The 227,161-nt window shown below is 61.7% G+C and carries 205 protein-coding genes, 1 tRNA gene and 1 pseudogene (2 of these 207 only partly in view); 102 read left to right on the forward strand and 105 right to left on the reverse strand.

Annotated features, from left to right (window positions below; translation table 11 throughout):
- The 4 genes from J4E63_RS02920 to J4E63_RS02935 form a co-directional block, all read right to left on the reverse strand.
- Positions 1 to 104, reverse strand: the start of a protein-coding gene (locus tag J4E63_RS02920) for an FAD-binding oxidoreductase (RefSeq protein WP_060740788.1). The gene continues 1,024 nt to the left of window position 1, outside the view; the window shows 104 of its 1,128 coding nt (coding positions 1–104); its start codon is at positions 102 to 104; its stop codon lies off the left edge, out of view.
- A 150-nt stretch (positions 105 to 254) separates the two neighbouring features.
- Entirely contained in the window at positions 255 to 1,202 is a 948-nt protein-coding gene (locus J4E63_RS02925) for an ornithine cyclodeaminase family protein (protein WP_207281058.1), read from the reverse strand.
- Between the two features lie 123 nt (positions 1,203 to 1,325).
- Positions 1,326 to 2,789 carry an ATP-dependent RNA helicase RhlB gene (rhlB, locus tag J4E63_RS02930; protein ID WP_207281059.1) on the reverse strand — a complete coding sequence of 488 codons (1,464 nt, stop codon included), beginning with the start codon at positions 2,787 to 2,789 and terminating at the stop codon, positions 1,326 to 1,328.
- A gap of 98 nt (positions 2,790 to 2,887) precedes the next feature.
- Complete coding sequence (locus J4E63_RS02935; protein WP_092166252.1) at positions 2,888 to 3,544, reverse strand: alpha/beta hydrolase; 657 nt, start codon at positions 3,542 to 3,544, stop codon at positions 2,888 to 2,890.
- Positions 3,545 to 4,016: 472 nt separating this feature from the next.
- Here J4E63_RS02935 and J4E63_RS02940 point away from each other — a divergent pair, with 472 nt between their 5' ends.
- The 4 genes from J4E63_RS02940 to J4E63_RS02955 all read left to right on the forward strand — a co-directional run bounded on the left by J4E63_RS02940 (position 4,017) and on the right by J4E63_RS02955 (position 8,179).
- Positions 4,017 to 5,048, forward strand: a complete 1,032-nt coding sequence (locus J4E63_RS02940; protein WP_060740792.1) for an amino acid ABC transporter substrate-binding protein — start codon at positions 4,017 to 4,019, stop codon at positions 5,046 to 5,048.
- A 65-nt stretch (positions 5,049 to 5,113) separates the two neighbouring features.
- On the forward strand, positions 5,114 to 6,295 hold the full coding sequence (locus tag J4E63_RS02945; RefSeq protein ID WP_060740793.1) for an amino acid ABC transporter permease: 1,182 nt from the start codon (positions 5,114 to 5,116) through the stop codon (positions 6,293 to 6,295).
- Positions 6,296 to 6,305: 10 nt separating this feature from the next.
- Positions 6,306 to 7,403 (forward strand): amino acid ABC transporter permease, encoded by a 1,098-nt coding sequence (locus J4E63_RS02950; protein WP_060740794.1) that lies wholly within the window; start codon positions 6,306 to 6,308, stop codon positions 7,401 to 7,403.
- Between the two features lie 11 nt (positions 7,404 to 7,414).
- Positions 7,415 to 8,179, forward strand: coding sequence for an amino acid ABC transporter ATP-binding protein (locus tag J4E63_RS02955; RefSeq protein WP_003178331.1), 765 nt, complete (start codon positions 7,415 to 7,417; stop codon positions 8,177 to 8,179).
- 62 nt (positions 8,180 to 8,241) lie between these two features.
- On the opposite strand, the gene J4E63_RS02960 is transcribed toward J4E63_RS02955, so the two are convergent.
- Entirely contained in the window at positions 8,242 to 8,724 is a 483-nt protein-coding gene (locus J4E63_RS02960; protein WP_207281060.1) for a type II toxin-antitoxin system MqsA family antitoxin, read from the reverse strand.
- Positions 8,721 to 9,032, reverse strand: coding sequence for a type II toxin-antitoxin system MqsR family toxin (locus J4E63_RS02965; protein ID WP_207281061.1), 312 nt, complete (start codon positions 9,030 to 9,032; stop codon positions 8,721 to 8,723). Before J4E63_RS02965 ends, J4E63_RS02960 begins: the two co-directional genes overlap by 4 nt.
- Positions 9,033 to 9,196: 164 nt before the next feature.
- On the opposite strand from J4E63_RS02965, the gene J4E63_RS02970 reads away from it, so the two are divergent.
- The 5 genes from J4E63_RS02970 to J4E63_RS02990 all read left to right on the forward strand — a co-directional run bounded on the left by J4E63_RS02970 (position 9,197) and on the right by J4E63_RS02990 (position 13,111).
- Positions 9,197 to 9,856 (forward strand): FadR/GntR family transcriptional regulator, encoded by a 660-nt coding sequence (locus J4E63_RS02970; RefSeq protein WP_192262201.1) that lies wholly within the window; start codon positions 9,197 to 9,199, stop codon positions 9,854 to 9,856.
- Complete coding sequence (locus J4E63_RS02975; RefSeq protein WP_207281063.1) at positions 9,846 to 11,174, forward strand: CynX/NimT family MFS transporter; 1,329 nt, start codon at positions 9,846 to 9,848, stop codon at positions 11,172 to 11,174. Before J4E63_RS02970 ends, J4E63_RS02975 begins: the two co-directional genes overlap by 11 nt.
- 87 nt (positions 11,175 to 11,261) lie before the next feature.
- A complete protein-coding gene (locus tag J4E63_RS02980) occupies positions 11,262 to 11,732 on the forward strand; it encodes a nuclear transport factor 2 family protein (RefSeq protein WP_060740798.1) in 471 nt (156 codons plus the stop codon).
- A gap of 40 nt (positions 11,733 to 11,772) precedes the next feature.
- Entirely contained in the window at positions 11,773 to 12,096 is a 324-nt protein-coding gene (locus tag J4E63_RS02985) for a GIY-YIG nuclease family protein (protein ID WP_060740799.1), read from the forward strand.
- Positions 12,097 to 12,175: 79 nt separating this feature from the next.
- Positions 12,176 to 13,111 (forward strand): glutathione S-transferase family protein, encoded by a 936-nt coding sequence (locus tag J4E63_RS02990; RefSeq protein WP_192262203.1) that lies wholly within the window; start codon positions 12,176 to 12,178, stop codon positions 13,109 to 13,111.
- Between the two features lie 121 nt (positions 13,112 to 13,232).
- On the opposite strand, the gene J4E63_RS02995 is transcribed toward J4E63_RS02990, so the two are convergent.
- Entirely contained in the window at positions 13,233 to 13,589 is a 357-nt protein-coding gene (locus J4E63_RS02995; protein WP_207281065.1) for a glutaredoxin family protein, read from the reverse strand.
- The gene (yejK, locus tag J4E63_RS03000) at positions 13,589 to 14,593 is read right to left on the reverse strand and encodes a nucleoid-associated protein YejK (RefSeq protein ID WP_014340016.1); all 1,005 of its coding nucleotides are present in this window, start codon (positions 14,591 to 14,593) and stop codon (positions 13,589 to 13,591) included. The genes J4E63_RS02995 and yejK overlap by 1 nt, the downstream gene beginning before the upstream one ends.
- Before the next feature lie 395 nt (positions 14,594 to 14,988).
- Here yejK and J4E63_RS03005 point away from each other — a divergent pair, with 395 nt between their 5' ends.
- On the forward strand, positions 14,989 to 15,270 hold the full coding sequence (locus J4E63_RS03005) for an HU family DNA-binding protein (RefSeq protein ID WP_007905514.1): 282 nt from the start codon (positions 14,989 to 14,991) through the stop codon (positions 15,268 to 15,270).
- Between the two features lie 190 nt (positions 15,271 to 15,460).
- On the opposite strand, the gene rlmF is transcribed toward J4E63_RS03005, so the two are convergent.
- From rlmF to J4E63_RS03030, 5 genes are all read right to left on the reverse strand, one after another.
- A complete protein-coding gene (gene rlmF / locus J4E63_RS03010; protein ID WP_207281067.1) occupies positions 15,461 to 16,486 on the reverse strand; it encodes a 23S rRNA (adenine(1618)-N(6))-methyltransferase RlmF in 1,026 nt (341 codons plus the stop codon).
- Between the two features lie 254 nt (positions 16,487 to 16,740).
- The gene (locus J4E63_RS03015; RefSeq protein WP_207281072.1) at positions 16,741 to 19,587 is read right to left on the reverse strand and encodes a valine--tRNA ligase; all 2,847 of its coding nucleotides are present in this window, start codon (positions 19,585 to 19,587) and stop codon (positions 16,741 to 16,743) included.
- Between the two features lie 234 nt (positions 19,588 to 19,821).
- A complete protein-coding gene (locus J4E63_RS03020) occupies positions 19,822 to 20,187 on the reverse strand; it encodes a DNA polymerase III subunit chi (protein ID WP_072408968.1) in 366 nt (121 codons plus the stop codon).
- Positions 20,188 to 20,195: 8 nt separating this feature from the next.
- The gene (locus J4E63_RS03025) at positions 20,196 to 20,624 is read right to left on the reverse strand and encodes a DNA polymerase III subunit chi (RefSeq protein ID WP_072408970.1); all 429 of its coding nucleotides are present in this window, start codon (positions 20,622 to 20,624) and stop codon (positions 20,196 to 20,198) included.
- A gap of 60 nt (positions 20,625 to 20,684) precedes the next feature.
- On the reverse strand, positions 20,685 to 22,175 hold the full coding sequence (locus J4E63_RS03030; protein WP_207281073.1) for a leucyl aminopeptidase: 1,491 nt from the start codon (positions 22,173 to 22,175) through the stop codon (positions 20,685 to 20,687).
- Positions 22,176 to 22,488: 313 nt separating this feature from the next.
- Between J4E63_RS03030 and lptF the strand changes: the two genes are divergently transcribed.
- The 8 genes from lptF (at position 22,489) to pdxJ (ending at position 31,003) form a co-directional block, all read left to right on the forward strand.
- Positions 22,489 to 23,610 carry an LPS export ABC transporter permease LptF gene (gene lptF / locus J4E63_RS03035; RefSeq protein ID WP_207281074.1) on the forward strand — a complete coding sequence of 374 codons (1,122 nt, stop codon included), beginning with the start codon at positions 22,489 to 22,491 and terminating at the stop codon, positions 23,608 to 23,610.
- Complete coding sequence (gene lptG, locus J4E63_RS03040; protein WP_207281076.1) at positions 23,603 to 24,664, forward strand: LPS export ABC transporter permease LptG; 1,062 nt, start codon at positions 23,603 to 23,605, stop codon at positions 24,662 to 24,664. The genes lptF and lptG overlap by 8 nt, the downstream gene beginning before the upstream one ends.
- Before the next feature lie 256 nt (positions 24,665 to 24,920).
- A complete protein-coding gene (lepA, locus tag J4E63_RS03045; RefSeq protein WP_192262208.1) occupies positions 24,921 to 26,720 on the forward strand; it encodes a translation elongation factor 4 in 1,800 nt (599 codons plus the stop codon).
- Positions 26,721 to 26,725: 5 nt separating this feature from the next.
- Positions 26,726 to 27,580: a signal peptidase I gene (lepB, locus tag J4E63_RS03050; protein ID WP_060740810.1), complete on the forward strand. Its 855-nt coding sequence runs from the start codon at positions 26,726 to 26,728 to the stop codon at positions 27,578 to 27,580.
- Positions 27,581 to 27,764: 184 nt separating this feature from the next.
- Positions 27,765 to 28,454, forward strand: a complete 690-nt coding sequence (gene rnc / locus J4E63_RS03055) for a ribonuclease III (protein ID WP_060740811.1) — start codon at positions 27,765 to 27,767, stop codon at positions 28,452 to 28,454.
- Positions 28,447 to 29,349 carry a GTPase Era gene (gene era / locus J4E63_RS03060; protein WP_003205264.1) on the forward strand — a complete coding sequence of 301 codons (903 nt, stop codon included), beginning with the start codon at positions 28,447 to 28,449 and terminating at the stop codon, positions 29,347 to 29,349. The genes rnc and era overlap by 8 nt, the downstream gene beginning before the upstream one ends.
- Positions 29,350 to 29,520: 171 nt before the next feature.
- Positions 29,521 to 30,210, forward strand: a complete 690-nt coding sequence (gene recO / locus J4E63_RS03065) for a DNA repair protein RecO (RefSeq protein WP_092251906.1) — start codon at positions 29,521 to 29,523, stop codon at positions 30,208 to 30,210.
- A gap of 49 nt (positions 30,211 to 30,259) precedes the next feature.
- A complete protein-coding gene (gene pdxJ, locus J4E63_RS03070) occupies positions 30,260 to 31,003 on the forward strand; it encodes a pyridoxine 5'-phosphate synthase (protein ID WP_060740813.1) in 744 nt (247 codons plus the stop codon).
- 120 nt (positions 31,004 to 31,123) lie between these two features.
- Here pdxJ and mltF read toward each other — a convergent pair whose 3' ends face one another.
- Complete coding sequence (gene mltF / locus J4E63_RS03075; RefSeq protein WP_081015374.1) at positions 31,124 to 32,584, reverse strand: membrane-bound lytic murein transglycosylase MltF; 1,461 nt, start codon at positions 32,582 to 32,584, stop codon at positions 31,124 to 31,126.
- A 288-nt stretch (positions 32,585 to 32,872) separates the two neighbouring features.
- Here mltF and purL point away from each other — a divergent pair, with 288 nt between their 5' ends.
- Both purL and J4E63_RS03085 read left to right on the forward strand, forming a co-directional pair.
- Positions 32,873 to 36,769: a phosphoribosylformylglycinamidine synthase gene (purL, locus tag J4E63_RS03080; protein ID WP_207281077.1), complete on the forward strand. Its 3,897-nt coding sequence runs from the start codon at positions 32,873 to 32,875 to the stop codon at positions 36,767 to 36,769.
- 4 nt (positions 36,770 to 36,773) lie between these two features.
- On the forward strand, positions 36,774 to 37,085 hold the full coding sequence (locus J4E63_RS03085; protein ID WP_192262211.1) for a YqfO family protein: 312 nt from the start codon (positions 36,774 to 36,776) through the stop codon (positions 37,083 to 37,085).
- Positions 37,086 to 37,321: 236 nt separating this feature from the next.
- On the opposite strand, the gene J4E63_RS03090 is transcribed toward J4E63_RS03085, so the two are convergent.
- The 8 genes from J4E63_RS03090 to J4E63_RS03125 all read right to left on the reverse strand — a co-directional run bounded on the left by J4E63_RS03090 (position 37,322) and on the right by J4E63_RS03125 (position 48,306).
- Positions 37,322 to 38,404, reverse strand: coding sequence for a hypothetical protein (locus J4E63_RS03090; RefSeq protein WP_207281078.1), 1,083 nt, complete (start codon positions 38,402 to 38,404; stop codon positions 37,322 to 37,324).
- Positions 38,405 to 38,920: 516 nt separating this feature from the next.
- The gene (gene nagE / locus J4E63_RS03095; RefSeq protein WP_060740818.1) at positions 38,921 to 40,636 is read right to left on the reverse strand and encodes an N-acetylglucosamine-specific PTS transporter subunit IIBC; all 1,716 of its coding nucleotides are present in this window, start codon (positions 40,634 to 40,636) and stop codon (positions 38,921 to 38,923) included.
- A gap of 34 nt (positions 40,637 to 40,670) precedes the next feature.
- Entirely contained in the window at positions 40,671 to 43,184 is a 2,514-nt protein-coding gene (gene ptsP / locus J4E63_RS03100) for a phosphoenolpyruvate--protein phosphotransferase (RefSeq protein WP_207281079.1), read from the reverse strand.
- A gap of 41 nt (positions 43,185 to 43,225) precedes the next feature.
- The gene (locus tag J4E63_RS03105) at positions 43,226 to 44,248 is read right to left on the reverse strand and encodes an SIS domain-containing protein (protein ID WP_207281080.1); all 1,023 of its coding nucleotides are present in this window, start codon (positions 44,246 to 44,248) and stop codon (positions 43,226 to 43,228) included.
- Positions 44,229 to 45,335, reverse strand: a complete 1,107-nt coding sequence (nagA, locus tag J4E63_RS03110) for an N-acetylglucosamine-6-phosphate deacetylase (protein ID WP_060740821.1) — start codon at positions 45,333 to 45,335, stop codon at positions 44,229 to 44,231. The genes J4E63_RS03105 and nagA overlap by 20 nt, the downstream gene beginning before the upstream one ends.
- Positions 45,336 to 45,353: 18 nt before the next feature.
- The gene (locus tag J4E63_RS03115; protein WP_207281081.1) at positions 45,354 to 46,085 is read right to left on the reverse strand and encodes a GntR family transcriptional regulator; all 732 of its coding nucleotides are present in this window, start codon (positions 46,083 to 46,085) and stop codon (positions 45,354 to 45,356) included.
- Between the two features lie 1,114 nt (positions 46,086 to 47,199).
- Complete coding sequence (locus J4E63_RS03120) at positions 47,200 to 47,706, reverse strand: murein L,D-transpeptidase family protein (protein WP_072409000.1); 507 nt, start codon at positions 47,704 to 47,706, stop codon at positions 47,200 to 47,202.
- 48 nt (positions 47,707 to 47,754) lie between these two features.
- Positions 47,755 to 48,306, reverse strand: coding sequence for an NUDIX hydrolase (locus tag J4E63_RS03125; protein WP_092205380.1), 552 nt, complete (start codon positions 48,304 to 48,306; stop codon positions 47,755 to 47,757).
- A gap of 146 nt (positions 48,307 to 48,452) precedes the next feature.
- On the opposite strand from J4E63_RS03125, the gene J4E63_RS03130 reads away from it, so the two are divergent.
- From J4E63_RS03130 to J4E63_RS03140, 3 genes are read left to right on the forward strand one after another with little or no spacing between them, the layout of a single operon-like run.
- Positions 48,453 to 49,052 carry a CoA pyrophosphatase gene (locus tag J4E63_RS03130; RefSeq protein ID WP_060740824.1) on the forward strand — a complete coding sequence of 200 codons (600 nt, stop codon included), beginning with the start codon at positions 48,453 to 48,455 and terminating at the stop codon, positions 49,050 to 49,052.
- Between the two features lie 16 nt (positions 49,053 to 49,068).
- A complete protein-coding gene (locus J4E63_RS03135; protein ID WP_207281082.1) occupies positions 49,069 to 49,593 on the forward strand; it encodes a gamma carbonic anhydrase family protein in 525 nt (174 codons plus the stop codon).
- Positions 49,590 to 49,799 carry a DUF1289 domain-containing protein gene (locus J4E63_RS03140; RefSeq protein ID WP_024619283.1) on the forward strand — a complete coding sequence of 70 codons (210 nt, stop codon included), beginning with the start codon at positions 49,590 to 49,592 and terminating at the stop codon, positions 49,797 to 49,799. The genes J4E63_RS03135 and J4E63_RS03140 overlap by 4 nt, the downstream gene beginning before the upstream one ends.
- 118 nt (positions 49,800 to 49,917) lie before the next feature.
- Here the strand turns inward: J4E63_RS03140 and J4E63_RS03145 are convergent, their stop codons facing one another.
- The gene (locus J4E63_RS03145; RefSeq protein ID WP_207281083.1) at positions 49,918 to 50,580 is read right to left on the reverse strand and encodes a Pr6Pr family membrane protein; all 663 of its coding nucleotides are present in this window, start codon (positions 50,578 to 50,580) and stop codon (positions 49,918 to 49,920) included.
- Positions 50,581 to 50,586: 6 nt separating this feature from the next.
- On the reverse strand, positions 50,587 to 50,817 hold the full coding sequence (locus J4E63_RS03150; RefSeq protein WP_003205228.1) for a VF530 family DNA-binding protein: 231 nt from the start codon (positions 50,815 to 50,817) through the stop codon (positions 50,587 to 50,589).
- A gap of 499 nt (positions 50,818 to 51,316) precedes the next feature.
- Between J4E63_RS03150 and J4E63_RS03155 the strand changes: the two genes are divergently transcribed.
- Positions 51,317 to 53,731, forward strand: coding sequence for a glucose/quinate/shikimate family membrane-bound PQQ-dependent dehydrogenase (locus J4E63_RS03155; protein ID WP_207281084.1), 2,415 nt, complete (start codon positions 51,317 to 51,319; stop codon positions 53,729 to 53,731).
- Between the two features lie 222 nt (positions 53,732 to 53,953).
- On the opposite strand, the gene purT is transcribed toward J4E63_RS03155, so the two are convergent.
- The 4 genes from purT to J4E63_RS03175 all read right to left on the reverse strand — a co-directional run bounded on the left by purT (position 53,954) and on the right by J4E63_RS03175 (position 57,296).
- Positions 53,954 to 55,135: a formate-dependent phosphoribosylglycinamide formyltransferase gene (purT, locus tag J4E63_RS03160; RefSeq protein ID WP_092166308.1), complete on the reverse strand. Its 1,182-nt coding sequence runs from the start codon at positions 55,133 to 55,135 to the stop codon at positions 53,954 to 53,956.
- A gap of 102 nt (positions 55,136 to 55,237) precedes the next feature.
- The gene (locus J4E63_RS03165; RefSeq protein ID WP_192261101.1) at positions 55,238 to 55,705 is read right to left on the reverse strand and encodes a preQ0 transporter; all 468 of its coding nucleotides are present in this window, start codon (positions 55,703 to 55,705) and stop codon (positions 55,238 to 55,240) included.
- A 231-nt stretch (positions 55,706 to 55,936) separates the two neighbouring features.
- Complete coding sequence (locus J4E63_RS03170) at positions 55,937 to 56,722, reverse strand: siderophore-interacting protein (protein ID WP_207281086.1); 786 nt, start codon at positions 56,720 to 56,722, stop codon at positions 55,937 to 55,939.
- A complete protein-coding gene (locus J4E63_RS03175) occupies positions 56,715 to 57,296 on the reverse strand; it encodes a PadR family transcriptional regulator (protein ID WP_207281088.1) in 582 nt (193 codons plus the stop codon). The genes J4E63_RS03170 and J4E63_RS03175 overlap by 8 nt, the downstream gene beginning before the upstream one ends.
- A gap of 422 nt (positions 57,297 to 57,718) precedes the next feature.
- Here J4E63_RS03175 and J4E63_RS03180 point away from each other — a divergent pair, with 422 nt between their 5' ends.
- The 7 genes from J4E63_RS03180 (at position 57,719) to J4E63_RS03210 (ending at position 65,521) form a co-directional block, all read left to right on the forward strand.
- A complete protein-coding gene (locus tag J4E63_RS03180; RefSeq protein ID WP_060740833.1) occupies positions 57,719 to 58,204 on the forward strand; it encodes a CS1 type fimbrial major subunit in 486 nt (161 codons plus the stop codon).
- A gap of 125 nt (positions 58,205 to 58,329) precedes the next feature.
- Positions 58,330 to 60,864, forward strand: coding sequence for a CS1-pili formation C-terminal domain-containing protein (locus tag J4E63_RS03185; protein WP_207281090.1), 2,535 nt, complete (start codon positions 58,330 to 58,332; stop codon positions 60,862 to 60,864).
- Between the two features lie 147 nt (positions 60,865 to 61,011).
- The gene (locus J4E63_RS03190; RefSeq protein ID WP_207281092.1) at positions 61,012 to 62,259 is read left to right on the forward strand and encodes a hypothetical protein; all 1,248 of its coding nucleotides are present in this window, start codon (positions 61,012 to 61,014) and stop codon (positions 62,257 to 62,259) included.
- A gap of 46 nt (positions 62,260 to 62,305) precedes the next feature.
- A complete protein-coding gene (locus tag J4E63_RS03195) occupies positions 62,306 to 63,553 on the forward strand; it encodes a hypothetical protein (RefSeq protein WP_207281094.1) in 1,248 nt (415 codons plus the stop codon).
- Between the two features lie 60 nt (positions 63,554 to 63,613).
- A complete protein-coding gene (locus J4E63_RS03200; protein ID WP_207281096.1) occupies positions 63,614 to 64,357 on the forward strand; it encodes a molecular chaperone in 744 nt (247 codons plus the stop codon).
- Positions 64,358 to 64,402: 45 nt separating this feature from the next.
- On the forward strand, positions 64,403 to 64,885 hold the full coding sequence (locus J4E63_RS03205) for a CS1 type fimbrial major subunit (protein WP_103308452.1): 483 nt from the start codon (positions 64,403 to 64,405) through the stop codon (positions 64,883 to 64,885).
- A gap of 126 nt (positions 64,886 to 65,011) precedes the next feature.
- Positions 65,012 to 65,521, forward strand: coding sequence for a CS1 type fimbrial major subunit (locus J4E63_RS03210; RefSeq protein ID WP_207281098.1), 510 nt, complete (start codon positions 65,012 to 65,014; stop codon positions 65,519 to 65,521).
- Between the two features lie 66 nt (positions 65,522 to 65,587).
- On the opposite strand, the gene J4E63_RS03215 is transcribed toward J4E63_RS03210, so the two are convergent.
- Complete coding sequence (locus J4E63_RS03215; RefSeq protein WP_207281100.1) at positions 65,588 to 68,695, reverse strand: transglycosylase domain-containing protein; 3,108 nt, start codon at positions 68,693 to 68,695, stop codon at positions 65,588 to 65,590.
- A 573-nt stretch (positions 68,696 to 69,268) separates the two neighbouring features.
- On the opposite strand from J4E63_RS03215, the gene J4E63_RS03220 reads away from it, so the two are divergent.
- From J4E63_RS03220 to J4E63_RS03230, 3 genes and pseudogenes are all read left to right on the forward strand, one after another.
- Positions 69,269 to 69,748, forward strand: a complete 480-nt coding sequence (locus J4E63_RS03220; protein ID WP_207281102.1) for an REP-associated tyrosine transposase — start codon at positions 69,269 to 69,271, stop codon at positions 69,746 to 69,748.
- Between the two features lie 332 nt (positions 69,749 to 70,080).
- Positions 70,081 to 71,502, forward strand: coding sequence for an amino acid permease (locus J4E63_RS03225; RefSeq protein ID WP_207281103.1), 1,422 nt, complete (start codon positions 70,081 to 70,083; stop codon positions 71,500 to 71,502).
- Positions 71,503 to 71,621: 119 nt separating this feature from the next.
- A pseudogene (locus J4E63_RS03230) lies at positions 71,622 to 72,286 on the forward strand (glucosyltransferase domain-containing protein); the annotation flags it as partial.
- Between the two features lie 96 nt (positions 72,287 to 72,382).
- Here the strand turns inward: J4E63_RS03230 and J4E63_RS03235 are convergent.
- The 6 genes from J4E63_RS03235 to J4E63_RS03260 form a co-directional block, all read right to left on the reverse strand.
- Entirely contained in the window at positions 72,383 to 74,002 is a 1,620-nt protein-coding gene (locus J4E63_RS03235; RefSeq protein ID WP_207281108.1) for an FMN-binding glutamate synthase family protein, read from the reverse strand.
- Positions 74,003 to 75,103: 1,101 nt separating this feature from the next.
- Entirely contained in the window at positions 75,104 to 76,510 is a 1,407-nt protein-coding gene (locus J4E63_RS03240) for an ATP-binding protein (RefSeq protein WP_207281110.1), read from the reverse strand.
- Positions 76,507 to 78,309 (reverse strand): DAHL domain-containing protein, encoded by a 1,803-nt coding sequence (locus J4E63_RS03245; protein WP_207281114.1) that lies wholly within the window; start codon positions 78,307 to 78,309, stop codon positions 76,507 to 76,509. Before J4E63_RS03245 ends, J4E63_RS03240 begins: the two co-directional genes overlap by 4 nt.
- Positions 78,306 to 79,265, reverse strand: a complete 960-nt coding sequence (locus J4E63_RS03250) for a cytochrome-c peroxidase (protein ID WP_207281115.1) — start codon at positions 79,263 to 79,265, stop codon at positions 78,306 to 78,308. The genes J4E63_RS03245 and J4E63_RS03250 overlap by 4 nt, the downstream gene beginning before the upstream one ends.
- A 42-nt stretch (positions 79,266 to 79,307) precedes the next feature.
- Positions 79,308 to 81,182: a bifunctional diguanylate cyclase/phosphodiesterase gene (locus J4E63_RS03255; protein ID WP_207281117.1), complete on the reverse strand. Its 1,875-nt coding sequence runs from the start codon at positions 81,180 to 81,182 to the stop codon at positions 79,308 to 79,310.
- The gene (locus tag J4E63_RS03260; protein ID WP_207281119.1) at positions 81,179 to 83,470 is read right to left on the reverse strand and encodes an EAL domain-containing protein; all 2,292 of its coding nucleotides are present in this window, start codon (positions 83,468 to 83,470) and stop codon (positions 81,179 to 81,181) included. The genes J4E63_RS03255 and J4E63_RS03260 overlap by 4 nt, the downstream gene beginning before the upstream one ends.
- A gap of 226 nt (positions 83,471 to 83,696) precedes the next feature.
- Here J4E63_RS03260 and J4E63_RS03265 point away from each other — a divergent pair, with 226 nt between their 5' ends.
- From J4E63_RS03265 to J4E63_RS03280, 4 genes are all read left to right on the forward strand, one after another.
- Positions 83,697 to 85,064, forward strand: coding sequence for an HD domain-containing phosphohydrolase (locus tag J4E63_RS03265; protein WP_207281121.1), 1,368 nt, complete (start codon positions 83,697 to 83,699; stop codon positions 85,062 to 85,064).
- 207 nt (positions 85,065 to 85,271) lie between these two features.
- Positions 85,272 to 85,688: an NUDIX domain-containing protein gene (locus J4E63_RS03270; protein ID WP_207281123.1), complete on the forward strand. Its 417-nt coding sequence runs from the start codon at positions 85,272 to 85,274 to the stop codon at positions 85,686 to 85,688.
- A 24-nt stretch (positions 85,689 to 85,712) separates the two neighbouring features.
- Positions 85,713 to 86,351: a LysE family translocator gene (locus J4E63_RS03275; protein ID WP_053124734.1), complete on the forward strand. Its 639-nt coding sequence runs from the start codon at positions 85,713 to 85,715 to the stop codon at positions 86,349 to 86,351.
- Positions 86,348 to 86,845 carry a GNAT family N-acetyltransferase gene (locus tag J4E63_RS03280; protein ID WP_207281124.1) on the forward strand — a complete coding sequence of 166 codons (498 nt, stop codon included), beginning with the start codon at positions 86,348 to 86,350 and terminating at the stop codon, positions 86,843 to 86,845. Before J4E63_RS03275 ends, J4E63_RS03280 begins: the two co-directional genes overlap by 4 nt.
- Positions 86,846 to 86,974: 129 nt before the next feature.
- Here the strand turns inward: J4E63_RS03280 and metR are convergent, their stop codons facing one another.
- Positions 86,975 to 87,892 carry a transcriptional regulator MetR gene (metR, locus tag J4E63_RS03285; RefSeq protein WP_060740854.1) on the reverse strand — a complete coding sequence of 306 codons (918 nt, stop codon included), beginning with the start codon at positions 87,890 to 87,892 and terminating at the stop codon, positions 86,975 to 86,977.
- Positions 87,893 to 88,001: 109 nt separating this feature from the next.
- On the opposite strand from metR, the gene metE reads away from it, so the two are divergent.
- Both metE and J4E63_RS03295 read left to right on the forward strand, forming a co-directional pair.
- Positions 88,002 to 90,314, forward strand: coding sequence for a 5-methyltetrahydropteroyltriglutamate--homocysteine S-methyltransferase (gene metE / locus J4E63_RS03290; protein WP_207281125.1), 2,313 nt, complete (start codon positions 88,002 to 88,004; stop codon positions 90,312 to 90,314).
- 305 nt (positions 90,315 to 90,619) lie between these two features.
- Positions 90,620 to 91,639, forward strand: a complete 1,020-nt coding sequence (locus J4E63_RS03295; RefSeq protein WP_207281126.1) for an alpha/beta fold hydrolase — start codon at positions 90,620 to 90,622, stop codon at positions 91,637 to 91,639.
- 188 nt (positions 91,640 to 91,827) lie between these two features.
- On the opposite strand, the gene J4E63_RS03300 is transcribed toward J4E63_RS03295, so the two are convergent.
- Entirely contained in the window at positions 91,828 to 92,709 is an 882-nt protein-coding gene (locus tag J4E63_RS03300) for a LysR substrate-binding domain-containing protein (protein ID WP_207281127.1), read from the reverse strand.
- Between the two features lie 159 nt (positions 92,710 to 92,868).
- On the opposite strand from J4E63_RS03300, the gene J4E63_RS03305 reads away from it, so the two are divergent.
- Positions 92,869 to 94,500 carry a 5-guanidino-2-oxopentanoate decarboxylase gene (locus tag J4E63_RS03305; RefSeq protein WP_207281128.1) on the forward strand — a complete coding sequence of 544 codons (1,632 nt, stop codon included), beginning with the start codon at positions 92,869 to 92,871 and terminating at the stop codon, positions 94,498 to 94,500.
- Positions 94,501 to 94,641: 141 nt separating this feature from the next.
- Here J4E63_RS03305 and J4E63_RS03310 read toward each other — a convergent pair whose 3' ends face one another.
- Positions 94,642 to 95,571 carry an AraC family transcriptional regulator gene (locus J4E63_RS03310; RefSeq protein WP_192261125.1) on the reverse strand — a complete coding sequence of 310 codons (930 nt, stop codon included), beginning with the start codon at positions 95,569 to 95,571 and terminating at the stop codon, positions 94,642 to 94,644.
- A gap of 327 nt (positions 95,572 to 95,898) precedes the next feature.
- Here J4E63_RS03310 and J4E63_RS03315 point away from each other — a divergent pair, with 327 nt between their 5' ends.
- Positions 95,899 to 96,252: a putative quinol monooxygenase gene (locus J4E63_RS03315; protein ID WP_060740859.1), complete on the forward strand. Its 354-nt coding sequence runs from the start codon at positions 95,899 to 95,901 to the stop codon at positions 96,250 to 96,252.
- Positions 96,253 to 96,259: 7 nt separating this feature from the next.
- Positions 96,260 to 96,529 carry a hypothetical protein gene (locus tag J4E63_RS03320; protein ID WP_259333568.1) on the forward strand — a complete coding sequence of 90 codons (270 nt, stop codon included), beginning with the start codon at positions 96,260 to 96,262 and terminating at the stop codon, positions 96,527 to 96,529.
- A gap of 233 nt (positions 96,530 to 96,762) precedes the next feature.
- Here J4E63_RS03320 and J4E63_RS03325 read toward each other — a convergent pair whose 3' ends face one another.
- The gene (locus J4E63_RS03325) at positions 96,763 to 97,383 is read right to left on the reverse strand and encodes a flavin reductase family protein (protein WP_092441991.1); all 621 of its coding nucleotides are present in this window, start codon (positions 97,381 to 97,383) and stop codon (positions 96,763 to 96,765) included.
- A gap of 168 nt (positions 97,384 to 97,551) precedes the next feature.
- Entirely contained in the window at positions 97,552 to 97,953 is a 402-nt protein-coding gene (locus J4E63_RS03330; RefSeq protein WP_207281129.1) for a hypothetical protein, read from the reverse strand.
- 331 nt (positions 97,954 to 98,284) lie between these two features.
- Between J4E63_RS03330 and J4E63_RS03335 the strand changes: the two genes are divergently transcribed.
- Positions 98,285 to 99,040 carry a hypothetical protein gene (locus J4E63_RS03335; RefSeq protein ID WP_207281130.1) on the forward strand — a complete coding sequence of 252 codons (756 nt, stop codon included), beginning with the start codon at positions 98,285 to 98,287 and terminating at the stop codon, positions 99,038 to 99,040.
- A gap of 122 nt (positions 99,041 to 99,162) precedes the next feature.
- On the opposite strand, the gene J4E63_RS03340 is transcribed toward J4E63_RS03335, so the two are convergent.
- The 4 genes from J4E63_RS03340 to J4E63_RS03355 form a co-directional block, all read right to left on the reverse strand.
- Positions 99,163 to 100,482: an MFS transporter gene (locus J4E63_RS03340; RefSeq protein ID WP_060740863.1), complete on the reverse strand. Its 1,320-nt coding sequence runs from the start codon at positions 100,480 to 100,482 to the stop codon at positions 99,163 to 99,165.
- Positions 100,483 to 100,779: 297 nt separating this feature from the next.
- Entirely contained in the window at positions 100,780 to 102,105 is a 1,326-nt protein-coding gene (locus J4E63_RS03345) for a sigma-54 dependent transcriptional regulator (RefSeq protein WP_207281131.1), read from the reverse strand.
- Positions 102,098 to 103,864 carry an ATP-binding protein gene (locus tag J4E63_RS03350; RefSeq protein WP_207282444.1) on the reverse strand — a complete coding sequence of 589 codons (1,767 nt, stop codon included), beginning with the start codon at positions 103,862 to 103,864 and terminating at the stop codon, positions 102,098 to 102,100. Before J4E63_RS03350 ends, J4E63_RS03345 begins: the two co-directional genes overlap by 8 nt.
- A 270-nt stretch (positions 103,865 to 104,134) precedes the next feature.
- Complete coding sequence (locus J4E63_RS03355) at positions 104,135 to 105,658, reverse strand: fumarate hydratase (protein WP_060740866.1); 1,524 nt, start codon at positions 105,656 to 105,658, stop codon at positions 104,135 to 104,137.
- A gap of 463 nt (positions 105,659 to 106,121) precedes the next feature.
- On the opposite strand from J4E63_RS03355, the gene J4E63_RS03360 reads away from it, so the two are divergent.
- The 3 genes from J4E63_RS03360 to J4E63_RS03370 are packed head-to-tail and all read left to right on the forward strand — an operon-like array spanning position 106,122 to position 108,934.
- Positions 106,122 to 107,228, forward strand: coding sequence for a diguanylate cyclase (locus tag J4E63_RS03360; RefSeq protein WP_207281132.1), 1,107 nt, complete (start codon positions 106,122 to 106,124; stop codon positions 107,226 to 107,228).
- A complete protein-coding gene (locus tag J4E63_RS03365; protein WP_207281133.1) occupies positions 107,221 to 108,156 on the forward strand; it encodes an iron-sulfur-binding ferredoxin reductase in 936 nt (311 codons plus the stop codon). The genes J4E63_RS03360 and J4E63_RS03365 overlap by 8 nt, the downstream gene beginning before the upstream one ends.
- 28 nt (positions 108,157 to 108,184) lie before the next feature.
- Positions 108,185 to 108,934: an enoyl-CoA hydratase gene (locus J4E63_RS03370; protein ID WP_207281134.1), complete on the forward strand. Its 750-nt coding sequence runs from the start codon at positions 108,185 to 108,187 to the stop codon at positions 108,932 to 108,934.
- A gap of 182 nt (positions 108,935 to 109,116) precedes the next feature.
- On the opposite strand, the gene pyk is transcribed toward J4E63_RS03370, so the two are convergent.
- Positions 109,117 to 110,568 carry a pyruvate kinase gene (gene pyk, locus J4E63_RS03375; protein ID WP_060740869.1) on the reverse strand — a complete coding sequence of 484 codons (1,452 nt, stop codon included), beginning with the start codon at positions 110,566 to 110,568 and terminating at the stop codon, positions 109,117 to 109,119.
- Positions 110,569 to 110,904: 336 nt separating this feature from the next.
- Here pyk and J4E63_RS03380 point away from each other — a divergent pair, with 336 nt between their 5' ends.
- Positions 110,905 to 111,276, forward strand: coding sequence for a tol-pal system YbgF family protein (locus J4E63_RS03380; protein WP_092201417.1), 372 nt, complete (start codon positions 110,905 to 110,907; stop codon positions 111,274 to 111,276).
- A 284-nt stretch (positions 111,277 to 111,560) separates the two neighbouring features.
- A complete protein-coding gene (locus J4E63_RS03385) occupies positions 111,561 to 111,920 on the forward strand; it encodes a PilZ domain-containing protein (RefSeq protein ID WP_207281135.1) in 360 nt (119 codons plus the stop codon).
- Positions 111,921 to 112,062: 142 nt separating this feature from the next.
- On the opposite strand, the gene J4E63_RS03390 is transcribed toward J4E63_RS03385, so the two are convergent.
- From J4E63_RS03390 to J4E63_RS03420, 7 genes are all read right to left on the reverse strand, one after another.
- A complete protein-coding gene (locus tag J4E63_RS03390) occupies positions 112,063 to 112,431 on the reverse strand; it encodes a DUF6124 family protein (protein ID WP_207281136.1) in 369 nt (122 codons plus the stop codon).
- Positions 112,432 to 112,769: 338 nt separating this feature from the next.
- The gene (locus J4E63_RS03395; protein WP_207281137.1) at positions 112,770 to 114,101 is read right to left on the reverse strand and encodes a DUF58 domain-containing protein; all 1,332 of its coding nucleotides are present in this window, start codon (positions 114,099 to 114,101) and stop codon (positions 112,770 to 112,772) included.
- 217 nt (positions 114,102 to 114,318) lie between these two features.
- Positions 114,319 to 115,323 (reverse strand): MoxR family ATPase, encoded by a 1,005-nt coding sequence (locus J4E63_RS03400; RefSeq protein WP_207281138.1) that lies wholly within the window; start codon positions 115,321 to 115,323, stop codon positions 114,319 to 114,321.
- Complete coding sequence (locus J4E63_RS03405; RefSeq protein WP_207281139.1) at positions 115,320 to 116,483, reverse strand: DUF4350 domain-containing protein; 1,164 nt, start codon at positions 116,481 to 116,483, stop codon at positions 115,320 to 115,322. Before J4E63_RS03405 ends, J4E63_RS03400 begins: the two co-directional genes overlap by 4 nt.
- Complete coding sequence (locus tag J4E63_RS03410) at positions 116,480 to 118,021, reverse strand: DUF4129 domain-containing protein (RefSeq protein WP_207281140.1); 1,542 nt, start codon at positions 118,019 to 118,021, stop codon at positions 116,480 to 116,482. The genes J4E63_RS03405 and J4E63_RS03410 overlap by 4 nt, the downstream gene beginning before the upstream one ends.
- A complete protein-coding gene (locus J4E63_RS03415; RefSeq protein WP_103311124.1) occupies positions 118,008 to 118,982 on the reverse strand; it encodes a stage II sporulation protein M in 975 nt (324 codons plus the stop codon). The genes J4E63_RS03410 and J4E63_RS03415 overlap by 14 nt, the downstream gene beginning before the upstream one ends.
- Positions 118,979 to 119,704, reverse strand: a complete 726-nt coding sequence (locus J4E63_RS03420; protein ID WP_207281141.1) for an RDD family protein — start codon at positions 119,702 to 119,704, stop codon at positions 118,979 to 118,981. The genes J4E63_RS03415 and J4E63_RS03420 overlap by 4 nt, the downstream gene beginning before the upstream one ends.
- A 388-nt stretch (positions 119,705 to 120,092) precedes the next feature.
- On the opposite strand from J4E63_RS03420, the gene sbcB reads away from it, so the two are divergent.
- On the forward strand, positions 120,093 to 121,529 hold the full coding sequence (sbcB, locus tag J4E63_RS03425) for an exodeoxyribonuclease I (RefSeq protein WP_207281142.1): 1,437 nt from the start codon (positions 120,093 to 120,095) through the stop codon (positions 121,527 to 121,529).
- Between the two features lie 84 nt (positions 121,530 to 121,613).
- Here sbcB and mvaT read toward each other — a convergent pair whose 3' ends face one another.
- Complete coding sequence (gene mvaT, locus J4E63_RS03430; protein ID WP_003205091.1) at positions 121,614 to 121,991, reverse strand: histone-like nucleoid-structuring protein MvaT; 378 nt, start codon at positions 121,989 to 121,991, stop codon at positions 121,614 to 121,616.
- A 304-nt stretch (positions 121,992 to 122,295) separates the two neighbouring features.
- On the opposite strand from mvaT, the gene purU reads away from it, so the two are divergent.
- Together purU and J4E63_RS03440 are read left to right on the forward strand one after the other, a co-directional pair.
- Positions 122,296 to 123,144: a formyltetrahydrofolate deformylase gene (gene purU, locus J4E63_RS03435; protein ID WP_060740880.1), complete on the forward strand. Its 849-nt coding sequence runs from the start codon at positions 122,296 to 122,298 to the stop codon at positions 123,142 to 123,144.
- A 57-nt stretch (positions 123,145 to 123,201) separates the two neighbouring features.
- Entirely contained in the window at positions 123,202 to 123,375 is a 174-nt protein-coding gene (locus tag J4E63_RS03440) for a hypothetical protein (RefSeq protein WP_175459486.1), read from the forward strand.
- Between the two features lie 4 nt (positions 123,376 to 123,379).
- Here the strand turns inward: J4E63_RS03440 and J4E63_RS03445 are convergent, their stop codons facing one another.
- Genes J4E63_RS03445 through J4E63_RS03455 form a run of 3 tightly spaced genes read right to left on the reverse strand, consistent with a single transcriptional unit; the run spans position 123,380 to position 126,247 of the window.
- A complete protein-coding gene (locus J4E63_RS03445; protein WP_092332384.1) occupies positions 123,380 to 124,375 on the reverse strand; it encodes a lysylphosphatidylglycerol synthase transmembrane domain-containing protein in 996 nt (331 codons plus the stop codon).
- Positions 124,372 to 125,139, reverse strand: coding sequence for a DUF2334 domain-containing protein (locus J4E63_RS03450; protein WP_092251998.1), 768 nt, complete (start codon positions 125,137 to 125,139; stop codon positions 124,372 to 124,374). Before J4E63_RS03450 ends, J4E63_RS03445 begins: the two co-directional genes overlap by 4 nt.
- Positions 125,140 to 125,155: 16 nt before the next feature.
- Complete coding sequence (locus tag J4E63_RS03455) at positions 125,156 to 126,247, reverse strand: glycosyltransferase family 1 protein (RefSeq protein ID WP_092166390.1); 1,092 nt, start codon at positions 126,245 to 126,247, stop codon at positions 125,156 to 125,158.
- Between the two features lie 327 nt (positions 126,248 to 126,574).
- Between J4E63_RS03455 and J4E63_RS03460 the strand changes: the two genes are divergently transcribed.
- Positions 126,575 to 128,065 carry a helicase HerA-like domain-containing protein gene (locus J4E63_RS03460; protein WP_060740884.1) on the forward strand — a complete coding sequence of 497 codons (1,491 nt, stop codon included), beginning with the start codon at positions 126,575 to 126,577 and terminating at the stop codon, positions 128,063 to 128,065.
- A gap of 272 nt (positions 128,066 to 128,337) precedes the next feature.
- Here the strand turns inward: J4E63_RS03460 and J4E63_RS03465 are convergent, their stop codons facing one another.
- A complete protein-coding gene (locus J4E63_RS03465) occupies positions 128,338 to 128,793 on the reverse strand; it encodes a DUF721 domain-containing protein (protein WP_003205074.1) in 456 nt (151 codons plus the stop codon).
- 307 nt (positions 128,794 to 129,100) lie between these two features.
- On the opposite strand from J4E63_RS03465, the gene secA reads away from it, so the two are divergent.
- The 4 genes from secA (at position 129,101) to J4E63_RS03485 (ending at position 134,888) form a co-directional block, all read left to right on the forward strand.
- Positions 129,101 to 131,836, forward strand: coding sequence for a preprotein translocase subunit SecA (secA, locus tag J4E63_RS03470; RefSeq protein WP_060740885.1), 2,736 nt, complete (start codon positions 129,101 to 129,103; stop codon positions 131,834 to 131,836).
- 123 nt (positions 131,837 to 131,959) lie between these two features.
- Positions 131,960 to 133,177, forward strand: coding sequence for a bifunctional glutamate N-acetyltransferase/amino-acid acetyltransferase ArgJ (gene argJ, locus J4E63_RS03475; RefSeq protein ID WP_192261143.1), 1,218 nt, complete (start codon positions 131,960 to 131,962; stop codon positions 133,175 to 133,177).
- 137 nt (positions 133,178 to 133,314) lie between these two features.
- Positions 133,315 to 133,947, forward strand: a complete 633-nt coding sequence (locus tag J4E63_RS03480; RefSeq protein WP_207281143.1) for a glutathione S-transferase family protein — start codon at positions 133,315 to 133,317, stop codon at positions 133,945 to 133,947.
- Positions 133,944 to 134,888, forward strand: a complete 945-nt coding sequence (locus J4E63_RS03485) for a Nudix family hydrolase (protein ID WP_192261144.1) — start codon at positions 133,944 to 133,946, stop codon at positions 134,886 to 134,888. Before J4E63_RS03480 ends, J4E63_RS03485 begins: the two co-directional genes overlap by 4 nt.
- A 101-nt stretch (positions 134,889 to 134,989) precedes the next feature.
- Here J4E63_RS03485 and J4E63_RS03490 read toward each other — a convergent pair whose 3' ends face one another.
- Genes J4E63_RS03490 through J4E63_RS03500 form a run of 3 tightly spaced genes read right to left on the reverse strand, consistent with a single transcriptional unit; the run spans position 134,990 to position 138,574 of the window.
- Positions 134,990 to 135,571 (reverse strand): cob(I)yrinic acid a,c-diamide adenosyltransferase, encoded by a 582-nt coding sequence (locus J4E63_RS03490; protein ID WP_060740889.1) that lies wholly within the window; start codon positions 135,569 to 135,571, stop codon positions 134,990 to 134,992.
- 2 nt (positions 135,572 to 135,573) lie between these two features.
- Positions 135,574 to 137,610: a HAMP domain-containing sensor histidine kinase gene (locus J4E63_RS03495; protein ID WP_207281144.1), complete on the reverse strand. Its 2,037-nt coding sequence runs from the start codon at positions 137,608 to 137,610 to the stop codon at positions 135,574 to 135,576.
- 46 nt (positions 137,611 to 137,656) lie between these two features.
- Positions 137,657 to 138,574 (reverse strand): putative 2-dehydropantoate 2-reductase, encoded by a 918-nt coding sequence (locus tag J4E63_RS03500; protein ID WP_207281145.1) that lies wholly within the window; start codon positions 138,572 to 138,574, stop codon positions 137,657 to 137,659.
- A 142-nt stretch (positions 138,575 to 138,716) separates the two neighbouring features.
- Here J4E63_RS03500 and J4E63_RS03505 point away from each other — a divergent pair, with 142 nt between their 5' ends.
- The gene (locus tag J4E63_RS03505) at positions 138,717 to 139,202 is read left to right on the forward strand and encodes a YajQ family cyclic di-GMP-binding protein (RefSeq protein ID WP_060740892.1); all 486 of its coding nucleotides are present in this window, start codon (positions 138,717 to 138,719) and stop codon (positions 139,200 to 139,202) included.
- A gap of 84 nt (positions 139,203 to 139,286) precedes the next feature.
- Positions 139,287 to 140,129, forward strand: coding sequence for a mechanosensitive ion channel family protein (locus J4E63_RS03510; protein ID WP_072348934.1), 843 nt, complete (start codon positions 139,287 to 139,289; stop codon positions 140,127 to 140,129).
- A gap of 118 nt (positions 140,130 to 140,247) precedes the next feature.
- Here the strand turns inward: J4E63_RS03510 and J4E63_RS03515 are convergent, their stop codons facing one another.
- Complete coding sequence (locus J4E63_RS03515) at positions 140,248 to 141,576, reverse strand: OprD family porin (protein WP_207281146.1); 1,329 nt, start codon at positions 141,574 to 141,576, stop codon at positions 140,248 to 140,250.
- Between the two features lie 883 nt (positions 141,577 to 142,459).
- Between J4E63_RS03515 and J4E63_RS03520 the strand changes: the two genes are divergently transcribed.
- Both J4E63_RS03520 and J4E63_RS03525 read left to right on the forward strand, forming a co-directional pair.
- Positions 142,460 to 142,885 carry an HIT domain-containing protein gene (locus J4E63_RS03520; protein ID WP_186706359.1) on the forward strand — a complete coding sequence of 142 codons (426 nt, stop codon included), beginning with the start codon at positions 142,460 to 142,462 and terminating at the stop codon, positions 142,883 to 142,885.
- A gap of 3 nt (positions 142,886 to 142,888) precedes the next feature.
- On the forward strand, positions 142,889 to 143,095 hold the full coding sequence (locus tag J4E63_RS03525; protein ID WP_207281147.1) for a SlyX family protein: 207 nt from the start codon (positions 142,889 to 142,891) through the stop codon (positions 143,093 to 143,095).
- 77 nt (positions 143,096 to 143,172) lie between these two features.
- Here J4E63_RS03525 and J4E63_RS31075 read toward each other — a convergent pair whose 3' ends face one another.
- Complete coding sequence (locus J4E63_RS31075; protein ID WP_003205048.1) at positions 143,173 to 143,778, reverse strand: cold-shock protein; 606 nt, start codon at positions 143,776 to 143,778, stop codon at positions 143,173 to 143,175.
- A 397-nt stretch (positions 143,779 to 144,175) separates the two neighbouring features.
- Here J4E63_RS31075 and J4E63_RS03535 point away from each other — a divergent pair, with 397 nt between their 5' ends.
- The 18 genes from J4E63_RS03535 to J4E63_RS03620 all read left to right on the forward strand — a co-directional run bounded on the left by J4E63_RS03535 (position 144,176) and on the right by J4E63_RS03620 (position 157,946).
- Positions 144,176 to 144,646 (forward strand): Dps family protein, encoded by a 471-nt coding sequence (locus tag J4E63_RS03535; protein ID WP_060740897.1) that lies wholly within the window; start codon positions 144,176 to 144,178, stop codon positions 144,644 to 144,646.
- A 230-nt stretch (positions 144,647 to 144,876) separates the two neighbouring features.
- Positions 144,877 to 145,218, forward strand: a complete 342-nt coding sequence (locus tag J4E63_RS03540) for a ribbon-helix-helix domain-containing protein (RefSeq protein WP_060740898.1) — start codon at positions 144,877 to 144,879, stop codon at positions 145,216 to 145,218.
- Positions 145,219 to 145,374: 156 nt separating this feature from the next.
- Positions 145,375 to 145,596: an FmdB family zinc ribbon protein gene (locus J4E63_RS03545; RefSeq protein ID WP_003178589.1), complete on the forward strand. Its 222-nt coding sequence runs from the start codon at positions 145,375 to 145,377 to the stop codon at positions 145,594 to 145,596.
- A 75-nt stretch (positions 145,597 to 145,671) separates the two neighbouring features.
- Positions 145,672 to 147,447 carry an aspartate--tRNA ligase gene (gene aspS, locus J4E63_RS03550; protein ID WP_060740899.1) on the forward strand — a complete coding sequence of 592 codons (1,776 nt, stop codon included), beginning with the start codon at positions 145,672 to 145,674 and terminating at the stop codon, positions 147,445 to 147,447.
- Between the two features lie 120 nt (positions 147,448 to 147,567).
- Complete coding sequence (locus J4E63_RS03555) at positions 147,568 to 148,314, forward strand: YebC/PmpR family DNA-binding transcriptional regulator (protein ID WP_192261150.1); 747 nt, start codon at positions 147,568 to 147,570, stop codon at positions 148,312 to 148,314.
- 152 nt (positions 148,315 to 148,466) lie between these two features.
- Positions 148,467 to 148,991, forward strand: coding sequence for a crossover junction endodeoxyribonuclease RuvC (gene ruvC / locus J4E63_RS03560; protein ID WP_014339919.1), 525 nt, complete (start codon positions 148,467 to 148,469; stop codon positions 148,989 to 148,991).
- A 114-nt stretch (positions 148,992 to 149,105) separates the two neighbouring features.
- Positions 149,106 to 149,714 carry a Holliday junction branch migration protein RuvA gene (gene ruvA / locus J4E63_RS03565; RefSeq protein WP_053124616.1) on the forward strand — a complete coding sequence of 203 codons (609 nt, stop codon included), beginning with the start codon at positions 149,106 to 149,108 and terminating at the stop codon, positions 149,712 to 149,714.
- Positions 149,715 to 150,776, forward strand: a complete 1,062-nt coding sequence (gene ruvB / locus J4E63_RS03570) for a Holliday junction branch migration DNA helicase RuvB (protein WP_003178599.1) — start codon at positions 149,715 to 149,717, stop codon at positions 150,774 to 150,776.
- A gap of 127 nt (positions 150,777 to 150,903) precedes the next feature.
- Entirely contained in the window at positions 150,904 to 151,371 is a 468-nt protein-coding gene (gene ybgC / locus J4E63_RS03575) for a tol-pal system-associated acyl-CoA thioesterase (protein WP_003205037.1), read from the forward strand.
- Entirely contained in the window at positions 151,361 to 152,056 is a 696-nt protein-coding gene (gene tolQ, locus J4E63_RS03580; RefSeq protein WP_014339916.1) for a protein TolQ, read from the forward strand. Before ybgC ends, tolQ begins: the two co-directional genes overlap by 11 nt.
- A gap of 23 nt (positions 152,057 to 152,079) precedes the next feature.
- Complete coding sequence (gene tolR / locus J4E63_RS03585) at positions 152,080 to 152,532, forward strand: protein TolR (RefSeq protein ID WP_162277330.1); 453 nt, start codon at positions 152,080 to 152,082, stop codon at positions 152,530 to 152,532.
- A complete protein-coding gene (tolA, locus tag J4E63_RS03590) occupies positions 152,532 to 153,611 on the forward strand; it encodes a cell envelope integrity protein TolA (protein WP_192261151.1) in 1,080 nt (359 codons plus the stop codon). The genes tolR and tolA overlap by 1 nt, the downstream gene beginning before the upstream one ends.
- Before the next feature lie 17 nt (positions 153,612 to 153,628).
- Positions 153,629 to 154,909 carry a Tol-Pal system beta propeller repeat protein TolB gene (tolB, locus tag J4E63_RS03595; protein WP_192261269.1) on the forward strand — a complete coding sequence of 427 codons (1,281 nt, stop codon included), beginning with the start codon at positions 153,629 to 153,631 and terminating at the stop codon, positions 154,907 to 154,909.
- A gap of 52 nt (positions 154,910 to 154,961) precedes the next feature.
- Positions 154,962 to 155,459 carry a peptidoglycan-associated lipoprotein Pal gene (gene pal / locus J4E63_RS03600; protein ID WP_003205029.1) on the forward strand — a complete coding sequence of 166 codons (498 nt, stop codon included), beginning with the start codon at positions 154,962 to 154,964 and terminating at the stop codon, positions 155,457 to 155,459.
- 6 nt (positions 155,460 to 155,465) lie between these two features.
- The gene (ybgF, locus tag J4E63_RS03605; RefSeq protein ID WP_060740901.1) at positions 155,466 to 156,299 is read left to right on the forward strand and encodes a tol-pal system protein YbgF; all 834 of its coding nucleotides are present in this window, start codon (positions 155,466 to 155,468) and stop codon (positions 156,297 to 156,299) included.
- Positions 156,300 to 156,465: 166 nt separating this feature from the next.
- Positions 156,466 to 157,113 carry a 7-carboxy-7-deazaguanine synthase QueE gene (queE, locus tag J4E63_RS03610; protein WP_103308634.1) on the forward strand — a complete coding sequence of 216 codons (648 nt, stop codon included), beginning with the start codon at positions 156,466 to 156,468 and terminating at the stop codon, positions 157,111 to 157,113.
- Positions 157,114 to 157,132: 19 nt separating this feature from the next.
- Positions 157,133 to 157,807, forward strand: coding sequence for a 7-cyano-7-deazaguanine synthase QueC (gene queC / locus J4E63_RS03615; RefSeq protein ID WP_207282445.1), 675 nt, complete (start codon positions 157,133 to 157,135; stop codon positions 157,805 to 157,807).
- 63 nt (positions 157,808 to 157,870) lie between these two features.
- Positions 157,871 to 157,946, forward strand: a tRNA-Lys gene (locus tag J4E63_RS03620).
- 121 nt (positions 157,947 to 158,067) lie between these two features.
- Here J4E63_RS03620 and J4E63_RS03625 read toward each other — a convergent pair.
- Entirely contained in the window at positions 158,068 to 159,003 is a 936-nt protein-coding gene (locus J4E63_RS03625; RefSeq protein WP_060740903.1) for a LysR family transcriptional regulator, read from the reverse strand.
- Positions 159,004 to 159,175: 172 nt separating this feature from the next.
- Here J4E63_RS03625 and J4E63_RS03630 point away from each other — a divergent pair, with 172 nt between their 5' ends.
- From J4E63_RS03630 to J4E63_RS03655, 6 genes are read left to right on the forward strand one after another with little or no spacing between them, the layout of a single operon-like run.
- The gene (locus tag J4E63_RS03630; protein WP_060740904.1) at positions 159,176 to 159,793 is read left to right on the forward strand and encodes a thermostable hemolysin; all 618 of its coding nucleotides are present in this window, start codon (positions 159,176 to 159,178) and stop codon (positions 159,791 to 159,793) included.
- Positions 159,790 to 161,355 carry an AMP-binding protein gene (locus J4E63_RS03635; RefSeq protein WP_207281148.1) on the forward strand — a complete coding sequence of 522 codons (1,566 nt, stop codon included), beginning with the start codon at positions 159,790 to 159,792 and terminating at the stop codon, positions 161,353 to 161,355. Before J4E63_RS03630 ends, J4E63_RS03635 begins: the two co-directional genes overlap by 4 nt.
- Entirely contained in the window at positions 161,330 to 162,211 is an 882-nt protein-coding gene (locus tag J4E63_RS03640) for a TauD/TfdA family dioxygenase (protein WP_207281149.1), read from the forward strand. The genes J4E63_RS03635 and J4E63_RS03640 overlap by 26 nt, the downstream gene beginning before the upstream one ends.
- 8 nt (positions 162,212 to 162,219) lie before the next feature.
- On the forward strand, positions 162,220 to 163,344 hold the full coding sequence (locus J4E63_RS03645; RefSeq protein WP_060740907.1) for an aminotransferase class III-fold pyridoxal phosphate-dependent enzyme: 1,125 nt from the start codon (positions 162,220 to 162,222) through the stop codon (positions 163,342 to 163,344).
- Positions 163,322 to 164,662: an aspartate aminotransferase family protein gene (locus J4E63_RS03650; RefSeq protein WP_060740908.1), complete on the forward strand. Its 1,341-nt coding sequence runs from the start codon at positions 163,322 to 163,324 to the stop codon at positions 164,660 to 164,662. The genes J4E63_RS03645 and J4E63_RS03650 overlap by 23 nt, the downstream gene beginning before the upstream one ends.
- Positions 164,663 to 164,664: 2 nt before the next feature.
- Complete coding sequence (locus tag J4E63_RS03655; RefSeq protein WP_192261271.1) at positions 164,665 to 166,080, forward strand: amidase; 1,416 nt, start codon at positions 164,665 to 164,667, stop codon at positions 166,078 to 166,080.
- A gap of 6 nt (positions 166,081 to 166,086) precedes the next feature.
- On the opposite strand, the gene J4E63_RS03660 is transcribed toward J4E63_RS03655, so the two are convergent.
- The 6 genes from J4E63_RS03660 to J4E63_RS03685 form a co-directional block, all read right to left on the reverse strand.
- A complete protein-coding gene (locus J4E63_RS03660) occupies positions 166,087 to 166,998 on the reverse strand; it encodes a DMT family transporter (protein WP_060740910.1) in 912 nt (303 codons plus the stop codon).
- Between the two features lie 129 nt (positions 166,999 to 167,127).
- A complete protein-coding gene (locus tag J4E63_RS03665; protein ID WP_103308627.1) occupies positions 167,128 to 168,315 on the reverse strand; it encodes a cyanate transporter in 1,188 nt (395 codons plus the stop codon).
- Between the two features lie 250 nt (positions 168,316 to 168,565).
- A complete protein-coding gene (gene copD, locus J4E63_RS03670) occupies positions 168,566 to 169,477 on the reverse strand; it encodes a copper homeostasis membrane protein CopD (RefSeq protein ID WP_207281150.1) in 912 nt (303 codons plus the stop codon).
- A 4-nt stretch (positions 169,478 to 169,481) separates the two neighbouring features.
- On the reverse strand, positions 169,482 to 169,859 hold the full coding sequence (copC, locus tag J4E63_RS03675; RefSeq protein WP_207281151.1) for a copper homeostasis periplasmic binding protein CopC: 378 nt from the start codon (positions 169,857 to 169,859) through the stop codon (positions 169,482 to 169,484).
- 41 nt (positions 169,860 to 169,900) lie between these two features.
- Complete coding sequence (locus J4E63_RS03680) at positions 169,901 to 170,803, reverse strand: copper resistance protein B (protein ID WP_207281152.1); 903 nt, start codon at positions 170,801 to 170,803, stop codon at positions 169,901 to 169,903.
- Positions 170,804 to 170,813: 10 nt separating this feature from the next.
- Positions 170,814 to 172,622 carry a copper resistance system multicopper oxidase gene (locus J4E63_RS03685; protein WP_207281153.1) on the reverse strand — a complete coding sequence of 603 codons (1,809 nt, stop codon included), beginning with the start codon at positions 172,620 to 172,622 and terminating at the stop codon, positions 170,814 to 170,816.
- A 307-nt stretch (positions 172,623 to 172,929) separates the two neighbouring features.
- Here J4E63_RS03685 and nadA point away from each other — a divergent pair, with 307 nt between their 5' ends.
- On the forward strand, positions 172,930 to 173,988 hold the full coding sequence (gene nadA, locus J4E63_RS03690; RefSeq protein WP_003205010.1) for a quinolinate synthase NadA: 1,059 nt from the start codon (positions 172,930 to 172,932) through the stop codon (positions 173,986 to 173,988).
- A 207-nt stretch (positions 173,989 to 174,195) separates the two neighbouring features.
- Here nadA and J4E63_RS03695 read toward each other — a convergent pair whose 3' ends face one another.
- The 8 genes from J4E63_RS03695 to J4E63_RS03730 form a co-directional block, all read right to left on the reverse strand.
- Positions 174,196 to 174,684, reverse strand: coding sequence for an RDD family protein (locus J4E63_RS03695; RefSeq protein WP_060740916.1), 489 nt, complete (start codon positions 174,682 to 174,684; stop codon positions 174,196 to 174,198).
- Positions 174,685 to 174,778: 94 nt separating this feature from the next.
- Positions 174,779 to 174,991 carry a cold-shock protein gene (locus tag J4E63_RS03700; protein WP_003175786.1) on the reverse strand — a complete coding sequence of 71 codons (213 nt, stop codon included), beginning with the start codon at positions 174,989 to 174,991 and terminating at the stop codon, positions 174,779 to 174,781.
- A 395-nt stretch (positions 174,992 to 175,386) separates the two neighbouring features.
- Positions 175,387 to 176,511: a glycine cleavage system aminomethyltransferase GcvT gene (gcvT, locus tag J4E63_RS03705; protein ID WP_207281154.1), complete on the reverse strand. Its 1,125-nt coding sequence runs from the start codon at positions 176,509 to 176,511 to the stop codon at positions 175,387 to 175,389.
- 31 nt (positions 176,512 to 176,542) lie between these two features.
- Positions 176,543 to 177,919, reverse strand: a complete 1,377-nt coding sequence (locus J4E63_RS03710; RefSeq protein ID WP_092441957.1) for an L-serine ammonia-lyase — start codon at positions 177,917 to 177,919, stop codon at positions 176,543 to 176,545.
- Positions 177,920 to 178,157: 238 nt separating this feature from the next.
- Positions 178,158 to 181,007 carry an aminomethyl-transferring glycine dehydrogenase gene (gene gcvP / locus J4E63_RS03715; protein WP_192261162.1) on the reverse strand — a complete coding sequence of 950 codons (2,850 nt, stop codon included), beginning with the start codon at positions 181,005 to 181,007 and terminating at the stop codon, positions 178,158 to 178,160.
- Between the two features lie 10 nt (positions 181,008 to 181,017).
- Positions 181,018 to 181,401, reverse strand: coding sequence for a glycine cleavage system protein GcvH (gcvH, locus tag J4E63_RS03720; protein WP_060740920.1), 384 nt, complete (start codon positions 181,399 to 181,401; stop codon positions 181,018 to 181,020).
- A gap of 469 nt (positions 181,402 to 181,870) precedes the next feature.
- Positions 181,871 to 183,379 carry a sigma-54-dependent transcriptional regulator gene (locus J4E63_RS03725; RefSeq protein WP_207281155.1) on the reverse strand — a complete coding sequence of 503 codons (1,509 nt, stop codon included), beginning with the start codon at positions 183,377 to 183,379 and terminating at the stop codon, positions 181,871 to 181,873.
- A 218-nt stretch (positions 183,380 to 183,597) separates the two neighbouring features.
- Positions 183,598 to 184,503 (reverse strand): LysR family transcriptional regulator, encoded by a 906-nt coding sequence (locus J4E63_RS03730; protein ID WP_207281156.1) that lies wholly within the window; start codon positions 184,501 to 184,503, stop codon positions 183,598 to 183,600.
- Positions 184,504 to 184,616: 113 nt separating this feature from the next.
- Here J4E63_RS03730 and J4E63_RS03735 point away from each other — a divergent pair, with 113 nt between their 5' ends.
- Both J4E63_RS03735 and J4E63_RS03740 read left to right on the forward strand, forming a co-directional pair.
- Positions 184,617 to 185,495, forward strand: coding sequence for an MBL fold metallo-hydrolase (locus tag J4E63_RS03735; protein ID WP_207281157.1), 879 nt, complete (start codon positions 184,617 to 184,619; stop codon positions 185,493 to 185,495).
- 254 nt (positions 185,496 to 185,749) lie between these two features.
- Positions 185,750 to 186,364, forward strand: coding sequence for an NAD(P)-dependent oxidoreductase (locus tag J4E63_RS03740; protein ID WP_060740924.1), 615 nt, complete (start codon positions 185,750 to 185,752; stop codon positions 186,362 to 186,364).
- A gap of 42 nt (positions 186,365 to 186,406) precedes the next feature.
- Here the strand turns inward: J4E63_RS03740 and J4E63_RS03745 are convergent, their stop codons facing one another.
- From J4E63_RS03745 to J4E63_RS03800, 12 genes are all read right to left on the reverse strand, one after another.
- Positions 186,407 to 186,736: a GlpM family protein gene (locus J4E63_RS03745; RefSeq protein ID WP_170842284.1), complete on the reverse strand. Its 330-nt coding sequence runs from the start codon at positions 186,734 to 186,736 to the stop codon at positions 186,407 to 186,409.
- Between the two features lie 24 nt (positions 186,737 to 186,760).
- Positions 186,761 to 188,089: a sigma-54 dependent transcriptional regulator gene (locus J4E63_RS03750; protein WP_058546102.1), complete on the reverse strand. Its 1,329-nt coding sequence runs from the start codon at positions 188,087 to 188,089 to the stop codon at positions 186,761 to 186,763.
- Positions 188,086 to 189,987, reverse strand: coding sequence for an ATP-binding protein (locus tag J4E63_RS03755; RefSeq protein ID WP_207281158.1), 1,902 nt, complete (start codon positions 189,985 to 189,987; stop codon positions 188,086 to 188,088). The genes J4E63_RS03750 and J4E63_RS03755 overlap by 4 nt, the downstream gene beginning before the upstream one ends.
- A 159-nt stretch (positions 189,988 to 190,146) precedes the next feature.
- Positions 190,147 to 190,881 (reverse strand): amino acid ABC transporter ATP-binding protein, encoded by a 735-nt coding sequence (locus J4E63_RS03760; RefSeq protein ID WP_003204983.1) that lies wholly within the window; start codon positions 190,879 to 190,881, stop codon positions 190,147 to 190,149.
- Positions 190,878 to 191,549, reverse strand: a complete 672-nt coding sequence (locus tag J4E63_RS03765; protein ID WP_060743144.1) for an amino acid ABC transporter permease — start codon at positions 191,547 to 191,549, stop codon at positions 190,878 to 190,880. Before J4E63_RS03765 ends, J4E63_RS03760 begins: the two co-directional genes overlap by 4 nt.
- Entirely contained in the window at positions 191,549 to 192,295 is a 747-nt protein-coding gene (locus J4E63_RS03770) for an amino acid ABC transporter permease (protein WP_092201528.1), read from the reverse strand. The genes J4E63_RS03765 and J4E63_RS03770 overlap by 1 nt, the downstream gene beginning before the upstream one ends.
- A gap of 191 nt (positions 192,296 to 192,486) precedes the next feature.
- A complete protein-coding gene (locus J4E63_RS03775) occupies positions 192,487 to 193,401 on the reverse strand; it encodes a glutamate/aspartate ABC transporter substrate-binding protein (RefSeq protein ID WP_060740928.1) in 915 nt (304 codons plus the stop codon).
- A gap of 447 nt (positions 193,402 to 193,848) precedes the next feature.
- Positions 193,849 to 195,387: a glycerol-3-phosphate dehydrogenase gene (gene glpD / locus J4E63_RS03780; RefSeq protein WP_207281159.1), complete on the reverse strand. Its 1,539-nt coding sequence runs from the start codon at positions 195,385 to 195,387 to the stop codon at positions 193,849 to 193,851.
- A gap of 221 nt (positions 195,388 to 195,608) precedes the next feature.
- Positions 195,609 to 196,343 carry a hypothetical protein gene (locus J4E63_RS03785; RefSeq protein ID WP_103308474.1) on the reverse strand — a complete coding sequence of 245 codons (735 nt, stop codon included), beginning with the start codon at positions 196,341 to 196,343 and terminating at the stop codon, positions 195,609 to 195,611.
- Positions 196,344 to 196,564: 221 nt separating this feature from the next.
- Complete coding sequence (locus J4E63_RS03790) at positions 196,565 to 197,320, reverse strand: DeoR/GlpR family transcriptional regulator (RefSeq protein ID WP_003204973.1); 756 nt, start codon at positions 197,318 to 197,320, stop codon at positions 196,565 to 196,567.
- Positions 197,321 to 197,404: 84 nt separating this feature from the next.
- Positions 197,405 to 198,910, reverse strand: a complete 1,506-nt coding sequence (gene glpK / locus J4E63_RS03795) for a glycerol kinase GlpK (RefSeq protein ID WP_192261166.1) — start codon at positions 198,908 to 198,910, stop codon at positions 197,405 to 197,407.
- An 86-nt stretch (positions 198,911 to 198,996) separates the two neighbouring features.
- Complete coding sequence (locus J4E63_RS03800) at positions 198,997 to 199,848, reverse strand: MIP/aquaporin family protein (RefSeq protein WP_060740932.1); 852 nt, start codon at positions 199,846 to 199,848, stop codon at positions 198,997 to 198,999.
- Positions 199,849 to 200,159: 311 nt separating this feature from the next.
- Between J4E63_RS03800 and ybaK the strand changes: the two genes are divergently transcribed.
- Together ybaK and J4E63_RS03810 are read left to right on the forward strand one after the other, a co-directional pair.
- Complete coding sequence (ybaK, locus tag J4E63_RS03805) at positions 200,160 to 200,630, forward strand: Cys-tRNA(Pro) deacylase (RefSeq protein WP_092201538.1); 471 nt, start codon at positions 200,160 to 200,162, stop codon at positions 200,628 to 200,630.
- Between the two features lie 115 nt (positions 200,631 to 200,745).
- Complete coding sequence (locus J4E63_RS03810) at positions 200,746 to 201,537, forward strand: PhzF family phenazine biosynthesis protein (protein WP_207281160.1); 792 nt, start codon at positions 200,746 to 200,748, stop codon at positions 201,535 to 201,537.
- A gap of 657 nt (positions 201,538 to 202,194) precedes the next feature.
- Here the strand turns inward: J4E63_RS03810 and J4E63_RS03815 are convergent.
- Complete coding sequence (locus J4E63_RS03815; protein ID WP_072408713.1) at positions 202,195 to 203,304, reverse strand: ABC transporter ATP-binding protein; 1,110 nt, start codon at positions 203,302 to 203,304, stop codon at positions 202,195 to 202,197.
- The gene (argF, locus tag J4E63_RS03820) at positions 203,301 to 204,221 is read right to left on the reverse strand and encodes an ornithine carbamoyltransferase (RefSeq protein WP_060740936.1); all 921 of its coding nucleotides are present in this window, start codon (positions 204,219 to 204,221) and stop codon (positions 203,301 to 203,303) included. Before argF ends, J4E63_RS03815 begins: the two co-directional genes overlap by 4 nt.
- 402 nt (positions 204,222 to 204,623) lie before the next feature.
- Here argF and J4E63_RS03825 point away from each other — a divergent pair, with 402 nt between their 5' ends.
- The 3 genes from J4E63_RS03825 (at position 204,624) to grxD (ending at position 207,582) form a co-directional block, all read left to right on the forward strand.
- A complete protein-coding gene (locus tag J4E63_RS03825; RefSeq protein ID WP_060740937.1) occupies positions 204,624 to 204,911 on the forward strand; it encodes a hypothetical protein in 288 nt (95 codons plus the stop codon).
- A gap of 131 nt (positions 204,912 to 205,042) precedes the next feature.
- Entirely contained in the window at positions 205,043 to 207,151 is a 2,109-nt protein-coding gene (locus J4E63_RS03830) for a molybdopterin oxidoreductase family protein (protein ID WP_207281161.1), read from the forward strand.
- A gap of 89 nt (positions 207,152 to 207,240) precedes the next feature.
- Entirely contained in the window at positions 207,241 to 207,582 is a 342-nt protein-coding gene (gene grxD / locus J4E63_RS03835; RefSeq protein WP_060740939.1) for a Grx4 family monothiol glutaredoxin, read from the forward strand.
- Between the two features lie 229 nt (positions 207,583 to 207,811).
- Here grxD and bfr read toward each other — a convergent pair whose 3' ends face one another.
- Together bfr and J4E63_RS03845 are read right to left on the reverse strand one after the other, a co-directional pair.
- Positions 207,812 to 208,285: a bacterioferritin gene (gene bfr / locus J4E63_RS03840; RefSeq protein WP_003178701.1), complete on the reverse strand. Its 474-nt coding sequence runs from the start codon at positions 208,283 to 208,285 to the stop codon at positions 207,812 to 207,814.
- Between the two features lie 198 nt (positions 208,286 to 208,483).
- Positions 208,484 to 208,702: a bacterioferritin-associated ferredoxin gene (locus J4E63_RS03845; RefSeq protein WP_003178704.1), complete on the reverse strand. Its 219-nt coding sequence runs from the start codon at positions 208,700 to 208,702 to the stop codon at positions 208,484 to 208,486.
- A 316-nt stretch (positions 208,703 to 209,018) separates the two neighbouring features.
- Here J4E63_RS03845 and J4E63_RS03850 point away from each other — a divergent pair, with 316 nt between their 5' ends.
- Positions 209,019 to 209,621 (forward strand): peroxiredoxin, encoded by a 603-nt coding sequence (locus tag J4E63_RS03850; protein ID WP_003204949.1) that lies wholly within the window; start codon positions 209,019 to 209,021, stop codon positions 209,619 to 209,621.
- A 191-nt stretch (positions 209,622 to 209,812) separates the two neighbouring features.
- Here the strand turns inward: J4E63_RS03850 and rnt are convergent, their stop codons facing one another.
- Both rnt and pyrC read right to left on the reverse strand, forming a co-directional pair.
- Positions 209,813 to 210,490 carry a ribonuclease T gene (gene rnt / locus J4E63_RS03855; protein WP_043042813.1) on the reverse strand — a complete coding sequence of 226 codons (678 nt, stop codon included), beginning with the start codon at positions 210,488 to 210,490 and terminating at the stop codon, positions 209,813 to 209,815.
- Positions 210,487 to 211,533: a dihydroorotase gene (gene pyrC, locus J4E63_RS03860; RefSeq protein ID WP_060740940.1), complete on the reverse strand. Its 1,047-nt coding sequence runs from the start codon at positions 211,531 to 211,533 to the stop codon at positions 210,487 to 210,489. Before pyrC ends, rnt begins: the two co-directional genes overlap by 4 nt.
- A gap of 192 nt (positions 211,534 to 211,725) precedes the next feature.
- Between pyrC and J4E63_RS03865 the strand changes: the two genes are divergently transcribed.
- Entirely contained in the window at positions 211,726 to 212,715 is a 990-nt protein-coding gene (locus J4E63_RS03865; RefSeq protein ID WP_060740941.1) for an OmpA family protein, read from the forward strand.
- A 128-nt stretch (positions 212,716 to 212,843) separates the two neighbouring features.
- Positions 212,844 to 214,061 (forward strand): argininosuccinate synthase, encoded by a 1,218-nt coding sequence (locus tag J4E63_RS03870; protein WP_003204943.1) that lies wholly within the window; start codon positions 212,844 to 212,846, stop codon positions 214,059 to 214,061.
- A 98-nt stretch (positions 214,062 to 214,159) separates the two neighbouring features.
- Here J4E63_RS03870 and J4E63_RS30740 read toward each other — a convergent pair whose 3' ends face one another.
- Positions 214,160 to 214,645 (reverse strand): hypothetical protein, encoded by a 486-nt coding sequence (locus tag J4E63_RS30740; protein WP_259333570.1) that lies wholly within the window; start codon positions 214,643 to 214,645, stop codon positions 214,160 to 214,162.
- 467 nt (positions 214,646 to 215,112) lie between these two features.
- Between J4E63_RS30740 and J4E63_RS03880 the strand changes: the two genes are divergently transcribed.
- Positions 215,113 to 215,739: a response regulator transcription factor gene (locus tag J4E63_RS03880; protein ID WP_053124532.1), complete on the forward strand. Its 627-nt coding sequence runs from the start codon at positions 215,113 to 215,115 to the stop codon at positions 215,737 to 215,739.
- Positions 215,740 to 215,793: 54 nt separating this feature from the next.
- Here the strand turns inward: J4E63_RS03880 and J4E63_RS03885 are convergent, their stop codons facing one another.
- The 8 genes from J4E63_RS03885 to metG all read right to left on the reverse strand — a co-directional run bounded on the left by J4E63_RS03885 (position 215,794) and on the right by metG (position 222,579).
- Positions 215,794 to 215,979 carry a PA3496 family putative envelope integrity protein gene (locus tag J4E63_RS03885; RefSeq protein WP_060740943.1) on the reverse strand — a complete coding sequence of 62 codons (186 nt, stop codon included), beginning with the start codon at positions 215,977 to 215,979 and terminating at the stop codon, positions 215,794 to 215,796.
- A 107-nt stretch (positions 215,980 to 216,086) separates the two neighbouring features.
- The gene (nth, locus tag J4E63_RS03890; RefSeq protein WP_053124528.1) at positions 216,087 to 216,725 is read right to left on the reverse strand and encodes an endonuclease III; all 639 of its coding nucleotides are present in this window, start codon (positions 216,723 to 216,725) and stop codon (positions 216,087 to 216,089) included.
- Positions 216,722 to 217,255, reverse strand: a complete 534-nt coding sequence (locus J4E63_RS03895; RefSeq protein ID WP_207281162.1) for an Rnf-Nqr domain containing protein — start codon at positions 217,253 to 217,255, stop codon at positions 216,722 to 216,724. The genes nth and J4E63_RS03895 overlap by 4 nt, the downstream gene beginning before the upstream one ends.
- Complete coding sequence (locus J4E63_RS03900; RefSeq protein ID WP_207281163.1) at positions 217,248 to 217,856, reverse strand: RnfABCDGE type electron transport complex subunit G; 609 nt, start codon at positions 217,854 to 217,856, stop codon at positions 217,248 to 217,250. The genes J4E63_RS03895 and J4E63_RS03900 overlap by 8 nt, the downstream gene beginning before the upstream one ends.
- A complete protein-coding gene (locus tag J4E63_RS03905; RefSeq protein ID WP_207281164.1) occupies positions 217,853 to 218,833 on the reverse strand; it encodes an RnfABCDGE type electron transport complex subunit D in 981 nt (326 codons plus the stop codon). The genes J4E63_RS03900 and J4E63_RS03905 overlap by 4 nt, the downstream gene beginning before the upstream one ends.
- A complete protein-coding gene (gene rsxB, locus J4E63_RS03910; protein WP_207281165.1) occupies positions 218,820 to 219,833 on the reverse strand; it encodes an electron transport complex subunit RsxB in 1,014 nt (337 codons plus the stop codon). The genes J4E63_RS03905 and rsxB overlap by 14 nt, the downstream gene beginning before the upstream one ends.
- A complete protein-coding gene (locus tag J4E63_RS03915) occupies positions 219,830 to 220,402 on the reverse strand; it encodes an Rnf-Nqr domain containing protein (protein ID WP_207282446.1) in 573 nt (190 codons plus the stop codon). The genes rsxB and J4E63_RS03915 overlap by 4 nt, the downstream gene beginning before the upstream one ends.
- 131 nt (positions 220,403 to 220,533) lie before the next feature.
- Positions 220,534 to 222,579, reverse strand: a complete 2,046-nt coding sequence (gene metG, locus J4E63_RS03920) for a methionine--tRNA ligase (RefSeq protein ID WP_207281166.1) — start codon at positions 222,577 to 222,579, stop codon at positions 220,534 to 220,536.
- Between the two features lie 293 nt (positions 222,580 to 222,872).
- On the opposite strand from metG, the gene apbC reads away from it, so the two are divergent.
- Positions 222,873 to 223,967 (forward strand): iron-sulfur cluster carrier protein ApbC, encoded by a 1,095-nt coding sequence (gene apbC / locus J4E63_RS03925; RefSeq protein ID WP_207281167.1) that lies wholly within the window; start codon positions 222,873 to 222,875, stop codon positions 223,965 to 223,967.
- Positions 223,968 to 224,093: 126 nt separating this feature from the next.
- Here the strand turns inward: apbC and J4E63_RS03930 are convergent, their stop codons facing one another.
- Complete coding sequence (locus J4E63_RS03930; protein ID WP_207281168.1) at positions 224,094 to 224,852, reverse strand: SDR family oxidoreductase; 759 nt, start codon at positions 224,850 to 224,852, stop codon at positions 224,094 to 224,096.
- A gap of 167 nt (positions 224,853 to 225,019) precedes the next feature.
- Between J4E63_RS03930 and J4E63_RS03935 the strand changes: the two genes are divergently transcribed.
- From J4E63_RS03935 to groL, 4 genes are all read left to right on the forward strand, one after another.
- Positions 225,020 to 225,751, forward strand: coding sequence for a HugZ family protein (locus J4E63_RS03935; protein ID WP_060740953.1), 732 nt, complete (start codon positions 225,020 to 225,022; stop codon positions 225,749 to 225,751).
- Positions 225,752 to 225,817: 66 nt separating this feature from the next.
- Positions 225,818 to 226,294 (forward strand): FxsA family protein, encoded by a 477-nt coding sequence (locus J4E63_RS03940; protein ID WP_207281169.1) that lies wholly within the window; start codon positions 225,818 to 225,820, stop codon positions 226,292 to 226,294.
- Positions 226,295 to 226,538: 244 nt separating this feature from the next.
- The gene (locus tag J4E63_RS03945) at positions 226,539 to 226,832 is read left to right on the forward strand and encodes a co-chaperone GroES (RefSeq protein ID WP_024619193.1); all 294 of its coding nucleotides are present in this window, start codon (positions 226,539 to 226,541) and stop codon (positions 226,830 to 226,832) included.
- Positions 226,833 to 226,881: 49 nt separating this feature from the next.
- Positions 226,882 to 227,161, forward strand: the 5' end (the start) of a protein-coding gene (gene groL / locus J4E63_RS03950; protein ID WP_053124505.1) for a chaperonin GroEL. Its footprint extends 1,364 nt past the window's final position; the window shows 280 of its 1,644 coding nt (coding positions 1–280); its start codon is at positions 226,882 to 226,884; its stop codon lies off the right edge, out of view.

Below are 227,161 nucleotides of genomic sequence, written 5' to 3' on the forward strand. Positions count from 1 at the left end.
GATTCGCGTTCGAGCACAATCACCCGGCCGTGGGGTGCCAGCCAGTAACCGGTGGAAGCACCGGCAATGCCGCCGCCGATGATGATGAAGTCTGCTGAGGTCATGAAATGCTCCTGTGGAACACAGTGCCGGGACTCTGGAAAAAACGGTGGGAGCGAGCTTGCTCGCGATGGCGGCCTGACAGTCGACATGGGTGGTGACTGACCCACCGCTATCGCGAGCAAGCTCGCTCCCACAAGGGAAACTGGGGTGTGTCAGTTGCGAAGTCGGTACAGCGCATTCGCCAGCGCAACATCCTCCAGCCCCAGGCCGATGGAGCGGAAGAACACGTGGCGTTGGTAGTCGGGACGCGCCACGTGTTCGCTGAGCAATTCAGGCAAGTCGCCGACGATGCGCGACGCCTCCCAGCCGTGCTGTTCGCCGGCGATCAGCATTTCACCGGCCGAGCCTGGGGTGGTCTGACGATAGTCGCAGAACACGTCCATGTCGTTGAGGCGCTGGGGCGGTATTTCGTGGGCGCGTGGGGCGTTGGTGCTGATGGAAGTGATCAGCGCCGGTTTGTCCAAGGTCTGCGGGTCGAGCACAGCTTTGGCGGACGAAGTGCAGAGCATCACCACATCGGCGTCGTGCAGCGCCGCTTCGAGGGTGTCGACGATTTGCAGGCGCGGGTCCAGGCCGGTGAGCGAGGCATGTTCCTGTGCCGACTTGCTCTTCAGGCCTGGCGAGTAGAGGCGGATGCCTTGCCAGTCCCGCAGGTTCTTGACGTAGTGCACGTGCGCCTGGGCCACCGCGCCGCTGCCGATGACCGCCAGGTGCCTGGCGTTGTGCGGGGCGAGGGCATCGACGGCGACGGCGGTGGTGGCGGCGGTACGGGCGGTGGTCAGTTCGGCGGCGTCGCACAGCAGCAGCGGCTGGCCGGTCTGCATCGACATCAGCAAGGTCCAGGCGGTGACCAACGGGCCTTGCTCGCGCACGATATAGGGCGAGGTCTTGACCCCATAGACCTGGTCTTCAGCCAGCACGCCCAGATAATTGATGAAATCCCCGGCGCCGTGGGGAAACACCACCAGTTGCTGAGGCGGCTGCACCGCTTGCCCGACTGCCAGATCACGAAACAGCTGGCGCAGGATGTGCGGCACGTCGATTTGCCCGAGCAGTTCACGGACTTGGGCTTGGGTCATCACAGAGGGCGTGCTGGGCATGGAGGCTCCGGGTACCTTGTAAACTAATTTGTCCATTATGGACTTTTAGTTTAATCGAGCAATATCCCGGGGCAAAAAAAAGCGCAGCTCGTTCTGGCTGCGCTTTTTGCTCTGTGGAGACGGTTAAGGGCGCTTGCGCTCGACCGGTCGCAACAGGTGGGTCGGTGGCATTTCACAGCTGATCTTGCGCCCCAGCAACGCCTCGATCGACGGCAACTGGTAGGAGTCGTCTTCACCGGCGAAGCTGATCGAAACCCCAGCGGCTCCGGCACGCCCGGTACGGCCGATACGGTGCACGTAGTCGTCCGGTACTTCCGGCAGGGTGAAGTTGATCACGTGGCTGATGCCGTCGATGTGGATGCCGCGGCCGGCCACGTCGGTGGCAACCAGCACGCGGATCTTGCCTTCGCGGAAACCTTCGAGGGTCTTGATGCGCTTGTGCTGGGGCACGTCGCCGGAGAGCTGGGCCGCGTTGACGCCATCGCGCACCAGGCGTTCTTCGATGCGCCGCACTTCGTCCTTGCGGTTGGCGAACACCATCACGCGCTCCCAACCGTTGTCGTTGACCAGGTTGTAGAGCAGCTTGTACTTGTCGGCACCGGCGACTGCGTAGATATGTTGCTCGACGTTTTCGCTGGCGACGTTCTCGGCTTCGATCTCGACGATGGCCGGGTCGGTGGTCCACTGCTTCGCCAGGTTCATCACGTCCTCGGTGAAGGTGGCGGAAAACAGCAGGGTCTGGCGTTCGCTCTTGGGTGGAGTCTGGCGAATGATCTGGCGCACTTGCGGGATGAAGCCCATGTCGAGCATGCGGTCGGCTTCGTCCAGCACCATCACTTCGACCATGTCCAGGTGCACGTCGCCGCGCTGGTTGAAGTCCAGCAGACGGCCAGGCGTGGCGACCAGGATGTCGCAATGGCGGGCTTCGAGGTGCTTGAGTTGCTTGTCGAAATCCATGCCGCCCACGAACGTCATGACGTTCAGGCCGGTGTACTTGGTCAGGTCGGCGGCGTCCTTGGCGATCTGCACCACCAGCTCGCGGGTCGGGGCGATGATCAGCGCCCGTGGTTCGCCCATGTAGCGTTCTTTGGGCGGCGGGGTCTGGAGCAACTGGGTGATGATGGAAATCAGGAACGCGGCGGTCTTGCCGGTGCCGGTCTGGGCGCGACCGATGGCGTCCTTGCCGGCGAGGGTGTAACCCAGCACTTGCGCCTGGATCGGCGTGCAATACGGGAAACCCAGGTCCTGGATGGCGTGCATCAGTTCCGGGGCGAGCTTGAAGTCGTGGAAGCGCGTCTTGCCTTCCTGGGGTTCTACGGCAAAGTCCTCGAGTTTCCAGGCGACGACCGGCGGTTTCGGTGCGCGTTCACGGCGCGGCCGAGGGGCTTCGTTGCGGGGTGTCTCAGGCTCGGGGGGCGTGACAGGCTGGGCGGCGGGTTCTTTTTTCGCCTGTGCGACGGGGGCCGTCCGGCGCGGTTGTTGCGCATCGGTACGGCTCGGGCCGTGGGTCGGCGCAGTGGAGCCAGGCGCGAGTTGCTCGGCCTCGCTTTTACCGAACATCTTCTTGAGTGCTTTGAGCACGGTCATCTCATCGATTGGTTAAGGAATGTACGCCGGCCAGTGTAATGCAAGAAACGGGCGCGGCGTAGTGGGATCGTCAAAGGACCGGCGTGGCGATTGGCCTCTTAGCGCAACCGTTCGGCCAGCCAGGTGCCGATGTCATGAATCTCCTCGGGTAACACTTCGTGGCCCATTGGGTATTCCTGCCATGTCACGGTGACACCATGCTGCTTCAAATACTCTTTTGCGGTCCGGCCCATGGGGTTGAGTACCACTTCGTCGTATTGGCCGTGCAGGGCCAGGACCGGAATGCGTTGCTGGCTGGCCGACAATTGCAGTTCATCGCTGAACGTCGGTGCATAAGTAGACAGTGCGATCACGCCGCCCAGTGGCCCCTGCCATTTCACGAAGGCGGTGTGATAGACCACCGCGCCTCCTTGGGAAAAACCGGCGAGGAAAATCCGCGAGGCGTCTATTCCGCTGGCTCGCTGGGTTTCGACCAGGTCGATGACCCGTTGCGCCGAGGCTTCGAGTTGCTGTTCGTCAATGGCCCGCGCCGGGCTCAAGGCGCGGATGTCGTACCAACTGGGCATCTCATAGCCGCCGTTGATCGTTACTGGCTGGGTTGGCGCCTGGGGTAGAACGAAACGTGTGGTGAGCAGTTTTTGCTGCAGCATTTCGGCCACTGGCAGGAAATCATAACGATCGGCGCCCAGGCCGTGGAGCCAGATAACGCACGCGTCAACAGTGCCGCTGGGCTCGAGAATCAAGGGGTCGGTCATGGTTGTGCTCCAAATCTGTGCGGGTGCGCCCAATCAGTGCGTGATTACAGTGCGCTCCCGGTGCCTCAGTTAATTAGATGTCGCAAAGTTGAAAGTTTTTGTCTTGACGTGTTTTACATGGCCCAAGCGCAGCGGTCTGGTACGGGCTTTGCTATGGGGTTGCTGAGTGATGATTCTTACGCTGCGCGGTAACACTATCAGTTAGACGCGCCGCATGGGATATCAGAAATCCGGTGATGAATGTTCGCCAGCAGCCGCTACGGGCTTCGCGAACGTGAAGGGCTACAGCCCGTTCGGCCGATTGGTGAGAGATGGGCATGACCACTGTTTACGGACATCCTCATTATTAGACTCATAGCGAAGGTCCAGACGTCGGTTGACCCTAAAAAAAGCCAACAAGGGTCGGCAATGCCTCAAAAGGGTGCGACAGGACTCGAGCTCCGACACAACAAGAGCAAAACTGGAGGTTTGAATGAAGTTACTGAAATCCACCCTGGCAGTCGTGACTGCAGCAGCAGTACTCGGTGTCAGCGGGTTCGCTCAGGCGGGTGCAACCCTGGATGCCGTGCAGAAGAAAGGTTTTGTGCAATGTGGTGTGAGTGATGGCTTGCCGGGTTTCTCGGTGCCTGATTCGACCGGCAAGATCGTCGGTATCGACGCTGACTTCTGCCGTGCCGTTGCCGCTGCGGTATTCGGCGATGCGACCAAGGTCAAGTTCAGCCAGTTGAACGCCAAGGAGCGCTTCACCGCGCTGCAGTCCGGCGAAATCGACATGCTCTCGCGCAACTCCACCATGACCAGTTCCCGTGACGCGGGCATGGGCCTGAAATTCCCAGGCTTCATCACCTACTACGATGGCATCGGCTTCCTGGCCAACAACAAGCTGGGCGTCAAGAGCGCCAAGGAACTGGACGGTGCAACCATCTGCATCCAGGCCGGTACCACCACCGAGCTGAACGTTTCCGACTACTTCCGCGCCAACGGCCTGAAGTACACCCCGATCACCTTCGACACCTCCGATGAAAGCGCCAAGTCGCTGGAATCCGGTCGTTGCGACGTGCTGACCTCCGACAAGTCCCAACTGTTCGCCCAGCGCAGCAAGCTGGCTTCGCCGAAGGACTACGTGGTTCTGCCGGAAACCATTTCCAAGGAACCCCTGGGCCCGGTCGTGCGTAACGGTGACGACGAGTGGCTGGCCATCGTGCGCTGGACTGGCTACGCACTGCTCAACGCTGAAGAAGCTGGCGTGACCTCGAAGAACGTCGAGGCCGAAGCCAAATCCACCAAGAACCCTGACGTGGCTCGTATGCTCGGCGCTGACGGTGAATACGGCAAGGATCTGAAACTGCCGAAAGACTGGGTCGTGCAGATCGTCAAGCAAGTCGGCAACTACGGTGAAATGTTCGAGCGCAACCTCGGCAAGAGCACTCCGCTGGAAATCGACCGCGGCCTGAACGCTCTGTGGAACGCTGGCGGCATTCAATACGCACCACCAGTGCGCTGATGGTTCTATCACCCGGTGGGCCAACCACCGGGTGATGTTCTGTTCCATTCTTTGCGGGGCACTTCATGCAAAATTCAATCGGCGCACCTAAGCAGAGGCTTAGCCTCAGCGATCCACGAGTGCGTGCGTGGGTATTTCAGATCGTCACCATCGTGGCGGTTATTTCGCTGGGCTGGTTTCTGTTCGATAACACGCAGACCAACCTCGCGCACCGGGGCATCACTTCCGGTTTCGGCTTCCTGGAACGCAGTGCCGGCTTCGGCATTGCCCAACACCTGATCGACTACACCGAAGCGGACAGCTATGCCCGCGTCTTTGTCATCGGGTTGCTCAACACGCTGCTGGTGACGTTCATCGGCGTGATCCTGGCGACCATCCTCGGCTTCATCGTCGGCGTGGCGCGCTTGTCGCAGAACTGGATCATCGCCAAGCTGGCAACCGTCTATGTGGAGGTTTTCCGCAACATCCCGCCACTGCTGCAAATCCTGTTCTGGTACTTTGCCGTGTTCCTGAGCATGCCGGGACCGCGAGCCGCCCATAACTTCGGCGACACCTTCTTTGTCAGCAGCCGTGGCCTGAACATGCCTGCCGCGCTGGTGGCCGAAGGGTTCTGGCCGTTCGTGATCAGCATCGTGCTGGCGATTGTCGCCATCGTGCTGATGGCCCGTTGGGCCAACAAGCGTTTCGAAGCGACCGGTGAACCGTTCCATAAATTCTGGGTCGGCCTGGCGCTGTTCCTGGTGATCCCGGCCTTGAGCGCGCTGCTTTTTGGTGCGCCGGTGCACTGGGAAATGCCGGAGCTCAAGGGTTTCAACTTCGTCGGTGGTTGGGTTCTGATTCCTGAGCTGCTGGCCTTGACCCTCGCCTTGACCGTATATACTGCGGCGTTCATCGCCGAGATCGTGCGTTCGGGCATCAAGTCGGTGAGCCATGGCCAGACCGAAGCGGCCCGCTCCCTGGGGCTGCGCAACGGTCCGACCCTGCGCAAGGTGATCATCCCGCAAGCCCTGCGCGTGATCATTCCACCGTTGACCAGCCAATACCTGAACCTGGCGAAAAACTCCTCCCTGGCCGCCGGTATCGGCTACCCGGAAATGGTTTCGTTGTTTGCCGGCACGGTGTTGAACCAGACCGGCCAGGCCATCGAGGTGATCGCGATCACCATGAGTGTGTACCTGGCGATCAGTATCAGCATTTCCTTGCTGATGAACTGGTACAACAAGCGCATTGCGCTGATCGAGCGGTGAGGAAACGCGCATGACGACTCATACTTTCAAACCTGACATGCCCCCGCCGAGCAGTAGCATCGGCGTGGTGGCGTGGATGCGCGCCAACATGTTCTCCAGCTGGCTCAACACGCTGCTGACGTTGTTCGCGTTCTACCTGATCTACCTGATCGTACCGCCGCTGCTGCAATGGGCAATCCTCGATGCCAACTGGGTCGGTACCACTCGCGCCGACTGCACGAAGGAGGGCGCCTGCTGGGTGTTCATCCAGCAGCGCTTCGGCCAGTTCATGTACGGCTACTACCCGGCGGACCTGCGCTGGCGCGTAGACCTGACCGTGTGGGCGGCAGTGCTCGGCGTGGCGCCGCTGTTCATCTCGCGCTTCCCGCGCAAGGCGATCTACGGCCTGAGCTTCCTGGTGCTGTACCCGATCATTGCCTGGTGCCTGCTGCACGGTGGCGTTTTCGGTCTGGATGCCGTGGCGACCAGCCAGTGGGGCGGCCTGATGCTGACGTTGGTGATCGCCACCGTCGGTATCGTCGGCGCACTGCCGCTGGGTATCGTCCTGGCCCTGGGCCGGCGTTCGAACATGCCGGCGATCCGTGTGGTCTGCGTGACCTTCATCGAGTTCTGGCGCGGTGTGCCGTTGATCACGGTGCTGTTCATGTCGTCGGTGATGCTGCCGCTGTTCCTGCCCGAAGGCATGAACTTCGACAAGCTGCTGCGGGCACTGATCGGGGTGATCCTGTTCCAGTCGGCCTACGTGGCCGAAGTGGTGCGTGGCGGCCTGCAAGCCATTCCCAAGGGCCAGTACGAAGCGGCCGCGGCGATGGGCCTGGGGTACTGGCGCAGCATGGGCCTGGTGATTCTGCCGCAAGCCCTGAAGCTGGTGATTCCGGGTATCGTCAACACCTTCATTGCGTTGTTCAAGGACACGAGCCTGGTGATCATCATCGGCCTGTTCGACCTGCTCAACAGCGTGAAACAAGCTGCCGCCGACCCGAAATGGCTGGGCATGGCCACTGAAGGCTATGTGTTCGCCGCCCTGGTGTTCTGGATTTTCTGTTTTGGTATGTCCCGCTATTCCATGCATTTGGAACGCAAGCTGGACACTGGCCACAAGCGTTAGGAGCGTAGTTTATGAGTGAAGCGATCAAACAGCCTGTGAGCCCTGAAGGCATTATTCAGATGCAGGGCGTCAACAAGTGGTACGGCCAGTTCCACGTGTTGAAAGACATCAACCTGAACGTCAAGCAGGGCGAGCGTATCGTGCTGTGCGGCCCGTCGGGCTCCGGCAAGTCCACCACCATCCGCTGCCTCAACCGCCTGGAAGAGCACCAGCAGGGTCGCATCGTGGTCGACGGCGTGGAACTGACCAACGACCTCAAGCAGATCGAAGCGATCCGCCGTGAAGTCGGCATGGTGTTCCAGCACTTCAACCTGTTCCCGCACCTGACCATCCTGCAGAACTGCACCCTGGCGCCGATGTGGGTACGCAAGATGCCCAAGCGCAAGGCCGAGGAAATCGCCATGCATTACCTGGAGCGCGTACGCATTCCAGAGCAGGCGCACAAGTACCCGGGCCAGCTCTCCGGCGGTCAGCAACAGCGCGTGGCCATCGCCCGTGCCCTGTGCATGAAACCGAAAATCATGCTGTTCGACGAGCCGACCTCGGCCCTCGACCCGGAAATGGTGAAAGAGGTGCTGGACACCATGATCGGCTTGGCCGAAGACGGCATGACCATGCTCTGCGTGACCCACGAAATGGGCTTCGCCCGCACCGTGGCCAACCGCGTGATCTTCATGGACAAAGGTGAAATCGTCGAACAGGCCGCGCCGAACGACTTCTTCGACAACCCGCAGAACGACCGCACCAAGCTGTTCCTGAGCCAGATTCTGCATTGATCCGGTCTTAGGCAGTGAAATAAACCCGGACGTGTTCCGGGTTTATTTTTGTGCATCGGTGCTCAGGAAGCCGTGAGGGTCTCGTGTTCCTTGTGCACCGTCGTTTTGAATTGCCGCAAGTCTGCGTCCTCAGCGAAGGCATGGACATCGGCAAGCAAATGCGGATAGCGATCAAGCAGGCGCATCAGCAAGATCAACGCCTTGGGTGGCACTACCTCGCCGCGCTCGTAGCGGGAAAACGCATTGTGTCCACCGCCCGATAGCAGCCGTACCGCTTCCTTTTGCGATAGATGCAGTTTGCGCCGGACACGTTTGATCTCTTCGCCGATCATTCGCCTGGCCGCGTTGACCAGCTCATCACCCGCGTGGTCGTAGCGATCCGAGCAGCTTGAGTCGAGCTCGACTTCGCCGCACATCTGACATTCCCAGCCAGACAAGTCATCGACCCGGCGTTCCAGTCCCTTGACGCTCATGGTTTCGCCGCGACCTTCGAAATGCAACATGCCTTCCGGGGCACCACAGCTGAAGCATTGCTGGTGTTTCATGAGTTCTTCTCCTTGAAGGAAATGACCGGTGGGCCTCCGCTGGGGCGGTACGTCACCTTCAGGTAAATCTGCAGACCGTGTGAATTGGCGTGGTAGACGTCATGCCAGACTCGATGATCGTCATAGGTGGTCATCGATTTGTAGAACTGTTTTCGCTCAAGCCCATGGATGACCTGCTGCATGTCCGAGACGTTTAAACCGAGCGTCCGAGCAGTGTTCTTCGCAGTGCTGGTGAAAGCTTTCCCTTTAAGCCGCCTGACATCTGCCTGTATCGTCGCCAAGGCGTAGTGGGGTGTGTTCTTTTCCATAGAACGGCGTGCCTTGTCCTTAAAATTACCCTCAAAGGGTAATTTTGACTAATCGAAAATCTCGTTTCTTTACCTCCCGTTGACCCTAGGCGGTTGCCGTCCTACGCGAAGCTGACTAACATGTCAGAAAATTCATCCTATGATTGGATGAAAGGGTGAGTTCCATGTCAGACATTTCTCCATTAATTAAGCGGTCCTTGGTCGATCAAGCCCTGGACCAGTTGCGCCAGCGCATCAGTGATGGCGTGTGGGTCGTGGGCCAGCGTTTGCCCACCGAGCCTGAGTTGGTGGCCGAGCTGGGTATCAGCCGCAATACCGTGCGCGAAGCCATGCGCGTGCTGGCGTTTTCCGGGCTGATCGAGATCCGCCAGGGCGACGGCAGTTATGTACGGGCGACGGTGGACCCGCTCGATACCCTCAAGGTGCTGTCGCGCTGTTCGCTGGACCAGGCCCGGGAAACCCGGCATATCCTCGAAGTCGAGGCCATTGGCCTGGCCGCGCTGCGGCGCACCGAAGAAGACTTGCTGGCCTTGCGCAAGGCGCTCCAGGCCAGTGGCGAGCATTACCACGGCGACCTGGAGCACTACATCGCCTGCGACCTGGTGTTCCACCGCCTGCTGGTAGATGCCGCCCACAATCCAACGCTCAGCGAGCTTTATCGTTACTTTTCCAGCGTGATCGGCGCGCAGTTGCGCCAGAGCCTCAATATCGTCCCTCGCCATCAGCATGTGTTCGACCTGCACGTCGACATTCTCGAAGCGGTTGAACGCCAAGACCCGGAGCAGGCCAAGGCCCTGTGCCGGCAGTTGATCAATGAACCTTGAACCCGAGCTTTCCATGTCCCGCGATCTGCTTGACCCTGCCACCTCGACGGCGTCCAAACGTGCCGCCGAACTCGAAGAACTGTTGATCGATGCCGAGGCCGACGATGAACAGGCCCAGCAACGCCATCCTCTGGTGCGCCGGCCTTGGCTGTTGCTGCTCGGGCTGATCCTGGTGGCGCTGAACCTGCGTCCGGCGTTGTCGAGCATGGCGCCGCTGCTCAGCGAAGTATCAAGAAGCCTTGGCCTGTCGGCTGCCCAGGCCGGTTTGCTGACCACGTTGCCAGTGCTTTGCCTGGGCCTGTTCGCGCCGCTGGCGCCGGTGCTGGCGCGGCGCTTCGGGGCCGAGCGCGTAGTGCTGGGGATCTTGCTGACGCTGGCGGGCGGGATTGTCCTGCGCAGTGCGTTCGGTCAGGTTGGGCTGTTCGCCGGCAGTATCCTGGCCGGTGCGAGCATCGGCGTGATCGGCGTGCTGCTGCCGGGTATCGTCAAGCGCGACTTCGCCAAACAGGCCGGCGCCATGACCGGTGTCTACACCATGGCGCTGTGCCTGGGCGCGGCGATGGCGGCCGGGGCGACAGTGCCGTTGAGCGAGCACCTGGGCCACAGCTGGGCCTTGGGCCTGGGGTTCTGGGTGGTCCCGGCGCTGCTGGCCGCGATGTTCTGGTTGCCGCAAGTGGGCGAGAAACACGGCGCCCATCAGGTGTCGTACCGGGTCCGCGGCTTGCTGCGTGATCCCCTGGCCTGGCAAGTGACCTTGTACATGGGGCTGCAATCGTCCCTGGCCTATATCGTCTTTGGCTGGCTGCCCTCGATCCTGATTGGACGTGGCCTGACCCCGACCCAGGCCGGGCTCGTGCTGTCCGGTTCGGTCATCGTGCAATTGATCAGCTCCCTCGCGGCGCCCTGGCTGGCAACGCGCGGCAAGGACCAGCGCCTGGCCATTGTGATCGTCATGCTCATGACCCTGGGCGGGCTGTTCGGTTGCCTCTACGCCCCCCTCGATGGCTTGTGGGGCTGGGCGATATTGCTGGGCTTGGGGCAGGGCGCGACGTTCAGCCTGGCGCTCACGCTGATCGTGTTGCGTTCGCGGGATGCCCATGTGGCCGCCAACCTGTCCAGCATGGCCCAGGGCTTCGGCTATACGCTGGCGTCGCTGGGGCCCTTCGCAGTGGGGGTGGTCCACGACTTGACCGGGGGCTGGAATGCCCTCGGCTGGATCTTCGGCCTGGTTGGCCTGGGGGCGATCATCGCGGGCATCGGCGCAGGCCGGGCGCTGTACGTCGGGGTCGAAAGCGAAAGAGTCACCGACCTTCGTTGATATCATTTTCATGGCGAATGACGATAGTCTTCCCAGCGGCGGCAGATTATCGTGCAGGCCTACTGAAACGTTTTTCGGAGCCGGCCCATGAGTGATGCCCACAACGCCTTGATCACCCGTTTTTATCAGGCCTTCCAGCGCCTGGACGCCGACGCCATGAGCGCTTGCTACACCGACGACGTGCTGTTCAGCGATCCGGCGTTTGGCGAGCTGCGCGGGCGCGATGCCGGCGACATGTGGCGCATGTTGACGACCCGGGCCAAGGACTTTTCCCTGACCTTCGATAACGTGCGCAGCGACGAGCGTACCGGCGGTGCTCACTGGGTGGCGACGTACCTGTTCAGCCAGACCGGCAACATCGTGATCAACGACATCCAGGCGCGCTTCGTGTTTCGCGATGGCAAGATCTGCGAGCACCATGACAGCTTCGATCTGTGGCGCTGGTCCCGCCAGGCGTTGGGCACCAAGGGCCTGCTGCTGGGGTGGACGCCGTTGGTGCGCAACGCCGTCAGGGCACAGGCGCTGAAGGGGTTGCGGGCGTTCCAGGGCAGTCGCTGATAAGATTGCGGCTTGTCTTTGCCCACCTGTTGACCATCTTGTGACGACCGCCGACCTCTCTCCCGATCTGCCTGCGCAAGGCCCCGCCGAAGCGGACAAACCCTGGTTCGTCTACTTGGTGCGGGCCGCCAATGGCTCGCTGTACTGCGGCATCAGTGATGACCCGGTGCGGCGCTTCGCCAAGCATCAAAGCGGCAAGGGCGCGCGCTTTTTCCTGTCCAGCCCGGCAGTGGCCCTGGTGTACACCGAGGCCTGTCGTGACAAGGGCGAGGCCCTGCGCCAGGAGCGACTGATCAAAAAGCTCAAGAAAAGCGCCAAGGAATGCCTGGTGGCCAGTGCGCTGTCGCTTCATCAGCCTGGCTGATAGGCCTTTATCAGGCCGGTAGGCTGGCCCGGTCAGTCGCGCTAAGCTGCAAGACTTCATTCCTGCAGCGGCGAGTCTCATGTCAGAGCTGATTCTTCATCATTACCCAACGTCTCCTTTCGCGGAAAAAGCCCGGCTGTTGTTGGGCTTCAAGGGCCTGTCCTGGCGTTCGGTGAGCATTCCGCCAATGATGCCCAAGCCTGACCTGACGGCACTGACGGGCGGCTATCGCAAGACGCCGGTATTGCAGATCGGCGCGGACATCTATTGCGATACGTCCCTGATCGCTCGTCGGCTGGAGCAGGAAAAAGCCTCGCCGGCCCTGTTCCCCGAAGGCCGGGAAATGCTGGCTGCGTCCTTTGCCGCCTGGGCCGATTCGGTGGTGTTTCAGCATGCGGTGAGCCTGGTGTTCCAGCCTGAATCGGTGGCGGTGCGTTTCGCCAAGCTATCGCCTGAAGCCATCAAGGCGTTCATCAGCGACCGCGCCGGGCTGTTCAGTGGCGGCACGACCACGCGCTTGCCTGCCGACCAGGCCAAGCACCAGTGGCCGACGATCATGGCGCGCCTGGAGCAACAGTTGCAGCGCGAGGAGGGCGATTTCCTGTTGGGTGATCCGTCGATTGCCGACTTCGCCATGGCCCATCCGCTGTGGTTCCTCAAGGCCACCCCGGTGACCTCGCCGCTGGTGGACGCGTATCCGGCTGTTTCGGCATGGTTGGCACGGGTGCTGGGTTTCGGTCATGGCGCGTCGAGCCAGATAAGTGCCGAAGAAGCCTTGGACGTTGCCCGAAACGCGACACCGGCAGCGCTGCCGGATGAGTCGTTCGAAGAGCCGAACGGCTTCACGGCAGGGCAGCAGGTGACCATCGCCGCGACGGACTATGGTGTTGATCCGGTGGTCGGGGAGTTATTGTTTGCGGGCAGCGAAGAATTGATTCTGCGTCGCGAAGATGAGCGTGGCGGGGTGGTGCATGTGCACTTTCCGCGGTTCGGGTTTCGGATCGAGGCTCGCTGAGCGACGAATGACCTGTGGGAGCGAGCTTGCTCGCGATGGCGGCGACACATCCGACATTGATGCAAGCTGACCCATCGCTATCGCGAGCAAGCTCGCTCCCACAGGGGATTTGCCACGATGACTAGATGGCAGACAACGCCTTGAGAATATTCTCCGGCTCGTACCCACGAATCAACGTGCCATTCACATCGAGGATCGGAATCCCCCGGCCACCCAACGCCTCGTAGGCCTTGCGCGCCTCGGTGTCCTTCTCGATATCGAACTCGCGAAACGGCACGCCTTTCTCATCCAGGAACCGTCGGGTGGCCTTGCAGTAGCCGCACCAGGCGGTGGCATACAGCACGACCCGAGCATGGGTTCGGACCTGCTCGGAAACCATCTGTGATGGGTTGAACACCCGCTCGATCTTGCCCCAGTTCTGGTACGCCACCACTACCAGCAGAATCAGCAGAAACTTCTTCAGCACCCTACCGAGCATCAATTACGCCGCTTGAGCTGGTCGGTCAGCGAGGTCGGCAACCCCTTGATGATCAACGTACCGGCTTCCTCGTCATACTCGATCTTGGAGCCCAGCAAGTGCGCTTCGAAGCTGATGGACAAGCCTTCGGCGCGACCGGTGAACCGGCGGAACTGGTTGAGGGTTCGTTTATCCGCCGGGATTTCCGGCGACAACCCGTAGTCCTTGTTGCGGATGTGGTCGTAGAAGGCTTTCGGGCGATCTTCGTCGATCAACTCGGACAGTTCTTCCAGGCCCATGGGCTCGCCGAGCTTGGCCTGGCTGCTGGCGTAGTCCACCAGGGTCTTGGTTTTTTCCCGGGCATCGTCTTCCGGCAAGTCTTCGCTTTCGACGAAATCGCTGAAGGCCTTGAGCAGGGTGCGGGTCTCACCGGGGCCGTCGACGCCTTCCTGGCAGCCGATGAAGTCGCGGAAGTACTCCGAGACCTTCTTGCCGTTCTTGCCCTTGATAAACGAAATGTACTGTTTCGATTGTTTGTTGTTCTGCCATTCCGACACGTTGATCCGCGCCGCGAGGTGCAGCTGGCCCAGGTCCAGGTGGCGGGACGGGGTCACGTCCAGTTCATCGGTCACCGCCACGCCTTCGCTGTGGTGCAGCAGGGCGATGGCCAGGTAGTCGGTCATGCCCTGCTGGTAATGCGCGAACAACACGTGGCCGCCCACCGACAGGTTGGACTCTTCCATCAGTTTTTGCAGGTGTTCCACCGCCACTCGACTGAACGCGGTGAAATCCTTCCCGCCATCCAGGTACTCCTTCAGCCAGCCGCTGAACGGATGTGCCCCGGACTCGGCATGGAAAAAACCCCAGGCCTTGCCTTGCTTGGCGTTATAGCTTTCGTTGAGGTCGGCGAGCATGTTCTCGATGGCCGTGGACTCTGCCAGTTCGGAGTCGCGGGCATGGAGCACAGCAGGGGTGCCGTCGGGTTTTTTGTCGATCAGGTGGACGATGCAATGACGGATCGGCATGGATTTCTCGGCTGATGAAAGAGAGGAGGGCGTGCTCCCCGAAAAAGGCCCAGTGTACCGCAATCACTGGTTTTGGAACCCGGCAAAGGCCCTTTCAGGGCCGTCGGACTGCCTATATGCATTTTTTTAACGTTTTAGCGCAAGAAAGCTGACCAAATGGGTAGCTAGAGGCGGATATTTCAGAGGCGTTGTGCTAGTTTTGCCCGGTCTTACGCGAAGTCACTGCGTTAAGCGTGCATTCAGCATTTGTCAGGTCGAACCAAACCCGGTTTTCGGCATCTATTACCCCGATCCGTCGTGGTGATTGCCGAGGGTGCCTGATCCAGAGGGATCGGGCTCGATGGCTGACACTGCACTCTGCAATCCATATGAATTTGATAGGGAAGGAACACTACATGGCTCTTACTAAAGACCAACTGATCGCTGACATCGCTGAAGCTATCGACGCGCCAAAAACCACCGCGCGTAACGCTTTGGACCAACTGGGCCAAATCGTTGCCGATCAGCTGGAAAACGGCGGCGAAATCACTCTGCCAGGTATCGGCAAGCTGAAAGTCACTGAGCGTCCTGCCCGTACCGGCCGTAACCCTTCGACTGGCGCTGCCATCGAAATCGCTGCCAAGAAAGTGATCAAGCTGGTTGTGGCCAAAGGCCTGACCGACGCGGTCAACAAGTAAGATCGCTGTAAAAAAACCGTGCCTCGGAGCGATCCGGGCACGGTTTTTTATTGCCTTGGAAAACCGCCCGTAGGAGCTGTCGAGCGGAGCGAGGCTGCGATCTTTCCCCTGGCTGTTAAATTTCAAGCGAAAGATCAAAAGATCGCAGCCTCGCTTCGCTCGGCAGCTCCTACGCTAGCGCAATGTCCTTCTAATCTTTGCGAACCCAGCGCGCCTGGCGCCACCCCTGTTGCTGCGCCTCGGTCTGGAAGGTCCAGGCCACGAAACGACTCTGCTTCTGGCCCTGGGACATTTCCACCACCTGGCTGTGCAGCGCACCGGCTTTCTTCAACGCAGCCTGGATCGCCGGCAGGTTCGAAGCTTTCGATACCAGGGTGCTGAACCACAGCACTTGGCTGGCCAGTTGTGCGCTTTCGCTGATCAATTGCGTGACGAACCGGGCTTCCCCACCCTCGCACCACAACTCCGCAGCCTGGCCGCCAAAATTCAGCACCGGCAGCTTGCGCTTCGGATCGGCCTTGCCCAGTGCCCGCCACTTGCGCTGGCTGCCCTTGGTGGCTTCTTCCAGGGAGGCGTGGAACGGCGGGTTGCACATCGTCAGGTCGAACCGTTCGCCATCTTCCAGCAGGCCCAGGAGGATCTGCTTGCGGTTGGCTTGCTGGCGCAACTGGATGGCCTTGCTCAAGCCATTGGATTGGACGATGGCCTTGGCCGAGGCAATGGCGGTCGGGTCGATCTCCGAGCCAAGGAAGTGCCAGCGGTAGTCGCTGTAGCCGATCAACGGATAGACGCAGTTGGCGCCAGTGCCGATGTCCAGCACTTTCACCGCCGCTCCCCGAGGGATTTCGCCGTCGTTATGACTGGCGAGCAGATCGGCGAGGAAGTGCACATAGTCCGCGCGACCAGGCACTGGGGGGCACAGGTAGTCGGCTGGAATGTCCCAATGGGCGATGCCATAGAAGGCTTTGAGCAGCGCCCGGTTGAACACCCGCACCGCGTCGGGGCTGGCGAAGTCGATGCTTTCCTTGCCGTACGGATTGAGGATCACGAACTTGGCCAATTCAGGCGTGGACTTGATCAACGCCGGGAAGTCGTAGCGGCCCTGGTGGCGGTTGCGCGGGTGGAGGCTGGCCTTCTCCCGCGGCACCACGGCCTTGGCCTCGGTGGGGGACTTGGGCTTCTGGCGGACAGGTTTTGGGGAGCGAGGGGCGGTCATGGGCGGGTCGATTCGGGGATGGCTCAAAAAGTGGCGGTATTGTCCCACATCCAGCCTGCTCTTGATGACTGCGCAATTCAAATGTGGGAGCGAGCTTGCTCGCGATGGCGGCGACACATCCAGCATTGATGCAAGCTGACCCTCCGCTATCGCGAGCAAGCTCGCTCCCACAGGGGGACTCAGCATGAGTAAGAAAAGTGCCAGGCAGAAAAAAGGAGGCCGCCAGGGCCTCCTTCTTCAGTGACGAGCCGCCGTTACAGGCTGGAGATCCGCCCATGCTGCTCGGCCAGCTTGCCCAGGGCCTGTTCGGCCTCGGCCAGTTTGGCTCGTTCCTTCTCGATGACTTCGGCCGGAGCCTTGTCGACGAAACCGGCGTTGGACAGTTTGCCGCCGACCCGCTGCACTTCACCCTTCAGGCGCAGGATTTCCTTGTCCAGGCGTGCCAGTTCGGCGGCCTTGTCGATCAGGCCAGCCATCGGCACCAGCACTTCCATCTCGCCGACCAGGGCGGTGGCGGACAGTGGCGCTTCTTCGCCGGCGGCCAGTACCGTCACCGACTCGAGCTTCGCCAGCTTCTTGAGCAGCGCTTCGTTTTCGTTGAGGCGGCGCAGGTCTTCGACGCTGGCATTCTTCAGGAACAGGGTCAGCGGCTTGCCCGGGCCGATGTTCATTTCGGCGCGGATGTTACGCAGGCCCAGCATGAAGGTCTTGAGCCATTCGATGTCGTCCTCGGCTGCCGGATCGATGCGGGTCTCGTTGGCCACCGGCCACGGTTGCAGCATGATCGTCTTGCCCTGGATGCCCGCCAGCGGTGCGATGCGCTGCCAGATTTCCTCGGTGATGAACGGCATGAACGGATGCGCCAGGCGCAGGGCCACTTCCAGCACGCGAACCAGGGTGCGGCGGGTGCCGCGCTGGCGTTCGAGCGGTGCGTTTTCGTCCCACAGCACCGGCTTGGACAGCTCCAGGTACCAGTCGCAGTACTGGTTCCAGATGAACTCGTACAAGGCTTGTGCGGCCAGGTCGAAACGGAACTGGTCCAGTTGGCGGGTCACTTCGGCTTCGGTGCGTTGCAGCTGGGAAATGATCCAGCGATCGGCCAGGGTCAGTTCGTAGGCTTCGCCGTTCTGGCCGCAGTCTTCGCCCTTGTCCAGCACGTAGCGCGCGGCGTTCCAGATCTTGTTGCAGAAGTTGCGATAGCCTTCGACGCGACCCATGTCGAACTTGATGTCGCGACCGGTGGACGCCAGCGAGCAGAAAGTGAAACGCAGGGCGTCGGTGCCGTAGCTGGCGATGCCCTCGGCGAACTCTTCGCGGGTGGCCTTCTCGATCTTCTTCGCCAGTTTCGGCTGCATCAGGCCGGAGGTGCGTTTCTGCACCAGGGTTTCCAGGTCGATGCCGTCGATGATGTCCAGCGGGTCCAGGACGTTGCCCTTGGACTTGGACATCTTCTGGCCCTGGCCGTCGCGCACCAGGCCATGAACGTAGACCGTCTTGAACGGTACTTGCGGGGTACCGTCTTCGTTCTTCACCAGGTGCATGGTCAACATGATCATCCGGGCGACCCAGAAGAAAATGATGTCGAAGCCGGTGACCAGCACGTCGGTGGAGTGGAATTTCTTGAGGAACTCGGTCTGCTGCGGCCAGCCCAGGGTCGAGAAGGTCCACAGCCCCGAGCTGAACCAGGTGTCGAGGACGTCGTTGTCCTGCGTCAGGGCGACGTCCGGACCGAGGTTGTGCTTGGCGCGGACTTCGGCTTCATCGCGGCCGACATAGACCTTGCCCGATTCGTCGTACCAGGCCGGGATGCGATGGCCCCACCACAGCTGACGGCTGATGCACCAATCCTGGATGTCACGCATCCACGAGAAGTACATGTTTTCGTATTGCTTGGGCACGAACTGGATGCGGCCGTCTTCCACGGCGGCAATCGCCGGCTCGGCCAGCGGTTTGGTGGACACGTACCACTGGTCGGTCAGCCACGGCTCGATGATGGTGCCGGAGCGGTCGCCTTTCGGTACTTTCAGGGCGTGATCGTCGACGCTGACCAGCAGGCCGGCGGCCTCGAATGCCGCGACGATCTGCTTGCGCGCTTCGAAGCGGTCCAGGCCGGCGTATTCGGCCGGCAGCGTGCCGTCGACGCTTTCGTTCAGCGTGCCGTCGAGGTTGAACACCTGGGCCGCCGGCAAGACAGTGGCGTTCTTGTCGAAGATGTTCAGCAGCGGCAGGTTGTGGCGCTTGCCGACTTCGTAGTCGTTGAAATCGTGGGCCGGGGTGATTTTCACACAGCCGGTGCCGAATTCAGGGTCGCAGTAATCGTCGCCGATGATCGGGATGCGCCGGCCAACCAGGGGCAGTTCGACGAACTTGCCGATCAGTGCCTGGTAGCGCTCATCGTTCGGGTTTACCGCCACGGCGGAGTCACCCAGCATGGTTTCCGGACGCGTGGTGGCGACGATCAGGTAATCCTTGCCTTCGGCGGTCTTGGCGCCGTCGGCCAGGGGGTACTTCAGGTTCCATAGGAAACCTTTCTCGTCGTGGTTCTCCACTTCGAGGTCGGAAATGGCCGTGTGCAACTTGGTGTCCCAGTTGACCAGGCGCTTGCCGCGATAGATCAGTCCGTCTTCATGCAGGCGCACGAAGGCTTCCTTCACCGCTTCCGAAAGACCGTCGTCCATGGTGAAGCGCTCGCGGCTCCAGTCCACGGACGAGCCGAGGCGACGGATCTGGCGGCTGATGTTGCCACCGGACTCGTCTTTCCATTCCCAGACTTTCTCGAGGAATTTCTCGCGACCCAGGTCGTGGCGATTCTGGCCTTGGGCTTCGAGGCGACGTTCCACCAGCATCTGCGTGGCGATACCGGCATGGTCGGTGCCCGGCTGCCACAAGGTGTTGCGACCTTGCATGCGACGGAAACGGATCAGGGCGTCCATGATCGCGTTGTTGAAGCCGTGGCCCATGTGCAGGCTGCCGGTGACGTTCGGCGGCGGGATCATGATGGTGTAGGAATCGCCCGCGCCTTGCGGAGCGAAATAATTCTCGGACTCCCAGGTGTTGTACCAGGAAGTTTCAATGGCGTGCGGCTGGTAGGTCTTATCCATGCGCGGCGGGACCCTATTGGCATTTATTCAGGAAAAGCCGGGAAGTATAGCGGGCGGGGCTGGTGCAAGCCACAGGCTGGAGGCGCCGGGCGCAGAGTTTGTGGGCACTGTCGAACCCTGTGGGAGCCGAGCTTGCTCGCGATGGCGGCGGATCCGCTGCATCAATGCCGGATGTGCCGCCGCCATCGCGAGCAAGCTCGGCTCCCACAAGGTGTCCACTGTAAGGCAGGAAAACTACTCGTAGTGGCTGAGCAACCGCTCCATCCGCGCATCCAGCCGGCGCTTGATCTCGGTTTCGATGTGCGGGGCGAAGTCGTCGATGACGTCTTGCATGATCAACTGCGCCGCAGCGCGCAATTCGCGGTCCAGGTGCAGCAGGGCGTCGGGGCCCTTGGCTTCGGCCTTGGCGGCCGGCTCGGGTTCGGGCTGGCCGTTGATCGGATCGAACAGCAGGGGAATCTGCTCGTCATGCACCGGCTCGGGCACGACCGTGTCGGTCAGCAGTGGCGGTTGCAGGTTGTCGTCGCCGAGCAACTGGCGGATCGACTCGAGGTCATCCAGCAGGTGCGCGGGCTTTTGTGGCGATTTTGGAGTGTCCATCGTAGGGCTCAGAGTCGCTGTAAACGGTGGTCTTGCAGAGGATAGCCCTGTTCGCGGTAGAAACGGAAACTCTCCCGCGCGGCTTGTCGGATGGCCGGGTCTTCGACCACCACTTCCGCCACACGGGCGAAGCGCTGGGCAAAGGCCGGTACTTTCAGGTCGAGGTTGACCAACAGGTCCTGGTGCTGGCCGCAGTCATCTCCCAGCCCCAGCACGATCAGCCCCTCGGGTTCGCTTTCGGCTGGGCCATGGGGCACGAAACTCTCGCCCTTGAAAGCCCATAGGCGTGCGTCCAGGTCATCGCGCTGGGCGGCATCGCTGCAATGCAGGTAGATGCGGTGTCCCATGCGCCAGGCCTTTTCGACGAGCTTGCAGGCGAAATCCAGCCGCGCCGACGGATCGGCGCTGGGCAGGATATAGAAATCGACTTTGGTCATTGCGGTTCCTGAGTCGCCGCTGGCGCCACCCGAGGGCGACGCCAACGACGGTCATCGGTGTCAGGCCTTGGCGCGGTCCAGCAGGTACTGGGTCAGCAGGGGTACTGGACGACCGGTGGCGCCTTTGTCCTTGCCGCCGCTGGTCCAGGCCGTGCCGGCGATGTCCAGGTGCGCCCAGTTCAGGTTCTTGGTGAAGCGCGACAGGAAGCAGGCTGCGGTGATGGTCCCGGCTTTCGGGCCGCCGATGTTGGCGATGTCGGCGAACGGGCTGTCCAGTTGTTCCTGGTACTCGTCGAACAAGGGCAACTGCCAGGCGCGGTCGTCGGCTTGCTGGCCGGCGCTGAGCAATTGGCCGATCAGTTCGTCGTTGTTGCCCAGCAGGCCCGAGGTGTGGGAGCCGAGGGCGACGATGCAGGCGCCGGTCAGTGTCGCGATGTCGATCACTGCTTGCGGCTTGAAGCGCTCGGAGTAGGTGAGGGCGTCACACAGCACCAGGCGGCCTTCGGCGTCGGTGTTGAGGATTTCCACGGTCTGGCCGCTCATGGTGGTGACGATGTCGCCCGGACGCGAGGCCGTGCCGCTGGGCATGTTCTCGGCGCAGGCCAGGATGCACACCAGGTTGATCGGCAGTTGCAGTTCGAGCACGGCGCGCAGGGTGCCGAACACGCTCGCGGCACCGCCCATGTCGTACTTCATTTCATCCATGCCGGCGCCTGGCTTGAGGCTGATGCCGCCGGTGTCGAAGGTGATGCCCTTGCCGACCAGCGCGTAAGGCTTCTCGGACTTCTTGCCGCCGTTGTATTGCATGACGATCAGGCGTGGCGGCTGGGCGCTGCCCTGGCCGACGGCATAGAACGAACCCATGCCCAGGTCCTTGATCTTCTTCTCGTCGAAGACTTCGACCTTCAGGCCCTTGAACTCTTTGCCCAGTGCCTTGGCCTGTTCGCCGAGGAACGTCGGGTGGCAGATGTTCGGCGGCAGGTTGCCCAGGTCGCGGGTGAAGGCCATGCCGTTGGCAATCGCGGTGGCGTGGGTCACGGCGCGCTGGACTTCAGCCTGGGCGGCCTTGATGGTCAGCAGGGTGATTTTCTTCAGGGCGCGGGATTCGGCTTTCTGGCTCTTGAACTGGTCGAACTGGTATTCGCCGTCCACCAGGGTTTCAGCCAGCAGGCGGTTCTTGCCGTAGCTGTCGCGACCCTTGACCACCAACTCGTCCAACGCCAGGACGGCATCAGCGCCGCCCAGGCCCTTGAGGGTGCCCAACACGCCGGCGATGATTTTACGGAACGGACGGTCGCCCAGTTCGGCGTCCTTGCCCACGCCCACCAGCAGCACCCGATCGGCCTTGAGGTTGGGCAAGCTGTGCAGCAACAGGCTCTGGCCGACCTTGCCGGCCAGGTCGCCGCGCTTGAGCACGGCGCTGATGGCACCGCCGCTCAGGCTGTCGAGCTGGGTGGCGACGACGCCGAGCTTGCGGTTTTCACCGACGGCAACCACCAGTGTGGCGGTTTTCAACGTTTCTGGGCTGACGCTTTTTACAACCAGTTCCATGTCCGGATCCCTGAGTGAATGGTCAAGAGGCCAGGCGCCGACACAATGGCGCGCTGAGCGAGCTTCTTCTATATAAAAGAAGCGCCGGTGCTTGCCGGCGACAAAGGCCGCAGTTTGAACCCCGGCGCCCGAGCCTGACAACCCTCGACGGCGCTAACTTTTGGCTTTAAGCACCGGTTTAAAGCGTGCGAAGTGACAGGCGCCTCCAATCACAGGATAATGCGGCTCTTTTTTCGGCGGTTCGCGTTGGCGGACCGGCTCGATACGTTTGCTTGTTTGGCCGCCTTAGCCTGACAACCTTGGAGTGTCTGGTTTGATCGTCTTTCGTTATCTATCCCGCGAAGTCCTGCTGACCCTGAGCGCCGTGAGCGCCGTGCTGCTGGTCATCATCATGAGCGGACGCTTCATCAAGTACCTTGCCCAGGCGGCCTCCGGCGCCCTGGATCCGGGCTCCCTGTTCCTGATCATGGGGTTCCGCCTGCCGGGCTTCCTGCAATTGATCCTGCCGCTGGGGTTGTTCCTCGGCATTTTGCTGGCTTATGGGCGCCTGTACCTGGACAGCGAAATGACCGTGCTGTCGGCCACCGGCATGAGCCAGCAACGGCTGTTTCGCATGACCCTGTTCCCGGCCACATTGGTGGCGCTGGTGGTGGCCTGGCTGAGCCTGAGCCTGTCGCCCCAGGGCGCCAACCAATTCCAGCTGCTGATCAACCAGCAGGACGCCATGACCGAATTCGACACCCTGGTGCCAGGGCGTTTCCAGGCCCTGCGCGATGGTACGCGGGTGACCTACACCGAACAGCTCTCGGATGACCGGATCGACCTGGGCGGCGTCTTCATTACGCAAAAGAACCTGTCTTCGGACTCCAAGAAGGACCGTGGCATTTCCGTGCTGGTGGCCGAGAAGGGCCGGCAGGAAATCAACCCCGACGGCAACCGCTACCTGATCCTGCACAATGGCTATCGCTACGATGGCAAGCCGGGGCAGGCCGACTACCGGGCCATCAAGTACGACACCTATGGCGTGCTGTTGCCCAAGCCCGAGGTCAGCGACGAAGTCACCGATCGCGATGCGATGCCGACCGCCAGCCTGCTGGGCAACCAGGACATTCGTGCCCGCACCGAGTTGCAATGGCGCCTGTCGTTGCCGCTGCTGGTGTTCATCGTGACCCTCATGGCGGTCCCGCTGTCGCGGGTCAACCCGCGCCAGGGTCGTTTCCTCAAGTTGCTGCCGGCGATTCTCTTGTATATGGCTTACCTGACCATCCTGATTTCCGCCCGCGGCGCCCTGGAGAAGGGCAAGATCCCGCCGGCGCTGGGCTTGTGGTGGGTGCATGGCATCTTCCTGGCCATCGGCCTGGGGCTGCTCTATTGGGAACCGCTGCGCCTGAAACTGGCCAGTCGTCGCAGCGCGCTGGAGGTGGCCCGTGGTTAAACTCGACCGCTACATCGGCAGCAGCGTGTTCATGGCGATTCTCGCGGTGCTGGGGATCATCCTTGGCCTGGCGACCCTGTTTGCCTTCATCGATGAAATGAGCGACGTCAGCGACACCTATACCCTGATGGACGTGGCGAGCTATGTGCTGCTGACCGCGCCTCGGCGCCTTTACGACATGCTGCCGATGGCGGCGCTGATCGGCTGCCTGATCGGCCTGGGCAGCCTGGCCAGCAACAGCGAGCTGACCATCATGCGCGCAGCAGGCGTGTCCATTGGTCGGATCGTCTGGGCGGTGATGAAGCCGATGCTGGTGCTGATGCTGGTGGGTGTGTTGATCGGCGAATACATCGCCCCGGCCACTGAAAACACCGCCCAGGCCAACCGTTCCCTGGCCCAGGGCGGCGGTGATGCGCAAAGCGCCAAGCACGGCCTGTGGCACCGCCAGGGTGACGAGTTCATCCACATCAACTCGGTCCAGCCCAATGGCATCCTCTATGGCGTGACCCGCTATCGTTTCGACGATCAGCGGCACATGCTGTCATCGAGCTTCGCCAAGCGGGCGAATTTCGCCGAGGACCACTGGCAACTGAGTGATGTCACCACCACCCTGTTCCATGACAAACGCACCGAAGTGGTCGCCGCCCCGCAAGAGCGTTGGGATGTGTCGATCAGCCCGCAGTTGCTCAGTACCGTGGTGATGGCGCCGGAGTCGCTGTCGATTACCGGTTTGTGGGGCTATATCCACTACCTGGCGGACCAGGGCCTGAACAATGGCCGCTACTGGCTGGCCTTTTGGGTCAAGGTGTTGCAACCGCTGGTCACCGCCGCCCTGGTGTTGATGGCGATTTCCTTCATTTTCGGCCCGCTGCGTTCGGTGACCCTCGGTCAACGGGTGTTTACCGGTGTGCTGGTGGGCTTCACCTTCCGTATCGCCCAGGATCTGCTGGGGCCGTCGAGCCTGGTGTTCGGTTTCTCGCCGCTGTTCGCGGTGCTGGTCCCGGCCGGTGTCTGCGCGTTGGCCGGGGTCTGGCTGCTGCGTCGGGCGGGTTGAGCTACATCCAACGTGGCGAGCGGGCTCCTGTGGCGAGGGAGCTTGCTCCCGCTGGACTGCGCAGCAGTCCCCTACCGTCTGCCTGACATATCGCCGTGGCGGGTAAATCGAGGGCCGCTTCGCAGCCCAACGGGAGCAAGCTCCCTCGCCACAAGAGCTCATCGACAGGCGAACGTGACGCTTGCGCGGTGTATCAGGTACAATTCCCGGCTATTTTTCGGCGGGCCATGCCTGCAGCCTTTTTGAGTGTTGATCCGTGAGTGATTTGAGTCATATCCGCAATTTCTCCATCATCGCCCACATTGACCATGGCAAGTCGACGCTGGCTGATCGCTTCATCCAGATGTGCGGCGGCCTGGCCGAGCGTGAAATGGAAGCCCAGGTCCTGGATTCCATGGACCTCGAGCGTGAGCGCGGGATCACCATCAAGGCCCACAGCGTTACCCTCTATTACAAGGCCCGCGACGGCGTCACCTACCAGCTGAACTTCATCGATACCCCCGGCCACGTCGACTTCACCTATGAAGTCAGCCGGTCGTTGGCGGCCTGTGAGGGTGCATTGCTGGTGGTCGATGCCGGCCAGGGCGTCGAGGCCCAGTCGGTCGCCAACTGCTACACGGCCATCGAGCAGGGCCTGGAAGTCATGCCGGTGCTGAACAAGATCGACCTGCCCCAGGCCGATCCGGACCGTGTGAAGGAAGAAATCGAGAAAATCATCGGCATCGACGCCACCGACGCGGTCACCTGCAGCGCCAAGACCGGCCTGGGCGTGGATGAAGTGCTCGAACGCCTGGTCACCACCATTCCCGCGCCAACCGGCAACATCGAAGATCCGCTGCAAGCGTTGATCATCGACTCCTGGTTCGACAACTACCTGGGTGTAGTCTCCCTGGTTCGCGTGCGCCATGGCCGCGTGAGGAAGGGCGACAAGATCCTGGTCAAGTCCACCGGCAAGATCCACCTGGTGGACAGCGTCGGGGTCTTCAACCCGAAACATACCGCCACCGTCGACCTGAAGGCCGGTGAAGTGGGCTTCATCATTGCCGGTATCAAGGACATCCACGGGGCGCCGGTCGGCGACACCCTGACCTTGAGCTCCACCCCCGACGTCGATGTGCTGCCCGGTTTCAAGCGCATCCAGCCGCAGGTCTATGCCGGCCTGTTCCCGGTCAGCTCCGACGACTTCGAGGATTTCCGCGAAGCCCTGCAAAAGCTGACCCTGAACGACTCGTCCCTGCAATACACTCCGGAAAGCTCCGACGCCCTGGGCTTCGGCTTCCGCTGCGGGTTCCTGGGCATGCTGCACATGGAAATCATCCAGGAGCGCCTGGAGCGCGAGTACGACCTGGACCTGATCACCACGGCACCGACGGTAATCTTCGAGCTGCTGCTCAAGAACGGCGAAACCCTCTACGTCGACAACCCGTCCAAGCTGCCGGACCTGTCGGCCATCGAAGACATGCGCGAGCCGATCGTGCGGGCCAACATCCTTGTGCCTCAGGAGCACCTGGGTAACGTCATTACCCTGTGCATCGAGAAACGCGGCGTACAGCACGACATGCTGTTCCTTGGCACGCAGGTCCAGGTGACCTACGACCTGCCGATGAACGAAGTGGTGCTGGACTTCTTCGACCGTCTCAAATCCACCAGTCGCGGCTATGCTTCGCTGGACTATCATTTCGATCGTTACCAATCGGCTAATCTGGTGAAACTGGATGTGCTGATCAACGGTGAGAAAGTCGATGCCCTGGCATTGATCGTGCACCGTGACAACGCGCACTACAAAGGTCGTGCATTGACCGAGAAGATGAAGGAACTGATTCCGCGGCAGATGTTCGATGTGGCAATCCAGGCCGCCATTGGCGGGCAGATTGTGGCGCGTACAACCGTCAAGGCGCTCAGAAAGAACGTATTGGCCAAATGCTACGGCGGCGACGTCAGCCGTAAGCGCAAGCTGTTGGAAAAGCAGAAGGCCGGTAAAAAACGCATGAAGCAGGTCGGTAACGTGGAAATTCCACAGGAAGCCTTCCTTGCGGTGCTCAGGTTGGATAGTTAGGTCCTATGTCGCTAAATTTCCCGCTGTTGCTGGTTATCGCCGTGTTTGTCTGCGGCCTGTTGGCGTTGCTTGATCTGTTGTTCCTGGCGCCTCGGCGCCGGGCGGCCATTGCCTCATATCAGGGCAGCGTCAGCCAGCCTGATGGCGTGGTGGTCGAAAAGCTCAACAAGGAACCGCTGCTGGTCGAATACGGCAAGTCGTTCTTCCCGGTGCTGTTCATCGTGCTGGTGCTGCGCTCGTTCCTGGTGGAACCGTTCCAGATCCCGTCCGGCTCGATGAAGCCGACCCTGGACGTGGGCGATTTCATTCTGGTGAACAAGTTCTCCTACGGGATCCGCCTGCCGGTGATCGACAAGAAAGTCATCGAAGTGGGTGACCCGCAGCGCGGCGATGTCATGGTGTTCCGCTTCCCGAGCGACCCGAACGTCAACTACATCAAGCGCGTGGTCGGTTTGCCGGGCGACACGATTCGCTACACCGCCGACAAGCGTCTGTTCGTCAATGGCGAATCAGTGGCCGAACAATTGCTCGGCTCCGAGCCGGGTACGCTGGGCAGTGCCGAACTCTACCGGGAAAAACTCGGCGAGGCCGAACACCTGATCCGCAAGGAAATGAGCCGCTACCGCGCAACGCCGGACCGTTCGTGGACCGTGCCGGCGGGGCACTATTTCATGATGGGCGACAACCGCGACAACTCCAACGACAGCCGTTACTGGGATGATCCGAACATTCCCAAGGACCTGCTGGGCATGGTCCCGGACCGAAACATCGTCGGCAAGGCCTTTGCGGTCTGGATGAGCTGGCCGGAACCCAAACTCAGCCACCTGCCGAATTTCTCGCGGGTTGGCCTGATCAAGTAATCCCACACGGCGCTGTTGAACACAGCGCCGAATGCTTTTCTGGAGCCTGCACAAGGTTGCCCGGAGGCATGAAGCCAACGATAGTCAGGACGTCATTTTTGAACACAGCGTTAATTGTCCCAAGCCAACGGTGCCTTGCCACCGTGGCGGTGGAATCCAGCCACGAACTCAGCGTGGGTAAACCGTGAGCGTTTCTCTAAGCCGTCTCGAGCGTCAGCTCGGCTACACCTTCAAGGACCCGGACCTGATGCTCCTGGCCCTCACTCACCGCAGTTTTGCCGGGCGCAACAACGAACGCCTGGAATTCCTCGGTGATGCCATCCTCAACTTCGTGGCCGGCGAGGCGCTGTTCGAGCGCTTCCCGCTGGCCCGCGAAGGCCAGTTGTCGCGTTTGCGCGCGCGTTTGGTAAAAGGTGAGACCCTGGCTGTACTGGCCCGTGGTTTCGACCTGGGCGAATACCTGCGCCTGGGCTCCGGTGAATTGAAAAGCGGCGGTTTCCGTCGCGAGTCGATCCTGGCCGATGCCCTGGAAGCGTTGATTGGCGCGATCTACCTGGACTCCGGCATGGACATGGCGCGCGAACGCGTGCTGGCCTGGCTGACTTCCGAGATCGACAGCCTGACGCTGGTGGACACCAACAAGGATCCGAAGACCCGTTTGCAGGAATTCCTGCAATCGCGCAGTTGCGAACTGCCGCGCTACGAAGTGGTGGATATCCAGGGTGAGCCGCATTGCCGAACCTTCTTCGTCGAATGCGAAGTTGTCCTACTGAATGAAAAAAGCCGGGGTCAGGGTGTGAGTCGTCGTATTGCCGAACAGGTAGCGGCCGCCGCAGCACTGATTGCCCTGGGCGTGGAGAATGGCAATGACTGATACAACCGTCACCCGCTGCGGCTATGTCGCCATTGTCGGTCGGCCGAACGTGGGCAAGTCCACGCTGCTGAACCACATCCTGGGCCAGAAACTGGCGATCACCTCGCGCAAGCCCCAGACCACCCGCCACAACATGCTGGGCATCAAGACCGAAGGCGCCGTGCAGGCGATCTACGTCGACACCCCGGGCATGCACAAGGGTGGCGAAAAGGCCTTGAACCGCTACATGAACAAGACTGCCTCGGCGGCGTTGAAAGACGTCGACGTGGTGATCTTCGTGGTCGACCGCACCAAATGGACCGAAGAAGACCAGATGGTCCTCGAGCGCGTCCAGTACGTGACAGGGCCGTTGATCGTGGCACTGAACAAGACCGATCGCATCGAAGACAAGGCTGAACTGATGCCGCACCTGACCTGGTTGCAGGAGCAGTTGCCCAATGCCCAGATCATTCCGATCTCTGCCCAGCACGGCCATAACCTCGACGCGCTGGAGCGGGTGATTGCCGAACACCTGCCGGAAAACGATCATTTCTTCCCTGAAGACCAGATCACCGACCGCAGCAGCCGTTTCCTCGCCGCCGAGTTGGTGCGGGAGAAAATCATGCGCCAGATGGGCGCCGAGCTGCCGTACCAGATCACGGTCGAGATCGAGGAGTTCAAGCAACAGGGCAAGACCCTGCACATCCATGCGTTGATCCTCGTCGAACGTGACGGCCAGAAGAAAATCATCATTGGCGACAAGGGCGAGCGCATCAAGCGCATCGGCACCGAGGCGCGCAAGGACATGGAACTGCTGTTCGACTCCAAGATCATGCTCAACCTGTGGGTCAAGGTGAAGGGCGGCTGGTCCGATGACGAGCGTGCGCTGCGTTCGTTGGGTTACGGCGACCTCTGATCAGCTGACTGGATGTACCAAGAACCATTGTGGGAGCGAGCTTGCTCGCGATGAGGGCCTGATGTTCAACATGGATGTTGACTGACAGACCGCTATCGCGAGCAAGCTCGCTCCCACATTGGTTTGGGGTTGTTGAAAAACTCTGCTCGTCTATTGAGAACTCTGATTTCCATGCCCCCAACCCAACCCACCGGCCAACCCGCCTACGTCCTCCACAGCCGCGCCTACCGCGAAAGCAGCGCCCTGGTGGACTTCCTCACGCCCCAAGGGCGGCTGCGAGCAGTGTTGCGGGGGGCGCGGGGCAAGGCGGGGACGCTGGCGCGGCCGTTCGTGCCGCTGGAGGTCGAATTTCGCGGGCGTGGCGAGTTGAAGAACGTCGGGCGCATGGAAAGCAACGGCGTCGCCGCCTGGCTCAACGGCGAGGCGTTGTTCAGCGGCTTGTACCTCAATGAACTGCTGATCCGCCTGCTGCCCGCCGAAGATCCTCACCCGGCCGTCTTCGACCACTACGCCGCCACGCTGCTGGCCCTGGCCGAAGGCCGTCCGCTGGAGCCGCTGCTGCGTTCGTTCGAATGGCGGCTGCTGGATGACCTGGGCTATGGCTTCGCCCTGAGCACCGACCTGCACGGCGAGCCCATCGCCGCCGACGGTCTCTACCGTTTGCAAGTGGATGCTGGCCTGGAGCGGGTCTACCTGCTGCAACCGGGGCTGTTCAATGGCGCCGAGCTGCTGGCCATGGCCGAGGCCGACTGGAGCGCGCCGGGCGCCTTGTCGGCGGCCAAGCGCCTGATGCGCCAAGCCTTGGCCGTGCATTTGGGCGGTCGGCCCCTGGTCAGTCGCGAGCTGTTTCGCAAGCCCTGATCAACCCGTATGCTGTGGGCCGACTATCTGTCCCTTCAGGAGCCTTTTTGTGAGCACCAGCAATCGCATTCTTCTCGGCGTGAATATCGACCATGTCGCCACCCTGCGCCAGGCCCGTGGTACGCGCTACCCGGATCCGGTCAAGGCCGCGCTGGACGCGGAAGAGGCGGGTGCCGACGGCATCACCGTGCACCTGCGTGAAGACCGTCGCCACATCCAGGAGCGCGACGTGCTGCTGCTCAAGGACGTGCTGCAAACCCGCATGAACTTCGAAATGGGCGTGACCGAAGAAATGATGGCGTTCGCTGAGCTCATCCGCCCGGCGCACATCTGCCTGGTGCCGGAGACGCGCCAGGAACTGACCACCGAAGGCGGCCTCGACGTAGCGGGGCAGGAATCGCGGATCAGCCTGGCGGTGGAGCGCTTGTCGAAGATCGGTGCCGAGGTATCGCTGTTCATCGATGCCGACGAACGGCAGATCGAAGCGTCCAAGCGGGTCGGCGCCCCGGCCATCGAACTGCACACCGGTCGTTACGCCGATGCCGAAACCCCTACCGAGGTGGCCGACGAGCTGCAGCGGGTCGCCGATGGCGTCGCCTTTGGCCTGGCCCAGGGCTTGATCGTCAACGCCGGCCATGGCCTGCACTACCACAACGTTGAAGCCGTCGCGGCCATCAAGGGCATCAACGAGCTGAACATCGGCCACGCGCTGGTGGCCCATGCGTTGTTCGTCGGGTTCAAGTCGGCGGTGGCGGAAATGAAAGCGCTGATCCTGGCTGCCGCCAAGTCCTGACCCTGCCACCACATCCTGTGGGAGCGAGCTTGCTCGCGATAGCGGACTGACAGTCAACATCAATGCTGAATGTCAGGCCATCATCGCGAGCAAGCTCGCTCCCACAGGGGGTGGTATGACTTAAAGCTGCGGGGATTCCTGGTTCGGCTTGCTCTTGTCCACACCCGGCACGTGCAGGTTGCCCTCGGCCACCTGGTCGCCTTCGAGTTGCGGCTGCGTCACCCAGGTCAGGATGTCGTAGTAGCGACGGATGTTCGCCACGAAATGCACGGGCTCGCCGCCCCGGGCGTAGCCGTAGCGGGTCTTGCTGTACCACTGCTTCTGGGACAGGCGCGGCAGGATCTTCTTCACATCCAGCCACTTGTCCGGGTTCAGCCCTTCCTTGGCCGCCAGTTTGCGGGCGTCGTCCAGGTGGCCGCTGCCGACGTTATAGGCAGCCAGGGCGAACCAGGTGCGGTCGGGCTCCTGGATGCTTTCGTCCAGTTGGTCCTTCATGTAGGCCAGGTACTTGGCGCCGCCCATGATGCTTTGCTTCGGGTCCAGGCGGTTGGACACGCCCATGGCCTGGGCGGTGTTCTGGGTCAGCATCATCAGGCCGCGCACGCCGGTCTTGGACGTGACCGCCGGTTGCCACAGCGACTCCTGGTAGCCGATCGCGGCCAGCAGGCGCCAATCGACTTTTTCCTGCTTGGCGTAGGCCTTGAAGTGCTGTTCGTATTTGGGCAGGCGTTGTTGCAGGTGCTGGGCGAACGTGGTGGCGCCCATGTAGCCGAGGACATCGACGTGGCCGTAGTAGCGGTCCTTGAGGCGTTGCAGCGTGCCGTTCTTCTGCACCTTGTCGAGGTAGCTGTTGATCTCGTTGAGCAGGCTGTTGTCTTCACCTGGGGCCACCGCCCAGCTCTGGTTGCGGGCATCGCCCAGGTCGAAGGCCACGCGCACGTTGGGGAAGTACACCTGGTTCATCGCCACTTCGTTGGAGTCCACCAGGGTCAGGTCGATCTGCCCCTCGTCGACCATGCGCAGCAGGTCGACCACTTCAACCGCGTCGGACTCTTCGTATTCGATGCCCGGGTATTGCTGTTTCAGCTGCGCCAGCTGTTCGGCGTGGCTGCTGCCCTTGAGCACCATGATCTTCTTGCCCGCCAGGGCGGCCGCGTCGGTGGGGCGGGACTGGCCGTTGCGGTAGATGACCTGCGGGGTGACTTCCAGGTAGGCGTGGGAAAACCGCACCTGCTTCTTGCGCTGTTCGCTGCTGACCAGCCCCGCGGCCGCCAATACCGGACCGTTGGGTTTGCCGATCTGGTTGAACAGGTCGTCGAGGTTGTCGGCTGTCTCGATCTTCAGTTCCACACCCAAATCGTCGGCGAAGCGCTTCACCAGCTCGTATTCGAAGCCGGTTTCACCGTTACGATCCTCAAAGTAGGTGGCGGGGCTGTTTCGGGTAACCACCCGCAGCACGCCATCCTCCTTTACGCGCTCCAGTGTGTTGGGTTTCTCAACACAACCACTGAGCACCAGGAAGAGTCCGGTTGCGATCAGCCATCTGGCATATCGCGGACGCAAAGCCGTTGGGGAAAACATCTGCGCAGTATACGCAAACGGCCCCTACCGCCATATCTCGACAGCAAAAGGCCAGTCTGCTAGCGGTTGCAAAACATGTCCGCAACACCGGCCGGCCGGGGTGTGGCAGGCTTTGCGCCGCTGAAAAATATCTCTGCGCGAACCTTGGCACGGGGGGCCAATACCGTCGTACGCGCAAAGACCGACATTCGGCCAGCACCGTGCGTGCCGTTTCGGGTGCCGTTGCCGGCGGTTTAGGCTAGAATGCACGGCCTCAAAGCACACCCCCTTCCCGAGGCTGTCCCGAAGATGTTGATCCTGCGCGGCGCTCCTGCCCTTTCTGCCTTTCGCCACAGCAAACTCCTTGAGCAACTGAGCCAAAAGGTTCCGGCTGTCAGTGGCTTGTATGCTGAATTCGCTCACTTCGCCGAAGTCACCGGCGGTTTGACCGGCGACGAACAGCAGGTGCTCGCGCGCCTTCTGAAGTACGGCCCCAGTGTTCCTGTCCAGGAGCCGGCCGGTCGCCTGTTCCTGGTGCTGCCGCGTTTCGGCACCATTTCGCCATGGTCGAGCAAGGCCAGCGACATCGCCCGCAATTGCGGCCTGACGAAGGTCCAGCGCCTGGAGCGCGGCATTGCCTTTTATGTCGCCGGTGAGTTCAGCGAGGCCGAGGCCCAGTTGATCGCCGAAGGCCTGCATGACCGCATGACCCAGGTCGTGCTGGGCAACCTGGAGCAGGCCGCCGGTCTGTTCAGCCACGCCGAACCCAAGCCGCTGACGGCGATCGACGTACTGGGCGGCGGCCGTGCCGCACTGGAAAACGCCAACGCCGAACTGGGCCTGGCCCTGGCCGAAGACGAGATCGATTACCTGGTCACCGCCTTCCAGGGTTTGAAACGCAACCCGCACGACATCGAACTGATGATGTTCGCCCAGGCCAACTCCGAGCACTGCCGCCACAAGATCTTCAACGCCAGTTGGGACATTGACGGCCAGAGCCAGGAAAAAAGCCTGTTCGGCATGATCAAGAACACCTATCAGATGCATAACGAAGGTGTGCTGTCGGCCTACAAGGACAACGCCGCGGTGATCGTCGGCAACGTTGCCGGTCGCTTCTACCCGAACCCTGAGACCCGCCAGTACGGTGCGGTCCAGGAGCCGGTGCACATCCTGATGAAGGTCGAGACCCACAACCACCCGACCGCCATTGCGCCGTTCCCGGGCGCGTCCACCGGTTCCGGTGGCGAGATCCGCGACGAAGGCGCCACCGGCCGCGGTGCCAAGCCCAAGGCCGGCCTGACCGGCTTCACCGTGTCGAACCTGCAGATCCCAGGCTTCGAACAGCCGTGGGAAAAGCCCTACGGCAAGCCTGAGCGTATCGTCAACGCCCTCGACATCATGATCGAAGGTCCCCTGGGGGGCGCGGCGTTCAACAACGAATTCGGCCGTCCGGCCCTGACCGGCTACTTCCGTACCTTCGAACAGTCCATCACCACCCCCCGTGGTGAGGAAGTCCGTGGTTACCACAAGCCGATCATGCTCGCGGGCGGCATGGGCAACATCCGCGCCGAACACGTGCAGAAAGGCGAGATCCTGGTCGGCTCCAAGCTGATCGTCCTCGGCGGCCCGGCCATGCTGATCGGCCTGGGTGGCGGCGCGGCTTCCTCCATGGCCACCGGCACCAGCTCGGCCGACCTGGACTTCGCCTCGGTCCAGCGGGAAAACCCGGAAATGGAACGCCGTTGCCAGGAAGTCATCGACCGTTGCTGGCAGTTGGGTGAACACAACCCCATCAGCTTCATCCACGACGTCGGCGCGGGCGGCCTGTCCAACGCCTTCCCGGAACTGGTCAACGACGGCGGCCGCGGTGGCCGTTTCGAACTGCGCAACATTCCGAACGACGAGCCGGGCATGGCCCCGCACGAAATCTGGAGCAACGAATCCCAGGAACGTTACGTCCTGGCGGTCGGCCCGGCCGACTTCGAGCGCTTCCAGGCCATTTGCGAGCGCGAGCGCTGCCCGTTCGCGGTAGTGGGTGAAGCCACTGCCGAGCCGCAACTGACCGTCACCGACAGCCACTTCGGCAACAGCCCGGTGGACATGCCGTTGGAAGTGCTGCTGGGCAAGGCCCCGCGCATGCACCGTTCGGCGGTTCGCGAAGCGGAGCTGGGCGATGATTTCGATCCGTCGACCCTCGACCTCGCCGAGTCCATCGAGCGCGTGCTGCATCACCCGGCCGTGGCGAGCAAGAGCTTCCTGATCACCATCGGCGACCGCACCATCACCGGCCTCGTGGCCCGTGACCAGATGGTCGGCCCATGGCAGGTGCCGGTGGCCGACGTGGCCGTGACCGCCACCAGCTTCGACGTCTACACCGGCGAAGCCATGGCGATGGGCGAGCGCACGCCGCTGGCGCTGCTGGATGCCCCGGCCTCGGGCCGCATGGCGATCGGCGAGACCCTGACCAACATCGCGGCTTCGCGCATCGGCAAGATTTCCGACATCAAGCTGTCGGCCAACTGGATGTCCGCCGCCGGTCACCCGGGTGAAGATGCCCGCCTGTACGACACCGTCAAGGCCGTCGGCATGGAGCTGTGCCCGGAGCTGGGCATCACCATTCCGGTGGGCAAGGACTCCATGTCCATGGCCACGCGCTGGAACGACGAAGGCGTGGACAAGAGCGTGACCTCGCCGTTGTCGCTGATCGTGACCGGTTTCGCCCCGGTCACCGACATCCGCCAGACCTTGACCCCGCAACTGCGCATGGACAAGGGCACCACCGACCTGATCCTGATCGACCTGGGCCGTGGCCAGAACCGCATGGGCGCCTCGATCCTGGCCCAGGTGCATGGCAAGCTCGGTTCGCAAGCGCCGGACGTCGACGATGCCGAAGACCTGAAGGCGTTCTTCGCCGTCATCCAGGGCCTCAACGCCGACGGTCACCTGCTGGCCTACCACGACCGTTCTGACGGTGGTTTGCTGACCACCGTGGTGGAAATGGCCTTCGCCGGTCACTGTGGCCTGAGCCTGACCCTCGACAGCGTGGCCGAGTCCACGGCTGAAATCCCGGCCATCCTGTTCAACGAAGAACTGGGTGCGGTGATCCAGGTTCGCCAGGACGCCACCCCGGACATCCTCGCCCAGTTCAGCGCCGCCGGCCTGGCCGATTGCGTCTCGGTGATCGGCCAGCCGATCAACAACGCCCACATCAACATCACCTTCAACGGCGACACCGTCTTCGAAGGCCAGCGCAGTCTGTTGCAGCGTCAGTGGGCTGAAACCAGCTACCAGATCCAGCGCCTGCGCGACAACGCCGAGTGTGCCGAGCAGGAGTTCGACGCGCTGCTGGAAGAAGACAACCCGGGCCTGAGCGCCAAGCTCAGCTACGACGTCAACCTCGACGTGGCCGCGCCCTACATCAAGAAAGGCATTCGCCCACAAGTGGCGGTCCTGCGCGAGCAGGGCGTCAACGGCCAGGTGGAGATGGCGGCAGCGTTCGACCGCGCCGGTTTCAACGCGATCGACGTGCACATGAGCGACATCCTGGCCGGTCGTGTCGACCTGAACGACTTCAAGGGCATGGTCGCCTGCGGCGGTTTCTCCTACGGCGACGTGCTCGGTGCCGGTGAAGGCTGGGCCAAGTCGGCGCTGTTCAACAGCCGCGCCCGCGACGCGTTCCAAGGTTTCTTCGAGCGTAACGACAGCTTCACCCTCGGCGTGTGCAACGGTTGCCAGATGATGTCCAACCTGCACGAGCTGATCCCGGGCAGCGAATTCTGGCCGCACTTCGTGCGTAACCGTTCCGAGCAGTTCGAAGCGCGCGTGGCGATGGTCCAGGTCCAGGAGTCGAACTCGATCTTCCTGCAGGGCATGGCCGGTTCGCGCATGCCGATCGCCATCGCCCACGGCGAAGGCCATGCGGAATTCGAAAACGAAGAAGCCCTGCTCGAAGCCGACCTGTCCGGTTGCGTGTCGCTGCGGTTTGTCGACAACCACGGCAAGGTCACCGAAACCTACCCGGCCAACCCGAACGGCTCGCCACGCGGGATCACCGGCCTGACCAGCCGCGACGGCCGTGTCACGATCATGATGCCGCACCCGGAGCGGGTGTTCCGCGCGGTGCAGAACTCGTGGCGTTCGGACGACTGGAACGAAGACGCGCCCTGGATGCGCATGTTCCGTAACGCCCGCGTCTGGGTGAACTGAGGCGGTGTACAAGCTCTGCTTCTTCGTCCCGGCCAGTCACGTGGACGAGGTCAAAAACGCCGTATTCGCTGCCGGTGGCGGGCGAATCGGCGACTATGACCACTGTGCCTGGCAAGTGTTGGGCCTGGGCCAGTTTCGCCCGTTGGACGGCAGCCAACCGTTCATTGGCGAGGCGGGCCAGGTCGAGCAGGTCGAGGAGTGGAAGGTAGAGCTTGTCGTTGCCGATGAGCTGATTCGTGGGGTGGTGAAGGCACTGAAACAAAGTCATCCCTACGAGACGCCAGCGTATGAAGTGTGGCGGTTGGAGGATTTCTGATCCTTCGCTCGTCGAATGAGGAACCCGCTGATTCAATCAGCGGGTTTTTTGTTTAAGAGCTAAAACCATGTCCGCCAGCGCAGGCAGGTCCAGTAATCCCAGAACTTGCGCTTGGCACAGTCCACCCTGTGGGAGCGAGCTTGCTCGCGATAGCGGTAGGTCAGCTTACATAAACGGTGGATGTGCCGCCGTCATCGCGAGCAAGCTCGCTCCCACATGGGCTCTTCCTGGCCCGTCTATTGATGCCGGTTTTCGAGGCGGCAGGCTTCTTTTTCGATGCCGATGCATTCGACCGGTTCGCCCACACCTTTCTCGAACCGGCGGGCATTCATCAATAGTCCGCCCTTGATACCGCCGATGAATGCGAAGGCGCCTGGACGGTTGCCGGTGTACTCCCCTGACAGATCCACCGCCACACTGTTGGGCCTGACCTCATACACCCAGCCGCCGTTTGCCGCTTCCGTGACCGCCCAGATCTTGGCGTCGCTATAGTCACGAAACGCCACGACGACCGATTGAATGGAAGGAGACTCCGGGCTGCTCGCCCAGCGCAAGACCGGTGGTTGCGAGTTTTTTGCCCGTAACCCACTGGCCAGTGCGTCCGCTCCTTGCACTGGGTTGATCCTCGAGGAGCCTACCGCCCAGAGGGATTCTTTGTTCGTCACCCAGGCCAGGCCTTCTGGCGGGGTGATCTTGCTCCAATCGATGGGCGTCGCTGCGACTTCCAGCATCGTCTCGTGACCGGAGGGTTCACGGTAGTCCGGGTTGGCGATGCAATCGGTCAGGTCGGTTTTCTTGCAGGCCTGCTTGATAAAGTGCCCTTTGACCCCGCCGGGGTAGCTGATCTCTTCCTCGCCGATAATAGGTCCCCCCGATTCCTGCTGGTCGATGCCATGGGGGGCCTTGAATTCGAATACCCATTCGTTGGCGAAGCTCTGGGCGATACGCTGGCTGCGCGTGGTACTGCTGTAGACCGAGCGCTGGGCCCCGGCCCCGTGCTTGAACCAGTTGTACATCCATGTGTCCTCGGGGAAGGTCACGGATTTGGGCAGCAAGCCGTCCCGGAAGGCCTCGAGGCCTTGATTGGTGGTGTCTCCCCGATAGAGCGTGTCCAGGTCGGTCCGCCAGCGCAATAAGGGTTGGGTCTTGCGGATATCCACGCTGGGATCCGCCGTGACCTGGAGCCAGGCCTGGTACCAAGGTTCATCCTTCTGCGCCGAGTCCTGGGTCGTTGCCCACGCATTGGGGTTCGCTTGCCAGGTGCCTGCCAATACCATGGCGACAGTCGCCGCCCGTATAAAACCGCTGCTTCTACTCATGATGTGGACACCTCTCCTGAAACGAGGATGCCAATCGAATCACATACTTCATTACGACCTATTCTTCGAATTGACAGTTTAATTGTCGATTGCTCAGTGCCAAGGCAACGCTGGGGTGTGCCTCGGTTCACTGCGTGAGAGTGAGAATAGATGACTGTGCTGGGCTGTAAGATCTTATTTTGTAACAAGCATCTCAGTTGGAAGCGACCGCGAATATCAGCATGTGTTTGTTGGCTGTTACTGGTCTGAATTATCCGTTACCTGTTATTTCTGACAGTTTCTGGCTCTTGGACGATGACCTTTAATCGAGGGTTTTGTCGAGGGTTCGCGCTAGATAACTTTTCGGTTGGGTACAGGCTCGGACTTGATGCAATAAGTACCGGCCTCATCGCGAGCAAGCTCGCTCCCACAGGAGGCAGGTGTCGATCACAGGTTTTGTGAACAACACCCAGCCACTGTGGGAGCGAGCTTGCTCGCGATAAATCGAAAGACGAATACAAAAATCCCGGTAGAACACTAGGCCCCTGCATCGACCTTGCGGCCATGCGCCAGGCCGTCCAATGCCTGCCATAACCGCGGCGCCTTCTCCCCCAGCAGCAAGTGCCAGACACCATCCTCCAACGAGCTCATACCCTGACACCCCAACCCTTTGAGCCGGCTTTCCGACAAGCCCTTGTCATCGGCCAGCCGCACCCGTAGCCGGCTCGTCGCCACGCACTCGAGTTGCAGGACATTGTCCTGGCCTCCGAGGGCGTCCAGCCATTGTTGCGCTTCAGTGCTGGAAAGGGCGGCAGGCGTTGTCGGTGCAGGGGCATTCGGCACCGGTGCGGTGACCGGGCGAAGGGAGGAGGGCACCGCCAGGCGGATTTCATCGGCAATGCTGTCGGCCATCGGCCCCACCACCACCTGCAGGCTCCCGCCGTTACCGGGGCGCACCACGGCCATGGCGCCGAGGGCCTTGAGCTGGGCGTCGGAGGCCTTGTTGCGATCCACCATGTCCAGCCGCAAACGCGTGGTGCAGGCACCGATGGTGATCAGGTTGTCAGCGCCGCCCAAGGCCTGGATGTAGGCCGCGGCCCGCTGGTTTTCGGCGATGGCCGGTTTGTCGCCTGCCGGTACCTCTTCACGCCCCGGGGTCTTCAGGTCGAAGCGGCGGATGCAGAAGTCGAACACTAGGTAATAGATTGCCGCATAGGCCAGGCCCACCGGGACGACCAACCAGCCGTTGGTGGATTTGCCCCAGCCCAGGACCATGTCGATGAAGCCGCCGGAGAAGGTAAAGCCCAGGTGAATGCCCAGCAGATTGGTCACGGCCATCGACACACCGGTGAGCAGCGCGTGGACCAGGAACAACAAGGGCGCGAGGAACATGAAGGCGAATTCGATCGGCTCGGTGACACCGGTCAGAAACGAGGTCAGCGCCATGGACAGCAGGATCCCACCCATGACCTTGCGCCGCTGGGGCAAGGCATTGCGGTACATCGCCAGGCACGCGGCGGGCAGGCCGAAGAGCATCACCGGGAACATGCCGGTCATGAACTGGCCACCCTTGGGGTCGCCGGCGAAATAACGGCTCAGGTCACCGGTGACCACCGCACCGGTGGCGGGGTCGGTGAAACTGCCGAAGATGAACCAGGCCATGTTATTGAGGATGTGGTGCAGGCCGGTAACGATCAGCAATCGGTTGAACACCCCGAACACGAAGGCGCCGAAACTGCCGCTTTCCATCAGCAAGGCGCCGAAACCGTTGATACCCTGCTGGATCGGTGGCCAGATAAGGCCGAACACCACGCCCAGCCCGACGGCGCTGAAGCCGGTGACAATCGGCACGAAGCGCCGGCCACCAAAGAACGCCAGGTACTCCGGCAACTTGATGTCCTTGAAGCGGTTATACAGCGCCCCCGCCAGCAGGCCGCTGATGATCCCGGCGAGCATGCCCATGTTGATGCTGGCATCGAGCACCTTCAGGGTAGCGATCATCACCAGGTAGCCGATGGCCCCGGCCAACCCCGCCGTACCGTTGTTGTCCCGGGCGAAGCCCACGGCGATGCCGATGGCGAAGATCATCGCCAGGTTGGCGAAAATCGCCTGGCCGGCATCGTGGATGATGGCGATGTCCAAGAGATCGGTGTCGCCCAGGCGCAGCAACAGGCCGGCGATGGGCAGGATCGCGATGGGCAGCATCAGTGCCCGGCCGAGGCGTTGCAGCCCTTCGATGAAATGCTGGTACATGGCGTCTCTCCCTTATATTGTTTTTCGAAGTGGCTCAGCCCAAGGGCCAGTGTCGATGGCAGGCACGGCGTACCGCGAGTGCGCTGCCCAGGTCCAGCAGTTCGCTGCTCAAGCGAGCGCACTGCGCGGCGTCGAGGTGGCGCACGCGGTCCTTGATTTCGCCGATCTGCGGCGGGCTGACCGACAGTTCCCGTACACCCAGGCCGATCAGTACAGGCGTGGCCAACGGGTCCGAGGCCAGGGCCCCGCACACGCCGACCCAACGCCCGTGCTTGGCGGCACCGGCGCAGGTCTGGGCGATCAGCCGCAGCAACGCGGGGTGCAAGGCATCGACCCGGGCGGCGAGGCCGGCGTGGTCGCGGTCCATGGCCAGGGTGTATTGCGACAGGTCGTTGGTGCCGATGGACAGGAAATCCGCATGTTCGGCCAATTGTTCGGCCAGCAACGCGGCGGCCGGCACTTCGATCATCACCCCCAGTTGCGGGCGTTCGCTCAGGCCCAGTTCAGAGCCAAGGGCATCGAGGCGTTTGCGGATGTGCAGCAGTTCGTCGACTTCGGTGACCATGGGCAACAGGATCCGGCAGCGGTCCAGCGGACGGGTTTGCAGCAAGGCGCGCAGTTGCTGGTCAAGCAGATCCGGTCGCACCTGGGCCAGGCGAATGCCGCGCAGGCCCAGTACCGGGTTGGCTTCGCTCGGCAGGGGCAGGTAGTCCAGTTGCTTGTCACCGCCCACGTCGATGGTGCGAATGATCACCGGCCTGTCGCCCATGGCCTCGAGTACGGCTTGATAGGCCTGGCGCTGTTCTTCTTCGTCGGGGGCGGTGTGGCGGTCGACGAAGAGAAATTCGGTGCGCAACAAGCCAACGCCATCGGCACCGTTGGCCAAGCTTTCTCCGGCTTCGGCGCTGGAGGCCACGTTAGCGGCGACTTCAACCTCCACGCCATCGACGGTTCGCGCCGGCGTGTGGGCGAGGGTCTGTTGTTGGGCGCGCAGGGCCGTGCGTCGGGTCTGTGCTTGCTGCACCTGCGCCAGGCGCTCGGCGGTTGGTGTCAGTTCGAGGCGGCCACCGTCAGCGTCCAGCACCACCGATTGCCCTGGCGCCTGTGCAAGCAGTGCCTCGCCCAGCGCCACCAGGCACGGCAGGCCTTTGCCTCGGGCCAGGATCGCCACATGGGACGTCGCGCCGCCCTCGACCATGCACACGCCGGCCACGCCTTGGGCGCTGAGTTGCAGCAGGTCCGACGGGGTCAGTTCCTGGGCGGCGACGATGGCGCCCGCCGCGACGTCGAACTGCCAGGCCTCGCCCAGCAACACCCGCAGGACCCGCTGGCGCAAGTCACGCAAGTCGTTGGCGCGCTCGGCCAGCAGCGTGCTGCCCAGTTGTTGCAGGACCTGGCATTGCGCGTCGATGGAGCGGCTCCAGGCGTGGGGCGCGGCACTGCCTTGTTCGATGAAGAGGTCGGCGGCATCCAGCAGTAGCGGGTCTTCCAGCAACGCCAGGTGAGCACTGAAGATCGCCTCTTCATCGCGGTGCTGCCTGGCCCGGGCGTGCTTCAGCGTGAGGTGGATCTCGCCACGGACCTGGGCCAGGGCTTCATTCAGGTGTTGTCGCTGCTCTTCGATGGCATGGCCGCCAGTGTCTTCCGGCAATTGAATACCGCTCAACCGAACCAGCGGCCCAGTCACCAGCCCGGGCGCGGCACATACGCCGGGCAACACACCCGCTTCGGCATTCGCCCGTGGTGGTTCGGGCTGCGGCGCGTTGGCATGGGCTTCCTCCACCAGGGCTGTGGATAAGGTCGTCAGCAAGGCTTGCAGCGCCGCCTCGGCATCGCTGCCCCGGCAACTGACGTGCACTTGCGCCTGTTCGGTGATGGCCAGCCCCATCATCCCCATTACGCTGTCGCACGAGGCTGACTTGCCGCTGAAGTGCAGCTGCGAGCGGCTCTTGAAGCCTTGCGCGGTCTGGCGCACCAGCGCCGCCGGGCGGGCGTGAAGACCGCCACGATGGGCGATGCGGACCTGGCCGAACACTTCGATGCCACCGTCTTGGTCGTGATGTTCCGCCTGACCGACGGCCTTGGCGAGAATATGCAGCAGCGGCTCGCCGACCTTCACCCCTTTGAGTGTGATGGGCCGCGCCTGGAAGTGTTCGCCGTTGGTGATGACCAGCAGGCTGACCAGGCTCTTGCTGCGCAGCGCCACTTTATCCATGTCATAACGCAGCAGCGGCTGGCCATGGCTGACCCGTGCACCTTCCTTGACCAGCATGGAAAACCCCTCGCCCTGTAGCTCGACCGTATCCAGGCCCAGGTGCAGCAGCAGTTCGGCGCCATTGTCGGCCCGCAGGGTCACGGCGTGGCCGGTGCGGGCGACGTGGATCACTTCAGCGTCGCATGGCGCGAAGAGGGTGTCGTTCAGCGGGTCGATGGCGATCCCATCGCCCATGGCGCCGCTGGCGAACACCGCGTCCGGGACATTGGCGAGGGTGAGCACCGGGCCGCTGAGGGGGGCGCTGAGGATCAGCTCTTTATTGTTGTTGGGCATGGGCTCGCTCTCTTCAGGCTCTTGTTTGAAAAGCAGTCGGATCAGTGGGTACGGGTGACCTTGCTCAGGTGCCGTGGCTGGTCCGGGTCCAGGCCTCGGGCCACGGCCAGGCTCGCGGCCATCGCGTAGAAACTCTGGATCGCCAGGATCGGGTCCAGGGCCGGGTGTTCGGCGCGGCTCAAGGTCAGGTCGCGTTCGACAATGTCCTCAGGTGCCGCCAGCAGGACCCGGGCACCGCGCTGGCGCATGTCCGCAGCCAGGCTCAACACGCCGGCCTGTTCGGCACCGCGCGGGGCGAACACCAGCAGTGGGTAGTCATGGTCGATCAGCGCCATGGGCCCGTGGCGAACTTCGGCACTGCTGAAGGCTTCGGCCTGGATCGCCGAGGTTTCCTTGAACTTGAGTGCTGCTTCCTGGGCGATGGCGAACCCGGCGCCCCGGCCGATCACCATCAACCGCTGACAGTCGCGCAGGGCGTCGACAGCGCTGTGCCAGTCTTGGCGGGCGGCCTCGCGCAGGCCCTCGGGCAGGGCACCGCCGGCTTCGAGCAACTCGGTGTCAGCTTTCCAGTGGGCCACCAGTCGCGCACTGGCGCTGAGGGTGGCAATGAAGCTCTTGGTCGCGGCGACGCTGCTCTCGACGCCGGCACACAGCGGCACGCTGAATTCACAGGCGGCTTCCAGAGGCGAGTCGGTGGCATTGACCAGGGCCACGCTCAAGGCGCCACGCTTTCGCAACAGGCGCAGGCTGTTCACCAGGTCCGGGCTCTGTCCCGACTGGGAAAACCCGAACGCCACCTGGCCGCTGACCTTCAGCGGCGCCTGTTGCATGGTCACCACCGACATCGGCAGCGAGGCCACCGGGATGCCCAGTTGCTGCATGGTCAGGTAAGCGAAATAGCTGGCGGCGTGATCGGAGCTGCCGCGGGCGACAGTCATTGCCACTTGCGGTGGCTGGCGGCGCAGGCGTCCGGCTATTTCCTCGAGGGCCGGGTCCAGTCGCTGCAACTGGCGCTCGACCGCTTCATGGGAGGCCAGGGCCTCTTCAAGCATTTTGGAAGTCAATGGCTTCTCCTTCGACCATCACGTCGGTCAGGGTCAGGGAACGGTCAAGGCGTACGCAGTCGGCCCAGGCGCCGGGTTGCAGGCGGCCGCGCTCGGGCAGGCCGAGGTAGTCGGCGGGAAACTGGGACAGACGCTGGGAGGCTTCGGCGATGGGCAGGCCGATTTTCACCAGGTTGCGCAGGGCCTGGTCCATGGTCAGGGTGCTGCCGGCCAGGGTGCCATCGGCCAGGCGCACCCCGCCCAGGCACTTGGTCACGGTGTGGCTGCCCAGCTTGTATTCGCCGTCGGGCATGCCGGCGGCGGCGGTGGAGTCGGTGACGCAATACAGGCACGGGATCGAACGCAAGGCCACGCGCATCGCGCCCGGGTGCACGTGGAGCAAGTCCGGGATCAACTCGGCATATTGCGCATGGGCGAGGGCCGCGCCGACGATCCCCGGTTCGCGGTGATGCAGCGGGCTCATGGCGTTGTACAAATGGGTGAAACTGCTGGCCCCGGCCGCCAACGCCGCGACGCCTTCTTCGTAGCTGCCCAGGGTATGGCCGATCTGCATGCGCACGCCTCGGGCGCTGAGGGCACGGATCAAGGCATCATGGCCGGCGATTTCCGGGGCGATGGTAATCACCCGGATCGGTGCCAGGGCCAGGTAGCTCTCCACCTCGGCCAGCAGCGCGGTGTGGGCGAAATTCGGTTGCGCGCCGAGTTTTCCGGGGTTGATGTAAGGGCCTTCCAAGTGCACGCCCAGGACCCGGGCGCTGCCGTTCGGACGCTGCTCACAGAACTCGCCGAGGGCCTGCAGCACGCTGGCGATCTCTTCGCTGGGCGCGGTCATGGTGGTGGCCAAGAGTGCGGTGGTGCCAAAACGCAGGTGGGTGCGGGCGATGGTCTCGAACGCCGAAGCCCCTTGCATGATGTCCTTGCCGCCGCCGCCGTGGACATGCAAGTCGATAAAGCCGGGCAGCAGGTAGGGCAGGTCGTTGCTCGCCGGATCGCAGGGCTGGCCTTCGATGGCCACAACTCTACCGTGCTCATGGAGCAGGCGGCCGCGAACCCAGCCGTCACAGGTGAGGATGTTGTCTTCGGACATGGGAAATTCTCTGCTCGTCTAGCGCCGCAGCTCTGCGACAAAGTCGTAGTAGTCGTTGCGGCAATAGGTGTCGGTGACTTCGATGGGGGTGTTGTCTTCCAGGTAGCCGACCCGGGTCATCAGCAGCATCGCGGTGCCGGGGGCGATGCCCACCAGGGCGGCGAACTCGTCCGAGGCGTTGATGGCCTGGATGTGTTGCAGGGCGCGCACCACCGGCTTGCCGATGCCGTCGAGAAATGCGTAGAGGGAATCGCCCACCGCTTGCGGCTTGGGAATGATCGAGGCGGGCAGGGTGCTCATTTCAATGGCCATGACCGTGTCGTCGGCCTTGCGCAGACGCTTGAGCCGCGCGACTTTGTCGGTGGGCGACAGGCCCAGGCGGATCAGTTCTTCGTGGGTGGGCGGGGTGATTTCCCGTTCCAGCCATTGGGAACCGGGCACAAAGCCCTTGAGCCGCAGCATCTCGCTGAAGCCGCTGAGGCGTGACAGCGGCTGTTCCAGGCGCGGGGTGATAAAGGTGCCCGAACCCTGGTTGCGGCGAATCAAGCCTTGTCCGAACAGCACTTCCAAAGCCTTGCGGGCGGTGACTCGGGAAATGCCCAGTTGCTCGCTCAAGCTGCGCTCGGACGGCATCGCCTGCTCGGCTTTCCACTGGCCGGCATGAATCGCCGTCTCCAGGTTACGCGCCAATTGCAGGTACAGCGGTGTGGGTTGGGTGTCGTCAGGGCGCAGGGCCAGGATGTCGTTCATACGGGTGTCCGATGCGGTTATTGAGTTGTTGTCGCTCGGTAAGTGGGATGGAAACTAATACCACTTGAATACCATGTCAACGCCACTTTCCCGGGGTTTATAGAGGTTGTTGGAGGGTTTTGGTGGGGTGGGATTGAAGTGGTATTAGAGGGTGGAGGTTCGAACGTAAATATCTTCAACTGTGACAACGCCTACTGAGTGAACTGGTATTTATCTGTAGGTAATTTCTGAAGATGGGATTTTTTGATTTTATTTTTCGATGCTGACGGACGGTCGTCCGAGCCCACTAAGGTTAACGCGCTGTTGTGGCGAGGGAGCTTGCTCCCGCTAGGACGCGAAGCGGCCTCAAAACCTGACAACCCGGTGTGTCAGGCAAGTGGAGTTGCCTGCTTGGGTCTGCTTCGCAGCCCAGCGGGAGCAAGCTCCCTCGCCACAAGGGGCTACGCAGGTGATTGAGTTGGGGGGCGAACAAGGCCTTGGACCGGGTAGAGCTTCGGACTTGATGCAATAAGTGCCGGCCTCATCGCGAGCAAGCTCGCTCCCACAGGGGTTATGCACAACACAAAACTACTGTGGGAGCGAGCTTGCTCGCGATGAGGCCAAATCAGGCAACGAAGATTTGATGCCGGACCAGAGAGCTTTTGTGGTGAGGGAGCTTGCTCCCGCTAGGGCGCGAAGCGGCCTCAAACCTGACAATCCGGTGTGTCAGGCAAATGGAGTTGCCTGCTTGGGTCTGCTGCGCAGCCCAGCGGGAGCAAGCTCCCTCGCCACAAGGGGCTACGCAGGTGATTGAGTTGGGGGGGGCGAACAAGGCCTTGGACCGGGTAGAGCTTCGGACTTGATGCAGTAAGTGCCGGCCTCATCGCGAGCTCGCTCCCACAGGGGCTGGTGGCACAACACAAAACTACTGTGGGAGCGAGCTTGCTCGCGATGAGGCCAGATCAGGCAACCAAGATTTGATGCCGGGTCAGAGGGCTTTTGTGGCGAGGGAGCTTGCTCCCGCCAGGGCGCGAAGCGGCCTCAAACCTGACAATCCGGTGTGTCAGGCAAATGGAGTTGCCTGCTTGGGTCTGCTTCGCAGCCCAGCGGGAGCAAGCTCCCTCGCCACAGGGGGCTACGGACGAATTTCGATCATCGTGCCATCCGGCACCAGGTTCCAGACTTCGCGCATGTCCACGTTGCGCATGGCGATGCAGCCATCGGTCCAGTCCAGGGTATGGAACAGCTGTTCAGGGTTTTCTTCCGAATCAGGCGTGCCGTGGATCATGATCATGCCCCCCGGCTCCACGCCTTCACGGCGGGCGCGGGCGGCGTCGCTGATGTTGGGGTAGGAAATGTGCATCGACAGGTAGAACCGGTCACTGGTCTTGCGCCAGTCGATCCAGTAGAAACCCTCGGGGGTGCGCTTGTCGCCCTCGATCAGCTTGGGGCCTTTCTTGGCGCCCTTGCCCAGGGAAATGCGATAGGTCTTGAGCGGCTTGCCGTCGTTGATCAATTGCAATTGATGGGCGGACTTGAGCACCAGCACTTTTTCGATGACCTTGCCGTTGTAGGTTCCCACCGCGGCGGCCTGGGACACAGCGGTGAACGACAAGCAGAACAGGACAAGCAACCAGCGCATTGAAACGATATCCCTAGAGGTGTCGCGGCTATTATTTGATTGGTTTTTTCAGGTGTTGGCCGGCTGAGCCAGCGGCGGGATCGATTCGGATCGCACCGGGTAATCCTCCGCCCGGCGGTCGGCATAGAAATATTCCAGGGTGCGGCCCACCGTACGGAAAGCCAGCTCGTCCCAGGGAATGTCCGCTTCTTCGAACAACTTCACTTCCAGGCTCTCGGGCCCGGCGGCGAAGTCCTCGTCCACCAGTTCGGCGCGGAAGAATACATGTACCTGGCTGATATGCGGTACGTCAATCAGCGTATAGATGCTCAAGTTTCGCACCCGTGCGCAGGCCTCTTCGGCAGTTTCGCGCACGGCGGCCTGCTCGACCGTCTCGCCGTTCTCCATGAAGCCCGCCGGCAGCGTCCAGTAGCCGCGCCGCGGCTCGATGGCACGCCGGCACAACAGGACTTTGCTACCCCAGGTCGGCACGCAACCGGCCACGATGTTGGGGTTCTGGTAGTGGATGGTGTGGCAGGTGTCGCAAACGAAGCGCAGGCGCGAGTCGCCTTCGGGTATGCGCTGGGTCACCGGGTTACCGCACTGGCTGCAGAATTTCATGCTTGGGTTCCTGAATGCTGCGCCTATCTTGGCGTGCGCGGGCCGGTGTCGGCAAGTTGTCGTTTCGCGACACGACGCGGTGCGGGGGTTGGGCCGCTTGAATGATTGGTGCATGATGCAAGGTAGCGAATAAATCGAGAAGTCTCATGCTGGACGAGCTACTGCATCGAGTAAGCAACCACACCCCACACGACCTGCAGGCCGACCGACGTTTCCCTGAAGCCGCGGTGCTGGTGCCGATCACCCGCAGTGACGAACCGGAACTGGTACTGACCCTGCGCGCCAGCGGGCTATCGACCCATGGCGGCGAAGTGGCGTTCCCCGGCGGGCGTCGCGACCCGGAAGACCCGGACCTGATCTTCACCGCCCTGCGCGAAGCCGAAGAAGAAATCGGCCTGCCGCCCGGCCTGGTGGAAGTGATTGGCCCCCTCAGCCCGTTGATCTCGCTACATGGCATCAAGGTCACGCCGTATGTCGGGGTGATTCCAGACTACGTCGAATACCAGGCCAACGATGCCGAGATCGCGGCGGTATTCAGCGTGCCGCTGGAGTTTTTCCGCAAGGATCCGCGCGAACACACGCACCGGATCGATTACCAGGGGCGCAGTTGGTATGTGCCCAGCTATCGGTTTGGCGAGTACAAGATCTGGGGGCTGACGGCGATCATGATCGTCGAGCTGGTCAACCTGCTGTACGACGCCGAGATCGACCTGCACACCCCGCCAAAGAGTTTCATCAATACCTGATGCCCCGAGGATTCCCATGAAGTACCGCCTGGGCGATGCCCGTGTCGAAACCCACCCACAGAGCTGGGTCGCGCCCAACGCCACGCTGGTGGGCAAGGTCCGCCTCGAAGAGGGCGCCAATGTCTGGTTCAACGCCGTGCTGCGCGGCGACAACGAGCTGATCCTGATCGGCAAGGACAGCAACGTGCAGGACGGCACGGTGATGCACACCGACATGGGTTATCCACTGACCATCGGTACCGGCGTGACCATCGGCCACAATGCCATGCTCCATGGCTGTACGGTGGGCGACTACAGCCTCATCGGCATCAACGCAGTGATCCTCAACGGCGCGAAGATTGGCAAGCACTGCATCATCGGCGCCAATGCGCTGATCGGCGAAAACAAGGAGATTCCCGACGGCTCGCTGGTGATGGGCTCGCCCGGCAAGGTGGTGCGTGAATTGACCGAAGCCCAGAAGAACATGCTCGTGGCCAGCGCGGCGCACTATGTGCACAACTCCCAGCGCTATGCCCGCGACCTGACCGAGCAGGAACCATGAGCGCCCCTGAACGCCCGGTGCCTTCGCCCTGCGTGAACATCTGCGCGCTGGACGATGACGACATCTGCACCGGCTGCCAGCGCACCGTGGCGGAAATCACCCGGTGGAGCCGGATGGACAACGACGAACGCCGCGGGGTCTTGGCGTTGTGTCATGAACGGGCCAAGGCCAGTGGGTTGGTGTGGATGTTGCCAGCGAGGCGGTGATGTCGGAGATGGGACACAACTCCTTGTGGGAGCGAGCTTGCTCGCGATGACGGAGGCACATTCAACAGAGTCTCGCGCTGACCACCGCTATCGCGAGCAAGCTCGCTCCCACAGGGGTTCATGGTGTTTGCTTGAATCCCGTCCACCGATCCAACCCCAGCACCGTCAGTGCAATCCCGACAAATCCCGCCAGTATCCCCCCGGCATTGATGAACACCTGTGGATAACCCAGGCTCGCCACGTCGATGAAAGGGTAGGGGTAGGCCGCCAGTAAATCCCCCCGCAGCAGGACATAGGCGAAATAGACCAAGGGATAGATCATCCACAACCCGATGTGGCCCAGGCGCAAGCTGCCTTTGGGCACCCAGCGCCACCAATAGGCGATGTAGAGCAAGGGCACCACGTCATGCAGTAGTTCGTCGGCCACGAACTGCCAGCCTTCGGGTTGCCAGAGGTGGCGCAGCAGCAGGTTGTAGGCCAGGCTAACCAGGGCGATGCTCGCGGCGACGCCACTGCGTACGCTGGGCTGCAGGAACCAGCGGCGGGCCGGGGCTGGGCGAGGGGTCAGCTCCCAGGTCAGGACCACCGCCACCCACAGGTTGGTCAGCACCGTGAAGAAACTGAAGAAACTCACCAACCCGCCCAGCAGGCTCGCCCCCAGTTCCCAGCGACCCAGCAGGATCAGATACAACTGGATGCTCAACCCCGCCCAGGCCAGCAGCGCCGTTACCGACACGAAGCGCTGGCGCAGGGTGAGGCGAGGACCTCTATCAAACCCCACGGCGGCTCAGACCGGCCGTTTGGTGCGCATCAACTTGATGTACAGGCGCTCGACTTTCTCCCGCGCCCAAGGGGTCTTGCGCAAGAAGGTCAGGCTCGACTTGATGCTCGGGTCGCTTTTGAAGCAGCGGATGTCGATGCGTTCAGCCAGGCCCGACCATTCGTAGTGCTGCACGAGGGCGTTGAGGATCTGCTCCAGCGTCACGCCGTGCAGCGGGTTGTTGTTGGGTTCGGTCATGGGAGGCCTTTGCGCAAACAAAAAGGGTAAAGCCGCGCACCTTAGCCGAGGTGCCCTCGTGGTGGAAGCATAGCCTTCATCGTAGGGCGCCAGGGCCAGGCGCACTGTTACCAAATCCGAGATGATCCATGTCAACAAAAGCCCTTTCTCTATCGAGAACAGGACATTATCCTTGCGCCGCCTGCTGAAACGCTTCTTCTGTTGTGCCGAAGCCTCTGCGTCCAGCTCATTCCTGCTGAAAGATCTGATGAATGCCCGATGTCCTGATCCTGAAAGACAGCGCTGTCTTGGTGAATTCCTGTGGGAGCGAGCTTGCTCGCGATAACGATTGCACATCCAACATTGAAGCCGACTGATACGCCGCCATCGCGAGCAAGCTCGCTCCCACAGGGGGCGGGGCAGCCAATTTGCTTTTTCAACTGAACCATGCCCCCTCAAGATCGTCATCTACAGTGACTACTTGCGCGGGCCTCCTTAAAACATCACGGAGAATCACACTATGAGCACTGAGGGTGCTTTGAGTCGAAGCCGTCTGCTACCGAGCCTGCTCGGCATTCTGCTTCTATTGATGGGCCTGGCCCTGCTGGCTGGGGGAGTCAAGCTGAGCACGCTGGGCGGCTCGTGGTATTACCTGCTGGCCGGTATCGGTCTGGCGCTGACCGGCGTGCTGCTGATCATGGCCCGTCGCGCGGCCCTGGGCCTGTACGCACTGGTGCTGTTCGCCAGCACCGTATGGGCGCTGTGGGAAGTGGGCCTGGACTGGTGGCAACTGGTGCCGCGCCTGGCGCTGCTGTTTGCCCTGGGCATCGTCATGTTGCTGCCGTGGTTCCGTCGCCCGTTGTTGACTGCCGATGCCTCGGCCATGGGCACCCGTGCATTGGGCGCCGCCGTAGTCATCGCTGGTGTCGCGGCGCTCGCCAGCCAGTTCACCAACCCGGGTGAAATCAAAGGTCAATTGGACCGTGACGCCGTGCCGGGCATGACCAACACCGCACCGGCCATGCCGGACGGCGACTGGAATTCCTATGGCCGCAGCGCCCACGGCGACCGCTATTCGCCGCTGGCGCAGATTACCCCCGAGAACGTCAGCAAGCTGAAAGAAGCCTGGACCTACCGCACTGGCGACCTGCCAGGGCCGAACGATCCGGGTGAAACCACCGCCGAAAACACCCCGCTGAAGGTCAACGGCATGCTCTACGTGTGCACGCCTCACAGCCAGGTGATTGCCCTGGAGCCTGAAACCGGCAAGGAAATCTGGCGTTTCGATCCGAAGCTTTCCACGCAAAAAGCGGAAAACTTCAAGGGTTGGGCCCACATGACCTGCCGTGGCGTGACCTACCACGATGACGCTGCTTACGCTTCCGCCGAGCAGAGTCCCACCGGCACCGCCAGCACCACGCCGGCCAGCACCGTGTGCCCGCGGCGGATCTTCCTGCCGACCGCCGACACCCGCCTGATCGCCCTCAACGCCGACACTGGCAAGATGTGTGAAGACTTCGGCGACAAAGGCCAGGTCGACCTCACCGCCAACATCGGCGGCTTCACGGCCGGCGGTTACTACTCCACCTCGCCACCGGCGGTCACCCAGAACCTGGTAGTGATCGGCGGCCACGTCACCGACAACGTCTCCACCGACGAGCCGAGCGGTGTGATCCGCGCCTACGACGTACACACCGGCAAGTTGGTGTGGAACTGGGACAGCGGCAACCCGGACGACACCACGCCGATTGCCGAAGGCCAGACCTACACCCGCAACTCGCCGAACATGTGGTCCATGTTCAGCGTCGATGAAAAACTCGGCATGCTCTACCTGCCGATGGGTAACCAGACCCCCGACCAGTTCGGTGGCCTGCGTACCCCGGAATCGGAAAAATACGCCGCCGGCCTGACCGCCCTGGACATCGCCACCGGCAAGGTGCGCTGGTACTTCCAGTTCACCCACCACGACCTGTGGGACATGGACGTCGGCGGTCAACCGACGCTGATGGACATGAAGACCGCCGATGGCGTGAAACCCGCCGTCCTGGCGTCGACCAAGCAGGGCAGCATCTACGTGCTGGACCGCAGCAATGGCCAGCCGATCGTGCCGATCAAGGAAATCCCGGTGCCGCAAGGCGCGGTAGAGGGCGACCACACCTCGCCGACCCAACCGATGTCCGACCTGAACTTCGTGCCGCCGGTCCTCAAGGAACGCGACATGTGGGGCGTGACCCCGTTCGACCAGATGTTGTGCCGGATCGACTTCAAGTCGCTGCGCTATGACGGCATGTTCACCCCGCCGTCGCTGCAAGGTTCGATCGTCTACCCGGGCAACTTCGGCGTATTCGACTGGGGCGGCATTTCGGTGGACCCGGTGCGCCAGATCGCCTTCGTCAACCCGAGCTACATGGCGTTCAAGTCGAAGTTGGTGCCAGCGGCGGAAGTGGCCGGTGGTCCGGGTCGCAAGAGCGAAACCGAAGGCGTGCAGCCGAACAAAGGCGCGCCGTATGGCGTGATCCTCGAAGCGCTGCTCTCGCCGATGGGCCTGCCTTGCCAGGCGCCGGCGTGGGGTTATGTCGCGGCGGTGGACCTGACCAACAACAAGACCCTGTGGAAACACAAGAACGGCACCGTGCGCGACAGCTCGCCGGTACCGATTCCGCTGAGCATGGGTGTTCCGAGCCTGGGTGGCACGTTCACCACTGGCAGCGGTCTGGCGTTCCTCAGCGGTACGCTGGACCAGTACCTGCGTGCCTATGACGTGAAAAACGGCAAGCAGCTGTGGGAAGGCCGCCTGCCCGCCGGTGCCCAGACCACGTCGATGACCTATACCGGCAAGGACGGCAAGCAATACGTGCTGGTCGTTGCGGGTGGTCATGGCTCCCTGGGGACCAAGCAGGGTGATTATGTGATTGCCTACAAGCTGCCGGATTAAGCAAAACCGGCGCCCATGAAAAAGGCGACACCTTTGCGGGTGTCGCCTTTTTCATTGCACTGTGGCTTTTGTGGCGAGGGAGCTTGCTCCCGCTGGGCTGCGTAGCAGCCCCCTCTCAAAGCTCACTCAAACAACCTGACCCACCGCGTCGCCGGGTTTCAGGGCCGCTGCGCGCCCCAGCGGGAGCAAGCTCCCTCGCCACAGGGTTTGCATTCAGCCAGCTTACAACTCGATCTTCACCGCTTGCGAAGCCCGGGTCGCCTTGGCGCGGGCCGCTTCGATGGATTCGTCGCGGGCCAGGGCCACGCCCAGGCGGCGCTGGCCGTTGACTTCCGGTTTGCCGAACAGGCGCAGGGCGGTGTCCGGTTCGCTCAGGGCCACGCCCAGGTTGGCGAACGCGGTCTGGGTCGATTGGCCTTCCACCAGGATCACCGACGACGCCGAGGGGCCGAACTGGCGGATCAGCGGGATCGGCAGGCCGAGAATGGCGCGGGCGTGCAAGGCGAACTGCGACAGGTCCTGGGAAATCAGTGTCACCAGACCCGTATCATGCGGGCGTGGCGAGACTTCGCTGAACCACACCTGGTCGCCCTTGATGAACAGCTCGACGCCAAACAGGCCACGTCCACCCAGGGCCTCGGTCACGGCCTTGGCCACGCGCTCGGATTCGGCCAGGGCCGCCGGGCTCATGGCCTGGGGCTGCCAGGATTCCTGATAGTCGCCTTTTTCCTGACGGTGGCCGACCGGTGCGCAGAAGGTAGTGCCGCCCACGTGACGTACGGTAAGCAAGGTGATTTCGTAGTCGAAATCGATAAAGCCTTCGATGATCACCCGGCCCTTGCCGGCACGGCCGCCTTCCTGGGCGTAGTCCCAGGCTTTCTGCACGTCATCGCTACCGCGCAGCAGGCTCTGGCCCTTGCCCGAGGAACTCATCACCGGCTTGACCACGCAGGGGAAGCCCAGGGTTTCCACAGCCTTGCGGTAGTCTTCGACGGTGTCGGCGAAGAAATACGGCGAAGTCGGCAGGCCCAGCTCTTCGGCGGCCAGGCGCCGGATGCCTTCACGGTTCATGGTCAGTTGCGCGGCGCGGGCGGTGGGGATCACGGTGAAGCCTTCGGCTTCCAGTTCCACCAGGGTGGCGGTGGCGATGGCTTCGATTTCCGGCACGATGAAGTGTGGTTTCTCAGCCTCGATCACCGCACGCAGGGCGGCGCCGTCGAGCATGTTGATCACATGGCTGCGGTGGGCCACTTGCATGGCCGGCGCGTTGGCGTAGCGATCCACGGCAATCACCTCGACGCCCAGGCGCTGCAGCTCGATTACCACTTCCTTGCCCAGCTCACCGCTGCCACACAACAAAACGCGGGTCGCGGTGGGCGACAATGGAGTTCCGATACGGGTCATCTGAAGGTCCTCAAACAGGAGCGGATCATCGCGGGTTGCGCGCCGGGCGAGCTTCCCATGGGGAGAAAGCGCGGCATTTTACATGAACAGCGGGGTTTGGCTTCAGGTGGCGACGGTTTGCTTGCGCAAACGCCAGGCCATGATCAGCCAGACGACCGTGACCCCGGCGAATTTCGAGGCCAGGGCGGTGATCACCACGCCTGGCGTCAGGGCATCGATCAGGCCGAAGAAAATGAAGGTGTCGAGGGGAATGCTCAGGGCCGAGCTGATCCACAACCGGTCATGGAGCGGGCGCTTGGTGATCGTGAACACCAGCCAGTCGATGCACTCGGACACGGCGAATGCCGTGGCGCTGGCCAGGGCGATGGTCGGGTCCGAAGTGACGTAGGACAACACCAGCGCCACCAGCATCGCCACGATGGCGCCATGGCCGAAACGCGTCTGGACCATGTCCCGCAGGATGAACACCAGCCCGCCCCAGGCCGACCAGATGATGTCCAGGTGCGGCGCGGCGGAAAACGCGAAGTTGATCAGCACGACGCTGGCGATGTAGGCGATCAGGAAGAGCATGGGGTACCTGGTGAAATGTCTTGTGAATCATTAAGAACAGCGATATCCCCGTGGCGAGGGAGCTTGCTCCCGCTGGGCTGCGCAGCAGCCCCAATGCAGCCAACTCAATTTTCCTGATACACCGGGTTGTCAGGTTTTGGGGCCGCTTCGCGCCCCAGCGGGAGCAAGCTCCCTCGCCACGGGGTTCTGTGTTGTGCAGAGGGACAGGGTAGTTCAGCCACCGCCAGTATCTCAATCTTCCTCACTACCCTCCGCCTTCCAATACCCCACGGCCTTGACGAAGTCCTGGTCCAACCCTTTCTCCTCCAGCAACACCTTGCGAATCTGCCGCGACACCTTGCTCTCCGTCGCGACCCAGGCGTACAGCTTGCCGCCGGGCATTTCCAGCTGTTGCACGGTTCGCAGCAGGTTGTCCTGGCGGCCTTCGCGCAGCACCCAGATCACGTGGACTTGCGCCGGGCTCTGGAGAATCTGCTGTTCGGCGCCGTTTTCCACTTCCACCACCACCAGGGCCCGTCGGTTCGGCGCCAGGCCTTCGAGGCGGCGGGCGATGGCGGGCAGGGCGGTTTCGTCGCCGACCAGCAGGTAGCTGTCAAAGATGTCCGGCACGATCATCGAGCCCCGGGGCCCGGCGATATTGAGGTATTGCCCGGGTTCGGCCTGGGCCGCCCAGGTCGAGGCAGGGCCGTCGCCGTGGAGCACGAAATCGATGTCCAGCTCCAAGGTGTCCAGGTCATAGCGCCGTGGCGTGTAGTCGCGCATCTCGGGCATCGGGCCCTGGGCCTTGCCCGCGCTGGGGTTGAAGTTATCCAGGGCGGCCTGTTCCTCGGCGTTCTGTGGGAACAGCAATTTCACATGGTCATCCGTGCCCAGGCTGGCGAACCCGGCCAGTTCCGGCCCGCCGACGGTAATGCGGCGCATGCGTGGGGTCAGGTCCACCACCCGCAACACTTGCAGGCGGCGACGCTTGATCTCGTGGCTGACGCGGTGAATGGTGTTTGGATCGTGTTCAGTCATTGCTTGACTCCGAAACTGAGGGACGGGCAGGGCCGTCGACGATGGCTTTGACGGTGTCGTTGAGCAGGCCGCGCACCCGCAGGATTTCTTCCGGGCTCCAGCGGCCCTGATGCATCTGTAGCGCATCACGCAGGTGACCCACCGCTTCGTGGATCTCGGTAGGCCGATCCTGGTCACGCAGGGTGCGCTTGCTGGTTTCGATACGCATCCGCACGCCGTCCAGCGCTTCGGCCTGGTCTTGAAGGAATAGACGTCCGGCATCGGTCGCGCTGTAACACTTTTTTCCACCCTTGGCGTCGCCGCTGATCATCTTACCCATTTCAAGGTGGGTCAGGGTCGGGTAGATCACGCCGGGGCTGGGGCTGTAGGCACCGTCGAACATGGACTCGATCTGCCGGATCAGCTCGTAGCCGTGGCAAGGTTTCTCGGCAATCAGGGCCAGCAACAGCAATTTCAAGTCGCCAGCGGCGAAAACCCGTGGGCCGCGACTGCCGCGCTCGCGACCGGACGGGCGTCGTTCGAAGCCATCCTGACGACCCTGCTCATGAGTAGAAGGGGAATAAAGGACTGTCATGTTTTTGCTCTCTGTTGCGCATAAATAGAACCGAGATATATCTTTGACTTCAGATATATCTTCGCTTATATAGATACATCTTGAAATGAAGATATATCTTAGTTGTGTCCTACAAGAGGTGACGTATGACCTTACCTGAATCCCTTAAGTTTGCGGGACGAAACTGGATGGGTATCCGGAAGTATTAACCGTAACTAGTGGGAATGTGGGAATGCTCTTACATTAAAAGTTACGTTTTATCGAAAATTGCGTATTTTTCTCTGTGTTGTATGTTCGCTTTACTACAAGCCTATGCGAACTTTCCTGCTTATTTTTAATTAAAGAGCGACGATCATGCACCGGCGTTGAAAGGGGCACGCCAAGCTGTATTTGGCCTGCAACTTCAGCCCTTCCCTCTTTATTGCTATGAACAGGTGTTAACAATGCTCATGAAAATCGTAACCGCAGCTTCCCTGACCGCCGCGGCCCTGAGTTCTTCGCTGGCGTTCGCTCTGGATGATGCGCGTTCTTCCATCCACATCACGGCGAACATTCCGACCCAGCAGTTCCACGTGCAGCCACGTGACCCGAACTGGGGTAAGAATGAAACCATGAACTACAACACCGTCAGCGGCACCCTGACGTCGCTGCGCCAGACCTACGACGTGAAGAACACCGAAGGTTCGGTCAACGCCTACATCGAAAACGGCCCGGCTTCGCTGTTCAACGGCAGCGATGCCATCGCCCTGACCACCGCTTTCAACGGTGTCACCCTGACCGCCATCCCCCAGGAAGTGGTGGACGACGCGACCTCCACGCCAGGCACCCAGGCTGAGATGACCATTAGCCCGGCCAAGCCTCTGGCTACTCAGAACGGCGTATACACCGCCGACATGACCGTCATCTTCGACGCCGTGCCACGCCCGTAATGCCCTTTGCCGCCCGGTGAATTCCACCTCGTCCCGGGCAGCGCGACAGGCCTGCCGGCGCTCCCCAGCCGGCCGGCCTGTACCTGGAATGCCTTGATAGCTCGCTGATAATGAGAGTCCCGTTGATGTTTTCGATGACACCCATCGCAGGTGCGCTCGCGCTATTGTTGTGCGCCAATGCATTGGCCGCGCCAACTGCACCCGGTACGACACCCACGAGCCTGCTGTCCCAGGCCAAGGGGTTACCGGCGGAGTTTGAAGCCCACTTCTTCGATGTGCCGCTCGCGGTTCGTATTGAACTCAATCAACAGTATCTCGGCGAGGCCATGGTGGTCTTGACGCGAGATGATCGTATTACCCTGCTCGAGTTCACCGAAACCCAGGAGAGTTCGATCAAGGCTGTCGAACGCGAGCAATGGGAACAACGCCTCAAGCAGGGCATCACGCTCGGCGCCTGTGAGACCAATTGTTCGGCGGGGTTGCTGGCCGTGCATTACAGTCTCGAGAATTCATTGGTGTCGATCCTGACCCAAGACGTCGAGCGCTCGACCGAGCCCCGGCGTTTTTACGACCAGCCCAAAGAGGGCAGCTTCGGTCTTATCTTCAATAACCAACTCAATCTCAATGGTGGCCAGGAACAGGACACGGGGGGGCGCTATGGCCTCAACGCCAGTTCCAGCGTGGGCAACTGGAGCCAGTCCCTGGACCTTCAGCTCTCGCGTCTTGGCGGGCCGGACGACAAGATTTACCACGCCGTCCACGAGCTCTATACCCAACGAGAGTTGGAAGGACAATTTTTCCGCCTGGGTTATTTCACGCCCAGCTCCGATGGCCTGAACCGTCAGATCCGTTCGTTCGGCGCCAACCCGGATACGGCGCTGGGGGTGATGTTCGGCAGTTCCGACAGCCTGGTCGTCGACAATCCCAAGCCCAGCGTCTATCCCATTTATGTCACCGCCAGCCGCCAGGCGTCGGTGGAGATTTATCGCAGCGGCCTGTTGATCAACACCCAGGCCGTCAGCGCCGGCTTGCAGAGCCTGGACACCCGGCCATTGCCTGGCGGTATCTACGAAGTGGAAGTTCGACTGATCGAGGACGGGCAAACCACCGCCACCAGCCAGGAACTGGTCTACAAACCCAGCAATTGGAGCAGCACGGAAGATCGCTGGCGCTACAACCTGTTCGCCGGGCGGGAAACCCGGTTGTGGAGCAACTGGGACGACCAGCCCTCGGGTTTCACCACGGCGGGCCTCGGCATCAATTACCTGCTGCACCCACGGGTGATCCTGGGGGGCTCCATGCGCCAGGTGCAGGACAAACTGCAAGTGGGCACTTCGGTGGACTGGACGCTGGCCAGCAGTACCAGCCTGTACGCCAATGTCTACCAGACCGAACAGTACGGCAATGGCATGGACTTGCAGGGCATGTACAGCTACGGCAGTGGCAGCGTCGTGGCCAGCCACAACCGCAGCTGGCTGGATACCCGCAACACCTACGAGACCCTGCCGGACGGCACCCGTATCCGCCAGCGCAACGTGTACGTTGGTCAAACCAGCAATTCGTCGCTGTCGGTCAATCATCGCTTGAGCAACAAGACCTCCATCAACGGGCGGCTGGCCTACAGCGAAGGCAATGTCCAGGGCACGGGCCTGGACCTGGGCTGGACCCAGCGCGCCAAGCTGCGTGGCAGCGATGCCAACTGGCGGTTGTCGGTGTTCGACCGCCCCGGCTCTTCGAGCACCAACGACCGGCGCAATCGGGGCGTGGACCTGAGCTTCAGCGTGGCCTTGGGCGGCCCGGGCGAATACTGGTCGGGCAGCATCGGCACCCGCACCTCCCGCGAGGGCGACCGGGACAACAATGCCTCGCTGACCTATCGCCGCGACCTCCAGGACCACGTCTTGCAAAGCGTCTCCGCCACGGCGCTGGCCGATACCTATGGCGTGGGCCTGTCCGGCCTCGCAAGCTTCAGTACCGACTCGCTCTACGGCGATGGTTTCATCCAGCGCTCGTCCTACAACGACAACCTCACCGGCGGCCTGAACCTCAGCAGCACGGTCGCCGTGGGCGGCCAGAAAGCCGCCTTCACCGGGGTGCCGCAAGGTCGCGGCGCAGGGATGATCGTCGACGTGGAGACCGACCTGGACAACATCATCCTGCGTGCCGACGACCTGACTGGCGGCAGCACCACGTTGCACCCGGGCCGTAACTTCGTGCCGATCACCGCTTATAAAAACAGCATGGTCACCTTCGACTTCGAGGGCGTCCATCCGCCAGCGGCGAGCATCGAGCCCACACGCACCCGCTATCACCTGAACAAGGGCGGCGTGGACTACCGCAAGGTCAGCGTGATGAAAACCGTGACCGTGCTCGGCCGCCTGCTGGACGAACAGGGCCAGCCGCTCAAGGGCCATCACGTGATCAACCACGCCAGCCGCGGCGTCAGCGAGGCGGACGGGTTCTTCTCCATGGAGATGAATGCCGCGTCCCCGACCCTGGAAGTGCGCTACGGCAACGAGTTGTTCTGCCGCTTCCGCCTCGACCCGGAAACCGCCAGCGAGGAAGGCGACGTGTTGATGATCGGCGACCTGCGCTGCACCCCGGACAGCCTGGCCGATAGCACGTTGGCCGCGGCTGACCCGGCGAAGCAGCGTTCATGAGCTGTGGGAGCAAGGCTTGCCCGCGATGAACGATAACGCCAACTCACCAGGAGAGCGGGGTGCCTGCATCGGGCAAGCCTTGCTCCCACGGTGAAGTTTTCCCCCAAAAACCTGCAAGGATTCGCATTGATGTATGAGGTTGTATAGATGAAACCTTTTTCGGTAGCCGTGCGCAGCGTGGTTTCGGTGTTGTTGTTTGCCTGCGTGCCTGCTGCCAATGCCGTGAGCCGGGACATCAGTGCGGTGTTCAGGCCTGACTCTTCGAAGCCTCAAGAGAACACTTTTCTTAATACCACGCCGGTCAGTGGTTACTGCGCGCAATATCCCGCTCAATGCGGGACTGCAAGAATGTTCAGCATTCTGTTGCCTTTTACCGCCAATTCGACCAGCCCTATTCAGGCGGGTCATGGAGACGCCCGGCAAGGTGCGATGTTCAAAGTCCCTGCCAATTGGCGTACCGCACAGGTGACTCATTCAGTTACAGGTGAGACTGAAACCGTTGAAGTACGCTGGTCCGGTATCGGTTCTCGGTACCAATTCCCTGGAAGCGTCGTCGACTTGGTCGGGGGGGGCGTAGATGTCATCACTGCTCATAAGGCGTTATGGAGCGGTTCCAGTTGGGTGAATGCGCCCTCGCCATGTCAATACAGCGGTGTGGGGGCTTATGGCAGTAACTGGTACATGTTTTTCTGGAAGACGCCGGTAGAGAGCGCTTGTGCCAAAAAAGCCAATTACTTGATTCCTAGTATGAGTTACACCTACCTGGACTTCGCCTACGAACTGCGCACCCCAAACCCTCTGAAAATGTCGAGCGGTCTCTATACGGGATCGTTGACCTACAGCGTTGGGCCGGGCCAGGACCTCGACATGGGCGATGTCATGATCCCTTCCGATCCGATACTCACCTTGAACTTCAACCTGACCGTCGAACACACCCTCAAGGTCGACGTCCCTCCGGGCGGCAACCGCGTGGAACTGGTCCCCCAGGACGGCTGGCAAGCCTGGCTCAACAGCGGGCGTAAACCGGTGCGGCTGTTTCGCGACCAGCGCTTCCATATCTCCGCTTCTTCCCGTTTCAAGATGGGCCTCGAATGCCAGCACATCAGCGGCAATACCTGCGCAATCGCTGAGACCGGCACCGGCCATGCCGTGCCGGTGGACGTCAGCGTGACACTACCGGATGGCTTGACGGACGCCAGCGGGCAACCGGTCAACCGTCGTCGGCTGTTGCGCGACGGCAGTGGCACCGAGTTGTTCCAGCCCGGCTTATATGTCGACCGCAGGCCGGGAATGCTGCACTTCGAGGTTGGCCGGGGCAGCGTCGAAGAGATGCTGGACGGCGGCGCCACGCGCTATAGCGGCGACGTCACGGTGATCTGGGATTCGGAAGTTTAAAAGGCGTGGCTTGGCCAGTCCGAGCCGATTTGAGGGTGGGGTGTAGATGAAACAGTTACCAGTGGCAGTGCAAGGCATGGTTTCGGTGTTGGTGTTGACCTGTGCATCGACGGTTGATGCCGTGAGCAAGGATGTCACCGCCATCTTCAGGCCGGATCCCTCGAAGCCCAATGAAAACTCCTTTCTCAATACCACCCCGGTATCGGGTTATTGCGGACTGTATCCGGCGGTATGTGAGCGGGAAAAAATGTTCAGTATTCAGGTGCCCATTACTTTCGAATCGGCTCGTCCGATTCAGGCAAATCATGGGGATCCCCGGCAAGGGGCGATGTTCGATGTGCCGGCCAGCTGGCGTTTGGCGCAGGTGACCCATACCGGTACAGGCGAAACAGAGATTGTTCAAGTGCGGATATCCGGCGTGGGCTCGCGGTATCAGTTTCCTGGCAGCGTGGTCGATTTGGTCGGCGGCGGCGTAAACGCTCTACAGGCCCATCAGAGGTTATGGAGCGGCTCCAGTTGGCTTTATGCGCCTTCGCCTTGTCGAGGTAGCGGCTATTCGACCTACAACCACAATATCTACAACTTTTTCTGGAAGACACCTACCGAAGGTGTGTGCGCCAAAAGAGCCAATTACCTGATCCCCAGCATGTCCTACCGCAATCTGGATTTCGCCTACGAACTGCGCACACCCAACCCTTTGAAAATGTCGTCTGGCCTATATACCGGTTCTCTTACCTACGGCGTCGGACCAGGGCAGGACTTTGACATGGGGGATGTGATGATCCCCACGGATTCGGTGATCACCCTCAATCTCAAACTGACGGTCGAACACACCCTCAAAGTAGAAGTACCCCCCGGCGGCAACCGCGTCGAACTGGTCCCCCAGGAAGGCTGGCAAGCCTGGCTGAACAGCGGGCGCAAACCCACGCGACTGTTCCGTGACCAGCGCTTCCATATCTCGGCCTCGTCACGCTTCAAGATGGCCCTCGAGTGCCAGCACGTCAGCGCCAATACCTGCGCCATCTCCGAAACCGCCACAGGGCACGCCGTGCCGGTGGAGGTCAGCGTGACCCTGCCCGAGGGCCTGACGGATGCCGCCGGGCAACCGATCAGCCACCGCCCGTTGTTTCGTGACGGCACGGGCACCGAGTTGATCCAGCCGGGGTTTTATGTCGATCGACGGCCAGGAACGCTGCACTTCGAGGTGGTGCGCGGCAATGTCGAGGAGATGTTGGACAGCGGCGCCAAGGCCTACTCCGGCAACGTCACGGTGGTCTGGGATTCGGAAATTTAAACGGCCGGTCGGCCAGGATTTTTTTGTGAGTTGCGTGAAATGCATGAGGTTGGAAAAGCGATGAAACATCTATTGGCATGGGTTGGACTCTATCTGTTTTGCGGCGTGGCCCAGGCCGGTCCGCAGATCGGCGTCGGGGTGGTCTACGACTACCTGGACGGCAACAAGACCACCTACATGAAGCGGATATTCAACGGCGGCACGTCCACGGCGTTCGTCAAGGTCAACATCCTGGAGATTATCTATAACGAGGACGGCAGCTACCAGGAAGTGCCGCTGCAGAACCAGGCCAGTGCCCAGTCCAAGGACGGGTTGATGGCCAGCCCGGCGCGGCTGATCGTGCCGGCCAACGGGGTGCAGGGCACGCGCTTGCTGTTCATGGGCAACCGCGACAAGGAACGGTACTTCCGCGTGCGCTTCGTGCCGGTGGTGCCGGAGGCCGAAGACGAGTTCGCCATCAGCAAGGAGGAGCGCGAGGAATACAAGAAGGAGCGCGTCGGGGCGGGGGTCAAGGTGCTGGCGGGCTACGGCACGGTGTTTTTCGTACGGCCCAAGGACACCCGCTTCGAGACCGTGATCGATGACAGCGCCAATCGCTACCAGATACGCAATAACGGCAACAGCGTGCTGGTGATCGATGAGTTCAAGGACTGCGAAGCGAAGAAAGAGAACGAGTGCCGGCCCACCACCAAGCACCACATCATGGCCGGCCGGACGTTCTCGTTCGACAAGGAGGCGGGGCGCGAATATCGCTTCACGCTGATCGAAGGCAGCGAGCAGAAAAACGTCGAGATCAAAGGTTGACGGTCGCCGTCGCCGAACCGTCGTTGACGCCACAGGTAATCAAATATGTTCAAGACACTGGTACGCCCCCTCGCACTGAGCGCCCTTATGTTGCCCTGGGTCCAGGCCTGGGGCGCGGTCGAACGGGAAACCTTCGAGGTCTACGTGACCATCCCCACCGTCGACTTTCATGTGGTGCCCCTCGACCCACAATTGGTCCAGCGCGAACAGCGCCTGCCCTTCAGCACCATCACCGGCGAGCTCAGCCCGTTGCGGGCCACCTACGAGGTGAAGAACAGCAACGGTGCCATCGGTGCCCGCCTGGGGGAAGAGGCGTATCTGTCCAATGGACGTGAGCGCATCGATCTGCGGGTGACCTTCAATGGCGTCGCACTGACCCTGGATTCGGCCCAGGTGGTCACGGCCACCGAAGCCCGGCCCGGACGCCAGGTGCCGTTGGAAATTGCCGCCATCAGGCCCGATGACGATTACAAGCCGGGGGACTACTACGGCACGGTGCACATGGTGTTCGACGCCACCGCGCCGTAGCAACCGCGAACCCTGCGGCAAAGATCATTTGAACCAGCACTCCTGTGGCGAGGGAGCGCTGGGTCAGTGACGGTGGGAGCAAGTTTTGCTCCTGCGCTTTTTATTACTAAAAAAAAGGTATCAAGCATGTTCAAGAAAGTTTTATCCGTTATTGCTTTGGGGACTGCCGCGCTAAGTTCGCCGCTGGTGCTGGGCGCCGATGATGCACGTTCATCCATCCATATCGAGGCGAACATTCCGAGCAAGCAGTTCCACGTGCAGCCCCGGAATCCGGATTTTGGTAAGGACGAATACATGTATTACAACCCCCTGACCTACAAATTCACCCCTTTGCGCCACACCTTTGACGTAAAGAACACCGATGGTTCGGTCCACGCCTACATCGAGAACGGGGCGAGTACAGGGGCCATCCACTTGACCAACGGTGTCGATGTTGTCTCCCTGAGGGCTTTATTCAACGGTGTACCTCTGGACGACCGACCTCAGGAAGTCGTCGACGATGCCACGTCCACACCCGGTACCCAGGCGGACATGTACATCGTGGTTGCGAACTCGCCGACTCGCCCTCTCTCTCCCGGCATGTATAACGCCGACTTCACCGTGATCTTCGACGCGGTGCCTCGGGTCAATCCCTGATCTGGGGCAACCCCTGATCTGAGGGCAACCCCTCGCCACAGGGTACTTGCACCACATTCCCGTGACTCATTGCCTCGCCACCAACGGCTTGCACTGGGTATGGCTCCCCGGTTGCAGGTAGGGCGAGAGAAACGGCGCCATGCCCTTGAGTACTTGTACCGGCAGGGCCGAGGTGAACTTGAAGTTCTGTGCCGAGGCCCCCGGTACATAGGCGGTGAGGGTACCGAAATGACTGTCGCCGATGTAGAACACGAAGGTGGCGGTGCGGTTGATCGATTTGGAACTGATTACTCGTCCGCCGGAGCCGACCGCTTCGATGCGGTTGTCGCCGGTGCCGGTCTTGCCGCCCATGGCCAGCGGCGTGCCGTCGGCCAGTTTGAAACTGCCGGCCACGCGTTTCGCGGTGCCGGCATCCACCACCTGGGACAGCGCACCGCGCAAGGCCTGGGCCACTTCCACCGGCATCACGCGCTTGCCGTTGTCCGGGTTGTTCACCAGCCGTGTCTCGTAAGGCGTGCCGACGGCAAAGTCGAGGCTGTCCACCCGCAGCGCCGGTTGGCGGATGCCATCGTTGAGGATGGTGCCCACCAGTTCGGCAAGCGCAGCCGGGCGGTCACCGGAGCTGCCGATGGCGGTGGCCAGCGACGGTACCAGGTGATCGAACGGGTAGCCGACTTTCTGCCAGCGCTGGTGGATATCCAAAAAGGCCTCGATCTCCAGCATGGTACGGATGCGACTGTCGCGGGCACTCTTGTGCCGGCTCTTGAACAGCCAGCTGTAGACTTCCTGGCGCTCGAACTGGCTGGCCTTGACGATCTGGCTGAACTTGGCGTCGGGGTTGTTCAGCAGGTAACCCATCAACCACAGGTCCAATGGGTGGACCTTGGCGATGAAGCCCTGGTCCGGCAGGTCATAGGCACCGGGGCCATAGCTTTGGTAGAGCCGTTCGAGGCGTTCGTCGGTGAGTTTTTCGGCGCTCTTGGCCGACTTCAAGTGGGCGCGCACGAAGCGGTTGAAGCTCTCCTGGCTGTCGTTGGGAAAGAAATAGCGGTGCACGGCGGCCAGGCGGATAGCGGTAGGGCGCATGCCGTCGAGGAACGTTTCCAGGCGCTGGCCGGTGTCCTTTTTCTGGTACTTCTTCCAGAACCTGAGCAGGAACGAGGTGCCTTCGCGGTCGGCGAACTGGGCCAGGTATTCCTGGCGGCGCGGGTCCTTGTCGTCCTTGAGCAGTTCGGAACTGTTGTTGGGCCCGGCATAGGTGGCGTAGCGCACCAGGTCGCGCATCAGGCGGATGAACGGCAGGTTGATCGACTCCCGCAGGGCGTCGCGCAACGTTGGGTTGCGACCGTCGTCTTCCCTGCGGAAGTTGTGGAAGGTGTGCAGCCCGCCGCCGGTAAAAAAGGCTTCGCCGGGGCTGGCCGAGTAGGTCCGGTCCAGTGCGGCCTCGAGCATCTTCGGCAGGCTGCGGTCGGTGTTCTGGATCAGGTAGTCGACGGCCCAGCGGGAGAGGCGGTCCTGCTCGGCGATTTCGGTTTTCTTCAACGCCGCCGGGGTCTGCTGGGCATAACGCTCGTGCAGCTCGGCGATGATCTGCAGGTAGGTGGTGAGCACCCGCAACTTGGCGGTGGAGCCCAGTTCCAGCTTGCTGCCTTCGTTGATGTCGAAAGGCTGGTCGGTGCTGTCGGTCTGCACCCGCACGCGCGAGCCATCGGGGGTCAGTTCCAGCAGGGTGAAGCTGTAGCGCACCTGGGTGGTGCTGGTGGGGGTCAGCAGGCGTTCTCCCATCAGGCCGATCTCGGTGGCGAAGGCCGGGTCGGCCAAGCGCTTGAGGTAGTCGGTGGCCTGGGCCTGCAAATCGCTTTGCAAGGTGCTGGTGGCGGACAGGTCGAGGCGATCGAGGTCGTACAGCGGGCGGTTGAGCAGGGCGGCGAGGCGACTGCGGGCGGCGCTGATGCCTTTGTTGGTTTCGTTGGGCTGCACGGTCGGGTCCTGGACCCAGTCGCGATAGCTGACCTTGCTCGCCAGGGCTGCGTCGGCCAGGGCCGCGTCGATCACGCCGTTCTGTGCCAACAGGCGGATGTGGCTGTCGGTCAGGCGCGCCAGTTCATCATGACCCTTGGACAGGTAATGGGACGGCCGGCGCTGGGCGATCATCAACGACAGCATTTCCCGCAGGGCCAGGCCTTTTTCCGCCAGGCTCTGGGGATCGGTCGCGGTGCTGGCCAAGCGTTCATTGGCCCGATTGAAGTCGGCGCCATACCAGACCCGCAAGCCTTCGGCCATGCCGTGGACTTCACCATGCCCCGGCACGGCGGAGAGCGGCACGCTGTTGAGGTAGTCGCGGATGATCCGCTGCCGCGCCTCGAGGGTTTGCGGGCCGCCCTGGTAAGCGCGCACGCTGGCGGAAACCATCTGGCGGATTTTCTCCGCGCCGGACACGGTCAGGCCCTCAGGCGAGTGACGGTATTTCTCCAGTTGTGTGGCCAGGGTGCTGCCCCCGGCGGATTGCCCCGGCAGGCTCAACAGCTTGGCGACTTGCGACCAGGCCGCCATGCCGAAGCGCGGCCAGTCCACGGCCGGGTTGGCCAAGGGTTGCTTGGGGTCGAGCAGAAAACGGTTCTCGATGAACAACAGGCTCTGCACCACCACGGGCGGGATCGCTTCGAAGTTCGCATACAGCTGCTGCGGGTACTTGAACTGATAGACCGGCGCGGCGCGGCAGTCGGTGATGGTCAATCCAGCCTGGATCTTTTCCGTGTAGGGCACGAACAGGCCTTTTTCGACGTAGCCCATCAACGCCGGCGAAAACCGCGCCTGGGCCTGGATCACATAGTCACGCTTGAGCAGACGCGGCAGGAATTCCCCCAGCGCGCTGTAGCCCAGGCGCCGGTCGAACGGGCCTGCGCCAGGGTAGACGATGGCATCGCTGGGCCCCGGCTGCACCGAGTAGCTCAGGGACTCGGCATACTTGCTGAGCTCCCGGGCCTGAAATCGCGACGTGCGCATTTCCTTGGCCACCGCCAGGCCGACCACCACCACGATAATCAGCAACAACAACCAGAATGCCCGCCAGCCATGCCGTGCGCGGCGTTTTTTTTGAGGTAAAGGCGCTTCTTCCATACGTTCAGTCGGGACCACAGGTTCATTCGAATCGGTTTGCCACAAAGCGCCCATAGTCGACTGATCCATTAAGCAGATTGATCGGACTTGCTTGAAGCTTAGACGGTGGTTGGCGTGGGGGGAGGGGAAATTGTGGGCAAGCCCATACACGAGCACTTGTAAGACGTCATTGGCTAAGGCGCTTTTGTGGCGAGGGAGCTTGCTCCCGCTCGGCTGCGCAGCAGACGCAACGGTGGCATGGCTGAAGCGTTTTCAACGGTTGAAAAACGAGGGCGGCTTCGCCCCCCAGCGGGAGCAAGCTCCCTCGCCACGGTCGGTATGTCTTTAGGATGGGAGATTGCCTGCCTGGCGCGAAGAAATGCTCAGGTGTTTGGGGCTGTCATGGTCTGACCGGCTTTTGTGGCGAGGGAGCTTGCTCCCGCTCGGCTGCGCAGCAGTCGCAACGGAGGCATGGCTGAAACGTTTTCAGCGGTTGAAAAACGAGGGCGGCTTCGCCCCCCAACGGGAGCAAGCTCCCTCGCCACGGGTACTACGTCGTTTTCGGAAAAGTCGCTCAACCATTATCGCGTCGGATCGTCGTGGGAGAAGCTACCGTAAGTAGGTGCCCCAACCACAGGAAGCCAAGGAATGCATCCTCCACGCCCAAACTCCCATCGCTTACGTCGCGGACGCTCTTCGGAACCGGGGCGAGGTTACCTCGTCACTACGGTCGTTCACCAACGAATACCTATCTTCAAGAACTGGCAGTTGGGCCGCTTATTGGTGGCAGAAATGCGCCTGGCTCATGAGCGAGGTCAGGTCAATTCGCTGGCCTGGGTTGTGATGCCGGATCACCTGCATTGGCTGGTGCAGCTAGAGCAGGCTCAGCTCACCCATGTGATGCAGATGGTCAAATCCCGCAGCACGCTCACAATCAACCGAGCAATGAACAGAAAGGGCGCGTTCTGGCAAAGCGGCTTCCATGATCGCGCGATCCGTGACAACGAGGACCTGCGACCTTGCGCACGCTACATCATTGCCAATCCGCTTCGTGCAGGTTTGGTGGATCGCGTTGGCAATTATCCACTGTGGGACACAGTGTGGCTCGGCGAGGGACGTGATGTCTGAAAGCCTTGCGCTAGAGCCATCGCCCCATGCCAAAACATGACGCTGCACCATCACTGTGCAATACTCCGCGGCGTTTCCGAGTGACCTGAATCCCAGACAACACCTCTCCAAAAGCCGATTCTGGCGCAGCCTTATCCCTGAATTTCCCTGGTTTTACAGTGAATCTCTCTATCCCTGGCTTTTTATACTGCACGACCCGCTGATCCTGAGGTTGTCGTTCCACAGGACGGTCTGCCCACAAGACAGACCCGGTTTCGGCAAGGCGGCAGGCTTACCGGCCTGTGGCTTTGGACACTCGGTGGCTAATCCAATAACAAGACGAGGTTACCCCTATGCCTGTCGGCAATCATCTGCCCCATGGCGAGACCGCCCAGGGCGGTCCGCTCAAACGTGAACTCGGTGAGCGGCATATCCGCCTGATGGCGCTTGGCGCCTGCATCGGTGTCGGGCTGTTCCTCGGTTCGGCCAAGGCCATCGAAATGGCCGGCCCGGCGATCATGCTGTCCTACATCATTGGCGGCCTGGCGATCCTGGTGATCATGCGCGCCCTCGGTGAAATGGCCGTGCACAACCCGGTGGCCGGTTCGTTCAGCCGCTATGCCCAGGATTACCTCGGCCCACTGGCAGGTTTCCTGACCGGTTGGAACTACTGGTTCCTGTGGCTGGTGACCTGTGTAGCGGAGATCACCGCCGTGGCGGTGTACATGGGCATCTGGTTCCCCGACGTGCCCCGCTGGATCTGGGCCTTGGCGGCACTGGTCAGCATGGGGTCGATCAACCTGATCGCGGTCAAGGCCTTCGGTGAATTCGAATTCTGGTTCGCCCTGATCAAGATCGTCACCATCATCGCCATGGTCATCGGCGGCGTCGGCATCATCGCCTTTGGCTTCGGCAACGACGGTGTGGCCCTGGGCATTTCCAACCTCTGGGCCCACGGCGGCTTCATGCCCAACGGCGTGTCCGGCGTGTTGATGTCCCTGCAAATGGTCATGTTCGCCTACCTGGGCGTGGAGATGATCGGCCTGACCGCCGGTGAAGCGAAGAACCCACAGAAAACCATCCCCAACGCCATCGGTTCGGTGTTCTGGCGGATCCTGCTGTTCTACGTCGGAGCGTTGTTCGTGATCTTGTCGATCTACCCGTGGAACGAGATCGGCACCCAGGGCAGCCCGTTCGTGATGACCTTCGAGCGCCTGGGCATCAAGACCGCCGCCGGCATCATCAACTTCGTGGTGATCACCGCCGCACTGTCGTCCTGCAACGGCGGCATCTTCAGCACCGGACGGATGCTCTACAGCCTGGCGCAGAACGGCCAGGCCCCGGCCGGTTTCGCCAAGACCTCGACCAACGGCGTGCCGCGTCGCGCATTGCTGCTGTCCATCGCCGCGCTGCTGCTGGGCGTGTTGCTCAATTACCTGGTGCCGGAGAAGGTCTTCGTCTGGGTGACCTCCATCGCCACCTTCGGCGCGATCTGGACCTGGGTGATGATCCTGCTGGCCCAGCTCAAATTCCGCAAAAGCCTGAGCGCTTCGGAGCGTGCGGCGTTGAAGTACCGCATGTGGCTGTACCCGGTCAGCTCGTACCTGGCGCTGGCGTTCCTGGTGCTGGTGGTGGGGCTGATGGCGTATTTCCCCGATACGCGCGTGGCGTTGTACGTTGGTCCGGCGTTCCTGGTACTGCTGACAGTGTTGTTCTACGTCTTCAAGTTGCAACCCACCGGGCAAGCCCAAGGTTCGATGGATGCCGCTTCGTAAGTTGTCGGCCATGCGATAAAAAGGGCCCCGGTCGGATGATCGGGGCCTTTTTTTGGGAGCTATGTCGATCACGTCTCTTTGGCTGCTGTCGAAGGTGGCAGGTCCCGAGGGCGTTGCATATGAATGTATCGCTGGTTTTCGATCGTGAGCTCGACCGCCGCCAGGTTGTGTGGTTTTTCCTCTTGGCGACCCTGCTGTATGTCCTGCCGCTGATCCTCGCTGATTTTCGCTATATCGACGATAGCTGGCGAACGCTGGAAGCGGGCAATGCCTGGGCCAACGAGGGGCGCTGGTTCACTGATCTGCTGTATCAGGTGTTGTCTTTTTCCAGCGCCGCGCCGGATATTTTTCCGCTGCCTCTGTTGCTCGCAACCTTGGCAATGTCCCTGGCGCTGGCTCGGCTGACCTTTCACTATTTCCCTGAACCGACACTTGCCTGTTGTCTTGTGCCGTTGCCCCTCTGGTACAACCCTTTCCTGTTGCAGAACCTGTCGTATCAATACGACGGACCCAGCATGGTCCTGAGCCTGGTCGCGGTTATCTATGCTGTCACCTTTCGGGGGGCATCGCGCCTGCGACGGCTATGGGTGCCGGCGGCTTGGTTGGTGCTGGCGTTCGGGCTCTATCAGATCAGCTTCAACGTGTTCCTTGGGTCTTGGGCCTGCTCTGCCTACTGACGCCTTTGATGCTGGCGCTGTTGGTACCAGGCATCACCCTGCTCTTCCGTGACTTCAATGAGGGCGCCCGCACACTGATGGGCTTCGGCGTGTTGTTGGTTTCATTGTCATGAAGGAGCCGTCGCAGACCAGCGCGCCGCGGTGCTAGCCAGCGGCGGCGCCGGAACCCCGCAGCGAGGGACGTCTTCCGCCGTAGGAGTTGTTCATGCCGCCACTGTTTCCATCGGCTCAAAACTATCCGCCCGCGCCATCTGCCACATCCGCGAATAAAACGCCCCGTTGACCTCACCCGTCAGCAATTCCCCCGGCTTCAGAAACACGTGCAACTGAGAGAACAACTTGACCTCGGTGGCCGACATCCGCCGCACCAGGTGCTTGGGCTGCAATTGCGACGGGTGCTCGAGCCCGGCGGCGGCGAGCATTTCGGCCAGGGCCTTGAGGGTGTTGCGGTGGAAGTTGTAGACCCGCTGGGCCTTGTCCGGGACGACCAGGGCGCGCTGGCGCAAGGTGTCCTGGGTGGCGACACCGGTGGGGCATTTGTTGGTGTGGCAGCTTTGGGACTGGATGCAACCGATGGCGAACATGAAGCCGCGCGCGGCGTTGGCCCAGTCGGCGCCGATGGCCAGGACGCTGGCGATGTCGAAGGCGCTGACGATCTTGCCACTGGCGCCGAGCTTGATCTTGTCCCGCAGGTTCAGGCCCACCAGGGTGTTGTGCACGAACAGCAGGCCCTCGCGCAGCGGCACGCCGATGTGATCGGTGAACTCCACGGGCGCCGCGCCCGTGCCGCCTTCCTTGCCGTCCACTACGATGAAGTCGGGCAGGATCCCGGTTTCCAGCATGGCCTTGGCGATGCCCATGAATTCCCAGGGATGACCCAGGCAGAATTTGAAGCCCACCGGTTTGCCGCCGGACAGCTCACGCAACTGCTGGACGAATTGCATCAGTTCGATTGGCGTGGAAAACGCGCTGTGGCATGACGGCGAAATACAATCCTCGCCCATGAGGATGCCACGGGTCTCGGCGATTTCCCGGGTGACCTTGTGCTTGGGCAGGATCCCGCCGTGGCCGGGTTTGGCGCCCTGGCTCATCTTGATTTCGATCATCCGCACCTGCGGGTTCCGTGCCTGGGCGGCGAAACGCTCGGGGTCGAAGCGTCCGTCGCTGGTGCGACAGCCGAAATAGCCGCTGCCCAGTTCCCAGGTCAGGTCGCCACCGTGTTCGCGGTGGTAGGGGCTGATACTGCCTTCACCGGTGTCATGGGCGAAGTTGCCCAGCTTCGCGCCTTGGTTCAACGCCCGGATGGCGTTGGCGCTCAGAGAGCCGAAGCTCATGGCCGAGATGTTGAACACCGATGCTGAGTACGGCTGGGTGCACTGCGGGCCGCCGACGGTCACGCGAAAACCGCTGGGGTCGCTCAGCGGGGCCGGGCGCATGGAATGGCCGATGAATTCGAAGCCGGTCTGGTACACGTCGATCAAGGTGCCGAACGGTTTGTCGGCGCTTTCGTTCTTGGCCCGGGAGTACACCAGCGAGCGCTGGGCCCGGGAGAAGGGCAGGGCATCGCTGTCGGATTCGAGCAGGTACTGACGGATCTCCGGGCGGATGCCTTCGACCAGGTAGCGGATATTGCCCAGGATCGGGTAGTTGCGCCGTACGGCATGACGGCTTTGCAGCAGGTCGAACACCCCCAACAGGCTCAACAGCCCGGTCACCAGCGCAATGGGCCAGAGCCAGTCGTGTTGCAGGAATGGCAGGCTGGCCAGGGTGAAAATGACACAGCCAGCAAAGAAGGCGTAACGACTCAGCAGAGACAGGCTCATACGGTTTCCTTGGGGGGGGGGCGATTGGCGAGACATTAGCTTGGAATTCAGCTTGTGGCGAGGGAGCTTGCTCCCGCTGGGCTGCGAAGCGGCCCCAGCTGGATCACTGTGATGGGGCAGGCAGACCGCATCAGCCGGTTCTACGACGGCTGCGCCGCCGAGCGGGAGCAAGCTCCCTCGCCACAGGGGCTGTGTGTTGGCTGGAGTAACGAACGCCAGAAAAACCTGTGGGAGCGAGCTTGCTCGCGATGGCGGTCGCCCGCTCGACACCCGCATTGACTGACCTACCGCTATCGCGAGCAAGCTCGCTCCCACAATTGGATTGGCGGCGACGCTCGGCAGTTGTGGTGAGGGAGCTTGCCACAGGGGCTGTGTGTTGGCTGGAGTAACGAACGCCAGAAAAACCTGTGGGAGCGAGCTTGCTCGCGATGGCGGCCGCCCGCTCGACACCCGCATTGACTGACCTACCGCTATCGCGAGCAAGCTCGCTCCCACAATTGGATTGGCGGCGACGCTCGGCAGTTGTGGTGAGGGAGCTTGCCACAGGGGCTGTGTGTTGGCTGGAGTAACGAACGCCAGAAAAACCTGTGGGAGCGAGCTTGCTCGCGATGGCGGTCGCCCGCTCGACACCCGCATTGACTGACCTACCGCTATCGCGAGCAAGCTCGCTCCCACAATTGGATTGGCGGCGACGCTCGGCAGTTGTGGTGAGGGAGCTTGCCACAGGGGCTGTGTGTTGGCTGGAGTAACGAACGCCAGAAAAACCTGTGGGAGCGAGCCTGCTCGCGATGGCGGTCGCCCGCTCGACACCCGCATTGACTGACCTACCGCTATCGCGAGCAAGCTCGCTCCCACAATTGGATTGGTGGCGACGCTCGGCAGCTGCAGTGAGGGAGCTTGCCAGAGGGGCTGTGTGTTGGCTGGAACAACAGTTTATGAGAACCAGAAAACCTGTGGGAGCGAGCTTGCTCGCGATGGCGGCCGCCCGCTCGACACCCGCATTGACTGACCTACCGCTATCGCGAGCAAGCTCGCTCCCACAATTGGATTGGCAGTTGTGGTGAGGGAGCTCGCTCCCACCGTTTGAACTGCCGAGGTGGCTCAGCTCGCCTGTTTCATCTGCCGCAGCGGTAATTCCACGCGGAAGGTGGTGCCCACACCGACTTCGCTGCGTACGGTGATCTCGCCGTTGTGTTTTTTCACGATGCCGTAGGACAACGACAGCCCGAGCCCTGTGCCCTGGCCGATGGGTTTGGTGGTGAAGAACGGGTCGAAGATTTTCTGCAGGGTCTCGGGGGGAATACCCGAGCCGTTGTCCGCCACTTCGATCCAGACGGTTTCGTCACCGACCCCGTTGCGCAGGGTGATGGTGCCGCGTTCGGGGCCGATGGCCTGGGCGGCGTTGACGATCAGGTTCATGATCACCTGGTTGATCTGCGATGGCAGGCATTCCACCTCAGGCAAGGGTGTGTATTCCTTGACCACATCGGCCTTGTACTTGATTTCATTGGCGACGATGTTCAACGTCGAATCCATGCCCTGTTGCAAATTGGCCATCTGCCATTCCTGGCTGGAATCAACGCGGGAGAAGTCCTTCAGGTCCTTGACGATCTGCCCGACCCGGCCAATGCCATCCTTGGATTCCTTGATCAGCAGGGGGATGTCCTCGACCAGGAAATCCAGCTCCACCTGTTCGCGCAGCTTTCTCAAGTTCACCACCAGCTCCGGCGAGGCGATGGCCTCCTCGGCGCTGCCGTAGGCGGTGAGCATTTCCTGGAGTTTGCCGAAATAGCCGTCCAGCGCCCCCAGGTTGGAAGAAATGAAGCCGATCGGGTTGTTGATCTCGTGGGCCACCCCTGCCGCCAACTGGCCCAGCGAGGCGAGCTTTTCCGATTGCACCAACTGGGTTTCCAGCATCTTGCGTTCGTCGATCTCCATCTGCAGCAGCTCGCTGGCCTGTTTGAAGGCCTGGGTGCGTTGTTCTACCAGGTCTTCGAGCTTGTTCATTTTCAGTTGCGCGCGAGAGGTCATTTCCCATTTGGTGGTCAGGGTGTTGGCCATCTGCTGGACTTCGATGTTGTCGAACGGCTTCTTCAGGATCAGCAAGCGGTCGTGGCCGTTCAGACGGTCGAGCAATTCATCCCAGGAATAATCCGAATAGGCGGTGCAAACCACCACTTGCAACTGTGGATCGCGCTTCCAGAGTTCTTCGATGGTCTTGGCGCCGTCCCAGCCTTCGGGCATGCGCATGTCGACAAAGGCCAGGGCATAGGGACGCTCCTTGGCCATTGCCTCCAGCAATTTGTTCAGGCCTTCCTGCCCACCGTAGGCCGAGTCGAGTTCGAACACAGTGGCGGCAGCTTTCGGCGCTTCGCCAAACAGCGCGCTCTCCATGTCCTGCAAATCCGTGTTGCTGTCATCCTCCGGAGTGAGGATCTTGCGGAAATCTTCATGAATGGCGGGTGTATCGTCGATCAACAGGATGCGGCGGTTACTCAGGCTGTTCATGGTTCACCTTCTGCAAGTTTCAGGGGCACCTGCAATTGGAATGTCGCTCCTTTGCCTGGCCCCTCACTGTGGGCGGTGAGGTGGCCGTTCATTTCGATGGCCGCCAATGCGCAGCTGTGCAGGCCAAAGCCGTGGCCTTCCTTACGCGTGGTAAAACCATGGGCGAAGATGCGCGTCATGTTTTCCTCCGGGATGCCTTCGCCTTCGTCCTTGACGCTGATTTGCAGGGTTTGGCCATCGACAACGGCGGCCTTGAGGGTCATGTTCCGCGCATGGTTGGACACCCCGGCCATGGCGTACTTGGCATTGCTGATCAGGTTGATCAGAATCAGCAGCAAGCGATGCTTGTCGCCCATGATCCGCGGCACGTCGCCGTATTCCTTGATCACCGTAACATGATGGCGGGTCAGGGCGCCGGAGTTCATGCGCAAGGCGTCTTCGAGCAGTTCGCTGACCACCAAAGGTTCCAGCAGGCTGTTGGCGCCAGCATAGGATTGCTGGGTGGAGACGATGTCCTTGATGTGGTCCACGCTCTTGCTCAACTGGGCCAGTTCATCGGTCAGGCTCTGCTGCTCCGACGCGATGGCCTCGACCAGTTGGTTGAGGTAGCCGGGCAGCAGCTTGCCTTTGGCGTCCTCAGTGAGGAAGTGCCCGAGGTCATCGGCGTGTTCGTTGATCAATTGCATCGCCTTGCCCAGCCCCACGGCCTTGCTGCTGCGCAGTTTGCGGCTGACCAGGTCAGCGGAGATGTTCACGCTGTTGAGGACGTTGCCGACGTTGTGCAGCACGTTGGTGGCGATTTCCGCCATGCCGGCCTGGCGGGCGGTGTCCATCAACTCGCTCTGGGTGTCCTTGAGCTGGCGGGTACGCTCCTCGACTCGTAGTTCCAGTTCATCATTGGCGGTTTGCAGGGCGTTGTTGACCCGATTGATTTCGGCGAAGCTGCGTATCAACCGGATCGCCAGCCAGATCAGTATCAAGACCAGGAGCGTGGCGAACACCAGCAGGTAAACGTGGTTGCGCTGGTATTTGGCGGCGGCTTTTTCCTGGTCTTTCTCGAGCAGGTTGGTGATGGTGTCCAGGCGATTGGCCAAGGGGATCGCTTCGATGCCCAGCAATAATTCATTGACCTTTGGCTGTTCGCGCAGGATCACCCCGATGTGCCTGCGCAGGACTTCGATGGAGTTGAGCAACCCCTCAGGCAGGCGCTCCTTGTTGACATCCAACTGGTTCAAGCCCAGCAGGACCTCGGCTGCGATCTCCGGGGAACTGAGCTGGGCGAACTCCATGCTGCTGAGCAACAGGTCGTAAGTGTCGATGGCAACGTTCTGCAACTCCAGTTTGTAGGTGTCGGGCAGCCGGGCGAACTGGCCCTGGATGTCGTCCTCGCCGGTGGGCAGGAAGGCCAGGGAATTGCGCAACACCGCGTTATGGGATTTGAACTGTTCCACCAGACGGGTCTTTTCCTTGACCAGCTTGAGGTATTCGTCGCGTTGGGCCTCCCAGAGCGACGGCCCGTGGCGCCCCGGTTCCGATTCGATGGCGTCCAGACGCTGCCACAGGCGTGCCATTTCGTGCAGGGGAGAGACCAGCGGGTCGTAGTTGTGGGTCAGGGCGATCCGAGACTTGAGGACTTCGTTGTCCCAGATGGCGTCCTGTTGCTTGAGCAGGCGAATCAGGTCACGGGATTCAATGTACGAGGCGGCCTGCTGGGCCCCCGAATTGACGTACATGAACAGCAGGATCGAAGCCAGCAGCAGGCCGATGAAGGCAAGACCGAGGCGGCGCAGAGCGGTCATAGGGGCTTGCCCTCCGATTCACCCGTCAGGGTCTTGAGGAACTCGACGATCAGTGTCGTATCGTTCTTGAGGGGCTCACGACCCAGTTGGTATTTGAACATCACCTCCACCGCGTGCTCCAGAGTCGTCACCGACCCGTCATGGAAATACGGCGCGGTAACGGCCACGTTACGCAGGCTGGGTACCTTGAAGACCTGGCGGTCCGCTTCATCGCCGGTAATGTTGAAACGTCCTTCGTCGGCCCGGGTCGGGTTGCCCCGGTCGCCGATGTAGTCACCCATGACGCCGAATTTCTGGAACATGTTGCCGCCGATGTTCACGCCCTGGTGGCAAGCGATGCAGCCGTACTCCTTGAACCGCTGGTAACCGAACTTTTCCCGGGGCGTGAGGGCGTCGGTATTGCCCAGCAGGTACTGGTCGAAACGCGAATTGGGTGTTTGCAACGTGCGTTCGTAGTCGGCCAGGGCGCCCTGGATATTGGGCTTGGTCACGCCGTCGGAGTAGGCGTCCTTGAAGTCCTTGGCGTAGCCGGGGTCATCGGCGATACGCTTGACCACCGACTCCCAGGTGCTGCCCATTTCCACCGGGCTGGTCACGACCTGGTGGACCTGTTCTTCCAGCGTATCGACGCGGCCATCCCAGAACTGGTGGAAGTTCAGGCCGGCGTTGAACACGGTAGGTGTATTGACCTCCACCGGCTTGCCGTCGAAGCCCAGGGAAAACGGCTTGTCGTCGGCGCCGCCCTTGTCCAGGCGATGGCAACTGGCGCAGGACAGGGTGTTGTTGACCGACAGCCGTGGGTCATTGAACAGCCGCAGCCCCAACTGGACGCGCTTGGGGTCCAGGGCCGGCACCGGTGGCAGGGGCTTGAGGGGTTCGTCCAAAGGCGCGGCGTGAGCGGTTACGCTTGCTCCCACCAGCAGGCCGAGCGCCAGAATCAGTCCATGTAACGCCATGGGATCTTTTCCTTGAAACTTTGGTTGAGGACACTCAGGTGTTCACGAAAACGGGTTCTGGCGTTTTTCCCACTCGGTCATCCAATCGGCAAAGGCCTGCGGTTCGACGGCCTTGCTGAAGTAATAACCCTGGACTTCCTCGCAGTGGTGCTTCTTGAGAAATTCAAGCTGCTCAAGGGTTTCCACCCCCTCGGCGATGATGTGCAGGTTCAGGCTCTTGCCCAGGCTGATGATGGTGCTCACCAGCTTGGCGTCATTGCTGTCGATGCTCAGGTCACCGACGAACGACTGGTCGATCTTCAGCACATCCACCGGAAATTTCTGCAAGTAGCTCAGGCTCGAATAGCCGGTGCCGAAATCATCGATGGCCAGGCGTATCCCCTGTTGCTTGATGGCCTTGAGGATGGCGACCGTGGTATCGATGTTCTGCATCAGTACGCTTTCGGTGATCTCCAGTTCTAACTGTGTCGGGTCCAGGCCGGTTTCCTTGAGGGTGCGGGTGATGCCTTCGACGAAGCCGCGCTGGCGAAAATCGATGGCCGAGATGTTCACCGACAGGCATAGCGGCCGCATGCCCTGGGCTTGCCAGCGGCAGGCCTGCTGGCAGGCTTCCTGAAGCACCCATTGGCTCAGCGGAACGATCAAGCCGCTGTCCTCGGCCACCGGAATGAAATCCCCCGGGTAGACCAGGCCATGTTCCGGCCTGTTCCAGCGTACCAACGCCTCGACTCCGACCACCTTGCCGCTCCCGAGGTCGAGCTTGGGTTGGTAATGCAGCACGAATTCCTTGCGTTGCAGGGCCAGGCGCAGGCCCGATTCGATGGTCTGCTGCTGCCGTGCCCGGCGGTTCATGTCTTCGGTGAAGAAACGGTAGTCGTTGGGGCCGGTCTCCTTGACGTTGCGCATCGCCGTCTCGGCTTTCTTGATCAGCGCCACGGCGTCGAAACCGTCGGTCGGGTACACGCTGATGCCCAAACTCGCGGTGACGCTCAGGTCATGGCCGTCGATGGGTTGCGGGGAGCTGATGGCCGCCAGCAATTTCTCGGCTACGCCCTTGGTCTGCTGTGGGTCGACGATGTCCCCCAGCACCACCACGAATTCATCGGAACCGTAGCGAAACACCGAGTCGGATTCACGCACCACGGTGGCCAGCGCCCTGGCCACGCGCTTGAGCATTTCGTCGCCCACCGGATGGCCCAGCGCGTTGTTGATGCGCTTGAAGCGGTCCAGGCCGATGAACATCACCGCCAGTTGCCGGTCGTGCCGACGGCACTGGGCCATGGCCTGGGTCAGGCGATCGCCCAGCAACATGCTATTGGGCAGCTCGGTGAGTACGTCGTATTGCAGCAGGTGGGACACCTTGAGCAGTTCCTGGACGCGCTCTTCGATCGTGCGTTCCAGGCTGCGCATTTTCCGCGCCGCATCCTGGGCCAGTTGCCATTTCCAGGTCATGGCGCTGGCCATCTGGCGAATTTCCAGGGTGTCGAAGGGTTTCTTGAGGATCAGCAACTGATCGTCGAACTCGATCCGTTCGGCCATGGTTTCCCAGGAGTAGTCCGAGAAGGCCGTGCACAGGGCGATTTGTAGCCGCGGGTCGGCCTCCCATAACCGCTCGATGGTCTGCAGGCCATCCCAGCCCGGTGGCATGCGCATGTCGGCGAACACCAGCGCATAGGGCTGGCCTTCGGCCTGGGCGCGCTTGACCAGTTCCAGCGCCTCCTCGCCCTGGTAGGCCGAGTCGATCTGGAATTGCAGCCGGCTGACCTGCGGGGTGCCGAACAGCAGGCTTTCGGTGTCGTCCAGCGAGTCATCGCTGCCGGCGCTGGGGCTGAGGATCTTGCGAAAGTCCTGGTGGATCGCCGGCGTGTCGTCCACCACCAGGATCCGCCGGTTGGCAGGCACCGACATGGGGTTCATGGATTGCTCTCCGATAGCTGGCTCGCTGGTCGGGTCCAGTGGTCTGTCGCGGGAGTGATGGTGCCGGCCTTGAGCAGTTTGGCGGCCTGGCCGCTGTCGACCACGGTGCTGAAGTAATGCCCCTGGGCCTGCATCGCGCCGCCGCTGGACATCAGTGTGGTGCGTTGTTCCTGGGTCTCGACGCCCTCGGCAATGATCCCGATGCCCACGTCCCGGGCGAAGTTGATGATCGCCCGCAACGTCGTGGCGTTCTCGGGGTCGGCGTTGGCGCTGTCGAGAAAGCGCTGGGCGAGCTTGAGGTGATTGACCCGGTAGGTCTTGAGGTAATCGAACGAGGAATATTCGGTGCCGAAGTCATCGATGGCGATCTGCACGCCCAATTCGCAGAGGCGCGGCAGCACGTCGTTGTGGGTCCACTTGGTCTGGGCCAGGGTGGCTTCGGTGACGTCGAAACGCAGGTCCCAGGGTGCCAGCTCCCAGCGCGCGGTGGTGCGCAGCACGTCGTAGATCAGTTCCGGGCCGGTCTTGAGCTGGGTCAGGGACAGGTCGATGGCGATCACCGGCGGCGCCATGCCCTGGTCGCGCCATTGGCGCATCTGTTGGCAGGCCTGGTCCAGCACCCAGTGTCCCAGGCCAATGATGATCCCGGTCTTCTCGGCCGCTGGCATGAAGGCCGCGGGCTCCAGCCAGCCCCGTTGGGGGTGGTTCCAGCGCACCTGCACGCCCATGCCGAGGATCTTGCCGGTGCCGAGGTCGACTTCGGGCAGGTAGTGCAGTTGCAGTTCCTGGTTTTCGATGGCTTGGCGCAGATCGTTGGCCAGGGCGACCCGGTCGGTGACTTCCTGGTTAATTTCCTCGTTGTGGAAGTGATACTGGTTGCGTCCCTTTTCCTTGGAACGGTACAGGGCCATGTCGGATTGCGCCATCAGGCTGTCGGCACTCAGGCTCTGCGGGGTGTACAGGGCGATGCCGATGCTCACCGAGATCCGCACGTCGTTGCCGTCCAGGGAGTACGGCGCCACCAGCGCATCACGGATCTTGCCCGCCAGCGCGGCGCAGTGGGTCGCTTCATGGACGTCCAGTTGCAGCAGGGCGAATTCGTCGCCGCCCAGGCGCGCCACCACATCGTTTTCCCGGGTACAGGACTTGATGCGGGCGGCGACTTCCTGCAACAGCAGGTCGCCGATGGGATGGCCCAAGGTGTCGTTGATGCGTTTGAAGTGGTCCAGGTCCAGGTAGAACATGGCGAACGGCGCCGCTCCCCGACGAGCGGCGGCGAAAGCCTGGTGCAGGCGCTCGATCATGGTGGCGCGGTTGGCCAGCCCGGTCAGGCCGTCGGTGCGGGCGAGCAGGGCGATCTTCTCTTCGGCCAGCTTGCGCTCGGTGATGTCGAGGATGATGCCTTCCACTTCCAGCAACAGGCCCTGGTCGTTGCGCACTGGAATGTAGCGGTTCTCCACCCAGCGGAACGTGTCGTCGCCGGTGCGCATGCGGAACTCGATGGAGGCCCCGGCAGTGTCCCGGTCGAGGACACGGACCATGGCCTCCTGGACTTTGTCCTGGTCATCGGGGTGGATCAGGGTTTGCGCCCAGTCCGGCGCGTTGATCAGTTGCGCCGCGGAATGACCGAACTTGGTGATGTTATGGGAGATGTACATCAATGCGAACGGCGGCTCGCCCCGCAGGCGATAGAGAATGGTCGGGCTGTTCTGCACGATGATGTTGGCGTCGGCCAACTCGCGGGTGCGTTCCTCGACCGCCCGTTCGAGCATGTCCATTTTCAGCGCCGCGTCCTCGGTCATCTGCCATTTGACGGTCAAGGCGCTGGCCATCTGGCGGATCTCGATGGCGTCGAAGGGTTTTTTCAGGATGAGCAGGCGGTCGCCCAGTTCGAGGCGCTCGGAAATATCTTCCCAGGAATAATCCGAGTAAGCGGTGCACAGGGCCACTTGCAGCTTGGGGTCGGCGCGCCACAGCCGTTCGATGGTTTCCAGGCCGTCCCAGCCCGGTGGCATGCGCATGTCGATGAACGCCATGGCGAAGGGCTGCCCTTGGGCCAGCGCCTTCTCGACCTTGTTCAAGGCTTCCATGCCCTGGAACGCCGAATCGAGCACGAAACTCATGGCGGCGACCGCTACCGGCGCGCCAAACAGAGCCTCTTCGGCACTGCTCAGGTTGTCTTCGGCGTTCATCTGGGGGCTGAGGATCTTGCGAAAATCCTCATGGATGGTCGGGGTGTCGTCGACGATCAGGATCCGCCGATTGGTTTTATCCAAAGGCAGGCTCATGGCCGTGCACCACTTTGATGCTGACTATAGAACCCTGGAAACATCTGATATCCCTTTCACTGGCATGAGTATTCGGCCTGTACATGGCCCTTCATGGGGTAGAGCATAGTCGCCTCATCGCGATGCGCTCGGCCACTGATGGCAAATGTGTCTAAATTTTCGCAATCTACTAGGCTGTAATGCGGGGCCAGGTAGAACGGTTGTCGTGAACAGGAGGGGGTTTCAAATGGAAGATCAATCGCCGGACGTTCCGGTAAAGAAGCCGGTGGTGCTGCTGGTCGATGACGAAGAGTCGATTCTCAATAGCCTGCGTCGGCTATTGCGCAGCCAGCCGTACGAGATCCTGCTGGCCGACAGTGGCGCCAAGGCCCTGGAGATTCTCAAGGAGCGGCCGGTCGACCTGGTGATGACCGACGCGCGCATGCCGAACATGGATGGCGCCACGCTGTTGGCCGAGATCCGCAAGCTGTACCCCTCGACGTTGCGCATCCTGCTCACCGGTTATGCCGATGTGGACATGATGACCAAGGCCATCAACGAGGGGCAGCTCTATCGCTACCTCAGCAAACCCTGGAACGATGACGAACTGGTGCAGGCCTTGCGCCAGGCCCTGGCCCACCAGCATTCCGAAAGCGAGCGCCAGCGTCTCGAAGCGCTGAACCGCGAGCAGAACCAGCAACTCAAGACCCTGAACGCCACCCTGGAAAAACGCGTGGTGTCGCGCACCTCCGAGCTGCAGCAGACCGCCGACATGCTCGACCTGGCCTACGACGAGCTCAAGCGCAGTTATGTGACCAGTACCGAGGTGTTTTCGCTGATCGCCAACCTGCGCCTGCCCAAGCCCAAGCAGACCAACCGGCAGATCATCGAGTTGATCAGGGTCTACAGCCGACTGCATTTTCTCGATGAGTCCACCGACCGTGACCTGACCATGGCCGCGGCGCTCTACAACATCGGCAAGCTGAGCTGGACCGACAATATGATGGTCACGCCCGCCGATCTGCTGCACCACAATGAACTCGATCTCTATCGGTCCTATCCGAAGCAGAGCGAATCGCTGCTGATGACCCTGGACCCGATGAAGGACGCGGCACGGATCATCCGCCATCACCAGGAGCGCTGGGACGGCAGCGGTTTCCCCGAGCATCTCAAGGGCGAAGCCATTCCCTTCGGCTCGCGGCTGTTGAAACTGGCGGTGGATTTCATCGAGCTGCAGCGCGGGTTGATCCTCGAACGACAGATGAACAGCGACGAAGCGCTGGTCTACATCCGCAAATACGCCGGCAAGCTGTACGACCCGGACATGGTCGAGGATTTCATCAAGGCCTGCGGCGAGTACCTGGACGACGTGACCCTGTCCGACCCGACGGTCAAGGTCATGAACACCCGCGAACTGGTGGCCGGTATGATCCTGGCGCGCAACCTCAACGCCGACAACGGCATGCTGCTGCTCAACGCCGGCAAGGTCCTGAGCGGCCCGCTGGTGGAAAAGCTCATCGCCTTCGAGTCGATGGAAGGGGCCCGGTACAGCGTGTTCGTCAAGATCCCCGAAGAACTGGCCGACCCTTCGGCGCCGAAGCCGATTTTGGGGTGATGCGGATCTGAAGATGCCTGTGGGAGCGAGCTTGCTCGCGATAGCGGAGTGTCAGTGACTGCAATGTTGACTGACCGGATGCTATCGCGAGCAAGCTCGCTCCCACAGGGGGAATGTGTTGAATTTCAGTCCAGCGCCAGGCTTTGCTCCCTGCCACTGTGGTCTGTAATCTCCCTGGCATTTTTCTGCCCAAGGCTTTGACTCATCATGACCACCTCCCTCATCCGCATCGCCGCCGCCCTGCTGCTCGGGCCGGACGGGCGAACCCTGCTGGTGCGCAAGCGCGGCACCCGGGCCTTCATGCAGCCGGGGGGCAAGATCGAGGCCGATGAACAACCGGTGCAGGCGCTGGTCCGGGAGCTGGAAGAAGAGCTTGGGTTGCGGATCGACCCGGCCCAGGCCTGCCACCTGGGTGTGTTCAGCGCGCCGGCGGCCAACGAACCGGGGTTTATCGTGCAGGCCGAGGTGTTTTTGCTGAACATCGACGCCCCGGTTTCGCCGGCGGCCGAAATCGAAGAGGTGTGCTGGATCGACCCGGCCGGCGACAGCGATCTTGTGCTCGCACCGTTGACAGGCGAGGTGATCCTGCCGTTTTATCGAGCGACACACCTCGCTACTTGCTGATTCATGCCTCAAGGACTGACGCCCATGATTCCATTGCCGGACCTGTTGATTTTCGCCGCCGCCGCGTTACTGATGGTACTGACGCCCGGCCCGAACATGATCTACCTGATCTCCCGTTCGATCTGCCAGGGCCGCAAGGCCGGCGTCACGTCGCTGTTGGGCGTGGTGGCGGGGTTCTTCGTGCACATGTTCGCCGCCGCCGCGGGGCTGACGGCGGTGTTCCTGGCGGTGCCCATGGCCTATGAAGTGTTGAAGTGGGCCGGCGCGCTGTACCTGTTGTGGCTGGCCTGGCAGGCAGTGAAACCGGGCGCGCGTTCGCCCTTCGAGGCCCAGCAGTTGCCGGCGGACTCGACACGCAAGCTGATCACCATGGGCTTTCTCACCAGTGCGCTGAACCCCAAGATCGCGGTGTTCTATCTGTCGGTGTTCCCGCAGTTCATCAGCCCGGAACATGGTTCGCTGTTCACCCAGAGCATCATCCTCGGGCTGACCCAGATCAGCGTCAGCTTCAGCGTCAACCTGCTGATCGCCCTGTTCGCCGCCGGCATTGCCTCGTGGTTTGTCCACAACCCGAGCTGGCTGGCAGTGCAGCGCTACTTCATGGGGTTTGTCCTCGGTGCCCTGGCGCTGCGCCTGATGCTTGAGCAACGGCGTTCGGCGTGAACATTCGACGCCTGCGGGCCGGCGATGCCCTGATGTATCGCGAACTGATGCTCCAGGCGTACGCCTTGCACCCCCAGGCCTTCACCTCCAGCGCCGGCGAGCGGGCGAAGTTGCCCATCAACTGGTGGGAGTCACGCCTGGGCAGCCGGCTCGATGTGCTGTTGGGGGCGTTTGTCGAGCAAGAACTGGTCGGCATCGTCGGCCTGGCCCTGGAACCCCGGGAAAAAGCCCGGCACAAGGCGCTGCTGTTCGGCATGTACGTCGCCGATGCACATCGTCATCGGGGCCTTGGCTACCAACTGGTACAGGCGGCCCTCGACGAAGCCCGGCGCCACACCTTCCTGCGCCTGGTGCAACTGACCGTCACCGCGGGCAACGACCCGGCGCTCAAGCTCTACCAGCGCTGCGGCTTCGTCCTGTATGGCCTTGAACCGATGGCGATCCGCGTGGAGGATGAGTTCCTCGACAAAATCCACATGTGGCTAGAACTCTAAAACCTGGCATGACGATGGAGCTTTTGTGGCGAGGGAGCTTGCTCCCGCTGGGCTGCGTAGCGGCCCCTTTTCAGGTGGGCGCTGCGCACCCAAGCGGGAGCAAGCTCCCTCGCCACAAAAGACTGGCCTTCACCGAACGGCACTGACACCGTCGAGTGTGGAAAACGACGTGTCCTTGGCCGTCAGCAAAAAATCGCGCATGTACGGCGCGTCGAGCATGTCGGTGCGCACCGCCGCGTACAGCGTGGCGAACAAACCTTTCTCCCCCAGCCGCTTGGCCTTCACGTAGCCCCGCGAGCTGTATTCATGCAGCGCCCAGTGCGGCATGCCGCAGACGCCACGGCCGCTGGCCACCAGTTGCATCATCATCACCGTCAGCTCGGACGTGCGCACCTGGGCCGGTTCGATGTCGGCCGGTTCCAGGAAGCGGGTGAAGATGTCCAGCCGGTCTCGCTCCACCGGGTAGGTGATCAGGGTTTCGCTGATCAGGTCCTCGGGCACGATGTAGGGCTTGCCCGCCAACCGATGTTGGTTGGCGACGGCGAGCATCGCTTCGTAGGTGAACAGCGGCACGTACGTGATGCCGGCCAGTTCCAGCGGGTCGGAGGTCACCACCAAATCGAGATCGCCCCGGGCCAGGGCCGGCAAGGGGGCGAAGGCGAAACCCGAGGCCAGGTCCAGCTCTACTTCCGGCCAGGCATCGCGGAACTGGTCGATGGTCGGCATCAGCCACTGGAAGCAGCTGTGGCACTCGATGGCCATGTGCAGGCGCCCGGCGGTGCCGCCCGCCAAGCGGGCGATGTCCCGTTCAGCACTGCGCAGTAGCGGCAGGGCGGCATCGGCCAGTTGCAACAGGCGCAGGCCGGCGCTGGTGAAACGTACGGGCTTGGTCTTGCGCACGAACAACTGCATGCCCAGGCGCTCTTCCAGTTCCTTGAACTGGTGGGAGAGGGCGGACTGGGTCAGGTGCAGGCGTTCGGCGGCTTCGACCAGGCTGTCGGCTTCACGCAGGGCGTGCAGAGTCTTGAGGTGACGGAGTTCAAGCACCGGAGTGGCTCCATGAGTAAAACTTGTGATCAACACGAAAAGGTTGAGTTTGTCTCATGTGGGCCAAGCTGTCGACAATGGCGCCATCTTTTACAGGAGGACTCACACCATGGCACTGGCCCACACCCTCGGTTTTCCCCGCATCGGCGCCGACCGCGAACTGAAGAAAGCCCTCGAAGCCTACTGGAAGGGCGACCTGGCCCCGGCTGCGTTGCAAGCCGTGGGGCGTGAACTGCGGGCCCGGCACTGGCAACTGCAGAAAGACGCCGGCATCGACCTGCTGCCCGTCGGCGACTTTGCCTGGTACGACCAGGTGCTCAGCCACACCTTGACCCTGGGCGCGGTCCCGCAACGTTTCCACGGCACCTTGAATGCCCAGGGCCGGCCGACCCTCGACACCCTGTTCGCCATGGCCCGTGGCGCCACGGCCAGTTGCTGCGGTGCCGAGCACGGCCAGGCGCAATACGCCCAGGAACTGACCAAGTGGTTCGACACCAACTACCACTACCTGGTCCCGGAGTTTTCCGCCGACCAGACCTTCGCCCTGAGCTGGGAGCAGTTGTTCGACGAAGTGGACGAGGCCCATGCCTTGGGCCACCAGGTCAAACCGGTGATCATCGGCCCGTTGACCTACTTGTGGCTGGGCAAGGCCAAGGGCGAGGCGTTCGACAAGCTCGGCCTGCTGGAGCGCCTGCTGCCGGTCTACGGTGAAATCCTCAACCGCCTCAAGGCCCAGGGCGTGGAATGGGTGCAGATCGACGAGCCGATCCTCACCCTGGACCTGCCCCTGGCCTGGAGGAGCGCCTTCGAGCGGGCTTACCACATCCTCCAGTACTCGCCGTTGAAAAAGCTCGTGGCCACCTATTTCAGTGGCCTGCAAGACAACCTCGGCCTGGCGGTGAGCCTGCCGGTGGACGGCTTGCACATCGACGCGGTACGTGACCCGGAACAACTGGGCCAGGTGCTGGACCGCCTGCCGACCTACAAGATTCTCTCGGTGGGCCTGGTCAACGGTCGCAATGTCTGGCGCTGCGAACTTGAACAGGCGCTGGCGCAATTGCAACCGGCCCAGGAGCGCTTTGGCGACAACCTTTGGGTCAGCACCTCGTGCTCGTTGTTGCACAGCCCGGTGGACCTGGAACGTGAAGACCAGCTCGATCCCGAACTCAAGAGCTGGCTGGCCTTTGCCGTGCAGAAGTGCGGTGAAGTCGCGGTGCTGCGCGATGCGCTGAACGATCCACAGGCCCCCGCCGTGCAGCAGGCGTTGAGCGACAGCCGCGAGGTGCAGGCCCGTCGCGCCGGTTCGGCGCGCATTCACAAAGCCGAGGTCCAGGCGCGTCTGGCGGCGATCGGGCCACAGGATAGCCAGCGGCATTCACCGTTTGCCCGGCGCATCGAACGCCAGCGCGCACGTTTGGCGTTGCCGGCCTTTCCTACCACCACCATCGGCTCCTTCCCGCAGACCCCGGCCATACGCCTGGCCCGTCAGGCCTACAAGCAGGGCAAGTTGTCGGCCAACGACTATCAGGACGCCATGCACACCGAGATCCGCCATGCCGTACAGATCCAGGAGCGCCTGGGCCTGGACGTGTTGGTGCACGGTGAAGCCGAGCGCAACGACATGGTGGAGTACTTTGCCGAGCAACTGGACGGCTACGCCTTCACCCGTTTCGGCTGGGTACAGAGTTACGGTTCGCGTTGCGTGAAGCCGGCGATCATCTACGGCGACATCAGCCGCCCGAAAGCCATGACCGTCGACTGGATCCGTTACGCGCAAAGCCTGACTGACAAGGTCATGAAAGGCATGCTCACCGGCCCTGTGACCATGCTGATGTGGTCGTTCCCCCGCGAAGACGTGTCGCGCCAGGTCCAGGCCCGACAACTGGCCCTGGCCCTGCGCGACGAGGTGCTGGACCTGGAAAAGGCCGGGATCAAAATCGTGCAGATTGACGAGGCGGCTTTCCGCGAAGGGCTGCCACTGCGTCGCGGGCAATGGCAGCACTACCTGGACTGGGCCGTGGAGGCTTTCCGCTTGTGCGCATCGGGCGTGGGTGATGACACCCAGATCCATACCCACATGTGCTACAGCGAGTTCAATGACGTGATCAAGGCCATCGCCGACATGGACGCCGATGTCATCACCATCGAGACCTCCCGTTCGGACATGGAGTTGCTGGAAGCGTTCGAGGCGTTCGATTACCCGAACGACATCGGCCCGGGCGTCTACGACATCCACTCGCCACGGGTGCCGGACACGGCCGAGATGGTTGCGCTGATGAGCAAGGCGGTGAAACGCATCGCCGCCGAGCGGCTGTGGATCAACCCCGACTGCGGGCTGAAGACCCGGGGCTGGCCAGAAACGGAAGCGGCACTGGTGAACATGGTGGCGGCGGCGCGGCAGTTGCGTAGCGAGTTGGCCTGAGGCCCGGATGTTGTGGGCGAGCCCCCTGGCTCTGGCAAGGGGAGCTTTTTTGTGGCGAGGGAGCTTGCTCCCGCTGGGCTGCTAGCAGCCCCAAAGGTCATGCCTTGATCATATTTTGAGGTCGAAGCCTTTTGGGACCGCTTCGCGGTCCAGCGGGAGCAAGCTCCCTCGCCACAGGGTGCCCACATGACTTCAGGTCACCACTCGGCAATCTTCATCAAACTGTCACGCAACTGTGGCAGCGCGCTTGAACAAACTTCATCAGACTCGCGCTCTACTGGGGTTCTGCGTTTCGGTGTTTCTTCATGCGTGTACTTATTTTCCTGGCCGCGTTGTTTTTCGGCCTGCCGTCGATGGCGGCATCTCGTTGTGATGTCAATGTTGCGACCCAACGGGTCGATCTGGATCAGGTCAGCCTGGCCTACCAGAGCATTGGCCGTGCCTCGGATCCTGCATTGCTATTGGTGATGGGCCTGGGTGGGCAGTTGATCCATTGGCCGGACGAAGTGGTGGTCGCCCTGTGCGAGCAGGGGTTCCGGGTGATTCGCTACGATAACCGCGATGTCGGCCTGAGCACCTGGCGCCAGGCGCCCGGCAGCGCCAACCTGACCTTTGAAGCCTTGCGCTACAAACTCGGCTTGCCCGTGGCCGCGCCGTATACCCTCACCGACATGGCCGCCGACGGGCTCGGGCTGATGGACGCGTTGCATGTGCAAAGCTTCCACGTACTGGGCGCGAGCATGGGCGGGATGATCGCCCAGCACATGGCGGCCATGGCGCCTGAGCGGGTTGAAAGCCTGACCCTGATCATGACCAGTTCCAGTGCCGCAGGCTTGCCCGCGCCCAGCGAAAGACTGGTGCAACTGTTGTCCCGGCGCGGTGCTCCGAATCGCGAAATGGCCCTCGAACAGCAGGCCGACCTGCTGGCCGCGTTGGGCAGCCCGATGGTGGTGGATGATCGTCAGGCCTTGTTGCATCAGGCGGCACTGGCCTATGACCGGGCCTTCAACCCCGAAGGCGTGAAGCGCCAGATCATGGCGATCATGGCCGAGCCGAGCCGGGTAGCCCTGCTCAATCAACTGCGGGTGCCGACCCTGGTCGTCCACGGCACCGCCGACCCGTTGCTGCCGGTGATGCACGGCGTGCACCTGGCGGCGCACATCCAAGGCAGCCAACTGAAACTGATCCCGGGCCTGGCCCATCGCTTCCAGGACGCGTTCAAGGCGCCGTTGCTGGGGGCGGTGTTGCCGTACCTGCAGCAGCACCGCGAAGACACGTCCCATTGGGCGCAGATCGAACCGGTGCAGGCGCCGAATCTGCTCTGATAACCCTGATGGCTTGAGACCTGCCTGGCTTTTGTGGCGAGGGAGCTTGCTCCCGCTGGGTTGCGAAGCAACCCCATAATCTATCCAGCCACCTTGATGCCTCGGGCTGAACCCTAGGGGGCTGCTGCGCAGCCCAGCGGGAGCAAGCTCCCTCGCCACAGTTTCATTCACCCTCGAAGGGGCAGTCGCTACCGCACCTGCGCCTGCGCCACCAACCAGTCCATCAACTCCAGCAACGGCGCCGAGGCCTGGGGCTTGCGCGGGTGTACCAAGTGATAACCCAGCCCGGTCTTGACCTTCAGCTCGAACGGCATCACCAGCCTGCCGGCGTTCAGGTCATCGTCGATCAACGACCAGTCGCCAATCGCCACGCCGGTGCCCTGGGAGGCCATGGACATCGCCAGGTCCAGGGTTTCGAAATGCTGACCCTTGCTGACGTTGCTCAAGTGCACGTCGGCCGCATTGAGCCAGGCATTCCAGTCGCGTTCGTCACGGGTGGGGTGCAGCAGCAAGTGTTGTTGCAGGTCGGCCGGCGAGCGCAGCGGCGTTGGACCTTGCAGGAGCGGTGGGGAACAGACCGGCGTCAGTTGTTCATCGAACAGGTGCAGGCAGGCCAATGAGGCGTCGGGTGGCGGGCCATAGACCACTGCGGCGTCGAAGGCTTCGCGCTGGAAATCCACGCCATGCCTGGCGGTGGCGGTCAGTTCCACCGGCACGTCCGGCCGTTCCTTCTGCCATTGCAGCAGGCGCGGCAGCAACCAGCGCATCACACAGGTCGGGGCCTTGAGTTGCAGGGTCTGGTGCTTTTCGCCGACCTGTTCCATCGCCTCGCCGATCAGGCTGAACACCTGCTGCACCCGAGGCAGCCATGCCTGGCCCTCGGCGGTCAGGCTCAGTCCCCGTGCCTGGCGCTGGAACAGCGCATAGCCCAAATGGTCTTCCAACCCGGCTATCTGTCGGCTGACCGCGCCTTGGGTGATGTGCAACTGTTCGGCGGCGCGGGTGAAGTTGCAGCACTGGGCCGTGATCAGAAACGTGTGCAACGCCGGCAACGGGGGAAGTCGTTTCATTTCGGATCCAGCCATGACGTGAGGACATGGCTAGTATGACTTTTTATCCATTGTTGCCGCTATGGCCTGACCGTTCCAATAACGCCATTCCCAAACACAAAAAGACCCTGCGGCGTGTTGCGCGGGGTTGCGTCCAAGACAAGCAAAAGGGCAGTGGCAATGGCAACGTGCGGCGAAGTATTGGTCAAGTTACTCGAAGGCTACGGCGTCGAACAGGTGTTCGGCATCCCCGGCGTGCACACCGTCGAGTTGTACCGCGGGCTGGCCCGTTCCAGCATCCGCCATGTGACCCCCCGTCATGAACAGGGCGCGGGGTTCATGGCCGACGGCTACGCCCGCGTCACGGGCAAGCCCGGCGTGTGTTTCATCATCACCGGCCCCGGGATGACCAACATCACCACCGCCATGGGCCAGGCCTACGCCGATTCGATCCCGATGTTGGTGATTTCCAGCGTACAGGCCCGCCATCAATTGGGCGGCGGGCGCGGTAAACTGCATGAGCTGCCGAACCAGAGTGCGCTGGTGGGTGGGGTCGCGGCGTTTTCCCACACGCTGATGTCCGCCGCCGAATTGCCCGGTGTGCTGGCCCGGGCGTTCGCGGTGTTCCAGGCCGGGCGCCCGCGACCGGTGCACATTGAAATCCCGCTGGACGTTTTGGTCGAAGACGCCGATGCCTTGCTCGCCAGCGTGCCGGTGAACATCAGCCGCGCCGGTGCCGCACCGGGTGCGGTAAAACAAATGGCCGACCTGCTGGCGACGGCTCGGCGGCCTCTGATCCTGGTCGGTGGCGGGGCCATCGACGCGAGGGCCGAATTGACCGAACTGGCCGAACGTCTCGGCGCGCCAGTGGCGTTGACCATCAATGCCAAAGGCCTGCTGCCTGCGCGCCATCCGTTGCTGATCGGCTCCACCCAGAGCCTGGTGGCCACCCGTGCGTTGGTGGCCGAGGCGGATGTGGTGCTGGCCATCGGCACCGAACTGGCCGAAACCGATTACGACATTACCTTTGCCGGCGGCTTCGAGATTCCCGGTGCGCTGCTGCGCATCGACATCGACCCGGACCAGACCGTGCGCAACTACCCGCCGCACCTGGCGCTGGTGGCCGACGCCGGTGTCGCCGCCCGGGCCTTGCTCGACGAATTGGACCAGCGCCCCTTGGCCGAACGCCAAGCCGATTGGGGGCCGGCCCGTGCCGCCCGGTTGCGCGCCGAGCTTCAAGGCAGTTGGGACGCCGCGATCCGCGCCCAGACCTTGTTTCTCGACACGGTCTTGCAGACGCTACCGGAGGCGGTGTTCGTCGGTGACTCCACGCAACCGGTGTACACCGGCAACCTGACCTTCAACCCGGAGCAGCCGCGCCGCTGGTTCAATTCCTCCACCGGCTACGGCACCCTTGGCTACGCGTTGCCGGCGGCCATTGGCGCCTGGCTCGGCGGCAAGGACCTGGGCCACGGCCGCCCCGCGGTGGTGTGCCTGATCGGTGACGGCGGGTTGCAGTTCACCCTGCCGGAACTGGCCAGCGCCGTGGAAGCGCGCACACCGGTGATCGTGCTGCTGTGGAATAACCAGGGCTACGAAGAGATCAAGAAATACATGCTCAATCGCGCCATCGAACCGGTGGGGGTGGACATCTACACCCCGGATTTCATCGGGGTCGCCAAGGCCTTGGGCTGCTTTGCCCAAGCCATCGACGATGTGCCGTCGCTGCGTGCCGCGTTGCTGGCGGCCCGTGAGCGGCAGGGGCCGACATTGATTGAAATTGACCAGGGGGTTTGGGCATCGAAGTGTTGAGGTGTTTCGACTGGCCTCATCGCGAGCAAGCTCGCTCCCACAGGGGATCTTCATTGAACACAGATTCTCCGTTCACAACAGGCCCAATGTGGGAGCGAGCTTGCTCGCGATGAGGCCGGCCCAGCCAACACAAAACCCAGGTCAAACGGTCATCCGCAACCGCGCCAGATCCCGCAACGGCGGCGCGCCGAACAATCGGCTGTACTCGCGACTGAACTGCGAAGGGCTTTCATACCCCACCCGATACCCCGCTGCCGAAGCTTCCAGCCCTTCGGCCAGCATCAACCGGCGGGCTTCCTGCAAGCGCAGTTGCTTCTGGTATTGCAGTGGGCTCATGGCCGTCATGGCCTTGAAGCGGTGATGCAGGGTCGAGACGCTGAGGTTCACTTCCCGGGCCAGGTCATCGATGCGCAGCGGCTGTTCGAAATGGCCGTTGAGCCATTTGATCGCCTGGCTGATGCGATGGCTCTGACTGTTGGCGATGGCGATTTCATACAGCCGATAACCCTGTGGACTGCGCAGCAGGCGATAGAGGATTTCCCGGCGCACCAGGGGCGCGAGCATGGCGATGTCTTTCGGCGTGTCCAGCAGCCGTGCCAGGCGCAGCACAGCGTCGAGCATCGGCGTGTCCAGGCGTTCGACATACAGCCCGCGCCCGGCAGGGCGGGTCGGCACGCCCAAGGGGCCGGCGTCGGCGATCAACGCAGTGATTTCCGCCGGGTCGATGTCCAGGCGCAGGGCCAGGATCGGCTGCTCGGGCGAAACGTCGGCGACGCAACCGCTGAGCGGCATCGAGACCGAGACCACCAGGTAATGGAGCGGATCGTAGTTGAAGAGCTCGTCCGCCAGGCGCACCTGTTTGCTGCCCTGGGCCATGATGCACAGCGCCGGTTGCGCCAGCACCGGGGCGAATTTGTGCGGCTGGCTGTGCCGCGACAGGTTCAGCGAGCCGATGGCTGTGGCGTAGCTGCCGTCTTCGCCGGTGTTGCGGTCGATGATCGATGCCAGTTCGGCGCGCTGTTGTTCCAGGTACGTGTCCAGCGGGACGTGGGCGTGATCGAGTGGCGACATGCCGGGATCCTCAGACGATAGGGAGCGATGAACGAAGCTTATGTTTGTGCAAGGCGCAGCGGTAGCAACATCCTGTTGAAAGCTTGCCTGATCCTGCACGGCGCAATGGTCCATGACGGGGCAACGCTCGCGAAACTTGCTTGAAACCTTTTGTTTCAACATCTCGGGTTGCAACTGGATCGACGGCGAATTTTGTGCGGCCGATGCGCAGGATTGTGCAATGGGTCGGCAGGAATCGACTAACGAAGCTGGCGTCGTGACGCTTAACCTTTGATCCTGTCGCAGCCTGTCCCCGGCTGCACAACGGATTACCTGGGAGGGTTGAGCATGACTACACAGATCCCCGTCAGCCACATGGCTTTTGTCCGGGCCCGCAGTGGTTGCTCCAAGCAACTGGGTGCACGCCTCAGTACGCTGATCGCGCCCTCGCGCCAGGCACCCGGTTGCCTGCACTTTGCCTTGCAGCAATCGCAATGCGACGCTGATTTGTGGCTGGTGTCCGGACTCTGGGTCAATCAGCCGTCGATGGACGCCTACTTCAATTCACCGGCCATGGCGATTTTCGCCGAGCTGGTGCAGGACCTGGTGGTGAGCAGCCTGGATTTCCACACCTTCAGGGAAGTCTCCGCCGCCCAGGCGACCGAAGGGTGCCGGGCACAGGTACACAAACTGGCCGGTTGAAGGTTTAATGACCGTCATTTTCCACCGCCAGGATGCACAAGAGATGGCACGTAAAGCCTTTGAAACCTTTGAAGCTGTTTCCGCCGTTGTTCCCAAGGAGGGCGGCGGTTACAACGCCGCCATTGCCACCAAGGCCATCGGCGGCTCAGGTGCGCCGCGTTTCAACAAGGTGCTTGAAGAGCAGTCTTTCAAGACCGCGACCGAAGCCGATGATGCCGCTGCCGTGCAGCTCACCCATCTTCAGGGTGTCGACGACGAGGGCGGGTTGGTCTGGTAATCAGCGTTTTGGTGATTGCTTTTGTGGCGAGGGAGCTTGCTCCCGCTGGGCTCGGTAGGAGCTGGCGAAGCCTGCGATCTTTTGATCTTTCGCTTGAGACTCAAGTGTCTGGGGAGAGATCGCAGCCTCGCTCCGCTCGACAGCTCCTACCGTGCACCCAAGCGGGAGCAAGCTCCCTCGCCACACATACCTTCATTTTCAAGTGAGCAGCGTTGTTTGCAGGGCTTTATCGCTTACTTTGGGCGATGCATCTTGAACAACGCCTCAGGCCCCAGCTGGAAATAATCCGCCGGCCCACCCCCGCGCAAGATCGGCTCGGCGGCGGCGGTGTCGTACACCCCATCCTTCAACAGCCACTGGGCGATATGCACGGCGACCACTTCGCCGAGGATCAGCCAGCTCGGCACCAGCCCTTTGTCCGCCCGCTGCAATTGAATGATCTGCGTGACCTTGCATTCGAAGGACACCGGGCTTTCGGCGACGCGCGGCACCTGGATCACCCGTGACGGTGCGGCCGTCAGGCCCGCCAGTTCGAACTCATTGACCTCTGGGGCGACCATCGCGCAGCTCTGGTTCATCTGCTCGGCGAGCGGACGGGTGGCCAGGTTCCAGGCGAATTCACCGGTCTGTTCGATGTTGTTCAGGCTGTCTTTGCGCCCGACGCTGGAGAACCCAATGATCGGTGGAATGTAATTGAAGGCGTTGAAGAAACTGTAGGGCGCCAGGTTCAAGCGGCCTTCGCCATCCTGGGACGAAATCCAGCCGATGGGGCGCGGGCCGACGATGGCGTTGAACGGATCGTGTGGCAGGCCGTGACCGTTGGCGGGTTCGTAGTAATGGATGTCATCGGGCATGGCGGCGTTTCCTGGAAGGGCATTCGTAGGCGGCCAATAGTGCAAGGCTGGGCCTTTTATTTCCAGATTGGGTGATGCAAAAAAAGATCGCAGCCTCCGGCAGCTCCTACAGGACCGTGTTCAATCCGTAGGAGCTGCCGAAGGCTGCGATCTTTTGACGCTCAATCATCAACCAATTGCTTCGGCGGTACCGGTCTTGTCGAAACCGTCAGCGGCAATGGCGTCGGCGGTGCCGGTCTTGTCGAAACCATCGGCGGCAATGGCGTCGGCGGTGCCAGTCTTGTCGAAACCATCGGCGGCAATGGCGTCGGCGGTGCCAGTCTTGTCGAAACCATCGGCGGCAATGGCGTCGGCGGTGCCGGTCTTGTCGAAACCATCGGCGGCAATGGCGTCGGCGGTGCCAGTCTTGTCGAAGCCGTCGGCGGCGTAATGACCGGCAGGGCTGCGTTCGATGGCTGCGCTGGCGTTGGCACCGAAGGAGGCGGTACCGGTCTTGTCGAAACCGTCAGCGGCTAAGGTGTTGGCGGCCAACACGGACAGGGTCAGGGCGAGGATCAGTTTGGTTTTCATGGTTGTCACTCCGGGTTCGTGGGCGATGTGTGTCTTGCATGGGTTGAATGCTACGCCAACTAAATTGATTAAAAAGCGCAAAATAATGCTAAAAATAATCGATTAACTAGATATTAAGGGCGGCGTATTCAATCGCTTCCATCGTCGGAGCGAACGTCGCGCAGGTCATCGATTCAGTGAACCCAGGATGTGGCAAGTGCATTAACCGGCGATTAATCCCAGTTCAATGACAGATTTTTCATGCATTACGGACCTGCTTTTCACCGCCGCGATGTCAACTTGCCCCCACGGCTGGAACCCAAGAGTCAGCCGCCACACTCCGGAGCCTGCGATGAATAAACTGCCTCAAATCACCTTGGCCTTCTGGGTCATGAAAATCTGCGCGACGACCCTTGGCGAAACCGCCGGAGATCTGCTGTCGATGACCCTCGATGTCGGTTACGCGATCAGTTCGCTCATCTTGATCAGTGTGTTTGTCCTGACCCTGATCACGCAGTTGATGGCCAAGACTTACAAGCCAGTGCTGTACTGGATCGTGATCCTGTCCACCAGCACTGCGGGCACCACGATGTCCGATTTCATGGATCGCACCCTTGAGTTGGGCTACGCCACCGGGTCGATGATCCTGATTGCGATTCTGTTGGCGATCTTCGCCGCCTGGCGCCTGAGTGGTGATTCGCTCAATGTCACCAAGGTGCAGACCTTTCGCGGCGAGATGTTCTATTGGATGGCGATTCTGTTTTCCAACACGTTGGGCACTGCCCTTGGCGATTACCTGGCCGACGATTCGGGCTTGGGCTTCGCTGGCGGCGCACTGTTGATCAGCTCGACCATTGCCGTGGTCGTAGCGCTCAAGTACTTCACCCGTATTTCGTCGGTGGTGTTGTTCTGGATCGCGTTCGTGCTGACCCGTCCCCTGGGGGCGACGCTGGGCGACTTGATGACCAAGCCTCATGAAAAAGGCGGCCTTGATTTCGGCACCATCGGCTCATCGGCGGTGTTGGCGGGGATATTGATCGTGATGATCGCTGGCGCGACCTATGCGCAGAAGCGTTATGGCAAGCAGGGCATTGCTGAGTTGACTTGAGACCGAGTTGTCTCCAATCGCGAGCAAGCTCGCTCCCACAGGGATTTACGCTAACCCTGTGGGAGCGAGCTTGCTCGCGATGGGGCCATCACCGTCACCGTTGCGGTGACTGTTGAACCCTATCAGTCGGTCACGATCCGCGAATGCTTGCGGGTGTCTTTCATGGTGATGTACACCAGCAGCGACACGGCGATGCAGGCCGTCACGTACCAGTAGTAGCCGGTTTCCATACCGATGCTCTTGAACCACAGGGCGATGTATTCAGCGGTGCCGCCGAAGATCGACACGGTCAGTGCGTAGGGCAGGCCGACGCCCAGGGCGCGGATTTCGGTGGGGAACAGCTCGGCCTTCACCACGGCGTTGATCGAGGTGTAGCCGCTGACGATGATCAGCGCGGCCATGATCAGGAAGAACGCGCCCCACCAGGTCTGGATGGTGTGCAGGGTGGTGAGAATCGGCACGGTGAACAGGGTGCCGAGGATACCGAAGGCGATCAGGATCGGCCGGCGACCGATCTTGTCCGACAGCCCGCCGATCACCGGTTGCAGGCACATGAACAGGAACAGTGTGGCGGCGGAAATGGTGGTGGAGTCGGAGATGCTCATGCCGACGGTGTTCACCAGGTATTTCTGCATGTAGGTGGTGTAGGTGTAGAACGCCAGGGTACCGCCCATGGTCAGGCCGACCACGGTCATCAGTTCCTTGGGATGGCGCAGCAAGGTGCGCATCGCGCTTTCCTTGGACTTCTCTTTCTTGGTGAACGACTCGGTTTCTTCCATGCCGCGCCGCAGGTACAGCGCCACGACCGCACACAGTGCGCCGATGGCGAACGGGATGCGCCAGCCCCAGGCGTACAACTGTTCGGTGGTGAGGAACTGTTGCAGCACGATCAATACGCCCAAGGCGATGAGCTGGCCGGAAATCAGGGTCACGTACTGGAAGCTGGAGAAGAAGCCGCGACGTTCCTTGGTCGCCATCTCGCTCAGGTAGGTTGCCGAGGTGCCGTACTCACCACCCACCGACAGGCCTTGGAGCAGGCGGGCGAACACCAGCAGGATCGGCGCACCGACGCCGATGGTTTCGTAGCTCGGGCTCAAGGCGATGATCAGCGAGCCGAAGCACATCAGGTACACCGAGGCCATCAACGCACGTTTGCGCCCGGCGCGGTCAGCGTACAGGCCCATCAACCAGCCGCCGATCGGGCGCATCAGGAAGCCCACGGCGAAGATCGCGGCGGTGTTGAGCAACTGGGCGGTGGTGTCGCCCTTGGGGAAGAAGACTTTGGCGAAGTACAACGAGAACGCGGCGTAGACGTACCAGTCATACCACTCGACCATGTTGCCGACCGAGCCGCTGAAGATCGATTTGATCCGGCTGGCGGTGGTTCTTTCACGGGCGGGCACGGCAGCCGACCCAATGGGCAGGGCGTTGGAGTTGTCCATTGAAGGATCCTTCATTTAATTGTTTTTGTGGAGCGCGCGGGAACGCAGCCTGACAGGGCTATAGCAGGAGCTGTGCCAGGCGCTGGAGGGCCGGTCTAGAGGGGTTTGCGGTGTTGGGTGAGCGGAAATCCGCTTGTTTTCGTTTGCGGATGAGCGGGAATCCGCTTATCCGGGGGGTATGTGCTGTCTGTGCTGGCCTCATCGCGAGCAAGCTCGCTCCCACATTTTGTCCTGTGTCCACATAACCCTGTGGGAGCAAGCTTGCTCGCGATGGCGCCAGTGCAGGCGCCACAGAAACTACAAGAACATCTCCCGGCTCAACCCATGCCGCTGCATCTTTTCATTGAAGGTGCGGCGTGGCAGTTGCAGTTCTTCGAGCACGGCTTTCACATCACCTTTGTGTCGCGCCAGGGCGGCGCGCAGGCATTGGGCTTCGAAGGCTTCCTGCTGGGCCGCGAGGGACTGGCCCGGCTCCGTCTCCAGGGCGGGCAGTTGATCCAGCCCCAACACCTGGCGCTCGGCGACGTTGGCCAGTTCCCGCACGTTGCCTGGCCAGTCGTGGCTGAGCAGATGGCTCAACTGCGGGCCGCTCAGGGGCACGGTGGGGCGGCCCAGGCGTTCGGTGGCGTTGTGGGTGAAGTGTTCGAACAGCAGGGGAATGTCCTCGCGCCGTTCTCGCAGCGGCGGCAGACGCAGCTCGGCGATGTTCAAGCGATAGGCCAGGTCTTCGCGAAAACGCCCGGCCCGGGCTTCGTCCAACAGGTCGGGCTTGGTGGCGGCGATGATGCGCAGGTCCACGGCGATGCTCTGGTTGGAGCCCAGGCGTTCGAGCTTCTGTTCCTGCAACACCCGCAGCAACTTGACCTGCTGGGCCAGGGGCATGCTTTCGATTTCATCGAGAAACAGCGTGCCGCCGTCAGCGTATTCGAGCTTGCCGATGCGCTTGCCCTGGGCGCCGGTGAAGGCGCCGCTTTCGTGGCCGAACAACTCCGCCTCGAACAGCGCCTCGGGAATGGCTGCGCAGTTCAACGCGACGAAGGGCTTGCTCGCCCTCGGGCCGAAATCGTGCAGGCAGCGAGCGACCAATTCCTTGCCGCTGCCGGTTTCGCCGCGGATCAATACGTTGACCGGCAGTGCCGCCAGGTCCAGCACTTGGCGCCGCAGGTTTTGCAGCGCACGGGAAACCCCTAGCAGCGTGCCATCGAGGCGGGCGCGGGCGTCGGCCTGTTCATGCAGGCGGCGGTTTTCCAGGACCAGGGTGCGCTTGTCCAGGGCCCGGCGCAGGCTGCCCAGCAGGGCTTCGGGGCTGAAGGGTTTTTCCAGGAAATCGTAGGCACCGTCGCGCATGGCCTCCACGGCCATGGGCACGTCACCGTGGCCGGTCAACAGAATCACCGGCAGGTCCGGGTCGCGGCGGCGGACTTCGGCCAGTAGCTCCAGGCCGCTGAGGCCGGGCATGCGCACGTCGCTGAGGATCACCCCGGGGAAATGCTCCGGCAACCGCGCCAGGCATTCGTCGGCGCGACTGAACAGCTGCACCTGGAACCCCGACAGGCTCAACCATTGTTCGACGGCACTGCGGATGCTGCCTTCGTCATCCACGACCATGACTGAATCAAGCATGCAGTTGCGCCTCCTGATCGATGGGCAAGGTCACGCAGAATACCGCGCCGCTCTCGTGGTTGTCCGCGCTCAGGCGCCCGCCGGACTCATGGATGATTGCAAACGAAACCGCCAGCCCCAGGCCCAGGCCATCGCCTACCGGCTTGGTGGTGAAGAACGGATCGAACACCTGGCCCAAGTGTTCCTCGGCGATGCCGGTGCCGCTGTCGCTGACGGTCAGGCGCCACAATTGATCATCGGCCTCCAGGCGCACTTCCAGGCGCTTGAGAGGTTGGCCGGCCATGGCGTCGAGCGCGTTGCGCAGCAAGTTGATCAACACTTGTTCGAGGCGGATCGCATCGCCGCGCACCCACGCTGGACGGGTCAAGTGCAACACGGTGCTGACCTGCTCGTCCCGCAGGCGCGTGTCCAGCAGTTGCAGCGCCTGGTCCACCACCGCCGCCAGGTCCAGGCGTTCGCGCAGGCCACTGGGGCTTTTGCGGGCGAACGTCTTCAAGTGGCCAGTGAGGGCGGCCATGCGGGTCAGCATGTCGTCCACCGGCTTGAGGGCCTTGTAGGCGTCATCGACCCGACCGTGATCCAGCAGCAAGCGCAGGGTTGCCAATTGCATGCGCTGGGCGGTCAAGGGTTGGTTGATTTCATGAGCCAGGGCCGCCGACATCTGCCCCAGCGCCGCCAGCTTGGCCGATTGCACCAGCCCGTCCTGGGCGGTGCGCAGGTCCCGGGTCCGCTCCTCCACCAGCCGTTCCAGCTCTTCGCGGCTGCGCTGGCGCAACTTTGCCAGGCGCCAGCGCTGGTTGAGAAACAGCAACAGGAACACCAGCGCCAGCCACAACCCGGCGGCGGCGAGCCCGGCGTTGCGCAGGTCCTCGACGGCGATCTGCGGGCGGCGCAGCAAGTGCAGGGTCCAGCCTTCGGCGGTCAACGGCAGGGATTCCCACAGGTAATCCGCCGAGCCATCGGGGGCCTCCACCCGGACCAGGTGGCTGTTGTCGTCGAAGCGTCGCAGCGGTTCATGGGCCAGGGCTTGCAACGGTTGTTTGTCGTATTGGCGGGTGGCCTTGAGCTCGGCGCGGTCGCTGTCGGTCAGCGGCTGCAAGTGGCGATAACGCCAGCCCGGACGATTGGCGATGAAGATGATGCCCCGGGCATCGCTGACCAGCAGGGTGTCGTTGCCCTGGCGCCATTCGCGCTCCAGCTCCGGAAACTCCAGCTTGACCACCATCGCGCCAAGGAACTCGCCGTTGTCGCCGGTCACGGCGCTGGAGAGGAAGTACCCCGGGATGCCGCTGGTCACGCCCACCGCATAAAACCGCCCGGTGCCCTGGGTGCGGGTCTGGATGAAGTAGGGGCGAAAGCCATAGTTGTGCCCGACATAGCTGCTGGGCAGGCGCCAGTTACTGGCCGCGACGGCCAGGCCGCCGTGGTCGAGCAGTTCCAGTGTGGATGACTGGGCGGCGCCATTGATCTGTTCGAGCTTGCGATTCAACGCATCCTGCTGCGCCGCGCTGACCGGTCCCTTGAGGGCCGAGCGCAACTCCGGATCCAGCGCCAGCACGGCGGGCAGGGCACGGTAGCGTTCGATCAGGGTGTGCAACGAATTGGCGTACAGCGCCAACTGCTGGCTGGCACGGCTGGCATCTTCCTTCAAGGCCTCGCGTTCGGCGTGGCGCACGGCGAGGGTGGCGGCAACCGCCGCGCCGGCGAGGATCAGCAAGGTGTACAACGACAGGCGCAAGGTACGGGTGGTCGGCAGCATGCTGGCGTAAACCAGTGGAAAGTCGGGCGGGCACGATAGCATGGCGGTTGCTTCGAGCATCATGTACTTCAGGCCTGCACCTGATCCTGTGGGAGCGGGCTTGCCCGCGAAGACGCCGGCACATTCAACATTGATGCAAGCTGACCCACCGCTTTCGCGAGCAAGCCCGCTCCCACAGGGATCAGTGGTGGATATTAAATGTTGTGAGCACAAAAAAAGGCCGGTGGACTTGTCGCCCCACCGGCCTTCTTCACAACGCCAAAATGCGTGTTACTGCACTTCGACCGCGAGGCTGTCGCTGATCTTCTTCTGCCAGATGGCAGGACCGGTGATGTGCACCGACTCGCCTTGGCTATCGACCGCAACGGTCACCGGCATGTCCTTGACCTCGAACTCGTAGATCGCTTCCATGCCCAGTTCGGCGAACGCCAGGACCTTGGATTTGCGGATCGCCTGGGCCACCAGGTAAGCGGCACCGCCGACGGCCATCAGGTAGACGGCCTTGTTGTCCTTGATCGCTTCGATAGCGGTCGGGCCGCGCTCGGATTTGCCGATCATGCCCAACAAGCCTGTCTGCTCGAGGATCTGGCGGGTGAACTTGTCCATCCGCGTGGCGGTGGTCGGGCCGGCTGGGCCGACGACTTCATCGCCTACCGGGTCGACCGGGCCGACGTAATAGATGAAGCGACCCTTGAGGTCCACCGGCAAGGTTTCACCCTTGTTCAGCATCTCGACCATGCGCTTGTGCGCCGCGTCGCGGCCGGTGAGCATCTTGCCGTTGAGCAGTACGGTTTCGCCCGGCTTCCAGCTTTGCACATCTTCTGGCGTCAGGGTGTCGAGGTTGACGCGACGAGCCGACGGGCCGGCTTCCCAGACGATTTCCGGGTAGGCGTCCAACGGTGGCGCTTCCAGCGACGCCGGGCCCGTGCCGTCCAGCACGAAGTGGGCGTGGCGGGTGGCGGCGCAGTTGGGGATCATGCACACCGGCAGGGAGGCGGCGTGGGTCGGGTAGTCCATGATCTTCACGTCGAGCACGGTGGTCAGGCCACCCAGGCCCTGGGCGCCGATGCCCAGTTGGTTGACCTTCTCGAACAGCTCCAGGCGCATCTCTTCGATACGGTTCTGCGGACCGCGGGCCTTGAGCTCGTGGATGTCGATGGACTCCATCAAGACTTCCTTGGCCATGACCGCGGCTTTCTCGGCGGTGCCACCGATGCCGATGCCGAGCATGCCCGGTGGGCACCAGCCGGCGCCCATGGTCGGAACGGTTTTCAGCACCCAGTCGACGATGGAGTCGGACGGGTTGAGCATGGCCATCTTCGACTTGTTCTCGGAGCCGCCGCCCTTGGCCGCCACGTCCACTTCCACGGTGTTGCCCGGGACGATGGAGTAGTGGATGACCGCCGGGGTGTTGTCCTTGGTGTTTTTACGCGCGCCGGCCGGGTCGGCCAGGATGGAAGCGCGCAGGACGTTTTCCGGCAGGTTGTAGGCGCGACGCACGCCCTCGTTGATCATGTCGTCCAGGCTCATGGTCGCGCCATCCCAACGCACGTCCATGCCCACGCGCACGAACACGGTCACGATACCGGTGTCCTGGCAGATCGGCCGATGGCCGGTGGCGCACATGCGCGAGTTGATCAGGATCTGCGCCATGGAGTCACGGGCCGCCGGCGATTCTTCGCGCAGGTAGGCCTCGTGCATCGCCTGGATGAAATCCACGGGGTGGTAGTAGGAAATGAACTGCAGGGCGTCGGCAACGCTCTGTATCAGGTCATCTTGCTTGATCACGGTCATGAGTCGCGCTCCTCTCTAAAGACGGGAACATTCAATAAGGTACCGGCCGCTTGGGTGCATCGGTCGACGGACGGCACCTCTATAAGGCACGCCGGGCATGCTGGCGCGACGCTAAAAAGGCGCGGCAGTATATCGCAGGCGGGCATCCTGTGGGAGCGAGCTTGCTCCCGATCACGACGGATCGATGGGATGGGAAGTGAAACCTGTGGCGAGGGAGCTTGCTCCCGCTCGGTTGCGCAGCAGCCGCAAAATCTTGGGGCCGCTTCGCGCCCCAGCGGGAGCAAGCTCCCTCGCCACAGGGGCATCAGGTGCGCTAGCCGCTGCGTCAATTGGGCCATTGCTTTGACGCCATTTTTCTGCTCCAGAATTGAATGGTCATTTGCCCTACACGCCACTAAAGTGGCGTCTGGCCTGTAGCGTAGGACGCCTCCTGTCAGTTTCCTTTCCCATGGTGAGTCAACGATTGACCCATAACGCCATTCAACGTCTTTTGCTGAAACGCTTCGCTTTGGCGGCCGCGACGTACGCGCTGGCACTGGTTTTGTTGTGGCTGGCATTTTTCAGTGGGCATTACTTGGACTCGTTGCGCGGTGTCATCATCGGCAGCGTGTTGGTGGTGCTGTGCCAGGCCGGACTGTTCGCGCTGTTTATCACCGACCGCAACCTGCGCTTCGCCGACCCCAGCCTCACCGAAGTGCAGGTGTTGATCGGCCTGGGCTGGCAGACCTGGATGATGGCGCACCTGGACCAGGCCCGGGGCGTGTTCCTGGTGTTTTATGTGCTGATCCTGCTGTTCGGGTTGTTCCACCTGTCGCGCCGGGCCTTTGTGCGCTGCGCGTCGCTGGTGTTCATCAGCTTCACCGCGATTACCCTCTGGGACGGTTACTTCTTCAGGCTTCCCGATCCTACCCTGGCCGGGTTGCAGGTGGCCGTGCTGTTTCTCGTGCTGGTGTGGCTGGTGTTTTACGCCCGCTACGTCCAGACCTCACGCCAGCGCATGCGCCAGCGGCGGTTTGCCTTGCAGGCGCACCAGGACACCTTGCGCGGGATGATGCGCCAGCTCGAAGACCTGGTGGCCACCGATGAACTGACCGGGCTGTTCAATCGCCGGCACTTCCTGCGCCTGGCCTCCCGCGAACTCAACACCCTCAGGCCTGGCGTCGCCCATGGCCTGGCCCTGATCGACCTCGACCATTTCAAGCGCATCAACGACCTGCATGGCCATGCCGCGGGCGACCAGGTGCTGCAGGCGTTTGCCGCGGTCGCCACGGCGTGCCTGCGCGAGGGCGATGTACTGGCCCGTTACGGCGGCGAGGAATTCGTCATGCTGCTGCCCGCTTGCGACCCCCACCGCCTGACGGCCTGTTGCGAGCGGCTGCGGCTGGCGTTCACTGAAGTCGAGCTGATCGGCCTGCAGGTCGGCGCCCTCAGCCTGTCGGCGGGCATGACCATGCTGGAAATGGGCGATGACCTGGACAACTCGTTGCAGCGTGCCGACCAGGCCCTGTACCGTGCCAAGCGAGACGGCCGCAATCGTTGCGCCGCCGCCTGGGAGAACGTCGATGCCTGAACTGACAGTCGCCGGCCGGCAATGGACGGTGGCGGCAGGCAGTAACCTGCTGGACGCCTTGAACGGCGCTGGCGTGGCGGTGCCCTACAGTTGCCGCGCCGGGAGCTGCCACGCCTGCCTGGTGCAGTGCGTGGGGGGCGATGTGCGCGACAGCCGCCCCGACGCCTTGAGCCCGACGCAGCGCGACCAGGGTTGGCGGCTGGCCTGCCAATGCCAGGTGGTCGAGGATGTGCGGATCCACACCTTCGACCCGCAACGCGACGGCCAGGCGGCCCAGGTGATGGCGGTGGATTGGCTGGGCGGCGAGGTGCTGCGTCTGCGCGTCACCCCCGAGCGGGCGCTGCGGTATCGGGCCGGGCAGCATCTGGTGCTGTGGACCGGCGAGGTGGCCCGGCCGTATTCCCTGGCGAGCCTGCCCGAAGAAGACCGCTTCCTGGAGTTCCACCTCGATTGTCGCGAGCCCGGCCTGTTCATCGACGCGGCCCGGCAGATGAAGGCCGGCGACCCTATCCGCCTGGGCGAACTGCGTGGCGGCGCCTTGCACTATGACCCCGACTGGCACGCCAGACCCCTGTGGCTGCTTGCCGCCGGCACGGGTTTGGCACCGTTGTTCGGCCTCCTGCGCGAAGCCTTGCGCCAGCATCACCAAGGCGCGATTCGCCTTATTCACGTGGCCCATGATACGGCCGGGCATTATCTGGCCAAACCCCTGGCGGCGCTGGCGGCCAAGCATGAAAACCTCTCGGTGGAGCTGCTGACCGCGGCCGAGGCGCCGTCCGCCTTGGCGCAACTGCGGCTTGTTTCCCGGCAAACCCAGGCCTTACTCTGCGGCCATCCCGACCGGGTCGAGGCCTTTGCCAAGCGTTTGTACCTGGCTGGCTTGCCGCGCAATCAACTGCTGGCCGACGTCTTCCTGCCCCGTGGTTGAGCGCTGATTTCCAGACGCGAGACCGATCATGACCGAAACCCTGTTGCTCGACCGTCAACGCGGCCTGCTGACCGTGGGCTTGAACCGCCCGGACAAGAAAAATGCCCTGACCCGGGCCATGTACGGTCAATTGGCCCAAGCCCTGGCGATGGCGGACAGCGACCCGCAGATTCGCGCGGTGCTGCTCAGCGGTTCCAGTGACTGCTTCACCGCCGGCAACGACATCGTCGACTTCCTCGAACAGCCACCGAACGACCTCGACAACCCGGTATTCCAGTTCATGCTCAGCCTGCTCGATTGCCGCAAACCGGTGATCGCCGCCGTGGCCGGACCGGCGGTGGGCATCGGCACCACGTTGCTGCTGCATTGCGATCTGGTCTACGTCAGCCGAGACGCGCGGCTGCGCATGCCGTTCGTCAACTTGGGGCTGTGCCCGGAATTCGGTTCCAGCCTGATCCTGCCGCGGCTGCTGGGCCAGGCCAGGGCTGCGCAATTGTTGCTGTTGGGTGAGGGCTTCAGTGGCGAACAAGCGGTTGCGTGGGGCATTGCCACCGAGGCGCTGGACAGCGGTGAAGCGGCATTGGCCAAGGCGCGGGAGGTGGCGCTGCGTTTCGAATCGCTGCCGCCTGACGCGGTGCGCATCAGCAAGCAACTGATGAGGGCGCCGGACCGGGAACTGTTGCGCAAGGTGATTGAAGAAGAGGGCAAGCTGTTCACCCAACGCCTGCGCTCGCCCGAGGCGGTTGCGGCGTTGTCGGGGTTTATCAACAGGCATTGAATTCTGGAGCGCCTGGCCTGGCCCCATCGCGAGCAAGCTCGCTCCCACAGGGGGGCATGAACACCCTGTGGGAGCGAGCTTGCTCGCGATGGCGGCAGACCAGCCAGCACAGGCTTCAAGGCAAAAACCAAAAAGCCCCACCATTCACATGGCGGGGCTTTTGTTTTTCAGCGCTCGGTCACTCAGACCATCGGGTCGCCAACATGCAGGATTTTCATCCCGTTGGTGCCGCCGATGGTGTGGTAGCTGTCGCCCTTGGTCAGGATGACCCAGTCACCGGTCTGCACGACGCCGCGCTTGACCAGTTCATCCACCGCCGCCTGGCTGACTTCGCCCGGTTGCAGGGCGGCCGGGTCGAACGGCACGGTGTAGACGCCACGGAACATGGCGGCACGGGCCTGGGTTTCGCGGTGCGGGGAGAACGCGTAGATCGGCACCGAGGAGCGGATGCGCGACATGATCAGCGGCGTGTAGCCACTTTCGGTCAGGGCGATGATCGCCTTCACGCCCGGGAAGTGGTTGGCGGTGTACATCGTCGCCAGGGCGATGCTTTCGTCGCAGCGCTCGAAGGTCTTGCCGATGCGATGGCTGGAGGTCTTGCTGGTCGGGTGCTTTTCAGCGCCGATGCAAATGCGCGCCATGGCTTGCACCGCTTCGAGCGGGTAGAGGCCGGCGGCGCTTTCGGCCGAGAGCATCACGGCGTCGGTGTAGTCGAGCACGGCGTTGGCTACGTCGGACACTTCGGCGCGGGTCGGCATCGGGTTCTGGATCATCGACTCCATCATCTGGGTCGCGACGATCACGGCCTTGTTGTGGCGGCGTGCGTGCAGAATGATTTTCTTCTGGATGCCCACCAGCTCGGCGTCGCCGATTTCCACACCCAGGTCACCACGGGCCACCATCACGGCGTCGGACGCCTTGATCAGGCCATCGAGGGTTTCGTCGTCGGCAACGGCTTCGGCGCGTTCGATCTTGGCCACCAGCCAGGCAGTACCGCCGGCTTCGTCGCGCAGTTGGCGGGCGTATTCCATATCGGCGGCGTCACGGGGGAAGGACACGGCGAGGTAGTCGACTTCCATTTCCGCGGCCAGCTTGATGTCGGCCTTGTCTTTTTCGGTCAGGGCCGGGGCCGTCAGGCCACCGCCGCGACGGTTGATGCCTTTGTGGTCCGACAGCGGGCCGCCGATGGTCACGATGCAGTTCAGTTCGGTGGCGGTGGCGGTTTCGACGCGCATCACCACACGGCCGTCGTCGAGCAGCAGCTCGTCGCCTACGCCGCAATCCTTGACCAAGTCGGGATAGTCGATGCCGACCACCTGCTGGTTGCCTTCGGTCAGCGGATGGCTGGTGGAGAAGGTGAATTTGTCACCGATCTTCAGCTCGATGCGCTTGTTGGCGAATTTGGCGATGCGGATCTTCGGGCCTTGCAGGTCACCCAGCAGGGCGACGAAGCGGCCGTGCTTGGCGGCGAGGTCGCGCACCAGCTTGGCACGCGCCTTGTGTTCTTCGGGAGTGCCGTGGGAGAAATTCAGGCGGGCAACGTCCAGGCCAGCCAGAATCAGCTGTTCGAGAACTTCCGGCGAATTACTGGCCGGGCCAAGGGTAGCGACGATTTTGGTGCGACGGACGGACATGCAAGACTCCTCAAGTTCAAGCGCCAGCGAAGGCTACTATGCTCTTTGGGTGTAGTCATTGTTCATATGCACTACTTTTTCGTTTGTTTTTCGAAATGAACATTCCTGAAAATTTTCACACCTTTATGAACGGCATGTATGAACGCCTGGCGCTGCTCTTGTGGCGAGGGAGCTTGCTCCCGCTGGGCTGCGCAGCAGCCCCAGAACAGGGCCGCTTCGCGCCCCAGCGGGAGCAAGCTCCCTCGCCACAGGGTGTGTGCCAGCCATGGTAAGCGTTTTCAGGCTGAAGATTTTCCCTGCCAGGTCGATACAGAGCTCAAGACAGGAGAACCTCCCATGCGATTCGTGCTTTTTGTTGCCCTGGCCCTGAGCGTCACGGGCTGCACCCGTTGGTCGATGAACCACCACATGAACCTGGCCTACAAGGCCTATGACCGTGGCAATTGCGAGCAGGTCATGCTCGAGTTGTCCCAGGTCGACCGCGCCAGCCGTGCCCGCCGCTACATGCAGCCGGAAGTCTCGATGCTGCGCGGCCAGTGCCTGGAACGGCAGAAGCTGTTTGTCGATGCGGCACAAACGTACCAGTTCATCATCACCCAATACCCTAACAGCGAATACGCGTTCCGCGCCCGCGCCCGTCTGGAAACCCTGCAGAGCCTGGGCCACTACCCGACCCGCAGCGCCTCGGCCATCCGTCCAGCTTCTTGACACTCCCTCCCGTGGCCAGGCGCAATCCTGGCCACCCTCCCTCTGCCCGTCGTGTTTATGAAAATTAATACATGGGGCTGGTTGTCACCCCACCTTGGGCTATATTTGTACAAGTCGTAGTTAGAGCTAGATCTCCACTTTTAGAAGCACCTGAGACCGGCAGAAGTAGGCTCGAGGCGGTTGATAGCGTCTGGCACCGGGATTGGGGAGAGCGGGCTCGCTTGGGTTCGTTCCGAAGTGATTGGTAGGCCCGGTGTGTGGCCGCTAAGAAAGCGATACAAAACATGTACAAGGAACGCCGAATCGAACGGCATCAGTTGCCGTATTTCCTCAAAGTGTTTAACGGTATCAACGACAGGCCTATCGGTTTTTTGGGCAATGTTTCTGAAAATGGGCTGATGCTGATCAGCCAGCTTCCGCTGATGATCGGTGCGGATTTTGACCTGCACCTGAAAATCCCCGCTGATGAAGGGCCACAGCAAAACATCAAGTTGAAAGCCAGGTGCCTGTGGTGCCAGGAAGACGTGACGCCGATGCATTTCGACGCCGGCTTCAGCCTGACGTGGGCGCCGCCGGAGTACGGGCAACTGATCAATGCGTTGCGGCAATATTTCAGTTTCTATCCGTTGCCGGAATCGGCTTGAGCATTACGGGCTACCGACTTTGTGGGAGCGAGCTTGCTCGCGATGGCGGCGGTACATTCAACATGGCTGCAAGCTGATCCACCGCTATCGCGAGCAAGCTCGCTCCCACAGGGCTTCCTGTTTCCTACAGGTCATTCGGCCTTCAGCGCTGAACCTTCGCTTCGTTATCCAGCAGTCTTTCCAGCAACAACACCCCCATCTCGCCCATCTGGTGAATCGCCAGGGCCAGGTTGCGCGGGGCGCCTTCCAGGTCTTCGGATAAGTCCAGGATCAGCGTGCTCACCGAGCAGAAGGTTTCGTAGGTGTGGGCGAGCATGCCTTCGGGGTCGGCGTCGGGGGCGACGATGAAGTAGTCCAGGTGTTTGGCGGTTTTCTGGTCGGGCTGGCCGTTGTTGGGCTTGAGGTAGTAGTCCAGAGCTCTTTGGGCGGCTTCGTCGAGCTTTTCGCGGTCGAGGGTTTCGTGGGGGGAGAGCGGGTCGGTGTGTGGGGGATTTGGGGTCGGCTTGATCATACTCACTTCTCTTTGGTGGTGCTGCCATCCGGCTCGCGACTAAACGAGGGGTGGCGGCTGGACGCAGGTTAGTCGACCGGTGAGAAGTGAAACCGGCGCGCCCGAGGGCGCCCTGCGCACAGCCACCATCAAGTGCGGGGATAGGGGAACCCGACTGGATGACGCCTTGTGCACATCACTTCATCGTCGGGCGACTAAACCCGATCGCTGGATATCAGCGACGCGAATCAAGTTACGGGGCAAGGCCAAGGTGCACAAGCCGGCGGATTCTGGCGGATCTGTAGTCCGTTGCGCAAGGCGCTGTAGTTAGCTGGAGCTTCGCAGGCTCGCTGTAGGACCTAGGCGGTCCCGGCCTTTTTCCAGGCCAGGTATTGGGTCACCAGGTCCGCCCCCAACTCACTGGGGCGCGAATCCAGGGTGGGTACACCATGGGCGGCCAACTGCTTATGCAGCTCGGCCCGGGCGTTCAAGTAATCCACCGTCCCGCAATAAGCCAAGGCTTCGGGCAGGGTTTGCACCGGTGCCTGGCGCAAGCGGTCGAGGGCTTCTTCCCGTAGGCTGGCCACCAGTACCCGATGTTGTTGGCCCAGCCGTTTGACGGCGGCCAGCAGTTCCTCGTCGTCTTCGTCCCGCAGGTTGGTCACCAGCACCACCAGGGCCCGGCGTTTTTGCCGGGCCAGCAGTTCGGTGACGGCGGCCTGGTAGTCGGCGGGGCGTTGGCTGCTGTCGAGGTCGTACACGGTGTTGAGCAACACGTTGAGCTGGCCGGTGCCTTTGACCGGGGCCAGGTAGCGGCTTTGATCGCTGGCGAACGTGCTCAGGCCTACGGCATCGCCCTGGCGCAGGGCGGTGTAGCTGAGCAGCAGGCACGCGTTGAGGGCGTGGTCGAAGTGCGCCAGCTCGCCGTCCTGGCTGCGCATGCGCCGGCCGCAGTCGAGCATGAAGATGATCTGCTGGTCACGCTCGTCTTCGTATTCCCGGGCGATCGGCGTGCGGTGGCGGGCGGTGGCTTTCCAGTCGATCTGGCGCAGGCTGTCGCCTTCGCGAAACTCCCGCAGTTGATGGAATTCCTGCCCCTGGCCACGACGTTGACGCTGGCGGATGCCGAGTTGGCTGAGCCAATTGTCCACCGCCAGCAGTTGACCGTCGTAGAGCCTGGCGAAGTCCGGGTAGACACGGGTGTGGTCGACGGCCTCCAGCAGGCGTTTGTCGGTCCACAGGCCCAGTGGGCTTGGCAGGTTGGTTTCGCACTGGACGAAGGTGAAGTGACCGCGTTTGAGCGGGCGCAGGCGGTAGCCGACCTGGCTGCGCTGGCCGGGTTGCAGCTCGACCGACAGCGGCAGGTTTTCGAAATCCAGGCCGTCGGGTACATGATCGAAGAGCTGCACGAGCAGTGGCTGGGCAAAGTCATGGCTGATGTCCAACCGTATGTCACCCCAGCGACCCAGGGCCAGGCTCCCGGGCATTTGCCGTTGTAGCCGGGGCGAGGGCAGGCGCCGGACGCGCACCGCGTCGAACAGTGCAAGGGCCAGCACGGCCAGCAGCAAACCCCAGTTGATCGACAGCAGCGTCGCTGGCACGGTCACGCCGAGTGCCCGCAGCGCGCCCAGCACAATGCCGAGGGCCAGCAGCACCGCGAGCCAGATCAAGAGCAGGCGCGAGGGTTTCATGGGTGCATTCCCTCGCAGGGGGTATTTGCCTTGGCGAAGGAGTTTGCTGCCGTGAGATTCCCCGTGGCGAGGGAGCTTGCTCCCGCTGGATGCGCAGCGTCCCCTGGCGGTGTGGCAGATAGAACCTGGGGGCTGCTTCGCAGCCCAGCGGGAGCAAGCTCCCTCGCCACAACCAGCGTTCCAGGCACAAAAGGCGTGCTTGTCACAGGCGCCCTCATCACAACCGCGGCGCCGGCACTTGATCGAGCAGTTGCCCCAGCACCTGGTCCACCGACAGCCCTTCGATGTCCAGTTCCGGCGCCAGCCGTACCCGATGGCGCAGTACGGCCAGGGCGCAGCCCTTGATGTCGTCCGGCACCACGAACTCGCCGCCGCGCAACAACGCCCGGGCCCGGGCGCAACGGACCAGCGCAATTGAAGCACGAGGCCCGGCGCCGAGGGTCAGGCCCGGCCAACTGCGGGTGGTGCGGGCCAGGCGCACGGCGTAGTCGAGCACCTGGTCGTCCATCGGCAGATCGCTGGCGATGCGTTGCAACGCTTGCACATCCTTGGCCTGCAGCACCATGCGCAGCGGTTGCACGTCGAGCATGTCGGCACGGGTCGACCGGCTGACCTGGCGCACCATGTCCAGCTCCTGCTCGGCGTCCGGGTAGTCCATGCGCACCTTGAGCATGAAGCGGTCGAGCTCGGCTTCCGGCAGCGGGTAGGTGCCTTCCTGTTCGATGGGGTTCTGGGTGGCCAGCACCATGAACGGCTGGCTGATGGGCAGGGCGCGGCCTTCGAGGGTGACCTGGCGTTCCTGCATGGCTTCGAGCAGCGCGGCCTGGGTCTTGGCCGGGGCGCGGTTGATCTCGTCGGCCAGCAGCAGGTTGGTGAACACCGGGCCCTTGCGCAGCTTGAACTGCTCGGTCTGCAAGTCATACACCGCGTGCCCGGTGACGTCGCTGGGCATCAGGTCGGGGGTGAACTGGATGCGCGCGAACTCGCCGTTGAAACAGCGAGCCAAGGCGCGCACCAGCAACGTCTTGCCCAGCCCGGGAACGCCTTCGAGCAGCACGTGGCCGCCAGCGATCAGTGCCGTGAGCACATCGTCGATCACGCTGGCCTGGCCGACCACCGCCTTGCGCAGCTCGGTGCGGATCGCCTGGGCCAACTGACTGGCGCGCTGGCGCTGTTGGGCGGCGTGGGCCTGACCGTCGGTAGGTTCGTTCTGTTCAGTCATAAGGCATTCCTGAGGGTTTGCAAATGGGCGACCTGGCGGCAGAACTCTGCGCTGGACATACGCTGTTTCGGCCGTGGGCTCAAGGCCTGGCTGATGGCCCGCGTGGGCTGTCGGGTCAGGCGGGCGAGGACCTGCCATTGTTCGGCGACGGCCAGTTGTTCGAAGCCTGGGTGAAGATGGCGGGCCCGGCGCAGCACGTCTTGTTGCAAGGCGTGCAACAGGTGCTGCTGGCCGTTGTGGCGCAGGTGGAAACCGGCGCTGGCCTGTACGTGTTCTTCCAGTTGGCGCCGGGCCTGGGAGGCCGGTGGTTGCAGCGGGCCGTGGCGCACCGCCGAACGCCAGAACCACAGGGCAACCAAGGCCAGCAGTGCCACCAGCGCCTGGGGGAAATAGCGCAGCAACAGGGTCAGCAAGGTGTCGTGGTCGGTGTTGAACAGCAGGGTGACGTCCGTGTCGGCGCTCAAATACCAGAGCAGCCAGGCGTTGTCATACTGGTCGATGGCGTCGTTCTTCCACAGCTCGGCGTCGGTGATCACGGTGATCGAGCCGAGGCCGAGGTTCAATTGCATCATGTGGGTCGACACCGCGCTGTTGGCCCAGGCCTGGGCCAGGTTGTACGGGTCTTCGAGGTGGAAGTCGGTGTCGAAACCGGCATACGCTGGCGCTTCTTCGTCTTCCAGGTAGAGCTTGGTCAGTTCCGGGTAACGGTCCTTGATCAGTTCGGGCGCGGGCTCCTTGAGGTCTTCGCTCAGCAGTTGACGCAGGCGCACACGGTCGAGCAGCAGGTCGCCGCTGCTGCCGGTGCTCTTGTCCCACAAGGCTTCGGCCACAAAGACCAGGCGTCCGCCGGCCCGGGTCCAGTTCATCAACTGTTCGACTTCCCGTGGCGTCATGTGGGTGCGCTCGCCCAGCAACAGCAGGCTGTGCTGGCGTGGCTCCAGGGTGGGCAGCACCTCCAGGCTGTTGGCGTGCCCGACGTTGATCCCCCGTTGGCGCAGGAACAGTTCGGCGGCCAGGTAAGGGTTGGCCTGTGCTTGCGGGGAGGGGCCGTGCTCGACGACCTCTTCATAGGGCACGGCCTGGGTGTAGAGATAAAAACCGAATGCGCACACCACGGCGGCCAGCACGGCGCCGATCAGCCATCCCGCGTGCCGGCTCATCGAGACGCTCCCGGCCCGAACAACCCGCGCCAGCCGTCACACAGTTCCTGTTGCAGGTGGGGCGGCGGCGGGCGATGCCCATAGGCAATGTTCTGCCAATGCAGGGTCAGGCTTTTGCTGAAGCCCAGCAGGTTGTCCTGCTCGAGCTGTTCGACGCGTTGCAGCACCTGGCCTTCGGTGTCGGACGGTTTCAAGGGGATCTTGAAGTCATGATGCAACCGGCTGAGCAGTGCCCGGTACAGCAGGCCCAAGGCTTCACGGGGTTGCGTGGCCCACAGCTGTTCGACGCTGGCGGCGACGTCGGTCGGCAGGCTTTCTTCACGAATATCCAGGCCGAACATGTGTGCCGGTGCCGCTCGTTCCACGGGCAGGCGTTGCGTCGGTCGCCGATTGACCAGGGCTTTGAGGCGTTTCCGGTAGTGCCAGGCCAGCCAGGCGATCGCACCTGCCAGGCAGGCCCACAGCGCGACCTGGATCAGCGCGGCGGCGATGTCGAAGCGTTGGCCGCCGAGCCATTTGAACAGGGTCTTGAGCCAGCTCGGTTTTGCCTCGGACTCGTTGGTGGGTTCGGCGGTTTCTTCGCCGAAACGATAACGGGTGACGGTCTCCGGGTTCTTGAACGGCGGGGCCTCGAGGATCGCCTTGATGCCGGCCCGGGAGGCTTCGCTGGTAAGGGGCTGGTTGAGCAGCCGCGGGCTGTCGGGGGCGTTGGGCTCTTCGTCGGCCCACGCCGGGGGCGCCAGCGGCAGCATCACCAGGGCCAGCAGCAACAATGCCGGGGCCACGCCGCTCAGGCGCTGGCGCAGGCGCCGGAACACCAGTTCGATGTCCCACGCTTCGAGGATCGTGCGCCGGTTCAGGTAGAGGCTGAAGCCGCAGGCGACGTACACCGGCTCCCACAAGATCAGCAGCAGCGGGTAGAGGAAGTTGACCAGGTGTTCGAACCACAACCAGTTTTGGTCGGCCGCTGACACCAGCGTCTCCCAGTCCCATTGCAGTTCGACTTGTTGCGGCACGAACAGATAGAACAGGGCCATCAGGCCGAACCACAGGGCGGTTTCCAGGTGCATGCCGATGATGGTCAGCCATTGCGCCGCACCGCGGTTGCGTTGCAGCAATACCCGTATGCGTTGCTCCCGCGCCTCACCGGCGAGCCCTTCGAGTTGCACCACCGGCAGCAGGAAGCTGCGGCTCAGGCTCAGTCGGCGCCAGGTCAGGCTGGCCAGCAACTGGGGCTTGAGCAGCGCCGGCCATTGGCGCAAGGCCTGTCGCAAGGTGGGGGTTTCGCCAAACAGCGCCTTGGACAGGATGTACAGCGGCAGACGGTCAAAGGCCGGTTTCAACCACCAGAACAGCATCACCACCAGGGACGGTGAGTCCCATAGGAGAAAGGTCAGCAACAGGTACACCGGCAGCGTGATGATCGCCCAACTGGTCATCAGCAAGCGTCGATGCTGCTGGCTCATCAACACGCCAAGGTCCATGGCTTCCCAAGTGGTGCGTGGGCGGATGACGACGGTGGCATCACTCAGGCGCATGGCGGGCCCGTCCGGCAAGCGACAGATAGCTGATGACCAACAGCCACAACAAGGCGCCCACGGTGTATTTGGTGGCGGGCGTTACCGCGCTGGAAGACCAGTAGGCCTCGATGAACGCGGCGATGAGCAGGAACAGCATCACGCCGCCGATCATCAGCACGCTTTTACCCGCCGCGAGCCGCAAGGCCTCGCCACGGGTCAGGCGTCCCGGGGCGATCAACGCCCAGCCCAGTTGCAGGCCCGCGGCTCCGGCCAGGGCGATGGCGGTGAGTTCGAAGGCGCCGTGGCCGATCACGAACGACCAGAACGTGGTGCCCGAGCCGATCTGCGTCAGGTGCCCGGCCACCGCGCCAATGGTCAGGCCATTGAAAAACAGGAAGAACGCGCTCCCCAGCCCAAACATCAAGCCACTGGCGAACGTCTGAAAGGCAATGCCGATGTTGTGCATGATGTAGTAACCGAACATGACCCAGTCTTCGCTGGCGGCCCGTTCGACCGAGCGCCCCAGGTGCCCGGAGGCCGGGTCATACATGCTGCGGATCTGGCTGATTTCGTCGGCGCCCAGCACGCTGTAGACCAGTTCCGGGAACAGATAGACCAGTAGCCCGATGCCGACCAGACTACCCAGGAACATCAGGCTGGCGGCCAGCACGAAGCGCCATTGCTCACGCACCAGTCGAGGGAAACCGACCAGGATAAAGGCCGAAAGGCTGGCCGATGGTCGGCTGCGATCCCGGTAGAGTTGCTGGTGACCGCGCAGCGCCAGTTGTTGCAGGGTGTCGACCAGCAAGCTGCTGTAGCCCCGAGCCTGGGCCAATGCCAGGTGATGGCAAAGCCGGCGGTAGGCGGCAGGGAAGTCACCGCTCTGGGGCACGTTGCGGCTGCGCTCCAATTGATCGAGTTGCTGGGCCAGTTGCTCCCATTCTCCTTGGTGGCGGCTTTCGAACAGGCTTTGCTTCATGTCGGCCCCAGCAGGCCGCGGGCGATGCCATTGAGTTCGGCGGTGGCGTTCGGCACCTGGACGTTCAGTGGCGTGGCCAGGATCGCGGCCAGTTCGTTGACCCGCGCCTGGGACAGTTCTGCCTGGCGTTCGGCGAAGCCCAGCACGGCGCGTTGCTCATGCAGGTTCAGGGTGAAAGGCGTGCGTATCGGCGGGGCCATGGGCAGTGCGGGGCGTTTGACCGGTTGTTCGCGATAGACCACCAGCGTACCGGCCGCGAGATCGCCCAGGCGCTTGAACGCCGGATGCTGCAGGCAGCAGATGGCCCCGAAGGTGTAGCCGAAGGGCAGCATGTCGACGAAACGCAGCAGGTTACGGATCAACGACGCCGACCAGCCGATGGGCCGGCCATCGTCCTGCACCACGCGCAGCCCCATGATCTGCTTGCCGGGAGAACGCCCCTGGTTGAGTACCTCGAACAGCACCATGTACCACCAACTGACGACAAACAGCAGGATCGACCCCAGGCCGAGCCCCAGCTCGCCGAAAAACGCCAGGACCAGGAAAAAGACACCCAGGACCAAGCCGCGTATACCCAAATCGATGGTGAAGGCGATCGCACGCGGCATCAGCCCCGCCGGGCGCAGTGGCAGGTCGATGCCCTCCGGCGTTTCCACCTGATAACGCGTGTCCAGGGGCGCGGGCAGCGTCGCGTTCCTTTGCAGTGCTGGTGTCTCGAGCATGGGCAACCTGTGATGGGCCGATCCGAACATTCAATCTCGGCCCCGATGCTAGCAGTCTTCGTGCGGGCAAACGATAGAGCTGTGCAGGTCATTTGATGGTTTGCAACAGGATTGAGAGGGTGAACACTGTCTGCATCATTCTGCGACCCCTCAGTGTTCACAGATCCCTGTGGGAGCGGGCTTGCTCGCGAAGACGGCGGTACATTCAACATCAATGTCGCTGACCCACCGCTTTCGCGAGCAAGCCCGCTCCCACAAGAATTCTCGAGTGTTCACAGATCCAGTGTCCGACACCGCTCGCACATTGGTATTCAAAAGTTACAGCACTGCTGGTCGCAGGCGGGTTCGAGCGCCTAGACTTCGCCAGTCTTCAGTTCAGGAACAGCCCGTGACTTCCATCTTCTGGTACGACTACGAAACCACCGGCATCAACCCGCGTTGCGACCGGCCCTTGCAGGTGGCGGGTATCCGTACCGATTTCGAGCTCAATGAAATCGACGAACCGGTGAATCTGTATTGCCAGCCCAGCGATGACATCCTGCCGCATCCGGCGGCCTGTGCGATTACCGGCATCACCCCGACATGCCTGGCCGAAAAAGGCTTGAGCGAAGCCGATTTCATGACCCGTGTCCACGGGCACCTGGCCGCGCCCGGTACCTGTGGCGCCGGCTACAACACCCTGCGTTTCGACGATGAAATGACCCGCTACAGCCTCTATCGGAACTTCTTCGACCCGTACGCACGGGAGTGGCAGGGCGGCAACAGCCGCTGGGACCTGATCGACCTGGTGCGCGCGGCCTATGCGCTACGCCCGCAAGGCATTGTCTGGCCGCAGGAGGACGGTCGCGTCAGCCTCAAGCTCGAACGCCTGACCGCCGCCAATGGCATCGATCATGGCCAGGCCCACGATGCGTTGTCGGACGTGCGCGCGACCATCGCCCTGGCCCGCCTGGTCCGTCAGCAGCAGCCGCGGCTCTACGACTGGCTGTTCCAGTTGCGCAGCAAGCAGAAAGTGATGGACCAGATCCGCCTGTTGCAGCCGATGGTGCATATTTCCGGTCGCTTCTCGGCGGCGCGCAACTACATCGGTGTGGTCTTGCCGTTGGCCTGGCACCCGAAAAACCGCAACGCCCTGATTGTCTGCGACCTGCACCTGGACCCCCAGGGCCTGTTGGACCATGACGCCGAAACCCTGCGCCAGCGTTTGTATACCCGCCGCGAAGAACTGCTCGAAGGTGAGTTGCCGGTGCCGCTCAAGCTTATCCATATCAACAAATGCCCGGTGGTCGCGCCGTTGTCTGTGCTGCGCGTCGAGGACCAGCAGCGGCTGGAACTGGACATGGAGGGCTACCAACAGCGCGCATTGCGGCTAACTGACGCACAGAAAGTTTGGCAGGATAAACTTCAGGCTATTTATGGCCGCGAGGATTTCACCGCCAGCGAGGATCCCGAGCAACAGTTATACGCGGGCTTCTTGGGTGATCGCGATCGGCGTTTATGTGAACAAGTGCGTATGGCGGACCCGGCGCAATTGGCGCAAGCGCAATGGCCTTTCGATGATGAGCGTCTGCCGGAACTATTGTTCCGATATCGTGCACGCAACTTTCCAGACACCTTGAATCCCGAAGAGCAGGAACGCTGGAGAATTTTCTGTCAACAGCGTCTGTCCGCCCCGGAATGGGGAGCGCCTAATACCTTGCAAAGTTTTGACGAGGCGATGGGAGAGTGGCTGGCCCTGTCTACGCCGATGCAGCGAGAAGTACTCGTGGAGTGGCAGGGCTACAGCCAGCAGTTGCGCAAACGTTTAAGCCTTGAATCGCAATGAAATGAAAAGATAACAGGCATAAAAAAAACGCCAGTAATCACTGGCGTTTTTTTGTTCGCAAAGAAGCTTGCGCCGCGGTGAGGCTTAGCCCAGCAGGGTTGCCCAGCCTTCTACCACGTCACCGCCCCACTTGGCTTTCCACTCTTTCAGAGTCTTGTGGTTGCCACCTTTGGTTTCGATGACTTCACCGTTGTGCGGGTTCTTGTATTGCTTAACTTTGCGAGCGCGCTTGGTGCCGGTAGTTTTCACGGCGCCACGAGGGGCTTTGCTCGACTTGGCTTCTGGATCCAGCAGGGCAATGATGTCGCGCAGCGACTTGGAGTATTCGCCCATCAGCGTGCGCAGTTTGCCTTCGAATTCAAGCTCGGTTTGCAGTTTGTCGTCTTGCGACAGGTTTTTCAGGCGAGCTTGCAGTTCTTTGATGGCTTCTTCTGTGGCGCGGTATTCATTGATCAAGGACATGTGGACTACCTTATGTAGGACGCGGGTGACAAGGAGACAGTGCGGCAATAGTAATCAGACAGTTTCATCAAGTAAACATTTAACCGGTGTTTTATTTAATTAATTAGTGCTGCGCCACAAAAATGCCTGTTGCAGTTAAATACCGCGACAGTGTCTTCACATCTGTTCACATATAATCTGCCTTCCCGGGCCTCGCCGGCCATGGCCTGGGGCGGTCGCCCAGGATCCGGTGTGTCATCGATACTGCAGTTTTGCCGCGCAATGGCTAGAATGGCCGCCTTTGCGAAGTTCTGGAGTTCCCCTAATGCGCACTTTTCGTCTGGTGATTGCTTGCCCGGACCGCGTCGGCATCGTTGCTAAAGTCAGTAACTTTCTGGCGTCCCATAACGGCTGGATCACCGAAGCGAGCCATCACTCGGACAATCAAAGCGGTTGGTTTTTCATGCGTCACGAGATTCGTGCCGACTCGTTGCCCTTCGGCATTGAAGCCTTTCGTGAAGCGTTCGCCCCCATTGCCGAAGAGTTCTCGATGGACTGGCGTATCACCGACACCGCGCAGAAAAAACGCGTGGTGCTCATGGCCAGCCGCGAGTCTCATTGCCTGGCTGACCTGCTGCACCGCTGGCACAGCGATGAGCTCGATTGCGACATCGCCTGTGTGATTTCCAACCATGATGACTTGCGCAGCATGGTGGAATGGCACGGCATCCCGTACTACCACGTGCCGGTCGACCCGCAGGACAAGCATCCGGCGTTCGCCGAGGTCTCGCGACTGGTCAAGCAGCACGACGCCGAGGTGGTGGTATTGGCCCGCTACATGCAGATCCTGCCGCCGGCCTTGTGCAGCGAGTACGCCCACAAGGTCATCAACATCCACCACAGTTTCCTGCCGTCGTTCGTCGGGGCCAAGCCGTACCACCAGGCGTCGATGCGCGGTGTGAAGCTGATTGGCGCCACCTGTCACTACGTGACCGAAGAACTGGATGCCGGCCCGATCATCGAGCAGGACGTGGTGCGTGTCAGCCACAGCGACAGCATCGAAGACATGGTGCGTTTCGGCCGTGACGTAGAGAAGATGGTATTGGCCCGGGGCCTGCGTTATCACCTGGAAGACCGGGTGCTGGTGCACGGCAACAAGACCGTGGTCTTCTGACTACACTGCACAGGGCCTGGACGAGCGATCGCCAGGCCTTTTTTCATGAGGTTCGCCATGACCGATCCATTGGACAAAGCCACCTCCAAGGCGCCAGCCACCCTGGGCGAGGGCTGCCTCAGCCGCTATGACCCCGACGCGTTGAGCCCGGAGGATGGCACCGAGTTTCCCGATGCCGCGCAATTGTGGGAGCAATTGCATCCCCAGGACGCGCCCGAACAGACGCCGTGACCGGTCAGGCTTGCCTGAGCCTGATCAGCTTCTTGATCAACGGCCGCCCGACCATCAGGAAGAACACCGGCCCACCGGCCACCAAATAAAAGTAGTAGGTCACCGCCCGCCAGATCAGGATCGCCGCCGCTGCGGTGGACTTGCCCACCATGGGGGCCAACAGCGCCGCCGAAGTCAGCTCGGCCGCCCCGGCACCGCCCGGCAGCAGGCTGAACTGCCCCGCGCTCAAGGACAGCATCTGGATCAGGAAACTCCAGGCCCACTGCAGGTCCGCACCCAGCCCCTTCAATGCCAGGTACAACACGCTGTAGCGCAGCGCCCAATGCAGGCAGGTCAGGCCGAAGACCTGGAACAGCGTCTGTCGTGGCAATTTCAAGGTGTCGGTGAAGGCTGCGAGGAAGTTCAGGATCTTGCGGCCCCAGCGTCGGCGGGTGGCGGTCTTTACCCGCAAGTGCCGCAGCACACGAGCGCCCAGCAGAATCAGCCGGCGGTGATAACGGGCCACCAGCACGCAGCCGAACAGCCCGCCAAACAATGAAATCGCGCTCAACGCCAGCATCCATTCCAGGCGCTGGCTGAGGTTCTGGAACAGCGCGTAGAACAGAATGCCCACCAAGGCGCAGAGGAAGAACAGCAAGTCGCTCAGTTGATCCATGGCGAACACCGCGCTGCCATGGGCCGGGCGTACACCGTTGCGCGCCAGCAGGGCCATCAGCGTCAGCGGGCCGCCACTGCCTCCGGGCGTCGCGCACATGGCGAACTCGGTGGACATCACCACGCCCATGCTTTTCCACCCGCCGATGCGCCCACGGTATTCACCCAGCAACAGGCGCAGGCGCACGGAATTCAAGCCCCAGCACAGCACGATCATGCCGAGCATGGTCAGCAGCAGGGACAGGGGAAAGCGCTGCACCCGCGACCACATTTCCCCGCCGCCGACCAGCAGCGGCACCAACAGCGCCGTGAGCAGGGCGGCGCCCAGCCAGATCAACCGTTTCATGCGGCGCTGCGGGCCCGCAGCCCCTGGGTTGCCAGCCAGCCGACCTTGGTCATCGGCACGCGACCGTCGTTGAGCAGGCGTTCGAGGGTGCGCAGCCAATAGTCCCGGGAAAACCCGTGGCGCATGTCCACCGGGTGCAGGCCCAGGCGAATCACCGGGGCCTGGCGCCAGCGCTGTTCACGCTGGTCGCTGATGACCTTCGACAGGCCACGGCGCCAGGCACTGCGGGCACTCCAGACCAGGCCCGGCGCGTCGATGGCGCTGAAGTCGGGCAGGCGATAGAGGTGTTGGGTGTCACTGGTGTAGCTCAGCGGTAACTGGCGCAAGGCCTGGCGCGTGCCTTCGCTCATCAGCCAGGCCGGGGCGACGAAACCTTCCAGGGGCCAATGGTAGCGCTCAAAGGTGTCGATCCCGGCGCGCAGGCGGGCGAGGGCGGCGGCTTCGGACAGGTTGTAGAACTCCCCCTCATGGGTATAGACCCGGCGCATGAACCACTCCTTGGGGTGGCGGGCGACAGGGCCGTCGTCGCAATGGTAGTAGCCATGCAGCACCAGCTCGTCGCCGCGCTCGACCCGGCGGTCGAGCAGGCGGCGAAAGTCGGGGTGAGCCTCCAAGGCATTGGTACGGTGAAAGTCCGGCACCACCAGCCAGGTCATCGGCACTTGGCCGAGGGCATCCACGGCTTCGACGAAGGGCTGGTAGTCAGGCCAGGTTTGCGGTGCCACGTCGTGCAACACCAAGAGCACGCTGGGCGAAGAACTCATCGACACGGTCCTCGCCTCAACCATTGGCCAGCAACGGCATTTGTTCGCCGAGCACGGCGTAGTAGTGCCCCAGCAAGCTGTTGACCACGGTGTCCCAGGCGTAATGACGCTCCACATGCCGGCGCGCCAGCAGGCCACGGCGTTGGCAGCCTTCGCTGAACAGTTGCCGCACGGCATTGGCCATGGCCTGCGGATTGTTGGGCGTGCACAGCAGGCCGCAGTCCTCGTGGACGATTTCGGTGAAAGCCCCGGCCGCCACCGCCACCACGGGAATACCGCTGGCCATGGCTTCGAGGATCACCAGGCCGAAGGTCTCCTGGTCGCCGGCGTGCACCAGGGCATCGGCGCTGGCCATGAGCCGGGCGACTTGCGGCGCCGGGCAGAATTCGTCGACCACCGTGACGTTGTCCGGCACCACGGCGGGCATCGATGAGCCCACCAACAGCAGGTGATAGCGCTCGCCCAGGCGTTTCATGCACTTGAGCAGCACCGGCAGGTTTTTTTCCTTGGAGCCGCGACCGGCGAAAATCAGCAGGCGCGTGTCTTCGGCGATACCCAGCTCGGCTCGCAGTCCCGGGTCGCGGGCGGCGGGGGTGAAGGTTTGCAGGTCAACGCCCAAGGGTTGTACATAGACGTTCTTGACCCCCAGCCCGGTCAGCTTGTCGGCCATGACCTGGCTCGGTGCGAGGACCCGGTCGAAATTGCCGTACAACTTGCTGACATAGGCTTCGATATTGGGGGTGAACCAGTTGCCCATGCGGTTGCTCACCAACAGCGGCAGGTCGGAGTGATAGAAACCGATGACGGGCACGTCGAGCTGACGGCGGGCATCCAATGCGGCCCAGGCGGTGAGGTACGGATCGCCGACCTCGATCAGATCCGGTTGCAGATCGCGCAGGACATTGCGCCAGGGCGCCAGGCGAAGGGGGAAGCGATAGCCCTTGCCGAACGGCAGTGCAGGGGCTGGCACCTTGTAGATTCCGTCGTGCTCGCTCAAATGCGCGCCGGGGATCAACAGGCTGTGGCGAATACCGGGCCGATCGCCCAGGCGCCGGTGCTTGGCATCCAGATAAGTGCGCACGCCTCCGCTGGCGGGGGCGTAGAACATGGTTATGTCCGCTATATGCACGATGAACGTCCCTCCGGTCTGTGTTCTCCTGTGTTGACCTTTATGAAGAATAGATGTTCGGTTGGGGTTGTGGTGACGTAGCGGCTATGCAAATGAATACGTGGCGAGGGAGCTTGCTCCCGCTGGAGTGCGAAGCGCTCCCAAGATTTTGGGGCTGCTTCGCAGCCCAGCGGGAGCAAGCTCCCTCGCCACATGAGTGCGATCACATGCGATTTTTATTTCCAGCGCCAGGGTCTCAATGCGCCAGGCATGCTTTTATATAAGCGTGCAAAATGGCGTCATATCGCAAACACCACGGGTGACCATATGCCTGACTCATCGCAACTCGTTATCGGTGCCGACCTCAGCGGCCAGCCCATCGCCCAGGCCATGCGCCTGGCGAACCGTCATGGCCTGGTGGCGGGCGCCACCGGGACCGGCAAGACCGTCACCTTGCAGCGCCTGGCCGAAATGTTCAGCGATGCCGGCGTGGCGGTGTTCGCGGCGGATATCAAGGGTGACCTGTGCGGCCTGGGTGCTGCCGGCAACCCCCAGGGCAAGATCGCCGAGCGCATCGCCGGCATGCCCTGGCTCAACCACAAGCCCCAGGCTTATCCGGTGACCTTGTGGGATATCCACGGCCAGTCCGGGCATCCACTGCGCACCACCCTGAGTGAAATGGGCCCGTTGTTGATCGGCAGCCTGCTGGAACTCACGGACAGCCAGCAGTCGGCGCTCTACGCCGCGTTCAAGGTGGCCGACCGTGAAGGCCTGTTGCTGCTGGACCTCAAGGACCTGAAGGCGCTGCTCAATCATCTCAAGGACAACCCCGAGCTGCTGGGGGACGACGCGGCGTTGATGACCACCGGCTCCAGTCAGGCGCTGCTGCGGCGCCTGTCCACTTTGGAACAGCAGGGCGCGGACGCGTTGTTCGGCGAACCGGCGTTGCAGCTCGAAGACATCCTGCAACCGGCCAGTGATGGCCGTGGCCGCATCCACTTGCTCGACGCCAGCCGCCTGGTCCACGAAGCACCGAAGGTCTACGCGACGTTCCTGCTGTGGCTGCTGGCCGAGCTGTTCGAACAGTTGCCCGAGCGCGGCGATGCGGACAAGCCGCTGCTGGCGCTGTTCTTCGATGAGGCGCACTTGCTCTTTGCCGGTACGCCCAAGGCTTTGCAGGAGCGCCTGGAGCAAGTGGTGCGGCTGATCCGTTCCAAGGGCGTGGGGGTGTATTTCGTGACCCAGTCGCCGGGTGACTTGCCGGACGATGTGCTCGCTCAGTTAGGGTTGCGTATCCAGCATGGCTTGCGGGCCTTTACGGCCAAGGAACAGAAATCCCTGCGGGCGGTGGCCGACGGTTTCCGGCCCAACCCGCAGTTCGATGCCTTGGCGGTGCTGACCGAGCTGGGCATCGGTGAAGCCCTGGTGGGCACCTTGCAGGAAAAAGGCACGCCGGAAATGGTCCAGCGCGTGCTGGTGGCGCCCCCGCAATCGCGCATCGGGCCGCTGAGCGAGGCCGAGCGCGCCGGGTTGATCGCCAGTTCGTCGCTGCAAGGTCGCTACGACAAGCCCATTGATCGCGAATCGGCCTACGAAGTGCTGATGGGACGCAAGGGGCTGGAACCCCAGGCCGACGCGGTGCCGGGCAAGTCCGCGGACGAAGAACCCAGCTTCACCGAAAAGGCCGGCGAGTTCCTTGGCACGGCAGCCGGCCAGGCGCTCAAATCGGCGATGCGCCAGGCGGCCAATCAACTGGGCCGGCAATTGGTGCGCGGGTTGATGGGGTCGTTGCTGGGGGGCAGCAAGCGGCGCCGGTAGTCGAGACCGAGTTGCCCCCTTCGCGAGCAAGCTCGCTCCCACAAGGGATTGGTGTCATACACGAAATAGGTGGCCGCTGCAGGTCCACTGTGGGAGCGAGCTTGCTCGCGAAGGCGGTTTGGCAGGCGAAAAGTGTACCGGCTGACCTGCCGCAATCGCGAGCAAGCTCGCTCCCACAAGGGATTGGTGTCATACACGAAATAGGTGGCCGCTTCAGGTCCATTGTGGGAGCGAGCTTGCTCGCGATTGCTATCTAGCCGGCGCCGAAAATCTCAATCCTTGGGCCGCGCATGCGCCGCCAATCGCTCCAGCGCCGCCCGCAGGTTGGGATCGGTGATGCCGTCGGCGGTGGCCTGGATGGTTGCCGCGGCGTCGGTGGACAGATCCAGCGTGTGGCCCTTGGCGCCGACCTGGACGGTGGGGGGCTGCACCTTGAACAGGATCCGCGTCAGGTTGGCGAATTCTTCGAACGCCTGGAGTTGGCGCAGCAGGCGTTTTTGCTGGTAGCGCAGGCGCGTGGCCCAGTGGCCGTCGGTGACGATCAACAGCAGGCTGCCTTCGCGCCAGGACGCCACGTGGCAATGCTCGCGCGCGGCCGGTTGCAACTGGCTGTCCAGCAGGCGCTGCAAGTGGCCCAGGCGTTTGGCGTGGCCGAAGATGGCTTTCAGCGGCTTGGCTTCGCGCAGCAGAACGGCGGGCGCCTTGGCTGGAAGAGGGCGGAAGGCCATGAATGAATACCGCAAGTGACAGAGGCGCCATGGTAGCAGAAAGCGCCGGACGCGCCTCGACCCTCTCGCCCAGCGGCTTTTGGCTACACAATCAGTGAGTAACTTCTGCGCTTTGTGGGTTGAAGTTCGCGCAAAAGCCCTTATTTTAGGGTGGCCCCGTCACAGCGCTGTGCCAGCATCGTGGAATAACGCCACTTTCCTCTCCATCGTTTCCGGGTAGAATGCTCGTTCGCATGCGGCCATGAGGGCTGCACGGGCGACTCATGGGGCCGCCCTCCATCCCTTTAGTGTGGAAGATCCTGCCGATATGTTTGCGCCTTTGTTAAAGAAACTTTTTGGAAGCAAGAACGAGCGTGAAGTCAAGCGCATGCTCAAGACGGTACAGACTGTCAATGCCTTCGAAGAGCAAATGGTGGCCCTTTCGGACGATCAGTTACGCGCCAAGACTGCCGAATTCAAGGACCGCATCGCCAAGGGGGAAACCCTTGACCAGCTCCTGCCCGAAGCCTTTGCGGTCGCCCGTGAAGCCGGCAAGCGGATCATGGGCATGCGCCACTTCGACGTTCAGTTGATCGGCGGCATGACCTTGCACGAAGGCAAGATCGCCGAAATGCGTACCGGTGAGGGCAAGACCCTCGTGGCGACCCTGGGCGTGTACCTCAACGCACTGTCCGGCAAGGGCGTGCACGTGGTGACGGTCAACGACTACCTGGCCCGCCGCGACGCCAACTGGATGCGCCCGCTCTACGAATTCCTCGGCCTGACCGTCGGCGTCGTCACGCCGTTCCAGCCGCCGGAAGAGAAGCGCGCCGCCTATGCCGCCGACATCACCTACGGCACCAACAACGAATTCGGGTTCGACTACCTGCGCGACAACATGGCGTTCAGCATGGAAGAAAAATTCCAGCGTGAACTCAACTTTGCCGTGATCGACGAAGTCGACTCCATCCTCATCGACGAAGCCCGTACCCCGCTGATCATTTCCGGTCAGGCCGAGGACAGCTCCAAGCTGTACATCGAGATCAACAAGCTGATCCCGCAGCTCAAGCTGCACGTCGAGGAAGTCGAAGGCGAAGTGACCCAGCCCGGGCACTACACCATCGACGAGAAGACCCGCCAGGTCGAGCTCAACGAAGCCGGTCACCAGTTCATCGAGGAAATGCTCACCCGCGTCGGCTTGCTGGCCGAAGGCGAGAGCCTCTACTCGGCCCATAACCTGGGCCTGCTGACCCACGTCTATGCCGGCCTGCGTGCCCACAAGCTGTTCCATCGCAACGTCGAGTACATCGTCCAGGACGGCCAGGTCGTGCTGGTGGACGAACACACCGGCCGTACCATGCCGGGTCGTCGCCTGTCCGAAGGCCTGCACCAGGCCATCGAAGCCAAGGAAGGCCTGAACATCCAGGCCGAGAGCCAGACCCTGGCCTCGACCACCTTCCAGAACTACTTCCGCCTGTACAACAAGCTGTCCGGCATGACCGGTACCGCCGACACCGAGGCGTTCGAATTCCACCAGATCTACGGCCTGCAAGTGGTGGTGATCCCGCCGAACAAACCGCTGGCCCGTAAGGACTACAACGACCTGGTGTTCCTGACCGCCGAAGAGAAGTACGCGGCGATCATCAACGACATCAAGGAAGGCATGGCCCAGGGCCGTCCGATCCTGGTCGGTACCGCCACCATCGAGACCTCCGAGCACATGTCCGCCTTGCTCAACAAGGAAGGTATCGAGCACAAGGTCCTCAACGCCAAGTTCCACGAGAAGGAAGCCGAGATCATCGCCCAGGCCGGTCGCCCGGGTGCGCTGACCATCGCCACCAACATGGCCGGTCGTGGTACCGACATCCTGCTGGGCGGCAACTGGGAAGTGGAAGTCGCCAGCCTGGAAGGCCCGACCCCCGAGCAGATCGCGCAGATCAAGGCCGACTGGCAGAAGCGTCACCAGCAGGTGCTCGAGTCCGGCGGTTTGCAGGTGATCGCTTCCGAGCGTCACGAATCCCGTCGTATCGACAACCAGTTGCGTGGCCGTGCCGGTCGCCAGGGCGATGCCGGCTCCAGCCGTTTCTACCTGTCCCTGGAAGACAGCCTGATGCGCATCTTCGCCTCTGACCGGGTGAAGAACTTCATGAAGGCCCTGGGCATGCAGCCCGGCGAGGCGATCGAGCACCGCATGGTGACCAACGCCATCGAGAAGGCCCAGCGCAAGGTCGAAGGCCGCAACTTCGATATCCGCAAGCAATTGCTCGAGTTCGACGACGTCAACAACGAACAGCGTAAAGTGATCTATCACATGCGTAACAGTTTGTTGGCCGCCGACAACATTGGCGAAACCATCGCCGATTTCCGTCAGGACGTGCTCAACGCCACTGTCAGCGCCCACATCCCGCCGCAGTCGCTGCCGGAACAGTGGGACGTCGCCGGCCTGGAAGCCGCCTTGCAGAGCGATTTCGGCGTGGCATTGCCGATCCAGCAATGGCTCGACGAAGACGATCACCTGTACGAAGAAACCCTGCGCGAAAAACTGCTGGCCGAACTGATCGCTGCCTACAACGAGAAGGAAGACCAGGCGGGCGCCGAGGCACTGCGCTCCTTCGAGAAGCAGATTGTGCTGCGGGTACTGGACGATCTGTGGAAAGACCACCTGTCGACCATGGATCACCTGCGCCACGGTATCCATTTGCGTGGTTACGCCCAGAAGAACCCGAAGCAGGAGTACAAGCGCGAGTCCTACACGCTGTTCTCCGAGCTGCTCGATTCGATCAAGCGCGACTCGATCCGTGTGTTGTCCCACGTACAGGTTCGCCGCGAAGACCCAGCCGAGGAAGAAGCCCGCCTGCGTCAGGAGGCCGAAGCCCTGGCTGCGCGCATGCAGTTCGAACACGCCGAAGCCCCTGGCCTGGAAGTGGTCGCCGAAGAGGGCGTCGATGTGGATGTCGCCCTGGCGACCGCACCGGTGCGCAACGAGCAGAAGCTGGGCCGCAACGAACTGTGCTATTGCGGTTCGGGCAAGAAATACAAGCATTGCCACGGGCAGATCCAATAAACCCGTCTCAACGCTGAACCACCCGCGCCGCGACCGGATTCCATCCGTCGCGGCGTTTTGCCATTTTGATTCGCCGTCTCAATGAGGACGGCGTCGATATACATCTGATTTAGGAGCGCATTCATGGCTGTTGGTCTTGGTCCGTTGCCCACGTTGCACCCGGTTGCCGGTTTTGAACTCGGTATTGCCTCGGCGGGCATCAAGCGCCCCGGGCGCAAGGACGTCGTGGTCATGCGTTGCGCCGAAGGCTCGACGGTGGCGGGTGTGTTCACCCTCAACGCCTTTTGCGCCGCACCGGTCATCCTGGCCAAGCAACGCGTGCAGGGGCCGGTGCGTTACCTGTTGACCAACACCGGTAACGCCAACGCCGGCACCGGCGCGCCAGGCCTGGCCGCCGCCGAGCGCACCTGCGCCAAGCTGGCGGAATTGACCGGCGTCGACGCCAGCCAGGTGCTGCCGTATTCCACCGGCGTGATCGGCGAACCGCTGCCGGTCGAGAAGATCGAAGGCGCACTGCAAGCCGCCCTCGACGACCTGTCGGAAAACAACTGGGCCGCCGCCGCCACCGGTATCATGACCACCGACACCCTGCCCAAGGGCGCGAGCCGCCAGTTCGAGCATGACGGCGTGACCATCACCGTCACCGGCATCAGCAAAGGCGCTGGCATGATCCGGCCGAACATGGCGACCATGCTCGGCTACATCGCCACCGACGCCAAGGTCTCGCGCCAGGTGCTGCAAGACCTGATGCTCGACGGGGCCAACAAGTCGTTCAACCGCATCACCATCGACGGCGACACCTCCACCAACGACTGCTGCATGCTGATCGCCACCGGCCAGGCCAACCTGCCGCAGATCACCGAGGCCAGCGGCCCGCTGTTCGAGGCCCTGAAGCAGGCCGTGTTCGACGTGTGCATGGAAGTGGCCCAGGCCATCGTCCGGGACGGCGAAGGCGCGACCAAGTTCGTGACTGTGCAGGTCAACGGCGGGGGCAATCACCAGGAATGCCTGGATGTGGGCTATACCGTGGCTCACTCGCCGCTGATCAAGACCGCACTGTTCGCCTCTGACCCGAACTGGGGTCGCATCCTCGCCGCCGTCGGCCGGGCCGGCGTGCCTGAGCTGGACGTGAGCAAGATCGACGTGTTCCTCGGCGAAGTCTGCATCGCCAGCCAAGGCGCTCGTGCTGCAACCTACACCGAAGCCCAGGGCGCGGCGGTGATGCAGCAGGAAGAAATCACCATCCGTATCGAGTTGGGACGGGGTGATTGCAGCGAAACCATCTGGACCACCGACCTGTCCCACGAGTACGTCAAGATCAACGCTGAGTACCGGACTTAACCGGTTCGGGACCGAGTTGCTGCCATCGCGAGCAAGCTCGCTCCCACAGGGATTTGCGGGCAATACCCTGTGGGAGCGAGCTTGCTCGCGATGGCGCCAGTACAGCCCCTACAAAATCACAAGAAAGGAATCCAGACATGAGCCTGCACCTGATCATCGGCGACCAGCGCATTTCTTCCTGGTCCCTGCGCGGCGCGCTCGCCCTGGCGCTGACCGGCGCGAAGTACACCGAAGAACTGGTCAGACTCGACCAGCCCGACACCCGCGAAAAGCTGCTCAAGTACTCGGCCACGGCCAAGGTCCCATTGCTCAAGACCGAATTCGGTGTGATCGCTGATTCCCTGGCGATTGCCGAGTACCTGGCCGAACAGTTCCCGCAGGCCGGTCTCTGGCCCAAGGATGTGGCCGCCCGGGCCCAGGCACGCTCGGCCTGTGCGCAAATGCACAGCGGGTTTTTCGCCATCCGCAGCCACATGCCGTTTGACCTGCTGCGCGATGCACCGCTGTCGCCCATGCCGGCTGATGTCCAAGTGGAAATCGAGCGGATGCTGGCGCTGTGGGCCGAATGCCGTGCCGCGGCGACCGAGGCCGGTCCCTACCTGTTTGGCCGCGTCAGCCTGGCCGACGCGTTTTTTGCCCCTGTTGCCGTGCGCTTGCGCACTTATCAGGTGAAACTGTCCGAGGTCGATGAGGCCTACGTCGAAACCCTATATCAATGGTCAGCGTTCAAGGCGTGGCAACAGGCTGGCCTGGAGGACACTGCGCGGTGAAACGAGTCCATGTGGCGGCAGCGGTCATCCGCGATGCCGCCGGCAAAATTCTGATCGCCCGACGGGCCGACACCCAGCACCAGGGCGGCCTGTGGGAGTTTCCTGGCGGCAAGGTCGAGGCCGGCGAATCCGTCGAAACCGCCCTGGCCCGTGAACTTCACGAAGAGCTGGGCATTGTCGTCGACGCCGCCCGGCCGTTGATCAAGGTGCGTCACGATTACCCGGACAAGCAGGTGTTGCTGGATGTCTGGGAAGTCTCGGCGTTCACCGGCGAGCCCCATGGCGCCGAAGGGCAGCCGTTGGCCTGGGTGACGGCCCGCGACCTGACGAACCATGAGTTCCCGGCGGCCAATCAGCCCATCGTCGCGGCGGCCCGTTTGCCGGGTGAATACCTGATCACCCCGGAAGGCCTTGAGACGCCGGCCTTGCTGCGCGGCATGCAGAAGGCGATTGCCGGCGGGATCAAGTTGGTCCAGCTACGCGCGCCCAACGGCTACGATCCGCAATACCGCGACCTGGCGGTGGATGCGGCGGGGTTGTGTGCCGGCAAGGCCCAACTGATGCTCAAGGGGCCGTTCGAGTGGCTGGGGGATTTTCCTTCCGCTGGCTGGCACATTACCGCCGCGCAACTGCGCAAACATGCCGCGGCCGGTCGACCGTTCGGCAAGGACCGCTGGCTGGCGGCTTCCTGCCATAACGCCGAGGAGCTGTCCCTGGCACAGCGAATGGACGTGGACTTCGTCACGCTTTCGCCGGTGCAGCCGACCCAGACCCATCCCGATGCACAGCCGTTGGGTTGGGCAGAGGCGGCGCGGTTGATCGATGGCTTCGACCGGCCGGTCTATCTGTTGGGCGGGGTCGGGCCTGGAGAGCGGCAAAAGGCCTGGGAGGCCGGGGCCCAGGGTGTGGCGGGGATTCGGGCGTTTTGGCCTGAGGCATGATTCTGTGGTGTGGCTGCTGATGCCATCGCGAGCAAGCTCGCTCCCACAGGGAGATCCCGTGTGGGAGCGAGCTTGCTCGCGATGGCGGCCTCAAGAACCATTCAGCCCCCAGGCTTGGCCGCCGCCTCCCACAGCACCTCCGCCACTCCCTGCCGCCGGGCAATGACCCGCGCCGCCACGAACAACAGATCCGACAACCGATTGATGTAGGCCAACCCCGGCCCCGCCAGCGGCTCCACCGCGTTCAATTGCTGGCAACGCCGCTCGGCGCTGCGGGCCAGGCTGCGACAGACGTGGGCCTGGGCGATCAGCGTCGAGCCACCGGGCAGGATGAAGTTTTCCAGTGGCCCCAATTCCTCGTTCCACACATCGATCGCCGCTTCCAGCCGCTCGATTTCCGCCACGTTCAAGGCTTGGTAGGCCGGCATCGCCAGCTCACCGCCCAGGTCGAACAATCGATGCTGACAAGGCTCCAGCACGTCGCTGACTTCCTTCAGCGCCGGGTACCGGGCCGTTTCGGCGGCGAGCCCGGCCAGCAACAAGCCCAATTGGCTGTTCAGCGTGTCCACTTCGCCGATGGCCTCGACCCGTGGGTGGTCCTTTGCCACGCGGCGACCATCGCCCAACCCGGTTTCACCTTTGTCACCGGTGCGGGTGTAAATCTTCGACAGGCGAAAACCCATGCTCAACGCTCCAGTTGTTTGTTTTCCTGCGCCACCATCGAGGGGCCCGTCAGGGGCAGGCGCAAGGTGAAGCAGGTGCCTTGGCCTGGCGCCGACTGCACTTCCATCTGGCCCTTGTGGTTGTTGGTGATGATGAAATACGAGACCGACAGCCCAAGGCCGGTGCCCTGGCCGATCTCCTTGGTGGTGAAGAAGGGTTCGAAGGTGCGCTTGCGCACGTTCTCGCTCATGCCGATGCCATTGTCCTCGACCTGGATTTCCGCCCACGGCGGATTCAACCGCGTACGCAGGATAATGCGCCCGGGTTCGCTGTCGTCCTGGCGTTGGTGAATCGCCTGGGCGGCGTTTTTCAGCAGGTTGAGCAGCACTTGTTCCAGTTCGTTGGCCGTGCCGGGCACCGGGCCCAGGTTCGGGTCGAACTGACGGATGATCGCCTGGCCCTTGAAGTCGAAGCCGATCGCCAGGTCGAAGTCATTACCGGCGATTTCCACCGCCTGGTCGATCAGCGCCGGCAGGTCGCAGGGCGCCATCTGCCGCGTGCTGCGTCGGCTGAAGCTGAGCATGTGGGTGACGATTTTCGCCGCCCGGGCGCCGGCTTGCTGGATGCCGTCGAGCAATTGTGGGATTTCCCGGCCCTGGAGGTAACGATTGACCTCCTGCAACTCGATACCCAATTGTTCGGCCTGTTCAAGGTTCTTCGGCAGTTCCGGTGACAAGCGTCGGCGGATGTTCTGCACGTTGTGCAGGATGGCGCCCAGGGGGTTGTTGATCTCATGGGCCATGCCCGCCGCGAGGCCGCCGACCGAGAGCATTTTTTCCGATTGCACCATCATTTCCTCCAGCGACAGGCGCTGGGTGATGTCGTCGATGCGGATCACCACGCCCCGCCCGGCGCCGCCCATCAGCGGATAGAAGGTCAGGGCGTAATGCCGGGCCTCGTCGTCCTTGGTCCAGGTGACGCGTTCGATCTTGGCCACCGTATGTTGCTCGACGGTCTGCTTGAGCTGGGGCAGGTACGGCTTGAGCGGTTCGAAGGCGAGGAAGATCGGTTGGTTCAGGGCCTCGTCCAGTCGCGTGCCGGAGAGGGCGCTGGCTTCCTGGTTCCATTGGGTGACGTAGAGTTGCTCGTCGAGGGCGATCAGGGCCGACGGCATGGAGTCGATGATGCTGTTGAGGTAGTTCTGGAAGCCCGTGAGTTTTTTCTCGATCTTGCTGCGCACCTGGACTTCCAGCTCCAGCTTGCGATTGGTATGGCGGGTCTCTTCCGCCAGCCCCTGGGCCTGGTCGTAGGCGGCCTGGGAGTCGTCCCGCGCGCGCTTGAGTTGCTGCTCCCGGGCTTCGATCCGCGAGAGCATGGTATTGAATGCCTCGGCCAGGCTGCCGATCTCATCGTGGTTGCCCCGTGCGGCGCGCAAGGCATAGTTCTCCTCGCGGGTGACCTGGCGGGACAGTTCTTCGAGTTGATGAATCGGTTGGGTGATCAGGCGTTTGATCTGTTGGGCAATGATCAGCCACAGCAACACGCTGAAAATCAGAATGCCGAGGCTGGCGGTCAGGGTGCCGGTGTAGAACGCGGTCGGCAATTCGCTGCTGGCCACCAGCAACAGATGGCCAGGCGTCGTGCCGGGGCGGGGCAGGGTAATGACCTGGTTGCTGCGGAACTCGCTCGCTTGCCAGGCTTGTATGTTGCGGAAATGGTCCGGCAGCTTGAGCTTTTCGCCCTGTTGCAGCTGTGCCAGGCGATCGCCCTGGCCGTCGTACAACGCCGCCGCTCGCAGCGGTGCATAGCTGTTGAGCTCGTCGAGCAGGCGCTGGGCACTTTGTGGCGATTGCAGGGCGTCAGAGATCAGGCTCGGGTTGGCGATCAGTCGGCCAATGGTCTGCAGGGCCTGGGGCGCCATGCTTTCCTGGGAGATGTAGTAGGCGGCGCTGATAAAGGTCAGGTTGGCCACCAGCAGGACAGTGGTCAACAACACCAACAGGGCGGCCAACAGTTTTTGGCCGACCGGGAGGTTTTCAAGGCGCTGGCGCAATGGCATCAGACTCGTCGCTAAGAAGGAACACGAGGGCCAGCGTAGCCGCTGCTCAGTCGCTGGGCAATCCGAGGTTGCCCAAGTGGGCAATCAGTCGTTGGCGCAGTTGTTCCAGGTGCGGCACGGTCAGCTCATGGCGCTGGGCAACCTTGCAGGCGTAACCGAGCAAATAACTGATTTCGGTACGACGCCGATTGGCTACATCCTGGTACATCGAGGAGTAATTGGCGGCCGTGGCCTGGATCACCCGTTCGACCTCCGGCTGCAAATCCTCGGCCGCCGCGGGCTGGCCGCACCGTTCGAGCACATCCGTGAGCTCCGCGCACAAGGTCGCCACTTCGCAGTGGTGTTCCAGCAGGCCGCCGTTCTTGCAGTGATGCAGCACGGTCAGTGGATTGATTGCACAGTTGAGTGCCAGCTTGCGCCAGAGGCGGGTGAGGATGTCGGCGCTCCATTCGTGGGGGATGCCGGCGGCGGCCAGGTCGTCCAACCAGAACGGCGCCACCGGGTGGGCCGGGTCGCCCAACCAGGTGTAGCCGTGGCCGGCGAACACGACGCGCCAGTCACCGTCGCGGAACGCGCCTTCGGTGCTGGAGGCGCTGATGCAACGAGCCTGGGGCACACAATTGGCCACTGCGTCCTGGCTGCCGAGGCCGTTCTGCAACAGGATCAGTTCCGATTCGGCGCCCAGGCGATGGGCCACCGAGGTCACCGCCGCTTCCGCGTCGTAGGCCTTGCAAGCCAGCAGCAGGCGCCTGATCGGCTCCGGGCTGTCCGCCGTTTCGCCCGGCACCGGGTAGCACTGCGCCTGGCCTTGTTCCACCAGCGTCAGGCCTGCGGCGCCGCGGTAGGCTTGCAGGCGCGCTTCGTTGCGCAGCACCAGCCGCACCGGCAACCCGGCCCGGGCCAGGCGCGTGGCCCACAACGTGCCGAGACTGCCGGCCCCGAGGACATGCCAGGTGGTCGACATCAGTTTTTTACTCGGATTGGCGCAGGCATCTGAGGGCTCGCAGTGTCGGCAGGAAAAGAGCCGTTATAATGAGCCCGATTTTAACCACAAGCCAAGCGCGCGCCGTTGATACTGGCGCGCCTTTTTATTTGGAGAACACTACATGCCGTCATTCGACGTGGTATCCGAACTGGACAAACACGAAGTCACCAACGCGGTTGAAAACGCCGTCAAGGAACTCGACCGTCGTTATGACCTCAAGGGCAAGGGCAGTTTCGAGTTCAAGGAAAAAGACCTGACCGTGAACCTGACCGCCGAGGCCGAGTTCCAGCTCGAGGCGATGATCGAGATCCTCAAGCTGGCGCTGGTCAAGCGCAAGATCGATGTGCAGTGCCTCGAGGTCAAGGACGCCTATGCCTCGGGCAAGCTGATGAAGCAGGAAGCCGTGCTCAAGGAAGGCATCGACAAGGAGCTGGCGAAGAAGATCGTCGCTCATATCAAGGACGCCAAGCTCAAGGTGCAAGCCGCCATCCAGGGCGAGCAGGTGCGGGTTACCGGCAAGAAGCGTGACGACTTGCAGGAAGCCATTGCGGCCTTGCGCGGCAAAGAATTCGGCATGCCCCTGCAATTCAATAACTTCCGCGACTGATACTTCAGTTGTATTAAGACCCTGTGGCGAGGGAGCAAGCTCCCTCGCCACAATGCTGCGTGCAACAGGAATAAGGAGAGAGAGATGGACTTGAATGCTGAAGTGGACAACCTGGTCAAGGCTTCCCAGACCTGGATCCCCATGATCATGGAGTACGGCAGCCGCGTGCTGCTGGCGGTTATCACCCTGGCCATCGGCTGGTGGTTGATCAACAAAGTGACGCAGAAACTGGGTGCGCTGCTGGCCCTGCGTAACGCCGACCTGGCGCTGCAAGGGTTCATCAGTACCCTGGCCAACATCATTTTGAAAATACTGTTGATCGTCAGCGTCGCTTCGATGATCGGCGTGGAAACCACTTCGTTCGTCGCCGCCATTGGTGCCGCCGGCCTGGCGATTGGCCTGGCCCTGCAAGGCAGCCTGGCGAACTTCGCCGGTGGCGTGTTGATCCTGCTGTTCCGCCCGTTCCGCATCGGTGACTGGATCGAAGCCCAAGGTGTGGCCGGTACGGTCGACAGCATCCAGATCTTCCACACCGTGTTGCGCACCGGTGACAACAAGACCGTCATCGTGCCCAACGGCAATCTCTCGAACGGCATCATCACCAACACCAACCGCCAGCCGACCCGCAAGGTCGTGTTTGATGTCGGCGTGGATTACCAGGCTGACCTGCAAAAGGCCCGGGAAGTGTTGCTGGAGCTGGCCAAGGATGAGCGTGTGCTGGCGGATCCGGCACCTGAAGCGGTGATTTCCACCTTGGGCGACAGTTCCATCACGGTGTCGCTGCGTATCTGGGTGAAGACCGCGGATTATTGGAGCGTGATGTTCATGCTCAATGAACAAGCGCGGGATCGCTTGAAGGACGCGGGCATTGATATTCCGTTTCCACAACGCGTGATTCGGGTCGTTCAGGAATCGACATCGGCGTAATGCTCGATCGATTATTGTCTGACCTTCAAGTCAGGCCTTGCGTAAAAAGTTGATCCAATAAAAAAGGCCCATCCGAAGATGGGCCTTTTTTTGATTACCGCAAACAGACTTTCGGCAATTACAGAACCGAAATCGGGTAGTCGACGATCAGGCGGAACTCTTTGACGTCGCCTTCACCTTCGTCAGCGTTAGCGTAGTGCCAGGCTTGACGAACACGGAAGGAAAGATCTTTTGCCGGGCCAGACTGAACAACGTACTTGGCTTCGAAGTTGGTTTCGTTGTGCTTGCCGTCTTCACCGTACAGGCCAGCGTAAGGGCTGCCAGCAGGTGTGTTGGTGCCGTCGATGTCCCAACCTTTAACGTAACGAGTCATGAAGCTCAGACCAGGAACGCCGTACTCAGCCATCTTGATGTCGTAACGGATCTGGGCAGATTTCTCGTTAGGAGCGTTGAAGTCGGAGTACTGGATGGAGTTGGCGAGGAAGATCGAGTCGCCGCCACGGTTGTTCGTGCCCACACCAATGTAGTCGAACGGTGTGTCGCCGTTGATTTTCTGGAAGGCAACGGTGACGGTGTGCGCTTTCAGGAACGAGAAAGCAGCTGCCAGGGAGAACGCGGTGTTGCTGATGTCGCCGGCCTTGGAGCTGCCGGTGTCGGTGGTGCGGTAGATGTTACCGTCCAGGTTCAGCGACTGATCGCCACCCATTGGGATGGTGTAGTTCAGGTTACCGTAGTACTGGTTCCAGATGTCTTCCAACTGGGCGCCGTATACCGATGCGCTCAGGTTGTCGCTGAACGAGTATTTGCCACCAGCGTAGTCGATGGTGTTGGCTTCTACGCCAGCGTAGGTTGCAAACAGGCCGCCGTTACGGGCGTTGCGGTCCTGGCTGGTCGCCGAGTAGAAGTGACCGGCTTCGAGGTCGAGGTCTTTGACTTCGCTGCTCTGCAGTTGGAAACCGCTGGCAGTTTGAGGCAGGACGCGGGAACCACCTACAGCGAACACTGGAGCAGTGCTTGGCTGTTGGTCGCCGATTTTCAGCTCGGTCTTGGAGACGCGGAACTTGATGGCTGCGCCGGCTTTACCTTGGCTGTCGTTGACTTCGCCATCGGCATCGCGGCTCATGTTGCCAGTGCCGCCAGTGCCATCGCCGCCGTCCAGTTTGACCGCCAGATAACCGAATGCATCGATACCGACGCCTACGGTGCCTTGGGTGTAACCGGAGTTGAAGTTACCCCAGATACCCTGGGTCCAGTCTTTCTGGTCGGTAGCGCCGTCTTTGCGGTCACGGTTGAAGTAGTAGTTGCGCAGCAGCAGTTTGGCGCTGGCATCTTCAACAAAGCCTTTGGCTTCAGCTTGGTCACTTACAAAAGGTGCGGCCGAGGCCATTTGAGTACTGGCTGCTGCAGCAACGGCCAGTGCGATCATGCTCCACTTCATCACGCGCATCGTGATTTGCTCCTTTGGTTTTAAGAGTACTGCCGTCCCACCTGTTTTATTATCTGGGCGGCTCTTTCTTTTTGTGTCGGCGCAAACTTATATCACGCCGACATTCTTTGGCGATACTTGCCCATTCAACCTTTCAGCTTCTTTACGACCATGTCGCCAATGGCTCGATCCATGTCGCATTTCAGCTGTTCCGACGCAACCGTATTCACAACTTTAATGTTGTTTTTTCTTTCCGGCATCGGTGTAAAGAGTCCGTCATTACCGCGCTTGAAGCTCCTGTGGGCAGCCTTGCCACTTTAAATTTGTATGTCGGCAGGGTCCCGCTTCCGGCGAGCCCTTTGGACAGTGCGAGTATGAATGCAACAAGCATGCTCAAACTCGAATTTCGTTTACATTTTTTTCACATTTCATCGGTTGACGCGGTGAAACCTCATGAAACCGGGCTCCAAAGGCCTTGTTTTAAATAGGGTTGACTCGTGTGGGCTCCCGTGTTTGGCGTCGATAAATTCGCCGAGACAACCAAAAACGTTACCGGTTCACCCTGCCCAGTGAGTAAATCACGGATGCTTTGTGCACTGAGCGTAGACGCACTGTGCTGTTTTGGTGCAAAAAATTTTCAGGTTGTACGAAAATCTTACAGCGTCGAGGCTTTGCCTGGGCCCTGGCACGGATCTCTCGGGACTGTGTCGTGCCGCTGCGCTGTGTTGGTGCGTCCGCTTGCACGGGTTGCTGCTCCGGCGTTGAAAAAAAACATTCGAAGGCGCGGACATCGGGACGGTACGCAGTGATCGATCCGGCGTTCGCGGGTATGCTGCGCATCTGTGTCCGATGCAGGCCTGCGGGTCGCTGAGCCGGGCAGAATCGATAACGAGGAGTACGCGCGGTGTTTGCCTTAGATCCACGACTGCAACAAGACACATTGCCCATTGGTGATTTCCCGTTGTGCCGTTTGCTCTTGTCCAACGACGCCAATTACCCGTGGTTCATCCTCGTGCCGCGGCGAGAAAATATCAGTGAATTGTTTCAGTTGGATGACATCGATCAATTACAGCTGTGGAAAGAAACCACGGCGCTGGCCGAAACCCTCAAGGATTCGTTCGATGCCGACAAGATGAACGTTGCAACCTTAGGTAACGTCGTCAGTCAATTGCACATGCATGTCATCGTGCGCAAGCGTGATGATGCCGCCTGGCCTGCGCCGGTCTGGGGCAAGCACCCGGCCCAGCCTTATAATGCAGGGCAGGTCGCGGCCATTCGCGAACGGTTGCGAGTGGCCCTGGCCGATGATTTCAAGTTTCTGGAGGGCTGAACCATGAGCCTTGAAGAACGCGTAACCGATCTGGAAAGCCGCCTGGCGTTTCAGGATGACACCATCCAGGCATTGAATGATGTGCTGGTGGCGCAGCAGCGGGTTGTCGAGCGTCTGCAGCTGCAGATGGCGGCGTTGCTCAAGCGCCAGGAAGAAATGGCGGGTCAATTCGAATCGTTCGAAGAAGAGGCGCGGCCGCCTCACTACTGATGCGGCCCGATTGCCGTTTGACGGGTAATAAAAAACCGCGAGCAGCCAGGCTGCATCGCGGTTTTTTTACGCTTGGATCAGCGGCGCGGCAGCGCAGCGATCACGTCTTCGGCCTGCAGGCCCTTGTCGCGGTTCATCACGGAGAATTCCACGCGCTGGCCTTCCACCAGGACGCGATGGCCTTCGCCACGAATGGCCCGGAAATGCACGAAAATGTCATCGCCGGAGTCGCGGGAAATGAAGCCGAACCCTTTGGACGTGTTGAACCACTTCACCGTGCCGGTATCGCGGTTGGACATGTCGTAGTTCTGTGCCGCGGCGGCCGGCGACGACTTCTTGTAGAAGCTGACGGCCAGGTGCAGTGCCACGGCGAGCAGTGCCGCGCCCAGGCTGAACAGAATGGCCGGTTGACCGCCGATTTCCGGCATGGGTGCCAGCAGGGCCAGGGTTTGCAGGGCAACGGCCAGCACCAGCAAGGCGCTGACAAGGTTTTGCAGTTGGTGACGTGGACCTTTGTTCCAGTAAGGGATGACGGGGGCAAGGGTCAGGTTGAGCAGGCCGAAAAAGGCCAGGTACAGTGCATCGGGGTGTTGCAGGTAAGGTGTGGCTTCGGAACCCAGGCTAGGGATGAAGGACAGCAGCAGGGCAGCTGCGCCCATTAGCAAGTGGACGATTTTCAACATTTTGATTGGCTCACGGTTAAGACAGATCACAAGGAAGAGCGGGTCGGGCACGGTTCGCTTCGAAACAATGAGAGGCGTTGGACACGTATCCGAATCAGCCTATGCGTTACGCCCGGGAAAATTAAGCGTAGCGACACACTGCCTATTTAACAGCAAAGCTCGGGCCTTCTCAAACCCGTTACGGGCGCGCACCGCGCTGTTCGTCGGCCAGAAAAGCCCCGTGACTGCTTGAATGCACCAGGCAAGCGGCGTTGAATTTCCCAGGTGTCGGAACCGTCGGCTGCCTTGGCTTGTCGGTTCTGCAGGGCTGGCAATCTGTCGCAGGCCGTAGGCGGCCAGAACCACTAGAGTGGTTAGGGCCGTTGTCGAATTCATCACCCTAAGGAGATCAACCCCCATGGCAATTGATATCGGTATCAGTGAAGAAGACCGCAAGTCCATCGTCGACGGGCTTTCGCGCCTGCTGTCGGATACCTACGTACTGTATCTCAAGACCCACAATTTCCACTGGAACGTCACCGGGCCGATGTTTCGGACCCTGCACCTGATGTTCGAGGAGCAATACAACGAGCTGGCCCTGGCGGTGGACCTGATTGCCGAGCGAATCCGCGCCCTTGGCTTCCCGGCCCCGGGTGCCTACTCGGTGTATGCACGCCTGTCCTCTATTAAGGAAGAGGAAGGCGTGCCGGCTGCCGAAGACATGATCCGGCAACTGGTCGAGGGCCAGGAAGCGGTGACGCGTACGGCCCGTGGCATCTTTCCTTTATTGGACAAGGTCAGCGACGAGCCCACGGCCGACCTGCTGACCCAGCGCATGCAGGTTCACGAAAAGACCGCGTGGATGCTGCGGGCGCTGTTGGAAAACTAATAGCGCGCGCGTTGTATGTTGTGGCGAGGGAGCAAGCTCCCTCGCCACAAGGGCGATATCGCCTGCACGCTGGGTGTAGGACGGCGTAATTCATCGCCGGCCTGCTGTTGGCTTGTCCTACGTCCATGGTCATAAAGTCGTCTGGAACTGGCGATGCCGTTGAGCTTCCATAGAGCCACAGATGGGTTGTTCCAACCCAGAGGCTCGTATGGCAAAGGAGTGTCAACGGTATGATTCAAGGAAAAGAACCCGGGGAAGGGCGACTGGGGCGTTTTCAGCCCATCAGCGTCGACCCGTTCATCCGGGGGTTCGATATGCAACTGGCCCGGCCCTTGGCCCGATCCATTCGCCTGAACGGGTTCGCCACCTGTCTGCGGCTGGAACAGGTCTATTGGGATATCCTCGGTGACATGGCCGAGCTCAACCGCTGCTCCATCAGCACGTTGCTGTCCCATGTGGACAGGGAAGTGCACCTGCGCCATGGCGGGGTGCGCAATTTCAGCGGGCTGGTGCGCGTGGTCTGCGTGGTGCACAGTTTGAAGGAAACCGGGATGGATCATGGTGCGGCGTAGGCGCTGCCGAAGGCTGCGATCTCTTGATCTTGATCTTCTGCTTGGCAATGACTGTGCGGTCTTACGGCTGCACAGGCCGCATTTAATGGATATAATCCCGCTCTTTGCCGCAAAGCCCCGCCTTTGCGCGTGTAACCTGATCGCCGAGACAACCCCATGCCGATGTACGACTATCAATGTGCTTCCTGTGGTCATCAGATGGAAGCCATTCAAAAGATCAGCGCGGCACCGCTGGTCGACTGCCCTGCCTGCCAGGCGCCGGAACTGAAAAAGATGCTCTCCATGCCTGGTTTCCGCCTCGGCGGCACGGGCTGGTATGAAACCGACTTCAAGACCGGCGCCAAGAAGAACCTGGCCGGTGGCGACAAAGCTGATTGAGTTGAATACGCGCGAGTTCTTGCACGGGCAGGGCCTCCAACCGAATGTCGAATTACGAGAAGTGAAACCACTACCATGATGCGCAGCCATTATTGCGGCCAACTGAACGAAAGCCTGGAAGGTCAGGAAGTTACTCTTTGCGGATGGGTCCATCGTCGCCGTGACCATGGCGGGGTGATTTTCCTCGATATCCGTGATCGTGAAGGCCTGGCCCAGGTGGTGTTCGATCCGGACCGCGCTGAAACCTTCGCCACCGCCGACCGCGTGCGCAGCGAATACGTCGTCAAGATCACCGGCAAGGTGCGCCTGCGCCCGGCCGGCGCCGGCAACGCCAACATGGCGTCGGGCATGATCGAAGTGCTGGGCTACGAGCTGGAAGTGCTCAACGAGTCGGAAACCCCGCCGTTCCCACTCAACGAATACTCCGACGTGGGCGAGGAAACCCGCCTGCGCTACCGCTTCATCGACCTGCGTCGCCCGGAAATGGCCGAGAAGCTGCGCCTGCGTTCGCGCATGACCACCAGCATCCGTCGTTACCTGGACGAAAACGGCTTCCTCGACGTCGAGACGCCGATCCTGACCCGCGCCACGCCGGAAGGCGCCCGCGACTACCTGGTGCCGAGCCGTACCCACCCCGGTAGCTTCTTCGCCCTGCCGCAGTCGCCACAGCTGTTCAAGCAACTGCTGATGGTGGCCGGGTTCGATCGCTACTACCAGATCGCCAAGTGCTTCCGCGACGAAGACCTGCGTGCCGACCGTCAGCCTGAGTTCACTCAGATCGACATCGAGACCAGCTTCCTCGACGAAAAAGACATCATGGGCCTGACCGAAGGCATGATCCGCAACCTGTTCAAGGAAGTGTTGGGTCTGGAATTCGGCGAGTTCCCGCACATGACCTTCGAAGAGGCCATGCGCCGCTACGGTTCCGACAAGCCGGACCTGCGTAACCCGCTGGAGCTGGTGGACGTGGCCGATCAGCTCAAGGACGTCGAGTTCAAGGTGTTCAGCGGCCCGGCCAATGACCCGAAATGCCGTATCGCGGCCCTGCGTGTTCCAGGCGGCGCCAGCATGCCGCGCAAGCAGATCGACGATTACACCAAGTTCGTCGGTATCTACGGTGCCAAGGGCCTGGCGTACATCAAGGTCAACGAGCGCGCCGCCGGTGTCGATGGCCTGCAATCGCCCATCGTGAAAAACATTCCGGAAGCCAACCTCAATGTGATCCTCGATCGCGTGGGTGCGGTTGACGGCGACATCGTGTTCTTCGGCGCCGACAAGGCCAAGATCGTCAGCGAAGCCCTGGGCGCGCTGCGCATCAAGCTGGGCCACGACCTGAATCTGCTGACTTGCGAGTGGGCACCGATGTGGGTCGTTGACTTCCCGATGTTCGAAGAAAACGATGACGGCAGCTTCTCCGCGCTGCACCACCCGTTCACCGCGCCGAAGTGTTCGCCGCAAGAGCTGGAGGCCAACCCGGCCACCGCTCTGTCGCGTGCCTACGACATGGTCCTGAACGGTACCGAGCTGGGTGGCGGTTCGATCCGTATCCATCGCAAGGAAATGCAACAGGCGGTGTTCCGCCTGCTGGGCATCAACGAAGCCGAGCAGGAAGAGAAGTTCGGCTTCCTGCTGGACGCGCTGAAATACGGTGCACCGCCCCATGGTGGCCTGGCCTTCGGCCTGGACCGCCTGGTGATGCTGATGACCGGCGCCCAGTCGATCCGTGAAGTGATCGCGTTCCCGAAAACCCAGAGCGCGGCCGATGTCATGACCCAGGCGCCGGGCGTGGTGGACGCCAAGGCGTTGCGCGAGTTGCACATCCGTCTGCGTGAACAGCCAAAGGCTGAGTAAGGCTGGCACCTGAGAGGGCGCATCTTCGGATGCGCCTTTTCATTGGGGTCGATATTTCTGATTGCCGGCCACTGCCCACGCGCAGGGCGGGCAATGTTCCAAAGAGAAACGGAGCGAGTTATGGCAGGTCATTCCAAGTGGGCGAACATCAAGCACCGCAAAGAACGTCAGGATGCCAAGAGAGGCAAGATCTTCACCAAGTGGATCCGTGAGCTGACGGTCGCGGCCCGCCAGGGTGGCGGCGATCCGGGTTCCAACCCGCGTCTGCGCCTGGCCCTGGACAAGGCCTTGGGTGCCAACATGAGCCGCGACATCATCGACCGGGCCATCGCCCGTGGCGCGGGTGCGACCGAGGCCGACAACGTTGAAGAACTGACCTACGAAGGGTATGGCCCGGGCGGCGTGGCGGTGATGGTCGAATGCATGACCGACAACCGCAACCGTACCGCTGCCGCCGTACGTCACGCGTTCAGCAAATGCGGTGGCAACCTGGGCACCGACGGCTCGGTGGCCTATCTGTTCGAGCGCAAGGGGCAAATCAGCTTCGCCCCGGGCCTCGATGAAGATGCCCTGACGGAAGCGGCCCTGGAGGCCGACGCCGATGACGTGGTCAGCCATGAAGACGGCTCGTTCGACGTGTTCACGTCGTTCGCCAGCTTCTATGCCGTGCGCAATGCCCTGGAGGCGGCCGGTTTCAAGGCCGCCGACGCGGAAATCGTCATGCAGCCGACCACCAGTGCCGAACTGGACCTGGAAGGTGCCGAGAAGGTGCTCAAGCTGATCGACATGCTGGAAGACCTGGATGACGTGCAAAACGTTTATTCCAACGCCGATATTCCGGAATCGGTGGCTGAACAGCTGGGCTGATGGCTTCCATTTAACTGCACGAATGCCAATGTGGGAGCGAGCTTGCTCGCGATAGCGATACTTCAGTCAACACTGTGCTTGCTGACCCGACGCCATCGCGAGCAAGCTCGCTCCCACAAGTCTGGTCAAATCCTCTTCAAACCGCAGGCGCTATGACTTTAATCCTTGGTATCGACCCAGGTTCGCGCATCACCGGCTACGGTGTGGTTCGCGATACCGGGCGCGGCTGCGTGTACGTCGCCTCTGGTTGCATCCGCACCGGTGCGGGTGAGCTGCATGAGCGCTTGCAGATCGTTTATCGCGGCGTGCGCGAAGTCATCCAGACCTATGGCCCGGTGACCATGGGCATCGAACGGGTCTTCATGGCGCGCAACGCCGATTCGGCCCTGAAGCTGGGGCAGGCCCGGGGCGCGGCCATCGTGGCTGGCGCCGAGGAAAACCTGGAGATCGCCGAGTACACCGCGACCCAGGTCAAGCAGGCGGTCGTCGGCACGGGGGCGGCGAACAAGGAGCAGGTGCAAATGATGGTGATGCACCTGTTGAAGCTGGTCAGCAAGCCGCAAATCGACGCCTCCGACGCCCTGGCCATCGCCATTTGCCATGCCCATACCCGTTCCAGTCTGTTGCCTCATGGCCTGGGGACTGCACGCAGTCGTGGCGGGCGCCTGCGTCTCTGATAGCATCAGCGCAATCTTCGTGAGCCCGAGCATCTTGCGCCTGTGTCGTCGGCCTTCCTGCCCGGGCTGTTACTCGCCAGCCTGCGGGCTGGCCAACACCCAAGGATCTGAAACGTGATTGGACGCTTGCGCGGCACCCTGGCTGAAAAACAGCCGCCGCACCTGATTCTGGATGTAAATGGCCTGGGTTATGAGCTGGAAGTGCCCATGACCACGCTGTATCGCTTGCCGTCGGTCGGCGAGCCGCTGACCCTGCACACCCATTTGGTCGTGCGCGAGGATGCGCAGTTACTCTATGGTTTCGTCGGCAAGCGCGAGCGGGATTTCTTCCGCGAGTTGATCCGTCTCAATGGCGTTGGTCCGAAACTGGCCCTGGCCTTGATGTCGAGCCTGGAAGTCGACGAACTGGTGCGCTGTGTGCAGTCCCAGGACACCTCGGCGCTGACCAAGGTGCCGGGGGTGGGCAAGAAAACCGCCGAGCGCCTGCTGGTCGAACTCAAGGACCGCTTCAAGGCCTGGGAGGCGGTGCCGGCGATGTTCGCCTTGGTGCCGAACCAGCCGGACGCGCCGGTGCCGGCGGTCAGCGCCGAAAACGATGCGGTCACTGCGCTGATCTCCCTGGGCTACAAGCCGCAGGAGGCCAGCAAGGCGATTTCCGCCATCAAGGAAAAAGGCCTGAGCACCGAAGACATGATTCGCCGTGCCCTGAAGGGAATGATTTAAGTGATTGAAGCTGACCGTCTGATCGCCGCCACGGGCGCCCCCCGTGACCGCGAGGAAATCCAGGACCGCGCGATTCGTCCTGTCAGCCTGGCCGACTACATCGGCCAACCGACCGTGCGCGAGCAGATGGAGCTGTTCATCCAGGCGGCCCGTGGGCGCAGCGAGTCGCTGGACCACACCTTGATCTTCGGCCCGCCGGGCCTGGGCAAGACCACCCTGGCCAACATCATTGCCCAGGAAATGGGGGTCTCGATCAAGAGCACGTCGGGGCCGGTGCTTGAACGGCCGGGCGACCTGGCGGCGTTGCTGACCAACCTTGAGCCCCATGACGTACTCTTCATCGACGAAATCCATCGGTTGTCGCCGATCGTCGAGGAAGTGCTGTACCCGGCCATGGAAGATTTCCAGCTCGACATCATGATTGGCGAAGGGCCGGCGGCGCGCTCCATCAAGCTGGACCTGCCACCCTTCACCCTGGTGGGTGCCACCACCCGTGCTGGCATGCTGACCAACCCGCTGCGGGACCGTTTCGGTATCGTCCAGCGCCTGGAGTTCTACAACAACGCCGACCTGGCGACGATTGTCAGCCGTTCGGCGGGCATCCTCGGGTTGCCACTGGACCCGGACGGTGCTTATGAGATCGCCCGGCGTGCCCGGGGGACGCCGCGGATCGCCAACCGCTTGCTGCGCCGGGTCCGGGATTTTGCCGAAGTCCGGGCCAAGGGCCACATCACCAAGCCGATTGCCGACCTGGCGCTGAACCTGCTGGACATCGACGAGCGTGGTTTCGACCACCAGGACCGGCGCCTGCTGCTGACCATGATCGAGAAGTTCGACGGTGGCCCGGTGGGCGTGGACAGCCTGGCGGCGGCCATCAGCGAAGAGCGTCACACCATTGAAGATGTGCTGGAGCCGTACCTGATCCAACAGGGCTACATCATGCGTACGCCTCGCGGGCGCGTGGTGACCCGCCATGCTTATCTGCACTTTGGCTTAAACATCCCGACACGAATGGGCGAGATGCCGGTGGTAGACGAATTCCTCGATGCCGTGGACGATTGAACGAGCTCTGTACGCCGACTTTTTTCCGGTTCGTGCTGTCCCAGACGAAGCCCGGAGCGTCAATGCGTTCGAGAATGAAAAAACAGTTGCCTGGCCGATTGGCAACCTGAGGAGTAAGCACTAGAGTATGCGCGCGCAAAACGGGCTGGAGTCGTTCGCACATCGCTGTCGCGTTTATTACGAGGACACCGATGCCGGCGGCATCGTCTACTACGTCAATTACCTCAAGTTTATGGAACGGGCTCGAACCGAACGGCTGCGGGAACTGGGTTTTGCCCAATCCGCGCTGGCAGGGGAGGACCTGTTATTCGTCGTGCATTCCAGCGAAGCGCGTTACCACGCGCCGGCGCGACTGGACGACGAACTGGTGGTAAGTGCCGATGTCATCGAATTGAACCGTGTCAGCCTGCGCTTCAAGCAGCAGGTCAGGCGGGCTACGGATAACGTGCTGCTCTGCGAAGGGCAGTTTTTGGTGGCCTGTGTGCGCACCCATAGTTTGAAACCCCGGGCCATTCCCGAAGCTCTACGTGCGGCCTTTGCCGGCGTGAGCGGCGCGGGTACACACTCAGAGCAGGAGATAAAGCGTGGAAGCTAACGTCGTCGACCATTCCTCCATGTGGAGCCTGGTCAGCAATGCCAGCGTCGTGGTGCAACTGGTAATGCTGACCCTGGTAGCCGCATCGGTGACCTCATGGATCATGATCTTTCAGCGCAGCAACATGCTGCGCGCCGGTCGTCGTGCCCTGGAGAGCTTCGAAGAGCGCTTCTGGTCCGGCATCGACCTGTCCAAGCTCTATCGCCAGGCCGGCAGCAACCCGGACCCGGACTCGGGCGTCGAGCAGATCTTCCGTGCCGGCTTCAAGGAGTTCTCTCGCCTGCGCCAGCAGCCGGGCGTCGACCCTGAGGCGGTGATGGAAGGTGTGGCCCGTGCCATGCGCGTCGCCATTTCCCGCGAGGAAGAAAAGCTTGAACAGGGCCTGTCGTTCCTGGCCACCGTTGGTTCGGTCAGCCCGTACATCGGTCTGTTCGGTACCGTGTGGGGGATCATGAACTCCTTCCGTGGCCTGGCTTCCGCCCAGCAAGCGACCCTCGCCACTGTGGCCCCGGGCATCGCCGAGGCACTGATCGCCACCGCCATCGGTCTGTTCGCGGCCATTCCGGCCGTTATCGCCTACAACCGCTTCGCTGCCCGCAGCGAGATGCTGACTGGCCGTTACTACACCTTCGCCGATGAATTCCAGGCGATCCTGCACCGTAAAGTGCACACCAGCGAAGAATAAGCAGGTATTTCCCAATGGCTTTAATCGCTCGAGCCCGAAAAAAGCGCAAGCCGGTCGCCGAGATGAACGTGGTGCCCTACATCGACGTGATGTTGGTGCTGCTGGTCATCTTCATGGTGACCGCGCCCATGCTCAATCAGGGCGTGAAGGTCGATCTGCCCAAGGTTTCCAGCGAAGCCTTGCCGCAGGACAACAACACCCAGGTACTGACCATTTCGATCAAGGCTGACAAGACCTACTACTGGAACCTTGGCAGTGAAGTGGACACCGAGAAGCAGCAGGACCGGGCCATGACCTTGCCGCAGATGACCGATGCGGTGACCAAGATCATCAATGCCGGCAACAGTAACGGCAAGCGCACCCAGGTCTTCATTCGTGGCGACAAGACTGTCGACTACGGTGCCGTGATGGGCGCCATGGGCGGCCTGCAGAAAGCCGGGGTCGGTAATGTTGGCTTGATCACCGAGGCCCCCTGATGCAGCAACAGCGAGAGCCGTCCGCCTCGGAAAGCTACTTCTGGCCCAGTGTCCTGGCCATCGGCCTGCATGTGCTGGTGTTCGGCATGCTGTTCGTCAGTTTTGCCATGACCCCGGAGTTGCCACCGGCCAAGCCGATCGTTCAGGCGACCCTTTACCAGCTTAAATCGAAAAGTCCGGCAACCACCCAGACCAATCAGAAGATTGCGGGTGAGGCGAAGAAAACCGCCGCGCGCCAGACTGAAGTCGAGCAGTTGGAGCAGAAGAAGGTCGAGCAGGAAGCGATAAAGGCTGCGGAACAAAAGAAAGAGGACGCGGCTCAAAAGGCCGAGGAAGCCAAGAAGGCCGATGAGGCGAAGAAAGCGGACGAGGCGAAAAAGGCTGACGAGGCCAAGAAAGCCGACGAAGCGAAGAAAACCGCCGAGGCCAAAAAGGCAGAAGAGAAACAATTGGCTGATATAGCCAAGAAGAAAGCCGAAGAAGAAGCCAAGAAAGCCGCTGAAGAAGAGGCCAAGAAAGCGGCCGCTGAAGAAGCGAAGAAAAAAATCGTCGAGGACGCCAAGAAAAAAGCGGCCGAAGACGCCAAGAAAAAAGCTGAAGCTGACGAGGCGAAAAAGAAAGTCGCCGAGGACGCGAAGAAGAAAGCCGCTGCCGACGCCGCCAAGAAAAAGGCCCAGGATGCAGCGCGTAAATCCGCTGAGGACAAAAAGGCCCAGGCGCTGGCTGAGTTGCTTTCGGATAAGCCGGAGCGTGCGGCGACCAAGTCGGATGAGATTGGCGACGAAGTGGCAGGTGATTTCGATGACCTGATCAGGCTACGTGTTTCGGAAGGTTGGAATCTTCCGCCTTCGGCGCGCAAAGGCATGAAAGTAGAGCTTCGGATCAATATGTTGCCGGACGGTACCGTAACGGGTGCCTCGGTCACAAAGTCCAGTGGCGATGCTGCGTTTGACGCTTCGGCGGTAGCGGCCGTGAAAAATATTGGGCGATTGACGGAGATGCAGGGCTTGAGCCCTAGTGACTTTGCTCCTTATCGTTCATTCAAGATGACATTCAATCCTGAGGATTTAGGCTTGTGAGAAACCTTCTTCGATCAATGCTGGTCGTTATCTGCTGCCTGGCAGGGATAGCGGTAGCAGAGGAAAAGAACATCCTGATCAGCAGCGGCACCGATCGGGCCACCCCGATCGCCGTCGTACCGTTCGGCTGGCAGGGCGGTAACGTCCTGCCGGACGACATGGCGGAAATCATCGGCAACGACCTGCGCAACTCGGGTTACTACGCGCCGATTCCGAAGCAGAACATGATCAGCCTGCCAACCCAGGCCAGCGAGGTCATCTACCGTGACTGGAAGGCCCTGGGCGCCCAGTACATCATGGTCGGCAGCATCGTTCCGGCCGGCGGTCGCCTGCAGGTGCAGTACGCCCTGTTCAACGTCGCCACCGAGCAGCAAGTGCTGACCGGCAGCGTGTCGGGCAGTGTCGATCAACTGCGCGACATGTCGCACTACATCGCTGACCAGTCGTTCGAGAAACTCACCGGCATCAAGGGCGCGTTCTCCACTCGCATGCTCTACGTGACGGCCGAGCGTTTCTCCGAGAACAACACCCGCTACACCCTGCAGCGTTCCGACTATGACGGCGCGCGTGCGGTGACCTTGCTGCAATCGCGCGAGCCGATCCTGTCGCCGCGCTTCGCCCCCGATGGCAAGCGCATCGCCTATGTCTCGTTCGAGCAGAAGCGTCCGCGTATTTTCGTGCAGCACATCGACACCGGTCGTCGCGAGCAGATCACCAACTTCGAAGGCCTGAACGGCGCACCCGCCTGGTCGCCGGACGGTTCGCGCCTGGCGTTCGTGCTGTCCAAGGACGGTAACCCGGACATCTATGTGATGAACCTGGCTTCGCGCTCGATCTCCCGCGTCACCAACGGCCCGGGCATCAATACCGAACCGTTCTGGGGCAAGGATGGCTCGACCATCTACTTCACCTCCGACCGTGGCGGCAAGCCTCAGATCTACAAGACCAGCGCCGGTGGCGGTGGTGCCGAGCGCGTGACTTTCGTCGGTAACTACAATGCCAACCCGAAACTGTCGGCGGACGAAAAGACCCTGGTGATGATCCATCGCCAGGACGGTTTCACCAATTTCAAGGTGGCGGCCCAGGATTTGCAGCGCGGAAGTGTAAAAATCCTCACTGATAGCACTCTGGACGAGTCACCTACTGTTGCGCCCAACGGCACCATGGTAATCTACGCCACCCGCCAGCAGGGCCGGGGAGTCTTGATGCTCGTGTCCATTAATGGACGCGTGAGGCTCCCGCTTCCTACCGCTCAAGGCGAAGTCAGAGAACCGTCCTGGTCCCCTTACCTGAACTGACGCGGCGCAATACGTTTTACTTAACACACTGGGGTTCATTAGGAGTTTCACGATGGAAATGCTGAAGTTTGGTAAATTTGCTGCGCTGGCTCTGGCCATGGCTGTAGCTGTAGGTTGCTCGTCCAAAGGCGGCGACAATGCCGGTGAAGGCGCTGTTGATCCAAACGCTGGTTACGGCGCTAACACTGGTGCCGTTGACGGCTCCCTGAGCGAAGAAGCTGCTCTGCGCGCAATCACCACCTTCTACTTCGAATACGACAGCTCGGACCTGAAGCCAGAAGCCATGCGCGCTCTGGACGTTCACGCCAAAGACCTGAAGTCGAACGGCGCTCGCGTTGTTCTGGAAGGCAACACCGACGAACGTGGTACTCGTGAGTACAACATGGCACTGGGCGAGCGTCGTGCGAAAGCCGTTCAGCGCTACCTGGTACTGCAAGGTGTTTCCCCAGCTCAGCTGGAACTGGTTTCCTACGGCGAAGAGCGTCCAGTTGCCACCGGCAACGACGAGCAGTCCTGGGCTCAAAACCGTCGCGTCGAACTGCGTAAGTAATTCGTCATGCGAACGTGCCGTCGTGCTGTAACTGTTCTGGCTCTCAGCCTCGCGCCGCTTGCGGCGTGGGCTGCGGTTCCTGTGGTCGATAACGATGCCGGCTATAACAATAGCGGGAGCAGCTATCCGCCTGCAGGTTACGGTACGAACGGCGCCTATGCCGGGGGAGGGGTTTCGGCCCCTGTCTCGGCACAGGGCCAGCTGTTCAACCAACTGCAGCAAATGCAGGATCAGATCTCGCGCCAACAGGGTGTGATCGAAGAACTGCAAAATGATATTTCGCGCATGAAGCAGGAAAGCCTGGAGCGATACCAGGATCTTGATCGGCGCATAGGATCCGGCGTTGCACCTGCCGCGACTCCTGAGAATTCTCCAGCCGGGGGCGACTTGAACGCCCCCGGTGCAGCCGCAGGCGCGGGGGCGGCTGCTCCAGCAGCACCTGCCGCCGGTGGCGAGCCGGCTGATCCGGCGAAGGAAAAGCTCTACTACGATGCTGCCTTCGACCTGATCAAGGCCAAGGATTTCGACAAGGCCAGCCAGGCCTTTGCCGCTTTCCTGCGCAAGTACCCAAACAGCCAGTACGCGGGCAATGCCCAATACTGGCTGGGCGAAGTGAACCTGGCCAAGGGCGACCTGCAAGGTGCCGGCCAGGCGTTCGCCAAGGTTTCGCAACTGTATCCCAAGCACGCCAAGGTGCCGGATTCGCTGTACAAGCTGGCTGACGTGGAACGCCGCCTCGGTCACGCCGACAAGGTGAAAGGTATTCTGCAGCAGGTGGTGGCCCAATATCCGGGTACATCCGCAGCTCAGTTGGCCCAGCGTGATCTACAACGCATGTAAGCCGGTTTGACCTGTTTTGAAGAAACCCGCGCCTGTCGCGGGTTTTTTCGTTAGAATTCACGCCCTTTTTATGAAACACGCTTTTTGGGATCTGCGCGTTGGCGGGGTTCCTTGAAGTGCCTGACGGAGGCGGACAGCCTGTTTAGCTGTTACGCCCGTGGCGACTATGCAAGACACATTGAGAATCACCGAAGTTTTTTACTCGTTGCAGGGTGAAACGCGAACGGCTGGGCTGCCCACGGTATTCGTGCGCCTCACCGGTTGTCCGTTGCGTTGCCAATACTGTGACAGCGCCTACGCCTTCAGTGGCGGCACCGTGCGAACCCTCGACGATATCCTGGAGCAAGTGGCCAGTTATCGTCCGCGTTATGTCTGTGTCACGGGCGGCGAGCCCTTGGCGCAACCCAACGCCATCCCCTTGCTCAAGCAGTTGTGTGATGCCGGTTACGAGGTTTCGCTGGAAACCAGCGGCGCCCTGGATATCTCGGCCGTCGACCCGCGCGTCAGCCGCGTCGTGGACTTGAAAACTCCAGGCTCGAAGGAAGCGCACCGCAACCGCTATGAGAATATCGAACTGCTGACGCCCAACGATCAGGTCAAGTTCGTGATCTGTTCGCGGGAGGATTACGACTGGGCCGTGTCCAAGTTGATCCAGTACGGGCTCGACCAGCGGGCCGGCGAAGTGTTGTTGTCGCCGAGTCATCACGATTTGAGCGCGCGGGATCTGGCGGATTGGGTGGTGGCGGATAACTTGCCGGTGCGCCTGCAACTGCAGCTGCATAAATATCTTTGGAACGACGAGCCGGGGCGCTGAGATGACTGAACATTCGAACATGGCTGAAAAACGTGCGGTCATCCTGTTGTCCGGGGGCCTGGATTCGGCCACGGTCGTGGCCATGGCCCGTGCCGAAGGCTACCGCTGCTACACCATGAGTTTCGACTATGGCCAGCGCCACCGCGCTGAGTTGCACGCCGCGCAACGGGTTGCCCGGGACTTGGGCGTGGTGGAACACAAAGTGATCGGCCTGAACCTCAACGGCATCGGTGGCTCGGCCCTGACCGACAGTTCCATCGACGTGCCCGAGGCGCCTGGCGAGGGCATTCCGGTGACCTATGTGCCTGCGCGTAATACGGTGTTCCTGTCCCTGGCGTTGGGGTGGGCTGAAGTGCTGGGCGCCCGTGACATTTTCATTGGCGTCAATGCCGTGGATTATTCCGGCTACCCGGATTGCCGTCCTGAGTTCGTCGAAGCGTTCGAGCGCATGGCCAACCTGGCGACCAAGGCCGGCGTGGAAGGGCAGGGTTTCCGCATCCAGGCGCCGTTGCAGAATCTCAGCAAGGCCGACATCGTCAAGGCGGGCGTGAAGCTTGGCGTGGACTACGGGCTCACCGTTTCCTGCTATCAGGCCGACGATCAGGGCCGCGCCTGCGGCAAATGCGACAGCTGCCGCCTGCGTGCAGAAGGCTTCGCTGCGGCGGGTGTGAGCGATCCAACCCGTTATTTTTGATTTATTTCAAATTAAGTGTTGAATAGTCCTTAGAAATCAGTATTATACGCGCCACCACACAGCGGGTCGTTAGCTCAGTTGGTAGAGCAGTTGGCTTTTAACCAATTGGTCGTAGGTTCGAATCCCACACGACCCACCATTTTTAGCTGTTTTAAAAGTCTGGAAGGCCCACGAAAGTGCGGATTTCCGGATTTTTTTTTTTTGCCTGATGAAAAGTCAGAACCTGAACCGCTCGACGACTCGAGCGGTTCTCGGCGGATTTAAAGCAGGCCGTCCTCGGCACAAACCTTGATGATCTGTTCGCGAAACCAGCTGTTGGCGCTGTCCTGGCTCGGTTTTTCGCTCCACATCATGTCCAGCGTGAAGTTCGGTAGACCTGCCGGTGGGCGACGATGGCTGAACGTGTTCTCGTCGCAGGTCAGCGCTTGAATGCGTCGAGGCAAGGTCAGGATGAAGTCGGTACCGGCGATCATGTTCAATGCCGCTACGTAGCTGTTGGCTCGAGCGACAATTTGGCGGTTATAGCCTTGCCGGGCGAGCCATCCATCGATCATGTTGGTGTCGGATGTCCAAGGTGTCGGAAAAACATGCTGGCAGGCGACGAACGTTTCCAGGCTGAACGCCTCTTCCGATAATGTGAAGTTCTTATCGACTACACAAACCAGTTCATCTTCCAGTAGTACTTGCGAACGCAGTCCCTTGACGCCGCGATGGAAGTTCGGGCCGAAACAAATAACCAGATCGAAGCGACCCTCCATCAACTCATCGGCCGGAATATCCCTGTGAAACTTGGTGATATTAATGATGACCGGGAAGCGGCTGCCAATAAAGCGCTTGACCAGTTTGGGCAGAATGAGGAGTTCAAAGTATTCCGGTGCGCAGACATTGAAGGTTATCTCTTTCTGGGTCGGATCGAATGCCGGAATACCAGAGTGGCATGTGTTTATTATCTTGAGGATACTAAGTATGTGAGGGTACATGGCTGTGGCTTTGCTTGTCGGCAACATGCCACTACGGGTATTAACAAAAAGTTCATCTTCGAAGCTCGTGCGCAGCTTCTTCAGGCAATAGCTTACGGTTGACTGGCTGACACACAGGGCTTCGGACACCTCGGTGACGCTGCTCTGCTCGTACACCGCGACAAACACCATCAAGTCCTGCATATCCAGCTTTCTAAGCATATTACTATTGAGCATAAGATCCTTCTTTCGCGCATTCCGTTGGCTAGCATCCCCGGTTTTTATGACAGGGACGTTTATTTATATATTAGCGGAAGCATTTTATTTTTTAAATGGCTTGTAGGAAATTTCCCCAATATGCTCGCCTCGCTTTTTGTAGAAATCCTGTACATGGACGGAGGAGGACGATATGCAAATACGTGTCGCAGAAACTAAGACACCGTTATGGGTGCAAGCCACAGAAGTTGTAAGGGATAAATTTCGAAGTTCTTATTCAGCCTCGGTTGAACCGAATCCGCAGTACTTTGCGGTTACTCAGGATCCGGCGGATCGTATTCTTGCCTGCGCCGGTATTACTTTTGCCGATCACCGCATACTGTTTTCCGAGCAATACCTGACGCAACCCATCGACGAGATTTTGTCTCAGCGTTTCGAGAAAACCATCGAGCGCTCGAACATTGTCGAAATCGGCAACCTGGTCTCCCATCACCTGACGGCCGGAATGATTCTGGTCAACATGATTCCGTTGTTGGCCTGGTGCATGGGCGGGCATTACCTGTTGTGCACCGTGACACCTCGCGTCCGGCAAATGATGGAAAGTTGCCAGATCGATTTCGAGCCCCTGCTGACCGCAGACCCAACGCGCCTGGCCGACGACGGCGGCAAGAATTGGGGAAGCTATTACGCCAAGTTGCCCGTCACCGGTTTCATCCGGGTCGACCCGCAACGTTCACGTTTCGCCGCCATGACGCTCAATACCTCATTCACTCAACTGCCCGGCGACGTCATGGCGAGGGCACAGCCATGAGCGGCGGGTTTATCACTCAGCTACAACGGGCGTTGCAAGACAATCGCCAGGCCGTCTGTGCGGTGGACTGGTTGGATTCAGGCACGGAGTCGGTGACGCTGACCTACGGCGAACTGGAGCACCGGGCCCTTAACCTGGCAGCCGAGCTGCAACGACGTTTCCCTGAGCCGGCCTATGGCGATCGTGTGGTGTTGGGGATTGCGACGCGCAACAGCAGCGACTGGCTGGTCGCCGACCTGGCCTGTCTGTTCGCCGGGATCACCGCGTTGCCGCTGCCGCTGGCGTTCAGCCAATCCCAGGCCGAACACCTGGCATCACGTTGCGATGGATTTCTGGTGGATGCGGCAGGGCAGCGAACGCTAGCGCAGCGCTGGAAGCTGAATTTTGCCGACAGTCGCCTGCGCCGCCTCAACGAGCCGGTGATCGAACAGCCTTTGCTGCGGATGCCGGACGGCGAGGGTGACTGGATCTGCAAGATCATTCACACCTCGGGCACCACCAGCCGGCCAAAGGGTGTGCGCCTGAGCAACCTGGCGGTCGGCACGGTGCTCGCCTCGCTGCGCCAGAGCATGCCGGTCGGTGCTCATCGCCGTTACCTGTCGCTGGTGCCCCTGAGTCTGCTGCTTGAGCAAGTCACCGCCGCATACCTGCCACTGCTGGCGGGCGGCACCGTGCACTTCCTGCCGGCGGACGAACCGTTGCTCGGCGAGCCAGGGGCGTCGGCACAGCGCCTGGTCGACTGGATCCTGCGAGTCCAGCCAACGGCCCTGACGGTGCCGCCGGTCATGATCAATCGTTTCCTGGAGCAATTGAACGAAGGGGGCGAGCAGGGCGAGCGGCTGGCGCGTTACCTGCAATCGGGCGCGCATATCACCTGCGGCGGCGCGGCGGTGAGTATCGATGCCCTGCGCGGCCTGGCTGAGCAAGGCATCGAGGTATACCAGGGCTACGGGCTTTCGGAGAACGCGTCGGTGGTCAGTGTGAACACCTTCGAACAGCAACGTCTTGGTAGCGTTGGCAAGCCGTTGCCCCATGTCCAGGTGCGCATCGGCGCCGACCAGACCATCGAGGTCAAGAGCAGCTCGCTGTTCAGCGGTTACTCAGGTACGGACCCGAGTGCCTGTTCCATGTCGGACGACGGCTGGATGGACACCGGTGACCTGGGTGCGCTGGATGCCGATGGCTACCTCTATGTGCACGGGCGCAAGAAGAACGTGATCTGCCTGCCCAATGGCCGCAACGTCAGCCCCGAGCAGGTTGAACTGGAGTATCGCAAATACCCCGGCGTGAGCGACGCAGCGGTGTTTTTCGATGAGCAGCACGGTCTGGTGGCGTTGCTGTGCGTCGAGTCGACACCGGCGCGCGATGAACTGCTCGCGTGGTCGGCGGGGCGCTTTTCCGACATCGAGCGCCCGAACCGGCTCTGGTTGCTGACCCAGGACGACCCGTTGATCGAGCAACTCTACACCGTTACGGGACGGCCGAAACGCGCCGATATCGCCAGTGTTTTTTCCACTCTGCAAAGGAATGCATCCAATGAGCACACCTGCCTTTCACTTTGAGAACCCGGACGTCTCCATCGTTGAGTCGCGCCACTTCGCCAGCCTGGGCAAGGCTGAGTTGTATGAGCTGCTGGGGCATTACGGCGTCGTACTGTTTCGCAACTGTATCCACAATGCCGAGGATTTCAGTGCCTACGTGAAGCAAAACAGTTCGCGGTTGAGCCTGGACCCAGCCCGGGTCATGGTCGGTGGTGCGGCGCAATTGGTGGACGCCGGGCGCCAGGCGGTTGGCCTGCACTGCGAAAATGGCAACTCACCGTTCTGGCCGGACATGACCTGGTTCTATTGCCAGGAAGCACCGCGCAAGGGTTCGCAAACCACCCTGTGCGATGGCGAACGGGTGCTGGAGAAACTGTCCCCAGGCTGCCGCACGTTCTTTGAAGAAAATCCGATTCGCTACAGCCGCACCGTGGCGGGGGAGAAATGGCGCCGGCTGGTCTGTCATTACTCGCCAACGTTGTCGGATCCGGCAGCCGTCGTGATCGAGGATCTGTTGCAGATCATCGGTGACGACCCGCAAACCCTGATTTCCTTCAACCCGGCCGATGACTCGATCCATTACGCCTTCAGCACGTCGGCGATCCTGACGTCCCCCTTCAGCCAGCGTCCGGCCTTTGCCAACAGCATTCTGGGGCCTTCCTTCAATTACGAGGCGCCGGTCATCGACACGGTGGCCGGGCAGCCGATCCCTGCCGGGTTCCTGGCTGAAATCGCTGAGGTTTCCGCCCATTACACCTACCCGGTTGGCTGGCGTGACCACGACATGGTGATGATCGATAACCGTCGGGTCATGCACGGTCGGGAAACCATCGTCGACGAGCGTCGGCGCATTTTCAACGCCTTGAGCTATCGCTGAGAGCATTCATGAAAAACAACAAACAGATTATCGGCGGGCAGTACGAGACCTACCTCGACGGCGAGGGTCGGCAGATCATTGACCTGACCGGCGGGTTTGGCTTCCAGGTGCCGCCCGTGATCGAGGCGGTCACTCGCCAGGCAGAGATCATGGGCCTGTCCAATCGGGTGCTGATGTCCGAACCGCTGATTGCCTTGTGCCGACGCCTGGCCGAGCTGCTGCCCGCCCCGCTGGCCAGCTCTTATGTGTGCAGCTCCGGCGACGAAGCGTTCGAGGGCGCCTTGAAGTTGTGCAAAGGGCTCAAGCCCAAGGGCAACACCATCGTGTTCATCCAGGGCGGCGACTACGGTTCGCTGACTTACGGACGCTGCCTCAATGCCGCGCAAGGTGACCTGGGTGTCCAGGCGTTCCTGGGGTTCAAGCGGGTGGCGATCCGTCACCTGGCTGACCTGGACACGGTGGACTGGAATGATTGCTTCGCGGTGTGCCACAGCAATACCCGCACGGATGCAAACGGCCGGTTGCAGTTGCTCGATGCCGATTTGATCGAGCAATTGCATGCTCGCGCGGCAAAAGCGTCGGCACCGGTCATCGCGGTCGATACCCACAGTTGCCTTGGCAGCCTGGGTTCGCTGTTCGGCTTCCAGCGTTATCGTCCGATTCCGGACATCGTTGTACTCGGCGGCCCCCTGGGCGGCAGTGCAATTCCCATCGGCACCTATACCTGCAGCGAACACATGGCGTGGCAGGTCTATGGGCGCAGCAGCCCGGCCAAACACGGCAGCACCACTGCCGGTAATCCCATGGCCTGTGTGGCAGCCCTGGCCGCGCTGGATTACGTGCAAGCCCACGACTCGCCCCGGCACTGTCAGGAAAACGGCCAGTACCTGGCACAAGCCCTGGCGTCATTGGGGGCTGTGGCCGTCGGTGCCTGGGTCAGCTTGCCGCTGGCCGACGACCTGCAACCGGCCGTGCTGTGCGAGGCGCTTTACCAGCAGGGGGTCTATGTCAGTACGCCCCGTGGCCGCGAAGTGATTTTGCGCTGCCCGATCACTGCACGCCCCGAGCAGATCCAACGTGCCGCACTCATCATCAAGGAGACGTTAAGCCATGTCCTTACTCAGGCCGCATGAACAATTGCTGGACGATTGCCAGCGCCACTGGAGTGCGTCGGCGGCCAAGTTGTATCGCCTTGGCAAGACCACTGTCGAACAGCAGACCGATGGCATCCACGTCACCGACCACACGGGCAAGCGCTTCATCGACTGCGCGTGCAGCTACGGGGTGTTTATCGTCGGGCATCGCAACCCGATGGTGCGTGAGCGGGTGCAGGCGCAATTGAATCAACTGGCCTGGGTGCCGGAAGGCCGGCGCCATCCGCTGCAGGACACCTTGTCCGAGCGACTGTGCCAGTTGGTGCCGGGGGAGTGGGGCGACGTGCAATTCATGGTCTCGGGGGCCGAGGCCGTCGAGCAGAGCCTGCGCTATGTGCTGCGGATCCAGCCTAAACGGCGTGGCATCGTGGTGATGAGCGGCTCCTACCACGGCAAGACCCTGGCGGCGATGAGCATCCTGGGCCAGCAGCAGAACCATGGCAGCTATGGTATCGATCCTCCCGACGTGACCTGCGTGCCCTACGGTGATTTCGCCGCGTTGCAGAAGGCCGTGGGCGAGGGCGTGTGTGCGGTGTACGTCGAGCCGATTCTGGGCGGGGCTCATTTGCAGGTGCCGCCGGTGGGCTACATGGCCAACATTCGGGCCCTGTGCGACGCCACCGGCACCCTGTTGGTGGCCGATGAAATCCAGACCGGTTTCGGTCGCTGCGGCAAATGGTTCGCCGTGCAATACGATGATGTGGTGCCCGACATCATGATCCTCTCCAAGGGCTTGACCGGCGGCTACACCTCGTTTGCCTGTGCCATGTACAGCCAGCGCCTGGCCACCCAGTATCCCCTCAGTGATATCGAGCCGGACACGCGCACCAACGGCGGGCATCCGGTCGCATGCGCGTCGGCGCTCGCGGCCATCGACTACATCGAGCAAAACAACCTGGTGGAGCTGTCCCGGGTCAACGGCGGTGTGTTGCGCCACGGCCTGCAGCGGTTGGCCCTGCGCTATCCGCACATTGTCGAAGACGTGCCGGGCGTTGGCTTGATGACAGGGCTGCGCCTGCGTGGCTCGGTCTATGAAGCCTTGATGAGCATGGAGCTGGGCAAGCGTGGCGTGCATGCCGGGCATTCGATGAATGAGAAGGCCGAACGCCCGGTGCTGCGCTTCTATCCGCCGTTGAATATCGAACCCGAAGCGTTGCGGCATGTGCTGGCGATGATCGAAGAGGCCCTGGAGGCCATCGACCAACGTCCGGCCCTGGCGGTGAAGGCGTTTTCCCTGGTGGTGCGCAATATGTATCAGTTGCCCAACAAGTGGTTGCGCAGCAAGGAGGCGTCGTGAGTATGTTCAATCCCGACACGCTGACTTTGCGGGAAATGGCCGGCCTGCTGCGCCGGGGCGTGCTGACCAGCGTGACGTTGCTGGAGTTTTACCTGCAACGCATCGCCGAGCGTAACCGGCAGATCAATGCATTGATCCAACTGGCGCCGGTCGAGGAACTGCGGCGCCAGGCCCGTGAGGCGGACGAGATGGCGCGTATCGGCCAGATCAGCGGTCCGCTGCATGGCATTCCCATCACGGTCAAAGACGTCCTCCATGTTCGCGGATTCAAGATGTCCCGCGGTGTGGGGGAGCTGATGGGGGATGTCAGCCAGGAGGACGCGACGGCGGTCGCCCGACTTCGGCAGGCCGGCGCGATCATTCTGGGCATCAGCAATGTGCCGGAACTGTGCATGGCCTTCGAGACCGAGAACCTGATCTACGGGCGCACCCTGAACCCTCACGATCTGCTTCGCTCGGCGGGCGGCAGCAGTGGCGGTGAAGCGGCCGCCATCGCCGCCGGGTGTTCACCCGCGGGGCTGGCGTCCGATGCCTGCGGCAGTGTGCGGATCCCGGCGCACTTCAATGGCATCTGCGGCCTGAAACTGACCCAGGGACGGGTGCCGTTGACCGGCCAGTTTCCCAATGACCGTTCCGGGCTGTTTCACCTGACCTCGGCCTTTGGCGTGATGGGGCGCTATGTCGATGACCTGGCGCTGCTCGGCCCGCTGATCAGCGGTGCCGACGGCCATGACCCAGACACCGTCGATGTGCCGTTCGCCGCCAGCGAGCCCCTGGCCGACCTGCGTATCGCGCTGTTCTCGGCGTCGAGCCGAACCCCCGTCAGCGCGGCGGTGAGCCAGGTGTTGCAGCAGGTCGAACGGTGCTTGAGCCCCGTGGTGGCGCAGGTGAGCGAGGTCGCGCCGCCGATGCTCGACGAAGCCTGTGATGTCCTGTGGCGGGTGTTCATCACGGGCGCCGATGCCGGACGCGGCTGGCGGCGTTTGTTCGAGTCCATGAACAAGCGCAGCTTTACCCCGGCGATCGCTCAGTTGCTGGACATGAGCGAGGCCGTGGAATTGAGCGTGGATGAAGTCAAGCGCGACTGGATCATGATCGATACCTTCCGCTATCAGTTGGCGAAGTTCTTCAAGCAGCACGATCTGTTCATCTGTCCGGTCTTCCCGGATGTCGCGTTCCGCCATGGGGCGTCCCTGGAGGACCGCGATCAGTATGCCTTCGTGTTCCCGTTCAGTCTCAGCGGCTCACCCGCGGTGGTGATCCGCGCCGGCGTCGACCCGTCCACCGGGATGCCCATCGGCATTCAGATTGTCGGGCCTCACTGGCAAGAGGAACGGTTGTTGGCGGTGGCCGCTTTCCTTGAACGGGAACTGGAGCGCTGGAGCCCGGTTTCGCCTCGCCCGGTATCGACGTACTGAGGGGGCTCAAGCCGTAACGGTTCTGGCGTTACGGCTGCTGACCACCAGTGCCAGCATGCCGCCTCCCACCAGCGCAGCGCCGATGATCTCGATCATCATCGGTTGCTGCCTGAGCCAGAACCAATTCAGCAGGGTGACGAACAGGGTGTTGAGGTAAACGTAGGAAATCACCGTGGAGGGCGAGATCACCCCGATTGCCCGGTGCAGCAGCCAGAACGTGGCGAGGGTGCCGAACAAGGCCAGGTACACCAGCCAGCCGATATCCAGCGTCGACAACTGCAGGCCGCTGCGCCACCCGCCACTGATCAGGCAGAACACCAGCAGGAACAGCGAACCGAACAGCATGTTCCAGAACGTCATCGCCACCGGATCGCGGCCCTGCAACGCTGTTGCCTTGAAGCGTTGGCTCAGCGGCGAATACAACGCCATCGCCAGGCAACCGGCACCGAACACCAGCACCGGATAGAGCGCCGGCATTTGCCCCGGGGCCGAGCCCTTGAGCGTCAGCAACACGGCGCCGACTGCCGCCACCAACATGGGCAGCAGGCGGGTCTTGAGGCTGGGACTGGGCAGCAGGAATACCTCGAAAAACAAGGTCATCAAGGGCACCAGCGTGTACAGCGTCGCGGTGTTGACCGCCGAGGTGTAGCGCAGCGCTTCGAACAACGAACCAAAGTAAGTCGCCAACAGCAGGCCGAGCACGGCGTGGGCCAGCAGACCCCTGATGGAAATGGGCGAGGTGTTTTTCAGGAGCAGCAGCGGCAGGAACATCAGTGCGGAAAACAGCAGCCGCAGGCCCGTGAGCAGGATCGGGTCGATCGTCTGGCTGACCTGGGCCGCGGCAAAGAACGACGAGGCGATCAGCATTGCCCAAATGAGCATGCCCCAGTGAGCGGCGGCAAAACCGACGTTTTTCATCAAGGTCTTATTCCTGTGTTGCGGATCGGAACGTCATGATGGACAAAACGGTCTGCCGTCATGGGTGAACTGTCAAAGCCGGGGCTGCATCGAATGCAGCCCCGGGCGCGAGCGGCCGGTCTTCGTCGACTAGCTGATATGCCGCGCGTATTGCTTGGGATTGAAGCGCAGGACCATCAGGAGCATCAACGCCATGACGGCGGTGAGCGACCACCAGGCCCATTCGAAGCTGCCCAACTGATCGCGGATCATCCCGGCAATCAATGGCGAGAGCCCGGCGATCAGGTAGCCGATGCCTTGCACGAACGCGGTCAGGCCACCGGCCCGTCGCGGGTTGTCCAAGTGGTCGAGGGACACGATCAAGCTCATCGGGAACAGGCCACCGATGCCCAGGCCCAGCAGGCAAGGCCACAGCAGGCTGAAGCGTTCCGGGCTGAGGATCAGGCCGCAGAAGCCGCCCATGATCAGGACCAGTAACACGGCGAGGACCACGCGTTTATCCTGGCTGCGGTTGGCAATCGCCGGGGTGACGAGGCCGGACAGCACTTCCATGGCCGTGAGGAACCCCAGCAGCAGGCCCGCGTGTTGTTCACTCCAACCCTTTTCCACGTAGTACGGGGCCAGCCAGGCCAATACACAGGTGTAGGAGGCGGTGCCCAGGCCGAAGAAAATCGCCAGCAACCAAGCCCGGGAATTGCTGAAGAATGACTCTTGCTGCCGGACAGGGGCTTCGGGCAACGGGGTCACGGCTGAGCGTTGGGCGTACCAGCAACCCAGGGCGACCAACGCCAACAGCGCCCAGATCGCCAGGCCGATGCGCCAGCTGCCGGTCTGCGCCAGGACAAACGGCGAAAACGACGCGGCAAGCGCCGCGCCGCCCATGATCGACGTGACATACAGGCCCATGAACAGCGAGACGTTGTCGGCGTAGCGCGACTTGATCAGCGCTGGCATCACCGCCTGGATCAGCGCGATGCCGAGTCCGGCCAGCACCGCGCTGATGATCAGCTCGGCGGCGCTGTCCAGGTACAAGCGCGATGCGGTGGCGATACCGATGATCAACAGCGACAAGACAATGGTGCGGTGCTCACCGATGCGCAGGGCGATGCGCATGCCCAGGAACATCGCCAGGCCCATGGCCATGACCGGCAACATGGTCAGCAGCGAGGCCGTGCTGAAGCTCAGGGGGACCTCGCCGCGAATGGCTGACAGCAACGGCCCGACCGCGGCCATCGAGGGCCGCAGGTTCAGCGCCACCAACACGATGCTGACCATCAGCCAGACGGCGTGGGTGCTTGAGGTTCGAACGTTTTCCATAACAGAGCCTTGGTTAACAAAGCGTCATTTAGGCTGGGGCGGCCTGTTATGGGCAAACTGAAAACTGGCGGGGGGTATTGAAAAATTAAATGCGGCACTCAATCAGTCAAGATCCAGGGCTTTCGTGGCGAGGGAGCTTGCTCCCGCTGGGTTGCGCAGCAGCCCCCTGGTTTTGCCTGACACACCGCAAGGGGCCGCTACGCGCCCCAGCGGGAGCAAGCTCCCTCGCCACACTGTAGTTCACAACCTCTTATTCCATCCCCGGGCTCAACGTCCCCAGCCAGGCCACCAACCCCAGGATGACCACCGCTACGGCGAACTCCAGGACCATGCTGCGCCGCAGGGCCTTCACCGCAACCCCGTGCTCGCCGCTCTGGCGGGCTTGTTCCAGCAGCGGGCTCAGGTGAAAACGGTTCAACGCGGCGAACACCAGCATGCCCGCGAACAAGATGAGTTTGAGCGTCAGCAACTGACCATAGGTGCTGTCCAGCAGCCCTTCGACACTCGGGCCGACGATAAACAGATAGTTCACCACCCCCGTCACGCTGATGACCACCACGATCACCGCACCGGCGGTTTCGAATCCGGTCAATGTCCGGGCCAGCACCGCCAACGCAGGTTTGGCCTGGCGAAGCAGCAGGGCAAACGCGGCCAAGGCACCGACCCAGCCACCTGCCGCCCACAGGTGTAGGAAGTCGGTGATGAAGTGCCAGTTGCGACGGCTGCCTTCGTCCATGGCGCCGTGACCTGCCCAAGCCAGTGTCGCCAGCGCTACGGCTCCGGCCAGTGTGACCAGGCCGAGGCTGGCGCTCGGCCAACGGTGATTGAGCGTCACGGCGAAACCGGCCAGCAGCAGCGCCGCCATGCGCACCGTCCAACTCAAGCCGACATCGGTTTGCACGACCATCATTTCAAGGTGCGGCCACAGTTCGGCCCACGCCGAAACACCGCTCATGGCCCAGGCCATGCACGCCATGGCCGCCAGGGAGAGCAAGCCCCCCAGCACCGCCGTGGTCAGCAGCAGCGGCGCGAAAGGCAACTGCACCCCCGAGATCCGCTCCTGGCCTCGCAGGCTATAGAGGCCAAACGCAGCCAGGCCGAACAGCAACATCAGATCCAGATACAAGGCCAAACGCAGCGCGATGTTGATCGAGTCGCTCATCAACTCACTTCACCTTGAACGTGACATTGCCGGTGATCGGGTGAGTGTCGGACGACACCGCGCGCCACTGGACTTGGTAAGTGCCGGTGGTAAGCGGGGCATTCGGCGTGATGACCATGGTTTTCGGATCATCGCTGCCGGACACCTTGGCCGGCATGGGCATCGGCGAATGCGCCGCCATGCCCGGCATCGCGGTCATCATCAGCTTGGCGCCGGAAAACTGGGTCATCAGGTTTTCGGAAAAGTGCAGCTCGATCTTCGCCGGCGCCGCCCCTTCGGTGCCTTCGGCCGGGGAGGAGGACAGCAGTTTCGGATGGGCCTGGGCCAGGCCACTGAGCAACAGGCCGGCGGACAAGGCGACGGCGGTTTTGATGAATGACATGCAAGGACTCCTAGCTCGATTTTTAGTTTTAGTGAAACAGGTCAGAACCACAGGCGCAGGCCCAGCACCAGGCGCGCTTCGCTGCGGTCTTCGCCTTCTTCCCGGGCGTAGTCGGCGGTGTTGCCGTAGACCCGATTCCAGGTGACGCCAATGTAGGGCGCGAATTCGCGGCGTATTTCATAGCGCAGCCGCAGGCCGAGCTCGGTGTCCGACAGCCCCGAGCCGACGCCACGGGCGGGATCGTTCTTGCCATAGAAGTTGGCTTCGGCGGTGGGCTGCAGGATCAGGCGGTTGGTCAGCAAGATGTCATAGTCGCCCTCCAGGCGCGCCGCGCTCTGGCCACCTTCGCCGATGAACGCGGTGGCCTCGGCTTCGAAGTTGTAGAGCGCCATGCCTTGCACGCCGAAGGCGGCCCAGGTTTGCGGATCGCCTGGCTTGAAGTCCTGGCGCACGCCGGCCACCAGGTCCCACCAGGGGCTGACGGCGTGGCCCCACAGGGCCTGCAATTCGGCTTCTTCGGTCTTGCCGTTGAGGCGTTCACCTTCGGAGCGCAGCCACAAACGGTCGATGTCGCCGCCGATCCAGCCCGATGCATCCCAGCTCAGGGCGCTGCCGTCATCGGCGTCCTGCCATTCCAGTTGGTCGATGAGGAAAAACGAATGGATGGCGCTGTCATGCACCGCGTGCCCGCCATGATCCTCGTAGACAGCGGCGCGGTCGGCGGCGGTCAGTGCCGGGATCGGTGTGCGGCTGCTGGTCGGCGCTGATTGCATGGGTTCCATGCCCTGCATTGAGTCCATGCCTTGCATCTGGCTGTGGTCCATTCCCGGCATCTGGCTGTGATCCATGCCGGGCATGTCGTTGCTGGCCGCCCAGGTCGAGGTGGTGGCGCCGAGGGCCAGGCTGGCAATGAGTGCCGTGGAGTATTGAAAAACAGTGGTCATGGTCGGTTCCTCATTCCTGCACCCGAACTTCACGGAACATGCCCATCTCCATGTGAAACAGCAGATGGCAGTGATACGCCCAGCGCCCGAGGGCATCGGCGGTGACCCGGTAGCTGCGCCTGGCGCCCGGTGGCACGTCGATGGTGTGCTTGCGGACCATGAACTGGCCGTTCTCATCCTCCAGGTCGCTCCACATGCCGTGCAGGTGGATGGGGTGGGTCATCATGGTGTCGTTGATCAGCACGATGCGCAGTCGCTCGCCGTACTTGAGCAGCAGCGGCGCGGCGTCGGCGAACTTCACGCCGTTGAACGACCAGACGAATTTCTCCATGTGCCCGGTCAGGTGCAGCTCGATCGTGCGGCCCGGCTCGCGGCCGTCGGGGTCGGGAAAGGTGCTGCGCAGGTCGGAGTAGGTCAGCACTTTGCGGCCGTTGTCCCGCAGCCCCATGCCCGGGTCATCGAGCTTGGGCTTGACGCTCATGGCCTGCATGTCCACCAGGGGATTGTCTTTCTCGGTGTCGGGGTGCGCGAGCATGCTGTCCATGCCCTGCATGGCACCGTGATCCATGCCGGCCATGTCGCCCATGCCCTGCATCTGGCTGTGATCCATGCCTTGCATCGAGCTGTCGTCCATTCCCGCCATGCCCTGCATCGAGCCGTGGTCCATGCCGTTCATTTGCCCCATGCCGCCGTGGTCCATGCCACCCATGCCCATGTCGTCCATGGTCACCAAGGGCCGAGGGTCCAGGGGCGGTACCGGTGCCGACAATCCGGCCCTGGTCGCGAGGGTGCCGCGGGCATACCCGGTGCGGTCCATGGACTGGGCGAACAGGGTGTAGGCCTCTTGGGTCGGTTCGATGATGACGTCATAGGTTTCGGCCACGGCGATCCGGAACTCATCGACGCTCACCGGTTTGACGTATTGGCCGTCGGACGCCACCACTGTCATCTTCAAGCCGGGAATGCGCACGTCGAAATAGCTCATGGACGAGCCGTTGATAAAGCGCAGGCGAAGGCGCTCGCCAGGCTTGAACAGGCCGGTCCAGTTCATGTCCGGTGCCTGGCCGTTCATGAGGTAGGTGTAGGTGGCGCCACTGACGTCGGCCAGGTCTGTGGGGTTCATCTTCATCTCGGCCCACATCTTGCGGTCGGCCACGGTGCTGGCCCAGCCGTTCTTGCCCACGTCGTCGATGAAGTCGCCGACGGTGCGTTTGTTGTAGTTGTAGTAGTCCGATTGCTTCTTGAGCTTGCGCAGGATGTTGGCGGGGTCTTCATCGGTCCAGTCGGTGAGCATCACCACATAGTCCCGTTCGTACTGGAAGGGCTCGGGCTCCCTGGCGTCAATCACCAGCGGGCCGTAGACCCCGGATTGCTCCTGGAAACCGGAATGGCTGTGGTACCAGTAGGTGCCGTTCTGCCGGACCTTGAATTGATACACGTACAGGCCGCCGGGCTCGATGCCTTTGAAACTCAACCCCGGAACACCGTCCATGTTGGCCGGCAGCAGGATGCCGTGCCAGTGGATGGAGGTGGTGTCCTGCAGGCGATTGCGCACCCGCAGGGTCACGGTGTCGCCTTCACGCCAGCGCAGCAGCGGGCCGGGGATGCCGCCGTTGATGGTCTGGGTGGTGCGGGGGTTGCCGGTGAAATTGACCGGGCTTTCGCCGATGAACAGGTCGAACTCGGTGCCGCTCAGCACGTTGGGCTGGCCCGGGCCGGTGACTGCCCAGACGGGCGCGCGCCACAAACCCAGGCCGCCGAGGATGCCGCCGGCAGTCAGGCCCTTTACGAAGGTTCGCCGGGAAGTTTTTGTTTGCATGCGATGAGAGTCCGTCAGTCGATTCGCTGCGTGCATGGGAGGTGATCGCCCTGTGCAGGTTTGAGCGAAAGATGACACAGGCGGACGAGGCGAGTGATTACATTTCAGTCAGCTTGGCCGGGCGCGAAGTCGCCTGGCGGGGCACAGGTCAGAATGATCTTTTGCATCGGCGGGATATTCTGTAGCCTTGCCGGCTTCACGCTGTCCCGTGCCTGATTGATACCCACTTTCCCGGCGGTACCCGAGTGGTCCGGAGCCGGGTGTATACTCGACTTTCGCGCTAAACGCGCTTGCAGGTCTTGCGAACATGACGCAAATTTCCGAACGCCTTCTGGTCCAGGCCCACCTCGACGCCAAGCAGCCCAAGCCGCTGACCGCCGAGCAGGAAGCCTGGTACCGCGCCGCCATCGCCGCCGAGCTCAAGGCTCAGGACGCGGTACTGGTCGCGCACTTCTACTGTGACCCGATCATCCAGGCCCTGGCCGAAGAGACCGGTGGCTGCGTGTCCGACTCCTTGGAAATGGCCCGCTTCGGCAATGCCCACCCGGCCAAGACCGTGGTGGTGGCCGGGGTCAAGTTCATGGGCGAGACCGCCAAGATTCTCAACCCCGAGAAACGCGTGCTGATGCCCACCCTGGAGGCCACCTGCTCCCTGGACCTGGGCTGCCCGGTGGACGAGTTCTCGGCGTTCTGCGACCAGCATCCGGAGCGCACCGTGGTGGTTTATGCCAACACCTCGGCGGCGGTCAAGGCCCGGGCCGACTGGGTGGTGACGTCCAGTTGCGCGTTGGAAATCGTCGAGAGCCTGATGGACAACGGCGAGACGATCATCTGGGGGCCGGACAAGCACCTGGGCACTTACATCCAGCGCAAGACCGGCGCCGACATGCTGCTCTGGGACGGTGCCTGCATCGTCCACGAAGAGTTCAAGTCCAAGCAGTTGGAGGACATGAAGGCGCTGTACCCGGACGCCGCGATCCTGGTGCACCCGGAGTCGCCGACATCGGTGATCGAGCTGGCGGACGCCGTGGGCTCCACCAGCCAGTTGATCGCCGCGGCCCAGACCCTGCCGAACAAGACGCTGATCGTCGCCACCGACCGGGGCATTTTCTACAAGATGCAGCAGCTGTGCCCCGATAAGGTCTTCATTGAAGCCCCTACCGCCGGTAACGGCGCGGCGTGCCGCAGTTGCGCACACTGCCCATGGATGGCCATGAACACCCTGGAGCGCACGCTCAAGAGCTTGCAGGAAGGTGCCAACGAGATCTTCGTCGACCCGGCGCTGATCCCCCAGGCGATTCGCCCGCTCAAGCGCATGCTGGACTTCACCCAGGCGGCGCGGATGAAGCTGGCGGGGAATGCCTGATCGTTGGGAGACTGATGGTCTTTGAGCGTTAGGGGCTTGAGGCCTTAAAGCTTTTTGTGGCGAGGGAGCTTGCTCCCGCTGGGCTGCGAAGCAGCCCTTCTTGCCAGCGGCCCGATCACTCAGATCGACCATGCAAGCCATCCACGACTGCTGCGCAGCCGAGCGGGAGCAAGCTCCCTCGCCACAAGGCTGTTTTGCAGTCGGGAATTACTTGGTCTTCTTGGGAATCCGCACCAGCTGCGTTTCCGAGTAGATGTCGTGCCAGCTGCGCTGGCGCTTGTCGAACAGCGCCCAGATGAAGCCCAACCCCACCAGCAGCAGTGACGCAATCGACACCACGAACCGCAACAGCGCCTGCCACAGGCTGATGGCTGTGCCATCGGCGTTTTGTACGCGGATGCACCAGACCTGCATGCCCAGGGTCTGGCCGTTGTGGGTCCAGAACTTGGCGAAGAAGCCGAACAGCACGAACAGCAGCACGGTGGACAGCAGCGGGTCGCCGTCCAGCGCACCGGCTTCGGTCAGGGCGCGCATTTTTTCTTCGCCGATGATCGCCATCTGGATCATCTTGTAGGCACCGCTGGTGACGATCAGCAGCGCTGTGCACAGCAAAAAGTCATAAAACATCGCCGCCAGGCGACGGCCCAGGCCGGCGGGGGGAAAGTCGCCCTGGGGCGTGAGCAGGTGTTTCGGCATGACGGCCTCGGCTGAAAAAAGAAGCCATTTTACGGATTTACGCCCATAAAAAAGCCCCTGATATCAATCAGGGGCTTTTTAGTGTGCGAAAGCCTCAGGCTTCGGCTTGAACCTCGTCAGCCTGCATGCCTTTCTGGCCTTGCACGGCAACGAAAGTCACTTTCTGGCCTTCTTTCAGGCTCTTGAAGCCGTTGCCCTGGATGGCGCGGAAATGCACGAACAGGTCCGGACCGCTTTCAGGCGTGATAAAACCAAAACCCTTTTCGTCGTTGAACCACTTGACGGTACCGCTCTGACGTTGAGACATTTTCTTATTTCCTTTGACGCTAAAATTGATGACAGCCTCTTTCACATGAAAGAGTACTGGGCTGGGTTGCAGGAAAGTAAGAGACGTCGAACGGGATGTAGCGAACTTCATAAGCTACTGCCCAGGTCACGATTCCAAGCGACCCATGCAAACACAGTGACCAAACTCTACGCCAACTTCGAATAAAAAAACAACCCCCTCGGAAGGCCCCGTATTTGCTCAGCTTGCCCGCATTTACGCCGCTTGCGGAGCAGGGCTTATTCGATAGGCTAGTTCAATTGTTTACGATCGTTATAAGGTCGGTTGAATGTCTAAAGATATGCACCTTTTTATGGCGGTTGCGTGACACATTAGTGCACGTATAACGCAACCGCGTTACTTATAGAAACAACCAATCAGCCGCGGTAGTAGCGCTGTGGAACGAATGGCATTTTGCTTACAAGCAAAGGCACCCTTTTCCCACGCACGATGGCCCAGACCGGCGTATCCAGTGCCACATAGGCGCTGTCCAGGTAACCCATCGCCAACGGCGCGCCCAAGGTCGGGCCGAAACCGCCGCTGCACACAGAACCGATGATCTCGCCGGCTTCGTTGACGATCTCCGCGCCTTCACGCACGGGTGTGCGTTCCTGGGGCAGCAGGCCGACGCGTTTGCGCTTCACGCCGCCCTGTTGTTGGGCGAACACGCTCTCAGCGCCGGGGAAACCACCGGCGCGGGCGCCATCGGCACGCCGCACTTTGGAAATGGCCCACAGCAGGCTGGCTTCGATCGGCGTCGTCTCGGTGTTCATGTCGTGGCCATACAGGCACAGGCCGGCTTCCAGGCGCAGGGAGTCACGGGCACCGAGGCCGATGGCCGCGACTTCCGGCTCGGCCAGCAAGGCGCGGGCGAGTTTTTCCGCGTCGGCGGCGGGTACGGAAATTTCGAAACCGTCTTCACCGGTGTAGCCCGAACGGCTGACAAAGCAATCCACGCCCAACAGCGTGACGCGCTGGAACTGCATGAAGGTCATCTTTGCCACGTCCGGCGCCAGGCGGGCGAGCACGGTGACGGCGGCCGGACCTTGCAGGGCAAGCAGGGCGCGGGCCTCGAACAGCGGCTCGATGTTGCACTGATCGCCAATGTGCGCACGCAGGTGGGCCAGGTCCTGATCCTTGCAGGCGGCGTTGACCACCAGGAACAGTTCGTCATTGCCCAGGTTGGCGACCATCAGGTCGTCAAGGATGCCGCCGTTGTCGTTGGTGAACATGGCGTAGCGCTGCATGCCCACCGGCAGGTCGATGATGTCCACTGGTACCAGGGTTTCCAGGGCCTTGGCGGCGCCTGCGCCGCTCAGGCGGATCTGGCCCATGTGGGACACGTCGAACAGCCCGGCCTGATCGCGGGTGTGCTGGTGTTCCTTCATCACGCCCAGTGGGTACTGCACCGGCATGTCGTAGCCGGCGAACGGCACCATGCGGGCGCCGAGTTCGAGGTGCAGGGCGTGCAGCGGGGTTTTCAACAGTTGTTCGGTGGACATATCAGCTCCTGGAAAATGAGAGTGGCGCGCGTCAGCATTCGATGATGTTGACCGCCAGACCGCCGCGGGCGGTCTCCTTGTATTTGCTTTTCATGTCGGCGCCCGTCTGGCGCATGGTGCGGATGACTTTGTCGAGGGAGACGAAGTGATGCCCATCGCCGCGCATGGCCATGCGCACCGCGTTGATGGCTTTCACCGAGCCCATGGCGTTGCGTTCGATGCACGGCACCTGCACCAGCCCGCCGATCGGATCGCAGGTCAGGCCGAGGTTGTGTTCCATGCCGATCTCGGCGGCGTTTTCCACTTGCTGCACGGTGCCGCCGAGCACTTCGCACAAGGCCCCGGCAGCCATGGAACAGGCCACGCCGACTTCACCCTGGCAACCGACTTCGGCGCCGGAGATGGAGGCGTTTTCCTTGTACAGGATGCCGATGGCGGCGGCGGTCAGCAGGAACCGCACCACGCCATCCTCGCTGGCTCCGGGGATGAAGCGCATGTAGTAATGCAGCACGGCCGGGACGATGCCCGCCGCCCCGTTGGTCGGGGCGGTGACGACGCGCCCGCCGTAGGCGTTTTCTTCGTTGACGGCCAAGGCATACAGGTTGACCCAATCGAGCACCGACAGCGGGTCGCGCAGTGCGGCTTCGGGGTTCTTGCACAACTGGCGATGCAACGCCGCGGCCCGGCGCTTGACCTTCAGCCCGCCCGGCAGAATCCCTTCGTTGCGGCAGCCGGCCGCCACGCAGTCCTGCATCACCTGCCAGATCTTCAGCAGGCCGGCGCGGGTCTCGGCTTCGGGGCGCCAGGCGCTTTCGTTGGTCAGCATCACCTGGCTGATGGACAGGCCATAGGTGGTGCAATGGCCCAGCAGGTCCTTGGCGCTCTTGAACGGGAAGGTCAGGGGCGTGGCGTCTTCGACGATGCGGTCGGCGCCGGCGGCGTCTTCATCCACGACAAAGCCGCCACCGACCGAGTAGTACTCGCGGCTGCGCACTTGCAGCCCGGCGGCATCGAAGGCGCGGAAGATCATGCCGTTGGGGTGGAAGGCCAGCGGCTTGCGGATCATCGCCAAGTGCAGTTTTTCGTTGAATTCGATGGCGTGTTCGCCGAGCAGGTTCAGGCGACCGTTGCTGCGGATCTCCTGGAGCCGGGCGTTCACCGTTTCGGTGTCCACGGTGTCGGGATGCTCGCCCTCCAGGCCCAGCAACACGGCCTTGTCACTGCCATGGCCCTTGCCGGTGGCACCGAGCGAGCCGTAGAGCTCGACCTTGACGCTGGTAATGCTTTCAAGCAGATCGTCACGGCGCAGCCCTTCGGCGAAACGGGCAGCGGCACGCATCGGGCCGACGGTATGGGAGCTGGAAGGACCGATACCGATCTTGAACAGGTCGAACACGCTTAACGACATGGTGTTTCTCCGGTTTCTTTTTATGAGGATCGACGGTTATGAAATGGAGCACAGGCTCCTTTGTGGGAGCGAGCTTGCTCGCGATAGCGGAGTGTCAGTCAACATTTCTGTCAGCTGTCACACCGCTATCGCGAGCAAGCTCGCTCCCACAGGGAGATGTGGTTTCCTTGAGAAGGTGACCTTCCACAAGGTTCGCGGTGTTGTTGAGAGGTGGCGAGCAAGCCCGCCCCTCCATAGGTCAAGCGTAGCTTTCGATCGACGGGCAGGCGCAGACCAGGTTGCGGTCGCCGAACACGTTGTCGACCCGGCCCACCGGCGGCCAGTACTTGCCATCGATCAACGACGCCACCGGGTACACCGCCTGTTCGCGGCTGTAGGGGTGAGTCCACTCGCCGACGAGCTCCGCCGCGGTGTGCGGGGCGTTCTTCAGCGGGTTGTCGTCTTTGTCCAGGCTGCCGTTTTCCACCGCGCGGATTTCTTCGCGGATGCAGATCATGGCGTCGCAGAAACGGTCCAGTTCTTCCTTGGATTCGCTTTCGGTCGGTTCGATCATCAACGTGCCGGCCACCGGGAACGACATGGTCGGCGCGTGGAAACCGAAGTCGATCAGGCGCTTGGCCACGTCATCGACACTGATGCCACTGCTGTCCTTGAGCGGACGCAAATCGAGAATGCACTCGTGGGCCACCAGGCCGTTGCTGCCGGAGTAGAGCACTGGGTAGTGTTCTTCCAGGCGACGGGCGATGTAGTTGGCGTTGAGGATCGCCAGTTGCGACGCGCGCTTGAGGCCCGCACCGCCCATCATGCGGATGTACATCCAGGTGATCGGCAGGATGCTCGCGCTGCCGAACGGCGCCGCGCACACCGCGCCTTCCTTGCGCGCCATGTTGGCGTGGCCCGGCAGGAACGGCGCCAGGTGCGACTTGACGCCAATCGGACCGACGCCCGGGCCGCCACCGCCGTGAGGAATGCAGAAGGTCTTGTGCAGGTTCAGGTGCGACACGTCGCCGCCGAACTTGCCCGGGGCGCAGAGGCCGACCATGGCGTTCATGTTGGCGCCGTCGATGTACACCTGGCCGCCATTGTCATGAATGATGCCGCAGATTTCGCGGATGCCTTCTTCGAATACGCCGTGGGTGGACGGGTAGGTGATCATCAGCGCCGCGAGGTGTTCGCGGTGCTCGATGGCCTTGGCCCGCAGGTCTTCGATGTCGACGTTGCCACGGGCATCGCAGGCCGTCACGACCACGCGCATGCCGGCCATGTTGGCGGTGGCCGGGTTGGTGCCGTGGGCCGAGGACGGGATCAGGCAGATGTCGCGACGGTCTTCGCCACGGCTCTGGTGATAGGCGCGGATCGCCAGCAGGCCGGCGTATTCGCCCTGGGAACCGGCGTTGGGTTGCAGCGACACCGCGTCATAGCCGGTGGCGGCGCAGAGCATGGCTTCCAGTTCGTCGGTCAGTTGCTGGTAGCCAGCGCTTTGCTCGGCCGGAGCGAACGGGTGCAGGGCGCCGAACTCGGCCCAGGTCACCGGGATCATTTCGCTGGCGGCGTTGAGTTTCATGGTGCAGGAGCCCAGCGGGATCATGGTGCGATCCAGGGCCAGGTCCTTGTCGGCGAGCTTGCGCAGGTAGCGCATCAGCTCGGTTTCGGAGTGGTAGCGGTTGAACACCGGGTGGCTGAGGATCGCCGATTGGCGCACCAGCTCGGCCGGGATGCGGCTTTGCACGGTGGCGGCCAGTGCCGCGAAGTCCGGCAGGGCCTTGCCGTCGGCCAACAGGTTCCACAGCGCTTCGACGTCAGCTTGGCTGGTGGTCTCGTCCAGGGACAGGCCCAGGCGTTCCGTGTCCACCACACGCAGGTTGATGCGTTGGGCGCGGGCCTTGTCGTGCAGGGCGGCGGTTTGCGCGCCGGTGCGCAGGGTCAGGGTGTCGAAGAAGCTCTCTTGCTCGACGCTCAGGCCCAGCGCGCCCAGGCCCTTGGCGAGGATCGCGGTCAGGTGATGGATGCGATTGGCAATTTGCACCAGGCCCTTGGGGCCGTGGTACACGGCGTACATGCTGGCGATGTTGGCCAGCAGCACCTGGGCGGTGCAGATGTTGCTCGTGGCTTTCTCGCGGCGGATGTGTTGCTCGCGGGTCTGCATCGCCAGGCGCAGGGCCGGCTTGCCGAAACGGTCCACGGAAACACCGACCAGGCGGCCGGGCATGTCGCGCTTGAAGGCGTCCTTGGTGGAGAAGTACGCCGCGTGTGGGCCGCCGAAGCCCAGCGGCACGCCGAAGCGCTGGGCGCTGCCGATGGCCACGTCGGCACCGAATTCACCCGGCGGGGTCAGCAAGGTCAGGGCCAGCAGGTCCGCGGCAACGGCCACCAGGGCGTTGGCGGCGTGGAAGCGTTCGGTCAGTTCGCGGTAGTCGAACAGGTCGCCGTTGCTGGCCGGGTATTGCAGCAGCGCGCCGAAGAAGCCGCTGACGTCGCTCAGTTCGCGCTCATCGCCCACCACTACGTCGATGCCCAGGGGCTCGGCACGGGTGCGCAGCACGTCGAGGGTTTGCGGGTGGCTGTGCACGGAGGCGAAGAAGGCGTTGCTGCCCTTGTTCTTGCTCAGGCGCTTGCAGAAGGTCATGGCTTCGGCGGCGGCGGTGGCTTCGTCGAGCAACGAGGCGTTAGCGATCGGCAGGCCCGTGAGATCGCTGATCAGGGTCTGGAAGTTCAACAGCGCTTCGAGACGGCCCTGGGAAATTTCTGGCTGATACGGGGTGTAGGCGGTGTACCAGGCCGGGTTTTCCAGCAGATTGCGCAGGATCGGTGCCGGCGTGTGGCAGTTGTAGTAGCCCTGGCCGATGTAGGTCTTGAACAGTTGGTTCTTGCTGGCGATGGCCTTGATCGAGGCCAGTGCGTCGGCTTCGCTCTGGCCGTCGCCCATGTCCAGCACGCTGGTGCCCTTGATGCTTTCCGGGATGACGCTGGCGCTCAACGCTTCCAGGGAGTCGTAACCCAGGCGCTCGAGCATGGCTTGCTCGTCGCTGGAACGCGGGCCGATGTGGCGGGCGATGAATTCGTTGGCGGTGCCGAGATTAACGGTCATGGTGCGCTCCTCAGGCTTCGGCGTTGGCTTTGATCAGGCGATCGTAGGCGTCTTGATCCAACAGCTTAGCCACTGCGTCGGCGTCGGTCGGTTTAAAGCGGAAGAACCAGCCTTCGCCCAGCGGATCTTCGTTGACCAGTTCCGGGCTGGCGTCGAGCTTGTCGTTCACTTCGAGCACTTCACCGTCCAGGGGCATGTACACACCGCTGGCAGCCTTGACCGACTCCACGGTAGAGGCCTCGGCGCCTTTGTCATAGGCCTGCAATTCAGGCAGTTGCACAAAAACCACGTCGCCCAATGCGTTCTGCGCGAAAGCGGTAATACCTACGGTGACGCTGCCGTCGGCTTCGGTGCGCAGCCATTCGTGATCTTCAGTGAAACGCAACTCGCTCATGGAAACTCCTGGGGCCAGATTCGTCTGGTGGACGCGAAGAAAGGCGCGGGGCTTGGCCCGGCCGAATGGTTATATCCATAGCAAGAATGCGGCCAATGTTATTAATGCCTTATGTATCAATGGCTTGAATGGTTTCATCAAGTCTTGGATTGACTTGGCTGTAGCGAAATCGCTACAGCTGGACGCCTGGAAAAAATCGTTGTGGGATCAAAGCCTTGCACGGTGCAGGTTAGCGCAAGGTGTAGCGATATCGTTCCACTGTAGCGCTTTCAGTACAGGTGGAGGTCGTTTTTGGCTTCGATTCTGAAGGCACGCTGGCCCATGGAAAACCCAAAAAGTCAGAGGGGTGTCCACCTTTTTGGGGTCAGTCACCTTGTGGGAGCGAGCTTGCTCGCGATAGCGGTGGTTCAGTTTGCACTGAGGTGACTGGCAGTCCCCCAATCGCGAGCAAGCTCGCTCCCACAGGGGCCTACGGCTTCCCGGAAATCCCGTACTTGCGCAACCGATGGGCAATCGCGGTATGGGAGGTTTGCAGGCGGCTGGCCAACTGGCGGGTGGAGGGGTAGTTGGCGTAGAGGCTTTCGAGCAGGTGCTTCTCGAAGGTTTCCACGGCCTGTTCCAGGCTTTCGACTTCCACATCGCCCTGGCGCGCCACGGAGGTGCCGGCGATGTCCAGGTCGCCGATGTCCACCAGGCTGCTTTCGCAGATGGCGGCGGCGCGGAAGATCACGTTCTGCAATTGCCGCACGTTGCCCGGCCAGCGGTTGCCCAGCAGCGCCGGGTAAGTACCGGGAGCCAGGCGGCAGACCGGGCGCTGGATCTGCGCGCAGGCCTGCTGCATGAAGTAGCGCGCCAGCAGCAGGATGTCCTGGCCGCGTTCACGCAGCGGCGGGACTTCGACGTTGAGCACGTTCAGGCGATAGAACAGGTCCTCGCGGAACGAGCCTTCGCTGACCATTTTCTCCAGGTTGCGGTGGGTGGCGCTGAGGATTCGCACATTGACCTTGACTTCCCGGTCGCCGCCGACCCGGCGGAAGCTGCCATCGTTCAAGAAACGCAGGAGCTTGGCTTGCAGGTACGGCGACATCTCGCCGATTTCATCGAGGAATACCGTGCCCTGGTTCGCCAACTCCATCAGCCCTGGCTTGCCGCCCCGTTGTGCCCCGGTGAAGGCGCCGGGGGCGTAGCCGAACAGCTCGCTTTCCGCCAGGTTCTCCGGCAGCGCGGCGCAGTTCAGGGCCAGGAACGGCGCGCTGTGACGGGCGCTGATGGCGTGACAGGCCCGGGCCACCAGTTCCTTGCCGGTGCCGGTTTCGCCCTGGATCAGCAGCGGTGCATCCAGGGCCGCGACGCGCTGGGCCCGGGCCTTGAGGGTGCGGATCGCCGGGGATTCGCCCAGCAGTGCGTCGAAACCTTCGGCGTGGTCGTGGTGCAGGGCTGACAGACGCTCGCCGATGCGATTGGGCTGATAGAGCGTCAGCAGCGCGCCGGCGTCGGTGATGGGCGTGGCGTCCAGCAGCAAGGTCTGGCCATTGAGGGTGACCTCCCGCAAGGGCAGGCGGAAACCATTTTCCAGCAGGGCGCCGAGCAACGTCTCGTCACTGAACAGCTCGGCCACGCTTTCCCCGGCCGGTTCGCGACCATACAGGGCGATCAGCGCCGGGTTGGCCAGCAACACCTTGCCGACGCTGTCCAAGGCCAGCACGGGGTCGGTCATGGCGGCGAGCAAGGCATCGAGCTGCAAGTGCCGACGCTGGCCCGGCAAGATGTCCACCACGGTGACCGCCTGCACGCCGCGCACGCTGAACAGGGCCTCGCGCAGTTCGTCAAGCACTTGCGGGCTGAGGGTCGGGGCATCGATGTAGACGTTGGGCGGCACCATCTCCACCGCATCCAGGTTGAGATTGCGCCCACCGAGCAAGGCCAGGACTTCCTGGGTGATGCCGACGCGGTCGATGAAACTGACGTGGATACGCATGGGGCGGTTTGGGTTCTGGGATGCGGAGGGTGGCCAGTATGCCTTGGGGCGGGCTGTTGGTGAAATCCTGGGACGGTACTTGAGAAAACTACCTTGGCCCTTGTGGGAGCGAGCTTGCTCGCGATAGCGGAATGTCAGTCAACCTCTCTGCTGGCTGTCACACCGCTATCGCGAGCAAGCTCGCTCCCACAGGTGGACAGTGGTGAGGCGAATGTTGGCTACAACCCCACATCCCACTCCGGCGTCTCGGGAAATTTCAGCACCAGAAAATCCAGCAGGCTGCGCAGCGCCGAGGGCATGTGCTTGCGTGAGGCGTACACCGCGTACATGTTCATCCGGCGCGGTTCGGCATGGGGCAGCAGGCGGATCAGTTCGCCGTTCTTGAGGTGGGCGCCGGCCTGGTAGCTGGGCAGCATCGCCACGCCTGCGCCGGCTATCGTGGCTTGAAGCAATGTGCTGGCTTCGTTGGCGCTGATGTTGCCTTGCACCGGCACCGAGACCTGCTCGCCGTCCTGCTCGAAATGCCACAGGCTCTTGCCGACGTAGGAGTGGGTCAGGCAGTTGTGCCGGCTCAGGTCTTCCACGCGCAGCGGTGTCGAATGCTCACGCAGATACCGCGGCGAGGCGCAGATCACCGAACGGCAGACCGTCAGGCGGCGGGCGATCAGGTTCGGGTCCAGGTCGTTGCTCATACGGATCGCCAGGTCGATGCGCTCGTCCACCAGGTTCACGGTGCGGTCGAGCATCTGCAGGTCGATGCTCACCCCTGGGTAGTGCTTGACGTAGTCGGCCATGGCGCTTGCCAGTTGGGCCTGGCCGAACGAGGTGCTGGCGCTGATGCGCAACATGCCCCGTGGCGCGCCGTCCGGGGTGCCGACGGCGGCTTGCATGTCGCCGGACAGCTCCAGCATCTGCCGGCAGCGCGGCAGGATCTCGGAACCTGCGGCCGTCAGGCTCAGCTTGCGGGTGGTGCGGTGCATCAGCCGGGCGCCGACCCAGTCTTCCAGCTCCGCCAGATACCGCGACACCACGGGTCGCGACAGGTCCAGGTGCTCAGCCGTTGCCGACTGACTGCCCAGGTCGACCACCGTGACGAACACCCGCATTGCTTGTAGACGATCCATGATTTGCCCGATTTCAGAAACAAACTATGTTCCAGCATCGCATTTTTTGTAACGAGTCAGGTAACTAAGCTCAGTCTCATTCCCCTGACGGGTTTTTGGACAACGGAGCACACATGACCGGCTTTATCCCACTCAAGCGCCTGCTGCTGGCAACTGCCGCCCTGGCTTTCACTGCCCAGACCTGGGCCGCCGACTTGACGCTCGACGTCTACAACCCTGGCGCGGCAGCGGTTTTTCCGGTGACTTCGGTGTTGGTCAGCGGTGAAAAAGAGGCGATTCTGGTGGACGCCCAGTTCGGCAAATCCCAGGCCGCCGAGGTGGTGGAAAAAATCCGCGCCAGTGGCAAGCGATTGACCACGATCTACATCAGCCATGGCGATCCAGACTACTATTTTGGCCTGGAGACCCTCACCGCCGCGTTCCCTGAGGCCAAGGTGCTGGCGTCGGCGCCGACCGTCGAACACATCAAGCAGACCATGGACGGCAAACTGAAATACTGGGGGCCGATCCTGAAGACCGATGCGCCGGCCAAAGCCATCGTGCCCCAGGTGCTCAAGGGCGATAGCCTGACCCTGGAAGGCCAGCGCTTGCAGGTCGTCGGCCTCGATGGTCCGCAGCCGGAACGCAGTTTCGTGTGGATTCCATCGATCAAGGCCGTGGTGGGCGGTGTCGTGGTGGCCGAGAACATTCATGTATGGATGGCCGATACCCAGACGCCGCAGTCTCACAAGGATTGGCTGGCGACCCTCGCCAACATTGAAAAACTGCAACCGAACACGGTGATTCCGGGTCACTACCTGGGTGACAGCGCCCGTTCCCTGGCCCCGGTGCGCTTCACCGCCGGCTACATCAAGGCTTTCGACGAAGAAACCGCCAAGGCCAAGGATTCCGCCGCGCTGATCCGCGCCATGAAACTACGCTACCCGGACCTGGGTGAAGACAGCTCCCTGGAGCTCAGTGCCAAGGTGGCGAAGGGCGAGATGAAGTGGTGAATGACTGATTGTGTGGCGGGGTGCTTGTTATCAATGGCTTTTGGCTGAGGTGCTTTTGTGGCGAGGGAGCTTGCTCCCGCTCGGCTGCGAAGCAGTCGCAAAACGATCCACGGGGTGTGCCCGACGTAGGGTATCCACCGGTTTGGGGTCGCTGCGCGACCCAGCGGGAGCAAGCTCCCTCGCCACATATGCCACGACGATGTACCGCGTCAACCGCTTCAAATGGCATTTATGTGTAATCACTGGAGAACACCATGAGCAAAATCGCAATCATCGGCGCCACCGGCCGGGCCGGCAGCCAACTGTTGGAAGAGGCCCTGCGCCGTGGTCACAGCGTGACGGCCATTGCCCGCAACACCGCGAAAATCGGCGAAAGGGCCGGGGTGGTCAGCAAGCAGGTGGACGTATTGGACAGCGAGGCGTTGATCGCCGCCATCGACGGGCATGACGTGGTGATCAGTGCCACGCACTTTGCCAGCGTGCCAGCCGACAAGGTCATCGCACCGGTGAAAGCCGCCGGGGTCAAGCGCTTGCTGGTGGTCGGCGGGGCCGGTTCGTTGCTGCTGCCGGATAACAGCCGGGTGATCGACAGCGACGGCTTCCCGGAGGAATACCTGGCTGAAGCCAGCGCCGGTGCCTTGTTCCTGGATGTGCTGCGCAAGGAACAGGACCTGGACTGGACCTTCCTCTCGCCTTCGGCGGAGTTCGTGGAAACCGAGCGCACGGGCCAGTTCCGTGTCGGCAAGGATCACCTGCTGTTCGACGCCGACGGGCGTAGCTGGATCAGCTTTGCCGACTACGCCATTGCGATGATCGATGAAGTGGAGACGCCGCAGTTTTCGCGGACGCGATTTACTGTCGGCTATTGAGCCGTAGGTTTTGTAGGCGCTGTCGAGCAGCGCCTACAGGGATCAGCCGTGCACCCGCACCCAAACGGTGACCAGCACCGTCGCAGCCATCAGCCAGGCGACGGCTGCCACGGCCAATGAGGCTTCGAGGCGCAGGCGGTCGACCATGACGTACAGTGTTGCGAGATAGACGAAGTACGGAATGATCGACCACATGCCAAACACGATGGTGGTCTTCAGATCGTCCACCGAGCGACCTTTGCCGACGATGTAGTGGGCAATCAGGGCGAAGGTGGGGAACAGCGGCACCAGCCCGGCGATGTAGTAATTCCTGGTCTTGGCCAGCATCGCCAGGATAACCACCACGGCTGCACCCAGCGCCGCCTTGAAAATCAGGTCCACACGTTCACCCTTCGGTTAATGGCTCAGGCCATATTTTTTGACTTTGTCGAACAGCGTGGTCTTGGCCATGCCCAGTTCCTGACTGGCCTGGGTCAGGTTGCCACCGCTGCGTTGCAGGGCGTCCACCAGCAGGTTGCGCTCGAAGGCTTCCACCGCTTCGGCGAAGGCCAGGCCCTGGCTGCCGCCACTGGCACCGGAGCGCTTGAACGCCGGCAGGCCGAGGGCGTAGCGCTCGGCGACGTTGCGCAGTTCGCGCACATTGCCCGGCCAGTCGTGGCTCATCAGGTTCGACAGGGTCTGGTTGTCCAGCTCCGGCACCGTGCGGTCGAAGCGCAGGGACGACTGCTGGAGAAAATGCTCGAACAATTGCAGGATGTCTTCGCGCCGCTCGCGCAGTGGCGGCAGTTCCAGGGTCACCACGTTGAGGCGGTAATACAGGTCGCTGCGGAATTGCCCGGACCGGCCCATTTCGTCCAGGTCGGACTTGGTGGCGGCGATCACCCGGCAATCCACCGCCACGCTCTGGTTCGAGCCCAGGCGTTCGAGGGTGCGTTCCTGCAACACGCGCAGCAACTTGATCTGCAAGGGCAGGGGCATGCTTTCCACTTCATCGAGAAACAGCGTGCCGCCATCGGCGTGCTCGATCTTGCCGATCCGGCGTTTGCCGGCACCGGTGAAGGCGTTGGCCTCGTGGCCGAAAATCTCGCTTTCGAACAGGTTCTCCGGCAGGCCGCCGCAGTTCAGCGCGACGAACTGCTTGTCGTGGCGCCGGCTGAAATCATGCAGGCAGCGGGCGACCAGTTCCTTGCCGGTGCCGGTTTCGCCTTCGATCAGGACGTTGGCCGAGGTGTCGGCGACGTTGGCGATCAGCGCGCGCAGATGCTGCATGGCCGGCGAGCGGCCAATGATCCGGCCTTCCAGGGAGTCGCGTTCGGCCAGTTGCCGACGTAGCGATGACACTTCCCGGGCCAGGCTGCGCTGTTCCAGGGCGCGACGGGCGACGTCCACCAGGCGCTCAGGGGAGAAGGGTTTCTCCATGAAGTCATAGGCGCCTTTTTGCATGGCACCGACGGCCATGGAAATGTCGCCGTGGCCGGTGATCAGCACCACCGGCAGGCTGCGGTCCCGCGCCTTGAGACGAGTCAGCAGTTCCAGGCCGTCGATGCCCGGCAGCCGAATGTCGCTGATGACGATGCCGGCAAAGTTATCGTCGACTCGCTCCAGGGCCTCTTCGGCGCTGCCCACGCCGATGCAGGGAATGTCCTCCAGGCTCAGGGCCTGCTGGCAGCCCAGCAGGACGTGGGGGTCGTCTTCGACGATCAGTACGCTCAGGTCGTGGTTCATAGCGGCTCGGCAGGTGAAAGGCTGACCAACGGTAGATTGAGGACAAACGTGGTGCCACGCTCGAGCGGGTACTCGACGCCCAGGTGCCCACCCGCGGCGGCGGCCAGGCTCGCCGAGAGCGTCAGGCCCAGGCCCAGGCCCTGTTCGCCAGGTTTGGTGGTGAAGAACGGTTCGAACAAATGCTTGCGGGCTTCAGGATCGATGCCGTGACCATTGTCCCGCACCCGAAGGCGATATTTGCCATCGGCGGCCTGGCCGTCGAGCCACAGTTTCGGCTCGGGTTGCGTTTGCATGGCGTCCAGGGCGTTGCCGATCAGGTTCACCAGGATCTGTTCGAGGCGGGTCTGGTCGATTTGCAATTGGACGTCATCGAAACCGCTGTGGATCTGGATGTCCAGGTTTTCCAGGCGCCCGCCCAGCAATTGCAATGCGGCCTCGACGGCCTTGCCCAGGCTGGCCCGGCCCTGGTCGTCGCCGCGCCGGGCGAAGGCGCGCAGGCTGGCGGTGATCCGGCCCATGCGGTCGATCAATTCGTTGATGGTCTTGAGGTTGGTGCTGGCGATGTCCAGCTGGCCGCGCTCCAGGAAGCGCACGGTATTGCCGGACAAGGTGCGCAGCGCCGCCAGCGGCTGGTTGAGCTCATGGGCGATGCTGGTGGACATCTGGCCGATGGCCGCCAGTTTACCGGCCTGGACCAGTTCGTCCTGGGCCCGGCGCAAGGTCTCTTCGGCCTGGCGCCGCTCGCGGATCTGGGCCTTGAGTCGTTCGTTGCTGGCGCGCAGGTCGGTGGTGCGTTCGGTAATCCGACGCTCGAGCTGGTTGTTGGCTTCCTGCAAGGCTTCCCGGGCCGCAAGGCGGGTGGCGATGACCTTGCGTCGTTCGTTCCAGGCGATCAGCAGGAACGCCACCAGGGCGAAGGCCACGGCCACCAGGATGCCTTGGTTGATCGCCTGGCGACGCAGGTCTTCAAGGGGCGTCAGCAGGGTGAAATTCCACGGCGTATCGCTCAAGGGCCGGGTCTGCGACAAATAGCTGATGGCGCGCTCGTCGGACACCAGTTCGGTGTTGGCCGGGAAGGTCAGCTTCTCCATGCCTTCGGCCAGGCGTTCCCGGGCCAGGGGCACCAGTTCGTTGAGCGGGAACCAATAATATTGCAGGCTGCGGGCCAGGCGCTCCTTGGTCTCGTCGCTCAGGGGACGCACCGACTTGAGCCGTCGCGCCGGGTCGCTGGACAGGATGATGATGCCGTTCTCATCACTGACGAACGCCTCCAGCCGCGCTCGCTGCCAGCGCTCTTCCATGGCTTCGAGGCGCACCTTGACCACGGCCACGCCAATGATCTTGCCCTGTTGCTCCAGGCCATGGGCCAGGTAGTAGCCGGGTTCGCCATTGGTGCTGCCGATGCCGTAGAACCGTCCCGGCTGGCCGCGTACGGCGTTCTGGAAATAGGCGCGGAAGGACAGGTCTTCGCCCAGGTAACTGTCGACATCGCGCCAGTTGCTGGTGGCCATCACCCGACCGGTGGTGTCCATCACGTAGATGGCCCGGCTGCGGCTGCGGCGGTTCAGGCCTTCGAGGTATTCGTTGACGGTCTTGCGATGCTCGGGCGTGGGGTCGTCAAGCAGTTGTGAGACACTCGATTCAAGCTCCAGCAGGCTGGGCAGGTAGGTGTACTTGCTGATCTCGCTCTCGACCGCACGGGCGTGCAGCTCCAACTGGCGCTCGCCATTCTCGGCGAGGCCGCGTACGCCATAGTGCTCGCTGATCCAGAAGCCGAGGTAACCCAGGCCGATCATCAGTGCAATGACCAGCGGCGGCAGGAACAGATGGCGGATCAGGCGGGGTTTCACGGCGAGTGATGGCGGCGCGGCGCGATAAAGGGTGGGGTCGCATTTCATCACAGAAGCCTTGGGTCAACCACAACACAAATCTACAAGCCAACTCCGATCCCTTGTGGGAGCGAGCTTGCTCGCGAAAGCGGTGTGTCAGCCACATTGATGTTGAATGTGCTGCCCTATTCGCGAGCAAGCTCGCTCCCACAGTGGGGAGCGGTGTTTTTAGTGCTGCAGGATTTTCTCAAGGAAATGCTGCGCGCGTTCGGAGCGGGCACTGATGTCGCCGAAGAACTCTTCTTTCTTGCAGTCCTCGATGATCTGGCCCTGGTCCATGAAGATCACCCGGTTCGCCACTTTGCGGGCGAAGCCCATTTCGTGGGTCACGCACATCATGGTCATGCCTTCGTGGGCCAGTTGCACCATCACGTCGAGCACTTCGTTGACCATTTCCGGGTCAAGGGCCGAGGTCGGTTCGTCGAACAGCATCACCACCGGGTCCATCGCCAGGGCTCGGGCAATCGCCACGCGTTGCTGCTGGCCGCCGGAGAGCTGGCCCGGGTGCTTGTGGGCGTGGGCCGAGAGACCGACCCGCTCAAGCAGTTGCAGGCCTTTCTTGGTGGCTTCTTCCTTGCTGCGGCCCAGCACCTTGATCTGCGCGATGGTCAGGTTTTCGGTGATGGTCAGGTGCGGGAACAGCTCGAAATGCTGGAACACCATGCCCACGCGCGAACGCAGTTTCGGCAGGTTGGTCTTCGGGTCGGCGATGGAGGTGCCATCGACCACGATGTCGCCTTTCTGGAACGGCTCCAGGGCGTTCACGCATTTGATCAGCGTGGATTTGCCCGAACCCGATGGCCCGCACACCACCACAACTTCACCCTTGCTGACCTCGGTGCTGCAATTGGTCAGTACCTGGAAGTCCCCATACCACTTGTTGATGTTCTTGATAGAGATCATACGGCGAACCTTTTTTGCAGACGCTTGACCAGCAGCGAGGCGGCAAAGCTGATTGTGAAGTACACGAGACCTGCGACGATCAGGAACTCATTGGAGCGGCCGATGATGTCGCCATTGGCCCGCGAAGCATTGAGGAAGTCCACCAGGCCGACCGTGTAGACCAGCGAGGTGTCCTGAAACAGGATGATGCTCTGTTGCAGCAGCAGCGGGGTCATCTTGCGAAACGCCTGGGGCAGGATGATCAGGCGCATGGTCTGGCCATAGTTCATGCCCAGTGCCTGTGCCGCGCCCATCTGGCCCTTGGGGATCGACTGCACGCCGGCCCGCACGATTTCGCAGAAGTACGCCGCCTCGAACATCATGAACGCCACGACGCAAGAACCGAATGCACCGATCGGCGTGTCTTCGCCGGTGATCCAGCGCAGCACGAACGGCACGGCCAGGTAGAACCAGGTGATGACCAGCAGCAGCGGAATCGAGCGGAAATAGTTGACGTAGGCGCCGGCGATGTTGGAGATCAGCTTGTTGTGGGACAGGCGCATCAGCGCCAGGATCGTCCCCAGGATGATCCCGCCGACCACGCCCATGGCCATCAGCTTGAGGGTCATGACCATGCCGTTCCACAAGCCGGGAATGGCCGGTATGACGCCAGTGAAATCGAATTCCATCATTTACCCCCCACGGAGATCAGGCCGGGCACCGCGACTTTCTTCTCGACCATGCGCATGAGCAGCATCAGGCTCATGTTCAGGGTGAAGTAGATCAGCGTCGCCAGGGTGAAGGCTTCGAACAGGTTGGCGGAGAACTCGGCGGTCTGCTTGGTCTGCGCGAGCAGCTCCATCAGCCCGATCAGCGAGGCCACGGAGGAGTTCTTGAAGACGTTGAGGAATTCCGAGGTAAGCGGCGGAATGATGATCCGATAGGCCTGGGGCAGCAGCACGTTCCAGTAGATCTGCGGCAGCTTGAAACCCATGGCTCGGGCGGCGGATTCCTGGCCGCGCGGCAGCGCCTGGATACCGGTGCGCACTTGTTCGCAGACCCGGGCGGCGGTGAACAGGCCCAGGCACACGACGACGCTCAGGTAGGCCGAGGTGGTCGGGTTCAGGTCCTGCTTGTACCACTCCTGCATATCGGCGGGCAGCAGGTCCGGCACCAGGAAGTACCAGATGAACAGCTGAACCAGCAGCGGCACATTACGGAAGAGTTCCACGTAGCAGGTGGCGATCCCCGACACCAGCCGGTTCGGCACGGTGCGCATCACGCCGAGCACCGAGCCCAGCAGCAGGGCGATGATCCAGGCCACGACGGCGATGGCGATGGTCCAGCCCAGGCCGGCCAGGTACCAGTCGAGATAAATCTCGCTGCCCACGCCGGTGGACTTGAAGAACACGCCCCAGTCCCAGTTGTAATTCATTAGGGTCTCCCCTCAGATCGTTCGAGATACAAATGCCCGCCTGGGGAAGCTCCGTTCCCGCCCGGCTTGGAGGCCAGGCACACGCGATCGGCTCGACAGCCACCGGTTCGAGTGTTTTCCAAATTTGCCAGCAGGGAGTGACCATCCCCTGAAAGGGCCGGGCCCCTTCAGGAGATAAGGTTAGTCAGAAATCAGGATTTCTTGTCGTCAGCCGCTTTATCGGTTGGCTTGGCGATCAATGCCTTGAGTTCGTCGCTCATCGGGAAGTTCAGGTTCAGGCCTTTTGGCGGGATAGGTTGCATGAACCATTTTTCGTAGATCTTGTTGATCTCGCCCGAAGCGTAGGTGGCCTTGATGGCGTCATCCACAGCCTTTTTGAACGGCTCGTCGCCCTTGCGCATCATGCAGCCGTAGATTTCGTAGGACTGTGGTGTACCGGTCACGGCCCAGTCGTCGGCTTTCTTGGCCTTGGCGGCTTCGCCGGCCAGCAGGGCGTCGTCCATCATGAAAGCAACCGCACGGCCGCCTTCGAGCATCTGGAAGGACTCGCCATGGTCCTTGGCGGAGATGACGTTCATGCCCATTTGCTTGTCGGCGTTCATGGACTTGAGGAGGCGCTCGGACGTGGTGCCGGCGGTGGTCACGACGTTCTTGCCCTTGAGGTCGTCGAAATCCTTGTACTTGGAATCTTTCTTGGTCAGCAGCCGAGTGCCGATCTCGAAGATGCCAACGGAGAAGTCAACCTGCTGCTGACGCTCGACGTTGTTGGTGGTGGAGCCGCATTCCAGGTCCACGGTGCCGTTCTGCACCAGCGGGATACGGGTTTGCGAGGTGACCAGGTTGTACTTGACCTGCAGGTTGGGCAGGTCCAGGTCTTTCTTGATCGCTTCGACGACTTTCAGCTGGATGTCGTGGGAGTAGCCGACCGGCTTGCCGGAAGCGTCCGCGATGTAGGAGAACGGAATGGAAGCGTCGCGATGCCCAAGCGTAATGACGCCGGACTCTTTGATCTTTTTCAGTGTGCCGGTCAGTTCGGCTGCGAAAACCGGAGTGCTGATCAGAGCGGCAGCAATGGCTGCGCCCAGGAGATGGGGAACGATACGCATCGATGTTTCCTCGACATTGTTTTTTTTATTTCGGCCGGTTCGTCGGCCCTGAGTACTTCGAGATACCTGGCAGCTCCTGGTGTGTTGGCGTACAGGCATTCGTCTCCAGAAGTGTAGAGCATGACTCGTGCCAGGCCAGGGTGGTCTGTTTAACTTGTTGTTTTAAATGGTGATTAATGTTTTGTTTCAGGTTTTAGGCGGGCTGTTTTATCCGGTTAGCCGAACTGACTGGCGGGTCGTGTTCGGAAAACCGAATGGCTTGAGCCTGCCCCCGATTCATTGTGGGAGCGAGCTTGCTCGCGATAGCGGTGTGTCAGTCCCATGGATGTTGAATGTGCTGGCCTCATCGCGAGCAAGCTCGCTCCCACAGGGGCATCGGTGGACGCCAGATAGCAAAAAGCCCCTGAATCGCTGGATTCAGGGGCTTTGGGTGTTGCGGGATATCGGTCAGGCCGCTTCGATCTTGCGACGGTTGTGCTCGACCTTATCCAGGTACTGCTGCAGCTTCTCTTGCTCGGCCGGGGTGGTGAACAAGCCCAGCTTGCTGCGGCGCCACAGGATGTCCTGGGCGTCGACGGCCCACTCGTCGCTGCACAGGTAATCGACTTCGCGGGTGTAGAGGCCGGCGCCGAGGTGTTCGCCCAGGTCGCCAAGGTCATGCACGCCTTCGAGCATGCGCCAGGTACGGCTGCCATAAGTGGTGGCCCAGCGGCGGGCGATGTCGGTCGGCAGCCAGTCGAACTTGTCCCGCAACGCCGAGCACAGCGCTTGCGGGGTGGTCATGTTTTCGCCGCCGGGGAGGGCCTCTACGGCGGTCCAGCTTCCGCGCATCTGCGTGAAGTAGGGAGCCAGTTGCGCCATGGCCGATTCGGCCAATTTGCGATAAGTGGTCAGCTTGCCACCGAACACCGACAGCAAGGGCGCTTCTTCACCGCCACCGGAAAGCGCCAGGGTGTAGTCCCGGGTGACGGCCGACGGGTTGTCGGACTCGTCGTTGCACAGCGGACGTACGCCGGAATAGCTGTGCAGGATATCGTCGCGGCTGATCTGCTTCTTGAAGTGGGCGTTGACCACCTTCAGCAGGTAATCGGTTTCGCCTTCGGTGATCGTTACCTTGGCCGGGTCACCGGTGTATTCCCGATCAGTTGTGCCGATCAAGGTGAACTGGTTCAGATACGGAATAGTGAACACGATGCGCTGATCTTCGTTTTGCAGAATGTGCGCGTGCTCGCCTTCGTAGAGTTTCGGCACGATCAGGTGGCTGCCCTGGATCAGGCGGATACCGTAGGGCGACTCCATCTTCAGATCGTCGCGAATGAACTTGGCGACCCAAGGACCGGCGGCGTTCACCAGCGCCTTGGCGCGGATCGAAAACAGGCTGCCGTCGGCGCGTTCCAGGTGCAAGTGCCACAGTCCTTTGCTGCGGCGGGCGTTCACACAGCGGGTGCGGGTGTGGACATGTGCGCCTTTTTCCCGGGCGGCCATGGCGTTGAGCACCACCAGTCGCGCATCGTCGACCCAGCAGTCGGAATATTCGAAGCCTTTGGTGATTTCGCTTTTCAATGCGCTGTCGGCACCGAATTTCAGGCTTTTGGAGCCTGCGAGCTGTTCACGTTTGCCCAGGTGATCGTAGAGGAACAGGCCGGCGCGAATCATCCAGGCCGGGCGCAGGTGCGGGCGGTGGGGCAGCACGAAGCGCATTTGCTTGACGATGTGCGGGGCCTTGGTCAGCAGCACTTCGCGTTCGGCCAGTGCTTCGCGCACCAGGCGGAACTCGTAATGTTCGAGGTAGCGCAGGCCACCGTGGATCAGCTTGCTGCTGGCCGACGAGGTATGGCTGGCCAGGTCGTCCTTTTCACAAAGGAACACCGAAAGACCGCGACCGGCAGCGTCCGCGGCAATCCCCACGCCATTGATACCGCCGCCAATGACGGCGACGTCATAGATCTCGGCGAGAGGGGGCGTAGGCAAGGTAGAAGTGGGCATCGGCTGGCCTCGGGTTCTTTTCGTAATATTTGAATTCGAACATAAATGTTCATTTGCGAAAATACTAGCCCATAAAGACGGCAACAGCCAGCCGTCTTTGATTGAAAATACTGATCAAAGGAAAGTGAAAGGAAAATTTTCGAAGAAATTAGGGCGTGGGGGCAGGCTTGGGGAAATGGCACCGGCGACACGGATAGCGCATCGCCGGGGCTTGCTTGGTATCAACTGCGGCTGACTTGTAGGACGGCGGAAAGCGAATGTATGAGAACGTTTTCATCATTACCCGTGTAGTAGGTAATGCGTACTTCTCCGCCATCCTCGGTCAGGTCCAGGATAGGGCGAACAATGACTACAGAGAGATCAGGGCCTACCCCAAAGCGCTCCATATAGATCACTCTGCCGTCGCGTCCATAGCTTGTCCATCGAGCGTCAATAACCACAAGTCGGGGGAAAAGAACAGTGAGCCCGGGGGCGGCGATCTGGTCCGGGTCCAGCAGGCCATCAGCTGCCGCGGGCACAGTAGGAGGTGGGTTCGACGGGGTTGATGCCCAGGAGACTACAAAATACAGTCCGGTAATCGCCGACTCCTTCTTCGTACCACCGGAAGCCGGAAAAACCTCGTAGCTGACCTGAGGGCGCGCTATATCACCTCCCGCAGGCGTGCCTGGGTCTGCCAGTAGAACGCTCTTGGGCACAATGAAATCCAGAAAGCGCTCCGTATCTCTTACGGATAACTTCGTGTAGTAACTGCTCGCTTCATGACTGCCTCGCCATAACAGCTGGACTGTGTCGTTTTTTGCCATTTCCGGATAGACCGCCACGCGGACCACAACCCCTGAGTCGGGAACCGCGGGCAAATCCAGCACCCCCGACTCTGGAGGGACGTCCATGACCATCGGACGATCAAGAAGATGGATGCCGGGAAGATAACGCAGGCTTTTTATCGGATCGTTCATAGTAGTAGCTCCACACACTCAAGTTATGGCAGCTACTACGTGCCGTGGTCATTTGGTTAACGCCCGCTCGGCTGGTGCGCAGCGGATCTCCAAACGAACGCAGGAATGAGAGGGCACAAACCCAATGTCAGGGTCTGTCAGCAAATCTGGTATTCGACAGCTTGGCTACTTTCAAACTAGCAGAATTTTCAGGCCCGTAACGCTGGAGGGATAGATGGCAGTCAGACCACCTCCAGCCGAATCTTGTGCTGGCTCAACAACTGCGCCAGGGCCGGCACCGGTTGCTGGTCGGTCACCAGGCAATCGATCAGGCTGATGGGGCCCAGGCGGACCATGGCATTGCGTCCGAACTTGCTGGAGTCCGCGGCCAACAGCACTTGCCGGGCGTTGGCGATGATGGCTTGGGAAACCCGCACTTCCTGGTAGTCGAAGTCCAACAGGCTGCCGTCTTCATCGATCCCGCTGATGCCCACCAGGGCGAAGTCGACCTTGAACTGGTTGATGAAGTCGACGCTGGCCTGGCCCACCACGCCGCCGTCACGCCGTACGTTGCCGCCGGCGATCAGGACTTCGAAGTCGTCCTTGGCGCTGAGGATCGAAGCCACGTGCAGGTTGTTGGTGATGACCTTCAGGTGGTTGTGATTGAGCAGGGCCCGGGCGATGGATTCGGTGGTGGTGCCAATGTTGATGAATAGCGAGGCGTGATCGGGGATCTGGGCGGCGATGGCTTCGGCGATGCGTTGTTTTTCGTCGCGCATCTGGTCGGCGCGCATGGCGTAGGCGGTGTTTTCCACGCTTGAATCGTAGGCGGCGCCGCCGTGGTAGCGGCGCAGCAGGTTCACTTCCGCCAGTTGGTTGATGTCGCGGCGGATGGTTTGCGGGGTGACGACGAATAACTGCGCCATTTCCTCGATGCTGACGTAGCCGCGTTCGCGGACCAGTTCGAGGATTTGCTGCTGGCGGGGAGGCAGATTCATGGGGCTTCCTTTGGGCTGCCGTACAAAATTTGCCCATGATGCCGCAGGAATCCGATCCCGACCAGTTTCAGAACCTTGTCAGGCTTATTCAGCGTCTTCGTGGGGCTCCCAATCGCGGGTGCGGCTGACCGCTTTCTGCCAACCGGCATAGAGTTTTTCTTTCGCCGGCTCGTCCAGTTGCGGTTCGAATTCGCGCTCGATCACCGCTTTGCCGCGCAGTTCTTCCAGGCTGCCCCAGAAGCCGCACGCCAGGCCGGCCAGGTATGCCGCACCCAGGGCTGTGGTTTCACGCATTTTCGGCCGCTCGACCTGGGTGCCGAGGATGTCGGCCTGGAACTGCATCAGGAAGTTGTTCGCCACCGCGCCACCGTCGACGCGCAGGGCCCTGAGGCGTTCACCCGAATCCTGTTGCATGGCGTCGAGTACGTCGCGGGTCTGGTAGGCAATCGACTCCAGTGCTGCGCGAATGATGTGATCGACCCGTACGCCGCGGGTCAGGCCAAACAGTGCCCCACGGGCATAGGGGTCCCAATACGGCGCGCCCAGGCCGGTGAAGGCGGGCACCAGGTACACACCGTTGCTGTCCTTGACCTTGTTGGCAAAGTATTCGGTATCCAGGGCGTCGTTGATGATCTTCAGTTCATCGCGCAGCCATTGGACGGTGGAGCCGCCGTTGAATACAGCGCCTTCCAGGGCGTAGGCCACTTCGCCACGGGGGCCGCAGGCGATGGTGGTGAGCATGCCGTGATTGGATTTCACGGCCTTTTTCCCGGTGTTCATCAGCAGGAAGCAGCCGGTGCCGTAGGTATTTTTCGCCTGCCCCGGCTCCACGCACATCTGGCCGAACAGGGCGGCCTGCTGGTCGCCGGCGATGCCGCCGATGGCGATACCGCTTTTGGTGCGGCCATAGATTTCCGAGGACGACTTCACTTCCGGGAGCATTTCCCGGGGGATGTCGAGGATCTCGAGCATCTTCGCGTCCCATTCCAGCGAGTGAATGTTGAAGAGCAGGGTGCGCGAGGCGTTGGTGTAGTCGGTGACGTGGACCTTGCCACCGGTGAATTTCCAGATCAGCCAGCTATCGACCGTGCCGAACAGCAGCTCACCGTTGCGGGCACGCTCGCGGCTGCCTTCGACGTTGTCCAGGATCCACTTGAGCTTGGTGCCGGAGAAGTACGGGTCGGTGACCAGGCCGGTGGTTTGGCTGATGTATTGCTCGTGACCGTCGCGCTTGAGCTGTTGGCAGATCTCGGTACTGCGGCGGCACTGCCAGACGATGGCGTTGTAGATCGGGCGGCCGGTGGTCTTGTCCCAGACCACGGTGGTTTCCCGCTGGTTGGTGATGCCGATGGCAGCCACCTGGTCATGGTGCAGGCCGGCCTGGGCCAGGGCTTCGACCATGACCGCACTCTGGGTGGCGAAGATTTCCATCGGGTCGTGTTCGACCCAGCCGGCCTGCGGGTAGTGCTGGGCGAATTCGCGTTGGGCGGTGCAGACCACATTGGCATCACGGTCGAAGATGATCGCGCGCGAGCTGGTCGTACCCTGGTCGAGGGCAATGATGTAGTTCTTGTTCTGGATATCGGTCATGTCGATTGCCTCGGGTCTTTCATAAAGGGAGACGTAAAAAGAAGCCACGGCGCAGGCTTCGAATGGCAGGGCCTGCGCCGACTGTTTCAGGATGTTCTGGGCTTGCCGTCAATGGCCGGTTCTGCATCCTTTGTAGCTGTTACAGCGCTGGGCAGGTGACGGGCAATCAACCCGCGATAGGCCGCAGCACCGAGGCACGCACCCACGATCGGTGCAAAAATCGGAACCAGGAAGTACGGGATGTCACGTCCACCCGTGAGGGAAATTTCACCCCAGCCTGCGAAGAAAGTCATCAGTTTAGGACCGAAGTCCCGCGCCGGGTTCATCGCAAAGCCCGTCAGCGGCCCCATGGAGCTGCCGATCACGGCTATCAACAGGCCTATCAACAAGGGGGCCAGTGGACCACGGGGCAAACCGTTGTTGTCATCGGTCAGGGACATGATCACCCCCATCAGGATGGCGGTGATGATCGCTTCCACGAGGAAGGCTTGGCCAGTGGAGAGTGCCGCGTGCGGGTAGGTGGAGAACACCGAAGCCAGTTCGAGGCTCATTTCGGTGCCGCGAACCATGTGCCGGGACTGTTCGAAATCGAAGAATAGATTGCTGTACAGCGTGTAGACCAGAAGGGCGCCGCAGAAAGCACCGGTCACTTGGGACGCTATATAGAAAGGCAGCTTGCGCTTTTCGAAGTCGGTGAACATGCACAGGGCGATGCTGACGGCGGGGTTGAGGTGGGCGCCGGAAATGCCCGCGCTCAGATAGATCGCCATGCTGACGCCGACGCCCCAGATGAGGCTGATTTCCCACAAGCCAAAGCTCGCACCCGCGACCTTGAGCGCTGCGACGCAGCCGGTGCCGAAAAAAATCAGCAGGCCAGTTCCCAGGAATTCCGCCAGGCATTGGCTGGACAGGGACGGCTGTTGTAAAGCAGTTGTCATTCAAACCTCGGTTTTTTGTTGTTTTGCAGCGCGTTCGGTACAGCACGATTGCGCGATTTCCATCGAGGCAGGATCCCCATCCTGAACTCGGGTTGCTGCTTGAGACATGCAATGTGGCTTTCAGTTTCGAAAAAATATAGACAAGAAACGCTGGTGTCAAAGGTCGAAAGTGAACCACTGGTCACATTTCAACTATTCGTGCTGTGAATGACTCTGCCCCAAGAGAGGCAGCAGTGCAGCCGCAAAGCCTTTTCGCAGACGATGGCTTAGAATCCGCTCACTCTTTTTTGATTTCCTTATCAGGAGCAGTCATGACACCCGCGTTGGATCTGCTTAAGAAAGTACGCGCCGAACATCGCATCCACAGTTATGAACACGATCCCAAGGCTGCGTCCTATGGCTTGGAGGCGGCGGAAAAGCTCGGGCTGGATCCGGCGCAGGTGTTCAAGACGTTGTTGGCGGCCAGTGAAAAAGGTGAGCTGTTGGTGGCGGTAGTGCCCGTGGCCGGGAGCCTGGATTTGAAAGGCCTGGCCCACGCCGCCGGCGTGAAGAAGGTCGAGATGGCCGACCCGGCCGCCGCGCAGCGTTCGACCGGTTATTTGCTCGGCGGTATCAGCCCGCTGGGGCAGAAGAAGCGTTTGCGCACGTTTATCGACAATTCCGCACAGCCACTCGCCAGCATGTTCGTCAGTGCGGGGCGGCGTGGGTTGGAAGTCGAGTTGGCGCCTTCGGTATTGAAGGAGCACACCGGGGCGGTGTTTGCTGATATCGGGCGAGCTTGATAGAGCAGGGTGGCCGCTGCGCAGCCTGTAGGGTGAAAATTCTGCTGATCTGTCACTGGATAAGCCGTGTCGCTACACCCCATGCTGGCGCATCAGAAAAATAAGGAGAAGTGCCATGCAACTTGCGTTTCATCAGGTCGATGCGTTCAGTGACCGGCCGTTCGGCGGTAACCCGGCGATGGTCTATCGGCTCGACGGCTGGCTTGCCGACGACCTGATGCAGAAGATCGCCGCCGAGCATAACCTGGCTGAAACCGCGTTCCTGGTGCGTGAAGGTCAGCATTGGCATATCCGCTGGTTCACCCCCACCACCGAAGTCCCGCTGTGTGGCCACGCTACGTTGGCCAGTGCTTATGTGCTGTTCGAGGTCTATCACGAAACCGTCGAGCGCCTGGATTTCATCTGCCGGTCCGGTTCGTTGAGCGTGACGCGCGAGGGTGATCGGCTGTGGTTGGATTTTCCGGCCGTCGTGCCTGCCGAGTTGGGCGTGTCCCTGGCCGTGCAGAGTGCCTTGGGCGTCGAGGCGGTGGATGTGCTGAGTTCCAACGAGTTGTTCGTGGTGCTGGAATCGGAGCAAGCGGTGCTCGATTGCAAGCCGGACATGGTGGTCCTGGCAAAACTGCCCTGGCCCGGCGCTATCGTCACCGCGCCGGGGAGCAAGCATGATTTTGTCTCGCGCTATTTTGCCCCGGCGATCGGTATCAACGAAGACCCGGTGACCGGCTCGACCCACTGCAGCCTGATTCCCTATTGGTCCAAGCGCCTGGGCAAGCACGGACTGACGGCTTATCAGTGTTCGGCCAGGGGTGGGGTATTGTTTTGCCGGTTGGAGGGTGAGCGGGTGAAGATCGGCGGGAACGCGACGTTGGTGGCCAGTGGGACGTTGATGCTGCACTCAAGCCAATGACATCGAATGTGGGAGCGAGCTCGCTCGTGATAGCGGTGGTTCGGCCTGCACTGATGCTGAATGTGGCAATGTCATCGCGAGCAAGCTCGCTCCCACAGGATTTGTGGATGCCAGTCGATTTGTGCCTGCTGCAATTTCCCATGTTGGAGCGAGCTTGCTCGCGATGGCGGTGGTTCAGCTTGCACTGATGCTGAATGTGGCTATGTCATCGCGAGCAAGCTCGCTCCCACAGGATGTGTGGATGCCAGTCGATTTGTGCCTGATGCAAATTCCCATGTGGGATGCCAGTCGATTTGTGCCTGTTGAAAATTTCCATGTGGGAGCGCGCTTGCTCGCGATAGCGGTGGTTCGGCCTGCACTGATGCTGAATGTGGCAATGTCATCGCGAGCAAGCTCGCTCCCACAGGATTTGTGGATGCCAGTCGATTTGTGCCTGATGCAAATTCCCATGTGGGAGCGAGCTTGCTCGCGATAGCGGTGGTTCGGCCTGCACTGATGCTGAATGTGGCAATGTCATCGCGAGCAAGCTCGCTCCCACAGGATGTGTGGATACCAGTCGATTTGTGCCTGCTGCAAATTCCCATGTGGGAGCGAGCTTGCTCGCGATAGCGTTGGTTCAGCCTGCATCGATGCTGAATGTGTCCACTCCCACAATGATTAGCTGGCCGCGCTGTAGCGTCGCACACCGCTGTCCACTGGTGGGATATGCGCCGCGGTGCTGCCCGAGGCCTGGAACAGCACCAGGTGTTCAGCCGCCACGCGGATGCCGACGGCTGCTCCGACCTGATGGTCGGCATGGCTGGGGAAGATCGATTCCAGTTGCGCACCTGTGGGTAATTGCAGGCGATACAAGGTTGAAGCACCCAGGAAGGTCTTGCCAACGATTCTGGCAGTAAGCGGGCTGTCCGGGGCGTAGACGATATCGTCTGGCCGCAGCAGCACGTCCACCGCGCCGCCGATGGGCCAGGTGTAGGCCCGGTTGCCGCGCAGGAGGCCCAGCTCGGTCTGTACCGATTCCGGGCTGTCGAGCTGGCCGCGAATGAAGTAGCCCTGGCCAACGAAACTGGCGACGAATGGCGTCAGTGGTTCGTGATACAGGTTGTAGGGCGTATCCCACTGTTCCAGGCGACCTTCCCTGAATACGCCGACATGGTCACTCACGGCGAAGGCTTCTTCCTGGTCGTGGGTGACCAGGATCGCGCTGGTGCCGCGGGCCTTGAGAATGTCCCGCACTTCATGGCTGAGCTTGCGGCGCAGCTCGCCATCGAGGTTGGAGAACGGTTCATCGAGCAACAGCAGCTGCGGTTCCGGCGCCAGCGCACGGGCCAGGGCCACGCGCTGCTGTTGTCCGCCGGACAGTTCATGGGGAAAACGGCTGCCCAGGTGTTTCAGGTTGACCAGTTCCAGCAATTCTTCGACGACGCGGTCCTTGTTCGGATGCTTGCGAATGCCAAAGGCAATGTTCTGGGCCACGCTCAGGTGGGGGAACAGGGCGTAGTCCTGGAACACCATGCCGATGCGGCGTTTTTCCGGGGCGAGGGTGAAGCCGGCGCGGGAGATGGTTTCCCCGGCCAACTGGATTTCACCCTCGTGCACCGGTTCGAAGCCGGCAATGGCACGCAAGGTCGTGGTCTTGCCGCACCCGGACGAACCGAGCAGGCAACCGATATCACCGGCATTGAGGTGCAGGTTGAGGTTCTGCACGACCCGCTGGTCCTGATAACCGCAGGCCAGGTTGTGCAAGTTCAGCAGCAGGGCGTGGCTCATGCGTGGTGATACGCCGGCTCGACCAGGAACTCGAGCAAGGCCTTTTGCGCATGCAGGCGATTCTCGGCCTGGTCCCAGGCTACCGAACGCGGGTCATCCAGCAGGTCCATGCTGATCTCCTCGCCACGGTGGGCCGGCAGGCAGTGCATGAACAACACGTCGGCATCCGCCAGGTCGAGCAGGGCCCGGTTGACCTGCAGTGGCGCGAACAACTCCAGGCGCCTGGCGGTTTCTTCTTCCTGGCCCATGGAGGTCCAGACGTCGGTGCTCACCAGGTGCGCACCGGCCACGGCCAGTTTCGGGTCACGGACGATGGACACCCGGTCCCCGGCCTTGGCCAGCAACTCGGCATTGGGGTCAAAACCTTCGGGGCAGGCGACGCGCAGTTGGAAGTCGAATTGCATCGCCGCTTCTATATAGCTGTTGCACATGTTGTTGCCATCGCCGATCCAGGCCACGGTCTTGCCCTGGATCGAGCCACGGTGCTCGAGGAAGGTCTGCATGTCGGCCAGCAACTGGCAGGGGTGCAGGTCGTCGGACAGGCCGTTGATCACTGGTACGCGGGAATGGGCCGCGAACTCGGTCAGGGTGCTGTGGGCAAAGGTACGGATCATCACTGCGTCCAGCATGCTCGACATGACGATGGCGCAATCGCCGATGGGTTCGCCACGGCCCAGTTGGGTGTCGCGGGGCGACAGGAAAATCGCCTGGCCGCCCAGTTGGATCATGCCGGCTTCGAAAGAGATGCGGGTGCGGGTCGATGACTTCTCGAAGATCATCCCCAGCACGCGGTTTTTCAAGGGCTCGAACAGTACGCCGCGATTACGCAGGTCCTTGAGCTCCACGCCTCGACGGATCACGCCGAGCAACTCATCGGGCGTGAAATCCATCAGGGAGAGAAAGTGCCTTGCGCTCATGATTGACTACCTTTTTGTAACTGACCGCAGATGCTCAAAGCCTTGTTTAATGAAAAAACGGGCGAGACCTGCGGCAAAAGCCGCACGGGGCGACGAAATAGGGGAAGGCGCGATCTTATAATTAAATGTCGCGTCTTACCAATAGGGCTACGGTTTTTGGGGATTTCAGCGAAGCCATCACGCGAATGCGATGGCGTATTTGAGGCCGGTTTCCTGACTGCAGCGGCCCATTTGTACACTGGCGCTGCTCGGCTTGGCAATCAAGCGCGGCGGGCGTGCCGTGGATGGAGGCGGTTTGTGCCGTGTCCTCCGACTCTTGCGCCTGCCTGCTGGTGGTTGTGAAACATTTCCTAATGCAAAGGCCTGGGTTATAAATGAGCCTCAGCGGCACAGGAGCCCGAAATGGATTCGAAAGAGCGACAATTGATGGAATTGCTGGGGCTGACCGCACGCTCGCTGACCCACCTGACGGCATCGGTGACGTCCATGTCATTCGAATTGCTGCGCAGCGATGATGAAGTGACCAAGGCCGCCGGCCGCCGGATGATCGATCGCATGGCCACGATCAGCAGCGGCCTCGACGAGCATTGGCGATTGATTGGCGAACTGACCGGCGTGCCCATCGCCCAGGAGGAGGTGGAAACCGTCGAGGAAATCCAACTCCTGGCACCGCCCCCCGAGGGCCCTTGATGGCACTTCATCGGCGGGCCTGATGCCCGGCAATTCACAGGACGAACGTCGCTGGCGCTGCCGGGAAGCACGGGCCATAGTTTTGTTCCCGCGGCCGAAAGTGCCCGCCACGAATAAAACAGAGACTGGCCATGACCAAGACTCTCCACCACCGTGCGTGCCATCTGTGTGAAGCCATTTGCGGCTTGACCCTCGAAACCACCGAAACCGACGGCCAGGGCCTGGCCATCACCTCGATCAAGGGCGATGCGCTGGACACCTTCAGTCGCGGTCACATCTGCCCCAAGGCAGTGGCCCTGCAGGATATCCAGAACGATCCGGACCGCCTGCGCCAACCCATGCAGCGCATCGGCAACGAATGGCACCCCATCGCTTGGGACGATGCCTTTGCGTTGGTGGCCGCGCGCCTGGCGGATATCCAGGCGCGCCACGGCCAGAACGCGGTGGCGGTCTACCAGGGCAACCCCAGCGTGCATAACTATGGGCTGATGACCCATAGCAACTATTTCCTGGGCCTGTTGAAGACCCGCAGCCGTTTCTCGGCAACCTCGGTGGACCAACTGCCCCATCACCTGACCAGCCACCTGATGTACGGCCACGGCTTGCTACTGCCGATTCCGGACATCGATCACACCGACTTCATGCTGATCCTGGGCGGCAACCCATTGGCCTCCAACGGCAGCATCATGACCGTGCCGGACGTGGAGAAGCGCCTCAAGGCGATCCAGGCCCGTGGCGGCAAAGTGGTGGTGGTCGATCCGCGCCGCAGCGAAACGGCGGCCATTGCCGACCAGCATGTCTTCGTGCGTCCCGGGGGCGATGCCGCGCTGCTGTTTGGCTTGCTCAATACTCTATTCAGCGAGGGCCTGACCCGTGACAGCCACCTGCCGGTGGACGGTCTGGACGAGGTGCGCGCGGCCGTTGCTGCTTTCACGGCTGAAGCGATGAGCCCGCTCTGTGCGGTGCCAGCAGCGCAGATCCGGCAATTGGCCCGGGACTTCGCCGCGGCCCCGTCAGCGGTGTGCTACGGGCGGATGGGGGTGTCGACCCAGGCGTTCGGTACGCTGTGCCACTGGCTGATCCAGGTGATCAACCTGGTGACCGGCAATCTGGATCGGGTGGGCGGTGCGCTGTGTACCGAGCCGGCGGTGGACCTGGTGGCGACCACCTCGGGCGGGCATTTCAATCGTTGGCAGAGCCGGGTCTCCGGGCGTCCCGAGTACGCAGGGGAGCTGCCGGTGTCGGCCCTGGCCGAGGAGATGCTGACCGAGGGCGAAGGCCAGATTCGGGCGCTGGTCACCGTGGCCGGCAACCCGGTGCTGTCTACACCCAACGGGCGGCAGTTGGAGCAGGCCCTGGATGGGCTGGAGTTCATGGTCAGTGTCGATCTGTACATCAACGAAACCACCCGCTACGCCGACCTGATCCTGCCCTCGACCTCGGCCCTGGAAAACGATCATTACGACACCACTTTCAACCTGTTCGCGGTGCGCAACGTGACCCGTTTCAACCGGGCGATCCTGCCCAAGCCCGAGGGGGCGCTGCACGACTGGGAGATCTTTGTCGGCCTGGCCAAGGCCTTCGCTGCCCGGACCGGCAAGGCGCTCAAGCCAACCATGCCGCCAGCGCAGATGATCGATCTTGGCCTGCGCAGCGGGGCGTATGGCGATGCCTCGCCGCACAAACTGTCTCTGGCGACCTTGTTCGACCATCCCCATGGCATCGACCTCGGCGCACTCAAGCCCAACCTGGCCCCACGCTTGAAAACCGAAAACCAACGGGTGCAGGCCGCGCCGGCGGTGATTCTCGCCGACCTTGCGCGCTTTGCCGCGTTGCAGGCGCCAGAACCGGATGAGTTGCTGATGATTGGCCGCCGCCATGTGCGCAGCAACAACTCCTGGATGCATAACTTCCATCGACTGGTGAAGGGCAAGCCGCGTCATCAATTGCTGATGCACCCGGATGACCTCGCCTCCCGCGGCCTTGCCGACGGGCAGCGCGTGACGGTCAGCTCGCGGGTGGGGGCCATCGAAGTCGAGGTACTGGGCAGCCTGGACATGATGAAAGGCGTGGTCAGCCTGCCCCACGGCTGGGGGCATGCCCGGCCGGGCGTGCAGATGACCATTGCCAGTGGGCAGCCGGGATCCAGCGCCAATGACCTGACCGATGATTGCCAGCTCGATGAGTTGTCCGGCAACGCGGCGCTCAACGGTGTACCGGTGAAGGTGGCGACTGCGTAAAATTGTCTCTGAGCAGCACGTTCTGCTTTCCGTTACAATGCGCCACCGTGTCGACAACTGACGTCGCAAAGTTTAAGCCGAGGTGCTCCGTGGATATCATCGAAACGATTAAAGACCAGATTGCCAACAACACCATCCTGCTTTACATGAAAGGCTCGCCGAACGCGCCACAGTGCGGTTTCTCGGCCAAGGCTGCTCAGGCTGTGATGGCGTGTGGCGAGAAGTTTGCCTACGTGGACATCCTGCAGAACCCGGAAATCCGCGCCAACCTGCCCAAGTACGCCAACTGGCCAACCTTCCCGCAATTGTGGGTGGGCGGTGAGCTGGTCGGTGGTAGCGACATCATGACCGAGATGGCCGCCGACGGTTCTTTGCAGGCCACGATCAAGGCAGCGGTAGAAAAAGCGTCCGCGAACAAGACCGAAGCCTGATCCATGGAAGCCTGTTCACCACGCCGGTTGTGGTGAACGGGAAACCTTGTGGGAGCGAGCTTGCTCGCGATAGCGGAGTGTCAGTCAGCATTTTTATATCTGATCCACCGCTATCGCGAGCAAGCTCGCTCCCACAGTGGTTTGGGTAGGGCCTGGGAGATCCAGGCAATAAAAAGCCCCGCCTCTCGAAAGAGGGCGGGGCTTTTTAGTGGCTGTCTGCCGGGGAAGGTTACTCTTCGCCCATCTGCGATTGCAGGTAGTTCTCAAGACCGACTTTGTCGATCAGGCCCAGTTGGGTTTCCAGCCAGTCGATGTGCTCTTCCTCGGATTCGAGGATGTCTTCCAGCAGTTCACGGCTACCGAAGTCGCCAACGCTTTCGCAATGGGCGATGGCGGCCTTCAGGTCGGCGTGGCCGGTGCGCTCGATGCGCAGGTCGCACTCGAGCATTTCCCGGGTGTGTTCGCCAATGTGCAGCTTGCCCAGGTCCTGGACGTTCGGCAGGCCTTCGAGAAACAGGATGCGCTTGATCAGCTTGTCCGCGTGTTTCATCTCGTCGATGGACTCGTGGTACTCGTGCTTGCCCAGCTTGTTCAGGCCCCAATCCTCGTACATGCGTGCATGCAGGAAGTATTGGTTGATCGCGACCAGCTCATTGGCAAGGATCTTGTTGAGATGCTGGATGACTGTAATGTCGCCTTTCATGATGAGGCCTGCCCTGTAATAGCTGTGTATAGGGCAGAGTTTGAGCCGCGTATTTACCAGTGTCAAACCTAAGTTATTGAATAATAAATGAAAATTAATCGGAATAAGAATGTTTGTGTTCCGCGTCTGGACGCTAAGCATTTGATTTACAGGCATAAAAAAACCGGACATCGAGTCCGGTTCCTTGAAAAGCTGTCTTTACGCGGCAGTAAATTCTACCGGGTAGGGGATCGAGGCCTGTGCCGTTTGCACCTTGGCGAGGGTTTCACGCACCACTTCCTTGGCCAGGCAGGCACATTTGCCGCATTGGCTGGCTACGCCGGTGGCCTGGCGGACTTCGCGATAGCTGCAGCAACCTTCATAGATCGCTTCGCGGATTTGTCCGTCGGTGACGCCAGTGCAGAGGCATACATACATAAGTGAGAACCGTCGCTGGTTGTGACTCAATTGAGACGGATCTTAATGTTAACGAGAATGATTGTCAAAGTGGTTTCTAAAGGTCTTGCGCCAGAGCGATGCCAGGCTGACGAACGGTTTTTTCCTTGGACAACGAAGGCGGCACGCAGCGGGGCGGCGATTTTTCGATACCACCGAAAAACCGTTGAAGACAGTCCAAATGCGCGGTGTATGATGGTCGGCCCTTGCAAGCGGGTTCGTGTCACAGGGCTGTCGCCTGAGGGTGGCAGGCTGGCCCGGACTTTGTTTTCACGCTAATTACATCAGGAGATATCCAATGAGCGTACTCGTAGGCAAACAAGCCCCTGACTTCACCGTGCCAGCCGTGCTTGGCAACGGCGAAATCGTCGACAGCTTCACCCTGTCCTCGGCCATCAAAGGCAAATACGGCCTGGTGTTCTTCTATCCGCTGGACTTCACCTTCGTCTGCCCATCCGAGCTGATCGCACTGGATCACCGCATGGACGACTTCAAGGCCCGTAACGTTGAAGTGGTCGCTGTTTCGATCGACTCGCACTTCACTCACAACGCCTGGCGCAACACCCCGATCAACAATGGCGGTATCGGTCAGGTGAAATACACCATGGCTGCCGACATGAAGCACGAAATCGCCAAGGCCTACGACGTCGAGTCCGAAGGCGGCGTGGCCTTCCGTGGCGCCTTCCTGATCGACGACAAGGGCGTTGTCCGTTCGCAGATCATCAACGACCTGCCGCTGGGCCGTAACATGGAAGAGCTGATCCGTCTGGTCGACGCGCTGCAATTCCACGAAGAGCACGGCGAAGTCTGCCCGGCCAACTGGAAAAAAGGCGACAAGGGCATGACCGCATCGCCTGAAGGCGTTGCCGCTTACCTGGGCGAGCACAGCGACAAGCTGTAAGCGCATTCAGGCATAAAAAAACCGGCCCTCGATGGGCCGGTTTTTTTATGGGTGTTCCAAAGCAGAATACAGTCCTGTGGCGAGGGAGCTTGCTCCCGCTTGAGTGCGCAGCGCTCACAACATCTTGGGGCGGCTACGCCACCCAGCGGGAGCAAGCTCCCTCGCCACACAAGAACCACACCAGCTTGTTGTCAGTCGTCGAAATCCTGCCAGCCGCCCATCTCTTTCCACCGGTTGACGATGCCGCAGAACAGCTCGGCGGTCTTCTCGGTGTCGTAGCGGGCCGAGTGCGCCTCACGGCCATCGAAATCGATGTCGGCTGCCTGGCACGCCTTGGCCAGGACGGTCTGGCCATACGCCAGGCCAGCCAGGGTCGCGGTATCGAAGCTGGAGAACGGGTGGAACGGGTTGCGCTTCATGTCCAGGCGCGCGACGGCGGCGTTGAGGAAGCCCAGGTCGAAGCTGCTGTTGTGGCCGACCAGGATCGCGCGCTTGCAACCGTTGGCCTTGAGCGCCTTGCGCACACCACGGAAGATGTCGGTCAGGGCCGTTTCTTCGCTGACCGCCATGCGCAACGGGTGATCGAGCTTGATCCCGGTGAACTCCAAAGCCGCCGCTTCGACGTTGGCGCCCTCGAACGGTTCGACACGGAAGAAATAGGTGTGGTCAGGGAACACAAAGCCTTTTTCGTCCATGCCGATGGTGGTCGCGGCGATTTCCAGCAAGGCGTCGGTGGCGGAATTGAAACCACCGGTTTCTACATCGACGACGACCGGCAGATAACCACGGAACCGCGCGGCCATGGGGTGACGGGCGCTGCCCGAACCACCGTTGCCGTCCAGTTCGTCGTCGAAATGATCTTCACTCACGCGTTTTCCTCCAGCAGGCGCCAGCGCAGTTTTTCACCGGCGCGCAGCGGGATGACGGTCTGCTCGCCGAAGGGCAGGCTGACAGGGGCGGTCCATTCGTCACGGACCAGGGTAATACGGTCGGTGTTCACCGGCAGGCCATAGAAACGCGGGCCATGCAGGCTGGCGAAGCCTTCGAGTTTTTCCAGCGCATTGCGCTGTTCGAACGCCTCGGCGTACATCTCGATGGCGGCATAGGCGGTGTAGCAGCCGGCGCAACCGCAGGCCGCTTCCTTGGCGTGACGGGCGTGGGGCGCCGAGTCGGTGCCGAGGAAAAACTTGGCGCTGCCGCTGGTGGCGGCGTCCAGCAAGGCTTCCTGGTGGGTATTGCGCTTGAGGATCGGCAGGCAATAGAAGTGCGGCCGGATCCCGCCCACCAGCATGTGGTTGCGGTTGTACAGCAGGTGGTGGGCGGTAATGGTCGCGCCGACGTTGGCCGGGGCCTCGTTGACGAACTGCACGGCATCGCCGGTGGTGATGTGTTCGAACACCACCTTGAGGGTCGGGAAACGCTCCACGACGCGGCGCATGTGTTCGTCGATGAAGATTTTCTCGCGGTCGAACACATCGACGTCGCCCCGGGTAACCTCACCATGGATCAACAACGGCATGCCGACTTCGGCCATGGCCTCCAGCGCCGGGAAGATCTTGTCGATGCTGGTGACACCGGAATCGGAGTTGGTCGTCGCGCCGGCGGGATACAGCTTGGCGGCATGGACAAAACCGCTGGCCTTGGCGTCGCGAATCTCTTCGGGCTGGGTGCGGTCGGTGAGGTAAAGCACCATCAGCGGTTCGAAGCGGCTGCCAGCCGGACGGGCGGCGAGGATACGCTGGCGATAGCCATCGGCCTCGGCGGCGTTGCGCACGGGCGGAACCAGGTTAGGCATGATGATTGCGCGCCCGAAGGTGCGCGCGACATCGGCGACGGTATGGGTCAACACAGCACCATCGCGAAGATGAATATGCCAGTCGTCGGGACGCAGCAGGGTCAGGCGGTCGGACATTAGGGGGCTTCCAGGCGGGTCAAACTCTGGGGAATGCTACCGGAAAAGACCGATTCAGGCACCCGCTATCAAGTTCTGCCACAACTTACCGATAGCTCCTACAGGTGTGCCACGAATCCGTGCAGTGCCCCGGACAGGCGTCATGCCCTCAAGCATGCGTCGATCTTTGTATAAAAGTCAGTGGAGCCTCCCGTGCGCCAGCGTTATCTAGCCTTGCTCAGTGTGTTTGCCAGCCTTCCCGCCATGGCGCTCACTTTCCAGACCCGTCTGGAGAGCATTGAGTGGACGGTCGAAGGCGACAAGTTCGAGTGCCGGCTGAGCCAGCCGATCACCGATTTCGGCAGTGGCGAGTTCGTGCGTCGGGCGGGCGAGCAGGCAACGTTCCGCCTCAAGAGCTATAACCCGATGCTGGGCGGCGGTTCGGCCACCTTGCTGGCAGCCGCCGCACCGTGGCAACCGGGGCGCGGCGATATCAACCTGGGCTCGGTCAGCATTGGCAGTGGCGATGTATTGTTCAACAGCTCCCAGGTCCAGGCCGGACGCTTGATCAGTGGGCTGATGGACGGTCGTAGCCCTGTGGTACGGCGCAACACCGAGGACGGTCGAGTGTCGGAAGTCCGGTTGCTGCCGGTGCGTTTCAACAAAGCCTTCGGCGATTATCAGAGCTGTGTGGCCAAGTTGTTGCCGAAGAATTTCGAGCAGGTGAAGCAGACCCAGATCGGCTTCCCCGGCGAAGAAGTCGAACTCGATGCCCATGCCAAGGCTCAGTTGCAGGTGATGCTCGACTTCATCAAGGCCGATCCGAGCGTCAATCATGTCGAGCTTGACGGTCACTCCGACAACAGCGGCAATCGCCTGACCAACCGCGAGCTGTCGCGCCGCCGGGCCCTGGCGGTCCAGGATTTCTTCAAGGCCAATGGTTTCCAGGAGTCGCAGATTACCCTGCGCTTCCACGGCGAACGTTATCCCCTGGTGCCCAACACCAACGCCGCCAACCGGGCCAAGAACCGTCGGGTGGTCGTGCGCCTCGAGCGCGTGGCGGCTAGCGAAGCACCGGCACCCCAGCCCGCCGCCGCGCAGCCTGCACCCGCTGCGCCCCCTGCCAAAGCGCCGGCGCCCACCGCTGCACCGGCCAAGACACCGGCACCCACGCCCGTCGGGACGACCGCGCGGACCTCCTGATTCGGTTTTGACCGTCGCGCGCTCGACATAATCTGTCGCTTCGTCGTCATAAGCTGTCGCGCCCCTGTAAATTATCCGCGCTGGACGTTAGACTTCACGGCTTTCCGTACAACCCGTGGAGTGATGGCATGGCGGACGTAAACAAGGTCGTTCTGGCGTATTCCGGCGGCCTGGACACTTCGGTGATCCTCAAGTGGCTGCAGGACACTTATAACTGCGAAGTGGTGACCTTCACCGCTGACCTGGGGCAGGGCGAGGAAGTCGAGCCTGCACGCGCCAAGGCCCAGGCCATGGGCGTCAAAGAGATCTACATCGATGACCTGCGCGAAGAGTTCGTCCGCGACTTCGTGTTCCCGATGTTCCGCGCCAACACCGTTTACGAAGGCGAGTACCTGCTGGGTACGTCCATCGCCCGTCCGTTGATTGCCAAGCGCCTGATCGAAATCGCCAACGAAACCGGCGCCGATGCCATTTCCCACGGCGCTACCGGCAAAGGCAACGACCAGGTGCGTTTCGAGCTGGGCGCCTATGCCCTCAAGCCGGGCGTGAAAGTCATCGCCCCGTGGCGTGAATGGGACTTGCTGTCCCGTGAAAAACTGATGGACTACGCCGAGAAGCACGCGATTCCAATCGAGCGTCACGGCAAGAAGAAATCCCCGTACTCGATGGACGCCAACCTGCTGCACATCTCCTATGAAGGCGGCGTGCTGGAAGACACCTGGACCGAGCACGAAGAAGACATGTGGCGCTGGACCGTCTCCCCCGAGAAGGCCCCGGATACCCCGCAATACCTGGAGCTGACCTATCGCAATGGCGATATCGTCGCCCTGGACGGCGTGGAAATGAGCCCGGCCACCGTGCTGGCGACCCTGAACCGCATCGGCGGCGAACACGGCATCGGTCGTCTGGACATCGTCGAGAACCGCTATGTCGGCATGAAGTCCCGCGGCTGCTACGAAACCCCGGGCGGCACCATCATGCTGCGCGCTCACCGGGCGATCGAATCGATCACCCTGGACCGCGAAGTGGCTCACCTCAAGGACGAGCTGATGCCCAAGTACGCCAGCCTGATCTACACCGGCTACTGGTGGAGCCCTGAGCGTCTGATGCTGCAGCAGATGATCGACGCCTCCCAGGCTCACGTGAATGGCGTGGTACGCCTGAAACTGTACAAGGGTAACGTGATCGTCACCGGGCGTAAGTCCGACGAGTCGCTGTTCGACGCCAACATCGCGACCTTCGAAGAAGACGGCGGTGCCTACAACCAGGCCGACGCGGCCGGCTTCATCAAGCTCAACGCCCTGCGCATGCGCATCGCGGCGAACAAGGGTCGCAAGCTGTTCTGACCCTGGCGATATAAAAAACGGCCTGCCTTGAGCAGGCCGTTTTTTTTGCCCTCTGTTTTGCGCGCAGCCTATTGTCTGCAGCACTGTCTCCTGATGGCTCATTCATCCTGCCCGTGGGCTGCAAGGTCTGCGTGGTGGTAAATGACGTACACAACGATGCCGGCGTGCTTCAAATGTTCCGGTCGGCAGGTCTCGATCAGGCGCTGGGATTGGCGGCATAGGATGCAAAGGGTGTCCGGCGGTTCATGCCTGGTGCGATGAAGGCCTTTCAGTCGCCGCGGTTGGTCATTGCCTGTTCGGCGCAGCATTCGTTTGCGCCGACAGGTCGCGTCATCCATGGTCTTTATGAAGTGTTTGCTCTTGCGGAAATCCGAAGGTGAATACAAGGAACGATAATTGAAGTTGAGGGTGATGAAAAAAAGCAGCAATAAATAGAAGGGGAAGCTGATCAGGAACCAGAGGTAATACTCACGGTCCTGGTCATCCAGAAAAGGCAGGGAAACAGCTGCGGACGTTTCGGATAAAGTTGCGAATATGGCGATAAGGGTCATGGGGTTGGTGATGGTCTTCAAAGGTTTGTTCATGGTTAATGCTCATGGAATATTCATGCTCGTGAGTGGTTTGGAAAAATAATATCGGTGGCTAATAAGGTGTCGCTAAAACAATCAGGGCTGTCGATGTTTTATATCGGGTGCCTGAACGTCTCTTATATAGGAATTTCCGCTGCTGAAGTGAGGGGTGCCAGTTTTAACAGTAAATAATTCAGTTACTCTTTATGAGGAAAGTGCTTTCCAATGACCGGTCCGCAAGCAGGTAGGGCGGCGAAAGAGCGCATTATTCATAGGGGTAACGGATGCTCAAGGGCGCTCGGTCCTTCTCTGTAAAAAATTGAGGACACATTTTTCCCGGCGGGATTTGTAGGAGTTTTCTGTATAGCTTGTAGGATCTGTCTCTCGGTGCGAGCGGTCAGGGGGGGGCGGCATGCCAAGGTAGAAATGACTAGGCTATTGTGCGTGCTCTAAAAATTCGAACAGCGAAGTTGGATTTGCCCATGAATAAAGTGCTGATCGTGGATGATCATCCCGTCATTCGTCTTGCTGTACGTTTGCTGATGGAGCGTCATGGTTATGAGGTCGTTGCCGAAACCGACAACGGCGTCGATGCGTTACAACTTGCTCGTGAACTTATGCCCGATATCGTCATTCTCGATATCGGTATTCCGAAACTGGACGGGTTGGAGGTCATTGCCCGTTTGACGGCCATACCTTCGTCAATGAAGGTATTGGTACTGACTTCCCAGGCGCCTGGGCATTTTTCAATGCGTTGCATGCAGACAGGGGCGGCCGGGTATGTCTGCAAGCAACAGGACCTTACTGAATTATTAAGTGCAATCAAGGCAGTACTGTCCGGCTACAGTTACTTTCCCAACCAGGCATTGCATACGGTGCGATCGAGCCTGGGTAATGCCAGTGAGTCCGATATGGTCGATCGGTTGTCGGGGCGGGAGATGATGGTCTTGCAGCAACTGGCGCGCGGCAAGACCAACAAGGAAATCGCCGATGGAATGTTCTTGAGCAACAAGACCGTCAGTACTTACAAGACCCGTCTGTTATTGAAGCTCAATGCCCGTTCGCTGGTCGACCTGATCGAGCTGGCGCAGCGTAATGGGTTGGTGTGAGGCTGCTGTCACGCGTACTCAGTAAAAAGCCTCCATCAGGGAGGCTTTTACGTGTCAGAGGTCAAAGTCGTAATCGGCCAGTTGCTTCTGTAAACGACGCTCTTCCAGCAGGTTATCGATGGTGCGGCGCTTGCTCAGGTTGGTTTTCGCTACTTCCGGCACGACCGCAGGTTCACCGTCGTCGGCCTCAGCGGCGATGAATTCGTCTTCTACATCCAGTTGTTCTTTGCCAGCACTCATGGGTTCGACTCCAGGCTAAGACTGCCATTGGCGCTCCTTATATCGATAAACCACGGGCGGGTAAAAAAGATTTTTTCAATCGATAGATCGATAAAAGCAATAGCGCCTCAATCGTCCGAGGTCTTGTGCTTGTATTCGCATAAATCTTCGATTCGGCAGCTGCCGCAGCGGGGCTTGCGCGCCAGGCAGACGTAGCGTCCATGGAGGATGAGCCAGTGATGGGAGTCCAGCAGGTATTCCTTGGGGACAAACTTCATCAGCTTCTTCTCCACCTCCACCACGTTTTTGCCGGGGGCCAGCCCGGTACGGTTGCTGACGCGGAAAATGTGGGTGTCGACCGCCATGGTCAACTGCCGAAACGCGGTATTGAGCACGACGTTGGCGGTTTTGCGGCCGACGCCTGGAAGGGCTTCCAGCGCTTCACGGGTCTGCGGGATTTCACTGCCGTGGCGTTCGATCAGCAGGCGGCAGGTTTCGATCACGTTTTTGGCCTTGCTGTTGAACAGGCCGATGGTCTTGATGTACTCGGACAACCCTTCGACGCCCAGGGCGTAGATCGCCTCCGGGGTGTTGGCGACCGGGAACAATTTAGCCGTGGCCTTGTTGACGCCGACGTCGGTGGACTGGGCCGACAGGATGACCGCGATCAGCAATTCGAACGGCGAGGAATAGGCCAGTTCGGTTTTCGGTTCCGGGTTGTCCTCGTGAAAGCGACGGAATATTTCCAGGCGTTTTGCGGCGTTCATGGGCGCGGCGTTTCCTCGGTGGTTGAAGGGGATTTGGCTGCTGTCCAGGCCTGTCGGGCCGCCAGCAGCAGCCCGAGCAGAATGAACCCGCCCGGGGCGAGCAAGGCCAGGGGGAGGCCGCTGCCGATCAGTTCACGCAGGGTGCCCAGGCTGACCATCAAGAGACCGAACACCCCAGCCAGCCTGAGGCGTCCAGCCAAGCGAGACTCAACGAAGAAACCCGCATGCTCCAGCGCCACGCAGCTCAAGGCGATCCAGCCCAGGTAAAGCCCCAGCGGTCGATACAATTCCAATGCCCAGGCCTGGACGACAAAACCTATGCAGGTGGTCAGGGTAGCGGCCAGCACGATGGCGGCGAGCAGTTGTTGCGCGGTTGTCAGGCGTTGTCGGACAAACCCCATCGCCAAGCCCTGGCAGAAGAACATCAAGGCCCAGGCCAGCCATAGCACCAGTGCGCCCATCAGCGAATCGCTGGCGCCAACCAGCGGGACGAGCAGCAGGCCGTGTGTCAGGCCCCATGGCTTATTCATTGGCAGGCACTCCCAACTGAGCCTTGTGCTCGTCGAAGTAACGCAACGTGTCGTGAACCGCTTGGAGCACCGCCCGGGATGTCACCGTTGCGCCGGCCAGTTGATCGAACTGTCCCTGGTCCTTCTTCAGGGCCCAGCCGCTGTCGTCAGGCGCCTGGCGTGATTTGCCGGTGAAGACCTGCATCCAGGTGTTCGGCCAGCCGGCAATCGCCGCGCCCAACCCGGGTGTTTCGGCTTGGCGCAGCGTCTTGACGCCCAGCAGCCGGCCCTGTGGATCGATGGCGACCAGCAATTCGATGCTGCCCTCATAGCCCGGCGCCTGGCTACGCAGCAGCACGGCGCTGGGCTGGCCATTGCGGGTCGCCAGATAACCGCCCAGCAGCGTGCTATGGGTCAAGGTCACCGAGGCGGTGAGAACGGGGTGCGCCAATGGCTGATTGTCGTAGCGGTCAGTGGGCAGCACCTCAAGCAAGGTCCTGTTCGCCAGCGCTTGCCGCTGGGTCTCGATGCGCCCGGCGGTGCCGAGGTGTGTGAGGTAAGTGGCACTGCAACCGAGGCCGATCAACAGGATCAGGATTGCCACGCCGCGGGGATTCTTCATGTCAGTGGCCGCCGTTGTCGCGCCTCGGCAAACCGGTCCAGTGCCGGCACGCCGAGGTTCATCAGCAACACCGCGAACGCCACGCCATCCGGGTAGCCGCCCCAGGTGCGGATCAGGTAGACCAGCAGCCCCATGCCCGCGCCAAACAGCAGGCGGGCGAGAGGGGCCTTGGCGCCCGAGACCGGTTCGGTCGCGATAAAAAACGCGCCGAGCATGGTCGCGCCGCTGAACAGATGAAACAGCGGTGAGCCATGGGAATCGGACCCCGACCCGTTCCAGCACAGCAGGCTGACGATAAACAGGCTCGCCAGCAGGCCCACCGGCGCATGCCAGCTGAACACCCGTTGCTGCAACAGAAACAGACCGCCTGCCAGAAAGGCCAGATTGACCCATTCGGCACCGCGGCCACCGAAACGCCCGAACGCCGGATCGCTGGCGAACAGTTCATCGATGGTCAGGCTCGTGTTGGTTCGCAGGCTGTCCAGCGCGGTGGCCCCGGCCCAGGCGTCGGGCGTCGGATGAGTGCCGAACACCTGTTGCAAGCCTTCAAGCAGGCCCAAGCCGTGGGGCGCGGGACTCATATGGGCGGGAAACGCCACCAGCACCAGGGCATACCCGAGCATCGCCGGGTTGAACGGGTTGCTGCCGACGCCGCCCCACAGATGCTTGCCGAACAGCAAGGCGCAGGCGGCCGCGGTGACGGTCAGCCACCAGGGGCAATACGCCGGCAAGGCCAGAGCCAGCAGCGTGGCACTGACCAGCGCGCTGCCATCGTTCAGTTCGGGTTTGAGCGGCCGGCGGCGCAAACGCAGCACCAACGCTTCGACCGCCAGCGCGGTGAGGCCGGACAACAGCAGGTTGAGCGCCACGCCCCAGCCCTGGAACCACAGCAACGCCAGCACGCCGGGCAGTGTCGCCAGCAACACCCGCGTCATCGCTGGCCGCAACCGCTCGTCCACGGGCTCAGGAAGCTGCATGGACGTCCACCTGGCGTTCGGCATCCTTCACCGCTTGCTCCAACACCTGCAGTTGTTCATCCGATGCCGCTGCCGTACGGGCTTTGCTGAGTTCGGCGCGGCGCATCGCCAGTTGGATCTTGGCCCGCTTCAGTTCGGCGCTTTGTGCCGGAGCCGGGGCTGGCGTGATCGCGGGTGCGGCGTTTTCCAGTTGGCTCAGGGCCTGCTCGGCCGCTTCGAACTGGCGTTGCAGCAGGATCAGCTGCGACTGCTGTTCGAAGGTTGGCGGATGGCCGAACGCTTTCAAGGATTTGTTCAACTGCGCCCGGCTCATGGCCAGGTCAACCTTGGCTTTTTTCAAGGCGGCATCGGCGGTGGCGGCTTTTTGCGCGCGCACGCGTTCCAGTGCGGCTTTTACGGGATCGAGCGGCTGTTCCTGTTCCTTGGCCAGGGCCGCGCGCTGGGTACGGGCCAAGCGCTCCGCCTGGCGCTGTTCTTCTTCGCGGCGCAGGCGCGCATTGCGTTGTTCGAAGCGGCGCCGGGCGTGGTTGCGCTTGGCCGTTCGCGCCTGTTGCTCGGCGGCGTTGAAGGCCAGGCCGCCGACAATCGGCAACACGCTTGCCGTCGGCAGGGGCCGCATTTCGATACAGTCGACCGGGCAGGGCGCCACGCACAGGTCGCAGCCGGTGCATTCGTCGATGAGGACGGTGTGCATCAGCTTGGCCGCGCCGACAATCGCGTCCACCGGACAGGCCTGGATGCACTTGGTGCAGCCGATGCATTCGGCTTCGCGGATAAAGGCGATTTGCGCCGGAGCCACGCCGCGGCTGGTGTCCAGTTCCAGCACTGGTATTTTCATCAGCTCGGCCAGGGCCGCGATGGTTTCGCGTCCGCCGGGCGGGCATTTGTTGATCGGCTCGCCCTGGGCGATGCCTTCGGCGTAGGGCTTGCACCCGGGGTGGCCGCATTTGCCGCATTGGGTCTGCGGCAACAGGGCGTCGATACGTTGAATCAGGCTCATGTTTTGACCAGCCCGCGCAATCCGAGAAAGGCCACCGCCATCAGTCCGGCGCTGATCAACTGAATCGGCAGGCCCCGAAAGGGCAAGGGAATAGCGTGATTGAAGGTGCGCTGGCGCAGATCGTCGAACAGGCCCAGCACCAGCCAGAAGCCCAGCCCGGCACCCAGGCTCAGCGCCACGGCGTGGCCCAGGCCTCGGTCTTCCTGGCCGTTGAGCAGCGTGACGCCCAGGATGCCGGCATTGCCGAGCAGCAGCGACCACAACCCATCGAACGGCATTGCGGGCAGCCAGCGTGTCAGCAGGCGCAGCAACGGCCCGATCAGCAAGATGCTCAAGGACAGCCAGACCAACAGGCGCAGGAATGTCAGATTGGTTGGCACGAGCACCCCATGATCGACCAGATAACCCAGGGTGCCGACGATCAGCATCAGGCACGCCGTTGCCAGGCCCAGGGCGTGCACCTGTCTTCTGCCGTTGGCCGCCAGCAGCGGATCGACGCCCAGCGGCCAATGCAACACCAGGTTGTTGATCAGGGCAGCGCTGAACAGCGTGAGGACGATTTCGGTCATGGGCGTGTGGGCGAACAAAGGGCCTGTTACAAGATTAGGCATTATCCGGCACGCCGGGAGTGCGGGCCAGATATGAAAATCCCACAGCCACCTGCAAGGCGACTGTGGGATCGGTGCAGCACGCGGTCGCGTTACTTGATCCGCTGGCCCGGCTTGGCGCCGCTGTCAGGGCTCAACAGGTAGATTTCCTCGCCACCGGGGCCTGCCGCCATCACCATGCCTTCGGAGATGCCGAAGCGCATTTTGCGCGGCTTGAGGTTGGCGATCATCATCGTCAACCGACCTTCGAGCTTGGCCGGGTCCGGGTAGGCACTCTTGATGCCGGAGAACACGTTACGTTGCTCATCGCCGATGTCCAGGGTCAGGCGCAGCAGCTTGTCGGCCCCTTCGACGGCCTCGGCCTTGACGATCAGCGCCACGCGCAGGTCAACGGCGGCGAAAGCGTCGAAGTCGATTTCCGGCGACAACGGATCCTTGGTCAACTCACCGTTGCCGGTCGGGCCGCCGGTGTCGGTCTGGCTGGCGGCCAGGTCTTCCTTGGAGGCGTCGATCATGGCTTGGACCTTGGTGGCATCGATACGGGTCATCAACGGCTTGAATGCGTTCAGTTGATGGTTGCTCAGCAGTGTCTGGTGGTCGTTCCAGGTCAGCGGCGCGACGTTCAGGAACGCTTCGGCATCAGCGGCCAGCAACGGCAGCACCGGCTTGAGGAAGATCACCAACTGGCGGAACAGGTTGATGCCCAAGGCGCAGATGGCCTGGACTTCGTCCTGCTTGCCTTCCTGCTTGGCCAGCGACCACGGGGCCTTGTCGGCGATCCAGGCATTGGCGCGGTCGGCCAGGGCCATGATTTCGCGCATGGCGCGGGCAAAGTCGCGGCTCTCGTAGGCGTCGGCGATACTGGGTGCCGCCGCCAGGAAAGCGTCGGTCAGTTCCGGCGCGGCGTTACCGGCGACCAGGACCCCGGCGTTACCCTTGTGGATGAACCCTGCGCAACGGCTGGCGATGTTGACGACCTTGCCCACCAGGTCGGAGTTGACCTTCTGCACGAAGTCTTCGAGGTTCAGGTCCAGGTCGTCGACGCCGCGGCCGAGCTTGGCCGCGTAGTAGTAGCGCAGGTATTCCGGCGACAGGTGGTCCAGGTAGGTCCGGGCCTTGATGAAGGTGCCGCGGGACTTGGACATCTTCTGGCCATTGACGGTCAGGTAGCCGTGGACGTTGATGCCGGTCGGCTTGCGGAAACCGGCGCCTTCGAGCATGGCGGGCCAGAACAGCGCGTGGAAGTTGACGATGTCCTTGCCGATGAAGTGATACACCTCGGCCGTGGAGTCCTGGCCCCAGAACGCGTCGAAGTCCAGCCCAGGCGTGCGGTCGCAAAGGTTCTTGAAGCTCGCCATGTAGCCGATGGGCGCATCCAGCCACACGTAGAAATACTTGCCGGGCTCGCCGGGGATTTCGAAGCCGAAGTACGGCGCATCGCGGGAAATGTCCCACTCTTGCAGGCCGGAGTCGAGCCATTCGGCGAGCTTGTTGGCCACCGCGTCGTGCAACGTGCCGCTGCGGGTCCAGGTTTGCAGCATCTCCTGGAAGTCCGGCAGCTTGAAGAAGAAGTGCTGGGAGTCCCTGAGCACCGGGGTGGCGCCGGAAATCGCCGATTTCGGGTCTTTCAGGTCGGTCGGTGCGTAGGTGGCGCCGCATTTTTCGCAGTTGTCGCCGTACTGGTCTTCGGTGCCGCATTTCGGGCAAGTGCCCTTGATGAAGCGGTCGGCCAGGAACATGTTCTTTTCCGGGTCGAAATACTGGGTGACCGAACGGGTGGCGATGTGCCCGGCGTCACGCAGCTTCAGGTAGATCTGGCTCGACAGCTCACGGTTTTCTTCGGCGTGAGTGGAGTGGAAGTTGTCGAAGTCCACCAGGAACTCGGCAAAGTCGGCGCTGTGTTCGGCCTGGACGTTGGCGATCAGTTGTTCCGGGGTGATGCCTTCCTTTTCCGCGCGCAGCATGATGGCCGAACCGTGGGCGTCGTCGGCGCAGACATAGATGCACTGGTTGCCGCGATGTTTCTGGAAGCGCGTCCACATATCGGTCTGGATATATTCCAGCATATGGCCGAGGTGAATCGAACCATTGGCATAGGGCAGGGCGCTGGTGACGAGAATCTTGCGTGGCTCGGACATGGGGCTCGGCTACTTGATGAAACGGAGGTCGGCCACTATAAAGCGCCGGGAAATATATTTCACCCCACTGGCCTGTTTCCGCATGCATCGGTTGGGAACGGCGAAAGGCCTGGGCCAGGCACAATCTGTGGCGAGGGGATTGTGGGAGCAAAGCTTGCTCGCGAAACAGGCACCTCGATTTCTGAAAGACCGCATCGCCTGCCCCACACAGCGGGAGCAAGCTCCCTCGCCACACAAGCAGGCTCGGCGTAGGATAGCGGCCTGTTTTTCAAGTCTTGCTATCGGAGTTGCCCATGAGCGCCGTCAACCGCGCAGCGGTGGAAACCGTCCTTCGCCAGTACACCGACCCCTATCTGAACCAGGACCCGGTCAGCGCCGGATGCGTGCGCGCCATCGACATCCAGGGCGATCGCGTCAGTGTCCAGCTGGAAATCGGCTACGCCGCCGACCTGTTCAAGAGCGGCTGGGCGCAGATGCTGCAAATGGCGATCGAAGGCCTGGACGGCGTGACCGCCGCGACAGTCAAGATCACCAGCGTGATCGCTGCCCATAAGGCCCAGGCGCAGGTGCCGGGGCTGGCCAACGTCAAGAACGTGATCGCCGTGGCCTCGGGCAAGGGCGGCGTGGGCAAGTCCACCACCGCCGCCAACCTGGCCCTGGCCCTGGCCCGTGAAGGGGCGAAGGTCGGGATTCTCGACGCGGACATCTACGGCCCGAGCCAGGGCATCATGTTCGGGATCGCCGAGGGCACCCGGCCCCAGATCAAGGACCAGAAGTGGTTCGTGCCGCTGCAATCCCATGGGGTGGAAGTCATGTCCATGGCCTTCCTGACCGACGACAACACGCCGATGGTCTGGCGCGGACCGATGGTTTCCGGGGCCTTGCTGCAACTGGTCACGCAAACCGCGTGGGGCGACCTGGATTACCTGGTGATCGACATGCCGCCGGGCACCGGCGATATCCAGTTGACCCTGGCGCAGAAAGTCCCGGTGGCCGGTGCGGTGATCGTCACCACCCCCCAGGACCTGGCCCTGCTGGACGCGCGCAAGGGCGTGGAGATGTTCCGCAAGGTGAACATCCCTGTGCTGGGCGTGGTAGAGAACATGGCCGTGCACATCTGTTCCAATTGCGGACATGCCGAACACCTGTTCGGCGAAGGTGGCGGGGAAAAACTGGCGACCCAGTACGGCGTCGAATTGCTGGCTTCGCTGCCGCTGTCGATGGTGATCCGCGAACAGGCCGACGGCGGCAAGCCGACGGTCATCGCCGAACCGGACAGCCAGATCGCCATGGTCTATCAGGAACTGGCCCGCCACGTGGGCGCGCGGATCGTGTTGCAGGAGGCCGCTTCACCGGCGATGCCGAACATCACCGTCAGCGACGATTGATCGGTTGAAACGCGATCCACTGTGGGAGCGAGCTTGCTCGCGATAGCGGCGTATCAGTCGCATCAAGGCTGACTGAACTGACGCCATCGCGAGCAAGCTCGCTCCCACATTTGGTTTGCGGTGACCTTAGATCCGCAACCCGCCATCCATCTCCAAGATCCGCCCGGTGTAGTAGTCATTTTCGAAGATATACGCCGCCGAATGGGCGATCTCCTCGGGCTTGCCCATGCGCTTGAGCGGAATCCCCGAGGTCATTTTCTCCAGGGCTTCGGGTTTCATGCCCAGGGTCATCTCGGTTTCGATGAAGCCCGGTGCGATGCCGGCGACACGGATGCCGTAGCGCGCCAGTTCCTTCGCCCAGGTCACGGTGGCGGCGGCCACACCGGCCTTGGCGGCCGAATAGTTGGTCTGGCCGATATTGCCGGCGCGGGAAATCGACGAGATATTGATGATGGCGCCGCTGTTCTTCAGCTCGACCATTTTCGCCGCCACTTCACGGGTGCACAGGAACACGCCGGTGAGGTTGACGTCGATCACGGCCTGCCACTGGGCCAGGCTCATCTTGGTCATTTCGCCGTCCTTGACCTTGAGCAGCAGGCCATCGCGCAGGATCCCAGCGTTGTTGATCAGGCCGTGGATCGCGCCGAAGTCCTCGGCCACCCGGGCAACCATATCGATCACCTGATCTTCATTGGCGACATTGCACAGGTAGGCGCGCGCCTCGACGCCTTTGGCTGCGCAGGCGGCCACCGCCTGGTCGAGTTTTTCCTGGTTGAGGTCCACCAGCGCCAGCTTTGCGCCTTTGCCGGCGAAATACTCGGCCATGGAGCGGCCCAGGCCCTGGCAACCGCCGGTGATAATGATTACTTTGTCAGTGAGTTGCATTCTCATGTTCCAGATGGCGCAGCGGTGGAGGGGAACCTGTTGGGAGGTTTCTCGAATTTGTGACGGTGCAGCCCGACTGCACACGCGAACTGTCCCCTAGGTGTATCGGAACATTACTCCAGTCGCCTGACCGTTTTCTAGACGGATTTTATAGAAGGAGTCATAAATTGAGCGTTGAAGCTGCCAGACATGCCCGGGAACTGCTGCTCAAGGAATACCGTGGAATGCTCTCCACTCATTCCAAATCCATGCCCGGCTTTCCGTTCGGCTCCGTTGTCCCGTATTGCCTGGACGCACAAGGCTGGCCGCTGATCCTGATCAGCCGCATTGCCCAGCACACTCACAATCTGCAAAAAGACCCCAAGTGTTCGATGCTGGTGGGCGAGCGCGGTGCCGAGGATGTGCAGGCCGTAGGGCGCCTGACCTACCTGGCCGAAGCCCGGAAGCTCGAAGACAGCGCCGCCATCGAAGCGGCCGCCGAGCGTTATTACCGCTATTTCCCTGACTCGCAGAACTACCACAAGGCCCATGATTTCGATTTCTGGGTGCTCGAGCCGGTGCGCCATCGCTACATCGGCGGCTTTGGCGCCATTCACTGGATCGACCGACTTACCCTGGCCAACCCCTTCGCCGGCAAAGCCGAAGCCAGCATGATCGAGCACATGAACGCCGATCACGCCAAAGCCATCGCCCATTACGTGGAGCTGGCCGGCCTGCCGAAAAGCGAGCCGGCGCAACTGGTGGGCATCGACAGCGAGGGCATGCACCTGCGCATTGGCCAGGGCCTGCACTGGCTGGCGTTTGCGGCACCTTGCAACACCCCGACACAAGTGCGCGAAGCCTTGGTTTACTTGGCTCACGCCGAGCAATGGCCAAAAAATGCCGAGGCCGACGCTTGAATTCACGAAAGGGCGACGTCATTTAGGGTTTCATAGCAAGGCATTCTTGCGTTGAGGAACCATTTGATGCGCCCTTTTTTGTTGCTCTTTCTGCTGTTTCCGGTGTTGGAGCTGTTCGTATTCGTCAAGGTCAGCGGTGCGATCGGGTTTTTCCCGGCGCTGTTGCTGGTCATTCTCGGCTCGATGCTCGGCGTGTTCGTGCTGCGCATCGCCGGCCTCGCCACGGCATTGCGTGCCCGGGAAAGCCTGAACCGTGGCGAGCTGCCTGCCCAGACCATGCTCGAAGGCCTGATGCTGGCATTGGGTGGCGGCCTGTTGATCCTGCCAGGCTTTATCAGCGACGTGCTGGGCCTGGTCATGCTGTTGCCGTTCACCCGTCGGCTGCTGGCCAATAAAATGCGCCAGCGCGCCGAAGAGCAGGCGATGCGCCAGCGGGCCTTCGCCGATGACCTGCAGCCCCGTGGCGGGCCGGCTCCGCGAGAACCCCTGGGCCGTGAGCCCAACGTGATCGAGGGCGAATTCGAACATCGCGACTCCAAGTAAAAAACCGTGACACGGCACCTTCGGGTGCCGTGTTCGTTTTCGGCTCCGAGAAGTAAAAAATTTCATACCCTGCCCTTGTAATCGCCTTGTGCGCCCTTATGTATGGGTCACCGCAAGGTTTCCGGTGGCAACACCGGACAGACTTCCGCGGTTCGCTTGACGAACCGCACCCGGCACAGCCGGATTCGTTAAACCCGCCGGGACTACACCGGCCGATGAAAACCACAATTAGGAGAGATCGACAATGAAGCTTCGTCCTCTGCATGACCGCGTCGTCGTCCGTCGCAGCGAAGAAGAAAAGAAAACCGCTGGCGGTATCGTCCTGCCAGGTTCGGCTGCTGAAAAGCCAAACCAGGGTGAAGTCCTCGCTGTAGGCCCAGGCAAGGCCCTGGAAAACGGTGAAGTACGTGCGCTGTCCGTGAAAGTGGGTGACAAGGTTGTGTTCGGCCCTTACTCCGGTAGCAACACTGTGAAAGTTGATGGCGAAGACCTGCTGGTTATCGGCGAGAGCGAAATTCTCGCTGTTGTCGAAGGCTGATTTCCCGCTCATTTTCCCGCGACTACAAAGTATTTAAGGAATATCGATCATGGCTGCTAAAGAAGTTAAATTCGGCGATTCCGCCCGCAAGAAAATGCTCGCCGGTGTCAACGTCCTGGCTGACGCAGTAAAAGCGACCCTGGGCCCGAAAGGCCGTAACGTGATCATCGAGAAGAGCTTCGGCGCTCCGACCATCACCAAGGACGGCGTTTCCGTAGCCAAGGAAATCGAGCTGAAAGATCGCTTCGAAAACATGGGCGCGCAGCTGGTCAAAGACGTTGCCTCCCGTGCCAACGATGACGCCGGTGACGGCACCACCACCGCGACCG

Origin of the sequence: Pseudomonas sp. FW300-N2F2 (assembly GCF_017351655.1) — a bacterium.
GTDB lineage: Bacteria > Pseudomonadota > Gammaproteobacteria > Pseudomonadales > Pseudomonadaceae > Aquipseudomonas > Aquipseudomonas fluorescens_AA.

Excerpts from the sequence above, each read along its gene's own strand:
- J4E63_RS02925 (WP_207281058.1), bottom strand. The coding sequence starts at position 1,202 with ATGCCCAGCACGCCCTCTGTGATGACCCAAGCCCAAGTCCGTGAACTG.
- rhlB (WP_207281059.1), bottom strand. The coding sequence starts at position 2,789 with ATGACCGTGCTCAAAGCACTCAAGAAGATGTTCGGTAAAAGCGAGGCC.
- J4E63_RS02935 (WP_092166252.1), bottom strand. The coding sequence starts at position 3,544 with ATGACCGACCCCTTGATTCTCGAGCCCAGCGGCACTGTTGACGCGTGC.
- J4E63_RS02940 (WP_060740792.1), top strand. The coding sequence starts at position 4,017 with ATGAAGTTACTGAAATCCACCCTGGCAGTCGTGACTGCAGCAGCAGTA.
- J4E63_RS02945 (WP_060740793.1), top strand. The coding sequence starts at position 5,114 with ATGCAAAATTCAATCGGCGCACCTAAGCAGAGGCTTAGCCTCAGCGAT.
- J4E63_RS02950 (WP_060740794.1), top strand. The coding sequence starts at position 6,306 with ATGACGACTCATACTTTCAAACCTGACATGCCCCCGCCGAGCAGTAGC.
- J4E63_RS02955 (WP_003178331.1), top strand. The coding sequence starts at position 7,415 with ATGAGTGAAGCGATCAAACAGCCTGTGAGCCCTGAAGGCATTATTCAG.
- J4E63_RS02960 (WP_207281060.1), bottom strand. The coding sequence starts at position 8,724 with ATGAAACACCAGCAATGCTTCAGCTGTGGTGCCCCGGAAGGCATGTTG.
- J4E63_RS02965 (WP_207281061.1), bottom strand. The coding sequence starts at position 9,032 with ATGGAAAAGAACACACCCCACTACGCCTTGGCGACGATACAGGCAGAT.
- J4E63_RS02970 (WP_192262201.1), top strand. The coding sequence starts at position 9,197 with ATGTCAGACATTTCTCCATTAATTAAGCGGTCCTTGGTCGATCAAGCC.
- J4E63_RS02975 (WP_207281063.1), top strand. The coding sequence starts at position 9,846 with ATGAACCTTGAACCCGAGCTTTCCATGTCCCGCGATCTGCTTGACCCT.
- J4E63_RS02980 (WP_060740798.1), top strand. The coding sequence starts at position 11,262 with ATGAGTGATGCCCACAACGCCTTGATCACCCGTTTTTATCAGGCCTTC.
- J4E63_RS02990 (WP_192262203.1), top strand. The coding sequence starts at position 12,176 with ATGTCAGAGCTGATTCTTCATCATTACCCAACGTCTCCTTTCGCGGAA.
- J4E63_RS02995 (WP_207281065.1), bottom strand. The coding sequence starts at position 13,589 with ATGCTCGGTAGGGTGCTGAAGAAGTTTCTGCTGATTCTGCTGGTAGTG.
- yejK (WP_014340016.1), bottom strand. The coding sequence starts at position 14,593 with ATGCCGATCCGTCATTGCATCGTCCACCTGATCGACAAAAAACCCGAC.
- J4E63_RS03005 (WP_007905514.1), top strand. The coding sequence starts at position 14,989 with ATGGCTCTTACTAAAGACCAACTGATCGCTGACATCGCTGAAGCTATC.
- rlmF (WP_207281067.1), bottom strand. The coding sequence starts at position 16,486 with ATGACCGCCCCTCGCTCCCCAAAACCTGTCCGCCAGAAGCCCAAGTCC.
- J4E63_RS03015 (WP_207281072.1), bottom strand. The coding sequence starts at position 19,587 with ATGGATAAGACCTACCAGCCGCACGCCATTGAAACTTCCTGGTACAAC.
- J4E63_RS03020 (WP_072408968.1), bottom strand. The coding sequence starts at position 20,187 with ATGGACACTCCAAAATCGCCACAAAAGCCCGCGCACCTGCTGGATGAC.
- J4E63_RS03025 (WP_072408970.1), bottom strand. The coding sequence starts at position 20,624 with ATGACCAAAGTCGATTTCTATATCCTGCCCAGCGCCGATCCGTCGGCG.
- J4E63_RS03030 (WP_207281073.1), bottom strand. The coding sequence starts at position 22,175 with ATGGAACTGGTTGTAAAAAGCGTCAGCCCAGAAACGTTGAAAACCGCC.
- lepB (WP_060740810.1), top strand. The coding sequence starts at position 26,726 with ATGTCGCTAAATTTCCCGCTGTTGCTGGTTATCGCCGTGTTTGTCTGC.
- era (WP_003205264.1), top strand. The coding sequence starts at position 28,447 with ATGACTGATACAACCGTCACCCGCTGCGGCTATGTCGCCATTGTCGGT.
- recO (WP_092251906.1), top strand. The coding sequence starts at position 29,521 with ATGCCCCCAACCCAACCCACCGGCCAACCCGCCTACGTCCTCCACAGC.
- mltF (WP_081015374.1), bottom strand. The coding sequence starts at position 32,584 with ATGTTTTCCCCAACGGCTTTGCGTCCGCGATATGCCAGATGGCTGATC.
- purL (WP_207281077.1), top strand. The coding sequence starts at position 32,873 with ATGTTGATCCTGCGCGGCGCTCCTGCCCTTTCTGCCTTTCGCCACAGC.
- J4E63_RS03090 (WP_207281078.1), bottom strand. The coding sequence starts at position 38,404 with ATGAGTAGAAGCAGCGGTTTTATACGGGCGGCGACTGTCGCCATGGTA.
- nagE (WP_060740818.1), bottom strand. The coding sequence starts at position 40,636 with ATGTACCAGCATTTCATCGAAGGGCTGCAACGCCTCGGCCGGGCACTG.
- ptsP (WP_207281079.1), bottom strand. The coding sequence starts at position 43,184 with ATGCCCAACAACAATAAAGAGCTGATCCTCAGCGCCCCCCTCAGCGGC.
- nagA (WP_060740821.1), bottom strand. The coding sequence starts at position 45,335 with ATGTCCGAAGACAACATCCTCACCTGTGACGGCTGGGTTCGCGGCCGC.
- J4E63_RS03115 (WP_207281081.1), bottom strand. The coding sequence starts at position 46,085 with ATGAACGACATCCTGGCCCTGCGCCCTGACGACACCCAACCCACACCG.
- J4E63_RS03120 (WP_072409000.1), bottom strand. The coding sequence starts at position 47,706 with ATGCGCTGGTTGCTTGTCCTGTTCTGCTTGTCGTTCACCGCTGTGTCC.
- J4E63_RS03125 (WP_092205380.1), bottom strand. The coding sequence starts at position 48,306 with ATGAAATTCTGCAGCCAGTGCGGTAACCCGGTGACCCAGCGCATACCC.
- J4E63_RS03130 (WP_060740824.1), top strand. The coding sequence starts at position 48,453 with ATGCTGGACGAGCTACTGCATCGAGTAAGCAACCACACCCCACACGAC.
- J4E63_RS03135 (WP_207281082.1), top strand. The coding sequence starts at position 49,069 with ATGAAGTACCGCCTGGGCGATGCCCGTGTCGAAACCCACCCACAGAGC.
- J4E63_RS03140 (WP_024619283.1), top strand. The coding sequence starts at position 49,590 with ATGAGCGCCCCTGAACGCCCGGTGCCTTCGCCCTGCGTGAACATCTGC.
- J4E63_RS03150 (WP_003205228.1), bottom strand. The coding sequence starts at position 50,817 with ATGACCGAACCCAACAACAACCCGCTGCACGGCGTGACGCTGGAGCAG.
- J4E63_RS03155 (WP_207281084.1), top strand. The coding sequence starts at position 51,317 with ATGAGCACTGAGGGTGCTTTGAGTCGAAGCCGTCTGCTACCGAGCCTG.
- purT (WP_092166308.1), bottom strand. The coding sequence starts at position 55,135 with ATGACCCGTATCGGAACTCCATTGTCGCCCACCGCGACCCGCGTTTTG.
- J4E63_RS03165 (WP_192261101.1), bottom strand. The coding sequence starts at position 55,705 with ATGCTCTTCCTGATCGCCTACATCGCCAGCGTCGTGCTGATCAACTTC.
- J4E63_RS03170 (WP_207281086.1), bottom strand. The coding sequence starts at position 56,722 with ATGACTGAACACGATCCAAACACCATTCACCGCGTCAGCCACGAGATC.
- J4E63_RS03175 (WP_207281088.1), bottom strand. The coding sequence starts at position 57,296 with ATGACAGTCCTTTATTCCCCTTCTACTCATGAGCAGGGTCGTCAGGAT.
- J4E63_RS03180 (WP_060740833.1), top strand. The coding sequence starts at position 57,719 with ATGCTCATGAAAATCGTAACCGCAGCTTCCCTGACCGCCGCGGCCCTG.
- J4E63_RS03185 (WP_207281090.1), top strand. The coding sequence starts at position 58,330 with ATGTTTTCGATGACACCCATCGCAGGTGCGCTCGCGCTATTGTTGTGC.
- J4E63_RS03190 (WP_207281092.1), top strand. The coding sequence starts at position 61,012 with ATGAAACCTTTTTCGGTAGCCGTGCGCAGCGTGGTTTCGGTGTTGTTG.
- J4E63_RS03195 (WP_207281094.1), top strand. The coding sequence starts at position 62,306 with ATGAAACAGTTACCAGTGGCAGTGCAAGGCATGGTTTCGGTGTTGGTG.
- J4E63_RS03200 (WP_207281096.1), top strand. The coding sequence starts at position 63,614 with ATGAAACATCTATTGGCATGGGTTGGACTCTATCTGTTTTGCGGCGTG.
- J4E63_RS03205 (WP_103308452.1), top strand. The coding sequence starts at position 64,403 with ATGTTCAAGACACTGGTACGCCCCCTCGCACTGAGCGCCCTTATGTTG.
- J4E63_RS03210 (WP_207281098.1), top strand. The coding sequence starts at position 65,012 with ATGTTCAAGAAAGTTTTATCCGTTATTGCTTTGGGGACTGCCGCGCTA.
- J4E63_RS03215 (WP_207281100.1), bottom strand. The coding sequence starts at position 68,695 with ATGGGCGCTTTGTGGCAAACCGATTCGAATGAACCTGTGGTCCCGACT.
- J4E63_RS03220 (WP_207281102.1), top strand. The coding sequence starts at position 69,269 with ATGCATCCTCCACGCCCAAACTCCCATCGCTTACGTCGCGGACGCTCT.
- J4E63_RS03225 (WP_207281103.1), top strand. The coding sequence starts at position 70,081 with ATGCCTGTCGGCAATCATCTGCCCCATGGCGAGACCGCCCAGGGCGGT.
- J4E63_RS03235 (WP_207281108.1), bottom strand. The coding sequence starts at position 74,002 with ATGAGCCTGTCTCTGCTGAGTCGTTACGCCTTCTTTGCTGGCTGTGTC.
- J4E63_RS03240 (WP_207281110.1), bottom strand. The coding sequence starts at position 76,510 with ATGAACAGCCTGAGTAACCGCCGCATCCTGTTGATCGACGATACACCC.
- J4E63_RS03245 (WP_207281114.1), bottom strand. The coding sequence starts at position 78,309 with ATGACCGCTCTGCGCCGCCTCGGTCTTGCCTTCATCGGCCTGCTGCTG.
- J4E63_RS03250 (WP_207281115.1), bottom strand. The coding sequence starts at position 79,265 with ATGGCGTTACATGGACTGATTCTGGCGCTCGGCCTGCTGGTGGGAGCA.
- J4E63_RS03255 (WP_207281117.1), bottom strand. The coding sequence starts at position 81,182 with ATGAACCCCATGTCGGTGCCTGCCAACCGGCGGATCCTGGTGGTGGAC.
- J4E63_RS03260 (WP_207281119.1), bottom strand. The coding sequence starts at position 83,470 with ATGAGCCTGCCTTTGGATAAAACCAATCGGCGGATCCTGATCGTCGAC.
- J4E63_RS03265 (WP_207281121.1), top strand. The coding sequence starts at position 83,697 with ATGGAAGATCAATCGCCGGACGTTCCGGTAAAGAAGCCGGTGGTGCTG.
- J4E63_RS03270 (WP_207281123.1), top strand. The coding sequence starts at position 85,272 with ATGACCACCTCCCTCATCCGCATCGCCGCCGCCCTGCTGCTCGGGCCG.
- J4E63_RS03275 (WP_053124734.1), top strand. The coding sequence starts at position 85,713 with ATGATTCCATTGCCGGACCTGTTGATTTTCGCCGCCGCCGCGTTACTG.
- metE (WP_207281125.1), top strand. The coding sequence starts at position 88,002 with ATGGCACTGGCCCACACCCTCGGTTTTCCCCGCATCGGCGCCGACCGC.
- J4E63_RS03295 (WP_207281126.1), top strand. The coding sequence starts at position 90,620 with ATGCGTGTACTTATTTTCCTGGCCGCGTTGTTTTTCGGCCTGCCGTCG.
- J4E63_RS03300 (WP_207281127.1), bottom strand. The coding sequence starts at position 92,709 with ATGAAACGACTTCCCCCGTTGCCGGCGTTGCACACGTTTCTGATCACG.
- J4E63_RS03305 (WP_207281128.1), top strand. The coding sequence starts at position 92,869 with ATGGCAACGTGCGGCGAAGTATTGGTCAAGTTACTCGAAGGCTACGGC.
- J4E63_RS03310 (WP_192261125.1), bottom strand. The coding sequence starts at position 95,571 with ATGTCGCCACTCGATCACGCCCACGTCCCGCTGGACACGTACCTGGAA.
- J4E63_RS03315 (WP_060740859.1), top strand. The coding sequence starts at position 95,899 with ATGACTACACAGATCCCCGTCAGCCACATGGCTTTTGTCCGGGCCCGC.
- J4E63_RS03320 (WP_259333568.1), top strand. The coding sequence starts at position 96,260 with ATGACCGTCATTTTCCACCGCCAGGATGCACAAGAGATGGCACGTAAA.
- J4E63_RS03325 (WP_092441991.1), bottom strand. The coding sequence starts at position 97,383 with ATGCCCGATGACATCCATTACTACGAACCCGCCAACGGTCACGGCCTG.
- J4E63_RS03330 (WP_207281129.1), bottom strand. The coding sequence starts at position 97,953 with ATGAAAACCAAACTGATCCTCGCCCTGACCCTGTCCGTGTTGGCCGCC.
- J4E63_RS03335 (WP_207281130.1), top strand. The coding sequence starts at position 98,285 with ATGAATAAACTGCCTCAAATCACCTTGGCCTTCTGGGTCATGAAAATC.
- J4E63_RS03340 (WP_060740863.1), bottom strand. The coding sequence starts at position 100,482 with ATGGACAACTCCAACGCCCTGCCCATTGGGTCGGCTGCCGTGCCCGCC.
- J4E63_RS03345 (WP_207281131.1), bottom strand. The coding sequence starts at position 102,105 with ATGCTTGATTCAGTCATGGTCGTGGATGACGAAGGCAGCATCCGCAGT.
- J4E63_RS03350 (WP_207282444.1), bottom strand. The coding sequence starts at position 103,864 with ATGCTGCCGACCACCCGTACCTTGCGCCTGTCGTTGTACACCTTGCTG.
- J4E63_RS03355 (WP_060740866.1), bottom strand. The coding sequence starts at position 105,658 with ATGACCGTGATCAAGCAAGATGACCTGATACAGAGCGTTGCCGACGCC.
- J4E63_RS03365 (WP_207281133.1), top strand. The coding sequence starts at position 107,221 with ATGCCTGAACTGACAGTCGCCGGCCGGCAATGGACGGTGGCGGCAGGC.
- J4E63_RS03370 (WP_207281134.1), top strand. The coding sequence starts at position 108,185 with ATGACCGAAACCCTGTTGCTCGACCGTCAACGCGGCCTGCTGACCGTG.
- pyk (WP_060740869.1), bottom strand. The coding sequence starts at position 110,568 with ATGTCCGTCCGTCGCACCAAAATCGTCGCTACCCTTGGCCCGGCCAGT.
- J4E63_RS03380 (WP_092201417.1), top strand. The coding sequence starts at position 110,905 with ATGCGATTCGTGCTTTTTGTTGCCCTGGCCCTGAGCGTCACGGGCTGC.
- J4E63_RS03385 (WP_207281135.1), top strand. The coding sequence starts at position 111,561 with ATGTACAAGGAACGCCGAATCGAACGGCATCAGTTGCCGTATTTCCTC.
- J4E63_RS03390 (WP_207281136.1), bottom strand. The coding sequence starts at position 112,431 with ATGATCAAGCCGACCCCAAATCCCCCACACACCGACCCGCTCTCCCCC.
- J4E63_RS03395 (WP_207281137.1), bottom strand. The coding sequence starts at position 114,101 with ATGAAACCCTCGCGCCTGCTCTTGATCTGGCTCGCGGTGCTGCTGGCC.
- J4E63_RS03400 (WP_207281138.1), bottom strand. The coding sequence starts at position 115,323 with ATGACTGAACAGAACGAACCTACCGACGGTCAGGCCCACGCCGCCCAA.
- J4E63_RS03405 (WP_207281139.1), bottom strand. The coding sequence starts at position 116,483 with ATGAGCCGGCACGCGGGATGGCTGATCGGCGCCGTGCTGGCCGCCGTG.
- J4E63_RS03410 (WP_207281140.1), bottom strand. The coding sequence starts at position 118,021 with ATGCGCCTGAGTGATGCCACCGTCGTCATCCGCCCACGCACCACTTGG.
- J4E63_RS03415 (WP_103311124.1), bottom strand. The coding sequence starts at position 118,982 with ATGAAGCAAAGCCTGTTCGAAAGCCGCCACCAAGGAGAATGGGAGCAA.
- J4E63_RS03420 (WP_207281141.1), bottom strand. The coding sequence starts at position 119,704 with ATGCTCGAGACACCAGCACTGCAAAGGAACGCGACGCTGCCCGCGCCC.
- mvaT (WP_003205091.1), bottom strand. The coding sequence starts at position 121,991 with ATGTCCTTGATCAATGAATACCGCGCCACAGAAGAAGCCATCAAAGAA.
- purU (WP_060740880.1), top strand. The coding sequence starts at position 122,296 with ATGCGCACTTTTCGTCTGGTGATTGCTTGCCCGGACCGCGTCGGCATC.
- J4E63_RS03440 (WP_175459486.1), top strand. The coding sequence starts at position 123,202 with ATGACCGATCCATTGGACAAAGCCACCTCCAAGGCGCCAGCCACCCTG.
- J4E63_RS03445 (WP_092332384.1), bottom strand. The coding sequence starts at position 124,375 with ATGAAACGGTTGATCTGGCTGGGCGCCGCCCTGCTCACGGCGCTGTTG.
- J4E63_RS03450 (WP_092251998.1), bottom strand. The coding sequence starts at position 125,139 with ATGAGTTCTTCGCCCAGCGTGCTCTTGGTGTTGCACGACGTGGCACCG.
- J4E63_RS03455 (WP_092166390.1), bottom strand. The coding sequence starts at position 126,247 with ATGTTCTACGCCCCCGCCAGCGGAGGCGTGCGCACTTATCTGGATGCC.
- J4E63_RS03460 (WP_060740884.1), top strand. The coding sequence starts at position 126,575 with ATGCCTGACTCATCGCAACTCGTTATCGGTGCCGACCTCAGCGGCCAG.
- J4E63_RS03465 (WP_003205074.1), bottom strand. The coding sequence starts at position 128,793 with ATGGCCTTCCGCCCTCTTCCAGCCAAGGCGCCCGCCGTTCTGCTGCGC.
- secA (WP_060740885.1), top strand. The coding sequence starts at position 129,101 with ATGTTTGCGCCTTTGTTAAAGAAACTTTTTGGAAGCAAGAACGAGCGT.
- argJ (WP_192261143.1), top strand. The coding sequence starts at position 131,960 with ATGGCTGTTGGTCTTGGTCCGTTGCCCACGTTGCACCCGGTTGCCGGT.
- J4E63_RS03480 (WP_207281143.1), top strand. The coding sequence starts at position 133,315 with ATGAGCCTGCACCTGATCATCGGCGACCAGCGCATTTCTTCCTGGTCC.
- J4E63_RS03490 (WP_060740889.1), bottom strand. The coding sequence starts at position 135,571 with ATGGGTTTTCGCCTGTCGAAGATTTACACCCGCACCGGTGACAAAGGT.
- J4E63_RS03495 (WP_207281144.1), bottom strand. The coding sequence starts at position 137,610 with ATGCCATTGCGCCAGCGCCTTGAAAACCTCCCGGTCGGCCAAAAACTG.
- J4E63_RS03500 (WP_207281145.1), bottom strand. The coding sequence starts at position 138,574 with ATGTCGACCACCTGGCATGTCCTCGGGGCCGGCAGTCTCGGCACGTTG.
- J4E63_RS03505 (WP_060740892.1), top strand. The coding sequence starts at position 138,717 with ATGCCGTCATTCGACGTGGTATCCGAACTGGACAAACACGAAGTCACC.
- J4E63_RS03510 (WP_072348934.1), top strand. The coding sequence starts at position 139,287 with ATGGACTTGAATGCTGAAGTGGACAACCTGGTCAAGGCTTCCCAGACC.
- J4E63_RS03515 (WP_207281146.1), bottom strand. The coding sequence starts at position 141,576 with ATGCGCGTGATGAAGTGGAGCATGATCGCACTGGCCGTTGCTGCAGCA.
- J4E63_RS03525 (WP_207281147.1), top strand. The coding sequence starts at position 142,889 with ATGAGCCTTGAAGAACGCGTAACCGATCTGGAAAGCCGCCTGGCGTTT.
- J4E63_RS31075 (WP_003205048.1), bottom strand. The coding sequence starts at position 143,778 with ATGTTGAAAATCGTCCACTTGCTAATGGGCGCAGCTGCCCTGCTGCTG.
- J4E63_RS03535 (WP_060740897.1), top strand. The coding sequence starts at position 144,176 with ATGGCAATTGATATCGGTATCAGTGAAGAAGACCGCAAGTCCATCGTC.
- J4E63_RS03540 (WP_060740898.1), top strand. The coding sequence starts at position 144,877 with ATGATTCAAGGAAAAGAACCCGGGGAAGGGCGACTGGGGCGTTTTCAG.
- J4E63_RS03545 (WP_003178589.1), top strand. The coding sequence starts at position 145,375 with ATGCCGATGTACGACTATCAATGTGCTTCCTGTGGTCATCAGATGGAA.
- aspS (WP_060740899.1), top strand. The coding sequence starts at position 145,672 with ATGATGCGCAGCCATTATTGCGGCCAACTGAACGAAAGCCTGGAAGGT.
- J4E63_RS03555 (WP_192261150.1), top strand. The coding sequence starts at position 147,568 with ATGGCAGGTCATTCCAAGTGGGCGAACATCAAGCACCGCAAAGAACGT.
- ruvC (WP_014339919.1), top strand. The coding sequence starts at position 148,467 with ATGACTTTAATCCTTGGTATCGACCCAGGTTCGCGCATCACCGGCTAC.
- ybgC (WP_003205037.1), top strand. The coding sequence starts at position 150,904 with ATGCGCGCGCAAAACGGGCTGGAGTCGTTCGCACATCGCTGTCGCGTT.
- tolA (WP_192261151.1), top strand. The coding sequence starts at position 152,532 with ATGCAGCAACAGCGAGAGCCGTCCGCCTCGGAAAGCTACTTCTGGCCC.
- tolB (WP_192261269.1), top strand. The coding sequence starts at position 153,629 with ATGCTGGTCGTTATCTGCTGCCTGGCAGGGATAGCGGTAGCAGAGGAA.
- pal (WP_003205029.1), top strand. The coding sequence starts at position 154,962 with ATGGAAATGCTGAAGTTTGGTAAATTTGCTGCGCTGGCTCTGGCCATG.
- ybgF (WP_060740901.1), top strand. The coding sequence starts at position 155,466 with ATGCGAACGTGCCGTCGTGCTGTAACTGTTCTGGCTCTCAGCCTCGCG.
- queE (WP_103308634.1), top strand. The coding sequence starts at position 156,466 with ATGCAAGACACATTGAGAATCACCGAAGTTTTTTACTCGTTGCAGGGT.
- queC (WP_207282445.1), top strand. The coding sequence starts at position 157,133 with ATGGCTGAAAAACGTGCGGTCATCCTGTTGTCCGGGGGCCTGGATTCG.
- J4E63_RS03625 (WP_060740903.1), bottom strand. The coding sequence starts at position 159,003 with ATGCTCAATAGTAATATGCTTAGAAAGCTGGATATGCAGGACTTGATG.
- J4E63_RS03630 (WP_060740904.1), top strand. The coding sequence starts at position 159,176 with ATGCAAATACGTGTCGCAGAAACTAAGACACCGTTATGGGTGCAAGCC.
- J4E63_RS03635 (WP_207281148.1), top strand. The coding sequence starts at position 159,790 with ATGAGCGGCGGGTTTATCACTCAGCTACAACGGGCGTTGCAAGACAAT.
- J4E63_RS03640 (WP_207281149.1), top strand. The coding sequence starts at position 161,330 with ATGAGCACACCTGCCTTTCACTTTGAGAACCCGGACGTCTCCATCGTT.
- J4E63_RS03645 (WP_060740907.1), top strand. The coding sequence starts at position 162,220 with ATGAAAAACAACAAACAGATTATCGGCGGGCAGTACGAGACCTACCTC.
- J4E63_RS03650 (WP_060740908.1), top strand. The coding sequence starts at position 163,322 with ATGTCCTTACTCAGGCCGCATGAACAATTGCTGGACGATTGCCAGCGC.
- J4E63_RS03655 (WP_192261271.1), top strand. The coding sequence starts at position 164,665 with ATGTTCAATCCCGACACGCTGACTTTGCGGGAAATGGCCGGCCTGCTG.
- J4E63_RS03660 (WP_060740910.1), bottom strand. The coding sequence starts at position 166,998 with ATGAAAAACGTCGGTTTTGCCGCCGCTCACTGGGGCATGCTCATTTGG.
- J4E63_RS03665 (WP_103308627.1), bottom strand. The coding sequence starts at position 168,315 with ATGGAAAACGTTCGAACCTCAAGCACCCACGCCGTCTGGCTGATGGTC.
- copD (WP_207281150.1), bottom strand. The coding sequence starts at position 169,477 with ATGAGCGACTCGATCAACATCGCGCTGCGTTTGGCCTTGTATCTGGAT.
- copC (WP_207281151.1), bottom strand. The coding sequence starts at position 169,859 with ATGTCATTCATCAAAACCGCCGTCGCCTTGTCCGCCGGCCTGTTGCTC.
- J4E63_RS03680 (WP_207281152.1), bottom strand. The coding sequence starts at position 170,803 with ATGACCACTGTTTTTCAATACTCCACGGCACTCATTGCCAGCCTGGCC.
- J4E63_RS03685 (WP_207281153.1), bottom strand. The coding sequence starts at position 172,622 with ATGCAAACAAAAACTTCCCGGCGAACCTTCGTAAAGGGCCTGACTGCC.
- nadA (WP_003205010.1), top strand. The coding sequence starts at position 172,930 with ATGACGCAAATTTCCGAACGCCTTCTGGTCCAGGCCCACCTCGACGCC.
- J4E63_RS03695 (WP_060740916.1), bottom strand. The coding sequence starts at position 174,684 with ATGCCGAAACACCTGCTCACGCCCCAGGGCGACTTTCCCCCCGCCGGC.
- J4E63_RS03700 (WP_003175786.1), bottom strand. The coding sequence starts at position 174,991 with ATGTCTCAACGTCAGAGCGGTACCGTCAAGTGGTTCAACGACGAAAAG.
- gcvT (WP_207281154.1), bottom strand. The coding sequence starts at position 176,511 with ATGTCCACCGAACAACTGTTGAAAACCCCGCTGCACGCCCTGCACCTC.
- J4E63_RS03710 (WP_092441957.1), bottom strand. The coding sequence starts at position 177,919 with ATGTCGTTAAGCGTGTTCGACCTGTTCAAGATCGGTATCGGTCCTTCC.
- gcvP (WP_192261162.1), bottom strand. The coding sequence starts at position 181,007 with ATGACCGTTAATCTCGGCACCGCCAACGAATTCATCGCCCGCCACATC.
- gcvH (WP_060740920.1), bottom strand. The coding sequence starts at position 181,401 with ATGAGCGAGTTGCGTTTCACTGAAGATCACGAATGGCTGCGCACCGAA.
- J4E63_RS03725 (WP_207281155.1), bottom strand. The coding sequence starts at position 183,379 with ATGCGTATCCACGTCAGTTTCATCGACCGCGTCGGCATCACCCAGGAA.
- J4E63_RS03730 (WP_207281156.1), bottom strand. The coding sequence starts at position 184,503 with ATGGATCGTCTACAAGCAATGCGGGTGTTCGTCACGGTGGTCGACCTG.
- J4E63_RS03735 (WP_207281157.1), top strand. The coding sequence starts at position 184,617 with ATGACCGGCTTTATCCCACTCAAGCGCCTGCTGCTGGCAACTGCCGCC.
- J4E63_RS03740 (WP_060740924.1), top strand. The coding sequence starts at position 185,750 with ATGAGCAAAATCGCAATCATCGGCGCCACCGGCCGGGCCGGCAGCCAA.
- J4E63_RS03750 (WP_058546102.1), bottom strand. The coding sequence starts at position 188,089 with ATGAACCACGACCTGAGCGTACTGATCGTCGAAGACGACCCCCACGTC.
- J4E63_RS03755 (WP_207281158.1), bottom strand. The coding sequence starts at position 189,987 with ATGAAATGCGACCCCACCCTTTATCGCGCCGCGCCGCCATCACTCGCC.
- J4E63_RS03760 (WP_003204983.1), bottom strand. The coding sequence starts at position 190,881 with ATGATCTCTATCAAGAACATCAACAAGTGGTATGGGGACTTCCAGGTA.
- J4E63_RS03765 (WP_060743144.1), bottom strand. The coding sequence starts at position 191,549 with ATGGAATTCGATTTCACTGGCGTCATACCGGCCATTCCCGGCTTGTGG.
- J4E63_RS03770 (WP_092201528.1), bottom strand. The coding sequence starts at position 192,295 with ATGAATTACAACTGGGACTGGGGCGTGTTCTTCAAGTCCACCGGCGTG.
- J4E63_RS03775 (WP_060740928.1), bottom strand. The coding sequence starts at position 193,401 with ATGCGTATCGTTCCCCATCTCCTGGGCGCAGCCATTGCTGCCGCTCTG.
- glpD (WP_207281159.1), bottom strand. The coding sequence starts at position 195,387 with ATGCCCACTTCTACCTTGCCTACGCCCCCTCTCGCCGAGATCTATGAC.
- J4E63_RS03785 (WP_103308474.1), bottom strand. The coding sequence starts at position 196,343 with ATGAACGATCCGATAAAAAGCCTGCGTTATCTTCCCGGCATCCATCTT.
- J4E63_RS03790 (WP_003204973.1), bottom strand. The coding sequence starts at position 197,320 with ATGAATCTGCCTCCCCGCCAGCAGCAAATCCTCGAACTGGTCCGCGAA.
- glpK (WP_192261166.1), bottom strand. The coding sequence starts at position 198,910 with ATGACCGATATCCAGAACAAGAACTACATCATTGCCCTCGACCAGGGT.
- J4E63_RS03800 (WP_060740932.1), bottom strand. The coding sequence starts at position 199,848 with ATGACAACTGCTTTACAACAGCCGTCCCTGTCCAGCCAATGCCTGGCG.
- ybaK (WP_092201538.1), top strand. The coding sequence starts at position 200,160 with ATGACACCCGCGTTGGATCTGCTTAAGAAAGTACGCGCCGAACATCGC.
- J4E63_RS03810 (WP_207281160.1), top strand. The coding sequence starts at position 200,746 with ATGCAACTTGCGTTTCATCAGGTCGATGCGTTCAGTGACCGGCCGTTC.
- J4E63_RS03815 (WP_072408713.1), bottom strand. The coding sequence starts at position 203,304 with ATGAGCCACGCCCTGCTGCTGAACTTGCACAACCTGGCCTGCGGTTAT.
- argF (WP_060740936.1), bottom strand. The coding sequence starts at position 204,221 with ATGAGCGCAAGGCACTTTCTCTCCCTGATGGATTTCACGCCCGATGAG.
- J4E63_RS03825 (WP_060740937.1), top strand. The coding sequence starts at position 204,624 with ATGGATTCGAAAGAGCGACAATTGATGGAATTGCTGGGGCTGACCGCA.
- J4E63_RS03830 (WP_207281161.1), top strand. The coding sequence starts at position 205,043 with ATGACCAAGACTCTCCACCACCGTGCGTGCCATCTGTGTGAAGCCATT.
- bfr (WP_003178701.1), bottom strand. The coding sequence starts at position 208,285 with ATGAAAGGCGACATTACAGTCATCCAGCATCTCAACAAGATCCTTGCC.
- J4E63_RS03845 (WP_003178704.1), bottom strand. The coding sequence starts at position 208,702 with ATGTATGTATGCCTCTGCACTGGCGTCACCGACGGACAAATCCGCGAA.
- J4E63_RS03850 (WP_003204949.1), top strand. The coding sequence starts at position 209,019 with ATGAGCGTACTCGTAGGCAAACAAGCCCCTGACTTCACCGTGCCAGCC.
- pyrC (WP_060740940.1), bottom strand. The coding sequence starts at position 211,533 with ATGTCCGACCGCCTGACCCTGCTGCGTCCCGACGACTGGCATATTCAT.
- J4E63_RS03870 (WP_003204943.1), top strand. The coding sequence starts at position 212,844 with ATGGCGGACGTAAACAAGGTCGTTCTGGCGTATTCCGGCGGCCTGGAC.
- J4E63_RS30740 (WP_259333570.1), bottom strand. The coding sequence starts at position 214,645 with ATGAACAAACCTTTGAAGACCATCACCAACCCCATGACCCTTATCGCC.
- J4E63_RS03880 (WP_053124532.1), top strand. The coding sequence starts at position 215,113 with ATGAATAAAGTGCTGATCGTGGATGATCATCCCGTCATTCGTCTTGCT.
- J4E63_RS03885 (WP_060740943.1), bottom strand. The coding sequence starts at position 215,979 with ATGAGTGCTGGCAAAGAACAACTGGATGTAGAAGACGAATTCATCGCC.
- nth (WP_053124528.1), bottom strand. The coding sequence starts at position 216,725 with ATGAACGCCGCAAAACGCCTGGAAATATTCCGTCGCTTTCACGAGGAC.
- J4E63_RS03895 (WP_207281162.1), bottom strand. The coding sequence starts at position 217,255 with ATGAATAAGCCATGGGGCCTGACACACGGCCTGCTGCTCGTCCCGCTG.
- J4E63_RS03900 (WP_207281163.1), bottom strand. The coding sequence starts at position 217,856 with ATGAAGAATCCCCGCGGCGTGGCAATCCTGATCCTGTTGATCGGCCTC.
- J4E63_RS03905 (WP_207281164.1), bottom strand. The coding sequence starts at position 218,833 with ATGCAGCTTCCTGAGCCCGTGGACGAGCGGTTGCGGCCAGCGATGACG.
- rsxB (WP_207281165.1), bottom strand. The coding sequence starts at position 219,833 with ATGAGCCTGATTCAACGTATCGACGCCCTGTTGCCGCAGACCCAATGC.
- J4E63_RS03915 (WP_207282446.1), bottom strand. The coding sequence starts at position 220,402 with ATGACCGAAATCGTCCTCACGCTGTTCAGCGCTGCCCTGATCAACAAC.
- metG (WP_207281166.1), bottom strand. The coding sequence starts at position 222,579 with ATGTCCGAGCCACGCAAGATTCTCGTCACCAGCGCCCTGCCCTATGCC.
- apbC (WP_207281167.1), top strand. The coding sequence starts at position 222,873 with ATGAGCGCCGTCAACCGCGCAGCGGTGGAAACCGTCCTTCGCCAGTAC.
- J4E63_RS03930 (WP_207281168.1), bottom strand. The coding sequence starts at position 224,852 with ATGCAACTCACTGACAAAGTAATCATTATCACCGGCGGTTGCCAGGGC.
- J4E63_RS03940 (WP_207281169.1), top strand. The coding sequence starts at position 225,818 with ATGCGCCCTTTTTTGTTGCTCTTTCTGCTGTTTCCGGTGTTGGAGCTG.
- J4E63_RS03945 (WP_024619193.1), top strand. The coding sequence starts at position 226,539 with ATGAAGCTTCGTCCTCTGCATGACCGCGTCGTCGTCCGTCGCAGCGAA.